General features: G+C 72.4%; 199 protein-coding genes, 2 tRNA genes and 9 pseudogenes (2 of these 210 only partly in view). 107 read left to right on the forward strand and 103 right to left on the reverse strand.

Features of this window, described 5'->3' with window-relative positions:
• The 11 genes and pseudogenes from MF406_RS04120 to MF406_RS04170 all read right to left on the reverse strand — a co-directional run.
• Positions 1-1,112, reverse strand: a pseudogene (locus MF406_RS04120) (recombinase family protein); its annotated part reaches 16 nt to the left of the window's first position; the annotation flags it as partial.
• A gap of 104 nt (positions 1,113-1,216) precedes the next feature.
• Complete coding sequence (locus tag MF406_RS04125) at positions 1,217-1,459, reverse strand: hypothetical protein (protein ID WP_100463444.1); 243 nt, start codon at positions 1,457-1,459, stop codon at positions 1,217-1,219.
• Positions 1,459-2,082, reverse strand: coding sequence for a hypothetical protein (locus MF406_RS04130; RefSeq protein ID WP_100463445.1), 624 nt, complete (start codon positions 2,080-2,082; stop codon positions 1,459-1,461). Before MF406_RS04130 ends, MF406_RS04125 begins: the two co-directional genes overlap by 1 nt.
• A gap of 19 nt (positions 2,083-2,101) precedes the next feature.
• Positions 2,102-2,545 (reverse strand): single-stranded DNA-binding protein, encoded by a 444-nt coding sequence (locus MF406_RS04135; RefSeq protein ID WP_242896747.1) that lies wholly within the window; start codon positions 2,543-2,545, stop codon positions 2,102-2,104.
• 89 nt (positions 2,546-2,634) lie between these two features.
• Positions 2,635-4,416: a type IV secretory system conjugative DNA transfer family protein gene (locus tag MF406_RS04140; protein WP_242896748.1), complete on the reverse strand. Its 1,782-nt coding sequence runs from the start codon at positions 4,414-4,416 to the stop codon at positions 2,635-2,637.
• Entirely contained in the window at positions 4,413-4,985 is a 573-nt protein-coding gene (locus tag MF406_RS04145; protein WP_242896749.1) for a hypothetical protein, read from the reverse strand. The genes MF406_RS04140 and MF406_RS04145 overlap by 4 nt, the downstream gene beginning before the upstream one ends.
• On the reverse strand, positions 4,985-6,472 hold the full coding sequence (locus MF406_RS04150) for an ATP-binding protein (RefSeq protein WP_242896750.1): 1,488 nt from the start codon (positions 6,470-6,472) through the stop codon (positions 4,985-4,987). Before MF406_RS04150 ends, MF406_RS04145 begins: the two co-directional genes overlap by 1 nt.
• Positions 6,469-7,335, reverse strand: a complete 867-nt coding sequence (locus MF406_RS04155; RefSeq protein ID WP_242896751.1) for a hypothetical protein — start codon at positions 7,333-7,335, stop codon at positions 6,469-6,471. The genes MF406_RS04150 and MF406_RS04155 overlap by 4 nt, the downstream gene beginning before the upstream one ends.
• Positions 7,336-7,436: 101 nt before the next feature.
• Entirely contained in the window at positions 7,437-8,900 is a 1,464-nt protein-coding gene (locus tag MF406_RS04160) for an SCO6880 family protein (protein ID WP_166191915.1), read from the reverse strand.
• Between the two features lie 7 nt (positions 8,901-8,907).
• Positions 8,908-10,407, reverse strand: a complete 1,500-nt coding sequence (locus MF406_RS04165; protein ID WP_242896752.1) for a conjugal transfer protein TrbL — start codon at positions 10,405-10,407, stop codon at positions 8,908-8,910.
• A 39-nt stretch (positions 10,408-10,446) separates the two neighbouring features.
• Entirely contained in the window at positions 10,447-10,785 is a 339-nt protein-coding gene (locus tag MF406_RS04170; protein WP_166191909.1) for a DUF6112 family protein, read from the reverse strand.
• A gap of 89 nt (positions 10,786-10,874) precedes the next feature.
• Here MF406_RS04170 and MF406_RS04175 point away from each other — a divergent pair, with 89 nt between their 5' ends.
• On the forward strand, positions 10,875-11,480 hold the full coding sequence (locus MF406_RS04175) for a class I SAM-dependent methyltransferase (RefSeq protein ID WP_242896753.1): 606 nt from the start codon (positions 10,875-10,877) through the stop codon (positions 11,478-11,480).
• A 3-nt stretch (positions 11,481-11,483) separates the two neighbouring features.
• Here MF406_RS04175 and MF406_RS04180 read toward each other — a convergent pair whose 3' ends face one another.
• From MF406_RS04180 to MF406_RS04235, 12 genes and pseudogenes are all read right to left on the reverse strand, one after another.
• A complete protein-coding gene (locus MF406_RS04180; RefSeq protein ID WP_166191903.1) occupies positions 11,484-11,750 on the reverse strand; it encodes a DUF6112 family protein in 267 nt (88 codons plus the stop codon).
• 5 nt (positions 11,751-11,755) lie between these two features.
• On the reverse strand, positions 11,756-13,417 hold the full coding sequence (locus tag MF406_RS04185; RefSeq protein WP_242896754.1) for a M23 family metallopeptidase: 1,662 nt from the start codon (positions 13,415-13,417) through the stop codon (positions 11,756-11,758).
• Positions 13,418-13,430: 13 nt separating this feature from the next.
• Positions 13,431-14,126 carry a hypothetical protein gene (locus MF406_RS04190; protein WP_242896755.1) on the reverse strand — a complete coding sequence of 232 codons (696 nt, stop codon included), beginning with the start codon at positions 14,124-14,126 and terminating at the stop codon, positions 13,431-13,433.
• Positions 14,127-14,166: 40 nt separating this feature from the next.
• Positions 14,167-15,177, reverse strand: coding sequence for a ParB N-terminal domain-containing protein (locus MF406_RS04195; RefSeq protein ID WP_242896756.1), 1,011 nt, complete (start codon positions 15,175-15,177; stop codon positions 14,167-14,169).
• Entirely contained in the window at positions 15,177-16,094 is a 918-nt protein-coding gene (locus MF406_RS04200; RefSeq protein WP_242896757.1) for a hypothetical protein, read from the reverse strand. Before MF406_RS04200 ends, MF406_RS04195 begins: the two co-directional genes overlap by 1 nt.
• Before the next feature lie 87 nt (positions 16,095-16,181).
• Positions 16,182-16,601: a hypothetical protein gene (locus tag MF406_RS04205; RefSeq protein WP_242896758.1), complete on the reverse strand. Its 420-nt coding sequence runs from the start codon at positions 16,599-16,601 to the stop codon at positions 16,182-16,184.
• Positions 16,598-17,395, reverse strand: a complete 798-nt coding sequence (locus tag MF406_RS04210; protein WP_371744593.1) for a DUF2637 domain-containing protein — start codon at positions 17,393-17,395, stop codon at positions 16,598-16,600. Before MF406_RS04210 ends, MF406_RS04205 begins: the two co-directional genes overlap by 4 nt.
• Positions 17,392-18,339 carry a bifunctional DNA primase/polymerase gene (locus MF406_RS04215; RefSeq protein WP_242896760.1) on the reverse strand — a complete coding sequence of 316 codons (948 nt, stop codon included), beginning with the start codon at positions 18,337-18,339 and terminating at the stop codon, positions 17,392-17,394. Before MF406_RS04215 ends, MF406_RS04210 begins: the two co-directional genes overlap by 4 nt.
• Positions 18,336-19,454 (reverse strand): ArdC-like ssDNA-binding domain-containing protein, encoded by a 1,119-nt coding sequence (locus MF406_RS04220; protein WP_242896761.1) that lies wholly within the window; start codon positions 19,452-19,454, stop codon positions 18,336-18,338. Before MF406_RS04220 ends, MF406_RS04215 begins: the two co-directional genes overlap by 4 nt.
• 233 nt (positions 19,455-19,687) lie before the next feature.
• Positions 19,688-20,134 (reverse strand): annotated as a pseudogene (locus MF406_RS04225) (helix-turn-helix domain-containing protein); the annotation flags it as partial.
• Between the two features lie 293 nt (positions 20,135-20,427).
• Complete coding sequence (locus tag MF406_RS04230; protein WP_022916728.1) at positions 20,428-20,742, reverse strand: metal-sensitive transcriptional regulator; 315 nt, start codon at positions 20,740-20,742, stop codon at positions 20,428-20,430.
• Between the two features lie 47 nt (positions 20,743-20,789).
• Positions 20,790-22,742, reverse strand: a complete 1,953-nt coding sequence (locus MF406_RS04235) for a heavy metal translocating P-type ATPase (protein WP_371744594.1) — start codon at positions 22,740-22,742, stop codon at positions 20,790-20,792.
• A gap of 30 nt (positions 22,743-22,772) precedes the next feature.
• On the opposite strand from MF406_RS04235, the gene MF406_RS04240 reads away from it, so the two are divergent.
• A complete protein-coding gene (locus MF406_RS04240) occupies positions 22,773-23,018 on the forward strand; it encodes a hypothetical protein (RefSeq protein ID WP_242897941.1) in 246 nt (81 codons plus the stop codon).
• Between the two features lie 141 nt (positions 23,019-23,159).
• On the opposite strand, the gene MF406_RS04245 is transcribed toward MF406_RS04240, so the two are convergent.
• From MF406_RS04245 to MF406_RS04255, 3 genes are read right to left on the reverse strand one after another with little or no spacing between them, the layout of a single operon-like run.
• Positions 23,160-23,432 (reverse strand): hypothetical protein, encoded by a 273-nt coding sequence (locus MF406_RS04245; RefSeq protein WP_242896762.1) that lies wholly within the window; start codon positions 23,430-23,432, stop codon positions 23,160-23,162.
• Between the two features lie 41 nt (positions 23,433-23,473).
• Complete coding sequence (locus MF406_RS04250; RefSeq protein ID WP_242896763.1) at positions 23,474-25,798, reverse strand: cation-translocating P-type ATPase; 2,325 nt, start codon at positions 25,796-25,798, stop codon at positions 23,474-23,476.
• Entirely contained in the window at positions 25,788-26,645 is an 858-nt protein-coding gene (locus tag MF406_RS04255) for a heavy-metal-associated domain-containing protein (RefSeq protein WP_242896764.1), read from the reverse strand. Before MF406_RS04255 ends, MF406_RS04250 begins: the two co-directional genes overlap by 11 nt.
• A gap of 29 nt (positions 26,646-26,674) precedes the next feature.
• On the opposite strand from MF406_RS04255, the gene MF406_RS04260 reads away from it, so the two are divergent.
• Both MF406_RS04260 and MF406_RS04265 read left to right on the forward strand, forming a co-directional pair.
• Entirely contained in the window at positions 26,675-27,295 is a 621-nt protein-coding gene (locus MF406_RS04260) for a TetR/AcrR family transcriptional regulator (RefSeq protein WP_242896765.1), read from the forward strand.
• Positions 27,295-28,470 (forward strand): FAD-dependent oxidoreductase, encoded by a 1,176-nt coding sequence (locus MF406_RS04265; RefSeq protein WP_242896766.1) that lies wholly within the window; start codon positions 27,295-27,297, stop codon positions 28,468-28,470. Before MF406_RS04260 ends, MF406_RS04265 begins: the two co-directional genes overlap by 1 nt.
• Before the next feature lie 147 nt (positions 28,471-28,617).
• On the opposite strand, the gene MF406_RS04270 is transcribed toward MF406_RS04265, so the two are convergent.
• The 5 genes and pseudogenes from MF406_RS04270 to MF406_RS04285 form a co-directional block, all read right to left on the reverse strand.
• Complete coding sequence (locus tag MF406_RS04270; RefSeq protein WP_371744649.1) at positions 28,618-29,502, reverse strand: helix-turn-helix transcriptional regulator; 885 nt, start codon at positions 29,500-29,502, stop codon at positions 28,618-28,620.
• Positions 29,503-29,587: 85 nt separating this feature from the next.
• A complete protein-coding gene (locus tag MF406_RS04275) occupies positions 29,588-32,698 on the reverse strand; it encodes a beta-phosphoglucomutase family hydrolase (protein WP_242896768.1) in 3,111 nt (1,036 codons plus the stop codon).
• A gap of 68 nt (positions 32,699-32,766) precedes the next feature.
• Positions 32,767-33,267: an EamA family transporter gene (locus tag MF406_RS04280; RefSeq protein WP_242896769.1), complete on the reverse strand. Its 501-nt coding sequence runs from the start codon at positions 33,265-33,267 to the stop codon at positions 32,767-32,769.
• 89 nt (positions 33,268-33,356) lie between these two features.
• Positions 33,357-33,764 (reverse strand): annotated as a pseudogene (locus MF406_RS19005) (EamA family transporter); the annotation flags it as partial.
• The gene (locus MF406_RS04285) at positions 33,765-35,705 is read right to left on the reverse strand and encodes a copper-translocating P-type ATPase (RefSeq protein ID WP_242896770.1); all 1,941 of its coding nucleotides are present in this window, start codon (positions 35,703-35,705) and stop codon (positions 33,765-33,767) included.
• Between the two features lie 18 nt (positions 35,706-35,723).
• On the opposite strand from MF406_RS04285, the gene MF406_RS18680 reads away from it, so the two are divergent.
• Positions 35,724-35,849 (forward strand): hypothetical protein, encoded by a 126-nt coding sequence (locus MF406_RS18680; protein ID WP_256463934.1) that lies wholly within the window; start codon positions 35,724-35,726, stop codon positions 35,847-35,849.
• Positions 35,850-35,997: 148 nt separating this feature from the next.
• Here the strand turns inward: MF406_RS18680 and MF406_RS04290 are convergent, their stop codons facing one another.
• The 6 genes from MF406_RS04290 to MF406_RS04315 form a co-directional block, all read right to left on the reverse strand.
• Positions 35,998-37,065 (reverse strand): type II glyceraldehyde-3-phosphate dehydrogenase, encoded by a 1,068-nt coding sequence (locus MF406_RS04290; RefSeq protein WP_094452572.1) that lies wholly within the window; start codon positions 37,063-37,065, stop codon positions 35,998-36,000.
• 163 nt (positions 37,066-37,228) lie between these two features.
• The gene (locus tag MF406_RS04295) at positions 37,229-37,519 is read right to left on the reverse strand and encodes a metal-sensitive transcriptional regulator (protein ID WP_119076097.1); all 291 of its coding nucleotides are present in this window, start codon (positions 37,517-37,519) and stop codon (positions 37,229-37,231) included.
• Positions 37,520-37,582: 63 nt separating this feature from the next.
• Positions 37,583-40,672, reverse strand: coding sequence for a heavy metal translocating P-type ATPase (locus MF406_RS04300; RefSeq protein ID WP_240423280.1), 3,090 nt, complete (start codon positions 40,670-40,672; stop codon positions 37,583-37,585).
• A 3-nt stretch (positions 40,673-40,675) separates the two neighbouring features.
• Positions 40,676-40,903: a heavy-metal-associated domain-containing protein gene (locus tag MF406_RS04305; RefSeq protein ID WP_119076095.1), complete on the reverse strand. Its 228-nt coding sequence runs from the start codon at positions 40,901-40,903 to the stop codon at positions 40,676-40,678.
• Between the two features lie 203 nt (positions 40,904-41,106).
• Complete coding sequence (locus MF406_RS04310) at positions 41,107-41,991, reverse strand: fructose bisphosphate aldolase (RefSeq protein ID WP_119076093.1); 885 nt, start codon at positions 41,989-41,991, stop codon at positions 41,107-41,109.
• 196 nt (positions 41,992-42,187) lie between these two features.
• Positions 42,188-42,823, reverse strand: coding sequence for a DUF305 domain-containing protein (locus MF406_RS04315; RefSeq protein WP_371414093.1), 636 nt, complete (start codon positions 42,821-42,823; stop codon positions 42,188-42,190).
• Positions 42,824-43,512: 689 nt separating this feature from the next.
• Between MF406_RS04315 and MF406_RS04320 the strand changes: the two genes are divergently transcribed.
• Positions 43,513-43,779 (forward strand): DUF2933 domain-containing protein, encoded by a 267-nt coding sequence (locus tag MF406_RS04320; RefSeq protein ID WP_242896771.1) that lies wholly within the window; start codon positions 43,513-43,515, stop codon positions 43,777-43,779.
• Here MF406_RS04320 and MF406_RS04325 read toward each other — a convergent pair.
• From MF406_RS04325 to MF406_RS04355, 7 genes are all read right to left on the reverse strand, one after another.
• Positions 43,744-44,865 carry a cell wall metabolism sensor histidine kinase WalK gene (locus MF406_RS04325; protein WP_242896772.1) on the reverse strand — a complete coding sequence of 374 codons (1,122 nt, stop codon included), beginning with the start codon at positions 44,863-44,865 and terminating at the stop codon, positions 43,744-43,746. The genes MF406_RS04320 and MF406_RS04325 overlap by 36 nt on opposite strands.
• The gene (locus MF406_RS04330; RefSeq protein WP_242896773.1) at positions 44,862-45,566 is read right to left on the reverse strand and encodes a response regulator transcription factor; all 705 of its coding nucleotides are present in this window, start codon (positions 45,564-45,566) and stop codon (positions 44,862-44,864) included. The genes MF406_RS04325 and MF406_RS04330 overlap by 4 nt, the downstream gene beginning before the upstream one ends.
• A 59-nt stretch (positions 45,567-45,625) precedes the next feature.
• A complete protein-coding gene (locus tag MF406_RS04335; RefSeq protein ID WP_119076083.1) occupies positions 45,626-46,543 on the reverse strand; it encodes a cation diffusion facilitator family transporter in 918 nt (305 codons plus the stop codon).
• A 60-nt stretch (positions 46,544-46,603) separates the two neighbouring features.
• Complete coding sequence (locus MF406_RS04340; RefSeq protein ID WP_242896774.1) at positions 46,604-47,038, reverse strand: multicopper oxidase domain-containing protein; 435 nt, start codon at positions 47,036-47,038, stop codon at positions 46,604-46,606.
• Positions 47,039-47,182: 144 nt separating this feature from the next.
• Positions 47,183-48,214, reverse strand: coding sequence for an IS630 family transposase (locus tag MF406_RS04345; protein ID WP_242892207.1), 1,032 nt, complete (start codon positions 48,212-48,214; stop codon positions 47,183-47,185).
• A 119-nt stretch (positions 48,215-48,333) separates the two neighbouring features.
• Entirely contained in the window at positions 48,334-49,125 is a 792-nt protein-coding gene (locus tag MF406_RS04350; RefSeq protein WP_242896775.1) for a multicopper oxidase family protein, read from the reverse strand.
• 143 nt (positions 49,126-49,268) lie between these two features.
• On the reverse strand, positions 49,269-49,538 hold the full coding sequence (locus MF406_RS04355; protein ID WP_094452552.1) for an SHOCT domain-containing protein: 270 nt from the start codon (positions 49,536-49,538) through the stop codon (positions 49,269-49,271).
• A 244-nt stretch (positions 49,539-49,782) separates the two neighbouring features.
• Here MF406_RS04355 and MF406_RS04360 point away from each other — a divergent pair, with 244 nt between their 5' ends.
• From MF406_RS04360 to MF406_RS04370, 3 genes and pseudogenes are all read left to right on the forward strand, one after another.
• Positions 49,783-50,358, forward strand: coding sequence for a CueP family metal-binding protein (locus MF406_RS04360; protein ID WP_242896776.1), 576 nt, complete (start codon positions 49,783-49,785; stop codon positions 50,356-50,358).
• Positions 50,359-50,566: 208 nt separating this feature from the next.
• Positions 50,567-50,968 carry a four-helix bundle copper-binding protein gene (locus tag MF406_RS04365; protein WP_242896777.1) on the forward strand — a complete coding sequence of 134 codons (402 nt, stop codon included), beginning with the start codon at positions 50,567-50,569 and terminating at the stop codon, positions 50,966-50,968.
• 298 nt (positions 50,969-51,266) lie between these two features.
• Positions 51,267-52,113: pseudogene (locus MF406_RS04370) on the forward strand (IS5 family transposase).
• Positions 52,114-52,536: 423 nt separating this feature from the next.
• Here the strand turns inward: MF406_RS04370 and MF406_RS04375 are convergent.
• On the reverse strand, positions 52,537-55,011 hold the full coding sequence (locus MF406_RS04375; RefSeq protein WP_242896778.1) for a phosphoketolase: 2,475 nt from the start codon (positions 55,009-55,011) through the stop codon (positions 52,537-52,539).
• A gap of 690 nt (positions 55,012-55,701) precedes the next feature.
• Here MF406_RS04375 and mobF point away from each other — a divergent pair.
• The 7 genes from mobF to MF406_RS04410 all read left to right on the forward strand — a co-directional run bounded on the left by mobF (position 55,702) and on the right by MF406_RS04410 (position 67,723).
• A complete protein-coding gene (gene mobF, locus MF406_RS04380) occupies positions 55,702-59,241 on the forward strand; it encodes a MobF family relaxase (RefSeq protein WP_242897678.1) in 3,540 nt (1,179 codons plus the stop codon).
• A 44-nt stretch (positions 59,242-59,285) separates the two neighbouring features.
• Positions 59,286-60,392 carry a CBASS cGAMP-activated phospholipase gene (locus tag MF406_RS04385; RefSeq protein WP_242896779.1) on the forward strand — a complete coding sequence of 369 codons (1,107 nt, stop codon included), beginning with the start codon at positions 59,286-59,288 and terminating at the stop codon, positions 60,390-60,392.
• Positions 60,389-61,384 (forward strand): cyclic GMP-AMP synthase DncV-like nucleotidyltransferase, encoded by a 996-nt coding sequence (locus tag MF406_RS04390; RefSeq protein ID WP_005049383.1) that lies wholly within the window; start codon positions 60,389-60,391, stop codon positions 61,382-61,384. Before MF406_RS04385 ends, MF406_RS04390 begins: the two co-directional genes overlap by 4 nt.
• Positions 61,381-63,135: a ThiF family adenylyltransferase gene (locus MF406_RS04395; RefSeq protein WP_242896780.1), complete on the forward strand. Its 1,755-nt coding sequence runs from the start codon at positions 61,381-61,383 to the stop codon at positions 63,133-63,135. The genes MF406_RS04390 and MF406_RS04395 overlap by 4 nt, the downstream gene beginning before the upstream one ends.
• Positions 63,136-63,289: 154 nt before the next feature.
• On the forward strand, positions 63,290-63,670 hold the full coding sequence (locus tag MF406_RS04400; protein WP_005049385.1) for a hypothetical protein: 381 nt from the start codon (positions 63,290-63,292) through the stop codon (positions 63,668-63,670).
• A gap of 548 nt (positions 63,671-64,218) precedes the next feature.
• The gene (locus MF406_RS04405) at positions 64,219-65,184 is read left to right on the forward strand and encodes an AAA family ATPase (protein WP_034228238.1); all 966 of its coding nucleotides are present in this window, start codon (positions 64,219-64,221) and stop codon (positions 65,182-65,184) included.
• Positions 65,177-67,723, forward strand: coding sequence for a S8 family peptidase (locus MF406_RS04410; RefSeq protein ID WP_058858997.1), 2,547 nt, complete (start codon positions 65,177-65,179; stop codon positions 67,721-67,723). The genes MF406_RS04405 and MF406_RS04410 overlap by 8 nt, the downstream gene beginning before the upstream one ends.
• 55 nt (positions 67,724-67,778) lie before the next feature.
• Here MF406_RS04410 and MF406_RS04415 read toward each other — a convergent pair whose 3' ends face one another.
• Positions 67,779-68,351 (reverse strand): helix-turn-helix domain-containing protein, encoded by a 573-nt coding sequence (locus MF406_RS04415; RefSeq protein WP_242896781.1) that lies wholly within the window; start codon positions 68,349-68,351, stop codon positions 67,779-67,781.
• A 196-nt stretch (positions 68,352-68,547) separates the two neighbouring features.
• Between MF406_RS04415 and MF406_RS04420 the strand changes: the two genes are divergently transcribed.
• Positions 68,548-70,053: a CocE/NonD family hydrolase gene (locus tag MF406_RS04420; protein ID WP_242896782.1), complete on the forward strand. Its 1,506-nt coding sequence runs from the start codon at positions 68,548-68,550 to the stop codon at positions 70,051-70,053.
• Positions 70,054-70,367: 314 nt separating this feature from the next.
• On the opposite strand, the gene MF406_RS04425 is transcribed toward MF406_RS04420, so the two are convergent.
• Positions 70,368-71,306, reverse strand: coding sequence for an AraC family transcriptional regulator (locus MF406_RS04425; RefSeq protein ID WP_242896783.1), 939 nt, complete (start codon positions 71,304-71,306; stop codon positions 70,368-70,370).
• A 130-nt stretch (positions 71,307-71,436) separates the two neighbouring features.
• On the opposite strand from MF406_RS04425, the gene MF406_RS04430 reads away from it, so the two are divergent.
• On the forward strand, positions 71,437-72,915 hold the full coding sequence (locus MF406_RS04430) for a dicarboxylate/amino acid:cation symporter (RefSeq protein ID WP_242896784.1): 1,479 nt from the start codon (positions 71,437-71,439) through the stop codon (positions 72,913-72,915).
• Positions 72,912-75,221, forward strand: coding sequence for a beta-L-arabinofuranosidase domain-containing protein (locus MF406_RS04435; RefSeq protein WP_242896785.1), 2,310 nt, complete (start codon positions 72,912-72,914; stop codon positions 75,219-75,221). Before MF406_RS04430 ends, MF406_RS04435 begins: the two co-directional genes overlap by 4 nt.
• Before the next feature lie 255 nt (positions 75,222-75,476).
• Here MF406_RS04435 and MF406_RS04440 read toward each other — a convergent pair whose 3' ends face one another.
• The 6 genes from MF406_RS04440 to MF406_RS04465 form a co-directional block, all read right to left on the reverse strand.
• The gene (locus MF406_RS04440; RefSeq protein ID WP_242896786.1) at positions 75,477-75,839 is read right to left on the reverse strand and encodes a hypothetical protein; all 363 of its coding nucleotides are present in this window, start codon (positions 75,837-75,839) and stop codon (positions 75,477-75,479) included.
• Between the two features lie 47 nt (positions 75,840-75,886).
• Positions 75,887-77,173, reverse strand: a complete 1,287-nt coding sequence (locus MF406_RS04445; protein ID WP_242896787.1) for an ISL3 family transposase — start codon at positions 77,171-77,173, stop codon at positions 75,887-75,889.
• Between the two features lie 46 nt (positions 77,174-77,219).
• Positions 77,220-77,435: a hypothetical protein gene (locus tag MF406_RS04450; protein ID WP_242896788.1), complete on the reverse strand. Its 216-nt coding sequence runs from the start codon at positions 77,433-77,435 to the stop codon at positions 77,220-77,222.
• 530 nt (positions 77,436-77,965) lie between these two features.
• On the reverse strand, positions 77,966-78,343 hold the full coding sequence (locus MF406_RS04455) for a carboxymuconolactone decarboxylase family protein (protein WP_242896789.1): 378 nt from the start codon (positions 78,341-78,343) through the stop codon (positions 77,966-77,968).
• 19 nt (positions 78,344-78,362) lie between these two features.
• Positions 78,363-78,800 (reverse strand): nuclear transport factor 2 family protein, encoded by a 438-nt coding sequence (locus tag MF406_RS04460; RefSeq protein ID WP_242896790.1) that lies wholly within the window; start codon positions 78,798-78,800, stop codon positions 78,363-78,365.
• The gene (locus MF406_RS04465) at positions 78,797-79,858 is read right to left on the reverse strand and encodes an MsnO8 family LLM class oxidoreductase (RefSeq protein ID WP_242896791.1); all 1,062 of its coding nucleotides are present in this window, start codon (positions 79,856-79,858) and stop codon (positions 78,797-78,799) included. Before MF406_RS04465 ends, MF406_RS04460 begins: the two co-directional genes overlap by 4 nt.
• Positions 79,859-79,975: 117 nt before the next feature.
• Here MF406_RS04465 and MF406_RS04470 point away from each other — a divergent pair.
• Both MF406_RS04470 and MF406_RS04475 read left to right on the forward strand, forming a co-directional pair.
• Positions 79,976-81,505, forward strand: a pseudogene (locus MF406_RS04470) (ATP-dependent RecD-like DNA helicase); the annotation flags it as partial.
• A 538-nt stretch (positions 81,506-82,043) separates the two neighbouring features.
• On the forward strand, positions 82,044-82,403 hold the full coding sequence (locus tag MF406_RS04475; RefSeq protein ID WP_242896792.1) for a Fe-S protein: 360 nt from the start codon (positions 82,044-82,046) through the stop codon (positions 82,401-82,403).
• Between the two features lie 351 nt (positions 82,404-82,754).
• On the opposite strand, the gene MF406_RS04480 is transcribed toward MF406_RS04475, so the two are convergent.
• Positions 82,755-83,282, reverse strand: coding sequence for a hypothetical protein (locus MF406_RS04480; protein WP_242896793.1), 528 nt, complete (start codon positions 83,280-83,282; stop codon positions 82,755-82,757).
• 241 nt (positions 83,283-83,523) lie between these two features.
• On the opposite strand from MF406_RS04480, the gene MF406_RS04485 reads away from it, so the two are divergent.
• Positions 83,524-84,003 carry a hypothetical protein gene (locus tag MF406_RS04485; RefSeq protein ID WP_242896794.1) on the forward strand — a complete coding sequence of 160 codons (480 nt, stop codon included), beginning with the start codon at positions 83,524-83,526 and terminating at the stop codon, positions 84,001-84,003.
• A gap of 124 nt (positions 84,004-84,127) precedes the next feature.
• Here the strand turns inward: MF406_RS04485 and MF406_RS04490 are convergent, their stop codons facing one another.
• The 3 genes from MF406_RS04490 to MF406_RS04500 all read right to left on the reverse strand — a co-directional run bounded on the left by MF406_RS04490 (position 84,128) and on the right by MF406_RS04500 (position 86,843).
• Complete coding sequence (locus tag MF406_RS04490; protein ID WP_242896795.1) at positions 84,128-84,748, reverse strand: methylated-DNA--[protein]-cysteine S-methyltransferase; 621 nt, start codon at positions 84,746-84,748, stop codon at positions 84,128-84,130.
• 175 nt (positions 84,749-84,923) lie between these two features.
• Positions 84,924-85,337, reverse strand: a complete 414-nt coding sequence (locus MF406_RS04495; protein WP_242897679.1) for an RNA polymerase sigma factor — start codon at positions 85,335-85,337, stop codon at positions 84,924-84,926.
• A gap of 198 nt (positions 85,338-85,535) precedes the next feature.
• On the reverse strand, positions 85,536-86,843 hold the full coding sequence (locus tag MF406_RS04500; protein WP_242896796.1) for an MFS transporter: 1,308 nt from the start codon (positions 86,841-86,843) through the stop codon (positions 85,536-85,538).
• A gap of 126 nt (positions 86,844-86,969) precedes the next feature.
• Here MF406_RS04500 and MF406_RS04505 point away from each other — a divergent pair, with 126 nt between their 5' ends.
• The 6 genes from MF406_RS04505 to MF406_RS04530 all read left to right on the forward strand — a co-directional run bounded on the left by MF406_RS04505 (position 86,970) and on the right by MF406_RS04530 (position 94,045).
• Entirely contained in the window at positions 86,970-88,469 is a 1,500-nt protein-coding gene (locus MF406_RS04505) for an NAD-dependent succinate-semialdehyde dehydrogenase (RefSeq protein ID WP_242896797.1), read from the forward strand.
• Between the two features lie 139 nt (positions 88,470-88,608).
• Positions 88,609-90,525 (forward strand): heavy metal translocating P-type ATPase, encoded by a 1,917-nt coding sequence (locus MF406_RS04510; protein ID WP_242896798.1) that lies wholly within the window; start codon positions 88,609-88,611, stop codon positions 90,523-90,525.
• A gap of 132 nt (positions 90,526-90,657) precedes the next feature.
• Positions 90,658-91,632: a metal ABC transporter substrate-binding protein gene (locus tag MF406_RS04515; RefSeq protein ID WP_242896799.1), complete on the forward strand. Its 975-nt coding sequence runs from the start codon at positions 90,658-90,660 to the stop codon at positions 91,630-91,632.
• Between the two features lie 160 nt (positions 91,633-91,792).
• A complete protein-coding gene (locus MF406_RS04520) occupies positions 91,793-92,497 on the forward strand; it encodes a metal ABC transporter ATP-binding protein (RefSeq protein ID WP_371744650.1) in 705 nt (234 codons plus the stop codon).
• 35 nt (positions 92,498-92,532) lie between these two features.
• Positions 92,533-93,339 (forward strand): metal ABC transporter permease, encoded by an 807-nt coding sequence (locus MF406_RS04525; protein ID WP_242897681.1) that lies wholly within the window; start codon positions 92,533-92,535, stop codon positions 93,337-93,339.
• Position 93,340: 1 nt separating this feature from the next.
• Positions 93,341-94,045 (forward strand): metal-dependent transcriptional regulator, encoded by a 705-nt coding sequence (locus MF406_RS04530; RefSeq protein ID WP_242896800.1) that lies wholly within the window; start codon positions 93,341-93,343, stop codon positions 94,043-94,045.
• Between the two features lie 15 nt (positions 94,046-94,060).
• Here the strand turns inward: MF406_RS04530 and MF406_RS04535 are convergent, their stop codons facing one another.
• The gene (locus MF406_RS04535) at positions 94,061-95,068 is read right to left on the reverse strand and encodes an alpha/beta fold hydrolase (RefSeq protein ID WP_242896801.1); all 1,008 of its coding nucleotides are present in this window, start codon (positions 95,066-95,068) and stop codon (positions 94,061-94,063) included.
• A gap of 54 nt (positions 95,069-95,122) precedes the next feature.
• Here MF406_RS04535 and MF406_RS04540 point away from each other — a divergent pair, with 54 nt between their 5' ends.
• The gene (locus MF406_RS04540; protein WP_242896802.1) at positions 95,123-95,680 is read left to right on the forward strand and encodes a TetR/AcrR family transcriptional regulator; all 558 of its coding nucleotides are present in this window, start codon (positions 95,123-95,125) and stop codon (positions 95,678-95,680) included.
• A gap of 33 nt (positions 95,681-95,713) precedes the next feature.
• Here the strand turns inward: MF406_RS04540 and MF406_RS04545 are convergent, their stop codons facing one another.
• The gene (locus tag MF406_RS04545) at positions 95,714-96,523 is read right to left on the reverse strand and encodes an SDR family oxidoreductase (protein ID WP_242896803.1); all 810 of its coding nucleotides are present in this window, start codon (positions 96,521-96,523) and stop codon (positions 95,714-95,716) included.
• A gap of 33 nt (positions 96,524-96,556) precedes the next feature.
• Positions 96,557-98,542, reverse strand: a complete 1,986-nt coding sequence (locus MF406_RS04550) for a dolichyl-phosphate-mannose--protein mannosyltransferase (protein ID WP_242896804.1) — start codon at positions 98,540-98,542, stop codon at positions 96,557-96,559.
• Positions 98,543-98,941: 399 nt separating this feature from the next.
• On the opposite strand from MF406_RS04550, the gene rsmI reads away from it, so the two are divergent.
• The gene (gene rsmI, locus MF406_RS04555; RefSeq protein WP_242896805.1) at positions 98,942-99,775 is read left to right on the forward strand and encodes a 16S rRNA (cytidine(1402)-2'-O)-methyltransferase; all 834 of its coding nucleotides are present in this window, start codon (positions 98,942-98,944) and stop codon (positions 99,773-99,775) included.
• Between the two features lie 39 nt (positions 99,776-99,814).
• Here rsmI and MF406_RS04560 read toward each other — a convergent pair whose 3' ends face one another.
• Positions 99,815-100,408: an isochorismatase family protein gene (locus tag MF406_RS04560; protein ID WP_242896806.1), complete on the reverse strand. Its 594-nt coding sequence runs from the start codon at positions 100,406-100,408 to the stop codon at positions 99,815-99,817.
• Between the two features lie 182 nt (positions 100,409-100,590).
• Here MF406_RS04560 and metG point away from each other — a divergent pair, with 182 nt between their 5' ends.
• From metG to MF406_RS04610, 10 genes are all read left to right on the forward strand, one after another.
• Positions 100,591-102,393, forward strand: a complete 1,803-nt coding sequence (gene metG, locus MF406_RS04565; protein ID WP_242896807.1) for a methionine--tRNA ligase — start codon at positions 100,591-100,593, stop codon at positions 102,391-102,393.
• Positions 102,394-103,332: a TatD family hydrolase gene (locus MF406_RS04570; protein WP_242896808.1), complete on the forward strand. Its 939-nt coding sequence runs from the start codon at positions 102,394-102,396 to the stop codon at positions 103,330-103,332.
• Between the two features lie 237 nt (positions 103,333-103,569).
• A complete protein-coding gene (locus tag MF406_RS04575; protein WP_242896809.1) occupies positions 103,570-103,926 on the forward strand; it encodes a helix-turn-helix transcriptional regulator in 357 nt (118 codons plus the stop codon).
• Complete coding sequence (locus tag MF406_RS04580) at positions 103,919-104,380, forward strand: SRPBCC domain-containing protein (RefSeq protein WP_242896810.1); 462 nt, start codon at positions 103,919-103,921, stop codon at positions 104,378-104,380. Before MF406_RS04575 ends, MF406_RS04580 begins: the two co-directional genes overlap by 8 nt.
• Positions 104,377-104,943 (forward strand): pyridoxamine 5'-phosphate oxidase family protein, encoded by a 567-nt coding sequence (locus MF406_RS04585; RefSeq protein ID WP_242896811.1) that lies wholly within the window; start codon positions 104,377-104,379, stop codon positions 104,941-104,943. Before MF406_RS04580 ends, MF406_RS04585 begins: the two co-directional genes overlap by 4 nt.
• A complete protein-coding gene (locus MF406_RS04590; protein WP_242896812.1) occupies positions 104,943-105,602 on the forward strand; it encodes an alpha/beta fold hydrolase in 660 nt (219 codons plus the stop codon). Before MF406_RS04585 ends, MF406_RS04590 begins: the two co-directional genes overlap by 1 nt.
• A 168-nt stretch (positions 105,603-105,770) precedes the next feature.
• Complete coding sequence (locus MF406_RS04595) at positions 105,771-106,904, forward strand: G5 domain-containing protein (protein ID WP_242896813.1); 1,134 nt, start codon at positions 105,771-105,773, stop codon at positions 106,902-106,904.
• Positions 106,905-107,143: 239 nt separating this feature from the next.
• The gene (locus tag MF406_RS04600) at positions 107,144-108,493 is read left to right on the forward strand and encodes a resuscitation-promoting factor (protein WP_242896814.1); all 1,350 of its coding nucleotides are present in this window, start codon (positions 107,144-107,146) and stop codon (positions 108,491-108,493) included.
• 194 nt (positions 108,494-108,687) lie between these two features.
• Positions 108,688-109,680, forward strand: a complete 993-nt coding sequence (gene rsmA, locus MF406_RS04605; protein ID WP_242896815.1) for a 16S rRNA (adenine(1518)-N(6)/adenine(1519)-N(6))-dimethyltransferase RsmA — start codon at positions 108,688-108,690, stop codon at positions 109,678-109,680.
• Positions 109,677-110,693: a 4-(cytidine 5'-diphospho)-2-C-methyl-D-erythritol kinase gene (locus MF406_RS04610; RefSeq protein WP_242896816.1), complete on the forward strand. Its 1,017-nt coding sequence runs from the start codon at positions 109,677-109,679 to the stop codon at positions 110,691-110,693. The genes rsmA and MF406_RS04610 overlap by 4 nt, the downstream gene beginning before the upstream one ends.
• A gap of 135 nt (positions 110,694-110,828) precedes the next feature.
• On the opposite strand, the gene MF406_RS04615 is transcribed toward MF406_RS04610, so the two are convergent.
• The gene (locus MF406_RS04615) at positions 110,829-113,372 is read right to left on the reverse strand and encodes an excinuclease ABC subunit UvrA (protein ID WP_242896817.1); all 2,544 of its coding nucleotides are present in this window, start codon (positions 113,370-113,372) and stop codon (positions 110,829-110,831) included.
• Positions 113,373-113,622: 250 nt separating this feature from the next.
• Positions 113,623-114,729 carry a LacI family DNA-binding transcriptional regulator gene (locus tag MF406_RS04620; RefSeq protein ID WP_371744596.1) on the reverse strand — a complete coding sequence of 369 codons (1,107 nt, stop codon included), beginning with the start codon at positions 114,727-114,729 and terminating at the stop codon, positions 113,623-113,625.
• Between the two features lie 266 nt (positions 114,730-114,995).
• On the opposite strand from MF406_RS04620, the gene MF406_RS04625 reads away from it, so the two are divergent.
• Genes MF406_RS04625 through MF406_RS04640 form a run of 4 tightly spaced genes read left to right on the forward strand, consistent with a single transcriptional unit; the run spans position 114,996 to position 119,460 of the window.
• Positions 114,996-116,267 carry an ABC transporter substrate-binding protein gene (locus MF406_RS04625; RefSeq protein ID WP_242896819.1) on the forward strand — a complete coding sequence of 424 codons (1,272 nt, stop codon included), beginning with the start codon at positions 114,996-114,998 and terminating at the stop codon, positions 116,265-116,267.
• A complete protein-coding gene (locus tag MF406_RS04630; RefSeq protein ID WP_242896820.1) occupies positions 116,264-117,211 on the forward strand; it encodes a carbohydrate ABC transporter permease in 948 nt (315 codons plus the stop codon). The genes MF406_RS04625 and MF406_RS04630 overlap by 4 nt, the downstream gene beginning before the upstream one ends.
• A gap of 7 nt (positions 117,212-117,218) precedes the next feature.
• Positions 117,219-118,025 carry a carbohydrate ABC transporter permease gene (locus tag MF406_RS04635; RefSeq protein WP_242896821.1) on the forward strand — a complete coding sequence of 269 codons (807 nt, stop codon included), beginning with the start codon at positions 117,219-117,221 and terminating at the stop codon, positions 118,023-118,025.
• 46 nt (positions 118,026-118,071) lie between these two features.
• Positions 118,072-119,460, forward strand: coding sequence for a family 43 glycosylhydrolase (locus tag MF406_RS04640; protein ID WP_242896822.1), 1,389 nt, complete (start codon positions 118,072-118,074; stop codon positions 119,458-119,460).
• A gap of 247 nt (positions 119,461-119,707) precedes the next feature.
• Here the strand turns inward: MF406_RS04640 and MF406_RS04645 are convergent, their stop codons facing one another.
• Positions 119,708-120,565, reverse strand: coding sequence for a PIG-L deacetylase family protein (locus tag MF406_RS04645; protein WP_242896823.1), 858 nt, complete (start codon positions 120,563-120,565; stop codon positions 119,708-119,710).
• Between the two features lie 348 nt (positions 120,566-120,913).
• Between MF406_RS04645 and MF406_RS04650 the strand changes: the two genes are divergently transcribed.
• Positions 120,914-122,869 (forward strand): ABC-F family ATP-binding cassette domain-containing protein, encoded by a 1,956-nt coding sequence (locus MF406_RS04650; RefSeq protein WP_242896824.1) that lies wholly within the window; start codon positions 120,914-120,916, stop codon positions 122,867-122,869.
• A gap of 157 nt (positions 122,870-123,026) precedes the next feature.
• Here the strand turns inward: MF406_RS04650 and MF406_RS04655 are convergent, their stop codons facing one another.
• Together MF406_RS04655 and MF406_RS04660 are read right to left on the reverse strand one after the other, a co-directional pair.
• On the reverse strand, positions 123,027-123,785 hold the full coding sequence (locus MF406_RS04655) for a hypothetical protein (RefSeq protein ID WP_242896825.1): 759 nt from the start codon (positions 123,783-123,785) through the stop codon (positions 123,027-123,029).
• 80 nt (positions 123,786-123,865) lie between these two features.
• A complete protein-coding gene (locus tag MF406_RS04660) occupies positions 123,866-124,564 on the reverse strand; it encodes a hypothetical protein (protein WP_242896826.1) in 699 nt (232 codons plus the stop codon).
• Between the two features lie 8 nt (positions 124,565-124,572).
• Here MF406_RS04660 and MF406_RS04665 point away from each other — a divergent pair, with 8 nt between their 5' ends.
• From MF406_RS04665 to MF406_RS19010, 3 genes and pseudogenes are all read left to right on the forward strand, one after another.
• The gene (locus MF406_RS04665) at positions 124,573-125,190 is read left to right on the forward strand and encodes a PIN domain-containing protein (RefSeq protein WP_371744651.1); all 618 of its coding nucleotides are present in this window, start codon (positions 124,573-124,575) and stop codon (positions 125,188-125,190) included.
• 691 nt (positions 125,191-125,881) lie between these two features.
• Complete coding sequence (locus tag MF406_RS04670; protein WP_242896828.1) at positions 125,882-126,112, forward strand: DUF433 domain-containing protein; 231 nt, start codon at positions 125,882-125,884, stop codon at positions 126,110-126,112.
• Positions 126,109-126,461 (forward strand): annotated as a pseudogene (locus MF406_RS19010) (DUF5615 family PIN-like protein). Before MF406_RS04670 ends, MF406_RS19010 begins: the two are co-directional and overlap by 4 nt.
• Before the next feature lie 187 nt (positions 126,462-126,648).
• Here the strand turns inward: MF406_RS19010 and MF406_RS04685 are convergent.
• Positions 126,649-127,272, reverse strand: coding sequence for a MarR family winged helix-turn-helix transcriptional regulator (locus MF406_RS04685; RefSeq protein WP_242896831.1), 624 nt, complete (start codon positions 127,270-127,272; stop codon positions 126,649-126,651).
• Positions 127,273-127,680: 408 nt separating this feature from the next.
• The gene (locus MF406_RS04690) at positions 127,681-127,968 is read right to left on the reverse strand and encodes a hypothetical protein (RefSeq protein ID WP_242896832.1); all 288 of its coding nucleotides are present in this window, start codon (positions 127,966-127,968) and stop codon (positions 127,681-127,683) included.
• Positions 127,969-128,111: 143 nt separating this feature from the next.
• Between MF406_RS04690 and MF406_RS04695 the strand changes: the two genes are divergently transcribed.
• Positions 128,112-128,438, forward strand: coding sequence for a type II toxin-antitoxin system Phd/YefM family antitoxin (locus tag MF406_RS04695; protein ID WP_242896833.1), 327 nt, complete (start codon positions 128,112-128,114; stop codon positions 128,436-128,438).
• 328 nt (positions 128,439-128,766) lie between these two features.
• Here MF406_RS04695 and MF406_RS04700 read toward each other — a convergent pair whose 3' ends face one another.
• The 3 genes from MF406_RS04700 to MF406_RS04710 all read right to left on the reverse strand — a co-directional run bounded on the left by MF406_RS04700 (position 128,767) and on the right by MF406_RS04710 (position 131,707).
• Complete coding sequence (locus tag MF406_RS04700) at positions 128,767-129,975, reverse strand: ABC transporter permease (protein WP_242896834.1); 1,209 nt, start codon at positions 129,973-129,975, stop codon at positions 128,767-128,769.
• Positions 129,963-130,943: an ABC transporter ATP-binding protein gene (locus MF406_RS04705; protein ID WP_242896835.1), complete on the reverse strand. Its 981-nt coding sequence runs from the start codon at positions 130,941-130,943 to the stop codon at positions 129,963-129,965. The genes MF406_RS04700 and MF406_RS04705 overlap by 13 nt, the downstream gene beginning before the upstream one ends.
• Before the next feature lie 158 nt (positions 130,944-131,101).
• Positions 131,102-131,707 (reverse strand): TetR/AcrR family transcriptional regulator, encoded by a 606-nt coding sequence (locus MF406_RS04710; RefSeq protein ID WP_242897682.1) that lies wholly within the window; start codon positions 131,705-131,707, stop codon positions 131,102-131,104.
• 323 nt (positions 131,708-132,030) lie between these two features.
• On the opposite strand from MF406_RS04710, the gene MF406_RS04715 reads away from it, so the two are divergent.
• The 3 genes from MF406_RS04715 to MF406_RS04725 all read left to right on the forward strand — a co-directional run bounded on the left by MF406_RS04715 (position 132,031) and on the right by MF406_RS04725 (position 135,141).
• A tRNA-Gln gene (locus tag MF406_RS04715) sits at positions 132,031-132,102 on the forward strand.
• Between the two features lie 457 nt (positions 132,103-132,559).
• On the forward strand, positions 132,560-134,164 hold the full coding sequence (gene glmU, locus MF406_RS04720; protein ID WP_242896836.1) for a bifunctional UDP-N-acetylglucosamine diphosphorylase/glucosamine-1-phosphate N-acetyltransferase GlmU: 1,605 nt from the start codon (positions 132,560-132,562) through the stop codon (positions 134,162-134,164).
• Positions 134,161-135,141, forward strand: coding sequence for a ribose-phosphate diphosphokinase (locus tag MF406_RS04725; RefSeq protein ID WP_242896837.1), 981 nt, complete (start codon positions 134,161-134,163; stop codon positions 135,139-135,141). Before glmU ends, MF406_RS04725 begins: the two co-directional genes overlap by 4 nt.
• 100 nt (positions 135,142-135,241) lie before the next feature.
• Here MF406_RS04725 and MF406_RS04730 read toward each other — a convergent pair whose 3' ends face one another.
• On the reverse strand, positions 135,242-135,964 hold the full coding sequence (locus MF406_RS04730; RefSeq protein WP_242896838.1) for a dienelactone hydrolase family protein: 723 nt from the start codon (positions 135,962-135,964) through the stop codon (positions 135,242-135,244).
• Positions 135,965-136,238: 274 nt separating this feature from the next.
• Here MF406_RS04730 and MF406_RS04735 point away from each other — a divergent pair, with 274 nt between their 5' ends.
• Positions 136,239-136,868 (forward strand): 50S ribosomal protein L25/general stress protein Ctc, encoded by a 630-nt coding sequence (locus tag MF406_RS04735; protein ID WP_242896839.1) that lies wholly within the window; start codon positions 136,239-136,241, stop codon positions 136,866-136,868.
• A gap of 112 nt (positions 136,869-136,980) precedes the next feature.
• Entirely contained in the window at positions 136,981-137,571 is a 591-nt protein-coding gene (gene pth, locus MF406_RS04740) for an aminoacyl-tRNA hydrolase (protein ID WP_242896840.1), read from the forward strand.
• An 87-nt stretch (positions 137,572-137,658) separates the two neighbouring features.
• Here pth and MF406_RS04745 read toward each other — a convergent pair whose 3' ends face one another.
• Positions 137,659-138,579 (reverse strand): sulfite exporter TauE/SafE family protein, encoded by a 921-nt coding sequence (locus tag MF406_RS04745; protein ID WP_242896841.1) that lies wholly within the window; start codon positions 138,577-138,579, stop codon positions 137,659-137,661.
• A 278-nt stretch (positions 138,580-138,857) separates the two neighbouring features.
• On the opposite strand from MF406_RS04745, the gene MF406_RS04750 reads away from it, so the two are divergent.
• The 5 genes from MF406_RS04750 to MF406_RS04770 all read left to right on the forward strand — a co-directional run bounded on the left by MF406_RS04750 (position 138,858) and on the right by MF406_RS04770 (position 148,603).
• Positions 138,858-139,646, forward strand: a complete 789-nt coding sequence (locus MF406_RS04750) for a hypothetical protein (protein ID WP_242896842.1) — start codon at positions 138,858-138,860, stop codon at positions 139,644-139,646.
• A 134-nt stretch (positions 139,647-139,780) separates the two neighbouring features.
• Positions 139,781-141,313 (forward strand): hypothetical protein, encoded by a 1,533-nt coding sequence (locus tag MF406_RS04755; protein WP_242896843.1) that lies wholly within the window; start codon positions 139,781-139,783, stop codon positions 141,311-141,313.
• Between the two features lie 356 nt (positions 141,314-141,669).
• On the forward strand, positions 141,670-145,389 hold the full coding sequence (locus tag MF406_RS04760) for a PKD domain-containing protein (RefSeq protein ID WP_242896844.1): 3,720 nt from the start codon (positions 141,670-141,672) through the stop codon (positions 145,387-145,389).
• Positions 145,389-146,456 carry an acyltransferase gene (locus MF406_RS04765; protein ID WP_242896845.1) on the forward strand — a complete coding sequence of 356 codons (1,068 nt, stop codon included), beginning with the start codon at positions 145,389-145,391 and terminating at the stop codon, positions 146,454-146,456. The genes MF406_RS04760 and MF406_RS04765 overlap by 1 nt, the downstream gene beginning before the upstream one ends.
• A 77-nt stretch (positions 146,457-146,533) precedes the next feature.
• Entirely contained in the window at positions 146,534-148,603 is a 2,070-nt protein-coding gene (locus MF406_RS04770) for an ABC transporter ATP-binding protein (protein WP_242896846.1), read from the forward strand.
• Between the two features lie 40 nt (positions 148,604-148,643).
• On the opposite strand, the gene MF406_RS04775 is transcribed toward MF406_RS04770, so the two are convergent.
• The gene (locus MF406_RS04775) at positions 148,644-150,134 is read right to left on the reverse strand and encodes a sulfotransferase domain-containing protein (RefSeq protein ID WP_242896847.1); all 1,491 of its coding nucleotides are present in this window, start codon (positions 150,132-150,134) and stop codon (positions 148,644-148,646) included.
• A gap of 28 nt (positions 150,135-150,162) precedes the next feature.
• Between MF406_RS04775 and MF406_RS04780 the strand changes: the two genes are divergently transcribed.
• Positions 150,163-150,309 (forward strand): hypothetical protein, encoded by a 147-nt coding sequence (locus tag MF406_RS04780; RefSeq protein ID WP_242896848.1) that lies wholly within the window; start codon positions 150,163-150,165, stop codon positions 150,307-150,309.
• 7 nt (positions 150,310-150,316) lie between these two features.
• Here MF406_RS04780 and MF406_RS04785 read toward each other — a convergent pair whose 3' ends face one another.
• Positions 150,317-150,793 carry a UDP-N-acetylglucosamine transferase subunit ALG14 gene (locus MF406_RS04785; RefSeq protein WP_242896849.1) on the reverse strand — a complete coding sequence of 159 codons (477 nt, stop codon included), beginning with the start codon at positions 150,791-150,793 and terminating at the stop codon, positions 150,317-150,319.
• Positions 150,794-150,892: 99 nt separating this feature from the next.
• Between MF406_RS04785 and MF406_RS04790 the strand changes: the two genes are divergently transcribed.
• From MF406_RS04790 to MF406_RS04820, 7 genes are all read left to right on the forward strand, one after another.
• Positions 150,893-152,671 (forward strand): hypothetical protein, encoded by a 1,779-nt coding sequence (locus tag MF406_RS04790; protein ID WP_242896850.1) that lies wholly within the window; start codon positions 150,893-150,895, stop codon positions 152,669-152,671.
• Complete coding sequence (locus MF406_RS04795; RefSeq protein WP_242896851.1) at positions 152,668-154,425, forward strand: polysaccharide biosynthesis C-terminal domain-containing protein; 1,758 nt, start codon at positions 152,668-152,670, stop codon at positions 154,423-154,425. Before MF406_RS04790 ends, MF406_RS04795 begins: the two co-directional genes overlap by 4 nt.
• Before the next feature lie 272 nt (positions 154,426-154,697).
• Positions 154,698-156,140, forward strand: coding sequence for a hypothetical protein (locus MF406_RS04800; RefSeq protein ID WP_242896852.1), 1,443 nt, complete (start codon positions 154,698-154,700; stop codon positions 156,138-156,140).
• The gene (locus MF406_RS04805; protein WP_242896853.1) at positions 156,137-157,489 is read left to right on the forward strand and encodes a phosphotransferase; all 1,353 of its coding nucleotides are present in this window, start codon (positions 156,137-156,139) and stop codon (positions 157,487-157,489) included. Before MF406_RS04800 ends, MF406_RS04805 begins: the two co-directional genes overlap by 4 nt.
• Positions 157,480-158,340 (forward strand): sulfotransferase, encoded by an 861-nt coding sequence (locus MF406_RS04810; protein WP_242896854.1) that lies wholly within the window; start codon positions 157,480-157,482, stop codon positions 158,338-158,340. Before MF406_RS04805 ends, MF406_RS04810 begins: the two co-directional genes overlap by 10 nt.
• Positions 158,337-159,326, forward strand: a complete 990-nt coding sequence (locus tag MF406_RS04815; RefSeq protein WP_242896855.1) for a hypothetical protein — start codon at positions 158,337-158,339, stop codon at positions 159,324-159,326. Before MF406_RS04810 ends, MF406_RS04815 begins: the two co-directional genes overlap by 4 nt.
• The gene (locus MF406_RS04820; protein ID WP_242896856.1) at positions 159,323-160,243 is read left to right on the forward strand and encodes a glycosyltransferase family 2 protein; all 921 of its coding nucleotides are present in this window, start codon (positions 159,323-159,325) and stop codon (positions 160,241-160,243) included. Before MF406_RS04815 ends, MF406_RS04820 begins: the two co-directional genes overlap by 4 nt.
• Positions 160,244-160,279: 36 nt before the next feature.
• Here MF406_RS04820 and cysC read toward each other — a convergent pair whose 3' ends face one another.
• Complete coding sequence (cysC, locus tag MF406_RS04825; protein ID WP_242896857.1) at positions 160,280-161,578, reverse strand: adenylyl-sulfate kinase; 1,299 nt, start codon at positions 161,576-161,578, stop codon at positions 160,280-160,282.
• 179 nt (positions 161,579-161,757) lie between these two features.
• On the opposite strand from cysC, the gene cysD reads away from it, so the two are divergent.
• Genes cysD through MF406_RS04840 form a run of 3 tightly spaced genes read left to right on the forward strand, consistent with a single transcriptional unit; the run spans position 161,758 to position 164,800 of the window.
• Positions 161,758-162,672: a sulfate adenylyltransferase subunit CysD gene (cysD, locus tag MF406_RS04830; RefSeq protein WP_242896858.1), complete on the forward strand. Its 915-nt coding sequence runs from the start codon at positions 161,758-161,760 to the stop codon at positions 162,670-162,672.
• Entirely contained in the window at positions 162,672-163,922 is a 1,251-nt protein-coding gene (locus MF406_RS04835; protein ID WP_242896859.1) for a sulfate adenylyltransferase subunit 1, read from the forward strand. Before cysD ends, MF406_RS04835 begins: the two co-directional genes overlap by 1 nt.
• The gene (locus tag MF406_RS04840; protein ID WP_242896860.1) at positions 163,922-164,800 is read left to right on the forward strand and encodes a 3'(2'),5'-bisphosphate nucleotidase CysQ; all 879 of its coding nucleotides are present in this window, start codon (positions 163,922-163,924) and stop codon (positions 164,798-164,800) included. The genes MF406_RS04835 and MF406_RS04840 overlap by 1 nt, the downstream gene beginning before the upstream one ends.
• Before the next feature lie 166 nt (positions 164,801-164,966).
• Here MF406_RS04840 and MF406_RS04845 read toward each other — a convergent pair whose 3' ends face one another.
• The 6 genes from MF406_RS04845 to MF406_RS04870 all read right to left on the reverse strand — a co-directional run bounded on the left by MF406_RS04845 (position 164,967) and on the right by MF406_RS04870 (position 172,250).
• A complete protein-coding gene (locus MF406_RS04845) occupies positions 164,967-166,283 on the reverse strand; it encodes a UDP-glucose/GDP-mannose dehydrogenase family protein (protein ID WP_242896861.1) in 1,317 nt (438 codons plus the stop codon).
• Between the two features lie 202 nt (positions 166,284-166,485).
• Complete coding sequence (locus MF406_RS04850) at positions 166,486-167,685, reverse strand: glycerate kinase (RefSeq protein WP_242896862.1); 1,200 nt, start codon at positions 167,683-167,685, stop codon at positions 166,486-166,488.
• 96 nt (positions 167,686-167,781) lie between these two features.
• Positions 167,782-169,110 carry an enolase C-terminal domain-like protein gene (locus MF406_RS04855; RefSeq protein ID WP_242896863.1) on the reverse strand — a complete coding sequence of 443 codons (1,329 nt, stop codon included), beginning with the start codon at positions 169,108-169,110 and terminating at the stop codon, positions 167,782-167,784.
• A complete protein-coding gene (gene garR, locus MF406_RS04860) occupies positions 169,110-170,006 on the reverse strand; it encodes a 2-hydroxy-3-oxopropionate reductase (RefSeq protein WP_242896864.1) in 897 nt (298 codons plus the stop codon). Before garR ends, MF406_RS04855 begins: the two co-directional genes overlap by 1 nt.
• Before the next feature lie 17 nt (positions 170,007-170,023).
• Positions 170,024-171,346: a gluconate:H+ symporter gene (locus MF406_RS04865; RefSeq protein ID WP_242896865.1), complete on the reverse strand. Its 1,323-nt coding sequence runs from the start codon at positions 171,344-171,346 to the stop codon at positions 170,024-170,026.
• Between the two features lie 10 nt (positions 171,347-171,356).
• On the reverse strand, positions 171,357-172,250 hold the full coding sequence (locus MF406_RS04870; RefSeq protein WP_242896866.1) for a dihydrodipicolinate synthase family protein: 894 nt from the start codon (positions 172,248-172,250) through the stop codon (positions 171,357-171,359).
• A 199-nt stretch (positions 172,251-172,449) separates the two neighbouring features.
• Between MF406_RS04870 and MF406_RS04875 the strand changes: the two genes are divergently transcribed.
• The 6 genes from MF406_RS04875 to MF406_RS04900 all read left to right on the forward strand — a co-directional run bounded on the left by MF406_RS04875 (position 172,450) and on the right by MF406_RS04900 (position 181,000).
• On the forward strand, positions 172,450-173,247 hold the full coding sequence (locus MF406_RS04875) for an IclR family transcriptional regulator (protein WP_242896867.1): 798 nt from the start codon (positions 172,450-172,452) through the stop codon (positions 173,245-173,247).
• Positions 173,248-173,397: 150 nt separating this feature from the next.
• Positions 173,398-177,135 (forward strand): transcription-repair coupling factor, encoded by a 3,738-nt coding sequence (gene mfd / locus MF406_RS04880; RefSeq protein ID WP_242896868.1) that lies wholly within the window; start codon positions 173,398-173,400, stop codon positions 177,133-177,135.
• 283 nt (positions 177,136-177,418) lie between these two features.
• Positions 177,419-177,970 (forward strand): hypothetical protein, encoded by a 552-nt coding sequence (locus MF406_RS04885; RefSeq protein ID WP_242896869.1) that lies wholly within the window; start codon positions 177,419-177,421, stop codon positions 177,968-177,970.
• A 192-nt stretch (positions 177,971-178,162) separates the two neighbouring features.
• Positions 178,163-179,449, forward strand: coding sequence for a phosphopyruvate hydratase (eno, locus tag MF406_RS04890; RefSeq protein WP_242896870.1), 1,287 nt, complete (start codon positions 178,163-178,165; stop codon positions 179,447-179,449).
• 355 nt (positions 179,450-179,804) lie between these two features.
• Positions 179,805-180,506, forward strand: a complete 702-nt coding sequence (locus tag MF406_RS04895; RefSeq protein WP_242896871.1) for a septum formation initiator family protein — start codon at positions 179,805-179,807, stop codon at positions 180,504-180,506.
• A complete protein-coding gene (locus MF406_RS04900; protein ID WP_242896872.1) occupies positions 180,503-181,000 on the forward strand; it encodes a DUF501 domain-containing protein in 498 nt (165 codons plus the stop codon). Before MF406_RS04895 ends, MF406_RS04900 begins: the two co-directional genes overlap by 4 nt.
• A gap of 260 nt (positions 181,001-181,260) precedes the next feature.
• Here the strand turns inward: MF406_RS04900 and MF406_RS04905 are convergent, their stop codons facing one another.
• Positions 181,261-181,710 (reverse strand): hypothetical protein, encoded by a 450-nt coding sequence (locus tag MF406_RS04905; RefSeq protein WP_242896873.1) that lies wholly within the window; start codon positions 181,708-181,710, stop codon positions 181,261-181,263.
• A gap of 350 nt (positions 181,711-182,060) precedes the next feature.
• On the opposite strand from MF406_RS04905, the gene MF406_RS04910 reads away from it, so the two are divergent.
• Complete coding sequence (locus MF406_RS04910) at positions 182,061-183,011, forward strand: Ppx/GppA phosphatase family protein (RefSeq protein WP_242896874.1); 951 nt, start codon at positions 182,061-182,063, stop codon at positions 183,009-183,011.
• A 116-nt stretch (positions 183,012-183,127) separates the two neighbouring features.
• Here the strand turns inward: MF406_RS04910 and nhaA are convergent, their stop codons facing one another.
• Positions 183,128-184,549 (reverse strand): Na+/H+ antiporter NhaA, encoded by a 1,422-nt coding sequence (nhaA, locus tag MF406_RS04915; protein WP_242896875.1) that lies wholly within the window; start codon positions 184,547-184,549, stop codon positions 183,128-183,130.
• Positions 184,550-184,726: 177 nt separating this feature from the next.
• On the opposite strand from nhaA, the gene MF406_RS04920 reads away from it, so the two are divergent.
• Positions 184,727-184,803 (forward strand) — tRNA-Leu (locus tag MF406_RS04920).
• A 12-nt stretch (positions 184,804-184,815) separates the two neighbouring features.
• Here the strand turns inward: MF406_RS04920 and MF406_RS18685 are convergent.
• Both MF406_RS18685 and MF406_RS04925 read right to left on the reverse strand, forming a co-directional pair.
• Positions 184,816-184,950: a hypothetical protein gene (locus tag MF406_RS18685; protein WP_256463936.1), complete on the reverse strand. Its 135-nt coding sequence runs from the start codon at positions 184,948-184,950 to the stop codon at positions 184,816-184,818.
• An 18-nt stretch (positions 184,951-184,968) separates the two neighbouring features.
• Positions 184,969-185,820 (reverse strand): SDR family oxidoreductase, encoded by an 852-nt coding sequence (locus MF406_RS04925; RefSeq protein ID WP_242896876.1) that lies wholly within the window; start codon positions 185,818-185,820, stop codon positions 184,969-184,971.
• Positions 185,821-185,961: 141 nt separating this feature from the next.
• On the opposite strand from MF406_RS04925, the pseudogene MF406_RS04930 reads away from it, so the two are divergent.
• The 4 genes and pseudogenes from MF406_RS04930 to MF406_RS04945 all read left to right on the forward strand — a co-directional run.
• Positions 185,962-186,209: pseudogene (locus tag MF406_RS04930) on the forward strand (ISL3 family transposase); the annotation flags it as partial.
• Positions 186,210-186,365: 156 nt separating this feature from the next.
• A complete protein-coding gene (locus MF406_RS04935; protein ID WP_242897683.1) occupies positions 186,366-187,028 on the forward strand; it encodes a TetR/AcrR family transcriptional regulator in 663 nt (220 codons plus the stop codon).
• Positions 187,029-187,213: 185 nt separating this feature from the next.
• Entirely contained in the window at positions 187,214-188,152 is a 939-nt protein-coding gene (locus MF406_RS04940) for a glycoside hydrolase family 43 protein (RefSeq protein WP_242896877.1), read from the forward strand.
• 101 nt (positions 188,153-188,253) lie between these two features.
• Positions 188,254-189,777: an NAD(P)/FAD-dependent oxidoreductase gene (locus tag MF406_RS04945; protein ID WP_242896878.1), complete on the forward strand. Its 1,524-nt coding sequence runs from the start codon at positions 188,254-188,256 to the stop codon at positions 189,775-189,777.
• Between the two features lie 213 nt (positions 189,778-189,990).
• Here MF406_RS04945 and MF406_RS04950 read toward each other — a convergent pair whose 3' ends face one another.
• Positions 189,991-190,842: an ABC transporter permease subunit gene (locus tag MF406_RS04950; protein ID WP_242896879.1), complete on the reverse strand. Its 852-nt coding sequence runs from the start codon at positions 190,840-190,842 to the stop codon at positions 189,991-189,993.
• Complete coding sequence (locus tag MF406_RS04955; protein WP_242896880.1) at positions 190,839-191,765, reverse strand: ABC transporter ATP-binding protein; 927 nt, start codon at positions 191,763-191,765, stop codon at positions 190,839-190,841. The genes MF406_RS04950 and MF406_RS04955 overlap by 4 nt, the downstream gene beginning before the upstream one ends.
• A 404-nt stretch (positions 191,766-192,169) precedes the next feature.
• Between MF406_RS04955 and MF406_RS04960 the strand changes: the two genes are divergently transcribed.
• On the forward strand, positions 192,170-193,054 hold the full coding sequence (locus tag MF406_RS04960; RefSeq protein ID WP_242896881.1) for a Bax inhibitor-1/YccA family protein: 885 nt from the start codon (positions 192,170-192,172) through the stop codon (positions 193,052-193,054).
• 63 nt (positions 193,055-193,117) lie between these two features.
• Here the strand turns inward: MF406_RS04960 and MF406_RS04965 are convergent, their stop codons facing one another.
• Together MF406_RS04965 and msrA are read right to left on the reverse strand one after the other, a co-directional pair.
• Positions 193,118-193,648, reverse strand: coding sequence for a glyoxalase superfamily protein (locus MF406_RS04965; RefSeq protein ID WP_242896882.1), 531 nt, complete (start codon positions 193,646-193,648; stop codon positions 193,118-193,120).
• A gap of 294 nt (positions 193,649-193,942) precedes the next feature.
• Complete coding sequence (msrA, locus tag MF406_RS04970; RefSeq protein ID WP_242896883.1) at positions 193,943-194,647, reverse strand: peptide-methionine (S)-S-oxide reductase MsrA; 705 nt, start codon at positions 194,645-194,647, stop codon at positions 193,943-193,945.
• 454 nt (positions 194,648-195,101) lie between these two features.
• On the opposite strand from msrA, the gene MF406_RS04975 reads away from it, so the two are divergent.
• From MF406_RS04975 to ilvA, 3 genes are all read left to right on the forward strand, one after another.
• On the forward strand, positions 195,102-195,593 hold the full coding sequence (locus MF406_RS04975; RefSeq protein WP_242896884.1) for a hypothetical protein: 492 nt from the start codon (positions 195,102-195,104) through the stop codon (positions 195,591-195,593).
• A 192-nt stretch (positions 195,594-195,785) separates the two neighbouring features.
• Positions 195,786-197,222 (forward strand): AI-2E family transporter, encoded by a 1,437-nt coding sequence (locus tag MF406_RS04980; RefSeq protein WP_242896885.1) that lies wholly within the window; start codon positions 195,786-195,788, stop codon positions 197,220-197,222.
• Positions 197,219-198,478, forward strand: coding sequence for a threonine ammonia-lyase (ilvA, locus tag MF406_RS04985; RefSeq protein ID WP_371744599.1), 1,260 nt, complete (start codon positions 197,219-197,221; stop codon positions 198,476-198,478). Before MF406_RS04980 ends, ilvA begins: the two co-directional genes overlap by 4 nt.
• Before the next feature lie 244 nt (positions 198,479-198,722).
• Here ilvA and greA read toward each other — a convergent pair whose 3' ends face one another.
• Positions 198,723-199,214 (reverse strand): transcription elongation factor GreA, encoded by a 492-nt coding sequence (gene greA, locus MF406_RS04990; protein ID WP_242896886.1) that lies wholly within the window; start codon positions 199,212-199,214, stop codon positions 198,723-198,725.
• A 263-nt stretch (positions 199,215-199,477) separates the two neighbouring features.
• On the opposite strand from greA, the gene MF406_RS04995 reads away from it, so the two are divergent.
• A complete protein-coding gene (locus MF406_RS04995; protein WP_242894381.1) occupies positions 199,478-200,671 on the forward strand; it encodes a transposase family protein in 1,194 nt (397 codons plus the stop codon).
• Positions 200,672-200,878: 207 nt separating this feature from the next.
• On the opposite strand, the gene MF406_RS05000 is transcribed toward MF406_RS04995, so the two are convergent.
• Positions 200,879-201,421, reverse strand: a complete 543-nt coding sequence (locus tag MF406_RS05000) for a DUF4307 domain-containing protein (RefSeq protein ID WP_242896887.1) — start codon at positions 201,419-201,421, stop codon at positions 200,879-200,881.
• A gap of 294 nt (positions 201,422-201,715) precedes the next feature.
• Between MF406_RS05000 and mca the strand changes: the two genes are divergently transcribed.
• From mca to MF406_RS05015, 3 genes are all read left to right on the forward strand, one after another.
• A complete protein-coding gene (gene mca, locus MF406_RS05005; RefSeq protein ID WP_242897685.1) occupies positions 201,716-202,675 on the forward strand; it encodes a mycothiol conjugate amidase Mca in 960 nt (319 codons plus the stop codon).
• Positions 202,672-203,046: a hypothetical protein gene (locus MF406_RS05010; protein WP_242896888.1), complete on the forward strand. Its 375-nt coding sequence runs from the start codon at positions 202,672-202,674 to the stop codon at positions 203,044-203,046. Before mca ends, MF406_RS05010 begins: the two co-directional genes overlap by 4 nt.
• A 475-nt stretch (positions 203,047-203,521) precedes the next feature.
• On the forward strand, positions 203,522-203,875 hold the full coding sequence (locus MF406_RS05015) for a ribbon-helix-helix protein, CopG family (protein ID WP_242896889.1): 354 nt from the start codon (positions 203,522-203,524) through the stop codon (positions 203,873-203,875).
• A 129-nt stretch (positions 203,876-204,004) separates the two neighbouring features.
• Here the strand turns inward: MF406_RS05015 and MF406_RS05020 are convergent, their stop codons facing one another.
• A complete protein-coding gene (locus tag MF406_RS05020; RefSeq protein ID WP_242896890.1) occupies positions 204,005-204,697 on the reverse strand; it encodes a hemolysin III family protein in 693 nt (230 codons plus the stop codon).
• 401 nt (positions 204,698-205,098) lie between these two features.
• Between MF406_RS05020 and MF406_RS05025 the strand changes: the two genes are divergently transcribed.
• From MF406_RS05025 to MF406_RS05045, 5 genes are all read left to right on the forward strand, one after another.
• Positions 205,099-205,860 carry an isoprenyl transferase gene (locus MF406_RS05025; protein WP_242896891.1) on the forward strand — a complete coding sequence of 254 codons (762 nt, stop codon included), beginning with the start codon at positions 205,099-205,101 and terminating at the stop codon, positions 205,858-205,860.
• Between the two features lie 187 nt (positions 205,861-206,047).
• The gene (locus MF406_RS05030) at positions 206,048-206,548 is read left to right on the forward strand and encodes a hypothetical protein (protein ID WP_242896892.1); all 501 of its coding nucleotides are present in this window, start codon (positions 206,048-206,050) and stop codon (positions 206,546-206,548) included.
• 584 nt (positions 206,549-207,132) lie between these two features.
• Positions 207,133-207,351 carry a GNAT family N-acetyltransferase gene (locus tag MF406_RS05035; RefSeq protein WP_242896893.1) on the forward strand — a complete coding sequence of 73 codons (219 nt, stop codon included), beginning with the start codon at positions 207,133-207,135 and terminating at the stop codon, positions 207,349-207,351.
• A gap of 278 nt (positions 207,352-207,629) precedes the next feature.
• A complete protein-coding gene (locus MF406_RS05040; RefSeq protein ID WP_242896894.1) occupies positions 207,630-207,905 on the forward strand; it encodes a ribbon-helix-helix protein, CopG family in 276 nt (91 codons plus the stop codon).
• A gap of 233 nt (positions 207,906-208,138) precedes the next feature.
• Positions 208,139-208,492: an MmcQ/YjbR family DNA-binding protein gene (locus MF406_RS05045; protein WP_242896895.1), complete on the forward strand. Its 354-nt coding sequence runs from the start codon at positions 208,139-208,141 to the stop codon at positions 208,490-208,492.
• Positions 208,493-208,800: 308 nt separating this feature from the next.
• Here the strand turns inward: MF406_RS05045 and MF406_RS19015 are convergent.
• Positions 208,801-208,953, reverse strand: a pseudogene (locus MF406_RS19015) (nucleotidyltransferase); the annotation flags it as partial.
• A gap of 165 nt (positions 208,954-209,118) precedes the next feature.
• Here MF406_RS19015 and MF406_RS19020 point away from each other — a divergent pair.
• Positions 209,119-209,229, forward strand: coding sequence for a HepT-like ribonuclease domain-containing protein (locus tag MF406_RS19020; RefSeq protein WP_371744652.1), 111 nt, complete (start codon positions 209,119-209,121; stop codon positions 209,227-209,229).
• Between the two features lie 44 nt (positions 209,230-209,273).
• On the opposite strand, the gene MF406_RS05055 is transcribed toward MF406_RS19020, so the two are convergent.
• Complete coding sequence (locus MF406_RS05055) at positions 209,274-209,819, reverse strand: pyridoxamine 5'-phosphate oxidase family protein (RefSeq protein ID WP_242896897.1); 546 nt, start codon at positions 209,817-209,819, stop codon at positions 209,274-209,276.
• Positions 209,816-210,121, reverse strand: a complete 306-nt coding sequence (locus tag MF406_RS05060; RefSeq protein WP_242896898.1) for a YciI family protein — start codon at positions 210,119-210,121, stop codon at positions 209,816-209,818. Before MF406_RS05060 ends, MF406_RS05055 begins: the two co-directional genes overlap by 4 nt.
• Before the next feature lie 81 nt (positions 210,122-210,202).
• Between MF406_RS05060 and MF406_RS05065 the strand changes: the two genes are divergently transcribed.
• The 3 genes from MF406_RS05065 to MF406_RS05075 all read left to right on the forward strand — a co-directional run bounded on the left by MF406_RS05065 (position 210,203) and on the right by MF406_RS05075 (position 213,457).
• Positions 210,203-210,646, forward strand: a complete 444-nt coding sequence (locus MF406_RS05065) for a helix-turn-helix domain-containing protein (RefSeq protein WP_242896899.1) — start codon at positions 210,203-210,205, stop codon at positions 210,644-210,646.
• 260 nt (positions 210,647-210,906) lie between these two features.
• Complete coding sequence (locus MF406_RS05070; protein ID WP_371744601.1) at positions 210,907-212,334, forward strand: PhoH family protein; 1,428 nt, start codon at positions 210,907-210,909, stop codon at positions 212,332-212,334.
• Between the two features lie 79 nt (positions 212,335-212,413).
• Positions 212,414-213,457: a PHP domain-containing protein gene (locus tag MF406_RS05075; protein ID WP_242896900.1), complete on the forward strand. Its 1,044-nt coding sequence runs from the start codon at positions 212,414-212,416 to the stop codon at positions 213,455-213,457.
• Between the two features lie 55 nt (positions 213,458-213,512).
• Here MF406_RS05075 and MF406_RS05080 read toward each other — a convergent pair whose 3' ends face one another.
• Positions 213,513-214,190, reverse strand: coding sequence for a carbonic anhydrase (locus tag MF406_RS05080; protein WP_371744602.1), 678 nt, complete (start codon positions 214,188-214,190; stop codon positions 213,513-213,515).
• A gap of 188 nt (positions 214,191-214,378) precedes the next feature.
• On the opposite strand from MF406_RS05080, the gene MF406_RS18855 reads away from it, so the two are divergent.
• From MF406_RS18855 to MF406_RS05115, 5 genes are all read left to right on the forward strand, one after another.
• The gene (locus MF406_RS18855) at positions 214,379-216,301 is read left to right on the forward strand and encodes a transposase (protein WP_305852966.1); all 1,923 of its coding nucleotides are present in this window, start codon (positions 214,379-214,381) and stop codon (positions 216,299-216,301) included.
• A 446-nt stretch (positions 216,302-216,747) separates the two neighbouring features.
• Complete coding sequence (locus MF406_RS05100; RefSeq protein WP_242897688.1) at positions 216,748-217,992, forward strand: extracellular solute-binding protein; 1,245 nt, start codon at positions 216,748-216,750, stop codon at positions 217,990-217,992.
• An 11-nt stretch (positions 217,993-218,003) separates the two neighbouring features.
• Positions 218,004-218,972, forward strand: coding sequence for a carbohydrate ABC transporter permease (locus tag MF406_RS05105; RefSeq protein WP_242897689.1), 969 nt, complete (start codon positions 218,004-218,006; stop codon positions 218,970-218,972).
• Positions 218,972-219,820, forward strand: coding sequence for a carbohydrate ABC transporter permease (locus MF406_RS05110; protein ID WP_242896902.1), 849 nt, complete (start codon positions 218,972-218,974; stop codon positions 219,818-219,820). The genes MF406_RS05105 and MF406_RS05110 overlap by 1 nt, the downstream gene beginning before the upstream one ends.
• A gap of 48 nt (positions 219,821-219,868) precedes the next feature.
• On the forward strand, positions 219,869-221,137 hold the full coding sequence (locus tag MF406_RS05115; protein WP_242896903.1) for an ABC transporter ATP-binding protein: 1,269 nt from the start codon (positions 219,869-219,871) through the stop codon (positions 221,135-221,137).
• A 144-nt stretch (positions 221,138-221,281) separates the two neighbouring features.
• Here the strand turns inward: MF406_RS05115 and MF406_RS05120 are convergent, their stop codons facing one another.
• The 5 genes and pseudogenes from MF406_RS05120 to MF406_RS05140 all read right to left on the reverse strand — a co-directional run.
• Positions 221,282-222,436: a carbohydrate kinase gene (locus MF406_RS05120; protein WP_371744603.1), complete on the reverse strand. Its 1,155-nt coding sequence runs from the start codon at positions 222,434-222,436 to the stop codon at positions 221,282-221,284.
• Positions 222,433-222,798, reverse strand: a complete 366-nt coding sequence (locus MF406_RS19025; RefSeq protein ID WP_371744605.1) for an exodeoxyribonuclease VII small subunit — start codon at positions 222,796-222,798, stop codon at positions 222,433-222,435. The genes MF406_RS05120 and MF406_RS19025 overlap by 4 nt, the downstream gene beginning before the upstream one ends.
• 4 nt (positions 222,799-222,802) lie before the next feature.
• The gene (xseA, locus tag MF406_RS05130) at positions 222,803-224,134 is read right to left on the reverse strand and encodes an exodeoxyribonuclease VII large subunit (protein ID WP_242896904.1); all 1,332 of its coding nucleotides are present in this window, start codon (positions 224,132-224,134) and stop codon (positions 222,803-222,805) included.
• Positions 224,135-224,330: 196 nt separating this feature from the next.
• A complete protein-coding gene (locus tag MF406_RS05135) occupies positions 224,331-224,774 on the reverse strand; it encodes a DUF3151 domain-containing protein (protein ID WP_242897691.1) in 444 nt (147 codons plus the stop codon).
• 174 nt (positions 224,775-224,948) lie between these two features.
• Positions 224,949-225,407, reverse strand: a pseudogene (locus tag MF406_RS05140) (UPF0158 family protein); the annotation flags it as partial.
• A gap of 313 nt (positions 225,408-225,720) precedes the next feature.
• Here MF406_RS05140 and MF406_RS05145 point away from each other — a divergent pair.
• A complete protein-coding gene (locus MF406_RS05145) occupies positions 225,721-226,794 on the forward strand; it encodes a 4-hydroxy-3-methylbut-2-enyl diphosphate reductase (protein ID WP_256463953.1) in 1,074 nt (357 codons plus the stop codon).
• A gap of 89 nt (positions 226,795-226,883) precedes the next feature.
• On the opposite strand, the gene MF406_RS05150 is transcribed toward MF406_RS05145, so the two are convergent.
• Complete coding sequence (locus MF406_RS05150) at positions 226,884-228,122, reverse strand: DNA recombination protein RmuC (protein ID WP_242896905.1); 1,239 nt, start codon at positions 228,120-228,122, stop codon at positions 226,884-226,886.
• Between the two features lie 71 nt (positions 228,123-228,193).
• Between MF406_RS05150 and ychF the strand changes: the two genes are divergently transcribed.
• Both ychF and MF406_RS05160 read left to right on the forward strand, forming a co-directional pair.
• Complete coding sequence (gene ychF, locus MF406_RS05155; RefSeq protein ID WP_242896906.1) at positions 228,194-229,279, forward strand: redox-regulated ATPase YchF; 1,086 nt, start codon at positions 228,194-228,196, stop codon at positions 229,277-229,279.
• Between the two features lie 63 nt (positions 229,280-229,342).
• A protein-coding gene (locus MF406_RS05160; protein WP_242896907.1) for a hypothetical protein crosses the window boundary here: on the forward strand, positions 229,343-229,466 show its 5' end (the start). Its footprint extends 221 nt past the window's final position; only the first 124 of its 345 coding nucleotides appear in the window; it begins with the start codon at positions 229,343-229,345; its stop codon lies beyond the right edge, outside the window.

Here is a 229,466-nt window from a genome sequence, read left to right on the forward strand (position 1 = left end):
CCGGAGCACACGAAGTAGCAGTAGACGTTGCCGTGGCGGTTCTTGGCGTTGGACACGATCAGCCGGGACGCACACTGTCCGCAATAGACGGTGCCCTTGAGGTAGTGGTCATGGACCTGGGTCGCCTCGGCAGCACTCTTGTGGGCCGTGAGGACGGACTGGACCTGGTACCAGACCTCAGGCGGGACGAGCACGGGGTGGGTCCCCTTGTAGCGGGTGCCGCGGTAGACGACATCGCCCTTGTAGTAGGGGTTGGTCAGCAGTCGATGGACCGAGGAGACCGCCAGCGGCTTCGGTGGCCGCTTCGGAGTGGGGACACTGACCAGGCCACGGGAAGTGAGTTCGTCATGAAGCTGGCTGACGGTCCAGTTCCCCGAAGCGTAGGCCTTGAACGCCCACTCGATCAGGGGGGCGCGTTCGGGGTCGAGTTCGACGGTCCGGACCTCGCGGCCCTGGTCGTCGCGGACGCGGACGTTGAGGTAGCCGATGGGGGCTTTGCCAAGGGTGCCACCGCCGATTGCCTTCTGTGTCATGCCTTTGGTGACCTCGGTAGCGAGGTTGCGGGAGTAGAACTCCGCAATGGTCGACATGATGCCGTGCAGCAGCATGCCCGAAGGAGTCTCGTCGATGTTCTCGGTGGCCGAGACCAACATGACCCCGGCCTGTTGGAGGGCAAGGTGGATGGTCACGTCGTCGGCGCGGTTGCGGGCAAGCCGGTCGACCTTGTGGACGATGCAGTAGGCGACTTTGTTGGCCTTGACGTACTGGATCATTCGCATCAGGTCGGGCCGGTCGGCGGACTTCGCTGAGGCTCCGGCGTCGACGAACTCTTCGATGATGGTTGCACCGAGCTGGCCGGCCTTGCGGCGCACGGCCTCACGCTGGGCGGGTATGGAGAACCCTTCGTCGGTGCCACCCTTGGACGCCTGTTCACGGGTGGAGACCCGCAGATAGGAGATGGCGGCTGCCGTGCTGGTGGGCGGGTCGATCAGGCTGGCCGCCGGATCAGCAGCAGGAGTTGTTGCGGTGGTCATCGGGTCCTTACCTCTCACGCGATTCGTCCTCGCGCCCCCGGATGCCTGGGAGTGGATGTTGGTCGTGAGAGCAGCCATCGGTGTGGCTGTAGGACGAGACCCGACGGGGTCACGGTGCGTGTTGCCCGCCAGTGGCGGGGTTTAGGACCACAACACCCCGCGTGCGCGAGGCTTTGCTGATTTCATTCTACCAACGGCCCTGCGCCACTCGCTGTTTCGCCGGTTGGTGCGGCCGGGTCACGGTAGGTCTCTGGTGCTTTGGCGGCGCGGCGGTCGGCGCGGCTGCGGCCGGTCTCCTGCAAGGTCAGCCGGATCAGCACCTCGGCGAGCTTGTGCAGGTCGGCTTGGTCGCGGTGGACCGCGCGCACCGAGAACGACCGCTCCTCGTACCGGCGCCGTTCGGTCTTCTTCACATAGCCGCCCATCAGTCCCGCACCTCCCCGGTCACCGGGTCGACATCGATATCGTGGTCGTCGTCCAGGCTGGCGTAGAACTCATCCTCGGCCTCCTGACGCTTGCGAACCTGAGTTTGAACGAACTGCACGAACTCGGCGTCACGGTCGGCGATCACCACATCCTCCACCGGCGGTGCCGGGTCTTCGCCGGGCCAGGTGGTCTGCCGGGTGGGACGGTCACGATCGAGCCGGGTGCCCGATGTGGACGCCCAGTCCCGGAGGCGGACGCGGGCGTCGGCGAAGTCGCGATGCCAGCCGATCGCCGCGGAAGCGTTCTGCTCGGGGTCGTAGGCGCCCAGCCAGTGCAGATGCAGGGCGGATAGTTCCCAGAGCAGTTCGGGGTGGTGGTGCCAGAACGGCGGCACCACGCTGGCCGGGAGTCCGTAGGTGTGACGTAGCCAGTCCACCCACCGGTTCAACGCGAGCCATTCCTGTTCCAGATCATGCGCTGACAACAGGTTCCAGTTCACCGGGTGCGGTGTCTCGGGCACATCGGCGTCGCTGACGTGCGGCGGCCCGTCGAACACATCCGGTTCGTCCAGCCCCGGTCCCTCACCGTCGATCGGGCTGGGTTCAGGCGTGAGGTCGGTCATGATGATCGGCTCCCGGCGTTCACAGGCCGATGGCCGTGGACTGTGGTGCCTGGGTCGGCCGGGCTGGCGGCTCGAACCCTGGCGCTTCGCGTTCTGCGGCACGGCGTGGGGTGCGATCGACCTCGTAGCGGGTACGGGCGGCGTCGTGACCCATCTTCTTGGCCACGAACTCCTCGCTCTCGACCGCCTGGCCGCCTCGTTCGTAGTTGACCTCACGGGTGTAGCCCTCGGCTATGAAGTTGTCGCCCTTGGCGAACCGGGCATGCGCGTGCTCGGCGGAACGACCGAACATCACCAGATGGTGATAGGTCGTCTCGGTCTGGGTGAACGACCCATCGTCCTCGCGACGGAAGTGCTCCTTGCCGACACGGGCGTAGAACCGAGGATCACCCTTCGAGGTCTGGCTGAGCTGCGGGTCCGAGGCGATGAACCCCGAGAACGACTCCTGGGTGCGGATAGCCATCAGACTGTCCTCCTGGCACTCACGCGGCCCCGCTGATCGGAGCCGCTGATGTCAGGCAGGTGCGCAGGCCACACCTCCACGCGCCCCGGTCAGGAACCAGGGCGACGCAGCAGCGCCTCGATCTCGGCCCGGTCGGCTTTCAACTGAGCCGCGTCGGCTCGGGAGGGCCAGGGCCGTAGGTCGGTGACGATGGGTGGGGCGGCCCGCAGCAGGGTGACCCCGGTGCCGAACGGCAGGGTCCTGATCCGGTCCGGCGGAAGGATCGGCACCCGTCGCACCGAGCGTTGGTTGGAGCGAGTGCCGTGATCGCCGAGGGTCACAGAGTCGGTGTACTCGTCGCGTTCCCCGATCAAGGTGCTCAGGTCTTGGAGGTCGCGGCTGTTGGAGGTGCCGCCGAGGATGACCTTGACGATGGAGGCGTCCCAGATCGCTCCGGCGGCATTGTCGTTCCACTTGTCGCGCGCCTGCGCCAATGACTGCAACACAGGCAGGGTCGTGATGCCCGTGCCACCGCCCTCAGCCATCAACGTCGGCAAGCTCGGCAGGGGCGCGAGATTGCCGATCTCGTCCAGCGCCAGCAGCAGGGGCGGATCGAGGCGGGCGCCGGGTGAGCGAGCGGCGATCCGGCGGGCGGTCTCGATCAGGTCCTCGACAAACGCAGCCACCATGGCGGCGGATGCCCCGGCGCCCGCGCCGGTGGCGAGCAGGTAGAGCGTGCCGCGGTCGCGGATAAAGGTTTCGGGGTCGAAGCTCTCACCGGGCCCGGGCGAGACTGCGTCCAGGACACGCGGATCGGCCAGTGCGCCGAGGGCCAGGGCGACGCCCTGCCAAATCGAATCCCGGGTCTTGGGGTCGGCGTCGATCATCGCTCCGAGGGAGTCTGCCCACCCGGTGGCTGCCTGCGTGTTGTTGGTGAGGATCGCGACGGCTTCGGCGGCGGCGGAGGGGTCGAGGGTCCAGCGGAACAGCTCGGCCGGTGGGCGGTGGTCGAGGGCTGCGGCGTGCAGGAGTGCTTGGAGGGCGGTGCGGGTCTTGCCTTCCCAGAAGCCGCCGGATTCGACCCCGCCAGCGGACAGGCCGGTCGCGGCCGAGAGGCCGGTGGCGCGGATCATTGCCGTGAGCGGGTCCTGACACCCGCGGATCGGTGACCAGCGCATCCCGGCGGGGATGCCCTCGGCGAGGTGTTGGGGGTCGAACACCGCCACGGGGCCGAGGCGCTGTCTGGCGCGGAGGGTAGCGGTGAGGTTGTCCGGCCGCGTGCTGGTGGTGACGACGGCGCCGGGCGCGTCGAGGATCGCGGGGATGACGATGTGCAGGCCCTTGCCCGAGCGCGGGGGGCCGATGAGCAGGATGGAGTCCTCCACCGACGCCCACACCTCGCGTCCCTTGGACGCGCCGATCCGATACCCGACATCACCGGGTGCGGGTTTATCGAGGGATGGGCGCAGTGTCGCGACCCTGCGGAGCAGCGCCTTCGCGGACGCGGTCTGGGCGACTTCATGGGCCGTGGCGGTGCCGGCAAGGCGGCGCGGGTCGGCCTCGACCCTGCGGGAATGGCGGCGCAGCCGCACCCACGCCCATCCGATACCGCTGGCGAGTCCCGCCAGGAGCAACCCGGTGACAGTCCAATAGGCGACCGGAGACAGCCCGTCGGCCCCGAGCGCGCCCGCCGGGTTGCTGGGGTTGAACAGCACTCCGAGCCCGGACGCGGGGCCAGCCTCGGGTTGGGGTGTGCCGGTGAGGAACGCGGCTACGGACCCGGAGGCGCGGAGGATGAGCGCGATCCCGAACATCCCCACCAGGGCGATCAGCGCGGCGTTGGTCAGCTCGTCACCGAACGACCCGGCCTGCCGCCCGGAGGGGGTGCTCACGGCAGCCGCCGCACGTGGATCGTGCCCGAGATGCGGCCGAACAGCATCACCTCGCCGCCGCCATCGGGCAGCAGCGGCCGAAGCCGACCGCGGTCCAGCAGCGTGCGGGCATGACCAGTGTCGGTCGCGTCGGTGTGGGAAACGATGACCGCGACGGCGACGTCCTCACCGGGCACGAACCCCTCGCCGCTCACTTCGACCAGGTCCGGCCGCCGCTTGCTTCTGCTCGTGAACTGCGTGGTCCGTTCGTCCTCCGCCTCGGGCTGCGCCTCGATCTCTGACGGTTCGGGCCTGGTGCGGCGATGGGCGCGGATCACGTCGGTGAACACGCTCCCGTCATTCTCGTGCACTTCGATGCGCACTGTGATGGTCCGGTCCCGGGTGAGCAGATCCAGCAGGGGCCCGAAGGTGCTTCGCGTCCACGCTTCACCCTCCGGGGGTGGCAGGTCGGTGCCGTCGATGGTGACGTCCAGGGCGCCGGTCTCGGTGACGCTGATGACCGCGTGCGGCAGCACGACCGGCGTCTCCTCCGGTTCCGGCCGATTCGTGCGGCGCGTTTTGCGGGTCATCACTTCACCCCTGAGGTCAGTCGCGAGCTGGTGTCGAACAGTGCCAGTTCGGCGGGATGGAGCTGGTGCTGGGTGACGAAGGCCCGATCCTTGATCCGCCACAGCCCCTGCCCGACACCCAGGCCCGGGAGGAGCTTCTGCTCGGTGCCGGTCAGGCCAAGCGCTTGGGCGGTGGGGCCGAGCTGGTCGGATTCCTGCCGGTAGACGATCCGGGTCTCGGCATTGGCCAGCAGACTGTTGGCGAGGGATCGCATGGCGGAGCCGGCGTCGCCGACGTTGTCCAGGTCGGAGAGTTTGTGGAAGATCAGCATGTTCGCGATCCCGTAATGCCGCGCGAGACGCCAGTGGGCGTCCATCCGCTTCAACAAGGCCGGGTGGGACATCAGCCGCCACGCTTCGTCGTAGATCACCCACCGCTGCCCGCCGTTGGGGTCCAGCAGCGCGGACTCCATCCACGCCGACGAGCAGGTCATCAACACCGAGATCAATGTGCTGTTCTCGGTGACACGGGACAGGTCGAGGCTGATCATCGGCAGGCTGGGGTCGAACCGGACCGTGCTGGGGCCGTCGAACAGGCCCGCGAGGTCACCGGCGACCAGGCGGCGCAGGGCATGGCCGACGAGCCGTCCGTCCTCGGCCAACCTGCCGTCGGCGGCCTCGTCCGGGGTGAGGATGCGGTCGACGACCATCGGCAAGATCGGCACAGTGTTCTGGGCGACGACTGCGGTCAGGGCGAGGTCGATCGCGGTGTGCTCCAACGGCGTCAACCCGCGGGCCAGGACGGTCTCGGCCAGGGCACCGATGAGGTCGCGACGGCGGGAGGCGACCGTGATGGCCCACTCCCGATCCGACAGCCCGGCGGACCGGTGACCTTCATCGAGAGGGTTGAGTCTCGTGCTCAGGCCGTGGCCGAGGACGATCGCCCGTCCGCCGACTGCATTGGCGACGGCGGTGTGCTCGCCCTTCGGGTCACCGGGGACGTAGACGCGGCGCCCGAACGGCAGCGACCGCGTGTAGAGCGATTTCGCCAGCGAGGACTTGCCCGAGCCCACGATCCCGGCAAGGACCACGTTGGGGGCGGTGATGATCCCGCGGGCGTAGAGCACCCAGGGGTCGTAGACGAACGAGCCGCCAGAGTAGAGGTCTTGACCGACGAACACCCCGTCGGCGCCGAGGCCGCCTTCGGCGACGAACGGGTAGGCCCCGGCCAACGTGGCCGACGTGTCCTGATGGCGTGGGAGCCGGAACCTGCCTGGAGTGCGCAGCGCCGCCGGGCCGGGCTCACCGGCGGCAGGCAGGTACGTGGTCGCGCGCCGTTCACTGCGTTCCGCGTCGGCCTTCGCGCGCGCGGCAGCCTGCTCCGCGCGGTGCTGTTCGGCCCGCAGTGTTGTGGCGGCCCGCCGGCGTTGTGTGCGCAGTCTGCGGCGTTCAGCGGCCGGGGCGACCAGGACGGAGGCGTGCAGCCGCTCGGTCTCTCGTGCGCTCATAGCGACAGCCCCCGCCCAGTCGACCCCGGGGAGCGGGTCGGACCGGCGAACCAGTCCCGGTCCACGCCCGCCGGCCTCTCCTGCGTCCGCGCGGAGGCGGGTGTCGCCGAGGACCTTGGCGTGCTTGCATCGAGTGGCCCGACGCCGCTGATGGCCTCTCGCGCGGTCACCACGTCGGTCTCATCCAGGCCCGCGTCGGACATCGCGGCGGGATGTGAGCGTAGGAGGCTGACGTGGCCCATGAGCGGGTTGTAGGTGAGGGTGTAGTCACCGTCGGTGACCGTCCGGTCGAGCTGGCCGGTGGGTGGTTCGTCGTAGACGTACCCGTTCTCCAGTGCCGCGTCGGTGGTCTCGTCCCCGTAGTCCCAACCGCGCAGGTACTCGATGGCCGCGTCGGAGCCGTCGCGGTCGATGAGGTCGAGCACCTCGTCGGCCTCGGCGCCTTGGTGGAAGACCACGCTGATCCAGCGCCGCGGTGCTTCGGTGGACACTGCCTCCCGGTCCAGTTCGTGGGCTGGAGCGTGCCAGGCCACGCGTCCCGAATGGGTCATCGCAGCATTGACGCGCTCCTCGACTCCATCGAGGAGTGTTCCGGCGTGGTGCAGGTCGTCTGCCGCGGCGAGGGCTTCGGCCGCACCGATCGCGTGGTCACCGTCATCGTCGTGAGCGCGGTCGCGATGAGCCAGATGTGCGGAGCCGAGCTGGTCGAGCACCTGGCGCAGCGACCGGACCCTGGAGAGGAGGTCACCGAGCACGCCGTAGGTGTCGGCGGGGTTGTCGAAGACCCGGCTGGCGTGCGCGAGCCCGCGCAGCGCCTCGGATGCTTCGGCAGCATCCTGGAGTGGGTCGTGATACGTGGGCATGAGCGGCCTCCTGTGACAAGCGCGAAAGCCCCGGGCATCCGGGGTCGACTGCCAGGTGCACGCGCGCCCCCACCGCGCAACGGGCCGGTGTGTGCTGGGCGTCAGATGCATCGGCACAGCGGCAGTGCCGCGGCGGTGAACGCGGCGGCCTGCTGTCCCACGAGCAGCCGGGTCTCGCAGGAGGCTTGGATCGCGGCCTGCTCGATCGCGGCCACCCCGGCGTCCAGTTCCTCGACGGTGGGTGCGGAGACGCTGAGGAGGCCGGTGAACCGCAGCACCCCGTGGCCGGCGGTCAGGTCGGCTTCCTGCTGGAGCACGTCGTGGTACTCGGCGGTCTGGGTGGCGTCTTCGATCTGCCCGATCTTCGCCCGCTGCGCTTGGTCGGAGATGTGCTCGACCTTCTTCTTCCGGATGTCCCGGGCGGCCTGGTCCGAGCGCATTGGGGTGCACAGCAGCGAGAACGAGCGTTGGATGCCGGTGGACAGCAGCACCGGAGACAGGAAACCGGGGTAGACCATCGAGCGCGGCCACTCGCTGATCCACAGCACCGCGTGGTGGGCAGAGTCGGTGCGCAACCGGGCCCAGGACTCGGTGACGGCCACGGGGCCGGCGGTAGCGAGGTGCTGGCCGAGTTCGCCGTGGCGCTCCAGAGTCGCGGCGATCGCCGGGTCGTACGCGCTGCGCAGGATCACCGCGATCTGTCCCGGGCTCAACCAGCCGGAGGGTTTCAGGTCGGCGGAGCGCAGCGCCGCGACCAGGGTGGACATCTCCTGACGCAGCACGGCAGCGGCTCCGCGGATGCCGCCACCGGCGGTCCTGATCTGTCGCGCCGCGGTCTTCATATCCAATGACAGGGACAGGGTGGTGGCGTGCCGTTCCCCGGCCGGCCCGGCACGCTCGATCAGTTCCGCGTACGTGGTCGCGGCCCAGGTGTCGTCGGCGGTGCCGTGGGAGGCCCACCATTCGGCCAGCCCGGTGCCGGAGTCCGGCAGCGTCCGTTCCAGGACCTGGAGGGTGGCGACCCGCCCGGAGCGACACACCGTGGCCAGCACCCGGCCCCAGGAGGTGACCCGGCGTTCCTGCTCACCCGGGTCGAGGAGCACGAACGCCGGATGGGTCACCTCGCACACCACGGTGAGGGTCGCGGCGTGGGGGTCGTGGATCATCCCGGCGCCGGTGTCGGGGTCGGTGTACTCGCGCAACCGGGCCATGTCGCCGGGCAGCGCGAGCGTGCCGACCGGCCGGGGTGCCACGATGCGGCGCCGGTAGAGCAGCTGGCCCGCGGTGGTGCGCCACAGCCACCAGCACGCCACCGGCAGCCACTCCACCGCCGGGCGCCCGGCGACGGGTATCCACGTCAGCGCGGCGGCGAGCACCCAGACGGGAGCGGTGTAGGCCAGCAGGATGCCACCGCCGGCATACAGGGCGCCGACGACGGCGAGGACACCGGTGGCGAGGGTGATCAGCTGGGCCAGCGACAGGCCGAGGAGGATGCCGCGGCGGGTGAGGCGGGAGAACTTGACCGGCACCAGCTCCGTGGCGGACTCCTTCTGCTTTGAGGTCATGGCCGTCTCAGTCCTTCCCGGTCGACTTTGGCGCTGGCGGACCGGTCGGCTTCGGCGCCGGCGGCGGGGCCGGCTTCAGCGCACGCGGCTCAGGTTGTGCCGGGCCCGGACCGGCTGTCGGTGTCTTCGGCTCGGTCGGAGGTGGAGCCTTCGTGGTCGGTGCGGACGGTGTCGGGGACGCCGCTGGAGGGGGTGTGGTGCCGGTTTGCCCGGCGTCGTCGGCGGCAGTCTCGGCCTGGTTGCCGAGGGCCGTGCCGGCTTTCGGCCCGGCGGTCGCCGCGTCCTTGGCGACCTTCGCGGCGATCACCGCTGCCGCGGCCGGTCCCGCCGCCGCAGTTCCCGCACCGGCTCCCGCTCCGGCGCCGCCGCTGGCGCTGGCTCCGGCGGACCCACCGGCGGAGCTAGCGCCTCCCGCGGCACCGGTACTGCCCCCGGATGCCTGGGGTGTGGAGGTCTTGGCCTGGCGCGGCGTCTTTCCACCGCCCCCACCGCTCCCACTGCCGCCGCCACCGGTCTCGTTACCGCCGCTGCTGGTGCCGCCGTCGAGGACCTTCTTCGGGCCGTCGCCGGCCGGTTTCGTGGGGGTGGGGACGGGCCGGTTGAGGGCCTGCTTGGCGTCTTGTTCAGAACCGATCGCGTGGTACATGTCGAACCCGATGAAACTGATGAACTTGTACGTCAGGTAGGGGGCGAACGCGGCCATCGCCATCAGCACGATCCCCGCCAACGGGTCACTGATCGAGGACAGGTCCGCATCGATCGGTGCCGACACCTGCGTGACGGCGACGAGGAACATCACGACCAGGACGAGCTTGGAGCAGATCAGCGCGATGACGAACATCGCCCACTTCCCGATCCACCCCCGGCTGGCGTCCCACGACGCGCCGGAGAACGCCAGGGGTGCGAACACGATCGCCACCAACAACAGCGCCTTCCTGATCAGGAGGGATAGCCACACGATGGCAGCGGCGGCGATCGCCAGGCCGGCGAGGAAGATCGTGATGATCGCACCCACACCGGGCGCGGCGATGTTGATCCCGACCAGGCCCGCGGCCAGCAGCGTGATCTTGTCGCCCATGGACTCGGTGGTCTCTCCGGCGGCCTGGATGATCCCGACACAGAGCTGGTCGACGATCTCCAGCAGCAACGCTGTCAGCGTGATCACTACGAAGGACCCGAGCACGGACTTCGCCAACCCGAGGGCGGCCCGAGACAAAGCGGTCGGGTCACGGCGGACCAGGCCGGTGATCAATTGGAGGCAGAAGAAGATCAGCATCACGAACACGGCGATGCCGAACAGCAGGTTGTAGACCGCCACGTACTCGGGCCGGGTGACGTCGACGAGGGTGGTGGTGTCGAACACCGCCCAGACGGCCTCGAACAGCCAGCCGGCGGCGGCACCCATCGCCTGGGCGAGCCAGTCGAACGGGGCCGCGACCAAGCTCGCGGCGGCTTCGCCGGCGGTGTCGCACACGGCCGAGATGACGGGGATATCGCACACACCCACCGCAATCACTCCTTCACGGGGTCGAGACGGCCGGTCGTGTCAGACCTGCTGGCCGACGTCCCAGAAGAAGTTGATCAACGTCACCGAGGCACCGCAGATCACCGCGGCCCCGCAACTGACGAGGACGCCCATCTTCCCGCGGCCCGCCAAGTGCGGGTTGGAGGAGTTGGCGCCGAATCCCCACACGATGGCGGAGATGATCAGCGCGAGGACGGACAGGATCAGACCGATGGTCATCACCGCGCCGACGATGGTGCGCAATTGGGCGATGCCGGGCAGGCCGTCATCGTTGGGGGAGATGTCGACATCCATCGGTACCAGGGCCGGCAGCGCGGCAAATGTGGTGGCGGTGTCGGTGATCAGGGTCAGGGCGGTCATGGCGGGGTGCTCCTTAGGCGCGCGAGGGCAGGGGTTCTCGCTCTTCAGGTGCACGGACGTCGTCATACCGGGTTCGTAGGATGGTCAGGGTGAGGATCGAGACGGTGCGCGAGGCGTACGCGCGACGTGCCGGGGAGTACATCTCCCGGCTCGGGTCGATCGATGCGACGGCACTGGTAGACCAGGAGTTGATCGAGGCGTGGGGTCGTAGCGTCCACGGGCCGGTGCTGGATGTCGGATGCGGGCCCGGGCACTGGGCCGGTTTTCTGCACCAGGCCGGCGTCGAGGTGACGGGGATCGATCCGGTGCCGGAGTTCATCGACCACGCCCGCGCCCGATTCCCCGATGTTCCCGTCCAGGTCGGGCGGGCCGAGGTGCTTGATGTGGACGACGCCAGCGTGGGTGGCATCCTGGCGTGGTACTCGCTGATTCACGCCCACCCCGCCCGCATCAGTTCGGTGTTCGACGAGTTCGCCCGTGCCCTGCGTCCCGGCGGCACCCTGCTAGTGGGCTTCTTCGCCGGCGCTGACCTCACCGAGTTTGACCACGCGGTGACCACCGCCTACTTTTGGCCCACGGATGCGCTGCGCGCGGTGATCGAGGACGCTGGTTTCACCGTGGTCGCCACCCACACCCGAACCGACCCGGGGGCGCGCCGACATGGCGACCTCATCGCCCAGCGCCTCCGGTCGTGACGCTTACAGCGTCTGCCCGAGGTCGATCAGCCAGTTCATCCACGCCACCCCACCCCCAGCGAGGACCGCAGCGCCAACGGCGGTCCATGCGCCGGTGCGCGCCTTGCTGGCCGCAGCATGGTGACCGTTGGCAGTGGCCAGCGCCCAGACGATGGCGCAGACGATGAGCATGAGCACGGCCGTGATGAGCACGAACGTCAGCAGCGCCCCGATTACCGCGCGCAGGTCACCGATCCCGCCGATCCCGTCGAAGTCGGGAAACACGTCCATGCCGCTCAGCTCCCGGACCGGACGGTGATGTGGAGGTGGTCGTAGTGACCGCCGGTGACGTCGTCGGGGTCATGCATGCCGCCACCGTTGTAGTCACGCCACCCCTCTGCGTCGCGGGCGGCGGACCAGATGCGGCCTTGCCAGATCAGGTATTCCACGCCGAGGACCTCGGCGTGGTCTTTCATCCAGTTCGTCACGGCCCACCCGGCTTCGAGCTGGCCGGGGGTGGGGTGCTGGCCGATGGCGTTGCCGAACGTGAGGTCACAGGCGCGGCCGAGGGGGTGCTCGGAGCTGGTGCCGGGCCGGGGTGAGTAGCACGCCCAGGAGGTGTCGGGGAACGCCGCGATGCCCTGGGTGTAGACGTGCAGCATCCGGGCGGTGATCTGTCCATTGGAGGTGGGGTCGTCCACGAGCGCGTCCGGGTCCCCATCGATCGGGTCCGGCTCACTGCCGGGTGGCGTGGTGCCGGGGTGGCAGCCGGCGGGGGCGCCGGTCTCTGGTTCGGGCAGGTTGGCGGCGCTGTGACTGTTGAGCCAGGCGGCGGGGTCGGTGTGCTCACCGTCGGTGCCGCCTTGGCGGACCTCGAAGTGCAGGTGCGGGCCGGTGCTGTTGCCGGAGGAGCCGACGTCGCCGATGTGCTGCCCGGCGCTCACCTGGTCGCCGGCGGTGACGTGGATGCCGTGCTCCCACATGTGCCCGTACGCGGTCGCCACCGTCTGCCCGGCGATCTGGTGCTCGATGACGACGAGGCCGCCGTACCCGCCGGAGAACTCCGCGACGGTGACGGTGCCATCGGCAGCGGCGAGGATCGGCGTGCCGTCGGGGGCGGCAAAGTCGGTGCCGGTATGAAACGAGTTCTCCCCGGAGATCGGATGGACCCTCGGCCCGTAGTCGCTGGTGAGCACCCAGGTGCCTTCCGGCACCGGGAACACCACCCGGGAGGACTCCGCCGCGACCGGCTGCACTGCTGGCACCGTGGCGCCGCCAGTTGCCGCAGCCGAGTTGGCAGCAGGGCCGGGGGTGGTGGTGAGGGTGGTCAGGATGGTCTCGGCGACGGGCTCGTAGTTGCGGTAGCGGTCGGGGTAGGCGGAGACTTCGACGGCTTGGGCGGCCTCTCCTGTGTCCAGCTGTTCCCAGCCGGGGATGTCCAGCAGCCCGCGCGGTGAGGGGTGGTTCGGTCCTTCGGGTCCGCCGAAGAACGCCCGCGCCTGGTGGGTCGGGTCCATGAGGTCGGCGACGGTGCCCCACCCGGATTGGGGGCGCATTTGGAACAGGCCGAGCGAGTCGTGGTCGGAGCCGTCCCCGTCGTTGGGATAGTTCGCCGACTCCGGATACGCGGAGGTGTTGGCGAGCATCCGCAGGGTGGACTCGGTGAGTGCGGCCATCAGCGCGATGACCAGCGCGTCCCGGGTCACCCCCTCGATGCTGGAGCCGGCCTCGATGATGGTGGCCGCATGGGTTAACTGGGTGCTGTTAAGCGTGAAGGTCTCCCCGTTGGCGGTGGTCACCGTCAGCGACTCAGGGACGTCACCGATCGTGACGTTCGTGCCGGTCACGGTGCAGGTGGCGGACGCGGCCGGGTTCATTACCAGGCCGACCCCGATCAGTCCGAGCGAGGGGCCGAGCAGCACCAGAGTTAGGGCGGCGATACCGAGCTTCTTCAACACGACAGCGTCCCGTTCAGCGCAGAGGGTTGTCGAGCTGGGACAGTCGCAGCAGATGGCAGGTGTCGTAGGCCGGTGCGCAGACGAGGAAGACGGTGAACGCCACCGGGTGCTCGGAGGTGACGGTCTCGTCGTTCCAGACCCCTTCGCGGTGGCGGGTGCCCTCGATCGTGTACGCGATCGTGCCCTCGGCGAGTTGCCCCGGCTGGGCCTGCGCTACGGCCTCATCCCAGGCGTTGGGGACGTAGATGGTGTCGATGGTCAGGTGTTGGGTGGTGGCGTACTGGCGCAGTTCGACCCAGGCTTCGCGGGAGGGGAGGTAGGTGGCGATGTCGGCGGCGAGCCCGGCCTGCTCCGCACCGGGGGGGTCGCCCACGGCGAGGATCACGGAGGTGTAGTCCAGGGGCATGAACCCGCTGGCGGTATCCCAGCTGAACAGCGCCGTGGCGACGTTGCCGGCGAACGTCTCGGGGTCCGCGGAGGGCCGCACCACGGGCAGGCGGGGGGTCGTGGTGGGCACCGGCTCGGCGGGCACGGTGACAACTGGCTCCGGCGCGGTGCTGTCATCGCTGCCGGGCTCGGTGCTGGTGGGGGGTCCGGTGATCAGGCCGTAGACGCCGATCCCGGTGAGCACGAGGACGGCCACGAGGGCGGCGAGCACCGCGAGCATGCGGTGTCGGGAGCGAGCATCGGACAGGTCGGGAGTCTTCATGCCCCTCAGGTGCACGAACACGCCCCGCCAGCGGGGTTGGCTACAAGGCGCGCAGGTGGCCGCGGCCCGGGGCCGGGTCATCGCCGCGCAGCCGGTCGCGCGCGGCACGCAGCTCCACGGCGAATCGGCTGGTGCCTTCGGCGGTGGCGAGGAAGGCGTCGATCTGCTCGTCGGTCAGCTCGGCGGCGAGCTGGTCGAGGTCGTAGTGGGTCCACCAGTCGGCCAGGTCGTTCCAGGTGAGCACGAACGCCCGCACCGGATACGGCACCGGCCCACTCTCACCCTGACGACCCGCTGGTGTGGGCCGCGGGGTGCGCTTTTTCGTCTCGGCGTTCTTGACGCGCGCCAGCGCGTCGGCGGCGAGCTGGTGCAGGTCCGCGTCGCGGTCACCGCGCGCGGCCTCGGCCTGTTCCCGGACCTCCCGGTAGAGCGCGTCGACCGGGTTGCCGGCCTCGATGCGTTCCAGCGCGGTGGTGGCCTGGTGGCGGAGGTCGTCGGGTTGGGCGGGGTCCGCGGCGATCTGCTGGAGGTAGCTGATCTTGTCCAGCGTCTTGTAGGACGCCGCGCCGGGGATCATCCGGGCGGCCTGCTCACTGGCCCGCCCCTGATCGGACGGTGCGGGAAAGTTTCCCGCACCGTCGTCTCGGGGCTGATGCTCGGCGCTGAACCGGGTGGCGGCCTGCCGGCGGGCCGCGTCCTCGGCCATCACCTGCTTGAGTTCCCGGTACAGGGCGGCGGCTTCGAGCTGGGTCAGGGGCTTGTGCAGGACGTTGTCGTCCTGCTCGGCGAGGAGGTGGCCGAGGCGGTCGGAGATGCCGGAGCGGACCCACACGTTGACGGTTCTCCAGCCGAGCTGCTTGATGGCCGCCAACCGTCTGGCTCCACATACCAGCACGTTGTCGAGGGTGATGGTGATCGGTTGGAGCAGGCCGTCGCGGGCGATGGAGGCGGCGAGGGCGTCGATGTCGCCCAGGTCGGTGCGGTGCCTGTGGCCGACGCGGATCGACTCGATGCTGCGTTCCAGCTCGATGGACCCTTCCCGGGCGCTCATCAGGACTCACCCCCGGGTGAGGCCTCACCATAGGCGTCACGCTCGACACGGTGGTGGTGGGTGGGGACGGCGAGGGAGATCGACAGGACGAGGTCGTCGTCGCGCAGTAGCACCGGCAGGCTCTCGCCGATCAGTAACCGCAGCAGCACACCGCGCCCGGTGCCGGTGGCACTGTAAGCGGGGTGCGGGTGACCCAGCAGCGCCTTCAACAGCGTCGTCCAGGAGCGGCCGGGGATGTCCAGCAGGGCACGGGCGTGCTTGTCGCGCCGCAACGCCTCGTAAGCTGCTTGCCGGGTGCCGGCCCGAGTGAGCGCGGCGCACACGTGCTCCACCGCGGCTCTGGCAATGTCGGCAGGCCAGTCCAGCAGCGTGAACAGCGCGATCGCGTCCTCGACAGCCGAGCCCGCCGACGTGTGAGCGTGCGTCGGCGCCGAAGACTGCGCCGTCTCGGGGGCTTGGGGGTGATCGGCGACGTGGAACGCGGGATGGTAGTCGGCCAGCGGCGTCTCGCGGTCGGAGAAGCGTTCTGGGTCGTGGAAGGCGGAGATGTGGGGGCGGCGGGCTTGGTGGACCGAGCACAGCAGTCCTCGGGCGCGTTCTTCGAAGATGCAGGTGATCCGCACCGCGTGCGTGACCACCGCCCACGGATCGTGCGCCTCGCGGGCTGCCCGGGTGCGCATCACGTCGAACGCCGCCGAGGCGGCCTCCCACGGGTCCAGCCCGTGCTTGCGCGCCAGCGGCGCATACTTCTGCGCGGTGAAGGCCATCAGCTCCGCCGCGTGCGCATCGTGCTGCCAGGCGCGCCGCCCGCCGTGGTGGAGCCGGTGCAGCAGCGCGCGCAGGCCCTCACCGGTGGTGAAGTCCGCTCGGTCAGCAGCTGCCGCTGGGGTGGTGGTGGGGTGTGTGTTCTCGGTCATGGGCAGGGCACCTCCTGACAAGCAGGTGCACACGCCGTCCCCACGCTCCGTTTCTGCTGGTATCCGCATCGCTTGTCACCGCCCTCCTCAGCTCATCCCGACACCGGGCCGGGACGCAGCGGCCTGCCCTGCGCTGCCGCGGCCGAACGCCGACACGGGCGGCAGCCGGCGTGCCCGCTCACCCAGTTGCTGGGCGCCAACGGTGATGGGGGTGCGGGTTCGGCGGGCCAGCTCGACCTCGAAGTCGATGCCCCGCCCGGCGAGGGCCGCCCCGTGGCGGGCAATGAGGTCCGTGGGCCGCACCCACTCCACACCCCGCGCGCCCCTCGTCTCCGCCGCCGGTGTCTGCCGTCCGGCTCCGCGTCGGTGGGAGGCCCGTGCGGCCCGGACCGCGTCCGGTGCCTCGGACTTCTCGACCGACTCCGCCGCCGGGTGCGCGCTCACCGGCTCGGGTACTGGTTCGTCGGCGTCGGGCCGCCGGGGATCGTGGTCGTGCTCGGAACTCATGGGGTCGCCTCCTCGACATCGGTGCTGTCGGGAAGGTGCGCCGCGGTGAACCAGCGGCCCACGGTGGAGGGATGCACGCCCAGTTCCCGGGCGATCTTCTTGTTCGACCACCCCTGCCCGCGCAGCTCCGCTGCCCGGGCACGCCTATCCGTGAGGACCGCCCGGGGGTCGACCGACGGTTCAGCGCTCTCGGGCGCCGATGCCGGGTCGATCGCTTCCGGCGTCGGCGCCGGCAACGCGACGACCGCCTGGGTCTCTGCCGGTTGCCCCGCTCCCAACTCCGACGCCGGCACCCGGCCCCAGCCGGGTTCCTCGACGGACGCGGACGTGTCACTGGACACGGCGTCGTCGCGGGACACGGATGCCTCGGTAATCCGTTGTGGTCGGGTGAGGATGACCGTCAGGTGGGTGATCGCCAGCAGTACCACCGGTGGCACCGCGGCCACGGCCGCGGCCAGCACCCCTGGGACATCGGCATCCGCGGCGACGACGGCGTGGAGGGCGTTGGCGGTCACCGACACGGCAGCGCCGCCGATCAGCAGCGCCCACGGGTACCACGCCGAGCGTTGCCCGGCCAGCGCGACGACGGCGACGGTGGCGACAACGATGATGCCGTCGACGATCAGCGGCCACGCCCAGGCCTGCGAGCCGCCGACCCCGGAACGTGCGGCGAGATCGGCCAGCGCCGTGAATGACAGCCAGAACGCGCCGGCGGCGATGAACACCGTCCCGGCCACCGCGGTGACCACCGCCCATCGCCGACTCCTCGGCCCGGTGCTGGCATGGACGGTCATGACAGCCCCCGCACCGCAGGCGACGCCCGCACGGTCCCGTCCCGACTGAACCACCCGTCCATGGCCGGCGACGAACCGTCCTGGACCCGCGAGGAGGTCTGGGGGCGGGGTTGGACGGTGCGGTAGGCCGAGTGGACGGTCGCAGTGATCTCTCGCTCACCCAGTCCCGCCTCCGTGGCCGCGGCCGTCAGCACATCGAGAGCTTCCGGCGCCGGGATGTCGTTCTCGGCGAGGCGGCAGGCCGCCCAGAACAGACCTCGGTTGCGTTCTCCTTCGCCGCGGCCGGCGACCCACGCCGCCAGGCGCGACACATCCGCTGACCGCTCCACCCCCCGGCTCGACGTGGCAGAGGGCGCGGGCCGAGGGTCGAGGAACTCTCGCAGCCGGTCGGAGTCGAGCACCGACGTCGCCCCGCTGTTGATCCGCCGCACTCGGTAGCCGGCGCTTGTGCCGGCGGTGGATACGGTCGAGGGTGGGACGATGATGTACCCGCCGTCACCACGGAAGTCGATCCCGGCGCGTGCTGCCTGCCACGACCGCTGTTCCCGGTCTGGTGTGGCCGGGTAGTAGGCGTGCATCCCAGCCGAGGGCGTCGCCACGAGAAGTTGCCACCCCGACACCAGCCCCGCGCGGTGGGCGCGCTCGAATGCCCGGTAGCCGTCGACGGGCCCGTGGACGTCGACATCGACCACCACCAGCCCGGACGCCGCGCCGGTGGGCACGGCGAGGTTCGCTTCCGGGTGCGTGTGCCACCACGCCGTGATCTGTTCGAGGTCGGTGGTGGCGTCGTGGAAACCATGCGTCGTCAGGGGACGCTTGCCGCCGGGCAGGCACGGGAAGACCGGCACCCCGGCGGCGGCCAGTTCCCCCGCCACGACCGAGACCGGCCGCGGGCCGGCGATGCGGATCAGCACGCTGGCGACAGCGTCCACCGCGGCCGTCACAATGCCCTCGCCTGGGTCGTGGAGGATGCGGTGACCGTTCGAGTTTCGGGCTCGGGCAGCGGCGTAACTCGGCGCGACGCCGGGGTCTCGTGGGTCGGTTGCGGGCGGGAGGTCTCCGCGCGCTGTGGTGCGTCGCGGTCCAGGCCGGGCGGGGCGCCGTCGGTCACCTGTGCGGTGTCGAGCCGTTCCAGGATCGCAAGGGCCGTCTTGCGGACCCGCTCCCCGGTGGCTTTGACGATCTCGCCGGGCTCTTTGCCGTCCACCCGCGCGGCCCACGTGGAGACGTAGGGGATCGTGTAGCCGGAGGTGTCCATGCCGTGGGCGGCGCCGATCATCAGCGCGACCGATTCCGCCTCGACCTCTCCGATGCCCCGATGCTGACGCGCATCGTCGTTGTCGGGGCCGTGCAGCAGGACGTGACCCAGTTCGTGGGCGAGGGTCTTCACCTGCGCGGCGGGGTCCATGTTCTCCCTGACCGTCACCGTCTTCGCGGTGTAATCGGTGACGCCGTTGGCGCCGTGGATCAGGCCCTCGTGCGGCACCCGCAGCACCGCAAACCCCTGCGCGCGCACGTGGTCGGCCAGCCCGTCCCACAGACCGGTGGGGGCTTCGCCTTCCAGCAGCGTCGGCGCCGGCGGCTCCGGGATTGGCCCCCCGGAGGTCTGGGAGGCGTCCCACACGTAGGCAGGCTTGGCGGTGATCATCTTCGACCTGACCACTTCGCCTGGCCGGGGCTTCTCTCCCTTGCCGAGGCGCCGCCACGACTCCGCATCTGCTGGGTTCGAGGAGGCGAACCGGCCGGTGACCGGGGCGAGAATCTGGTAGCCAGCTTGTCCCTTCTCGACCTGCCTGCCCAGGGTCTGCCACTGCCGGTACCCGGCCACATAGGAGGGCATCGGCTCCGGTACCCGGCCCGCCTCGTAGGCGGCTTGGTGCTGAGCCCAGATCAGCAGCGTGTTCGAGAACGATCTGGCCCTGAACCGTGCCGCGAACGCGAGCGCTCGCGCCCAGTCCTCCCCAGAGACCAGCCGCTCGACGGCGCCGGTCAGCTTCTCGTGCAGCTCGTCGAGCTTCGCCTCCCGCGCCGCCTGAGAGTTTTCCCGTGTCGTGGCCATCGTCGCCGTCTCCTCCCGCTACCCTGGACACCGAGCCGAACAGGCTCGGTAACCCCCAGGTACGCCGGGATCACCAGCACGGACGAGACGGACAACGACGCGGTGACCGTCAGGCACAAGTGATAAACCCGACGAGTCCTTACCGGACTACCAACTGGAAACTCGGCAGTGGGCCGAGAAGGGCCGATGATGCCGATACGCGTATCGAAAATGCGCTAATGCGAATCATCCGATCAGGCGCGGGAGTGTCGGCTACGTTCGCGGTAGCGGGTGGGCGTGAGCCCGACGGCCTGGCGGAACAGACGGGCGGCGTGGCCGCGGCTGTGCCATCCAACCTCGGCCATGGCCTGTTCGATGGGCAGGTCGGTCTCGCGCAGCACCCGGGCCAGGTGCTCGGCCCGTAGCGTGGTCAGGTACGTCATCGGGGTCTTACCGTAGGCATCGACGAACACGCGCCCGAGCTGGGATGGGGAGAGGTGCACGGCGCCGGCAAGTTCTCGCAACGTCCATCGGCGCGCATGGTCAGCGCGCAGCAGGTCGGCAGCGGCCTGGGCCTCGGCCCGTAGGGGCGCGAACCTGCGGTGGCGTGGGAGGCTGGGTCGCATCGATTGGCGTTGTGTTGGCGATCGCCGCGTCGCGGTTGTTCTCACGTGGTCGAGATCGAGCGTATCGAGGGCCGCCATCTCGACTCACCGGAGCTGCGACTCGTCCTGACGGCCAGCGCTTCCGGTTCCCCTGACGCGGGACACGTATGGGATGCCGGGATGCCTCACGGGCGGGCGCCGAGGCTGGCCTCAGCAGCAGGCTTTCACGGCGCGAATGGTGACTTCCAACACCCACTGAGTGCGTCCCGTGGTGCTGGAGGCCCGCCAGCTCGCGTCGCCAGAAGTTGAGGCGCGGAAGGTCACGATTTCCGTGGCAAGTGACAATGCCCTGACGATGATGTTTGAAGAGCGCATGCGACCGTGGTCCCTTACGACTTGACCAGTCGAGCGATGGCGTCGGAGGCTTCCTTGATCTTCTCCTCGGCCTGTGGCCCGCCAGCCTTGGCGGCGTCCACGACGCAGTGCTTGAGATGGTCGTCGAGCAAGCCGAGGGCGACGTTCTCCAGGGCGGAAGTCAGGGCGCTGATCTGGGTGAGAATGTCGATGCAGTAGGTGTCCTCATCGATCATTCGGTGGATGCCGCGTGCCTGGCCCTCGATGCGCTTGAGACGAGCCAGGTAGCGGTCCTTGTCATTGATGTAGCCGTGGCTGGCTTCGGCCGTTGGCGTGGTGATGGTTTCCATCGTATTTCTCCTGTTTGTATGGTGTCCGCTCCGGGAGGGGACAGTGCTTATCTGGTTGCCGCGCGGTCAAGGGTCTTGGCCGTGCTGGCCTCAGGCGTCAGGTCGAGCCGGCGCAGCAACTGGGCGTTGAGCGCGACCACCACGGTCGAGGCGGACATCAGGATCGCGCCAACGCTCATCGGCAGAACGAATCCGATCGGTGCGAGGACGCCGGCTGCCATCGGGACGGAGATGAGGTTGTAGCCGGCAGCCCACCAGAGGTTCTGCTTCATCTTCCGGTACGAGGCCCGAGAGAGGTCGATGACCGAGAGCACCGAACGCGGGTCCGAGCTGGCCAGGATGACTCCGGCGGAGCCGATGGCCACGTCGGTGCCGGCGCCGATGGCGATGCCGACATCGGCCTGGGCCAGGGCCGGAGCGTCGTTGACTCCATCGCCGACCATGGCCACCTTGCGGCCCTCGTGCTGGAGTTCGGCGACCTTGGCGGCCTTGTCCTCGGGCCGGACCCCGGCGAAGACTCGGTCGATGCCGAGTTCGTTCGCGACGGTGTCGGCCACCGCCTGGGCGTCGCCGGTGATCATGACGACCTGCGCGCCGGCGGCGTGGAGCGCGTCGACGGCGTCACGGGACTCCGACCGGATCTCATCGGCCAACCGCAGGGCACCGATCACCTGACCGTCGGAGAGGATGTGGAGGATGATCGCACCCTCGGTGCGCCACTGATCGGCGACGGGGAGTTCGTCGAGGCCATGCTCGTCGAGGAGGTAGGGGCCGCCGACCTCGACCACCGTGCCGCCCACTGTCGCCTTCACTCCAACTGCCGGCGAGGAGGAGAAGTCGGTCGCCTTGGACACGTCCAGCTCACGGGCGCGCGCCGCCCCGACCACGGCCCTGGCGAGCGGGTGCTCGCTGTCGGTCTCGGCCGCTGCGGCCAGAGCCAGCACCTCGTCTTCGGTGTGTCCCTCGATCGGTTCGATCCCGGTGACGGTGGGCTCGCCCTTGGTCAAGGTGCCGGTCTTGTCGAACAGGACGGTGTCCACTGTTCGCATCGACTCCAGCGCGAGGCGGTCCTTGACCAGCACTCCGCCGCGGGCGGCGCGTTCGGTGGCGATCGAGACCACCAGCGGGATCGCCAGTCCCAGCGCGTGCGGGCAGGCGATCACCAGCACGGTGATCGTGCGCACCACCGCCGCATCCGGCATCCCCAGAACACTCCAGATCACGGCGGTGATCGCGGCTGCGCCGAGTGCGAACCAGAACAACCAGGCCGCCGCCGTGTCGGCGATGCGCTGGGCGCGCGAGGACGATGCTTGCGCGTCGGCCACCAGTTTCTGGATACCTGCCAGGGCGGTGTCCTCGCCGATGGCGGTGACCTCGACCCGCAAGCCTGAATCAGTGGCCACCGTGCCGGCGACCACCTGCTCACCGGTCTCGCGTCGGACGGACTTGGATTCGCCGGTGACCATGGATTCGTCCATGCTGGCCGAGCCGTCGGTGATCCTGCCGTCGGCGGGCACAGAGGCGCCGGGGCGCACGATGACGATGTCACCGACCGCGAGGTCGGCCGGAGCGACTTTGACCACGTCGTCGCCGTCGACCTTTTCGGCCTCGTCGGGTAGCAGGGCCGCCAAGGAATCGAGCGCGGAGGTGGTCTGTGCCAGGGAGCGCATCTCGATCCAGTGGCCCAGCAGCATGATGACCACCAGCAGCGCCAGTTCCCACCAGAAGTTCAGCTGATGATCCAGCAAGCCCAGGCTGGCGCCCCAGGAGGCGATGAACGCCACGGTGATCGCCAGGCCGATGAGCAGCATCATGCCGGGCTGACGGGCCCGGATCTCAGCGACCGCGCCGGTCAGGAACGGCCGGCCGCCCCAGAGATACATCACGGTGCCCAGGACCGGGGAGACCCACCACACCCATCCGGCGTCGGGGAGCTGGTAGCCCAGGAGGTCGGCGAACATCTCGTTGAACCCCACCACCGGGATGGCCAGGACGAGCATGATCCAGAACAGTCGCCTGAACTGCCCGACGTGGTCGCCGTGGCCGGCGTGTCCGCCGTGGTCTTCGTGCCCGGCGTGGTGCTGGCCGGCTTGACCGTGATGATCCTGGTGGTCGACGTGCTTCTCGCGGTGTGCAGGCTCATGGTCCCTGCCGGCGTGGTCGGAGTGCTCGTGGTGGTGGTCGGTGTGGCCCTCGCTGACGGCGTGCTCGGCGCTGTGATCGGTATGGCCCGGGTGCGTCCCGGGATGGCCTGCGTGTTCCTCGTGTGCCGCTGACGATGTCTGCGTGCGGTGGTGGTCGGGGCGCATCGTGATGCTCCTATCTGTTACCCGGTACGGGTATGTGGCGAGTGAGGGGGAACCCCGGCTCGTCTTCGGTTGTGCACCGCACGAGCCGGGTTCCTCGCTCGCGGGGTGTTAGGCGGCGTCCACGTACCGGTCGGGGTCGGCGTCGAAGAGCGGCCCGCAGGAACCGCAGCACAGCCAGTACCGCTCACCCTTGTAGTCGCGGAAGAGGCCGGCGGCTTCGGCCTCGGCCTTCACGACGGGGGTGCCGACCATGACCGGGCACTCGGCCATGTCTGCGGCAGGGATCTGCGCGTCGGAGTCGGTGCTGGGCGCGTGGCCGCAGCAGCTTCCTCCCGCGGAGTCCGAGGTGTCAGTGAGGTTGAGGTTCTCATGTGCAGTCATCAGGTGTGTCCTTTCTCGTTGGGTGATGACAGATGGATGGGTCAGGCGGCCACCGGCTCGCGGGCCGGCGCCGGGCCAGCAGGGGCCGGGTCGCTGACATCGTCGGCGCGGGCCTTGAAGGTCCGCAGCCTCAGGCTGTTCGACACGACGAACACCGAAGAGAGGGCCATCGCTGCCCCCGCGAGCATCGGGTTGAGCAGCCCGAAGGCGGCCAGTGGGATCGCGGCGGTGTTGTAGGCGAAGGCCCAGAACAGGTTCGCCTTGATCGTCCGTAGCGTGCGCCGGGCCAGCCGGATCGCATCCGCGGCGGCGCGCAGGTCGCCACGGACCAGGGTGATGTCGGCGGCCTCGATCGCCACATCGGTGCCGGTGCCCATCGCCAGACCGAGGTCGGCCTGGGCGAGGGCGGGGGCGTCGTTGACGCCGTCGCCGACCATGGCCACGACCTTGCCCTCGTCCTGGAGCTTTGAGACGACATCGACCTTGTCCTTGGGCATGACTTCGGCAATGACCTGATCGATGCCCACCTCTGCGGCGACCTGCTCAGCCACGGCCTGGTTATCGCCGGTCAGCAGCACCGGGGTCAGCCCGAGCTCCTTGAACTGTGCGATCGCTTGGGCGCTGGTGGGCTTGATCTGGTCGGAGACGACCAGCACACCGCGTGCGGTACCGTCCCAGGCGATGGCGATCGCGGTCTTGCCTTCGGCCTCCGCGGCCTGCTTCGCGACCCGGAGGTCGTCGCCCAGGTGGATCGACCAGTCCGCCAGCAGCGACTCCCGGCCGGCCAGCACTGCGTGGCCGTCGATAACGCCTTGGACACCCTTGCCCTCGATGTTCTCGAAGGACTCCGGTGCCGGTAGGTCACCGACTTCGGTGGTCGCTCCGGTGGCGATGGCCTGGGCGATGGGGTGCTCGGAGTAGTCCTCCAGGCCGCCGGCCAGCCTGAGCAGCTTGTCACGGTCAATCCCGTCCGCGGCGATCACGTCGGTCAGGGTCATCTTCCCGGTGGTGACGGTGCCGGTCTTGTCGAGGACGATCGTGTCGACCTTGCGGGTGGATTCGAGGGTTTCGGGGCCCTTGATGAGCACGCCCATCTGCGCGCCGCGCCCGGTGCCGACCAGCAGTGCGGTCGGCGTGGCCAGGCCGAGAGCGCAGGGGCAGGCGATGATCAGCACGGCGACGGCGGCGGTGAAGCCGGCCGACAGTGGGAATCCTGCGCCGATCCAAGCTCCGAGGGTCGCGACGGCGATGGCGATCGCGATCGGTACGAACACCCCGGAGACACGGTCGGCCAGTCGCTGGATCTCAGCCTTGCCGGACTGGGCGTCCTCGACCATCTTCGCCATCTGCGCCAGCTGGGTATCCGAGCCCACTCGGGTCGCCTTCACCACGAGTCGGCCGCCTGCGTTGACGGTCGCACCTGTGACGGGGTCGCCTTCTGAGACTTCGACCGGCACGGATTCGCCGGTGAGCATGGAGGCGTCGATCGCAGAGTTGCCAGAGGTGATGGTCCCGTCGGTGGCGATCTTCTCACCAGGTCGCACGACGAACTCGTCGCCGACGGCCAGCTCGTCGATGGAGACGCGCTGTTCGGTGCCGTCGCGCAGGACCGAGACTTCCTTTGCCCCCAGTTCCAGCAGGGCGCGCAGAGCGGCCCCGGCGCGACGCTTGGATCGCTTTTCGAAGTAGCGGCCCATCAGGATGAACGTGATCACCCCGGCGGCGACTTCGAGGTAGATGTTCCCGAGCCCGTCGGAGCGGGAGATGGTCAGCTCGAAGGAGTGGGTGACGCCGGGCTGGCCGGCGGTGCCGAAGAACAGGGCCACGATCGACCAGATCAGCGCCGCGGTCGTGCCCACCGAGATGAGCGTGTCCATCGTGGCCGCACCGTGCTTGAGGTTCGTCCATGCGGCCTTGTGGAACGGCCAGCCCGCCCAGACCACCACGGGGGCGGCCAGGACGAGGGAGGCAAAGCCCCAGTAGTCGAACTGCAAGGCTGGGATCATCGCCATCGCGATCACTGGCACCGCCAGGACCGCGGCGCCGATGAGGCGCTGGCGCAGAGAACGCAGCTCTCTGTCCTCGGCCGAGTCGCCCTCATCCTCTGAACTGTCACCGGTGCCCTTGGTACGTGCCGGAAGCGCGGCGGTGTAGCCGGTTTTCTCGACCTCTGCGATCAAGGTCTGCGGGTCCAGGTCGTCGGGGCCGGTGACGCTGGCCTTCTCGGTGGCGTAGTTCACGCTCGCGGTGACACCGTCGAGCTTGTTGAGCTTCTTCTCGATCCGGTTCGCGCAGGAGGCGCATGTCATGCCACCGATCTGCAATTCGATGCCGGCGACCCCGGTGCTGGTTTTCTCAGTGGTCATGGCCTTCTCCTTCCTGCTGCTCGCCACCCGTGCCCGGCTCCTGACCGGGAGCCCCACCGTCGGAGTGCCCGCCGTCGCTCTCGTCCTTGCCGGTGGTCGTATCAATCACCAGCGGGGCGGTGTGGACCTTGCCGTCAACTTGGAAGTCCAGGTAGAGCAGGTAGCGGCCCTCGGTGGGTGCGGTGGCCTCGAACACGATCTCCGGACCAGACGTCTGGCCGGCCTGCGGCTCGTCCCCGTGGGGGTGGACGTGCAGATAGGCGAGGTCCCCGTCCCGCAGCGCGACGAGGTGTCCGAAGGCGCCCAGGTAGGGTTCCAGCTCGGTGACTGGTTCGCCGGCACGGGTGATGGTCATGGTCAGCTGCGTGGCCTCGCCTGCCGTGAGATCGCCCTGCACGCTGACGTCGAAGCCGTCGACGACGGTCGTGGTGACCGGTTCGGTGGCCGGTGCGGGCTCGTAGGCACCGCCCACCTGCACCGAGGTCGACAAGGTCAGACCTTGACTGGCGTCCGCGGGAACGAAGTCTGCGAAGATCCGGTAGGTCCCGGCCGCCTCCCACTGCCAGGGGATCGTCCAGGTGCCGTCGTCGTTCATCTCGGGATGGACATGGCGAAAGTGTTGGCCGTCGGCGCGAACGGCGATCAGGTGCAGTTCCTTTTCGTGCTCCAGCTCGAAGTCGGTCACCGGGCTCCCATTCGGGCCGGTGATGGTCAGGGACAGGCTTCCTTCGGTACTGGTGTCGGTGGGGGCGGTCACGGCGGTCAGCTGGTGACCGTCCTGCGCGATGCCCAGGCCGAGGGGGGCCGTTTCGCCTGTGTGGCCGCCCTCGTGCCCGGCGGTGTCCATGGTGTCTCCTTCGTCGTGGTGGGTGTTCTGTGCGGTGTCTTCTGCCCAGCTCGATAGCGAACCGCGCGGCCAACCAGCGGGCCGACGCCCAGCGCAACCGGGCGAAGATCCTGGCCGCGACCGTGACTGCGATCCGCAAGAACCCCGACGCCTCGGTCGCCGACATCGCCGCCGAGGCCGGAGTGGGGAGGATGACCCTGTACGGGCACTTCCAGACCCGCGCCGAACTGATCGAGGCCGCGCTCGTGGAAAGCCTCGAACGCGCCGAGGACGTGCTCAGTGAGGTGCCACTGGACGGCGATGCGCGTGCGGCGTTCCAGCGGCTGGTTTCCTCCAGCTGGATGTTTGTCGACCAGTCCCGCGCCTTGCTGGCCACGGCCCAGAAGGAGCTGTCCGCGGCACGGATTCGCGAGCTGCACGAGAAGGCCGAGGCTCGCATGCGCGACCTGCTGCTACGCGGCCAGCGCGAGGGCGCCTTCCGCATAGACCTCCCCGTGACCTGGCTGCTCACCACCACCCACGTCGTGCTCAACGGCGCCGCTGAGGAGGTGCGCACTGGGCGCCTCGACCCCGACGACGCACCCTGGTTCATCGACGCAATCCTGCTACCAGCCTTCACCCAGGCCGCAACCGAGACAGAGGACGCCTGATGACCTCGACAGTCGGAATCATCGGCGCCGGAGCAGCCGGAACCGCCGCCACGAAAGCCCTGCACGCTTCGGGCGTCGACGTCGAAGTCGAGCTGTTCACACGAACCGGCGAACAGCCTTCCAACCGGACCCTAGTCAACAAGGGCGTGGCCATCGGCCTGCTCGAACCCCACCAAGCAGCGCTTCCCGATGTTGGGGTAGTGCCTACCGCGGACACCGTACGCGCCATCGACCCGCGAACCCGAGAGGTTCGTCTCGACTCCGGCGAGCGACGAGCCTTCGACGCGCTCGTCATCGCCAGCGGAAGTCGGCCTCGCATCCTTGATGAGGAGATCATCGGCCGCGACGAGGCCGTGCGTTCTGGTCGCATGACCACTCTGCATTCGATGGCCGACGGCGTCCGTGTACGTGACCGCCTCGCCCACGCCTCGCCGGCGCGGGTGCTGATCCTTGGTGGCGGCCTGGTCGCTTCGGAGACCGCGTCACTGCTCACCGATGCGGGCCACGACACCGCCCTGATCGCCCGCTCGCTCGTACCTGGCGCGAGCGCGATCGGCGAACCCGCCGCCCGGTGGCTGCTCGACCTGCATCAGCCCCAGCACGCCGCGTACCTCGGACGCAGTCCACGCATGATCCGCACTCACTCCGATCGCGTCGCCGTCGTCCTCGATGACGGCACTCGCGTAGAAGGCGATCTCGCGATCGTCGCTCACGGCACCGCACCTACCGCGCCGGCTCCCTGGACCGGCCCCGAGGGCATACCTGTCGACAGTCATCTACGGTCCCTGCATGCCCCGGACCAGCGCATTTACGCCACCGGAGGCGTGGCGGTGCACCACTATCCCGGGCACAGCGCTTACCGGATCGACCACTGGGACGATTCCACCGCACAGGGAGTGCACGCCGCGCAGGCGCTGCTGCACGATCTCGGCATGGCCGCTGACCCTGGCACATACCTGCCGGTCTCCACCTTCTCCGTGCGCATCCACGGGCACACCCTCATTGGTGCCGGCCACCCCGCGCTCGGCACAAGCACACGTATCGTCTCGACCGATCCGCTGCTGGTCGTCCATCAACTTGGCGGAGTTCCCGTCGCACTTACCGGGATCGACGCGACCCGCCTCGTTCACGAGTATCTTCCCGAGCTGCACGCACAGGTGGCGGCACGGCGGTGACCAAAAATTGGCAACGATTGTGAACACTGGATCCGAGTTCCTGATCCAGGGTTCTCCCCCCCCCCGCGATGATCGCTCAACAACCGTGTTCACGCACGTCCTGTTGCGGCAACGCCTGAGGCACATGGACGGATCCGTGTCGAGCCCTCAGGAAGTGTTGCTCTGCCGACTGAGTTGCCGATACCTGGCCGGGGTGAGGCCGACTCGCTGCCGGAATAGGCGGGCGGCATGGCCCCTGCTGCGCCAACCGACCGCGCCCATGGCCACCTCGACTGGTAGGTCCGTCTCGCGCAGCAGGCGGGCGAGGTGCTCGGCGCGCAGCGTCGTCAGGTAAGACATGGGGGTGGCGCCGTAGGCGTCGACAAAGATCCGGCCGAGCTGCGAGGGCGAGAGGTGCACCGCCTCGGCCAATTCGCCGAGGGTCCATCGTCGTGCTGGCTGCATGCTCATGAGGTTGGCGGCGGTGCGTGCTTCGGCCCGCAGTGGTGCGCAGCGCCGTAGCGCTGAAGGGCTGGGTGGTGCCGATCTTCGCTGAGTAGGCGATTGGCGAACTGTCGTGGTGCTGACGAAGGGTGAGACCACGTCCAGGATGGCGAACAGCAGCGCTTGCATGCGGTAGAACCGCTCGGGGGGTGGTCCGTCAAGGCTGAGCTGGCCGAGTTCGTCCAGCCAAGGCATCAGGTATCCCACGCGGTCCTCACCCAGCCGAAGGAGTTGCGCCGGCTCGGCGTAGCGGGCGGCGATGAAGTCTTTGGCTTCGAGTCGATCGGTCAGGATGGCGGCGTACTGCCAGAACACCTGATCGATCACGTAATCGCGATCCAGATACAGGGTCGTGACGGTCAGCCATTCCTCGGGTTCGGCGCCGCACAGGGTGTTGGCCGCGAGCAACACCACATCCCCGACCTTGATCGAGCGTTCGCCGAACTCGCTGAACAGCAGTGCCGATCCTGCGCGGACGAAGATGAGCTTCACGCAATCGAAGGCCACGGGGTCGCGCGGCCGGTGCAGGCACTCGGTCCGCGCCGCAATCGGTGAGAGGCGCCGTTCAAGGCGCGAAGTTGAGGAGCCACCCCCTTCCCCCACTGCGATTCGGTCCGTCCATTCTGGCGTCCCGCTACCGACATTCCTTGAGGTCCAGCGCGATAGTGCTCCCGGCTCGGATCGTCACGCTCCGACGGCCCAGACGGACGACTGCTCCTGGGTGGATGGTGCACGGGTCCGCGGTGATGGTCAGGGAGTCGTGACCAAGCGTGATCCGCAGGCTCTGCCCACGGTGCACGACTCCGAAGCGCACCGAGCCTAGGGCCCGCGGGAGGTGGGGGTCGAAGACGACGGTGTCGCCGTCGGTGCGCAGTCCGGCGAAGGCACGGGTGACGATGTCGACGGTGGCGGCCATGGCGCCAAGGTGGATGCCCTCTCCGGTGGTGCCGCCCTGGGTGTCGTCGAGGTCGGCGACGAGCGCCTCCCGGAACGTCGCCCAAGACCGAAGCGGGTCCATCCGGGCCAGCACCGAGGCGTGCACGACCCGGCTGAGGGTGGAGCCATGGGCGGTGCGAGCGAGGTAATAGTCCACCGTTCGGGCGAGCAGGTTCTGGTCGGCTGGGTAACCGAGTCGCCCCAGCGTGGCCAGCAGCTCCGAGGGGCCCAGCAGGTAGAGCAGCATGAGCACGTCGGCTTGTTTGGCGAGCCGGTACCGGTTGGTGGTGTCGCCCTCGGCTTCGAGGATCAGGTCCAGGCGGCCGATGTTGCCGTACCGGTCGCGGTAGGCGCCCCAGTCCAGCTCGGCGAGGTGCTCGTAACCGGCGAACTGGGAGATCACACCGTCGTGGAAGGGCACCGCCAGGCGCCGGGACAGCCGCTCCCAGCGGGCGAGTTCGTCGGCGCGGATGCCCAGCCGTGCACGCAACTCGTCGCAGTCCTGGCCGTGGGTGACCCGAAGGGTGTCGAGCGCGCGGGTGCAGAGCCAGGCGGTGAGCACGTTGGTGTAGGCGTTGTCGACCAGGCCTTGCCCGGGGGCGTCGGGGTAGCTGTCGTGGTATTCATCGGGTCCCATCACGCCGGCGATGTGGAACCGGTCCTCGGTGCCGTCGTAGGTGGCCAGGGAGGTGAAGAACCTGGCTACCTCGATGATGAGGTCTGCTCCGCGGTGGGCGAGCCAGGCGGTGTCCCCGGTGGTTTGGTAGTACTGCCAGGCGTTGTAGGCCACGGCCAGCCCGACGTGGCGCTGGTGGCGGGAGTTGTCCGGCATCCACCGCCCGGAACGGGTGTTGAACAGCATGACCGGGGTTTCCTCCCGTCCGTCGCTGCCGCTCTGCCAGGGGAACATGGCTCCACGGTGGCCGGCGGCGGTGGCGGCGCGGCGGGCGGCGTCGAGTCGCCGGTGCCGGTAGTCCAGCAGTGTCCGGGAAACCCACGGCTGGTGGGCGGTGAGTACGGGCAGGACGAACAACTCGTCCCAGAACACGTGCCCGCGGTAGCCCTCCCCGTGCAGGCCCCGCGCGGGCACCCCGGCGTCGACGCCGGCAGTGTGTCCTGAGAGCGACTGGAGCAGGTGGAAGACGTGCAGGTTCAGCACCAGCTGGGTCTGGGTGTCGGCGTCCAGGGTGACGCCGAAGCGGTCCCACAGCCGCGCCCAGGCGTTTTCGTGGGCGGGCAGCAGGTCGGTGAACCCGCCGCGCGCCCAGCCCAGTTCACCGGCTGCGGCCAGCGCGGGGGCGGCGATCGCCCGGTCTTTGGAGGTGAACATCGTGACCGTCTTGTCGACCGTCACCGGCACGCGGTCCCGGAGCGAGAACTGGAAGAGCTGGGCGTGCCGGTCTCCGACGAGTTCGGGCACGGGAGGTGCAGCGGCCGCGCCGGTGATGGTGGTGCGCGCTGCGGTGGCGATCCGGATCCGGCTCTGCGTGGTCTCCACTTCCACCAGCAGGGAGCCGTCGCCGAGCGTGTCGGCGCCCAGGACGCGCAGGTGACGGTTGGCCAGCGCCCGATACTCGGCCACGTTGGCGTTGACCACCCCGGCGTCGATGCCGGACCGGACGCTGACCGGGCCGCTCCAGCCCTGTGCCACCAGCGTGGTCTCCAGGGCGGCCAGGTGGGGGCGGGCCATGGACACCAGACGCCGCTGCGTCAGGTGCAGCCGCCGTCCGGCGGGGTCGGTGAGCACCGCGGTGCGGGTGAGCACCCCGCGGCGCAGGTCCAGCTCGCGGCGCTCGTCCATGACCGTCAGACCACCCTCGGACCACCACGGCCCGTCGCCGACGCGGAGGTCCAGGACCAGCCAGTTGGGGGCGTTGACGAGGTGCTCGTCCTCGACCTGCCGCCCGTGCACGGTGGTGACCAGCCGGTTGTACACCCCGGCCAGATACGTGCCCGGGTAGTGGACCCCGTCCGCGGCCCGCTCCGGCGCCGTCCCGCGGGTGCCGAGGTACCCGTTGCCCAGCGCGGTCAGCGCCTCCCGGTGGGTCCCGTGGGCCGGGTCGAACCCGGCATAGACCAGGGTCCAGGGGTCGGCGCGCAGCGCCCCGAGGTCCAGTTCGGAGACGTCGGTGACGACGATGCTGGCCCCGGCGGCCTCCAGGGCGGCACGATCACCGGCCCGGTCCACCCCGACCACCAGGTCGAACCCCCCGGCCCGGGCGCCACGGACCCCGGCGACGGCGTCCTCGACCACCGCCGCGCGGGCCGGGTCGACGCCGAGCCGTTCGGCCGCCCGCAGGAACATGGCGGGGTCGGGCTTGCCCGGCAGACCGAGTTCCTCGGCCTGCCGGCCGTCCACGACCACGTCGAAGAGCCCGTTCAGTCCGGTCGCGGCCAGCACCTGTTCGGCGTTGCGGCTGGCGGTCACCAGGCCCACCGGCACCCCACCGGCCCGCAGACGCTGCAGCAGGTCCACCGTGCCGGGGAACACCCGCACGCCCTGCTCGGCGAGCAGGTCGAGGTAGATCCGGTTCTTCCGTGCTGCGAGCCCGCGTACCGACCAGTCGTCGGCCGCCCCGCCATCAGCGCCCGGTTTGATCTCGATGCCGCGGGCGGCCAGAAAGGCGGCCACGCCGTCCTCGCGGGAGCGCCCGTCGACGTAGCGCCGGTAGTCCTCGGTGACGTCGAAGGGAGCGTACGGGCCGCCGTCCAGCCGGGGGTCGGCCAGCGCCTCGTCGAAGAGGCGCTTCCAGGCGGCAGCGTGCACGGTGGCGGTGTTGGTGACGACGCCGTCCAGGTCGAAAATCACCGCCTCCTGCGGGGGCGTGGCGCCTGCTGGTGCGGGCGGTCGACCCTGCTCGTGTGTCGTCGTCCGGGTCATCGCGCGCCTCCAGATCGGTAATGGGGATCAACCGGAGGGTCCGCCGCCGGCGCCGGCGCCGGATCGGTCGGTCGGTGTGGCGCTGGTGGGGCCGGGCGCCGCAACACGATCCACGTGGCGGCCAGGACCACGACCAGACCCGCGGCGGTCCACCCAGTCGGGCGTTCGCCGAGCACCGCAAAACCGATCCCGATCCCGACGACCGGGGTGAGGAACGTCCAGGCGGTGAGTGTGTCAAGGCGCGAACGGCGCGCCTCCGCGAACCACGCCACCGTGGTGGCCGCCGTGCCGACCAGGGCGAGAAAGAGCAGGGCGAGCACGAACCGTGGGGTCCAGACGATCACTGCAGGTCCCTCCGCCACCGCAGCCACCACCGCCAGGGCGGCCCCGCCGACGAGCAGGTGCCATCCGGTGAACACCACGACATCGACTCCGCGCAGGCGCCGGGACAGCAGCGTCCCGGCGGTGACCGCCGCGGCGGACACCAGCGACAGCACGCCCCCGCTGCCCCCGCCGCCAGGGACCGCGACCAAAACCAGGCCGATGAAGACCAGGCCCAGTGCGGCACTGGTGCGGGCGACAGCTTCTCTCCGTACAGCCACCACGCGGGGAGCAGGATGAGCAGGGGCTGAGCATTCGCGAACACCGCCGCGGTGCCGGTCGCACCGGTGTCGACGCCGGCGAACATCGCAGCGAACGCGACGGTCACGTTCACTAGTCCCAGCACCGTGATCCAGGCCCAGTCCCGTGCCGCTGCCGGTGCCGGGCGGCGTTGAGTAGCACCCAGCGCGACCAGCGCGGCACCCGCGAGCAGGGCCCGCAGCGCGGCGTACCACAGGACGGGCGCGTCCCGCAGGCCCCACTCGATCGCCACGAAGCACGCGCCCCAGGCTGCGGTGATCCAGATCATGCGGCCAGCGCGCGGTGGTCGCGGCGCTCCGGACTCCCGGCCGAGGGGGTCGCTGGCAACGACGGGGGTGACGGGGGTGGCCATCTACATCTCGACCCTTCTCAACAGCTGAGCGTTGAGGGAGACGACGATGGTGCTCGCCGACATGAGTACCGCACCCAGCGCTGGCGTCAGGAGAATTCCCCACCCGGCCAGTACCCCTGCTGCCAGTGGGATGGCCACGATGTTGTACCCGGCTGCCAGCCAGAGGTTCTGCATCATCTTTCGGTACGTGGCCCTGGACAATGTGACGATTCGAGGGATGTCGCGGGGATCGGACCGAACAAGCACGATGTGACCGGCTTCCACGGCGACGTCAGTTCCGGCGCCGATGGCGATCCCGAGGTCAGCGGTGGCCAGCGCCGGAGCGTCGTTCACTCCGTCGCCCACCATGGCCACCTTCCGGCCTTCCTGCTGCAGCTCGCGGATCTTTGAGGCCTTGTCCTCGGGCAGCACCTCGGCGAACACGGTGTCAATCTGCAGCTCCTCAGCCACCGCGTTGGCAACTGGCCACGAGTCGCCGGTGAGCATGGCCACCTCGATACCACGCTCGTGGAGCGCGCTGATTGCCTCACGGCTCTCTTCGCGGACGGCGTCCGCCACGACGAACACGCCCAGGGCCTTGCCGTCTTGAAGGAGGTAGATGGCCGCCTGACCCCGCTCGGAGGCCTGGGCCGCGGCCGCCCGCAGGGCCTCAGGCACGTGTGCCTCCTCGGCCTCGAGAAGACGGGGTCCACCCATGTGGTACTCCGCTCCGTCCACCGACGCCGCAACGCCCTTGCCGGTGATCGAGCGGAACCCCTCTGGGGAGGGAACGTCGATTCCACGGTCCTGCGCCGTGGTGACGATCCCCCGGGCGATGGGGTGTTGAGATTCCGCCTCGACACCGGCAGCGATCCGTAGGGCGTCCTCCTCCGTGACGCCATCCGCTACCGCCAGATTCACGACGCGAAACTCACCCAGGGTCAAGGTGCCGGTCTTGTCGAAGACCACCACGTTCAAGAGGCGGGCCTCTTCCAGGCCCCTTCGATCGCGCACCAGCAGCCCGTTCTGGGCACCGAGGGTGGTCGAGATCGCCACCACCAGCGGGACGGCCAGGCCCAGCGCGTGCGGGCAGGCGATCACGAGCACCGTGACCACGCGTACGATGGAGAAGTCGATAGGGGCCCCCAGGAGTTGCCACACGATCAGGGTCAAGACGCCGGCAACCAGGGCCACCGCGGTGAGCAGCTGAGCGGCACGGTCGGCCAGATGCTGGGCTCGGGACTTCGACCCCTGCGCCTCCGAGACCAGCCGCATGATTCCCGAGAGCATGGTGTTCGTTCCGGTCCCGGTCACCTCCACCCGCAGGGAACCCTCGCCATTGATCGTCCCGGCGAGGACGTCCTGCCCCTCGCTCTTCTTCACTGGGCGGGACTCCCCGGTGATCATCGCCTCATTGAGTTCGCTTGTTCCGCGTCGCACGACCCCGTCAGCGGGGATGCTCTCACCGGGTCGCACGAGCACCACGTCGCCGTCCTGCAACTCCGCCACGGCCACGGTCTCCTCGCCGCCGTCGGTGATGCGCGTCGCCAGGTCCGGCAGCAGCTTCGCCAACTCCTGAAGCGCGCCCTGGGCTTGGTCGATCGAACGCATCTCCACCCAGTGCCCGAGGAGCATGATGGTCACCAGGGTGGCCAGCTCCCACCACAGGGGCTGGGCATCGAGGAGCCCGAGCTGCACCACCCACGAGAACACAAACGCCACGCTGATGGACAGGGCGATCAGCGTCATCATGCCCGGGAGCCGGGCCCGCAGCTCGTGCCAGGCCCCCTGGACGAAGATCCATCCTCCGTAGATGAAGATCACGGTGCTCAGCACCGGAGGAATCCAGGTGGAACCCGCAAATTCTGGCGCCTGGTAGCCAAGCAGCTCTTGAATGTGCTCGGCCCAGAACACGACCGGCAGTGTCAGGACGAGTGCAACCCAGAACCGGTTGCGGAACATCTCCGGGGTGTGGCCTTCATGCTTGTCGTGCCCAGCATGATCATCCGGGCCAAGCTGCGGATCGTGCGCTGCATGCCCGGGGTGACTCACGACCTCGTCGTGCCCCGGAGCCGGGGCCTCGGTGAGCTGATTCCGCCCGCGTGATGCAGCGGGAGGTGCTGTCGGTGGATCTCGGTGCTCGCCGGCACGGTGCCCAGCGTTCCGACGGATGGACTCACCCGATCCGCGGTCCGCACCCCGGTGATGGCGCTTATTGGGGTCTGCCTCTGACATTGGTTATCTCCTCACTCGATCAGCCCTGCGCTGTCCGGCCCGACGGCAGACCTGCAGCGGCCAGGAACTCCTGCCGCATGCCGAGGACCTCGTCGGTCAGTCCGATGGAGGTGGCGGCGTCGCGGGCCGTGCTGGTCAGGGCGCGGATGGCGTCGATGGTCTCCGGGACGACGATGGCCTCGTTGTTGACCTGGTAGGTCAGGTAGGCCTCGTCGCCGTCGACGCTGAGGACGTCCTCCCACAGCGCGACCTCCCACATGTCCCCGCGGGGCCGGCCTAGGTCGCGCATGAGTTCCACGGTCGTGTTGAGCGCCGTCAGCCCGTCGGACATGCGGATGAACGCGATCCGCGGTGCCGACCGCAGGGCCTGGAGGACGTCCTCCCGGTCTGCTGGACGGGTCAGTTGCAGCGTCCAGAAGTGGTTGTGGGTCTGGGTGTGGGCGGCCTTGGCGGCGATGGTCACCACGTCCAACTCGGGCAGGACGGTCTTGGCGTCCGGTCCCTGGTGGGAGGGGATGGCGGCCTCGGGCACCATTGTGTTCATGATCCCGCCCTCGTGGGACTCGCTGGGGTCGGTGGCCCGGCGGATCAGCACCCCGCGGGCCCGGGCCAGCAGCCCGGCATCCTGCAGGGCGCCGAGGACGCGCACGATGCTGGTGGTGTTGCAGGAGACCACCCGGGTCATGTCCCGGCCCAGCGCGCTGGCGTAGTTGGCCTGGGCGACGAAGGAGTGCCCCGTCGTGGTGTGGGACTCCCCGCCCTGCAGCACCACCTTGACCCCGGCGGCCTGGTAGGTGGGCAGGTTGGTGGCAGCAACTCGCTTTGGCGTGGTGTCGACAACGACGTCGACCTGGTCAAGCAGGTCGGTCAGGGTGCCGGCCACCGGCACGCCGGCCTCGCGCATCGCTGTGCCAGCCGTCTCGGTGGCGGCATACACCGTGATGCCGAGTTCGGCGGCCGTGCGGATGCGCCAATCGGGGGCCACATCGGCAACCCCGACCAACTCCATGTCCGGCATCGAGCGCACCGCGTCGGCGACACGTTTGCCAATCACGCCGTAACCGTTGACGGCAACCTGAACGTTCATTGTGACCTCCCGGTCGACTGCTTGGTCGTGTTCTCTGTTCTTGATCTGTGGATGGCGGGGCGAACCGGCGGCGGGGGATGCACATACGTCGTACGCGTGCGGGTCCGGTGCGAGGCAGTGGGTCGGGGTCGGTCACTCCTGTCGCCTCGCCGGAGCAACTCGGCTAGCTGCGCACCAGGCGGGCGATGGCGGCGGAGGCTTCCTTGAGCTTGGTGTCCTGTCCCGGGCCGCCGGTGCGGGCGGCGTCGACCACGCAGTGACTCATGTGTTCCTCCAGCAGGGCCAGCGCCACCCCCTGCAGGGCCCGGTTGACGGCCGAGACCTGGGTGAGGACGTCGATGCAGTACTTGTCCTGCTCGACCATGCGCGCGATGCCACGGACCTGACCCTCGATCCGCGCTAGCCGCACGAGCACGTCGTCTTTCGGGTCCCGCACGGCTTGGATGGTTGTCATTGGCCTGTCTTCCTTGCTCCGGGGGCACCCGCATGCGTGCGAGTGCCCCCGCGCGAAGCTGGGTCAGGGCGTCCCCGCTCCGGTGTACGCGGCTGGGTCGGCAGTGAACGTCTGCGCGCAGTGGCTGGAGCAGAAGTAGTAGGTCTGTCCCTCGTGTTCGGTGCTCGACGCCGCCGCTGACGGTTCGAAACTCATCCCGCAGACGGGATCGGTGACCGTCGTGGACTTCTGGGACATGATGTTCTCCTTCTCTTCGGGGGTGTTCTCTTCGTCGGGCCCGTGCCCGACCTCCACCACCGGGTCGGTGGCGGGGACCTGCGTCACCTCGGGGATCGGCTTGGGGGTGAAGGCGCGCAGCCGGTTGGCGTTGGTCACCACCGACAGGGAGGACAGGGCCATCGCGGCCGCGGCGATCATCGGGCTGAGCATCCAGCCCAGCGTCGGGTAGAGCACCCCGGCGGCGATCGGGATGCCCAGGCCGTTGTAGATAAAGGCAAAGACCAGGTTCTGGCGGATGTTGCGCATCGTGGCCCGGGACAAGTCCACCGCGGTGACCAGACCGGACAGCGACCCGGAGATCAGGGTGATGTCGGAGGATTCGATCGCCACGTCGGTGCCGGTGCCGATCGCGGAGCCGACGTCGGCCTGGGCCAGGGCGGGAGCGTCGTTGATGCCGTCTCCGACCATCCCCACCACCCGGCCCTCGGCCTGCAGGCGCTGGACCTCGGCGGCCTTGTGTTCCGGCATGACCTCGGCGACCACCCGGCTGATGCCGACCTGGCGGGCGATCGCGGCGGCGGTGGCCCGGTTGTCGCCGGTCATCATCACCACGTCGATGCCGCGGGCCTGCAGCGCGGCCACGGCAGCCGCGGAGCCGTCTTTGACGGTGTCGGCCACGCCGATGACCCCGGCGAAACGGCCGTCGATCGCCGCGAACATCGGGGTTTTGCCGTCCGCCGCGAGACGGTCGGCCGCGGCCGCCTCGACCCGCACGCCGGCGCCCTCCAGCAGGCGCCGGTTTCCGACGGCGACCTCACGACCCTCGACCAGGGCGCGCACGCCCTGCCCGGTGACCGAGTCGAAGGCGGTGGCCGCCGGCTGGTCCAAGGCGCGTTCGGTCGCGCCGGCGACGATCGCCGAGGCCAGCGGGTGCTCGGAGGAGCGCTCTACCGCCGCCACCAGGCGGAGCAGTTCCGCCTCGCTGAAGCCCTCGGCGGGCAGGACGTCGGTCAGCGCGGGGGCGCCCTGGGTGATCGTGCCGGTCTTGTCCAACACCACCGTGTCCAGCTTATGCGCGGTCTCCAGCGCCTCGGCGGAGCGGATGAGGATGCCGTGCGTGGCGCCCTTGCCGGTGCCGACGGTGATCGACAACGGGGTGGCCAGCCCGAGTGCGCACGGGCAGGCGATGATGAGCACCGACACGGCCGCGACCAGGGCGAACACCAGTGCCGGGGCTGGCCCGACCAGCGCCCAGACCACGAAGGTCCAGATCGCGATGGCGATGACCGCCGGGACGAAGTAGCTGGACACCTTGTCCACCAGGCGCTGGATCGGGGCCTTGGAGCCCTGCGCCTCCTGGACCAGTCTGATGATCTGGGCGAGCATCGTGTCCGCCCCGACCTTGGTGGCGGTGTACCGGAACGCGCCGGTCTGGTTGATCGTGGCCCCGATCACCGTGTCCCCGACCGTCTTGGTCACCGGGATCGGTTCCCCGGTCACCATCGACTCATCCACCGCCGAGCTGCCCTCCGCCACCTCGCCGTCGACGGGCAGCTTCTCGCCGGGACGGACCACGACCACGTCGCCGACGACGACCTGCTCGAGCCCGATCTCGAACTCTTCCCCGCGGCGGACCACCCGCGCGGTGCGCGGCTGCAGCCCGATGAGGGCCCGGATCGCCTCTCCGGTGCCGGCCTTGGCCTTGGTCTCCAGCCAGCGGCCCAGCAGGATCAAGGTCAGGATCACCCCGACCGCCTCGTAGTACACCTCGCGGGCCTCGACGGGTACCGCGCCGGGGGCGAAGGTCACCACCAGGCTGTACCCGTAGGCCGCGATCGTGCCGAGAGTGATCAGGGAGTTCATGTCCGCGGTGCGGTGTGACAACGCCAGCCATCCGGTCTTGTGGATCGGCCAGCCGGTATAGACAAACACCGGGGTGATCAGCGCCAGCTGCACCCACGAGTTCAGCAACGCCTCGGGCACCCAGGTCGCCGCGAAGAACTCGTGGACCATCACCGCCAGCAGCACCGGCAGCGTCAAAACGGTGCCGACGATGACCCGCCGACGCAGATCCTTGATCTCCGCGGCCCGTTCCCGCGCCTCGGCGTCCTCGCCCGGCGCAGTGCGCGCAGCGCGGTCACCGGTGCCGCTGTGCCGGCCATCATCGCGGTCCCGGTCGTCGTGGTTACCGACGTCGATGGCCCCGTGCAGCATGTCCATCCCGCAGGTGACCTCGTGGCGGCCCTCCGGCAGGGCCGGCAGCTCGACAGTGGTCGTTGCGAAGGCGGGCACCTCCACGTCCACCCCGAGGGCGGGGACCACGAACCGTTCCGAGCACGCCGCCTGCTCTTGGCGGGTCAGCTCCAGCCGGGTGGGCAAACCGGCGGAGAGCCGCACGGTGTCGGGGTGGTAGCCGCCGCGGATCGTGACCTGCGCCACCTGCACCCCGTCATCGACCCGGACGCCGGGCACTGGCCCGGCCGGCACGTCGGTGACCGGCCGGGGTCGGTCGGCCACCGCGACGGCCGTCTCGGTCGGGGCCATCGTGGTAGGTCCGGGCCGGTCCACTACCCGCACGCGCCCGTGCAGCATGTTCATCCCGCAGGCGAAGGTGTACTCCCCGGGCACCTCGGGTAGGAACTGCACCGCCGTCTGGGCGTTCGCGGGCAGCGTCTGATTGATCTTGAAGTCGGGGAAGACCACCCGCGAGGAGCACTCGCCGCTCTCCTGGCGGTCGAACACCAGCCGCACCGGCACTCCCGGCTGCACCTCGATCAGGTCCGGGCTGTAGCCGCCCTTGACGGTGACGGTCACTTCCTGGACACCATCGGCCACCTCGGCCCGGCGGGACTTCTTCGGCCCGAAGAAGTACCAGCCCAGTAGCACCGTCACCGCCAGCGCCACACCCACCACCAGCCAGTCGTTGAGATTCACCGCTCACACCTCCGACTCACGCACTGTCACGGTGAAGCCCCCGGCTCGCAGCGCCCCGCGCACACCCTCGATGTCCGGGGCAGGGGCGCCGACCACGGTGAGGGAGTACGCGTCCGCGGTGCGGTTCATCGTGGCCTCGTCGACACCCGCGAGGTCGAGGACCTTCCGGAGCACCTCGCCGATGCAGGCCCCGCACGTCAGGCCCTCGACCTCATACGTCGTCGTGCTCATCCGCCGTCTCCTTCCGCGACCCGATACCGGTAGGTGGTATCGCCATTCATGTAACGCCGGGTGGGGTGGGGTTTTGGCGGTGAAACAGTCAAGATTCGATGAAGACGCCGTCGTGCCCGGGCGGACGCGCGAGGCGCGGCGATGATGCTGGACCTTCTCCCGCGCCGGCTCCACCCCCGGCGCTCGTCCCGCCGCGGCTGCGGTCAGGTGCGCGATGCGTCGGCGATCGATTCGATCGCCCCGTCCAGAACGGCGTCGAATTCTTCGTCAGTCTGGTCGATGGCCAGGCCCTCGGTCAGCGCGCGGGAAAAGCTGGCGATCACCCCGTGATTTCGAGCCAGTCGGGCAGTGGCCTGGGCCCGGGTGTAGCCGCCGGACAGCGCCAGCACGCGAACCACCTGCGGATGGGCGACGAACTCCTGGTAGAAGTCGTCGACCTCAGGCAGGGTCAGCTTCAGGATGACTGCCTGGTCCTGGCCCAGCCGGTCCAGTTCGGCGCGGATACTCGTGCGGAGCTGCCTTTCCGCCTCGGTCTTGCGGGGGCTGTGGATGTCCACCTCGGGCTCGACGATGGGAACCAGGCCGGCACGCAGGATCTGCCGGGCGAGGGTGAACTGCTGGGCGACGACCTGGGTCAGGCTGGCACCGGGGAGACGGATGAACGAGCGCATCTTGGTGCCGAAGCATCTGCTCGCCGCGGCGCGGGTCAGCAGGGCGTCCAGGTCGGGGATCGGCTTCATGAGTTGGGCGCCGTCGGTCTCGGCGGTCAGGCCCCGATCGATCTTGAGGAACGGGACGATGCCCTTGACCGTCCACAGGTACTCAGCTGTCCGGACTCCCTCGATGTCCCGGTCCATGGTGTCCTCGAAAAGGATGGCCCCGATCACGCGGTCGCCGTCGAAAGCCGGGCTTGTGATGATCCGGGTGCGCATCTGGTGCACCAGGTCGAACATCTGCTGGTGGCCGGTGTAGGCGTCCTCGCCAATTCCGTACAGTCCCAGCGCCTTCGGCGTGCTGCCCCCGCTCTGGTCCAGGGCTGCCACGAATCCGGTGCCGGTCCTGAGTCTTTCGGCCTGATCCATGTCCATACGTCAGTTCCTCGTGTTTCTCCTCTTCGTTCGGCGAATCGGTTCCCGCAATTCGCTCGCTGTCGATGGCCAGCCACAGGAAGTGCCCCTGCGCGTTGAAGGTCACCGAACTTGACGATGCCGCCGCCTCGCGCGGTGGGCGGTGGCCCGCCTTGGGTTTGTGGGGGAGGGGGGACCGCCGCCAGTCGAGGGGTGGTCACAGGGTCTGGTGCAGCTGCTCCATCTCGGCGATCTCGGCCTGCTGGTCGTCGATGATCTTCTGTGCGAGTTCGCGCGCCTGGGGGTTCTGCCCGTCGGTGAGTTCGTCCTCGGCCATGGTTACGGCGCCCTCGTGGTGGGCGATCATCAACTCCAGAAACCGCCGGTCGAACTCGGTCCCGGATAGTCCTTCGAGTTCGGCCATGGCTTCCTCCTGGCTCATCCCATCCATGTCCATGCCGCCGTGACCTTCCATGTCGTCCATCGGCGTGGTGCTCTCACCCCAGGCTTCCAGCCAGGAGGTCATCTGCTCGATCTCTGGCCCCTGGGCGGCGGAAATGCCCTCGGCCAAGGTCCGGACCTCCTCCGAGGCGGCCCGTTCCACGGCCAGGTCGGCCATCTCGATGGCGCCCTCGTGGTGGACGATCATCATCTGCGCGAACATCGTGTCGGCGCCATTGTGGGCCTGATCGATCTCCCCCTCACCGGCCGGCCCGCTGGTCTGCGTCCCACCCGGGTCCTGGGTCACGGTGCCGGGCCCGGTCGGTTCACCCTGGTCCTGCGGACTGCCGCAGGCGGCCAAGGTCAGGGCGAGGGCAAGCGCGCTGGCACCAGCGGCTAAGCGGGAGGTGATCTTCACGGGGAACTGCTCCTAAAGACGGTGACGTAGGGTTCCCTCCGAGTGAAGCAAGAACACGGGAACTGCCACCAGCCGGGCGGCCGATCTTCATCACCTCTTCATCGAATCCGGTCGAGACCTTCGTGGCGCGCGCGATCGAAGGGCCCGCCGCGTGACCCGCCCACCGTGGGTGCACCGGCCAGCTGACCACCAGTAAGCATTCGCGACCGAACCCGGAAGATCACCGCGACACCTCGGGTCGCCTCACCAAGCCAGGTCGTGCGCCATCTCGGCCGGGGTCGTGGAGCATCGCTCGCGTGGGCCCGAAAAGATCCTGGACCTCCGGGGAAATCCAGGACCAGTGGCGAGCCGCGCCTCATGCAGCAGTCTTCGGCGGGGGCAGGAGGGGCAACGAGGCGCTGTCGGTCGCGCGTGGACTCGATTCCGTCCTGATTCGCCCAGCGGACATCGGGCAGGCCTCCACCGAGGCGGAGGCTGGCTGGAGGCTTCAGGGTTTCTTCGTCATTCCTCTACCCGAAGCACAAGCGACGTGCCCGAAGGTGGGATTGAACGAGGAGGAGCGGACATGGCACCCACCATCTGGTTGACGCTCACGGCGGTCGTCCTGCTCTATGTCACCCTCGGCATCTGGGCCGTGGCGACGATCTTCCCCGTCCGCGCCGACGATCAAGGAGAAGCATCCCATGCACACCAACCACCGTTCGCACCTGCTCAGCCTACTAGGGATCGCTGCGCTGGTCGTGTTGGCCCTGCTCGCCGCAGGCCGCTCGCTCGGTGAAGCGCTTCCACTGGCTGCCCTGCTCGCCTGCCCGCTGATGATGATCGGCATGATGTTCATGGGCCACGGCGCCCATGGTCACCCGCACCGGGGCGCCGATGCCCCACCGCCGGCCGAGCATCCCTCGGCAGACCGCTCACCCGGCGGCGGTAGCGAAGCCGTCCGCCGGTAGCGTCACGGTGAACGTGGCGCCCTGGCCTGGTCCCGCGCTGGTGGCGTTGACTGTTCCGCCGTGGGCGCGGACGATGGCGTCGACGACCGCGAGCCCGATCCCGGACCCGCCGTGGGCGCGGTCCCGGGCCGTGTCGGCCCGGTAGAACCGGTCGAACAGGCGGGGGAGGTGTTCAGCCGTGATGCCCTCTCCGTCGTCGGCCACCCGGAGCAGGACCGCCGGCCCCTGTCGTTCCGCGCTCAGCTCCACTCGTCCGCCAGCCGGGGTGTGCCGCAAGGCGTTGTCCAACAGGTTGGTCAGCACCTGCGCGAGCCGGTCGGGGTCGGCGTCCACCCGGGCTTGTGCCGCTGCGGCCGAGACCGCCCGTTCCAGGCGGACGCCACGCTCCAGGTAGCGCGCCTGCGCCTCGGCGTGCGCCGCGGCGAGCAGGGCGGTGACGGTGACCTCCCGGCGGTGCATCGTCAGCCCGCCCTCCTCTGCCGTGGTCACCAGCGCGATGTCTTCCCCGAGCCGGGACAAGCGGGCGACCTGGTCCCGCAGCAGCGTGATCGTCTCTTCGTCGGCGCCGCGCACCCCGTCCAGGATGGCTTCGAGGTAACCGTCGAGGGTGGCCAGCGGGGTGCGCATCTCGTGAGCGAGGTCCCCCAGCATCCGGGTGCGGGTTGTCTCGACCTCCGCCAGGTCCGTCGCCATGGTGTTGAACGCCTCGGCCAGGTCGTCGAACTCCCGGCCCAGCCCTACCCGGGGCACGCGAGCGGAATGATCGCCGGCTGCCACGCGGTGGGCGGCGTCGGTGGCCGCCACCAGAGAGCCGTTGACCCGCCGAGCCAGGAACAGGCTCACCACGACAGAGGCGACTAGGGCGGCGAGCAACGCCCCGGCCAAGGAGAGTGCCGAGGCGGACTGGAAGGCCTCCCCGGCGTGTTGGACCACGCCGGGCTCACTTGCCTGGCCCTGGATCATGTGGTCATGGAAGATGGCGGGGCCGACGGCGGCCACGACCACCCAGGCGGTCGCCCAGCCCACGAACACGACAACCGCCGTGGCTGCGAGCAGGCGCGCAGCCAGTCCCGACAGCCGTGTCATTCGCCGCTGCCCATCCGGTACCCCACCCCGCGGACGGTCTTGATGAAGATCGGGGTGGTGGTATCGTCGCCGAGCTTGCGCCGCAGATGCCCGATGTGCACGTCGACCAGGTGTTCATCACCCACCCAGCCCTCACCCCAGACCGCCTCGATGAGTTGGCGCCGGGTGAAAACCATCCGCGGTCGGGCCGCCAGCGCGGCCAGCACGTCGAACTCCGTGCGCGTCAGTTCCACCGGCTCTGCGTGCAGGTGGACCTCGCGGCCGGCGGCGTCCACCGTCAGGGCACCGAACCGTCTGGTCTGCGCGTCCGGGTCAAGGCTCGAACGCGGGCGGCGCAGCATGGCCCGCACCCGGGCGAGGAGTTCACGCGGGCTGAACGGCTTGGTGACATAGTCGTCGGCGCCCACCGACAGGCCGATGAGCTTGTCGACCTCTTCCACCCGCGCTGTGAGCATGACGATGTAGCAGTCCGAGAAGGTGCGCACCGTGCGGCAGACCTCGACCCCGTCGATCCCGGGCAGACCGAGGTCGAGGACGATCACGCCCGGGTCAAGCTGCCGAGTCAGGTTGATCGCCTCGCGACCGCTGCCCGTCGTCTCGACCTCGAACCCGTCGCGCTCGAAGTAACTCGCCACCAATCTCGCCAACGGCTCCTCGTCGTCCACGACGAGCACGCGCGGCAGGCCATCCATCGAAATCATGCCCCTATTCTCCCAAAGAGCGCGCCACCCGTCGGCGAGGCCATGCGCAGGGTGGTGAGCTATCTGGTGATGTCGATGTCTGTGGCGTTCTCTTGGCTCGGGCAGGTTTGTTCGAGCTGGAGGGTGGAGAAGTAGACGTCGAAGCGGTCCTGGAGCAGGGCGGTGGCCTGGTGCAGGACCCGGTCGCCGGTCGCAGGCAGGTCGGGCACGCGTAGGTGGGCGGAGAAGACGGTGCGCCCGGAGGTGATGGTCCAGGCGTGGACGTGGTGGACGTCGGCCACCCCATCCAGATCCCGCAGTTGTGCGGTCGCCTCGTGTACGTCGAGGTGCTCGGGGGTGCCTTGGAGCAGGACGCGCATCGCCGAGCGCAGGATGGTCCAAGATGCCCACAGCAGCACCAGCCCGAAGGCCATCCCCAACAGGGGATCGATCGCCAGGAACCCGGTCAACTGGATCACCACCGCGGAGACGATAATGATGAGGCTGCCGACGAAGGTCTGCAGGATATGCCAGAACGCGCCCTTGAGGTTCAGGTTGGTCTTCTGGCGTTGGTAGAGCAACCAGAAGGCGATCAGTTCGGTGACGATGCCGCCCGCGGCCACCCAGAGCATCACCGTGGTGGGCAGCTCGATCGGGTCGGCCAGGCGCATCGCCCCCATCCAGAACACGTATCCGGCCATGACGACCAGGAAGACCCCGTTGAACAGCGCCCCGAGAATCTCCGCGCGTCCCCATCCGAACGTCTCTCTGCCGGTGGCCGGACGCTGGCTGAGGCGTTGGGCGACCAGTGCGATGAGCACGCCACCGACGGCCGAGAAGGTGTGGAACGCATCGGAGAGCACGGCCACCGACCCCGACCACAGCCCCACGATCAGCTCGATGACGAAGTACACCCCGGTCAATGCCCCGGAGATCCGCAACGCGCGGCGATCTCCGTGGGCGGGGACGTGCCCGCCTGCGGCGTGGTCATTACTCATGCATTCTCCTGCTCGTCACTCATGCATTCTCCTGCTCGTCGGGACCGGGGTGTCCTGTGGTCAGCGGGCCTCGACGCTGGCCATCATGCCGGCGTCCTCATGGTCGAGGATGTGGCAGTGGTAGACGCTGCGCCCCGGGTGGCGGGCGAAGTCGACCAGGACCCGCACCTGGCCTTGGGCCGGGACGTTGACGACATCGCGCCGGGCCGGCTCGTTGACCGGTTGCCCGCCGCTCTCGATGAGCTGCATCGGCCACACGTGCAGGTGGAAGGGGTGGTCCATGGTGGTGGGGTTGGCGATCACCCACTCTTCGACTGTCCCGGCGCTCACCTGCTGGTCGATCCGGTCGGCGTCGAAGGCGCGACCGTCGAACCCGAGATCCATCATGTCCCGGCCGGGGCCCATCATCGACCCCATGGTCATCGTGAACGCGATCTCCCGCTGCCGGGCGACGGGCTTCTCGCGCAGATCCGGAACCGCCGGACGGTCAGGCACCGGGCCCGGGGCAGCGGCCTCATCGCCGCTGACAGTCAGCGTGGCCAAGGTGCCGGGCCCGGACAGGCCGCGGCCCCCCATCATTCCCATCCCGCCGCGGTCGTGACCCCGGTTGCGCAGCTCTAGCCCGGATAGATCAAAAGCTCACTCCAGGCGGTAGGGGAACTTGTTGCCGCGGATGAAGCCTTCGAACGCGGTCCTGGTCTGGTCGAAGGTGGCGCGCTGGATGTTGCTTATGCTGGTTTTTGCTTCGCCCCAGACGTGCTCGATCGGGTTGTGGTCGGGTGCGTAGGGCGGCATGTGGATCAGGTGGATGCGTTCGAGGAGATTGCCTGGTCCGAGGTGGGCCCGCAGGGCTTTGGAGCGGTGCCAGGCGGCGTTGTCCCACACGATCACGATCTTCTTCTTCGGGTGGGCGGCCGTGAACGCGGTGAGGGCCTCGATGATGGTGTCGCTGTTCTGCCAGTCCAGGCGCCGCAGGTCCACCTTCCCGTCGTCCTGGTGGAGGAACCCGATGTAGCTCTGGGCCTGGCGCTGGCGGTCGACCTCGATGCGGGTGGTGGTTCCGGCCATCTGCCAGGCCCGGCGCAGGATGGCCTCGTGCTCGATGCGGACCTCGTCCGCGGCCACCACGATGGTGTCCGGGTCGGCCAGGTGCGGGGCGATCTCCTGGTGGATCTCGGCCATCCGCTTGGCGATGGTGGCCTCGTCGCCGCGTCGCTTGTCCACCGCTTCGGGCTTGTGGAAGGTCATCCCGGCCATGTGCAGGAGGAAGTGGTAGGAGCTGTCGGACTCGTAGACCACCTCGAAGTGGTTGTGCAGCCAGGACGCCAGGTTCGGTACGTCCCAGAACTGCGCGGGCAGTCCCTGCTCCGAGGGTGGGGAGGCCAGGATCTGGGCTACCTGGGCGCGCTGGTCGGCGGTGAGCTTGGAGGCGTTCAGGTTCTCGGCGTGACCGGTGTGCACCGACGCCAGACGCATCTTCTGCCAGTCCCTCACCCAGGCCCGTACCGTCGAAGGCCTGCGGTCGACAAACCTGGCGACCGTGCCGATGTCGACGTTCTCGTGCAGCAGCATCAGCGCTTCTGCCTTGAGCCGCATCAGCTTGTACGGCGCTTGCTCCTTGTACTTCATCAGGATGGACCACTCGGTACCGTCCAGCTCGATCAACGTCATGCACCAATAGTAGTAATCAGACGTCCAATCCTGGGGAGGCGCGCCGCGACACGCCCACAACCTTTCGCAGATCTCGCATGGGGCGACACGCCTCAGCCGTTCGTAGCTCTCGCCCCGGGTCAGGAATCAGTTCTTGTCTTATGGCCGCTATCGCTGGTGCCGGCGCGCATGCTCACCAGCAGGTCCGCGCGGTTGCCCGGCGCCAAGAGCACGTCGGTCACCTCCCGCGGGGCCGGTTCGCGGCCGCTGTCGATACCGAGCAGCTCCAGACGCTGTCCGGGCAGGTTCAGGCGTAGGTAGCGGGAGGTGCACGCGTTGATCACGCGCCAGCGTTCCCGCTGCCCGGGACGCGCCGACAGCTGCGGCCGGTGTTGGCCGTTGACCAGCACCAGCTCCCCTTCGCGGCCCATCATCACCTCCGGGCCCGAGACCGAGGCGACCTGCCCGTCCGCAGTCAGCGAGAGGTCCGAGACGACCAACACCCGGTCCCGGCTGACCGGCACCTGATCGCCCTCGACGATCAGGGCACCGTACAAGCCGCCGAACAGCTGATCGGCGACCGTGCCGTGCCGGTGCGGGTGATACCAGAACACCCCGGGCGGGTGGTCCGCGGGCAGATCGAAGCGGTAGTCGAAGACCTGGCCGGGTTCGATGGACAGGAACGGGTTGTCCCCGTTGTCCTGCGGGGAGACCTCCAGTCCGTGGGTGTGCAGGTTGGTCGGGATGTCCAGCTCGTTACGCAGCCGCACCTCGATGCGATCCCCGGGCCGGACCAGCCAGGTCTGGCCCGGCACCGTGCCGTTGTAGGTCAGCACTCGGGCCCGCCGCCCAGCGACGGTCGACTCCTGGCGGGCGGCGACCAGTTCGACCCGCAGCACCCCGCCCCAGCTGCGCAGCACCTCCGGCTCCACCAGGGACCCTCCGCCGCCCCCGATCGAGCTGGAGCGCGGGGCTAGCCAGGGCAAGCCGCTCCACGACAACCCCACCCCACCGACCAGGACGCCGAAGCCGCCGAGCATGCCGAGCCGGAGCGCCTCCCGCCGAGTGATGGGCCTCACGCCTCAGGCCTCCCCGGCTCGTCCAGGCGCCGGCGGCGCTCGTCGTACTCGGTGTCATCGATCTCCCCACGGGCGTATCGCTCGTCGAGCACCTCCCGGGCCCGACTCCGCCCTGATCTGTGCACCTCGTCGGACCGCCGATCGCGACCGCTCAGCAGCCGGACCAGGACCACCATCAGCACGACCAGGCCCACGACAAACAGCGCCAGGAAAAGCCAGCCCCAGACCATGCCCCACCCGCCCATGTGGCCCCAGTTCCAACCCATACCTCACCTCCATCACTCAGTGCCCGCTCCGGACCGGGATCACAGGATGCACCGGGGGATTGGTCGTCCCCTCGATCCCAGTGGACATCGGTGACATCCGACATGTGCGGAGAACCTCCCGATCGAGTCAAGCAGATCGGCCCGCCGAGGCCCCGCCCCGCCCGTCGATCTTCATCGAATCTTCAACGCTCGACCACACTGAGGTCGGTGGGCCTGCCACAGAATGCGTTGTTTGAAACGACCCGTGATCCTCCTTGCCGCGTTCGCCTTGGTGCTCGCCGGATGTTCCACCACCCCCGACGCGAGCCCGACGGCCAGCCCCCCAGCCAACACCGCCGCGCAGGCCGACTTTCTCGCGGCGCACGACCTCGATGGCATGGACGGGCAGCAGATCGTCGACCACCTCGACCGGATGCCCGTGGCCGAGCGGCCGACTGACCTCATGGCATCCGTGCGCGCGGACCAGCTTGTCCTCGCCGATGTTGAGCAGGAGGTCATGGTCCCGCTGGCAGAGGACCGGTTTTATCTATCCGTGGCGCCCTACGTCGATCAGACCCACGAGTGCTACTACCACTCTCTGACCACGTGTCGCGGCGAGCTGGCCAACGAGGACATCGGCGTGCGCATCGTCGACGAGACCGGCGAGGTCCTCGTCGATGAGCAGGCCACCACGTTTGACAACGGCTTCGTCGGGTTCTGGCTTCCGCGCGAGGTCGACGGCACCATCGAGGTCACCTATGACGGGCGCACCGGCCAGAGCCCGTTCTCAACTCGCGAGGACGGGGCGACCTGTTTGACCACACTCCGGATTGACGCCTGAGTATGAGACGCACCTCGGTCAGCGGGGACGGGCACCGCAGAGCCCGCGCCGGCAGACGCCGATTTCACCATCCTGATGGACCCCCGTTTTTCATGGAACCTTCATCGATTCACCGGCGTATCACCCATCGTGACGCCGTAGCGTCAGAAGGACCCTGCGGCGCCCGGTCCGCTCCGGCGTCGCACCCAATCACATGAGGGAGCAAGCCATGAAGACCGCCGAGATGATGAACACCTACCCGGCCGCGATCAACCTCGACCGAGACCTGCTCGCCCGCACCGTCGACGCACTCGTGGCGTGCGCCCAGGCATGTACGGCCTGCGCCGATGCCTGCCTGAGCGAGGAGATGGTGGCCGACCTGCGCAAGTGCATCCGCACTAACCTCGACTGCGCTGACATCTGCGCCACCACCGCCCGAGTCCTGTCCCGGCATACCGGCTACGACGCCAACCTCACCTGCGCCCAACTCCAGGCCTGCGCCCAGGCCTGCAAGTCCTGCGGCGACGAGTGCGAGCAGCACGCCGGCCACCACGAACACTGCCGCATCTGCGCCGAAGCGTGTCGGGCCTGCGAACAAGCCTGCAACGAACTCCTCGCCGCCATCGGGTAACCCGTCACCGCCGACCGCTCGCCACCTCACATCAAACGTGGGGAAGGCCAGCGTCAGCGGGCGGGCGGCCCAATGGCGTCCAAGGTACCGACGCCGTCTGCGCTTCCTGGCCACAACGGCATGATCGGAGGAGGCTGCAGCCGACAGGTCGAGCTTGAACCTTGGCGCGAGTCAACGCATCTCAGGTTGCGCGGCAGGCGCAGGTTCCCGACCAGGCCAGACCGCTTGCTAGGCCGTGTTGCTAAATGTGGGTGTGGAGCCTTCGGGTGATTCTTGAGTCGTGTCGCGAGATGTCATCATGGACGAGGTCTGGGAGCTGATCCGGGACGTGTTCCCGCCGGCGAGGACACGGGGCCGTCCTCCGGTGGATCGGCGCACAGTGGTCGAGGCGACCGCGTGGCGGTTCCGCACGGGATCGGCGTGGCGAGACCTCCCCGATCGGTTCGGGAGCTGGAACACGATCTACAAGAACTTCCGCCGGTGGGCGAGCGACGGCGTCTGGGAGGACCTGCTCACCCACGTGCAGAAGCGGGCGTCGCTCGCTGGCGAGATCGACTGGGTCGTGTCGGTGGATTCCTCGATCGCGCGTGTCCATCAGCATGGCGCGACCTTGCCCCGGGTCACAGGGGGATCCGTCGAACTACAAGACGTCCGGGCCAGAGCCTCCTGACCACGCGATCGGCCGGTCACGGGGTGGTTTGACGACGAAGATCCATCTCGTCTGCGATGGGAAGGCCCGGGCGCTGGCGTTCGTCCTCACTGGCGGGCAGGTCGCAGACACGAGCATGTTCACCTGCGTACTCGACGAGATCCACATCCCCGGCCGAGGGCCCGCGCGCACGAGACCGGACCGGGTGCTCGCGGACAAGGGCTACCCGTCGAAGAAGAACCGGGCCTGGCTGCGCGAGCGCGGCGTCAAGGCCACGATCCCCGAACGCGACGACCAGATCGCGCACCGTCGCAAGCGGCCGGGCCGTCCGATCGACTTCGGCGATGACCAACGGGAGCGCTACAAGGGCCGCAACGTCGTCGAGCGGTGCTTCAACTTCGTGAAGCAGTGGCGCGGACTCGCTTCCCGCTACGACAAGACCGCCCGGTCATACGCGGCAGGGATCTGCCTCTCCGCCGCTCTGCAATGGATTTAGCAACACGTCCTAGCCGGTTGGAACAACTGTGCTCGGGCTGCGAGGGCACCAGTGTGCTGCTTGGCCCACCAATTACCGTCGCGCCCTTGGGATCGGGGCTGAGGTTGAGTTCACCCACGCCCGTAGCCGCAGCTGGAGGCATACCTCGCCGATCATCCATCCGGCAGCCGCAACAGCCAGCAAGGGCTTCATCGGGGGACCTTCACGCTGCCGTTCGCCCAGCCGCTGGACACGGCCATCTACAACGCCCTCTTACTCCCGCGCCGGGCTTGAACCGGTCCCTTCCTAGTCCCGTCCCGACGTCTAGGCCTCCCAGCAGTGGAAAGGATCACATCCAATGAACTTCGATCCACTAGCTGGACCGGTGCCGCATCTGGACCGGGATGCCGCATGAGGGTCGGTGCGGAGGCCGGGTGAGCCACGCTACGCGTTGTCCCCGCCCGTGTCGGAGCCGGGGGCGCCCGACCCCTGGGTGTTGTCGCCGTCCTGCACGACCCACTGCGTCACCTCGGGGAGGTCTTGGCCGTGCTTGCGGGTGTACTGGCGGGCCCGTACACGGGTGTCGAGCATCTCTTGACGCAGCGACGACTCCCGCTCTGCCAGACCCGGCACCCGGTCGATGACGTCGATGACCAGTCGGTAGCGGTCCAGGTCGTTGAGCATGAGCATGTCGAACGGTGTGGTGGTGGTGCCCTTCTCCTTGAAGCCGCGCACGTGGATGTTGTGGTGGTTGGTGCGCCGGTAGGTTAGCTGGTGTACCAGTGACGGGTAGCCGTGGAACGCGAAGATTACTGGCCGGTCGGCGGTGAACAGGGCATCGAAGTCGCGGTGGCTCAGGCCGTGCGGGTGCTCCCGCTCGTCCTGCAGCCGCATGAGGTCCACGACGTTGACCACCCGCACCCTCAGCTCCGGCAGCCGCTCGCGCAGCAGCCTGGCCGCGGCGATCGCTTCCATCGTGGGGACGTCACCGGCGCACCCGAGCACGACATCAGGTTTGCTGCCCGGCTCCTCAGAGCCGGCCCAGTTCCAGATACCGATGCCGCGGGTACAGTGCAGCACGGCCTCCTCCATCGTCAGCCATTGCGGCCCGGGCTGCTTGCCGGCGACTACGACGTTGACATAGTTGCGCGTGCGCAGCACGTGGTCGAACGTCGACAGCAGCGTGTTGGCGTCCGGGGGCAGGTAGATGCGGGTGACGTCGGCGGTCTTGTTCATCACCACGTCAAGGAAGCCCGGGTCCTGATGGGAGAACCCGTTGTGGTCCTGGCGCCACACGTGGGAAGACAGCAGATAGTTCAGCGAGGGCACTGGTACCCGCCAGGGAATGTCCCGGCTGGAGTCGAGCCACTTTGCGTGCTGGTTGAACATCGAGTCGATGATGTGGATGAACGCCTCGTAGCTGTTGAGCAGCCCGTGACGGCCCGTGAGCAGGTAGCCCTCCAGCCAGCCCTGCACCTGGTGCTCCGATAGAAACTCCATCACCCGACCTGTGCGGGACAGGTCGACGTCGGTGTCAAGCAGTTCTGCTTGCCAGGCCTTGCGACCCGCTTCTACCGCGGCGCCGAGCCGGTTGGAGTGGGTCTCGTCGGGTCCGAAGACCCGGAAGGTCTGCCGGTTCCGGTCCACGACGTCGGCCACCCAGCCACCGAGTACGCGTGTTGCCTCCGCGGTGGCGCCACCCGGTCCTGGGACGTCGACGCCGTAGTCACGGAAGTCCGGCAGGTCCAGGTCGCGGGTGAGTAAACCACCGTTGGCGTGCGGGTTGGCGCTCATTCGCCGCGTGCCGACCGGGTTGTTCTGCGCGACGAGGTCCATGATCCGCCCCTCGGGACCGAAGAGCTCCTTCGGGCGGTAGCTGCGCATCCAGCTCTCCAGCAGGCGGGTGTACTCCTCGTTGCCGCGGACGGCAGACATTGGGACCTGGTGGCTGCGCCAGCTGCCTTCGACCGGCAGTCCGTCGACCTCCTGCGGCCCTGTCCAGCCCTTCGGGGTGCGGAAGACGATCATCGGCCACCGCGGCCGCTCGGTGAGGCGGCCGTCGGCGGCGCGAGTACGGATGTCCACAACCTCGTCAAGCACTTGGGCGAGCAGACCGGCGAACCGCCGGTGCGTCTTGATGATGTCCTCGCCGTCGAAGCCGCCCTCGAAGAAGTATGGCTGGTGGCCGTACCCGAGTAGCAGCGACTCCAGTTCCTGGCGCGGGATTCGGTCGAAGATGGTGGGGTTTGCGATCTTGTAGCCGTTGAGGTGCAGGATCGGTAGGACCGTTCCGTCTGCCTGCGGGTCGAGGAACTTGTTACTGTGCCACGCCGTCGCCAGCGGCGCGGTCTCGGCCTCGCCGTCGCCGATTACGGCTACTGCGATCAGGTCGGGGTTGTCGAATGCAGCGCCGTACGCGTGAGACAGCACGTAGCCGAGTTCGCCGCCCTCGTGAATCGATCCGGGTGTCTCGGGCGCGACATGGCTGGGTATGCCTCCCGGGAAGGAGAACTGCCGGCACAGCGCGTCGACACCGCGGGCGTCGGTGCCGACGTGGGAGTAGACCTCCGAGTAGGTGCCCTCCAGCCAGGAGGCGGCTACGAGTGACGGGCCGCCGTGGCCGGGTCCACTCAGGTAGATAATGTCCAGGTCGCGCTGGATGATCTGGTGGTTGAGGTGGGCATACAGGAAGTTCTGCCCCGGGGAGGTTCCCCAGTGCCCGAGCAGCCGGGGCTTGATGTCCTCTTCCGCCAGTGGACGCTTCAGCAACGCGTTGCTCATTAGGTAGATCTGTCCGACCGCGAGGTAGTTCGCTGCCCGCCACCACGCATCGATTGCCGCGCCGTCGTCGGCCGTAAGCAGGTAGTCGGTGGCCTTGTCCTCGGCAGCGCTCCGGGCCACCCGCGCGTCATGAGTCATACCTCCACCATGCCAGTCCCCGCCCGACGGAGTCATCGACCTTCGCCCAGACGTCGCTAAAGGAACATCGTTCCGTCATATGCGGTCCTCAGCTCAAGCCGTGGCGTCGTCGGTCACCGCCTGGCAGCCGGACCACCAGGGAGCCGATGGACACGTCACCTGAGGAGCGACCGTGCAGCATCTATCCCAGTTGTGCAACAGGGCGCGAGCGCCGTGACCACACCCCAAGTAGCCGTAGCGACGGCGCGAAGAGTGGTCAGCACGAGTACTCCTAAAGGGAAGCGCTCGTGCCGTGGGACGATGCACTCCCCGAGAGACCCAAAAATGGGCGCGCACATGCGCCGTCGAGATGTGAATCAATCAGCTGGTCTCCCTGGAGGTGATGGACCCGGGGAACGCGCGCGACTGTCGAAGCCGGAGCGCGCTTTACTGGTACGCGATTGGTACGACACTGGGCCAAGCTCGTGAGCGCGACGGCCGGCTTCTCAGCCACCGGATCTCGCCCTGCTCCCATCCATGAGCAACGGAGTCGCCCCTTGGCCGCACGCGAGGAAGCTTCGCTTCGATCCTGTCTCCGAGTCTCCACGCGTCTTGCAGGTCGAGGTTTGTCAACCAAAGTTGACGGAGCGTTCGCGCGGTCAACGCCCGCTCACCTGACCGTCGAAAGGCGGTGGCGTGGTGACGGTCTCGATGCGCGTGATGTCGGCCGGGGACGGCTACATGTACCTGCTGCGCACCGTCGCGGCCGCAGACGGCGACCGCGCTCTTTCAACACCGCTGACCAGGTACTACGTGGAGGCGGGGACACCGCCGGGCCAGTGGCTCGGCTCTGGCGTCGCCGCGCTCGGCAAGGGGCAGCTCGCGGTCGGGGATCGGGTGTCGGAGGCCCAGCTCCAGCTCTTGGTCGGGATGGGGCGTGACCCGATCACCGGCGACCCGCTCGGGCATGCGTTCCCGGCCTACAAGTCGGTGCCGGAGCGGATCGAGGCTCGGATCGCCGACCTCGACCCGAGCCTGAGTCCGGGTGCCAAGGGCGAGGCGGTCGCGCGGATCGAGGTCGAGGAGACCGAACGTGGGAAGCGGCGGGCGGTGGCGGGGTTCGACTTCACCTTCTCGGTTCCGAAGTCGGCCTCGGCGTTGTGGGCGGTCGCGGATGCCGGGACGCAGGCGTTGATTGGTGAGGCGCATCATGCGGCGGTTGCGGAGGTGGTTGCGTTCATGGAGCGGGAGGTTGCAGCCACCCGGTCGGGTGCAACTGCCGGTGACGGTGCGGTTGCGCAGGTCGATGTGACCGGGTTGGTGGCGACGGCGTTCGATCACTTCGATTCCCGCGCCGGCGACCCCCATCTGCACACGCACGTCGTCATCTCCAACAAGGTGCAGACCGCGTTCGACGGCAAGTGGCGGAGCTTGGATGGCCGTCCGATGCACGCCGCCGTGGTGGCGCTCTCGGAGCTGCACGAGGCGGTGTTCGCTGATCACATGACCCGCACTTTCGGCGTTGAGTGGGAGGCCCGCGATATGGGCCGGGACCGGAACCCGGCTTGGGCGATTAGCAGCGTGCCGGAGGAGTTGGTCCGGGAGTTCTCCACCCGTGCCAGGTACATCGACGCCGAGAAGGACCGGCTGATCGCCGAGTACGTCGCCCGGCATGGCCGCCAACCCTCCACGGCCACGATCATCAAGCTCCGCGCCCAAGCCACCCTCGCCACACGCCCGGAGAAGGAGGTGCGGTCGATGGCTGACCTGACTGCCGAGTGGCGCACCCGCGCCACCGGGGTACTCGGCCACGACGCCACCACCTGGGCACGTGGGGTGATGGACAACGACAAGCCGCTGCTGCTGCGAGCCGATGACGTGCCCTTGGACGCGATTGGCGAACTCGGCCAGACCGTGGTCGAGATGGTGGGCGAGAAGCGCTCCACTTGGCGCAGGTGGAACCTGATGGCCGAGGCGTCCCGGCAGACGATGGGCTGGCGCTTCGCCACCATGCACGACCGCGAAGCGGTCGTGGGGATGATCGCCGACGCCGCCGAGCAAGCCTCGCTGCGGTTGACGCCGCCCGACCTCGCCACCAGCCCGGTCGCGTTCCGGCGGGCGGACGGCACCAGCGTGTTCCTGCCCAAGCACTCCACCGTGTTCTCCTCCGAGCTGCTGCTCGCGGCCGAGGACCGGCTACTCGACCGCTCTCGCACCCTGACCGCTCCCACCGTGCCGCTGGCGACGGTCGAGAACGTCACCACTAAGCCTGATCGTGAAGGGCGGATGCTCGGTGAGGATCAGGCCGACGCACTCATGAAGATCGCGGTCTCTGGCCGGATGCTCGATGTGCTGGTGGGCCCGGCGGGCGCCGGGAAGACCACTGCCATGAACGCGCTGCGCAGGGCGTGGGAGAAGGAACACGGCGCCGGGTCCGTGGTCGGGCTGGCACCGTCCGCCGTGGCGGCGCAGGTCCTCGCTGACGACCTGGGGATTGCGACGGAGAACACAGCGAAGTGGTGGCAGAACCACCTCGTCCACGGAACTGACTTCCAGGCGGGTCAGCTCGTCATTATCGATGAAGCCTCCCTCGCTGGAACCCTCTCGTTGGATCGCATCACCCAGCTCGCCGAACGAGCCGGCGCGAAGGTGTTGCTGGTCGGCGACTACGCCCAGCTCCAGTCGGTGGATGCTGGCGGCGCGTTCGGGCTCCTCGTCGGTGACCGGGATGATGTACCCGAGCTGGTCGACGTGCACCGGTTCATCCACGAGTGGGAGAAGTCCGCGTCCCTCGCCCTGCGGCACGGCCGTACGCAGGTGATCGACACCTACCTCGACCATGACCGCATCCGCGACGGCGACGGCGACGCGATGACCGATGCCGCCTACACCGCGTGGCGCGCGGACCGGAACCAAGGTTTGGTGTCGGTGCTGGTCGCCGAGACCCGCGAGGACGTGACCGGCCTCAACACCCGCGCCCGCGCCGATCTGATTCTCGACGGCGCGTTGAAGCCTGGTCGGGAGGTCGAGCTGAACGACGGGACCACGGCGGGGGCTGGGGACACGATCATCACCCGCCGTAACGACCGCCGACTGCGCAACGGCAAGGACTGGGTGCGCAACGGTGACACGTGGACCATCACCGGCGTCCGTGACGACGGCTCGGTCACGATCCGCAAGGCCGGCCGCAGGTTCGGCGGCTCCATCGTCCTGCCCGCCGCCTATGTGGCCGATCACGTCGATCTGGGTTATGCGGTCACGGCGCACAGGGCGCAAGGCGTCACTGTCGACACCGCGCATGTGCTGGTGGAGCCGACCACGACGAGGGAGAACTTCTACGTCGCGATGACCCGCGGCAAGCAGGCCAACAACGCCTACGTGATCCTCGACCGGGCCGACGAGCACGCCGAGCCACATCCGGGCGACAACCCCGACGCCACTGGCCGATCCGTCCTGTTCGGGGTGCTTCAACACACCGGTGCTGAGCTGTCCGCGCACGAGACCATCACCGCAGAACAGGAGCACTGGGGCTCGATCGCCCAGCTCGCCGCCGAGTACGAGACGATTGCTGCCGCAGCCCAACGAGACCGCTGGGCCACCCTCATCCGTGCCTCTGGTCTGACTGCCGAGCAAGCCGACACCGCGATCGAGTCCGAGGCGTTCGGGGCACTCACCTCCGAGCTCCGCCGAGCCGAGGCCAACCACCACAACCTCGACACCTTGTTCCCTCGGCTGGTCGCGGCGCGCGGGTTTGCCGATGCCGACGACATCGCCTCCGTCCTGCACTACCGAGTGGCTCGTGCCACTGCCCGCCCGGCTGGCTCGGGTCGCACCCGTAAGGCACCACGAATGATCGCAGGGCTGATCCCATCCGCGGACGGCCCGATGACCGACGATATGCGCCAGGCGCTTGATGAGCGGCGCGAGCTGATCGAAGCCCGTGCCGACGCGGTGCTCGACACCGCACGCCAGGCTGGCGAGCCCTGGACGGAACCGCTCGGTGAGCCACCCCGTGATCCGCGCAAGGAAGCGGCGTGGCGACGGCACGCCCACACCGTCGCGGCCTACCGCGACCGGTACGGCATCACCGATGACTCGCCCCTCGGCCCGGAACCGGAGAACGCGGCGCAGAAGATCGACGCGGCTCGCGCAAGAAGCGCACTCGCACGGGTAAATGAAGCCGCCCGCCGATCCGCGGCCGTCACCGAGCGTCGCTCGATCGAGCGAATTTCTCCCGGGCGGAGCCTGTGATCTGAGCCCGAGGGAATGTCGGTGCGGCAGCGTAGAATAGTTACATGGGTGTAGTTCCTGCAAGTTCGACCGATCCCGGAGGCGAGACGCCGACCGGACAGGCCGACGCGCCCGGACGGCAGGACCCTCCATCCACGACCATCGAGTCAAGCACCCCATCCGTCGATCGTTTCCAGATTCTCGCCCTCGATGGCGGGGGAGCCAAGGCACTGTTCACCGCTCACGTGCTGGCGCGGCTGGAACAGGACCTCGACGTCAGCATCAAGGACTCGTTCGACTTGATCGCTGGCACGTCGGCGGGTGGGATCGTCGCGCTTGGGCTGGGTGCCGGTCTCGCCCCGAGCGAGATCGTGGGGCACTACGAAGAACTGGTCGAGGCGGTCTTCCCGGCCGTGCGCCGGCGACTGTGGCGGCGGCCTCGCCAACTCACTGCACCCATCTACGACGGCGATGCGCTGCGCACTGCCTTGACGAAAGTGCTCGGCCAAAGGCTGCTGGGAGACAGCGCGAAGCGGTTGGTCATCCCGGCGTGGGACGTGCAACGAGGCTCCGTGCATATCTTCAAGACGCCCCACCACACACGGCTCGCCCGAGACTGGCGCATCCCGATGGTGGACATCGCGATGGCGACCTCGGCGGCGCCGCTCTACTTCCCTGCCGCGCGTGTCGATGGACACCGCCTCATTGACGGCGGCGTGTGGGCGAACAACCCTTCCGTCGTCGCGATTGCCGAGGCCGTGAGCATGCTCGACGTACCGCTCGCCTCGATCAGGGTGCTCAACGTCGGCACCATCGACCAGCTCACGAACCACCCCAAGCGCCTCGACCGCGGCGGGCTGTTCAACTGGGCGAAGCCGATCGCGCCACTGATCCTCACAGCCGGCAGCCGTGGCGGACAGGGCATCGCTGAACATCTGATCGGCAAGGCCGCTTTCACCAGGTTCGATGCTCTCGTGCCGAGCGGACTGTACGCACTCGACTCGGCGGACCCGAGCGATGTCGCCGGCCTCGCCGCGTCCGTGAGCCGCGAGCTCAGCCCTATCTACACCGCGCGGTTCGCAGATCATCGCGCGGCGGACTACACACCGTTGATCGGAGACCGACACCGCGGCGACCCGACCAACACGTCGACCACGGAGGTCTCCCGATGAAGCTCACTGACTACTTCAACGTCTTGCTCAAGGACACCGTCAACCTTGGCCAGGTGAAGCTCGACTCGCTCGACTCTCGCGTCGAGGCGGTCTACAAGGCGTTGAAGGCCGACGAGCAGATCGGGCACCTGATCCTCGGCAAGACGCCCCAGGGCTCGTGGGCGCACAAGACCATCATCAATCCGGTGGGCAGCAACGAGTTCGACGCGGACTTCATGCTCGACATGAGCGAGAACGCGGACTGGGCCGACGATCCCAAGAAGTACATCGAGGAGGTCTACGCGGCTCTGCACCGGCACAGCACCTACGGAAACATGCCGCACTCACGCAAGTGCCGTTGCGTCCGAGTTGTCTACGCGAACTCCATGCACCTGGACATCGTTCCGCACCTCAACCTCGCCGATGGACGCGAAGTCATCGTCAATCGCGACGACAACGACTGGGAGCAGACCGACCCCCAGGGGTTCACGGACTGGATGAGGGACAAGGACGCGCTCGCGAAGGGCAACCTCCGCAAGGTCATCCGGCTGATGAAGTACCTGCGTGACCACAAGAACTCCTTCACCGGGACCCGGTCGATCCTCCTGACGACACTGCTCGGTGAGCAGGTCACCGAGTTGCGCACGCTGCTTGACCCCGGCTACTACAGCGACGTCCCCACGACTCTCTTGCACCTCGTAAAGGACCTCGACGCCTGGCTCCAGGCGCGCCCGATCAAGCCCTCCATTCCGGACCCGTCCGGGTCCGGGGTCACCTTCGACCATCGGTGGGAGCAGTCGACCTACAGCTACTTCCGGGACCGTATTCATGTTCACGCCGCCGAGATCGAGGAGGCTTACGAGGAGGAGAACAAGGAGCGCAGCATCGAGCTGTGGCAGGGCATCTTCGGTGACGGCTTCAAGGCCCCGGCCACCTCGTCCAGCAGCGCGAAGTTCCCGGCAGCAGCTCCCGCGGCCGCTTCCACCGTGGGGCGGTCTGGCCGCGCGGGATGAGCCGCCGCAACCGGGCCACGCTGTCGGCTTGGCAGAAGCACCTCTTCGATGAGCTGAGGTCACTCGCCAGGGAGCACCCCAGCGACGTGCGGATAGTCGAGCAGCCTCGGCTCGACTCTGACGGCGACGCCACCCTCCGACTTCGGCTCCACACCGCAGATATCCTTCATCGCCCCGGTGGGCTGGGACTTGGAGACGACGAGGAGTTCATCGTCAAGATTCGCCCCTCGCTGTTCGCACCCCCGAGCGCCGAGGTTGACCACACACGCTTCCTCGGTTTCCCGCACGTCCTCCAAGGGCAGCGGCTCTGCATCTATCTCGACCCCTCCCGCGAGTGGCGCCCTTCCGCCGGGATGGCCGGATTTCTCAGCCGACTGTGGGACTGGCTCACCGATGCTGCCGGCGGAGCGTTCGATCCCTCGACCGCGATGTACCACGCTGTCGGAGGAGTGCTCCACCACGCCGATGACACACCCACCATCGTCGTCCGCGAACCTGGGCCGCCGAAGCGGCAGCAGATCGCTCGGCTCGTCGCCCGCTCACCGCACCGCTACGACCTCACCTACTCGACCGACCGCGACGGACACCGCACACCCGTCTTTGTCCTCGCGAGGGACCTCCCGTTCGGTGCGGCATCCACCTTCGCGCTATTCCTGACGCTCTTGGACGACCCGCATCTTGACCGCGCCGAAGGACGACCGCCAGAGGTCTCACCGCAATCGCCCGCTTTCCTTACCTCGCTCCTCGCCAGCGCTCTACGAAACCCTGACGGCACCGAGCAGTACTTCGTGCTCGCCGTTCCGCACCCCGCAGGTGGACCGCACCATCTTCTCGGCGGACGCCTTCCCGCAACTACCGCCGACGCCCTGCGACGCCTCGCCAAGAAGCACGGCACAGCGGTCAACCTCGACCCCGCGATCATCAACGCCGACATCCCCATCGAATGGTGCAACATGTCCGACGAACGGCAAGAGGTCACAACCCGACGCGACGACAACCGTCCCGTCAACGGCTTCCAAGGACGAGCCGTCCACATCTGGGGCTGCGGCGGCCTGGGCTCATGGCTCGCCGAGTTCATCGCACGCGCCGGAGCCAGCGCCATCACCGTCTGCGACCGCGGCACCATCACCGGCGGACTTCTCGTGCGACAGAACTACACCGAGGCCGACATCGGCCAGACCAAGGCCGATGCCCTCGCCACACGCCTCCGCGCGATCCGCGACGACCTGACCGTGACCGTCGCAGAAGGAAGCGTCCCCGACCCAGCCGTCTCACTCTCCGCGGACCTCATCATCGACGCCACCGTCAGCCACAGCATCACCACCTACCTCGACACCCTCGCCGGCGAAGACCGCACGGCACTCATCGCCCAGGTCGCCACCGACGCCAGGACAGGATCGCTCGGTATCGCCAACATCTGCGCGCCCGGTGACACCTGTACGCCGTCTGAGCTTGACGACCAGGCAGGCCGCTCGGTATTGGCCGATGGTGGATTAGAGCTGTACCACCGGCTCTGGGAGGACGCAGCCGAAGGCGACGAACTGACTCCCACGAGGGGATGCTCCGTACCCACGTTCCATGGCTCGGCCGCGGACCTCGCTGCTGTCGCCGCGACACTCGTCAACATGATCGGCCTGCACCTCCAACAGGCAGGGGCACCTGTTTCAGGGACCCACCTCATCGCCCTGCCACACGCACCAGCCGGCCCACGGCATCACTTCCTTCCCGCGGCGTCGGACACTCGCGGATGAGATAGCACGGGTTTACGTCTGTCCGGGCTTGGGCGTAAAGTTGGGGGCCGAGGCAGGTTCTCCTCGATTGCGGGTCCTTCGGGACGGCCCAGCTTGGGCGCTCATACACGTACTGCCTCCTCGACGGAGAGACACGTGTGACGAGAGGCCCGCCATGATCCGCCTTATCTGGACGCTCAGCGCCCGCACCCGCTACTACCTGCGCCGCTACATGCCCACCAACCGGCTGCTCGACGCGATCCGACGCCGACGCAACTTTAAGTGGGGCATCCCCGCGACGCTCCTCGCGGTGCCCTACCTGCTGATCGCGAGCATCTGCACCAACGCCCTCGACCAGGGGGCACCAGGCTGGTTGCATCTGGTCGTGTTGTGGGCGGTGTGGAACGCGATGAAGTTCATCGTCATGGGACCGGTCAGCCTGATCCTCCTGATCCGCGCCCGGACCCAGGAAGCCATTGCCCGGCACCGCGACCGGCAGGGCACCCGCGACCGCTCGGAGTCCCAGGTGCCTATGACCGTAGGGGCGGCCCGATGAACGCCCCCACCTACACCTACGCCGCTCGCCTACCTCCGAGGCGCACGAGCGGCAGCAGACCGCTTGTCTGGCGCTGCCCGCGACCTCGACCTTGATGTCACTCGCAGATACAGCGATGAAGCCGGCGATCGCTCGGAGCTGACATGACTGCTCGCTGACTCTGCAACCGGCAAGTTCTCAGCCCTGGTGATCGCGCGGCTGGACCGTCTCGGGCGGACGATCCCCGTTGCCCCCCACGTCCTGGCAGACCTCGACACTGCTGGTGTGTGCGTCTGTGCGGTCGATCGTGGCACGTACGCCCTCACTGACCGGATGACGTTGGCAGACATCTTGACCGCCACGATCCGACCGTGCACGTGCGGAAGGCACCTCACGCGCTGACCCTGAGCACGGCGTGGACTCGGCCGAATCGCGGCGCCAGTCCCGGCCAGTGCGCTTGGCGGCCTGCTGGCTGACCCGAGTGGTCGGCATGCGGGGGATCAGCGATGCTCTGACGGTCCTGGCCCGTAGACTTGGGACAACACGCGGCGTACGGCGGGAGGTGAGTGGTGGCCGGATCAGGAGAGCACTTCAAGGCGCTCGTACGAAGCCACGGGAGCGGCGACGACGAGGCGTTCTACTCAGTCGCGCTACAGGTTGCCGCTCAGGCGGCTCGGCAGGGGCACCACCATCTCGCGGCTGACCTCAAAGCCGCAGTTGATCACTCACGTGTCGAGCGGCCGAAAAAGGTCACCTCAATCGCTCAACCGCGAGGCGATCTTTCAGAACTCGTTATCGCCTCTCACCCAGCCGTTGGCTTGAAAGACTTGGTCCTGCCGGATGAGCTGGCCGCGCAGGTGCGACGTGTCCTCAGCGAACAGCGCCAACGCAAGCAGCTTCTGGATCACGGCTTTGAGCCTGCGCATCGCCTCCTGTTCGAGGGGCCGCCTGGTACGGGCAAGACGATGACCGCGGCAGTCCTGGCTCACGAGCTCTCTCTGCCCTTGCTGACGATCAGGCTCGACAGCCTGCTGAGCAAGTTCATGGGCGAGACCGCCAGTAAGCTGCGCGTCATCTTCGATGCAGTGGGCGCGCAGCGCGGGGTGTACCTGTTCGATGAGTTCGACGCGCTCGGTGGCGACCGAGCAGGAAACGACGTCGGTGAGGCCCGACGCATCCTGAACTCCTTCCTGGTGTTCCTGGAGAACAGTTCTCCCGAGAGCATCGTCATCGCTGCCACCAACCACCGGTCGATTCTGGACAAGGCCCTGTTCCGACGTTTCGACATGGTTCTCAACTACTCACTGCCGGACGCGAAACAGGCCGCCGCCGTGATGCGCGGCAGGCTCGGGTCTCTCGCCAAGGGCGTCCGTTGGGCCGCACTGGCAGAGCACATGGCAGGGCTCTCCCATGCGGACCTCGTAAGGGCTGCGGAGTCTGCCGCCAAGAGCGTCATCCTCGCTGGCGGAACACGAGTGAGTGCCGACGACATTCGACAGTCGCTCAAATCGCGGCAGGCGGCGAGCCTTGGCTGAGGGGCAGGAACACCTCAGTCACCTTCTGGTAGAAGATCGAGCGGCAGACGAGGAGTTTCGCCGACGGGGTGGACCGGACCCGAAGATTCGTCCGGTCGAAGACCGTGCCGGTCACGGCGGCGGGCGGCTGAACGAGTTGCAGTCCGCGTTCTCTAGCGGTGACGAGACCCGTGAAGAACAACTCCCAGACGACGAGCTACGTGCCTTGGGCACCATCATCACGTTGGAGGGCTCTGACCCCGCGTATCCGCTCAAGCTCGACACTCTCCAACAGCTCACCTCGCACCGCGATCCGCAGCGCAGGCGCCCCAAGTGGCTCCTTCTCTCGGTTCTCCCCGCGGACTCGGGTTCTGGCATCCCCGAGCGAGCGACCGTCTGGGTCAGCGACGACTACCGTGCGAAGTTCCTGCAGCTCTTCGAGGACTACCTGGCGAAGGAGTCACCGAAAGGCAAACCTCGCAACAACGAACTCGTCGCGAACATCGCACGCATCCGCGCCACCATCCTGGGTGACCTTTGGCAGTCCGAGGGTCGCCCGCCAGAAGGTACGACGACATGGTGGGAACTATGGCTACGCCCAAACGCTGACGGCCCCGATCTGCTACGGCGCTTCGCCGAAGCCTCCGGACTGACCATCTCGCAGCGTCTCCTCCGGCTCGTCGACCGCGACGTCATGTGGGTCGAGGCGACGTGGGCGCAGCTTGAAGTCCTACCGTTCACCGCGGTGCCGCTGGCCGAAATCCGGCGCCCGGAGTTCATCGACTCCATAGAAGACCTCACCGCCGAGGAGCAAGCCGAGTACGTCGACGACCTGGCCAAGCGACTGGAACCTGCCGACGAACTCCAGCCCGCCGTCTGCCACCTCGACACGGGCGTAGCGAGAACTCACGTCCTCATCGAGCAGTCCCTGGCACCCCAGGACCTGCACACCGTGATCGGCGTCAGCGGCTTCGATCAAGACGGACATGGCACCAAGATGGCCGGCATCGCGCTGCTGGGAGCCGCGGTCGACCGCCACCTGCTCGGATCGGACTCCGTTGTGCTGCGACACCGACTGGAGTCGGTTCGCATCCTTCCGACCAAGACCGAGAAGCCGCACGAACCCCGCGCGTACGGAGACGTCACCGCCCAAGCCGTCTCGCTGCCCGAAATCGCAGCGACACGGCGCCGGGTGTTCTGCATGCCGGTCAGCACCAGTACCGACACCCCCGGAAACCCAGGTCAGCCCACGCTGTGGTCGGCCACCGTCGACGCACTGGCCGTCGGCGCCAACGTCGTCAGCAACGGCGACGAACTCCGGCTACTCGCGCCACCAGACAGCGAAGCAGCAAGACTTCTGATCGTGTCCGCCGGAAACGTAACCGGCTACGTCGCCGACCACCTCGCCGAATCCGACACCTCTCCGGTTCGAGATCCCGGCCAAGCCTGGAACGCACTCACCGTCGGCGCCTACACCGACCTCGACGCGGTCCCGACCGATCCGGCCTTCGCAGGCTGGACCCCTGTCGCGCGGAAGGGCGACCTCTCGCCCCACAGTCGCACGTCTCTGCCGTTCGGGAACAAGCCCTGGCCGATCAAGCCCGACATCGTCATGGAAGGCGGCAATGTCCTCCATGACACCGCCTCCATGTTCGAGCCGAACCACCCGGCGCTGTCCCTGCGAACCACCGGGCACACAAACGACCAGGCTCTGGCGTCGGCCAACGCAACCAGCGCCGCGACCGCGCAAGCCTCCCGGCTCGCAGCCCTCGTCATGGCCACCTATCCCGAGTACTGGCCCGAGACGATCCGAGCACTCCTCGTCCACTCCGCGCAGTGGACACCCATCATGCGCGACGAAATCGATCGTGCGGGGCAGAGCGGACTTCAAGCCAAACAGATGCTGCTACGCCGATACGGCTGGGGCGTCCCGACCGAGGAACGCGTGTTGTTCTCCTCCGATCGGTCCGTAACCCTGGTCGTACAGGACGAGTTCACCCCTTTCGAGGGCGATGAGTTCAAGGTCCCGTCGTTCCGGCTACACGACCTTCCTTGGCCGCGCGAAGTACTGCAAGACCTGGGCTCCGCTTCCGTGACCCTGCGCGTCACCCTCTCCTACTTCATCGAGCCGACGGCTTCCCGACGAGGATGGCGGCAGCGGTACAAGTACGCATCACACGGACTCCGGTTCGAGCTACAAGACCCCCTTGAATCTGAGGCCCATTTCATTCAGCGAGTGAACCGTGAAGCCCGCACCGAGGAAGCCGGCGGGCGCCCCGCAAGCGGACAAGTGTCGTGGCTCGTTGGCGCCAACCAACGCCTGTACGGCTCACTGCATCAAGACATCTGGGAGACCTACGGTTCAGCACTCGCCGACACCGGAAAGATCGCCGTCTACCCCGTCGGCGGCTGGTGGAAGAACAACAAGAACCGCGAACGCGTCGACCGGAAGATCCGATACGCCCTCGTCGTATCACTCCAGACCGACGCCACCGACGTCGACCTGTACACACCAGTGGCGAACCTCCTCCACACCCCGATCGAGATTCCGATCGAGTGATGTCCGATTCGCTCCGAATCCCACGGATAACGGATGACACCGCCGGACTCGCAGCTCAGACGTTCGATGCGACGGCTTTCGCGCGCCGACCACCCGGTCGAATCGTGACGCCCTCTGCGGCCAGCGCGCGTCGGACAGCTTGCTGGCTGACCCCGTACCGCAGCCCGACTTCCATTAGCGTAAGGCCCTCGTCGTACAGCTCGACCGCTTCGGCGAGATGGCACTCATCGAGCCCCCGCTGGCGTATCGGTACCGAGCGGCGGACAAGGTGCGCCGCCGCGGTGCGGCGATGAATGCTGAACCGCTCGCCCAACTCCACGAGTGTCGCGCCCGACTCATACGAGGCCACCAGCTCATCCACCTGCCCCGGGCTCAGAAAGGTTTGAGTCATCCCAACTGCACGCACCATCCGCCCCCGCTCGTCCACCACAGACGGCTCCAGCGGCCTCCGGTTCCGCCGGTAGACGCCCCGCGACCTGCGAGAAGCCACGGTTTTCAAGGCCGGGCAGGGGTTCTCGAACTCTCTACGGAGGTCCACCCAATCAGAGACGCTCGAACCTTGCCCCGCGTGATCGCGGGGCTGCACGATGTAGGTGTAGAGCAGGTCGTGGCCCAGCATCCACTTCATCAACCAGGTGCCCCCGAACCTCAGAAGCGCGCCGAGGTCTTTCTGAGTCGAGGCGTGTTACGATCGCCGCGTCGGCGCCCGGACGGAACCCGCACCGGCGGAACGGAGTCAGATGCGCGCTTCACGCCCTCGACTTACTCGTGGCGACCGACGTCTTGCAGCGAAGGCTGGGCTGGCCGCGCCCCAGCCGTACACGGTGGAAACCTTGCGCATTCCCCTTGCTGATGGGGTCGAGCTGGGTGCCGACCTGTACAAGCCGACGACCGCATCGAAGGGGATCGTGCTCGTTCGCGGGCCTTACGGCAGGTCCTTCGTCTTTTCCCGCCCGCTAGCGGCCGTCTGGGCTGCCCAGGGTTACACCGTGCTCTTTGTCTCGAGCCGCGGGACCGCGGACTCAGGCGGTGTCCTCGATCCGATGCGTACCGAGGCACGCGATGGTCATGACGTGATTGCCTGGATGCGCACGCAGCCGTGGTACGACGGGCGTTTCGCTACCATGGGGGTGTCTTATCTGGGGCACACTCAGTGGGCAATTCTGGACGAGCCCGAGCCCGATCACGTCGCCGCGATCATCGCGGTCGGGCCGCACGACTTTGCCCGGCATACCTGGGGTACCGGTTCGTTTAATCTTGATCAATATGGCTGGGCTGAGCAGATCGTTCTTTTGCGCGGTAATCTGCTGCGGACTGCTATTGGTCTGGCGACGTCCGAACGTCGCCTTCGTCCCTTGATGAGGGCGGTTCCGACGGCGGATGCCGTGCTTGCGCACTTCCGTGACCGCACTCCCTGGCTTCGGGATCGTCTGACGCGGTCCGACATCGATGATCCCTACTGGGCGGGTGCCCGTCATGAAGTCGCGCTTCAGCGTGCGAACATCCCGATCCTGATCTTCTCTGGTCTCCAGGATCTCTTCGAGCGCCAGAGCGTGGAACAGTTCCGCACGCTGACAGACCGGGGCGTGACGACGGCGATGACCCTCGGGCCATGGACTCATAACGAGTTGTCCAACGTGCCCGATATCTATCGCGAGACCCTGGCCTGGTTGGACACCTATCTCGCAGGTGAGCCGCATCCCCGACCGCACCGTGTGCGTGTGTTTGATTCGGGAACGCAGAGATGGCTGGAATCTGAAAACTGGCCGGTGGCATCGCGCACGATCGACTACACGCTCGGCGGAGATGGCGTGCTCGGCGGTCCGCCCGGTGAGCGTTCGTTCGTCTACGATCCTGCCGATGCAACGCCAACGATCGGCGGGAACGTGATTACCAGCGAAGGCGGCTTCCGCGACGACAGTCCGCTTGCCGCGCGTGAGGATGTCCTGGTTTGGGAGACGGCGCCGCTGACCGACGATCTCGCGCTCGGCGGAGCGCCTCAGGTGGTGCTTGAGAACGCAGCTGAGTATCCGGATGCCGATGTTTTCGTCCGCATCAGCGACGTAGATCCGAACGGGCGGGCGCAGAACGTCTCCGAGGGTTTTGTGCGCTTGCAGGGTGAGGCGGTTAACGGAAAAGTGAGGATCGAACTGTTCGACACGGCCCATACGTTTCGGGCCGGGCATCGGCTGCGGTCCGTGGTCGCGGGTGGATCGTTTCCGCAGTTCGCTGGGAACTCCGGCTACGGAGGGAACCCGCTTATGGCGACAAAGTTCCGGGCGAACCGGCACACCATCACCGGTGGCACGCTGACGCTTCCGCTTCGCTAATGTCATGATCGGCGGTGGGAACATGGGCATAGGGCACCACCCGAAGCGGAGACAACGGACTTGGATGCGGCGAACCGCCTCATCGCCCACACTCACGCCAGCGCATCCAGTGCCTGAAGGACGGGAGACTTCGCCCGAGGAAGCCGAGAGGCGATGCCCATCAGCCGAGCAGGCTTGCCGCCGCGACGTAGCCACTCCTTCAGCGCCTCTCGCGCCAGCTCGTACCCAACGTCCCCGCGCATCCGGAACGCATCCGCGATGGACCGCTCGGGCGAGTAGACCCGATCGACTGATCAGTACCCGGAATCGGGATCTCATCCCCCAGGTTCTGATGCTTGTCCTCCGGCGGCCTTGCCCCCCGGATGCTCTTCGGCCGAGCGTCCGCGGAACCGCGACGGTTCGCAGCCGTGATACTCCTTGAACCGCTTCGCGAAGTAGGAGGGTGTGTCGAAGCCGACCCGCCGGGCGATCGCCGCGACGGCCAGGTCGGTGCTGTCCAGAAGGCGCGCGGCCGCTTCGAGGCGCATCCGGATGTGCAGCTGCCGCGGGCCGTAGCCGTACCGGGTCTTCACGGACCGGATGACGTGACCCTCGCTGAAGGCGAACCGCTGGGCGAGGTGCGCTGCGGTCACCTTCTGGTCGAGGTGCTGGCCGAGGTAAGCGTGGACGTCCTCGGCCAGGTCCTGCTGAGCAGGCACTGCCGTGATCTCATCGGCCAGGATCGCCAGCGCGCTCAGGAAGGCCGCCTGGTACACGACCTCGGGGCGGTCGAGCGTGTGGAACGCCTTGGCATGGGCGAAGTTGTCGATGCGGACGTGCTCGGCTGAGACGAGGGCGTCGTAGAGGTGGACCAGCGGTGCGCCGTCGAGCGTGCCGGTCGTCGGCAGAATGATCGAGAACGGGTCCTTCGTGTAGTACTTCCCCTTGTTCAGCCGGCGGCTGCGGGGCGGGCCGGCCGTCTCGGTGAGGGCCCAGCCACCAGGGGCGTGGAAGTGGGCCCACGCGAACGTCGTCTCCGAGGTGCAGTGCCGCCACCCCCGGTGCGGCGTGCCCGGCGGGATGAGCAGGTACTGCCCGTGCCCCAGGTGATGCTGCTCGCCGTCGACCTCCATGTCGAGCGTGCCCTCGTCGACCAGCAGAAGGTCGAAGGTCTGCCCCAGGACCCGCTTCTCGTGAAGATCACCGGGGCGGAACCGAGAGCGACCACCGACGACGAGGTACGGCATCGGGGGGCACGACAGCTGGACGAGCATGGTCACCTCGGAGCGCAGTTTTGTTCCATCGATCGTAGTCTGACGGCAATCGTTCGGGCTCGTTCACGAGCGATGACGAGCGTCGGGACGTAGGCGAGTTCCAAGGACGGCCCGCCGGGGGTCAGACTCGTTGCACCCGTCGTGCGCGGATCGGGGCAGCGCGGCGCAGGCTTGCGACTGGGAGCGGTCGCGCGGCCGGGCCAGCCTCGTCCTGAAGGAGCCAACGCCGGCTCGAGTGACGGACGGAGAGGTTGTCATGCGCAGGGTTCTGGGGAACTACAGGTTCTCGATCATCTTGCTGTTCGGGGTAGTCGTCGGGGCCGTCCTCGGGCTCACGCTGGGGGAGAGGGCGATTGTTCTCAAGCCGGTGGCCGACGTCTTCCTGAACTTGGTGTTCTGCCTGATCGTCCCGGTGGTCATCACGTCGATCTCGTCGTCCATCGCGGCGATGGGCAACCTGGGGAAGCTGAGGAAGATCCTCCTGCTCTTCCTTGCGGTGATCGTGGTGACCGGTTTGATGACCGCGCTGCTGGCCCTGCTGACGGCGCTGATCTTCAAGCCGGCACAGGGTGCGGTGCTCGACCTGGAGCAGGACACCAGTGGCATCACCGGGAACCTGGACCTGGTTGGCCTGTTCACCACCGACGACTTCGTCAACCTGCTGTCGATCGACAACATGATGCCGATGATCGTGTTCTCCGTGCTGCTCGGGATCTCGGCCGCGCTGGTCGGGCAGGCCGCCGAGCCGCTGAGCAAGCTCCTCGCCTCCGCCACCGAGGTGCTGTCGAAGATGGTCGCGATCGTCATGTACATCGCCCCGATCGGCATCGCCGCGTACTTCGCCTCGCTCGTCGGGACGATGGGTGGCCAGGTGATCTCGTCGATCGCCCGCCTGTCGGTCATGTACGTGCTCTTCTGCGTCGTCTTCTTCGTCCTGTTCGGCGTGGCGTTCAGCTATGCCGGGGGCGGCCGCGAGGGCGTGCGCCGGTACTTCAAGAACGTGTGGCTGCCGGCAGCGACAGGCATGGGGACCTGCAGCTCGACCGCCAGCATCCCCGCGAACCGCATCGCCTGCGAGCAGATGGGCATCCCGCGCGTCATCAGCGACCTGGTGGTCCCTCTCGGTGCAAGCATGCACAAGAACGGCGTCGTGTCGGTCCAGATGTTCAAGATCATCTTCCTGCTCGGTGTGTTCGACCGACCGATCGACGTCCCTACCGTCCTCACGGCGGTCTTCGTCGCCGTCATCAGTGGCATCATCGTCGGAACGATCCCCAGCGGCGGCTTCATCGGAGAGCTCTTCATCGTCACCGCGTTCGGGTTCCCCACCGAGGTGGTCCCGATCATCGTGATTATGGGCACGCTCACCGACCCGTTCTGCACCATGAACAACGTGGCCGGTGACTCGGCCGCGGCGATGTTCATCGCCCGCGTGGTCGAGGGCAAGGACTGGATCAAGCGCACGGTCGGCACCGGTGACCGCCCGACCGATGACGGCCCCGCCGCAGCAGTCGGCGAGGAGCTCGCCGAGGTAACGGAGGACGGACGGCACGTTGCTGCCGCCAGGCTGAACGGCCTGGCCGATGCCCGGACCGAGGCCGCACGATGACCGGCTCCGCCACGCCGTCGACGGTCCGAGCCGCCAACGAAGCCGACCTCCTGGCAGATGTTGCCGAGATCTACCTCGGCAACCTCGCCACGGTCGAGACCGACCTGACGCTGCCACCGCGCGGCAGCCGGGGCACCCGGTTCACCTGGCGGTCCGGTGAGCCCTTGTTCCTCTCGCACGCCGGCCGGGTGACTCGGCCCAGCCCTGGCGTGGGCAACCGGGTGGTTCCGCTCCACCTGACCGCAACCCTTGACGGGGCCATCGTCCAGCGCGCCTGGGAGGTCACGATCCTCGAGGAGGAGCTCGTCCTGGCCGTCGCGGAGGTGATCCCGGTGCGGGTGACCCTGGTGGGCGACGAGGTGCTGAGGCTGCCGGCGTTCGCGGTGGTCCGGCTCGAGGACGGCCGCACCACCGTGCGCGCCGTCGCGTGGGGAGAGCCCGAGCCCGTCCCCGGGGGGCTTCGGGCCCGCGGCACCGTGGAGGGCACCGACCTGCCGGCCGTCTCCACCGTGGTGCGTCTCCACGCGGACCCGACACAGGCCGAGCTCACCCGTCGGCGGGTGACCCGGCAGGTCACCACCGGAGCGGCCGCCCGGCTCACCGGGCGCGGCCGGTTGCCGGCCGCGGCGCGTGACGTCGTCGCACATCTGCACGAGGTAGACGTCGACCGGCTGCTGCACGGGTTCCGCGCGGCCGCGGGCCTCGACACCCGCGGCACGGAGCCCATGACGGGATGGGACAGCCCGGACAGCCTGCTGCGCGGGCACACCACCGGCCACTACCTGTCGGCACTCGCGCTCGCGTGGCGGTCTACCGGGGACCCGGAGCTGGCCGACAAGGTGACCGCACTTGTGCGCGGCCTCGCCGAGTGCCAGGACGCGCTCGGCTGCAGCGGCCATGGCGAGGGCTTCCTCAGCTCCTACAGCGAGGAGCAGTTCGACCTTCTGGAGGAGCTGACCACCTACCCGACGATCTGGGCGCCGTACTACACCCTGGACAAGATCATGTCCGGCCTTCTCGACGCCTACGAGATGGCGGGGAACGCGGAGGCGCTGGCGGTATGTGCTCGCGTCGGCACCTGGGTGGGCCGGCGGCTCTCGAGGGTGCCCGTGCAGCGGCGCGACGCGATGTGGTCGATCTACATCGCCGGCGAGTACGGCGCCATGATCTCGACCCTGGTGCGGCTGCACCGCCTCACCGGGGACGAGGGGCCGCTGCGCGCCGCACGGTACTTCAGCAACGACAAGCTGTTCGAGCCCTTGCAGCAGGGGTACGACACGCTCGACGGGATGCATGCGAACCAGCACATCCCTCAGGTCATGGGCGCGCTGGACCTGTTCACCTACGGGCGGGAGAACCGGCACTGGGCGACGGCCGAGCGGTTCTGGGAGCTGGTGACCGAGCACCACACGGTGCCCGTGGGCGGGACCGGCGAGACCGAGATGTTCCGCGCTCCCGACGCCGTGGCGGCGTCGCTGACCGACAAGTCCGCAGAGACGTGCGCCACGTACAACATGATGAAGCTCTCCGCCGCGCTGTTCCGCTCGGCCCCCGACGCCCGGTACATGGACTACTACGAGCACGCGCTGGCCAACCACGTCGCGGCGACGTTCAGCGGACGTCCGGACGGTGGGTCCACCTACTTCCTGCCGCTGTCGCCGGGCGCGACCCGGTCCTTCGACACCGACGAGAACACCTGCTGCCACGGCACCGGGCTCGAGAACCCGTTCCGCTTCCAGGAGGACGTGGTCACGGTGCGCGACGAGCGCACGTGGTACCTGAACCTGTACGTGCCGGCCGAGCTGGAGGACCGACGCACCGGCGTCCGGTTCGAGCTCGTACGTCGCGGCGCCGGGCGTTGGACGCTCGTGGCGAGAGAGGCCAGCAATGTGGAACTGCGGCTGCGGCGTCCCGGGTACGCCACGGTGTTCACCGTGCGTCGTCGGGGCGAGACCGTCGGGGTCGCCCCCGGGCCGGACGGCTACCTGGTGGTCCCCGGGCCGTGGAGCCCGGCCGACGAGCTGGACATCGAGATCGAGGTCGCCACCCGGGTGCGGCGCTGCCCGGACGACCCGCAGCTGTTCTGGCTGCAGCACGGGCCCCATGTGCTCGCCGCGGTCCACCCGCGCAAGACCGTGCTGCCGCTCCCGGCGGAGCGGGCACGAGCCACCGTGGCCGCCCGGCCGTGGGCGGAGGCCTGGGAGGTCGACGGCGTCCGGCTCGTGCCCGTCGCCGAGGTGGGCGACCACGCCTACCACGTGGTGATGCGCGACGGCGAGGAGGTCCAGGGCGTCGCGACCCAGTGACGGAGGAGAAGGCTCCGTGCCCGGTGCGGGTACCACCGGGCACGGGGCCTTTTCGCATCGGTGTTCAAGGCCTCGTCGGACGCGGCCGCCCGATCGGCACGGGCGCGGTGCCCGGGTGGGGCGGGGCGTTGTGGTGTCCGCCCGCGCGCCAGCGGTTCGCGCTCGTCGTCTGTCGAGATCGGTCGGGGCCTCGGACGTGCCTCGTCGCCGTACCCCCGGGTGCACCGGGGATGGTGAGCTGCTGGGGCCGAGACCCTAGACGCTGGTCGGTCGGTCGTTCGCTGCTGCGGCCTCGTGCCGACGGGTGCGAGCGGTGGCGCGCCACAGGACGACGCCCGCCGGAGCCAGCAAGGCCGTCGCAGCGGCCCCTCCGATGATGAAGGTCCGCGCACGCGACTCCGGCGTGCGGGTGGAGACGCGGAGCGCCTCGAGTCCTCCGCCTGTGCAGGTAAGCTGGTTCAGCACGTCGTAGTCGCCGTCGAGCAGCAGCTCGAAGCCGCGGCCGTCCACGGTCGTGCTCGCTGGGTTCTTGGCGAGCGGTGCCGGCTCGCCGTTGTCGAGACACCTCACCTCGTCCCGGCGCAGGTCCTCGCCGGAGGCCCAGACGGAGGCCACCATGCCCGGTGCGGAGATGCGAAATAGGGCTCTCTTGACTGATCTGTGGGTCATTTCGGCTTCCCGCGGCCGGGGAGGGGTGGGCAGTAGCCGCCGAGGGCGAGCATGGCCAGGGCGACGAGGGCTTCGGGCCGGTGGAAGCCGAAGGCCTGTCTGGTCAGGAGGCGGATCTTGGTGTTCGTGGACTCGATGAGCCCGTTGGACAGGCCGTGGTCGAGGGTGGCGTCGATCGCGTCACGGTGCTTGACGATGTGGCGCTGGAGGTCGACGAAGGTGGGGATGCGGCAGCGCCGGGCCCAGGAGATCCACCGGTCCAGGGCGTCCTTGGCGTCCTGGCCGCGGAGCTGGAAGACGGTGCGCAGGCCTTCCTTGAGCAGGTAGGCCCGGTAGAGCAGCGGGTCGGTCTTGGCGACCCAGGCGAGCTTCGTGGTCTGCTTCTCGGTCAGGTTCTCCGGGTTCTTCCACAGCGCGTAGCGGGCGTGCTTGAGCGCTCTGGCGTCCCCGCTCGCCCGGCCGGCGCGGCGGCGGGTCACCGCGCCCCGGGCACGGTTCCAGGCCTGGCGGCGGACCTCGTCCAGGGCGTCGGTGGCCCAGGCGACGACATGGAACGGATCGGCGCAGCGCACCGCGTTCGGGCACCGCTCGGCGACCACGGCGGCGATCCAGTCCGCCGCGTCCGCGGACACGTGGGTGATCTGCGCGCACCGGTCCGGGCCGAGCGCGTCGAAGAAGGCCCGCAGGGTGGCCTTGTCCCGCCCCGGCGCGGCCCAGAGCAGGCGCCCGGTGTCGTGGTCGACCACCACGGTGAGGTAGCGGTGGCCCTTCTTGTAGGAGACCTCATCGATGCCGATCCGGCGCAGGCCGGCGGACCGGTCGACCCCGGCGAGGGCGTCGCCGGCGACCCGGGTGAGGATCGCCCCGACCGTGCGCCAGGCGATACGCATCAGCTGGGCCACCGCGGTCTTGGAGCACCGCACCGTCAACCAGGCGATCTGATCATCGAAGGCCAGGGTGTGCCCGGCCCCGTGCCGTGCCCAGGGCACGTGCGCGACCACGACCCCGTGCTCGGCGCAGGTCACCCGCGGGGCGTCGGCCTCGACGAACGTCCTGACCGTGCCCAGATCCAGCGCCCGCCACCGCCGCCGCCCGGTACCGGCGTCATACCCCGGCGCCCGGCGCCGGCAGATCCCGCACCGACCCCGCCAGCGCCGCGAGACCCGGACGTGGACCGTGACCTCCCCGACGCCTCCACCACCGTCCGCGTCGCCCTCGACCCGCTCGATCACCACGCCCTGCTCGACCCCGATCAGGGCACGCCATACCCTTGCGTTGCGCACGCCGCTCTCCGCTCTTCAGGTGACTGACCGTCGACAAGCCAGAAACCTAGACGGAGAGCGGCGTGCCCCTACCCCCGGCGCGCCGAACCACCCACAGATGGGTCAGGAGAGCCCGAAATAGGTCGCCCGGACCGTAGGTGTCATCCGTGAACCGACCGGGGAACTCGTTGAGCTGGGTGATGCCGAGGACGATCGCCGTCGGCCCGGTCACGATCGCGCTCATGCAGGCGATGGCAAACAGTGACAGGGTCTTGTTCCACATCGTGCGGAACGACAACGGTTACTCTCCCTCGGTAGCCGGTGGAACGCGAAGTTCCGCGAAGGCTACCGCCCGCCTGCAAGGCGGGTCGGGCTCGGCACCTAGTGTCGACGATCGACCGTGGGTCGGGGCCAGCTGGCTGGAACCCTGCCGGAGCTGTCGTGCCGGCTGCGGGCAGGCGAGAAGGCCCCTGCACGCCGAAGTTCGGGCCCGTCCGTCCGGGATTTCGCTGGTGGATGCGCTGTAGCGTCACGACCGTGGGGTTTTCGCCGGTAACTATATACCCCCTGCAGGGCATGCGCACCTGGGCGAACGTGTACCGCTCGGGCTGCTGCGAGTGGCGCAAGCGCAAGCCCTCGGTCACCCCCCGCTGGCGCGCCGAGCTCCGCGAGATCATCCAGCGCATCTTTAGCCACCCGAATCCGGCGGCGCAGCAGGCGGTGGCCAGGCGAACGCGACTTCAGCGCTCCAACGGAACTCTGAAAGCGCTGGCAGGGCTTCTCCCTCGCTATCCTGTGCCTCCAGAGGCTGCCTCAACCGGCCGACTGCGTCCTGCCTGAAGTTCGTTCTTCGTGGTCATGTGCGCCGGACAGTTTGAAGCCGAGCCGTCCGTGGGCGAACCCACCACCTGCGCGGATGGCGGTGGCGACCCAGGCGGCTTCTGAAAGCTCGGTCTCGGTCGCGCCCGCTTTCACTGCCGCGTTGCTGTGCGCGTCGATGCAGTAGACGCATTGTGTGGTGATACCCACAGCGAGGGCGATGAGTTCGCGGTACTTGAGGGGGATCTCTCGTCCGTCGCTGGCGAAAACAGCACGGTCGAAGGCGTTGAACGCGGCAAGGATGTCCGGGGTTGTTTCCTTGTAGGCGGTGGTGTAGCGCTTGTCGGCTCGACGGTCGAAGTAGTCGTTCACTGTGTTATCCTCCGTGGCTTCACAGTCCGTGGGAGATGACTTCGCGGCGGCTGATGCGCCAGCCAGCGTCGGTGCGTCTCAGGGTGTCGAGGTACTGCCCGATCAGTACGGGCATGGGGCCGGGTTGATTGTTTCCCAGCCGGAGGAACTTGCTGCGGACCTGGACCTCGTCACCGCGGTCGGCGACGATCTCGCTGTTGGTGGTGTGGTGGGACAGCGCGGGTCGTGTCAGTGCCGACCGGTAGGTATACGGGTCGTCGGTACTGCCGGTCATGGCTGCGAGGACGCGTTTCCTTCCTCTGATGACCTGGCCGGGCTGACCGGGCGGCACGGCGTGGGTGAAGTCGAATTCGACGTCCTCGGTGAGTACCTGGTCGAAGGGCACCGTGCCGGCGTCGAGAGCATGCCCGTACCGGGCGATGGTCTGCATGATCTCGTAGTAGTCCTCGAACTTCACCGCTCGCCCCGTTCCGTCATGGCGGGCTCCGGCTGTGGCGCGAGATCGAACGCCTGCGCGAGGAGTTCGTGCGAGTGGCGGCGGGCGGTGGGATCGGCGATGAGGTCTTGGATCATGAGCTCGTCGGCCCCGCTCTCCTCGATCATCTGCTCCAGCGTGGCGCGCACTTCGGCAGGGCTGCCGGCGACGAACCTGGGCCAGCGGCCGTCGGTGATCGTGACCGGCTCGTCCTTCTCGGCCTGGCTCATCTCGCGGGCGGCCTCATCGGGGGTGGGCACCATGACTGCTCCCGCTTCCCGGCCGGCCCGGCGCAGCCGTGCGTAGTAGCCCTTCGGGGAGCCTGCCAGGTGCAGGCCGTCGGCGCTGGTCTCACCCACGGCGACGTTGACCCCGAGGATCGCTCGCGGCGAGTCCAGCCCGAAGCCCTGGGGCTCGAAGTTCTCGCGGTAGTGGCGCAGGGCCGGGGCTGCGCCTTGGGGGTTGATGAACCCGGCGAAGGTGTAGCCGATACCCAGCCCCGCTGCGAGGTTCGACCCGTTCGGGCTGGACCCCAGCAGCCAGGTCTGCGGGACTTCGGGCACGGTGGTCATCAGCGGATGCCCGGCGAAGGGATGGTCCTCGGGGAAGGACTCATACAGCCAGGCCAGAGTCTCCAGGACCTGCTGCTGGTGATCGGCCTGAGCAGGGTGCTGGCGGTTCTGCTGGAACGCGAGGTCGAGTACCGGGCCCGCCGTGGCGCGCCCCATGCCCAGGTCGACCCGGCCCGGAGCCATCGCCTCCAACTGCTTGAACATCTCCGCGACCTTGAACGGGCTGTAGTGGTTCATCAGCAGCGAGCCCGAGCCCAACCGGATCCGCGAGGTGACCATCGCCGTAGCGGCGATCAGCAGCTCAGGGTGATGCGAGGCGCCCGATCGGCTCAGATGATGCTCGGCGAACCACACCCGGTGGTACCCCAGCGCCTCGGCGTGTCGGGCGTTGTCCAGCGAGTCGGCCAGCGCATCCGTCTCCGTGGTTCCGGGAGCGACCGTCCCGAGGTCGATGATGGACAGTTTCACAGGAGAGGCTCCTCGGTGTCGACGGTGGAGGACGTCGACCCTACCGGCGATAGTTGGTTTGTCCAAACTTGTTTTCACTGTGGTCGTGGCTGGCGTGGCAGGCATGGTGACCGTGCGATCTTCGAGCGCGACCGCACCACCACCGGCCCGACCGTGCCCCTGGCGACCGCGGCGAAGTCAACCCGCCGACCCGACCGCGAAGGCTGGATGCTCGGCGACGACCGGACGGCCGCTCGCGGAGGTCACCGTCTCCGGTCGTCAGGTCGACGTGCTCGTGGGCCGGCCGGTGCCGGCAAGACCACCGCCATGAGCGGGCTGGGCCGAGGGTGGGAGCGTGAGCACGGCAAGGGCTCCGTCGTCGGCCTCGCGCCCTCGGCGGTGGCAGCCCAAGCCCTCGCGGACGACCTCGGGATCGCCACCGAGAACACAGCGAACCGGTGGACAACCACTTCACGACCGGCGGGACCTTCCACGCCGGCCAACTCGCGATCGTGGACGAAGTCTCCTGGCCGGCGCCGTCTCACTGGACCACATCACCGCGCTCACGGCCGGCGCGGGGGTGAAGGCGCTGCTCGTCGGGGGCTACGCCCAGCTCCGATCGGTCGACGCCGGCGGCACGTTCGCGCTGCTCAATCGGCCCGACACGCCCGAACTCGTCGATGTCCACCGCTTCACCCATGCCTGGGAGGAGACCGCCTTGCACTGCGGTACGGTCGCACCGAGGTCATCGACACCTACATCGACCGCGGCCGCGTGCTCGACGGCGACACCGAGGCCATGACCAACGCGGCCTGCACCGCATGGCGAGCCGACATGCTCGCCGGGAAGGCCACGGTGCTGGTCACCGACTCTAGCGAGGCCGTGACCGCACTCAACGTGCGTGCCCGGACTGATCTGATCCTCGACGGCACCGTACGTGGCCCGCGCGAGGTCGAGCTGCACGACGGCACCCGCGCCGCTGCCGGCGATCCCGTCCTCACCCGCCACAACGACCGCCGCCTGCGCGCCGGCCGAGGCTGGGTCCGCAACGGCGACCGCTGGACAGTCACGGACGTTCGCGACGACGATCGGCCACCCTCCGCCGGCCGCCGCTGGGGCGCCTCCGTGGTGCTCCCGGCCAGCGACGTGGCCGAACACCTGGACCTCGGCTACGCCGCCACCTCCTGCCGGGCGCCGGGGATCACGACCGACACGCGCACGTCCTGGTCGACGCCGCCATGAGACGGGAAATCTGTACGTCACCCTCACCCGCGGCCGCGAGGCGAACACGGGTTACGTTGCCGTTGACGAGCCCGAGACCGCACACGACGGGCCGCGCCCCGGCGACAACACCGAGGCCACCGGCCGCAGCGTTCTGTTCGGAGTGCTCCCGCACGTCGGCGCCGAGCTGTCCGCGCACGAGACCATCACCGCCGAGCAAGACGCCTGGGCCTCGATCGCCCAGCTCGCCGCCGAGCACGAGACCATCGCCGCTGCCGCCCAGCACGACCGCTGGGTCACCTCATCCGCGCATCCGGGCTCACCGCCCACCAGTCCGACGACGCGATCGCCTCCGACGCCTTCGGGGCGCTGGCCGTCGAGCTCCGCCGCGCCGAGGCCAACCACCACGTGGAGGCGCTGCTGCCACGCCTCGTCGCCGGGCGCGGGTGCTTCTTCCATCTGAGCGAGGGACAGACCGCGCCGTCGTATCGGAACGTCACGCCGATGCAGGTGTGCGCGCCCTCGGTGCGGCGCTCGATGCCGAGCTCGGCGGCCAGCTCGTACACGGTCTGACCGCTCAGGTAGCCGTCCACCAGCGCGTCGACCGAGGCGGTGTCTAGCCGCTTCTGCGCCTGCCGGGTGCCCGGAACCGGCCCTGACGCGTCTGATCGCCGCTCCGAACCGACCGTCGCAGCTCCCGCAGAAGGCTCTCTGAACAGGGACTGTGCCACCGGAGGGTGGGTTGGAACGTACTCTCGAAACTTCCACATAAGTCGCGCGCACTAGCACTGCCCCGCCTGGCCGGCGGGGCCGTTTGTCTTTGGGTCAGGTTCCCGTAGCGCCGCTGGTGACGTGAAGCGGAATGGTTGACGACAGGGCCGACCGCCCGGGGCGGGGAGTCCCTCGACCACAAGGACATTGCCGAGCTGCTGTGGCCCAGGCAGGGGAGCAGGACGTGATCCTGGCGCCGCATTACCGTGAAGGCATGGACTTCCTCGAGACTCTCCGCGGTGTCGTCGTGCTGGTGCATCTCGTGGCCTTCGCCATCATGTTCGGTGCGTGGACGGTGGAGGCGGCGGCTCGCCGGTACCAGGCCACCAGGCTGATGAACTTCGGGGTGCTGGTGGCCTTGGTCTCCGGCCTGGTTCTGTCCGCACCGTGGGGCGTGGACGGCGAGCTGAACTACGTCAAGATCGGCATCAAGCTGGTCGTACTGATCGTGGTCGCCGCGCTGACCGGTATCAGTACCAGCCGTACCAAGAAGGGTCCGCCGTTGCCGACGTCGGTGTTCTGGCTCATCGGCGCGCTGGTCCTCTTCAACGCTGGTATCGCAGTGCTCTGGTGACCGTCCGGACCGATCCGCTCGACGGGCTCGGAGGGCTCGAGGGCTTGCCCTCCGGCATGGGTCGCCAGCCGCACGCGGCTGATGATGCGCACCTCGCAGGGCGGTAGGCCGTGCGAGCGCAGTATGCGGCGGCGTAGAACGACGCCGGTGTGACGTGCGTGGTCGCCCCGCTCATTACGGGCCCGCGGATGCAACGCGAGGCCCGCGGCAACCCCGGCGGAGCGCCCCCACCCGCAGGAGCCGCCCACTCTCGTCGCACTCAGGTCTCGTCGCACTCAGGATCAAGGCCCCGTCGGCCGCCCCGTCGCCATCCCCCAGGTGCAGGGATGGCGGGCTGCTGGGGCCGAGGCCCTAGACGCTGGTCGGTCGGTCGTTCGCAGCCATCGACTCCTGCCGACGGGTGCGAGCGGTGGCGCGCCACAGGACGATGCCCGCTGGAACCAGCACGACCGTCGCGGCGGCCCCTCCGATGATGAAGGTCCGCGCACGCGACTCCGGCGTGCGGGTGGAGACGCGGAGCGCCTCGAGTCCTCCGCCTGTGCAGGTAAGCTGGTTGAGCACGTCGTAGTCGCCGTCGAGCAGCAGCTCGAAGGCGCGGCCGTCCATGGTCGTGCTCGCTGCGTTCTTGGCGAGCGGTGCCGGCTCGCCGTTGTCGAGACACGTCACCTCGTCCCGGCGCAGGTCCTCGCCGGAGGCCCAGACGGAGGCCACCTTGCCGGGTGCGGAGATGCGAAACTGGTCGCCCGGGCCGTAGGTGTCATCCGTGAACCGACCGGGGAACTCGTTGAGCTGGGTGATGCCGAGGACGATCGCCGTCGGCCCGGTCACGATCGCGCTCATGCAGGCGATGGCGAACAGTGACAGGGTCTTGTTCCACATCGTTCGGAACGACAACGGTTACTCTCCCTCGGTAGCCGGTGGAACGCGAAGTTCCGCGAAGGCTACCGCCCGTCTGCCGGGGGGGAGACCGGGGCCCGGTGACCGTCGTCGATCATCGAGCGTGTGGCGGCGTCGCGCCGGAGGGGTGGACCAGCGTGCCAGAGCTGTCGTGCCGGCTGTGGGCAGGGCGAGGAGTTCCGGGCTGATCGAGGTTCGGGCCCGTCCGTCCGGGGTTTCGCTGGTGGCAGCGCTGTGGCGTCAGGACGTGGGGTTCTCGCCGGAGGGCTTGGTCGTCGCCCTCGCGGTGCTGGGGCCGAACCTCCTGCTGCTGCGCTTCCCGCCGCGCGGCCCGGTGCCGTCGGCCACGGTGCCACGGCCGGTGGGTTGGCTGGAGCGGGCGGGGCAGGCGCTGTGCCTGGCCGTCCCGGTGAGCACCGCGCCTGGTCCGCTTCTCTGGGGGTGGGCCGTGCCGGTGGTGACGGGCCTGGTCCGGTACTACGCGCTGTGGGCGTGCTACTTCCCGACCGGGCATGCCGCGGCGGCGCTGTACCGCCCGCTGGGACGCATCCCGGTGCCGATGGCGGTCCTGCCAGTCGTGGTGCTCCTCGCCACCGCCGCCTGGATGGGCAACCCGTGGGTCGCGGTGGCCGCCGTCGTGCTCGCGGCCGGGCACGTCCCGGCGGCACTGATCGCCGCCCGGTCCGTGACCGCGGCCGGCTGACGAGATCCGCGGGGCCTGACCCTGCTGGCCGAGCCGTGTGGTGCGGGTGTGCGTCGCGGGCGTCGTGGCGGCCGCCAGCCCGCGTGCCACGTATGCAAGTCACGCCAGCAACCGGCGAGGGCACCTACGCCGCCGCCTCCAGCCCGAGCAGCGCCTGCTTCGCCGCCAGCCCCCCGACGTACCCGCCGAGCGATCCGTCCGAGCGCAGCACCCGGTGGCACGGCACGACGACGGGGACCGGGTTGGTCGCGCACGCCGACCCGACGGCCCGCACCGCCCGCGGGCTGCCGACCGCCGTCGCCACCTGCGTGTAGCTCTCGGTCCGCCCGTAGCCGATCTGCCGCAGGTGCTCGAGCACGCTGCGCCGGAAGCCGGTGGCCAGGCTGAGGTCCAGCGGCAGGTCGAACCCGGTGCGCCGGCCGGCGAGGTAGTCCTCGACCTGGCGGGCCGCCGTCGCCAGCCGGGCCGGGGCGTGCAGGACCCGCGGGCTGACGCGCTCGGCCAGGGTCTGCAGGACGGCGTCGTGGTCCTCCCGCTCGAACGCCACCCGCACCAGGCCGCGCTCGGTGGCGGCCAGCAGCAGGCGGCCGAGGGGGGTGTCCACGGTGGTGTAGGCGACGTCGAGCAGCCCGGCCCGCTCGGCCGCGGCGGCCAGGGAGCCGCGCAGTCTGTCGAGGTCGCCGGGTGCGGGGTCGGTGAGCGGGGCGAGCAGCTGGGCGGCCGCGGCGGCGGGGCTGGCGGTCATGGGATGCCTCCGGATGTCGGTGGTCATGGGGTGGTCACGGGGTCTGCCGGGCCGGCGCGCGGCCGCGTGCCATGGCCCCGGGGGACAGGTCTTGGCGTGCCGGGTCTCCGGGCGCCAGGGCTCTGGGCGTCGGCGTCACGTCCACAGCCTCCGGCGCGAGCCGGGCGCGCAGGGTCTAGATCCCGTCGGCGGCGGCGCGGCGGGCGGCGACGGCGGTGCCGCCGAGGATGTCGGCGATGTCCTGGTAGGGCAGGCCGGCGAGGTAGCGGTAGGCCAGCACCTGCCGCTGCTTGTCGGGCAGGTCTTTGACCTGCGCCCAGACCTCCACCGCGGGCCCGGCCGGGTCCGCCCGGGCGGCCCGCTCGGGCACCTCGGCGGTCGGCACGGCGCGCCGCTGCCGGGCCCGGAGCGCGTCGACGCCCTTGCGGTGCGCGATGGTGACCAGCCAGGCCTCCACGTTGGCGTCCCCGGGCAGCGCCGGGTACGCGGCCAGCGCGGCGAGGAACGTCTCGGACCAGGCGTCCTCGGCGTCGTCCGGCCCGACGACGGCCCGGCAGACCCGCAGGACCGTCGCCCCGTGCCGGGCCACGACCGTCTCGAAGGGGGCCTTCCGGTCGCCCGGCGGGACCCGGGCGGCCCGCGGGTCGCGGCCGGTCCGCGAGACTCGCGCGGCCCGTGAGACCTCGTCGGCCCGGCGGTCCCCGCCGGCCTGCGGGAGCTGGCGAACCCCCGGGGCCGTACGCCCCGCACCGCCGTCGTCATCCACCCGGGCTCCCTCCCGCCGTCGTCACTGAGGTAGACGGCCGCCCAGCCCCGGACGTGAGGTCCCCACCCGCAGGCCCAGGATCACCATCGCCACCGCGACCAGCCCGACGAGCACCAGGAGCCAGGGGCCGGGCCCGGTCAGGTCCCGCACCACGCCGGCCAGGACGAGCCCGAGCGCGGCGAGGGCGTAGCCCACGGCCTGGGACATGCCGGACAGCCGGCCGGCCGTGGCGGCGTCGGCGGCGCGCAGGCTCATCAGCGACAGCGAGATGACGAAGGCCGCGCCCGTGGAGAGGCCGATGCCGGCGCTCCACAGCAGCACCAGGCCCGGCGCCACCAGCATGCCGACCACCGCCACCGCCAGGAGCAGCCCGGGCAGCGCGGCCGCCAGGCGCTGGTCCCGGCCCAGCCGCATGACCGCCGGGGCGCCGAGGTTCCCGGCGATGCCGACGACCTGGAAGAAGGAGACGTACCAGCCGGCGTCGGCCGGGCTGATCCCCAGGTCCTGCTCCAGCGTCGGCAGCCAGGTGACCAGGACGTAGAAGGCGGTGGACTGCAGCCCCATGTAGCCGGCCAGCTGCCAGGCCAGCCCGGAGCGCCAGACCGACGGGCCGGCCGGTCGTGGTGGGCTGGGCGACGGCGGCCGGCCAGCTGCGGGCGACGGCGGCCGGCCGGGCGCGGGCCGCCCGGTGAGCGGGCCCGGCCGCCCCGGCCCGGGCCGCAGCGCCCGCGGGACCCACGCGGCGACCGCCACCACCGTCAGCAGGGCCCACACCCCCAGGGACAGGCGCCAGCCCAGCGTGGACAGCCCGGCCAGCGGCACCGCCAGCCCCGAGGCGAGCGCGGCGCACACGCTGAGCGCGGCGACGTACACCCCGGTGGTGCGCGCCACCACGCTGGGGAAGTCCTGCTTGACGACGACCGGCATCGCGACGTTGCCGACGGCGACCGTCGCCCCGATTAGCACGGTGCCCACCCACAGGTTCGCGGCCGGCCCGGGCCAGGACCGCAGCACGGTGGCCACCGTGAGCACCACCAGCGCGCCCAGCACCGTCCGCTCCACACCGAGACGGTCGATGAGCAGGTGGACCACCGGGGAGACGACGGCGAAGGCGACGACCGGCATCGCCCCGAGCAGCCCGAGCGCGGCCGGGGACAGCCCCGTCTCCGCCCCGACGAGCGGCAGGACCGGCCCCAGCGCGGTGATCACCGGGCGCAGGTTCACCGCGACGAGCACGATGCCCAGCAGGAGGAAGCCCGAGGACCACGGGCGCCGCGGCGACCGCCCCGCGCCGTCCCGGCTGGAGTGCGGCGGACCGGGGACGGGCATCGGTGTGGCTCCAGGTCTGGGGAGGGGGACTGCCTCACCGTACGGGACCGGGCCGACGGCGCAGCCCGCCGCCCTGCCACGCGGCGCACCGTGACGTAGCCTCGAGGGCGAGCGAGAGGAGCGGACATGACCACCACGACGGACATCCCCGAGGACCTCCGCAAGCGGCAGGAGCAGCTGCTCGGCACCCTGAGCACCGGGCTGTACATCGACGGCACCTGGCGCGAGGCGGCCAGCGGCAAGCGGTTCGACGTCGAGGACCCGGCGACCGGAGAGGTCATCGCCACCGTGGCCGACGCCGGCGCTGAGGACGCGCTCGCCGCCCTGGACGCCGCCCACCGGGCCCAGGAGGGGTGGGCGCGCACCCCGCCGCGGGAGCGCTCCGAGATCCTGCGCCGGGCCTTTGAGCTCCTCACCGACCGGGCCGAGGACGTCGCGCTGCTGATGACCCTGGAGATGGGCAAGCCGCTGGCGGAGTCCCGCGGGGAGGTCAGCTACGGGGCCGAGTTCCTCCGCTGGTTCGCCGAAGAGGCGGTCCGCACCCCCGGCCGGTACTCCGTCGCCCCGGACGGGAAGTCGCGGGTGCTCGTCACCAAGCGCCCGGTCGGGCCCAGCGTGCTGATCACCCCGTGGAACTTCCCCCTCGCGATGGGCACCCGCAAGATCGGTCCCGCGCTCGCCGCCGGCAGCACCGTGGTCCTCAAGCCCGCCCGGCTCACCCCGCTGACCAGCCTGCTGCTCGCCGAGGTCCTCGCCGACGGCGGGGTGCCGCCCGGCGTCGTCAACGTCGTGCCGACCACCACCGCCGGGGACACCACCGGGCCCCTGCTGGCCGACCCGCGCACCCGCAAGCTCTCCTTCACCGGCTCCACCGAGGTCGGCCGGTCCCTGCTGGCCGACGCCGCCGGGCAGGTGCTGCGCACCTCGATGGAGCTCGGCGGCAACGCCCCGTTCCTGGTCTTCCCGGACGCCGACCTCGATGCCGCCGTCGCCGGGGCGATGGCCGCGAAGTTCCGCAACGGCGGGGAGGCCTGCACCGCGGCCAACCGGTTCCTCGTCCACCAGGACGTCGCCGAGGAGTTCACCGCCAGGCTTGTCGAGCAGGTCCGGCAGATCACCATGGGGCCGGGCACCGCCGAGGGGGTGGGCCTGGGCCCGCTGGTGGAGGCCAAGCAGCGGCAGAAGGTCGCCGACCTCGTCGACGACGCCGTCGCCAACGGCGCCCAGGTGCTGCTCGGCGGGCAGGTGCCGGACGGCCCGGGCTGGTTCTACCCGGCCACCGTCCTCACCGGCGCCGGCCCGGACGCGCTGCTGCACCGGCAGGAGATCTTCGGCCCGGTCGTCTCCATCACCACCTTCGCCGACGAGGCCGAGGCCGTGCGGATGGCCAACGACACCGAGCTCGGGCTGATCTCGTTCGTGTTCACCACCTCCCTCGCCCGCGGGCTGCGGATGGCCGAGGTGCTCCAGACCGGGATGCTCGGCCTCAACTCGGGCGTGATCTCCAACCCGGCCGCCCCGTTCGGCGGCGTCAAGCAGTCCGGGCTGGGCCGGGAGGGCTCGCACGAGGGCATCGAGGAGTACCTCGAGACGGTCTACGTCGGCATCGCCGACCCGCACGCCTGAGCCCGCCGACGGCGCCCGCACCGGCCGGTCGGGCCGGCCCGGCGGGGCGTCGCGACCGGGCCGACGGCGGCCCCGCGCCCCCGCGCAGGGCAGCCTTTCCTTGCTATACACGCCGCGGGATCTGACCTAGAACGGGGTCATGGCCGCCGTCGTGCGCCTCCTCCGGCGCTACCCCCTCGTCGCCCTCACGCTCCTGGTCGGCGTGGTCGGTGGGACGCTCGAGCTGGCCGGCGCGGGCGGCGCCGCCCGGTGGGTCGTCTCCCTCTTCGCCGTCGGCGTCGCCGCCCAGCAGGCCCGCGGCATGCTGGCCGACCTGCGCGCGGGCACCTACGGCATCGACATCCTCGCCGTCACCGCCATCGGCTCCACCGTGGCCGTGGGCGAGTACTGGGCGGCGCTGGTCGTGTGCCTCATGCTGGCCGGCGGGGAGGCGCTGGAGGACCACGCCGCCGGCCGGGCCCGGCGCGAGCTCACCGCCCTGCTCGCCCGCGCCCCGCAGACCGCGCACCTGGTCACCGGCGACGGCGGCACCCGGGACGTCCCGGTCGCCGCGGTCGTGGCCGGCCAGGAGCTCCTCGTCAAGCCCGGCGAGGTCGTCCCGGTCGACGCCGTCCTGCTCTCCGCGGCCGCCACGGTCGACGAGTCCTCCCTCACCGGGGAGCCGCTGCCGGTGGAGCACCGCCGCGGCGCGGCGCTGCTGTCCGGCTCGGTCAACGGCCCGGACGCCCTGCACGTGCGCGCCACCGCGGCCGCCGCCGACTCCCAGTACCAGCGCATCCTCGACCTGGTCCGCGCCGCCGAGGAGTCCCGGGCGCCGTTCGTCCGGCTCGCCGACCGGGTGGCGGTCCCGTTCACCCTCGGCGCGCTCGCGCTCGCCGCGCTGGCCTGGGCGGCCTCCGGCGACCCGGTCCGGTTCGCCGAGGTCCTCGTCGTCGCCACCCCGTGCCCGCTGCTGATCGCCACCCCGGTGGCCTTCCTGGCCGGGATGTCCCGGGCCGCCAAGAACGGCGTCATCGTCAAGGACGGCGGCACCCTCGAGCGCCTCGCCCGGGTGCGGACCGCCGCCTTCGACAAGACCGGCACCCTCACCCACGGCCACCCGCGGCTGGCCGCCGTCCACCCCGCCGACGGCGTCCGTGACCCCGAGCTGCTCACCCTCGCCGCCGCCGTCGAGCAGTACTCCGCCCACCCGCTCGCCCAGGCCGTGGTGGCCGCGGCCCGGGCGCGCCACCTGCCGGTGCCCCCCGCCCGCGACGCGGAGGAGGTCACCGCCGCCGGCGTGCGGGCCACCGTGGGCGGCCGGCGCGTCGTCGTGGGCGGCGCCGGCTTCGTCGCGGACCAGGCCGGCGGCGTGGCCGACGTCGGCGTCGAGCCCGGCCAGACCCTCGTGCACGTCGCCGTCGACGGGCGCTACGCCGGCGCCCTCGCGCTGGCCGACGAGGTCCGGGCGGATGCCGCGGCCACCGTGGCCGACCTGCGCCGCGCCGGGGTGCGGCGCACCCTCATGCTCACCGGGGACGCCGCGCCCACCGCCCGGCACGTCGCGGCCGCCGTCGGGATCGAGGACGTGCGGGCCGGGCTGCTGCCCCAGGACAAGGTCGCGGTGGTGCGGGCGGTGCCCGAGCGGCCGGTGCTGATGGTGGGCGACGGCGTCAACGACGCCCCGGTGCTGGCCGCCGCCGACGTCGGGATCGCCATGGGCGCCCGCGGGTCGACCGCGGCGAGCGAGTCGGCCGACGTGGTCATCCTCCGGGACGATCTCCACCGCACCGTCCGGGCGGTCCGGGTGGGGCGGCGCACGATGCGCGTCGCCTGGCAGGCCATCGGCATCGGGGTCGGGCTCTCGGTCGGGCTGATGGTGCTCGCCGCCGCCGGGTTCCTGCCGGCGATCGTCGGCGCCGGGCTGCAGGAGGTCGTCGACCTGGCCTGCATCCTGTGGGCGCTGCGCGCCGCGCGGCCCGGCCGGGGCGAGACCGCCGGCCCGGCCGGGCCCGCGGTGCAGGGGCCCGGCCGGCGCGAGCGGGTCGACGCCGAGCCGCTGCCGGTCGCGTCCTGACCGCGCCGGTAGCGCTCGCGCTCGCCGCCGGACAGCTCGCTTCCCGACCCGCGCGCCACCGTTGCGGCGAACAGGGCTCGGGCCTAGTGTTTCGCCATGCCGAAACCTCAGCCGACGGGCTGCCCCCAAGCAATGCTGCGGGGAGCCGGGCGGGGGTGGTCCGGGGCGGCCGCCGTCGTCCTGCTGCTCGTCACCACGGCGCTCGCCGCGTGCAGCCCGGTGGCGGCCGGGTCCGCCCCCGGCCGGCAGGCCGACAGCACGGCCGGTGCGGCGCCGTCGCCGGCCGACGACCGGCCCCTGGTGCTGACCACCTTCACCGTGCTGGCGGACATGGTCCGCAACGTCGCCGGCGAGCACGTCCGGGTGGCCTCGATCACCGCCGTCGGCGCGGAGATCCACGGCTACGAGCCCACCCCGGCGGACCTGCGCCGGGCCGCGGGCGCCGACCTCGTCCTGGACAACGGGCTCGGCCTGGAGGCGTGGTTCCGCCAGTTCATGGCCGACGTCGACGCCGAGCACGTCGTGCTGAGCGAGGGGGTGCAGACCATCGAGGTGGCCGGCGGGCGCGGGGAGGTGAACCCGCACGCCTGGATGTCGCCGTCGGCCGGGCAGGTCTACGTCGACAACATCGTCGCCGCGCTGAGCGACCTGGACCCGGCCCACGCCGACAGCTACGCCGCCAACGGCGCGGCCTATGCCGCCGAGCTGGCCACCGTGCGCACCGAGCTGACGACGGCGCTCGGCCGGCTGCCGGCCGCCCAGCGGGTGCTCGTCACCTGCGAGGGCGCCTTCTCCTACCTGGCCCGCGACGTCGGGCTGGCCGAGGCCTACCTGTGGCCGGTGAACTCCGAGCGGCAGTCCACCCCGCGGCAGGTGGCCGCCGTCATCGACCGGGTCCGCGCCCAGGACGTCCCGGCGGTCTTCTGCGAGTCCACCGTCGACGACAGCGGCCAGCGCCTGGTCGCGGCCGAAACCGGCGCACGCTTCGGCGGCACCCTGTACGTCGACTCCCTCTCCGGGCCGGACGGCCCGGTGCCCACCTACCTGGACCTGCTCCGTCACGACGCGGCCACCATCGTCGCCGGCCTGACCGGGAGCGCGACGTGACTGCGCGCCGGCCGGCGTGGGGGACGGGCCGCCCGGCGGAGGGCCGCCCACCCGGGAGCGCGTCGTGACGGCGCCCCGGCCGGCGCCGGCCACGCCCGCCGTGCCCCGACCGGCTGGGCCCGGGCCCGCCGCCCCCGCGACGGCCGCGCCCGCGCTCGAGGTGCGGGACCTCGTGGTGCGCTACGGGGAGGTCACCGCGCTCGACGGCGCCTCCCTCACCCTCGCGCCGGGCCGGGTGACCGGGCTCGTCGGGATGAACGGCTCGGGCAAGTCCACCCTGTTCAAGGCCGTCATGGGCCTGGTCCGCCCCGCCGCCGGGTCCGTCCGCGTGCACGGCCTGCCGCCCGAGCAGGCCCGCCGCCGGGCCGCCGTCGGGTACGTGCCGCAGGCCGAGGAGGTGGACTGGACCTTCCCGATCTCGGTGCGCGAGGTGGTGATGACCGGCCGCTACGGCCACCTGGGCCCGACCAGGCGGCCCCGCCCGGCGGACCGGGCGGCGGTGGCCGAGGCGCTGGACCGGGTCGGCCTGACCGCGCTGGCCGACCGCCAGGTCGGCGCGCTGTCCGGCGGGCAGCGCAAGCGGGCCTTCGTCGCCCGCGGGCTGGCGCAGGGCGCCACCGTGCTCCTGCTCGACGAGCCGTTCGCCGGCGTCGACCAGCGCTCGGTGGCCACCCTGGTCGCGCTGCTGCGCGAGGTGGCCGCGGCCGGGCGCACCGTGCTGGTCTCCACCCACGACCTGGCCGCCCTGCCCGAGCTGTGCGACGACGCCGCCCTGCTGCACCGGCGGGTGCTCCTGCACGCCGCCCCCGACGTGGTGCTCCGGCCGGAGAACCTGGCCCTGGCCTTCGGCGGAGGCGCGTCGTGACCGAGCTCCTCACCGCCCCGCTGGCCTACGGGTTCATGGACCGGGCGCTGGTCGTCGCGGTCGTCGCCGCCGTGGTCTGCGGGGTGCTCAGCTGCTGGCTGGTCCTCGTCGGCTGGTCGCTGATGGGCGACGCCGTCTCCCACGCGGTGCTGCCCGGGGTCGTGCTGGCCTACGTGCTCGGCGCCCCGTTCGCCGTCGGCGCCCTGGTCTTCGGGCTGCTCGCGGTCGCCCTGATCGGGGTGGTGCGGGACCGGTCCGTGCTCGCCGAGGACGCCGCGATCGGCGTCGTCTTCACCGTGCTGTTCGCCCTCGGGCTGGTGCTCATCTCGGTCACCCCGGCTCAGACGGACCTGGGCCACATCCTCTTCGGCAACCTCCTCGGCGTCTCGCCCGCCGACCTCCTCCAGGTGCTCCTGCTCGGCGCCGCCACCCTGGCCGTGCTGCTGCTCAAGCGCCGGGACCTGACCCTGTACGCCTTCGACCCCACCCACGCCCACGCCGTCGGGCTCAGCCCGCGGCGCCTCGGCGCGCTGCTGCTCGGGCTGCTCGCGGTGACCGTGGTCGTCGCCCTGCAGGCCGTCGGCGTGGTGCTGGTGGTGGCCATGCTCGTCCTGCCCGGCGCCACCGCCCGGCTGCTGACCGACCGGCACCCCCGGATGCTCGTCCTCGCCCCGACGCTGGCCGCGGCGTGCGCGGTCGTGGGCATCTACGCCAGCTACTACCTCGACACCGCCTCCGGGCCGATGATCGTCCTGGCGCAGGGGGTGCTGTTCGCCGCCGCCGCCCTGCTCGCCCCGGCCCGGGGGGTGCTCCGCCGACGGCGCCCGGCCGCCGTCGCGTAGCGTGGCCGCCGTGCTCGAGGACCTCTCCGCCGCGACCCAGGACTACCTCAAGGTGGTCTGGTCGGCGCAGGAGTGGTCCGACGAGCCGGTCACCACCACCTCCCTCGCCCGGCGGATGGGCTTCGCCCCGTCCACCGTCTCCGAGGCGGTCAAGCGGCTGACCGCGCAGGGCCTGCTCACCCACGCCCGCTACGGGGCCATCGAGCTGACCGACGCCGGGCGGGCCGCCGCCGTCGGCGTGGTGCGCCGGCACCGCATCCTGGAGACCTTCCTGGCGGTCGAGCTCGGGTACGGCTGGGACGAGGTCCACGACGAGGCCGAGGTGCTCGAGCACGCGGTCTCTGACCGGCTCGTCGACGCCCTCGACGCGCGCCTGGGCCACCCGGTCCGGGACCCGCACGGGGACCCGATCCCCGGCCCGGACGGGACCGTGCCCGCCCCCGCCGCGCACCAGCTCCACCTCACGGCGGCGGGGGAGCGGGTGGTCGTCGCCCGGGTGGCGGACACCGACCCGCAGGTGCTGCGCTACCTCGAGGGGCTCGGCATCACCCTCGACACCGCGCTGACCGTCCTGGAGCGGCGCGACTTCGCCGGCACCCTGCTGGTCGACGTCGACGTCGGCGACGGCGGCGGGGGCGACGGCGACGGCGGCCCGCGCGAGGTCGGGCTGGCCGCCGCCGCAGCGGTGTGGGTGGTGCGGCGCTAGGGCAGCGCTAGGCCGCTAGGCGGCCGAGAAGAACCGCAGTATCAGGTCGAGCGTCGCCGCCGGCGCGGACTCGACGAGGTAGTGCCCCGCGCCCTCGACGGCGGCCAGCTCGACGTGGTCGGCGTGCTCCGCCGCGTCCGCGAGCAGGCCCCGCACGACGTCGGGCGAGAAGACTGGGTCCACCGTCCCGGCCAGCACGAGGGTCGGCGTGCGCAGCCGCCTGCCGCGGTAGGTGCCCCGGACGATCCGGCCGACCTCGGGCAGGACGAGGCGGCGGAGCATCGCGGATTTCGCCCGGGCGCGGTCGGGCTGCCGGAGGGGAGCCAGGTACACCTCCGCCGTCGCGGCCACGGCCGCCGGGTCGAGGCCTGGGCCGGCGAGCATGTGCCGGATCACCCGCTGCTTGCCGCCGCCCGCCAGCGCCGGGCCGAGCCCGGGGACGGCGAGCGCCTCCTGGTGCCACAGGTGCCGGAAGCGGGGGAGCAGCCGGGCATCCATCCGGATGAAGAACGGCGGGACGCCGATCGCGACGTGCCGCTCGACCCGGTCGGGGTGCTCCCAGCACAGCGCGTACCCGGTGATCGAGCCCATGTCCGTGCTGGCGAGCAGCACGGTGCCGGCCCCGACGGCGTCGAGCAGGGCGACGGTGTCGGCGAGCAGCTGCTCCCGGGTGTATCCGCCCGCGGGGGCGTCGGTCCAGCCGCAGCCGCGCATGTCCGGGCAGATGACCCGGTAGTGCCGGGCGAGCCCGGGGATCACCGGGGCCCACTGCCACCAGTGCTTCGGGGAGCCGTGCAGGAGCAGCAGGGGCTGGCCCGACCCGGCCTCGGCGAGGTGCATCCGCAGCCCGGGGAGGTCCACGAACCGGTGCTCCACCTCGACGCCGGCGACGGCGGGCAGGTCGGTGAGGTCGGCGGGTGCTGTGCCTGCGCCGGGCGGGCCGTCGTGGGGTTCGGCACCTGCGCCGGTCGCGCCGTCGTGGGGTGCTGTGCCTGCGGTAGGCGTGCCGTCGTCGGGAACCATGCCGCGACGGTACTACTTCTATAGTGATGTGGCACTAGGGATATAGTTACCGACGTGACCCTGACGAAAGCCCGCGTCCTCGATGCCGCGATCGAGCTCCTCGGCACCGGCGGCCTCCGCGCCCTCACGCACGCCCGAGTCGACGAGCAGGCGGACCTGCCGAGGGGGTCGACGTCGAACTACTTCCGCACCCGCCTCGCCCTCGTAACCGGCGTGGTTGACCGGATCGTCGAGCTCGAGCGGCCGCCCGTCGGCACCGCGTTCGCCCCGCCCGCGTCGCCGGAGGAGCTCGTCGACAGCCTGTGCGACCTCCTCGACCTCCTGACCGGCCCGCGCCGCACCCAGACCACGGCGCGCCTGGTCCTGTTCATGGAGGCGAGCCACGACCCCGCGCTCCGCGCGACGGTCTCGGCGCCCCGGGAGGCCATGATCGGTTCTGTCGTCGTCGCGATGGCCGCCCTCGGCGCCACCGAGCCGGTCACCGCAGCCGCGGCCGTCGTCGCCTGCTTCGAGGGGCTGCTGCTGCACCGCATCGCCCGACACGACCCGAGCGACCCGCGGCCCGTGCTCGAGACCGTCGTGCGGGCCCGGCTCGGGCCGCCGGCGGGGTAGCGCCCGGGCCCCGGCCCGGTCGAGCGACGGGCGTCAGCCACGGCCGGTGAAGCCCTCCATCGACCGGCTGATCCCCATGGCCCGGGCGAGGGCGTCCCACGCGGGCGGCGGCAGCAGCCCGCGCAGCGCCCGCGCCAGGTGCACCGACGGCGGGGCCACCACCTGCGCTCGGCCGGCGAGCATCGCCCGCCACGCCTGGTCCACCACCCGCTCCGGGGCCAGCGTCGGGCTCAGCCGCACCCCGCCGGCGCCAGCGAACATCCCGGTGTCGATGAAGGACGGCAGGGCGGTCGTCACCCGGAGGTGGGCGTGCCCCGCCTGGGCGAGCTCCATCCGCAGGGTGTCCGACCAGCTGTACGTCGCCGCCTTCGACGCCGCGTACACCGACATCCGCGGGTTCGGCAGGAGCCCGGCCGCCGAGGCGACGTTGAGGATCCGCCGCGGCCGGTCCGGCACCAGCATCGCCGGCAGCAGCCGCGCGAGCAGCCGCATCGGTGCGAGCGTGTTGACCTCGAGCGTGCGGGCGGCGTCGTCCGGGTCGGTCTCCCAGAAGTAGGTGTTGCCGGTGATGGTCCCGGCGTTGTTCACGACGACGTCCGGCGGGCCGCCGGCGAGCACCTCGGCCGCGGCGGCGTCCAGCGCGGCGCTGTCGGCGAGGTCGACGACGGCGGTGCGCGCCGCCGTCGGGCCAGGGAGGTGGCCGCGCACCTCGGCGAGCGCCGCCGCGTCGCGGCCCCACAGCAGCACCTCGGCGGCGCCCTCGCGGGCGGCGCGCTCGGTGAACAGCCGGCCCAGGCCGCGGCTCGCCCCGGTGACCAGCACCCGGGCGCCGCGCACGGTCATCGGCACAGGCTCCTCCGTCATCTGCCGCCCCGGTCAGATCCAGGACGGCAGCCACATGCGCCACCGCCAGGCGTCGTAGCTGATCGTCTCACCCGTCCACACCGGCCAGAAGAACGCCGCGGCGGCGAGCGCCGCGAGGACGACTGCGCCGAGCAGCCAGGCGCGCTTGCCGAGCCGGACGTCGCCGTCGTCGGAGACCAGGAACTGGGCCCGACCGCGCCAGCCGGGGCGGGCCGGGGGTGCCGCTTCGGCGGAGGCACCGGTCATCGCCGGCGAGACCTCGGCTCCGCCCTGCGGGGCCGCGCGACCATCGGCCGGCGGAACGTCCTCGCCGCCGGCGGCGTCGGAGCGGACATCCGTGCCGCCGCCACTGGGCGGGACCGCAGCTGCGGCCAAGTCGTCCGCCTGGCCGCGCGCCGTTGTCCGCGTTCCCTGCACCGGTGGCCGGACGACCCCCGCCGCCCAGCCGAGCACGAACGTCAGGCAGAGCACCACGTACGGCACGACCGCCACCGTGTAGAAGGTGAAGATCGTCCGGTGCGTGTAGCCCAGCCAGGGCAGGTACATCGCGGCGTACCCGGCCAGCACCGCCCAGGCCCGCCAGTCCCGGCGGCGCACCGCGAGGTACACCAGCGCCAGCAGGGCCACCGCGGCGGCCCACCAGAGCACCGGGTTGCCCACGGACAGGATCGCCTGGACGCACTTGTCCGCCCCGCACGCGCTGGGCGGCGGCGCGGGGTCGGGCCAGTAGAAGGAGGTCGGGCGCAGCTGCAGCAGCCAGCCGGCCGGGTTCGCCTGGTAGGGGTGGTCGGCGTCGAGGTTGTTGTGGAACTGCCACATCGTCAGGTGGTACTCCCACCAGGAGTTCAGCGCGTCGGGCAGCCAGTCGCGGGGCACCTCGTGCCCCGCCGCGCGCAGGTCCGACGCCCACTGTCGGCGGTAGGCGGCCGGGTGGGCGAACCACGAGGCCCAGGTCAGGACGTAGGTGAGCGCCGCCGTCGGGACGAGCGCGACGAAGGCCGGCAGCCCGCCGCGGAAGATGCCGCCGCCCACCCACAGCCGCGCCCCCACCGCCCGGCGGGCGGCGAGGTCCCAGCCCAGGACGAGCAGGCCGAAGACGGCGACGGCGTAGATCCCGGACCACTTCACCCCGCAGGCCAGGCCCAGGGCGACGCCGGCCGCGACCAGCCACCAGCGGGGACCGGTGCGCGGCCCCCACGGGTGGGGCGCGCCGGGGGCGCGGGCCGTGGCGGCGGCGCGGCGCGCCAGCACCGCGCGGGTGGCGGAGCGGTCGTGCAGCACGCACCAGAAGCCGACCAGCACCCAGAAGCTGAGGAAGACGTCCAGCAGCGCGGTGCGCGACTCGGTCAGGTGCACCCCGTCGACGGCGAGCAGCAGACCGGCGGTGGTGCCCAGCAGCGCCGAGCCGAACAACCGGGTGGCCACCCGGGCCAGCAGGAGCACCGACAGGGCGCCGACGACCGCCGCGGAGAACCGCCAGCCCAGCCCGTTGTCCGCCCCGAACAGGCGCAACCCGATGGCGATCATCCACTTGCCGACCGCCGGGTGGACGACGTAGTCGGCGGTGGTGGACAGGCCGGAGTCGTCCCCGGCGGCGAAGGCGGCGTCGCTGTCCTCGGCCCACTCGCCCTCGTAGCCCAGGGTGAGCAGGGAGTACGCCTGCTTGACGTAGTAGGTCTCGTCGAAGACGAGGCGGCCGGGGTGGTTCAGCTGCACGAGCCGCAGGACCGCCGCGAGCACCGTCACCGCCAGCGGCCCGAGCCACCCCCATAGCCGGGCCGCCGGGTCGGGCCGGCCGGGCCGGGCGGGCAGGCCGAGGCGGGTGCGGAGCTCGGCCTCGGTGGGCGGCTGGTCGTTGGTGGCGGGCTCCTGGCGGGCACAGGTCCCTTCGCTGGCGGCGGGCTCCTCGCCGACGAAGACCTCATCGCCCGGGGCGCGCCCCTCGCCGGCGCCGGCCGGCTGCCGGTCGCCGGTGGGCGCGGACCGGGACGTGCTCACCCGCGGAGTCTAGGTGGGCCACCTGGGCCGGTCGGGCTGCTGCCACGCTGCCCGGCTGGCCTGCAACCGGACGAGGCGGGCCGCTGCCCGCCGACTGACCGGCTTCTCGGGTCAACCGACCGGCTCTCGTCTGCTCGTGACCGCCGCACGACGGCAGCAGTGTGCAAGAAGTAACACAATCTCGGTCGGGGCAGCTGCCACAACGGCGGATTTCCGCCACGTCCGGTCACGGCCCACCCGAGTTTGTGTTACTTCTGGCGCAGGAGCGGCTCAGCCCACCCGCCGACCGCGTGGGGGAGACTGGCACTTGTGACCGAGGATGTGCAGCCTGCAGAACGAGGCGGGCAGCCGGGCGATGGTCCGCCAGCCGACGCCCAGCCCCAGGCTGGCCCTTCGCCGATGGTCCCGGGCGTCATCCTCCTCGCCGCCACCCCCATCGGGGACGTCGCCGACGCGCCACCCCGGCTGCGCACCGCCCTGGCCGAGGCCGACGTCGTGGCGGCCGAGGACACCCGGCGCCTCCGGGCCCTGGCCGCCCGCCTCGGCGTCACCGTCACCGGCCGCCTGGTCAGCCTGCACGAGCACAACGAGCAGACGCGGGCCCCGGAGATCGTCGACGCGGCGGCCGGCGGCGCCCGGGTCCTCGTCGTCTCCGACGCCGGCATGCCCTCGGTCTCCGATCCGGGGTACCGGCTGGTGCGGGCGGCCACCGCCGCCGGCGTCCGGGTGAGCGTGGTGCCCGGGCCGTCCGCGGTGCTCACCGCGCTGGCGATCTCCGGCCTGGCCACCGACCGGTTCTGCTTCGAGGGGTTCCTGCCCCGCCGACCCGGGGAGCGCAGCCGCGCGCTCGCTGCTCTCGCCGCCGAGCCGCGGACGATGATCTTCTTCGAGGCCCCCCACCGCCTCGCCGCCACGCTCACCGACATGGCGGCCACCTTCGGCCCGGACCGGCCGGCGGCGGTGTGCCGGGAGCTGACCAAGACCTACGAGGAGGTCCGCCGCGACGGTCTCGGCGCGCTCGCCACGTGGGCCGACGACGGCGTCCGGGGCGAGATCACCGTCGTCGTCGCTGGTGCGCCGGCCGTGGCGCCGAGCGTCGCCGATCACCTCGAGGAGGTGCTCGACCTCGTCGACGCCGGCGCCCGCCTCAAGGACGCCGCCGGGGACGTCGCCGCCCGGACCGGGCTGAGCAAGCGCGAGCTGTACCAGGCGGCGCTGGACCGGCGGGCCTAGCTTCGGCCTGGCTGGCCCTAGCTCCGGCCGAGCCGAGGCCTAGCCGGCCCGGCCGGCCCCGGGGCTCACTGACTCGGCCAGCTCGACCCCGGCGGCGGACATCTCGGCGCGGGCCTGCGCGCCCAGCTCCGGGCTCACCGGGATGGTGAGGTCGGTGAGGACCCGGGTTCGCAGGCCCAGGCGCTGGGCGTCCAGCGCGGTCTCCTTCACGCAGTGGGACTCCACCAGCCCGACGACGTCGACGGCATCGATGCCCCGCTCGCGCAGGATGTTGGCGAGCGGGCGGCCGTCCTCGTCGACCCCCTCGAACCCGGAGTAGGCGGCCGCGTACTGGCCCTTCTTGACCGAGGCGTCGAAGGTCTGCCCGGCCAGCGCCGGGTGGAGCTCGGCCTCCGCGGTCCCGGCCACGCCGTGCGGGGGCCAGGAGTCGACGAAGTCGGGGGTGTCGGAGAAGTGGTCGCCCGGGTCGATGTGCCAGTCCTGGGTCGTCACCACCGCGGCGTAGTCCGAGCGGTGCTCGGCCGCGTAGCGGGCGGCCTTGCGGGCGACGGCGTCGGCACCGACGGTCGGCAGGGCGCCGCCCTCGCAAAAGGTGGGCTGGAGGTCCACGAGGAGCAGGGCACGGGTGCTCATGGGCAGCATTGTCCTCCACTCGGCTGGCTCCTGGCGCCCTCGGTGCCATCCACGCCGCCGTCGCCGTCGACGCCGCCGTCGCCGCCGGCTCCGACGACCGGGGCCGGCCCGGCCGCCGGCACCCAGGCCCGGCCCGGCCGCCGCCCCCGGGCCCGCCCCGGAGCCGCAACTAGGCTAGCCGGATGCGCATCCTCTCCGCCGTAGCCTGGCCGTACGCCAACGGGCCGCGGCACATCGGCCACGTCGCCGGCTTCGGCGTGCCCTCCGACGTCTTCTCCCGCTACATGCGGATGGCCGGGCACGAGGTCCTGATGGTCTCCGGCACCGACGAGCACGGCACCCCGATCCTCGTCGCCGCCGACGCCGCCGGCGTCAGCGCCAAGGAGCTCGCGGACCGGAACAACCGGGTCATCGTCGAGGACCTCGCCGCCCTCGGGCTGAGCTACGACCTGTTCACCCGGACGACGACGCGCAACCACTACGCCGTCGTGCAGGAGATGTTCCGCACCGTCCGGGACAACGGGTACATGGTCGAGCGGACCACCGAGTCCGCGATCAGCCCCTCGACCGGACGCACCCTCCCCGACCGGTACATCGAGGGCACCTGCCCGATCTGCGGCTACCCCGAGGCGCGCGGGGACCAGTGCGACAACTGCGGCAACCAGCTCGACCCCACCGACCTGATCGACCCGCGCAGCAAGATCAACGGGGAGACCCCGGAGTTCGTCCAGACCACCCAGTACTTCCTGGACCTGCCCGCGCTCGCCGGCGCGCTGGGGGCATGGCTGGACGAGCGCGCGGCCGCGGGCACCTGGCGGCCCAACGTCATCAAGTTCTCCCAGCACATCCTCCAGGAGATCCGGCCGCGGGCGATGACCCGGGACATCGACTGGGGCATCCCGGTGCCCGGCTGGGAGGACCAGCCGACCAAGCGGCTGTACGTGTGGTTCGACGCCGTCGTCGGCTACCTGTCCGCCTCGATCGAGTGGGCCCGGCGCACCGGCGACGGCGAGGCGTGGCGGCGGTGGTGGAACGACGGCGAGGCGCTGTCCTACTACTTCATGGGCAAGGACAACATCGTCTTCCACTCCCAGATCTGGCCGGCCGAGCTGCTCGGGTACAACGGCCAGGGCGAGCGCGGCGGCCGGCCCGGCACCTACGGCACGCTGAACCTGCCCACCGAGGTCGTCTCCAGCGAGTTCCTCACCATGGAGGGCCGGCAGTTCTCCTCCTCGCGCGGCGTCGTCATCTACGTCCGGGACGTCCTGCAGCGCTACCAGCCCGACGCGCTGCGCTACTTCATCTCCGCCGCCGGACCGGAGAACCAGGACGCCGACTTCACCTGGGCGGAGTTCGTCCGGCGCACCAACGGCGAGCTCGTCGCCGGGTGGGGCAACCTGGTCAACCGGACGGCGTCGATGATCGCCAAGACCTTTGGGCAGATCCCGGCCCCGGGCCCGCTCGAGGACCTCGACACCGCCCTGCTGGCGGCGGTCCGGGACGGGTTCGGCGCCGTCGGCGGGCTCATCGGCCAGCACCGCCAGCGGGCCGCCCTCGCCGAGGCGATGCGCCTGGTCGGCGAGGCCAACACCTACGTCACCCGCACCGAGCCGTTCAAGCTCAAGGCCCCCGAGCAGCGCGAGCGCCTGGCGACCGTCCTGCACACCCTCGCCCAGGCCGTCACCGACCTCAACGTCATGCTCAGCCCGTTCCTGCCGCACTCGGCCAACGCCGTCGACCGGGTCCTCGGTGGCCCCGGCCGGGTCGCGCCGCTGCCGCGGATCGAGGAGGTGGCCGACCTCGACGGCGGCGACCCGTACCCGATCATCACCGGCAGCTACCACCACGGCGCGGGCGGCTACCCGGGGTGGGGGCCGCGGCCGGTCGCGCCGGGCACGCCGGTGGGCCGGCCGACGCCGGTGTTCACCAAGCTCGACGAGGACGTGGTCGAGTCCGAGCTCGCCCGGCTGCGCGGGGACGCCTGAGTGGCGAAGCACCGCCGGCGCGGGTGGCCGGAGGCGCCGGAGCCGCTGCCGGGCACGGTCGTCGACAACCACACCCACCTGCCGGTCCTGGGCGACGACGGTGACCCCGCGGTGGACGACGACGTCGCCCTGCCGCCCGGGGAGGCCCCGCTCACCACGGCGGAGCAGCTGACCCGCGCCGCCGCCGCCGGGGTGGCCCGGGTGCTCACCGTCGGGTGCGACGTCCCGAACCTGGCCGGCACGCTCGCCCTGGCCCGCGCCCACCCGCCGATCGCCGCGGCGCTGGGCATCCACCCCAACGAGGCCCCGCTGCACGGCGGGGTGCGCGAGGTCGGCCCGGACGGGCTGGAGCCGGCCGTGCGCCCGCACCACACGCTCTCCTTCGACGACGCCTTCGCCCGGGTCGCCGCGCTCGCTAGGGACGAGCGGGTGGTCGCGGTGGGGGAGAGCGGCCTGGACTACTACCGCACCGGCCCGCAGGGCAGGGTCCACCAGCGGGCCGCCTTCCGGGCCCACATCGCCCTGGCCAAGGAGCTCGGCAAGCCGCTGCAGATCCACGACCGGGACGCCCACGCCGACGTCGTCGCCACCCTGCTGGCCGACGGCGCCCCGGAGCGGACCGTCTTCCACTGCTTCTCCGGGGACGCCGAGCTCGCCGCGGTCCTGGCCGAGCACGGCTGGTACGCCTCCTTCGCCGGGCCGGTCACCTTCGGCGCGAACGAGACCCTACGGGCCGCGCTGCGGGCGCTGCCGCCCGAGCTCGTGCTCGTCGAGACCGACGCGCCCTACCTCACCCCGGCGCCGTTCCGGGGCCACCCCAACGCCCCGTACGTCATGCCGCTGACCGTCCGGCGCATCGCCGCCGAGCTGGGCCGGGACGTCGCCGAGACCTGCGCGCTGCTGACCGCCACCACCGACGCCGTCTACGGCACCTGGTAGGCCGCGTCGGGGGCGCATCCCCGTCCGGCGGGCGGGGCGCGCCGCTCGTCCCACTGCTCGGGCCCGCACCCCGCTGCTCCCGCCGGGCGTCGTCGTTGCTCCCGCGCGGTGTCGTCAACGCCCCCGCACTCCGTGGGTGGCGTCACGCCCCGGCAGCCCACCAGCCCCTCCTTGACAAGGGACGCTCGTCCTGCTTGTATTAAGCCAGTCAGTTGATCAGTTGAGGACGTGAACGCAATGCCGGTCGCACAGGAAGAGCTGAGCCGAACCTTCGCGGCTCTCGCCGACCCCACCCGCCGCCAGGTGCTCGAGCGCCTCAGCCGCCGGCCCGCCACGCTGAAGGAGCTGGCAGCACCGCTCGCGATGACCCAGCAGAGCGTCTCGCGGCACCTGCAGATCCTGGAGCAGGCGGGCCTCATCAGCCGGGGCCGCCAGGCGCAGTGGCGGCCGTGCGAGCTCCGTGGCGAGCGCCTGCAGGCGGCCTCGGAGTGGCTCGATCAGTACCGGCAGTTCTGGGAGAGCAGCTTCGACCGGTTGTCCGACCACCTCCAGGACGCACCGCCCCGACCCCACCAGGAGGAGCCCCATGCCTAGTCCCGCCGTCAGTCGCCCGACCGCGAGGGGCGACTTCACGATCACCCGGCGCTTCACCGCCCCGGTCGAGGACGTCTTCGATGCCTGGACCCGGCCCGAGCAGGTGGCCGCCTGGTTCGGTCCCGTCGGGCTGGTGACCCCCGTCGACCGGCTCGCGATGGACGTTCGGCCAGGTGGCTCGTGGACGCTCACGATGGTCTCCCAGGACACCGGGGAGGAGTACCCGGTCGAGTTCGCCTACGTCGAGGTGCTCAGGCCCAGCCGCCTGGTCATGACGACCGGGACCGCCGAGGCCACGGCCCGGATCACGGTGACCCTGCAGCCCGTCGAGGAGGGGACCGAGATGACCTTTGCAGTGACCGACCTCCGCACCTCCCCGGAGAACGGGTCGCTGCGCGAGGGATGGGAATCGTCGTTCGGCCGGCTCGCCGCGCTGCTGGGGGAGCCGGCATGAGCACCGAGGAGCAGAGCACCGCCAGCGACCTTCCCCAGCCCAGCGCCAGCAACCTCGCGCAGGCCGGCGCCAGCGACCTCCCCCAGGGCGACGTCCGCCTCCTGCAGAGCCGGACCGCGCAAGAGCTGCTCGGCTCGACCGAGCTGGCCCGGGTGGCCTATGTCGCCAAGGACGCCACCCCCCGCGTCTTCCCGATGCTCTTCCACTGGACGGGCGAGGAGCTCGTGCTGTGCACCTTCGCCGGCGCAGCGAAGATCCACGCGATCCGCGCACGGCCAGACATCGCCGTGACCATCGACGCCCCGACCACTCCGCCGCGGGTGCTGCTGCTGCGCGGGCGGGCGACCGTCGACGAGGTCGACGGGATCGTCCCGGAGTACCGGCAGGCCCACCTGCGCTACGCCGGCCCGGAGCAGGGCGAGGCCAACGTGGCAGCCGTCGACAACCCCGGCGTCCGGATGGCCCGCATCGGGCTGCGCCCGACCTGGGTCGGGGTGCTCGACTTCGTCGCGCGCCTGCCCGGCGGTGTCTCGGCAGAGGAGTTCGACAGGCGAGGCTCCTGATGGCGGAGCTCCTGCTGCTCCCCGGGGCCGGCGGCGACCCGTGGTACTGGCACCTCGTCGTCGCCCGGCTGGAGGGTCGCGGGCACACCGCGGTCGCGGTGGACCTCCCGGCCGGGCAGGAGGATGCCGGCCTGCGGGAGTACGCCGATGTCGCAGTCCGGGCGGCCGAGGGGCTCCGCGAGGTCGTCCTGGTGGCCCAGTCGCTGGGCGCCTTCACGGCCGCCATGGTCGCCCCTCGTCTCCCGGTCCGGGCGCTGGCCTTCGTCAACGGGATGATCCCGCTCCCGGGCGAGACGCCGGGGCAGTGGTGGTCGGCCACCGGGCACGCCGAGGCGCAGGCCGCCGCCAGGGGCGAGCACGACGCGGCCGAGGACTTCACCCACGACCTGCCGCCGAGCGTCGTCCGCGCGATGCACGACCGCCAGCGCGACCAGAGCGCAGCGGCCTTCGCGTCGGCCTGCACCTTCGACACCTGGCCGCGCGTCCCGATCCACGCGCTCGTCGGCGCCGAGGACCGGTTCTTCCCCGCCGCCTTCCAGCAGCGGCTCTGCCGCACGCGCCTGGGCATCGAGCCGGTCGTCGTGCCCGGCGGCCACGCGATCGCGCTGTCCCAGCCCGGCGCAGTGGCCGGCTGGCTGGACCTCGTGGGCAGGGCCTGAGCCTGGGTCTGGCTACGAGGCTCAGAACTGTCCAACGGCCGCTTCGTCGACACCGCCGTGGAACGAGTGGCGTGACCATCCCCACCCCGGGGCACAACTTCCCAGTCCGATAACAGATCGGTTACGGTCACCCCTGGCTCCGTCTCCCCTCCAAGACAGGACTGACCCTTGGCTCGACACACCGCGGCGCGCACCGCCGTGCCCGCCGCCCGTCCCGCCGGCGACCCCGCCCCCGGCAGCCGCCGCGCCCTGCGGCAGCAGGCCCAGGGCGCCCCCGCCGCCGCCCCGCACCGCGCCCTGCCCCGCGGCGTCGTCCGCACCGTGCGGGTGGGCGTGCTCGGCGCCGTCGTCGCCGGCACCGGCGCCTTTACCCTCACCCAGGCCGGCGGCCCCGGCACCGAGCCCGCGCTGGCCGCCGTCGAGAGCGGCACCCTCGCCCTGCGCGCCGGCGAGACCGCCTCCCGCTCCCAGCTCGCCGGCCGGCAGGCGCTGGAGGCCGACGGCGCCCGCACCTTCGCGCTGGTCGTCGACGGGCAGACCCGGGACGTGACCACCACCGCCGCCTCCCTGGGCGAGGCCCTCGCCGAGGCGGGCGTGCGGCTGGCCGCGGACGACGTCGTCTCCGCCCCGCTCGCCGAGCCCGTCCCCGCGGGCGAGACGGTGCAGGTCGGCCGCGGCGCCGTCGAGCACGTCACCGAGGAGACGGTGGAGAAGTTCACCACCGTGGAGCAGCCGGACGCCACGCTCCCGGCGGGTGAGCGGCAGGTGGTGACCGCCGGCGTCGACGGCGTCACGACCGACACCTACGAGGTGCGCACGGTGGACGGCAAGGAGGTCTCCCGGACCCTGCTGACCTCCGTGATGGCCAGCGCCAAGGTGGACGAGGTGGTGCGGGTCGGCACGAAGGAGCCCGAGCCGGCCCAGGCCCCGGCCGCCGCCAGCGCTGCCGGGGCGGCCGGCGACGGCGCCGCCGCGGCCGGGCCCACCGCCCAGGCCGCCAGCGGCGACGTCCGGGCCATCGGCGCCGAGCTCGCCGCCGCCCGCGGCTGGGGCGCCGACCAGTTCCAGTGCCTGGACCGGCTGTGGACCAAGGAGTCCAACTGGGACCACCGGGCGGAGAACGCCAGCTCGGGCGCCTACGGCATCCCGCAGGCGCTGCCGGGCAGCAAGATGGGCACGGTCGCCGCCGACTGGCGCACCAACCCCGTCACCCAGATCACCTGGGGCCTGAACTACATCGCCGGGCGCTACGGCACCCCGTGCGGCGCCTGGGGCCACTCCCAGAGCCACAACTGGTACTGAGCCCGCCCGCGCCGGGCACGCACCCCGCCGGGGCCGTCGCCGGCCGGTTCGTGTGGCCGTCCTCACCCTGGACGGCGAGATAACGAATCGGTTACGGTTTGGCCCGGCCCGGCGTGTCCCGGGCACCCCGCGGGCCTGGCCCGCCCCCTGACAGCCGGATCAGTCCCACCGTTCCTGGTCGGCGCCGCACGGGCGCCCCGCCGGTGGGCTGTGCCCGGACCGCGCGTCGAAGGACCGCCGTGACCTCCACCACCCAGCCGCCCGCCACCGGGCCGGCCCCCGCCCCCGCCGACCCGAACCTCCCCGGCTCCCCGGACGCCGCGCCCCCGGCCCGCCGCCGGCGGCTGCGCTGGCTCGGCGTCGGCCTGGCCCCCGTGCTCCTCGCCGGCGGGGCCGTGACCGCGCACGCGCACAAGAGCGTCGACGTCGAGATCGACGGCGAGGCCCGCACCGTGACCACCTTCGCCGGCTCGGTCGCCGGCCTGCTGGAGCAGGAGGGCATCGAGGTCGGCGAGCACGACCTGCTCGCCCCCGGCCCGGGCACCTCCCTCGCCGACGGCGGGGACGTGGTGGTGCGCACCGCGCACCCGGTCACGGTGGACGTCAACGGCGAGCCGCAGGTGGTGTGGACCACCGCGCAGAGCCAGGGCGAGCTCGTCACGAGCTTCTTCGAGTCCGGCCGGGAGGTCACCGTGGCCGCCTCCCGCTCCCACGAGCGGTCCACCCTGGACCTGCCGCTGGTGACCGACGCGCCGGTGGACGTCGTGGCCGACGGCGCCACCAAGCGGGTGGACCTGACCGGCACCGCCACCGCGAACGACGCCCTGGCCGCCGCCGGCGTGGAGGCCGCCCGCACCGACCGGGTGGAGATCGGTACCGCCGACGACGGCACCGTCCAGGTGACCGTCACCCGGGTCGCCCGCAGCGAGCGCGCCAACCTGCACCCGGTGGAGTTCCAGACCGTCGAGCGCCCGGACGACTCGCTCTACGTCGGCGAGCGCGAGGTGGTGCAGGAGGGCGCGACCGGCGTCCGCACCGAGCTGTTCAGCACCATCAAGGTCGACGGTAAGGAGACCCACGCCGTCCGGGTCTCCGACGAGGTGACCACCGCCCCGACGGACCGGATCATCGCCGTCGGCACCAAGGAGCGGCCCGCGCCGACCCCGGCCCCCGCCGCTGCGCCGGTGGCGACGTCCGACGACGACGACGCCGCCTCCGGCTCTGCCACCCGCGCGGCCGCCCCGGCCGCGGAGGCCCCTGCTGCCGAGGCGCCCGCTGCCGAGGCGCCCGCTCCGGCAGCGGCCCCGGCGCCCGCCCCCGCCCCGGCCCCGGCCGCCAGCGCGGCGGGCGGTGGCGTCTGGGCGGCGCTGGCCCAGTGCGAGTCGGGCGGCAACCCGGCCGCCGTCTCCGCCAGCGGCGCCTATCACGGGCTCTACCAGTTCTCCGTGGGCACCTGGCAGTCGGTCGGCGGGTCGGGCCTGCCGTCCCAGGCCTCCCCGGCCGAGCAGACCCAGCGCGCCCAGGCCCTCCAGGCCCGGTCCGGCTGGGGCCAGTGGCCGGCCTGCTCCGCCAAGCTCGGGCTGCGCTGACCGCCGGTCTGCGCTGACCGCCCGGCCGGGCTGGCCCTCGGCCCGCGCCGACCGTCGCCCGCACCGACCATCCGGCCCCGCGCCGACACTCCGGGCGCCGGTCGCCACCACTGGTGGCGGCCGGCGCCCGACCGCGTCTCGCCCACGTCCGGCCCGCCGCGGGCCCGCCCGCCCGGGCACGTAGGCTGCCGGGCGTGACCTCGGACCCCGCCGCGCCCGGCCTGCTCGGCGCCGCCGACGTCCGCCGCATCGCCGCCACGCTCGGGATCCGGCCCACCAAGACCCTCGGGCAGAACTTCGTCCACGACGCCGGCACGGTCCGCCGCATCACCCGCGCGGCCGCCGTCGCCGCCGACGACGTCGTCCTCGAGGTCGGCCCCGGCCTCGGGTCTCTCACCCTCGCCCTGCTCGAGACCGGCGCGCGGGTGACCGCCGTCGAGATCGACCCGGTGCTCGCCAGCGCCCTGCCGGCCACCGTCGCGGCCCGCCAGCCCCGGGCGGCCCACCGGCTCGCCGTCGTCCACGCCGACGCCCTCACCATCGCCGGCCCGCAGGACCTGCCCGGGCCGCCGCCGACCAAGCTCGTGGCCAACCTGCCCTACAACGTCGCCGTCCCCGTCCTGCTGCGCCTGCTCGAGGCGCTGCCGTCGGTCACCGACGTCCTCGTCATGGTCCAGGCCGAGGTCGCCGACCGGCTCGCCGCCCCGCCCGGCTCGCGCACCTACGGCGTCCCCTCGGTCAAGGCCGCCTGGTACGCCGACGCCGCCCGCGCCGGCGCCGTCTCGCGCACCGTCTTCTGGCCGGTCCCGGGCGTGGACTCCGCGCTGGTACGGCTGACCCGCCGCCGCCCCCCGGCCACCCCCGCCGCCCGGGCCGAGGTGTTCGCCGTCGTCGACGCCGCCTTCGCCCAGCGCCGCAAGACCCTCCGGTCCGCCCTGGCTCCCTGGGCCGGCTCGCCCGCCGCCGCCGAGGCCGCGCTGCGGGCGGCCGGGGTGGATCCCGGGCTGCGCGGCGAGCGGCTGACGGTCGCCGACTTCGCCCGCATCGCCGCGCACCGGCCGGCGGGTGCGGCGGGCCGGGCCGGGACGGCAGACGTGGAGACGGCGGACGTGGCCGACCCTGCCGAGGTGGACCGGCACGTGCCGGCCGGCCCGGCTGACCCCGCCTCTGGCACCCTGGCGCCATGACGGCCACCGAGGTGCAGGTGCGGGCGCCCGGCAAGATCAACCTCGCCCTCCGGGTGGGGCCGCCCGGGCCGGACGGCTACCACCCCCTCGTCACGGTCTTCCAGGCCGTCTCGCTCGGCGAGGACGTCGTGGCGCGCCCGGCGGACGGCATCAGCCTGGAGATCCGCGGCCGCGGCACGGACCTGCCCACCGACGGCACCAACCTGGCCGTCCGGGCCGCGGAGCTGCTCGCCCGGACCGTCGGCGTCGACGCCGGGGTGCACCTCACGCTCACCAAGCGGGTGCCGGTGGCCGGGGGGATGGCGGGCGGGTCCGCCGACGCCGCCGCCACCCTGCTCGCCTGCGACCAGCTCTGGGGCGCCGGCCTGGCGCGGGAGGAGCTCGCCGAGCTCGCCGCCGACCTCGGCGCCGACGTGCCCTTCGCGCTCACCGGGGCCACCGCCCTGGGCACCGGCCGGGGGGACGTGCTCAGCCCCGTCCTGGTCCGCGGCACCTACCACTGGGTGCTCGCCGTGCAGGCCGAGGGGCTGTCCACGCCCGAGGTGTTCCGCGCCTTCGACGAGCAGCACGGGTACTCCGCCGGTGGCCGGGCCGCCGATCGGGGCGACGGCGGCCGGTCCGTGGCCCCCGCCGTCACCCCTGCCCCCGCGCCCGCCCCTGCTCCCGCCGTCGACGACGCCCCCGCCCCCGCCGTCGACGACGCCCTGCTCACCACCCTGCTCTCCGGCGACCCGCTCGCGGTCGCCCGCCACCTGGTCAACGACCTCCAGGACGCCGCGGTGGACCTGCGGCCCGAGCTCGGGGACGTGCTGGCCGCCTGCGAGCGGGCCGGGGCGCTGGGCGCCGTCGTCTCCGGCTCCGGGCCCACCGTGGCCGCCCTCGCGCTGGACGGCCCGCACGCGGAGAGCGTCGCCGGGGTGGTGCGCGCCGCCGACGTCGCCGCCGAGGTGCTCACTGTCACCGGGCCGGCGCCCGGGGCCCGGGTGCTCGAGCACGTCCGCGGCCAGCCCTGACCGTCGTCGTGCCACGGCGATGGGCCCGGGACCGGTGGCCGTCACGCCCCGTGTTCCGTGCCGGACGGGCCGGAACCCCGTGCCGGTCAGGCCCGGGACCCCCGGTGCCGCTGCGGCCCCTGACTCCCGCGCCGCTCAGGCCGACCGGCCGCCGGTTCCGACCGGTGCGGTGAGGTAGCGGCCGGTGATGCTGGCCGGGTTACCGGCGACCTCGGCCGGGGTGCCGGCGGCGACGATGCGGCCGCCAGCGGTGCCGCCGCCCGGCCCGAGGTCGATGAGGTAGTCGGCGTTGCTGATCATGTCGAGGTCGTGCTCAATGACGACGACGGTCGCGCCGTTGTCTACCAGGCGCTGCAGCACGTGCAGCAGCACCTGGACGTCCAGGGGGTGCAGCCCGACGGACGGTTCGTCGAGGACGAAGACGGTGTCGTGCTGGTCGCGCTCGAGGTCCGAGGACAGCTTCAGCCGCTGCGCCTCGCCGCCGGACAGGGCCGGCGTCGCTTCGCCGAGGGTCAGGTAGGACAGGCCGAGGTCGGCGAGCAGCTGCAGCCGGGTCCGGACCTTCTTCAGGTCCGGCACGTGGCCGAGGGCCTGGTCGACGGTCATCGCCAGCAGCTCGGGCAGCGAGAGGCCGCTGTCGGTCTCGGCGGCGTGCCGCGGCCGGCGCCGGACCTGGTCGGCCTCGGGGGAGTACCGGGTGCCGCCGCACCGGGGGCAGACGATGTCGACGTCGGGCAGGAACTGCACGTCCAGGGAGATCTGGCCGGTGCCGTCGCACTCCGGGCAGCGCAGGCTGCCGGTGTTGTAGGAGAAGTCCCCGGCCCGCAGGCCGCGCCGCTTGGCCTCCGGGGTTGCGGCGTAGGCGCGGCGCAGGTCGTCCAGGACGCCGCTGTAGGTCGCGACGGTGGAGCGGACGTTGATCCCGATGGGGGACGCGTCGACGACGCTGACCCGCTCCACGCCGGCCGCGCCGAGCTCGGCGACGTGCGCGGGGAGCTGGGCGCCCTTCGCCTGGGCGGCCAGGGCGGGCACCAGGCTCTCGAGCACCAGGGTGGTCTTCCCGGACCCGGAGACGCCGGTGACCGCCACCAGCCGGCCCTTGGGGATGGTCAGGTCCAGGGCGTGCACGGTGTGCAGGGGCGTGGTGCGCAGGTGGATGCCGCCGCGGGCGAACATGTCCTGCTGGCCGGCGGTGGCGCGCACGCGAGTGTCCTGGGTGCCGTCGATGAACCCGGCGATCCGCGAGCGCGGGTTCTGACCCAGCGCGGGCAGCGGGCTGGCGGCGAGGATCTGCCCGCCCTCGGCACCCGACCCGGGCCCGATCTCGATCAGCCAGTCCGAGGCGCGCAGCAGCTGGACGTCGTGGTCGACGATCACCACGGAGTTCCCGTCGTTCAGCAGGTTGCGGACCACGTCGAGGAGCCCGTCGATGTTGGAGGGGTGCAGCCCGATGGAGGGCTCGTCCATGACGTAGAGGACGCCGGTGGTGCGGTTGCGGACGGCGCGGGAGAGCTGGACGCGCTGGCGTTCGCCGGTCGAGAGCGTGGCGGAGGCGCGGTCCAGGGTGAGGTAGCCCAGGCCGAGCCTGCGGAGCATCTGCGCGGTCTCGACCATCTGGGTCACGATGCTCTCGGCCATCGGCACCATCGGCGCGGGCATCGTCGGCGGGATCGTCTGTACCCAGGAGGTGACCTCGTCCAGGGTCTTCCGGGTGGCGTCGGCGAGGTCGATGCCCTGCACCAGGGTGGAGCGCGCCCGGGGGCTGAGCCGGCTGCCGTGGCAGACGGGGCAGGTCTGCACGCTCAGGAACCGCTCGATCCGGTTCAGGCCCTTCTCGGTGTCGGCCTTCTTCAGCGCTTCCTCCACCGCCCGGGTGGCGTTGCGGTAGGTGACCTTCAGGTCGAACAGGTTCCCGTTCTTGGCCGGGTAGAGGATCTGGCGCTGCTCGGTGGGGCCGTGGAAGACGGTGTCGCGCTCGGCCGCGGTGAGCTTGGCGAAGGGCACGTCCGTGCGCACCCCCATCGTCGCGACCACCTGCGCGTTGGCGGCCAGCCCGAACATCCGCCACGGGGCGACCGCTCCCTCCTCGATGCTCAGGCTCTCGTCGGGCACGAGGGAGCGTTGGTCGACGTCGCGGACGGTCCCGGTGCCCTGGCAGCGCGGGCAGGCACCCTCGCTGTTGAACGCGAAGGACTCGGCGCTCGGCGGCCCGAACACGGCGCCGCAGACCGGGCAGGTCAGCGGCACGTCCAGGGCGACGTCCATCGTCGGGGCCAGCCGGTGCCCGTTCGGGCACTGGTGGTGCCCGAGCCGGGAGTAGATCAGCCGCAGGCTGTTGAGCAGCTCCGTCGAGGTCCCGAACGTGGACCGCACCCCGGGGATCCCGGGCCGCTGCCGCAGCGCGAGGGCGGCGGGGACGTGCTCGACGCTGTCGACGGCGGCCCGGCGGGCCTGGGTGAGCCGGCGCCGGGTGTAGGTGGACAGGGCTTCCAGGTACCGGCGGGACCCCTCGGCGTAGAGCACGCCGAGGGCCAGCGAGGACTTCCCAGACCCGGACACCCCCGCGACGGCGACGAGCTCGTTCAGCGGCACGTCGACGTCGACGTTCTTGAGGTTGTGCACGCGCGCCCCGCGCACCTGGATCGCTTCCGGCGCCCGCCGGCCGGGGGAGGTGCTCATGCAGCCGCCTCGTCTGTGGAAGGCCTCGACCCGCCGACGCTACCGCCGACCGCGCCGACCGGCGACGCCGTGCCGGGAGCGGGGCAGCGTGCGGTGCGTGCGGTGGCCGTCCGTGCGACGGGACCGGCTGCCGCGACGCTGGCCCTCCTCGGCCCGCACCTGGGTCGGTCGCCGAGGCCCGTGCCGCCAGCAGGTGGCCCGGGACGCGGGCCCGAGGCGGTCGGGGGCGAGCACATCGTCCGGGCAGCGGTCACCGAGGGACCGACGAGTAGTCGAGGAGCCGCGTACCGATACGTACCGTCTTGAACGGCGCGGCGTCGCTCTGGACCCGCCGCAGCAGCGTCTCGGCAGCCTCGACCCCGAGTGCATGGGTGTCCTGGGCGACGATCGTGATCCCGCCCACGACGTCAGCGAGGAGGAAATCGTCGAAGGCGACGAAGGCCCCTGGTGCCGGCCGTAGCCCGCCCCGGAGCATCTCGATCGTGGTGAGCGAGTTGGCGGACACGATGCCGGTCGGCGCGGACGGCATCTGGGCGACGTAGCGCAGCTGCCGGGCAAGCCGGTCGCGGTCCGGGGTGTGCTGGTAGACCAGGGCCGGGTCGGGTTCGATCCCGTGCCGACGCAGGGCGGCTCTGAACCCTCCGAGCCGCTCCCGCTGGGTGAACAGCGCCGCTTCGTCGCCGAAGTAGGCGATGCATCGGTGGCCGCGCTCCACCAGGTAGTCGACCGCCGCGGCCATACCTCCGGCGTTGTCGGAGAGAACGACGTCGCTGTCGAGACCCTTGGCGGGACGGTCGATGCAGACGACGACGGTGCGCCCCAGGCGACGCGCGAGGTGGCGCTGGACCTTCTCGGTGGGGGCGAGGATGACCCCGTCGACCTGACGCGCGATGAGGGAATCCAGCAGCTCTCGTTCGCGACGGGGATCGCCAAGGGTAGAGCCGACGATCACCGTGGAGCGGTCGCCAACGGCCTGCTCGACGGCGCGGGCGAGCTGGGCGGCGAACGGTTCGGAGATGTCTGGGCAGACGAGCGCGATGGACCGACTGGTCGCCCGGCGCAAGCCTTGCGCCGCAGCGTTCGGCCGGTACCCGAGTGCCGCGATGGACGCCTGGACGCGTGCCCGCGTCGTGTCGGCGACGTAACGCTCCTCGTTGATGACGCGGGACACAGTCTTGATGGCGACTCCGGCATGATCCGCGACCTCCCGGATGGTCGGCCTCGGTCGACTCACAACACTCCCCGATGACGGCCGCTGAACTTCCCCGGGGTGCGCATCGAAGTCCCGACCCCGGAGGCCGCGGTCACTGTAACGGCCGTGGGATGGCGGTTGGTTCGGCGCGGGGTTCCGGCACACCGGCGTGGCGGAGTGCGCAGGCGGTAGGAGTGGCGGAGGCGGTGTCCAGAGCGTCCGTCGTCGCGGTCTTCCTGACGGTCTTCTGACACCGTTGTCATGGTCTCTGACCAGGGATGACGGGCAGGACGCGAGGCCCTGCAGCCGAGATCTGGCGTATCGGACGTGTTGGCCGCTCTCTGCCCACCCCTACGTTGGACAACGGTGTCACCACGGACCATGCCGGTCCCGGACAGGCACCGCCCCTCTGGCACAGCAAGGAGAGATGCATGCGACGACGCAGCTTTCTGACCGCCGCCGGGCTGATGGGCCTGAGCGCGGTGCTTGCGGGCTGCTCTCCGAATCAGCCGCAGCAGGTTTCACGATCCTTGAGCTTCTTCAACGACGCCGCCTCCTGGGAGCCCGGCTACCTGCGGGCAGGAAAGGCGCTGGCCGCGCGGACGGGCTGGTCCCTCGATCCCCAGACCATCCCCAATGCCACCTCCTACGAACAGGTGATGCGGTCCCTGCTGGAGACGCGGAACCCGCCCGACCTGGTCAAGTGGGGCAGCGGCTACCGGACGCAAGACCTGGCGCGGACGGGGACGCTCGCCACGCTGGACGGCGCCTGGAAAACGTCGGTGGCCAACGGCTGGCTCGACGACGCGTTACGGCGAGAGTTCACCTACGACGGTCACGTCTACGGCCTGCCGCTGATCCAGGGCTTCTACGTGATGTTCTACAACACCGCTCTCTGGGCAGAGCTGGAGCTCGAGCCGCCCACCACGTGGGACGAGTTCATGGGCGTGTGCGAGACGCTGAAGCGCGCCGGCGTCACCCCCATCGGCACCACGCAGGTCAACATCTGGCCGGTGGCGAACTGGTTCAGCATGCTCGCGGCCGCATTCGACCCGGACTGGTACCAGGCGGCGTGCACGGGCGAGGCGTCATTCCTCGACGCCGCGCCCCGCGACATGATGAAGCTCTGGCAGGAGATGATCGACCGGGGGTACCACACCAGCTCGGACGCCCTCTCCGACGACTTCCCGGCCATGCTGCAGCAGCGGCGGATCGGGATGCAGCCCACCCCCGTGAGCTGGAGCACCCAGAGCCTCGAGCTCGCCGGGCTGAGCGGCGACGGCGGCTACGACGCCTTCATCCTCCCCAGCGTGCACGGCCAGGGCCTGTCGGTCGTCACCGAGGTGGCCGGGCTCGTCGTGCCCGCGGGATCCACCCGGCTGGACGCGGCCCGGGAGGCGATGAGCAACTGGCTCGCCCCCGAGGTGCAGCAGCCGTGGTCGGACTTCCTCAACGGAAGCTCCGCGAACCAGGAGGTGCCCTGGTCCGACCCCGTCAGCCGGCGCATCCAGAAGCAGGTCAGGGACGAGCAGGTCCGCGTCCTCAACCGCTACTGGGAGAACAGCCCGCCGCCGCTCGTCGTGGGCACCACCCAGGACCTCGGCGGGTTCATGGCCTCGCCCACCGACCCCCGCGGCGTCCTGGAGTCGCTGCAGCGTCGGGCCGAGACCGAGTGGTCCTACTGGCGGGAGGTGACCTCGTGACCGCGACCACCACACGCCGGGGTCCCGGCCGCCAGGACCTGCCGCGGCAGCCCGCCAGGAGAACCCGCCTCGCCAGCCACCCCGGCCGGGCCCCGGCGCCGTTGACCACGAGGATCGCCTTCCTGGCCCCCGCGGCAGTCCTCGTGATGGTCCTCAGCCTGGCGCCGTTCGTCATGACCGTCTGGCGGAGCTTCTTCGACGACAGCCTCGTCGACCCCCACTTCAACGGATGGGGCAGCTACGCCCGCATCATCACCGACCCGGTGATCGTGCGCTCACTGGTGAACACCTTCTTCTGGCTCATCGGCACCGTGGCGATCCCCGTCGGGCTCGGGCTCGCCATCGCCGCCCTGACCAACAGCGTCTCGTGGGGGAAGTACGCGCGGCTGGCGATCGTCATGCCCTACGCGCTCTCGGGCACGGCCGTGGCGGTGATCTGGAACTTCATCCTCCGCGACGACGGCGCCCTGAACGGCCTCCTGGAAGGGCTCGGCCTCGGCTCGCTGGCCCATGCCTGGCTCCTCGAGTGGCCCGCGAACACGATCATGCTGATCGTCGCCAACTCCTGGCAGGCGACCGGGGTGGCCGTGATCCTGTACCTGGTCGGCCTGCAGGGCGTGCCGCGCGAGACCATCGAGGCCGCCGCCCTCGACGGCGTCGCCGGGGTGCGCCGCTTCTTCTACATCGTCTTCCCGCAGCTGCGCGCGACGACCGCCGTCGTGATGGGCATCAGTCTGGCCAACGGACTCAAGTCCTTCGACCTCATCTGGGTGCTCACCAACGGAGGTCCCGGCCGGGCGACCGAGACGCTCGCCGTGAGCATGTACTGGCAGAGCTTCGTCCTCCAGCGGCCCGGCTCGGGCGCAGCGATCGCCGTGATCCTCACCGTCGTCGTGGTCGCCGTGTCCGTCGGCTACCTCCGCCGCCAGCTTCGAACCTCCTGAGGTCGACATGAACAAGCTTCGCTCGGTCGCGATCGTCGTCATCGCCCTGCTGTGGCTCGCCCCCACCTACCTGATCCTCGTCAACAGCTTCACCGCCACGGACGACTACGACGGCACCGTCGCGTGGTTCCCCCGGGGAACTGCTCTCCTGGAGAACATGGCGGCCGCGATGGACGCCGCCAACCTCGGTCCGGCCATGCTGCACAGCCTCTTGTACGCCGTCGTCGCCGGCGTCCTGGCCGTCCTCGTCGCCGCCCTGGCTGGTTTCGTCCTGACCGTGGTGCCGGGCCGCGGCAAGGTGTTCTGGTTCTGGCTGATCTACGCCGGCTCGCTCTTCCCCGCCCAGGCCTTCCTGCGGCCGCTGTTCACCGGATACGCCGACACGGGGCTCTACAACACCCACCTCGGCCTGTACCTGATCTACATCGCCACCTGCATCCCGTTCTCCTTCTTCATCGTCCGCAACCACATGATCACGCTGCCCCGCGAGATCGCCGAGGCCGCCCAGCTGGACGGTGCCGGGTGGTGGACCGTCTTCGGCCGGTTCTATCTCCCGCTGTCGCGCTCCGCACTCGCCGCGGCCTTCATCTTCCAGTTCGTCTGGGTGTGGAACGAGCTCCTGTTCGGCATCACGCTCAGCTACGGGGAGGGTGTCCGACCCGTGATGGCCGCCCTGGCCGGCCTGCAGAGCACCTACGGGACCGTCGGACCTCCGGTCATCCTCGCCGGCGCGCTCCTGGTGTCGCTGCCCACCGTGATCGTCTTCCTCGCCTTCCAGCGCGTGTTCGCCAGCACCCTCAGCACACGTATCTGACCGCCCACCCACCATCACCCGACACAGACAAGGGAGCACCACCACCGTGCCTAACCTGTACTACCAGCACGAGGGAACCTGGTTCGGCGACTGCATGCCGTTCTTCCACGACGGCGCCTTCTACCTGTTCCACCAGCGCGACACGCGCAAGCCCGGACCGTTCGGCGAACCCTTCGGCTGGGCGCTGGCCCGGACCACCGACTTCGTCACGTTCGAGGACCTCGGTGAGGTCATCGCGCGCGGCGGGGACGAGGACCAGGACCAGTTCATCTTCGCCGGTAGCATCTTCGAGGCAGATGGCACCTACTACGCCATGTACACCGGGTACAACCGCGACTACTCGGCCCAGGGCAGGTCGGCCCAGGTGCTCATGCTCGCCACCAGCCCGGACCTGCTGACCTGGACCAAGACCGATACCGAGCTCGTGCCGCCGCAGCCCGGCTACGACCCGGACAACTGGCGCGACCCGTTCGTCCTGTGGAACGACGAGGCGCAGGAGTACCTGATGATCCTCGGGGCACGGAAGGCGGACGGGGACAAGATCCTCACCGGCTCGACCGTCAGCTTTACCTCGCAGGACCTGCAGACCTGGGACTTCCGGGGAGACTTCTGGGCGCCCGGCCTCTACAGCATGCACGAGATGCCGGACCTGTTCCGCATCGGCGACTGGTGGTACCTGCTCACCACCGAGTACAGCGACAGGTCGAAGACCGTGTACCGCATGAGCCGGTCCCTGGAGGGACCGTGGACCGCACCCGTCGACGACGCCTTCGACGGGCGGGCCTACTACGCGGCCCGGTCCGTCAGCGACGGCGAGCGGCGGTACCTCGTGGGCTGGGTGCCGACCCGCGAGCACGACGACGACATGGCGTTGTGGCAGTGGGGCGGCACGCTCGTCGTGCACGAGGTGGTCCAGCGCGCGGACGGATCCCTCGGTGTCCGTATCCCGGGCACGGTTCGTGAGGCGCTGCAGGCCCAGGAGGTCGCCCGGGCCGACGCCTTCGCGCTGTCGAGCACCGACTCCCTCGTGGAGCGCTCGGTCGTGGACGCCGTCCCCGAGCTCGCCCTGCTCAGCACGACGTTCACCGTCACGGACGGCACACGGTCCGTGGGGCTGCGCCTGTTCGAGGACCCTGCCACCGGCGACGCGTACGAGTTCCGCCTGCACGTCGGGGAGCAGCGGCTGGTCTTCGACCGCAGGCCGAACCTCCCCTGGCACCGCAACGACAACAAGGGGCTCGAGCGCCCGTTCACCGTGGCACCGGGCGTCGAGCACACGCTCGACCTGGTGGTCGACGGCGACATCGCCACCCTCTACGTCGACGACGTCGCCCTGAACACCCGTCTGTGCAGCAAGCCTGGACGAGCCCTGGTGATCGACGCGGCCGACGGGGGCGTGCAGGTGGGACCGGCGGTCCTGAGCACGGCCGGCTGACATCGACGGCGCTGCCTCCGAGCCAGGGTCACCTCGCCGGCACGGCCGCACACACATCCGTGCGCGGTGCCGTGCCGGGGACGGGTGAAGTGGTGCTGGTGAATCATGATGCGCGCCCCGCCCGCGCGCAGGTAGGGCGCCAGGGAACCACCGAGGCGCCGGGCCACGGGAAAAGCTCCCGCGCGAGCGGTGCAGCCGGCGCGGGACGGGACCTGTGCGCCTGGGATGTGGCCGGGGCGCGGGCCGCTCAGGTAGCGAGGCTGGATCGCCCAGACGGGGCGGCCGTGTCGTGGTGCGCCACCGCTTCCTCGGGCTGCTCCAGCCCGGCGAAGAGGTCGGGCAGGCGGGGCCCGCCGGGCGGCCGGGGCGGCCAGGCGATGACGTGGTGCTCGCGCCGCAGCGTCCGCTCCCACCTGACCAGGTCGGCGGGGTCCTCGGCGATGACGTGCAGCTGGCTGCGGTGCTCGAGCAGGCCGGCCAGCACCCGGGCGGACACGGCGGTCGTGTCCACCGTGACGCCTACCTCCTCGTCCGGCACGCCGCGCAGGTGGTACACGGCCGTCGGGTCCCACACGGCCAGGCCGCGGGCCGCGCGCCGGTGGTTCCACCGCTCGAAGACCGTCTGGGGCAGCGCCGCGTGGACCAGCCGCTGGAAACCCGGCAGGCCCGCCGCGGCGCCCTGCCGGAAGGCGGCGTCGGTCGCGGCGCCGACGGCGATGTGGTCGGGATGGCCGGTGAGCCCGTCCGGGCCGAAGGTCGCGACGACGGCGGGCTTCTCCTCCGCCAGGATCTCCCCGATCCGGCCGGCCAGCTCCTCCTCTGGCACCCGGCTCACCTCGCCGTCGTCCAGCCCGAGCCACTCGTGCCGGTCCGGTGGGCGGCCGTGGGCCCGCCAGGCCGCGGCGTCCTCGGCGCGGCGGATCGACCCGAGGGTCTCCCGGGTGGCCGGGAAGCCGTCGCGGATGTCGCCCGCGCCGCCGTCGGTGGCGTGGACGAGGACGAACCGGAAGCCCGGGTCGGCGGCGTGCAGGGCGACGGTGCCGGCCACGCCGTAGGCGTCGTCGTCGGGATGTGCCACGACCTGGAGGAGGGTGCGTGCGCCCATGCCGGAGAGGGTCCGCGCGCCCGGCGAGGCGGGTCAAGGAGTTTTCGTGCAATCGACACAACCGACGCAAATCGACGCGACCGAAGCGACGCGACGGACGCGATCGACGCGACAGACGCGATCCCGCGACAGAGGCGACTGGCGCGACCGACGCGACCGACGCGACAGAGGCAACAGGCGCGACCGACACGGTGACGCCGACTGCCGCATAAGCCGCCGGGCGCGACGCGAGGCCGGGATTGGCGCAGCGAGCACCGAGTACGCCAACGTCCCCATGCCGCCGGTCCCCGGTAGCCCCGCCGTGCCTGAGACACTGGAACCCGTGCACGCACCGACCCGGACGACCTCGTGAGCCACCTCCTCGGGCTGGAGGGCGTCGGAGCCGTGGTCGGCGCCCGGCCCCTGCTCGCCGGCGTCACCCTGGGCCTGGAGGACGGGATGCGGGTCGGCGTGCTCGGCCGCAACGGCGCCGGCAAGTCCACCCTGCTGGCGCTGCTGGCCGGCCGCCGCGAGCCCGACGCCGGGCGGGTCACCCGCGCCGGCGGCACCCGCGTCGTCACCCTGGACCAGGCCGACGACCTCCCGCCCGAGGCTGCCGTGCGCGACGTCGTCCACCCCGGCGTCGCCGAGCACGTCTGGGCCTCCCAGCCGACCGTCCGGGACATCCACGCTGGCCTGCTGACCGACGTCCCCCTCGACGCCGCCGTCGGCACCCTCTCCGGCGGGCAGCGCCGCCGGGTCGCCCTCGCCCGCGTCCTGACCACCGACGCCGAGGTCCTCGTGCTGGACGAGCCGACCAACCACCTCGACGTCGAGGGGGTGGACTGGCTCGCCCGCCACCTCCAGGCCCGCTACCGGCGCGGCGCCGGGGCCCTCGTCGTCGTCACGCACGACCGGTGGTTCCTCGACGCCGTCTGCAGCGCGGTGTGGGAGGTCGTCCCGGGCGACGACGGTCCCGGCGGGCGGGCGCCCCGACCGGGGCACGTGGAGACCTACGAGGGCGGGTACGCCGCCTACGTCCTCGCCCGCGCCGAGCGGTCCCGCACCGCCGCCCTGGCGGAGGAGAAGCGAGCCAACCTGCTCCGCAAGGAGCTCGCCTGGCTCCGCCGCGGCGCGCCGGCCCGCACCGCCAAGCCCAAGTTCCGGCTCGACGCCGCCGCGGCCCTCGTCGCCGACGAGCCGCCCCCGCGCGACCCCCTCGAGCTGACCCGGCTGGCCACCGCCCGGCTGGGCAAGGACGTCCTCGACCTCGAGGACGTCACGGTGGTCTACCCGCCGCGCCCCGGGGACCCGCAGCCCGCCGCGCCGGCCGCTCCCCGGGCCGCCGCCGGCGGCCACGCCGCGGACGCTCCCGACGGCGGCCACGCCGGGGACGCTCCCGACGGCGGCCGGGTGGTCCTCGCCGACGTCACCTGGCGCCTGGCACCGGGGGAGCGGGTCGGCCTCGTCGGCGTCAACGGTGCCGGCAAGTCCACCCTGCTCCGGCTGCTCGCCGGCACCCAGCAGCCCACCTCTGGGCGGGTGCGGCGGGGCAAGACCGTCCAGGTCGCCCAGCTCTCCCAGGAGACCGACGAGCTCGACGCCGTCGCCCACCTCCGGGTGGTCGAGGCTGTGGAGCAGGTCCGGGGCCGGGTGCAGGTGGGCGGCAAGGAGCTCACCGCCGGCCAGCTGGTGGAGCGCCTCGGGTTCACCCGCGAGCGGGCGTGGACCCCGGTGGCCGACCTCTCCGGCGGCGAGCGGCGCCGGCTGCAGCTCCTGCGCCTGCTCGTCGCCGAGCCCAACGTCCTGCTCCTCGACGAGCCCACCAACGACCTGGACACCGACACCCTCGCCGCCGTCGAGGACCTGCTGGACGGCTGGCCGGGCACGCTCGTCGTCGTCTCGCACGACCGGTACCTGCTCGAGCGGATCACCGACCACCAGGTCGCCCTGCTGGGCGACGGCGGCCTGCGGGACCTGCCGGGCGGGGTCGAGCAATACCTCGAGCTGCGCCGGGCGCAGGCCAAGCAGGCGGCGTCGGACAGACCAGGCGCCACGGCGGCCTCGGCGGTCCCGGCCGAGTCCGAGGAACGGTCCGCCATGACTGGCGCGGAGCGTCGGGCCGCCCAGAAGGAGATCGGCGCGATCGAACGACGCCTGGAGAAGCTGTCGGGAAGCATCGAGGCGGTGCACCAGCGCCTGGCCGACCACGACCAGAGCGACTACGAGGGCCTGCGGCAGCACACCGACCGGGTGCGGCAGCTGGAGACCGAGGTCGCGCAGCTGGAAGAGCGTTGGCTCGAGCTGTCCGAGCTCGTCGGCTGACGCCGGCGGCCGCTCCCTGCTCGCGCGAGGACGCTCCTGACGTGCGCCCGGTGCCGCTGCCGGCCGACGGCGGGCGTGCGAGTGCTGGCGACTGACCGAGTGTACGGAGCGCCCGCGGGCACTCAGTCGAACAGAGCGGGCTCGCCCCCCCGGGCCGTCAGTCGAACAGGGTGGGCTCGCCGGCGGGGTCCGGCGGCGAGGGGGCTGCCCAGGCACGGATCGAGGCGTTGGGGTCGCCGGCGGCGAGGGCACGGGCGCGATCGGCCTCGCCGTGCTCGGCCAGATGCTTCAGCGCCGCGAGCCGCGGTCCCTGGTGCGGCCACCCGAGGGCCGCGTCGATGACCGTGCGCACCGAACCGGCGTCGAGCGCGCCGACGGCGTGCACCGCCCCGGTCACCACCGCGGCGCCGTCGCGGGCCGGCAATGCCCGGGCCCGGCGGAGCACGTCCGCGACGCTGGACCGCCGGCGCACCAGGCACCGCCGGGCGGCCCACGTCCGCAGCGGGGGACGCACCTCGCGGCGGTTGGTCACCGGTGTGGCAGGGTCGATGCGGATCTCTCGGGGCGGTGCGGGGGTCTGGTCCGAGGGGCCCATCTCGTGCTCGATGAAGGCCTCCCCGAACCAGCCGGAGGGATGCACGTACCGCACCTCGTCCTGCCACAGGAACTCGTCGGCGAGCAGATCCTGCTCGGCATCCTCCAGCAGCCCGGACTCCAGCACGCCGGCCAGCACCCGGGCGCTGGTCCGGCGCCACCGCCAGTCCGTCAACAGCAGGAGTGCGGAGTCGAACGGGTGCGGCTTGCCCGCACCGTGCAGCCGGCGGAACGCCTCGACAGCGATCCTCGGCTCATGCTCCGATCCGTTCCCCCACACCAGCAGCCGCCACAGCTGAGGGGCATTGCGCGCGTCTGCCACGTCCAGCTCGTATGGCATCTTCGCAACGTCGACCACGCCTGGGTCTGCCGCGGCGACCACGTGCCGTGCCCGTCCCTCGGTCATCGCTCCCCCGAATCGGCCAGTGCCTGTTCCTCGACCAGCACGCCCTGCCGTTCGTAGCGCTTCCGGGTCTTGCTGAACCGCACCACCACCGCGCTCAGTCCACTCGCCTTCCGCGCCCGACGGGTGCGGGCGGCGTCACCTGCGGGCAGGAAGACCAGGTGGTCGAGGTTGGCGCAGGACAGGCACCGCGGGCCGGCGTCCTCCATGATGAGCAGCCCCTCGCCGGACTCGCCGCACTCCGTGCAGGTGAAGGCGCTGCGCGGCGAGATCACCACGAGATCCGGCGGCTTGCTCTGCTGCTCGGCCAGTCGCTGGCGCTTCTTCGCGGACAGGTCGGGGGAGACCCAGTGCGTGCGGTAGGCGCGCTCGATGTCCGGAGCGCCGCTCGCGCTGAACCGCAGCGTGCGGCGGTCGCGGGTGCGGGCGACGTAGGCCGTCTCGCTGGGCCGTAGCCCACGCTCCCGTGCCCAGCTGCGGAAGTACTTCATGGCCGAGGAGAGCTTGGCGAGGTTGGCCTGGGCCTCCGCTTCCAGGAACGGAACGCGCCCCTGGCGCCACCGGTCGACCGCGGACGGAGCGAGCCAGCCGAGACCGACCAGGACGTCGATCGGGCTGACGAACTGGTGGTCAGACAGCGCCTGCTCGCCCGCTCGGACCACGCGGCCCTGGAGGCGCTTCTGGGAGTCCGTCGCCATGGCTCCCCATCCTCTCAGTCTCGCGAGCGTCTTCTCAGGTTCTCGACCCTCCTCGCCAAGGTCGCCGTCGCCCTGGTCACGGGCGACGGCGTGACGTCACCGCCCGGGGCTCTCGCCCGGTGTGGAGCCCGGCAATTCTCGACGAACTGGTCTACCACGAGGCCAAGAAGCTCGTCGAGCGAGGAACGCCCGAAGGTGAGGCCGAGAGGTCCGCACAGAGGCTGATCAACCAGATGTCGCAGGCGTTCGACGACGCGCTCGTCACGGACTGGGAGCCCCTAGATGGCACCTACAGCCTGCCGGATCCCCATGACGAGCATGTCGTCGCCGCCGCGGTCGTGGGTGGCGCCGAAGTCATTGTCACGGAGAACGTCAAGCACTTCCCGGCAGCGAAGCTCCCCGCGTCGATCCACGCAGTACCGGCACGGGACTTTGCCTACGACACGGTACGGCAGCACCTCACGCAGGCATGCCGGGCCGTGATCGCGATATGTGAGCGCAGTGGACGGCACGGCCCAAAACTCACAGCGTCCGGTCTACTGACGCTCCTCGACGAGCGGTACAAGATGACGGCAACCGTAGAACTTCTCTCCGTCGCGCCGGGGCTGCGTGAGCTAATTCAGTGAGAGGCGCAGACCAGCCCCGAGCCGGCCCCCAAGATTGCTCCGACGCCCCCGAACCTACCCCCCAGATTCAACGACAGGCCCTGCAGTAGGCGAGGTTTAAGAGGCCACGATTCTTGGCCTGTGCCTCCGCTTCGAGGAACGGAACGCGCCCCTGGGCGCCACCGGTCGACAGCGGACGGAGCGAACCAGGCGAGACCGACCAGGACGTCGATCGGGCTGACGAACTGGTGGTCGGACAGCGCCTGCTCGCCCGCTCGGACCAGGCGGCCCTGGAGGCGCTTCTGGGGCCCGTCGCCATGGCTCCCCATCCTCTCAGTCTCGCGAGCGTCTTCTCAGGTCCTCAACGATCCTCGCCAAGGTCGCCGTCGCCCTGGTCACCGGCGTCGGCGTGGTTGGGTCGCGACAGCCGGGGTGCGGCTGGTCCTGGTGTCGGCACTGGTGCTGGGAGCGCAGGTGCTGAGCATCTAGCAGCGGGCTCACTCGTCGTGGTCCTGCCGGCGCTGGGGACGACACCGACAGACGCTCCGGCGCAGCGACGACGCCTGACCGCCACCTTCTGGGCGTCACCCGGCAGGACGCTGCCGGAGTGACCGACCAGAGTCAGCGGTCGTGGCCCTTGCTCCGTGAGTCACCCGCCCAGGCGGTCTGCGGCGCATGGTGCCTGGTGGGAAGCCCGGAGTATCCTCTTGGCATGTCCCGTTTGGAGCGCATTACCGTCGACCCAGGGGTATGCCATGGCAAACCCACGGTCCGCGGCATGCGCATCACGGTTGAGACGATCCTCGAGCTCCTGGCCAGCGGTATGTCGTTCGATGAGCTTCTGGCTGACTACCCCTACCTGGAGCGTGAGGATCTCCTCGCGGCCCTCGAGTACGGTGCGGCCGCGTCAGGTGGACGTCACGTGGTCATCACGGGCCCGTGAAGCTCCTCGTCGATGCTCAACTACCCCCTCGCCTTGCGACCTACTTGAGGTTGAAGGGCCACGACGCTGTCCACACGGTGTCGCTCCCGGGTGGCGTCCTCGTGCCGGACGCCGAGATTGCCGCCATCGCCGACAGGGAGGGCGAGTGGTGGTGACAAAGGACGCTGACTTCCATTACGCTTATCTTGCCACGAGCTCGCCGGAGAGATTGCTGCTGGTCGCCACGGGAAATATCCGCAATGACGATCTGCTCGCACTGTTCGACGAACGGCTGGACGACATCGCTGCGGCCTTCACCGAAGCCAAGTTCGTAAAGTTCCACCGCGAGGTGCTGATCGTTCACGGTTAGGAGTAGGCGGATCCCTCATCCCGACCGTCACCAGGACGTGCCCACGGCTGTGTCCGGTCTCCCTATAGCAGGCATGCTCCCGACCACGAGGTCGCCCTCCTCGGCGACGGCGGCCTGCGGGACCCACCTGGCGTGGTTGCGTAGTACCTCCAGCTGTGGCCCAGAACCAACGGCGCCGGCGTCGTCGTCACGCCTCGTCGAAGTGCAGCAGCACCGTGCGCAGGGAGTCCCGGAGGACCGCCCGCTCGGTGTCGTCGAGGCCACCGAGCAGCTCGTCCTCGGAGGCCAGCAGCGCCGACATCGCCGCATCCACCCGTCGCCTGCCCTCGGCGGTCAGCCGCACCTGCACCACCCGCCTGTCCGCGGGGTCGGCTGCTCGGACGACGAGACCGTGCGCCTGCATCCGGTCGATGCGGTTCGTCATCGTCCCGGAGGAGACGAGCGTCTCGGCGATGAGCCGGCCGGGCGTGAGCTCGTACGGCTCGCCCGCCCGGCGCAGCGCGGAGAGGACGTCGAACTCCCACGCCTCCACGCCGTGCTCGGTGAACGCCTTCCGCCGGGTGAGGTCCAGGTGCCGGGCGAGGCGGGTGACCCGGGAGAAGACGTGCAGCGGCATGGTGTGCAGGTCCGGGCGCTCCCGCCGCCACGCCTCGACGATCCGGTCCACCTCGTCCCGGCGCTCGGCCGGCGGGCCGAGCTGGCCGTCGTCCGGGTGCGCAGGCGTGTAGGGCTGGCCGGAGCGTTCCGGCGGTCCGGGCGTCTGGGGATGTCTCGCGTCGTCGGGAAGTGCGAGCGCCTGGCGGCTGCGCATGTTCTCCGCGCGCGGGCCCGTCGGCCCCACGATAGGGTCACGACGGTCCCCGGGGTTCGTCGGCCGGCGCGCGCTCATGCGCTTGAGATTACTTGACATCGAGATACTGGATCTGGATCCGGGCGCCGACGAGGCGGGGCGGCCAGGCCGCCTCGATGACGGGCCCAGGCCGGCAGGCTGGGTGGCACACATGCAAGGGAGGGACCGTACCGACCTGGGGCGGTCCTCTCTTTCGTTCTAGGCGACTACGCCTGCGGCCTGCTCGTTCGCGTTCGCTTCGTCCTGGGCCACTTCTTGGTGGTGCTGGTCGGGGTTCGCCCGTACTTCTTCTCGTAGTCGGCTCGCAAGCCCGCGACGATCTGGCGCTCCTCGTCACTGATCGGGTCGGCCTTGCCGGCAGCGATTCGCTCAGCGAGCGCGCTCGGTCGGCCGCGCATCGTCCCCACTATCACCACCTCCTCCGTCTGCATTGTCCGGCACACTGCCGCCGGTGTCCATGCCGCCCGTCACTTCCTCGGTCACGGCGATGATGAGGCCGTACTCGATCTGCATAGCCTCATTGCGCAGCGCTTCGAGCGCACGCAGGCCGATCAGGCGGTCCCTCCGCTCGTCGGAGCGGGCCAGGTTCAGCGCCCACTCGGCACGGTCCCACCACTCCTGGCGCTCCGCCCCATGCCTGGCGGTGTGGACTGCCACTTGGGCAGCGCCATAGGCGATCGCCGCGCCGATGAGGGTGAACCCCGGGCACCGCCATCGGGGTGTCCCCGTACCCACCGTGGGGAAACAACCGACCAAAGGGCCCCGCCCGGAGGCTTCCAGCGTGAGCCCCGTGCTCTTCCGTGGCCGGGCACGTGGTGGGGCGGCAAGATGGCCGCGACAACGTGGACGACCTAGCCGCGGAGGGCTGCACCGTGAACGCCGAAGTGCAGGAGTTGCGTGACGGTCTGAGCCGTTTCCTCGCCCAGGTCCGCGACGGTCGCACGGTCACCGTGACCGATCATGGCTGGCCGATCGCCCGCATCGTGCCGGTCGACCGGACCGGCCGGCTCGAGCAGGTTGTGAGCCAGGGCCGCGTCCGAGGGGCCCGAACCCGGAAGGTGCCCGCCCCGCGGCCCGTCGTCGGCACCGGGACGGTCAGCGACCTTGTGGCCGAGCAACGCCGATGATCGGGTAGCTCGACACCTCCGCCTCCGAACCGCTGCTCATCGACGGGCCAACGAGCGCGAGCGACGAGCCCACGAGCGCCGATGGTCGACGCTCGAGTGACGACGCCGACGCCATCGTCAGCACCTCCCCCGCCTGGCCCACGCCGGACGCCCGCGGGACGGTGGCGGCCCGGATCCCGCCGTCGTCGGCGCGGCCATGGCCGGTCCCGCTGGCCTAGCCGGTCCCGCTGGCCTCGCCGGTCCCGTTGACGTGGGTCCCGAGGGCCTGACCGGAACCGCAGTACGGAACCGTCCGCCGCCCGTCCCCCGACGGCCGACCGCGCCCGCCTCAGCCCTTGAGCGCCTCGGTGACCTTCATCCGCCCGCCCGTGTGCAGCACCGCCCGGCGGTACACCCGCGCCGCCACCCACACGAGCAGCGGGATCGTCACCAGCGCGATGGCGAGGGACAGCGCCATCTCCCACGTGGTCACGGCGTTGAAGGCGTCCCGCACCGGCATCATGAACGGGGCGAAGAACGGCACCTGGGACATGACCCGCACGGCCGTGCTGTCCGGGTCCGAGGTGACCATGAACATCGTCACGTAGAACGGGACGAACATCAGGAACATCAGCGGGGTGGTCACCGAGCCGATGTCCTCCTGCCGGGACACCAGGGCGGCGAAGCCGCCGAAGAGCAGGGCGTAGAGCAGGTACCCCACCAGGAACCACACGACGAGCCAGACGAGGGCGGCGCCCAGGTCCAGCTCGAAGGTGTCCGTCAGCCCCAGGTAGGCCGCCGCGGCGGCGGAGGCGCCGCCGAGGAGGAGGATCTGGATGAGCCCGTAGATCCCGATGCCGATGATCTTCCCGGCCAGCAGCTGGGTGGGCCGGATGGTGGCCAGCAGGATCTCGACCACCCGGGAGGTCTTCTCCTCCACCACTCCCATCGCGATCGTGCTGCCGGTGCTGACCAGCGTGAAGAGCAGCAGGGTCACCATGATGACGGCGACCAGGTACCCCGGTCCGTCGAAGAAGCTCTCGTCCTCCTGGAGCACCTCGAGCTGGGGGACGGCCTGGGCCAGGGCCGTGCGGAAGGCGGCGGGGTCCCCGCCGAGCTCGCTGACCTGGGTGTCGATGACGTAGGCCTGCACCGCCGTCGAGACGACCTGCTGGAGCTCCTCGTCCGGCTCCTCCGCGGTCATCAGGGTGGGCGCGGCCGGGTCCCCGCCGACGAAGGCGTCCAGGGAGGGGTCGGCGTCGTCCGCGGGCAGGATCCGCTCCTCCGCCTCCGTGCGGGAGAGGGTGGAGACCTCCAGGGGCAGGTCCTGCTCGGCGGCCGCCGCCTCCAGCGGCCCGGTCAGCTCTGCGGCGGTGGTGTCGACGGCGACGGCGGTCGTGTCCGGCTCGCTGTCCCGGTTCAGGAAGTACCCGCCGACGACGGTGCCGACGAGGATGACCGCCAGCATCACCGCCATCGAGATGATGTTGGCCTTGGTCATCAGGCGGGTGCTGACCTCGCGCTTGGCGACCATCCAGACGGTGCTCAGCGCGTCCATGCGGCCTCCTTCGGCTGGCCGACGGCGGCCGGATCGGCGGCGCCGTCGGGCGGTGGTTCCTCCGCGCTGACGACGTCGCGGAACAGGTCGGTCAGGGTCGGCCGCAGCGGCGAGAACTCCCGCACGGCGGCGTGGCCGAGGGCGGTGGTGAGCAGCGTGCGGGCGGCGGGCTCGCCGTCGAGCGCGACGACGACGCCGCTGGCCCGGCGGGCCGGGCCGAGGACGGTGGTGCCCGGGACCGCCCAGGACCGGACGGCGTCGGCGTCGACGGCCGGGCCGGCGTCGAGCAGCCAGCGGGCGTCCTCGGTGGTGCGCAGCTCCTCGATCGTGCCCAGGGCCTCCATCTGGCCGGCGCGGATGATCCCGACCCGGTCGCACAGCCGCTCGACCAGGTCCAGCTGGTGGGAGGAGAAGATCACCGGCACCCCGGCGTCGGCCCGCTCCCGCAGCACCGCGCTCATCACGTCCACCGCCACCGGGTCCAGGCCGGAGAAGGGCTCGTCGAGGACGAGGACGTCCGGGGCGTGGACGAGCGCGGCGGCCAGCTGCACCCGCTGCTGGTTGCCCAGGGACAGCTTCTCCACGTGGTCCCCGCGCCGCGGCCCGACGCCGAGCCGGTCGGTCCAGTAGGTCATCGCCTCCCGCGCGGCGTCCGGGGACATCCCGTGCAGCCGGGCCAGGTAGGTCAGCTGCTCGCCGACCTTCATCCGCGGGTACAGGCCACGCTCCTCGGGCATGTAGCCGACCCGCCGGCGGGCCGTGAGATCCAGCGGCCGGCCCTCCCAGCGGACCTCCCCGGAGTCGGCGGCCAGGACGCCGAGGACGATCCGCATCGCCGTGGTCTTGCCGGCGCCGTTGGAGCCGACGAAGCCGAAGATCTCCCCGGCTCGGACGTCGAAGGTGAGGTCCTGCAGCGCGCGGAGCGTGCCGTAGGTCTTGTTGAGATGGTCGATCTCGAGCGCGCTCATCTGGCTCCTCGGGCAGGGGTCATCGGGGCGGGGATCGGCGGCCGCGCGCAGGTTATCAGCCGGGTCCTGCCCCCCGGGCGGCGCCGCGCCGGTATTCGGACGACGGCGGCCGGTGTCGTTGGCCGCGGGCGGCTGACGGCGGCCGGCGGCGAGATCTCTCAGCGCCGCTCGAGGGTCTGCAGCCGCGGCCGGCGCTCCAGCCCGGACAGCCCGTTCCAGGCCAGGTTCACCATGTGCGCGGCGACCTCGGTCTTGTCCGGCTCGCGGGCCTCGAGCCACCACTGCCCGGTCAGGGCGATCATCCCGACCAGCATCTGGGCGTACATGGGGGCGGCTGCGGCGTCCAGGCGCCGGACCCGGAACTGCTCGGCGAGCAGGTGCTCGACCTGGCTGGCGACGTCGCCGATGAGGGAGGAGAAGGTGCCGGTGGCCTGCGCGACGGGGGAGTCCCGGACGAGGATGCGGAAGCCGTCGGTGTTGGCCTCGATGTAGTCCAGCAGCGCCAGCGCGGTCCGCTCGACGACGACCTTGGGGTGCCCGCCGGCGGAGAGCTGGGTGGTGAGCATCCCGAGCAGGCGTTGCACCTCGCGGTCCACCACGACGGCGTAGATGCCCTCCTTGCCGCCGAAGTGCTCGTACACCACCGGCTTCGAGACCTCGGCCCGCGCGGCCACCTCCTCGACCGAGGTGCCCTCGAACCCCTTCTCGGCGAAGAGGCTGCAGGCGACGCGCACCAGCTGCTCCCGGCGCTGGCTGCCGGTCATCCGCGCCCGGGGCGCACGTGCCTTCTGCGACGCCACGGTCCCCATCATGCCTGCTGGCCGCCGGCGAGCGGGCGCTGATCCGCGGCCCCCGGGCCGGCGGGAGCCGCGCCGCGACCGGCCGGAGCCGCCCCGCGATCGGCCGGAGTAGCCCGCGACCGGAGGGAGCAGCCCCGCGACCGACCGGAGCCGCCGCGCGACCGGCCGGAGCGGTCGCGCGGGGTCGGGACAGCCCCGACGCGGGCCGGCGGCGCCCGTCTGGCGGCTGGCAGACTGAGGTGCGCGAGCGCGCTCCGCCGCCGGCAGGAGCGCGGGCACGAGCGCGTTCCGCCCTGGTGTAACGGCAGCACGCAGGCCTTTGGTGCCTTGTGGTCCGGGTTCGAATCCTGGGGGCGGAGCCGGTGGCCGGGTATGGGCTGGCGGGTGGAGGACTGGCTCCTGCTGCGCGAGGACGACTGCTGTGCGAGTACGACGGGATGATCAAGGACCGCGATCTCGCCGCGGGCGCCCCGGGCGCCTCGTCGAGATGGAGAAGACCCGCGAGGACGCGCTCCGAGGCCGGTGCCCGCGTGCTGCGCTTCGTCCACCAGGACCTCCTCGATTTCCGGGCGACCTTCGAGCGGATCCGCTCCGCTCCCGCCGTCCCTCCGGGTCGATGCGCGGCCGGTGCCCGGTCTCCTGCCCGTCCCAGGGGCCAGAGGCGCCCGACGGGGGCGATAGCCCCGGCGCGAGGACCGCGCCGGGTCGCCGTCGCCCGCCGGACGGCCGCGTCGGCGCCCACCGGCCCGACGATAGAGTGGCCCGTGCACGACGCCCGGAGCGAGGCCGGGCGGTGACCATCCTGAGGGAGCCGGCGTGAGCCTGACCCAACCTGCCGCCGTCGTCGTCCTTGCCGCGGGGGAGGGCACCCGGATGCGGTCCCGCACCCCCAAGGTGCTGCACGAGATCGGCGGGCGCAGCCTCCTCGGGCACGCGCTCGCCGCGGCCCGCGGGCTGGACCCGGCGCGGCTGGCCGTGGTCGTGCGGCACGGGCGGGACGCCGTCGCCGCCCACGCCACCGCGGTGGACGGCGGCGTCCTCGTCGTCGACCAGGACGCCGTCCCGGGCACCGGGCGGGCCGTGCAGTGCGCCCTGTCCGCGCTCGACGCCGCCACCCACGCCGCCGCCGTCGCCGGCCACGACGGGCCCGGCGCCCCCGCCCACGACCCGGCCCCGCCGGTGCTCACCGGGCCGGTGGTCGTCACGGCCGGGGACACCCCGCTGCTCGACGCCGCCACCCTGACCGAGCTGCTCGCCGCGCACGCCGCCGGCGGCAACGCCGTCACCGTGCTCACCACCACGGTGGCCGACCCCACCGGGTACGGCCGGGTGCTGCGCGAGGGCGGCGCCGTCGTCGGCGTGGTGGAGGAGCGCGACGCCACCCCCGAGCAGCGGCAGGTCCGCGAGATCAACACCTCCACCTACGTCTTCGACGCCGCCGTGCTGCGCGAGACCCTCGGCGGCCTGGGCCGGGACAACGACCAGGGCGAGGTCTACCTCACCGACGTGATCGCCGCCGCGCACGCCCGCGGCCGGCGGGTCGGCGCCGTCACGGTGGCCGACCCCTGGCTGGTGGCCGGCGTCAACGACCGGGTCCAGCTCGCCGAGCTGGGCGCCGAGCTCAACCGCCGCACCCTGACGCGGTGGATGCGCGCCGGCGTCACCGTCGTGGACCCGGCCAGCACCTGGGTGGACGTGTCCGTCGAGCTCGCGCCGGACGTGACGCTGCTGCCCGGCACCCAGCTGCACGGCCGCACCCGGGTCGCGGAGGGCGCGCGCGTCGGCCCGGACACCACGCTGACCGACGTCGCCGTCGGCCCCGGCGCCACCGTGGTCCGCACCCACGGCGCGGGCGCCGTGCTCGGCGCGGACGTCACGGTCGGCCCCTTCGCCTATCTCCGGCCCGGCACCGAGCTGGGCACCGGCGGGAAGATCGGCACCTTCGTGGAGACGAAGAACGCCCAGATCGGCCCCGCCGCGAAGGTCCCGCACCTGACCTACGTCGGCGACGCCACCATCGGGGAGGGCTCGAACGTCGGCGCCTCCTCGGTCTTCGTCAACTACGACGGCGTGGCGAAGCACCGCACCACGATCGGCGCGCACGCCCGCACCGGGTCGGACAACATGTTCGTCGCGCCGGTGACCGTCGGCGACGGCGCCTACACCGGGGCCGGCACCATCGTCCGGGAGGACGTCCCGCCCGGGGCGCTGTCGGTGACCGGGGCCGGGCAGCGGATCCTCGAGGGCTGGGTGCTGCGCCGCCGGGCCGGCACGCCCTCCGCGCTGGCCGCCGAGCGGGCCCTGGCCGACGGCGGCGGCGGGCTGGGCGCGCAGGCGCGGGCCGAGCGGGCCCGGCCGGGCCCGGAGCCGCAGACACCGCGGGACCATGCCGCCCGCGCGGCGGAGGGCCGCGAGCGATGACGGGGATCGTCACCAGCGGCGCCAAGCGGCTGGTCGTGGTCACCGGCCGCGCCCACCCCGCCCTCGCGGCCGACGTCGCCAGCGCGCTCGGCATCGAGCTGCTGCCCACCACCGCCTACGACTTCGCCAACGGCGAGATCTACGTCCGGTTCGCCGAGTCGGTGCGCGGCACCGACGCGTTCGTGCTGCAGTCCCACGGCACGCCGATCAACAAGTGGCTGATGGAGCAGCTGCTGATGGTCGACGCGCTCAAGCGCGGCTCGGCCAAGCGGATCACCGTCGTCGCGCCGTTCTACCCCTACGCCCGCCAGGACAAGAAGCACCGCGGCCGGGAGCCCATCTCCGCCCGGCTGGTGGCCGACCTGTTCAAGACCGCGGGCGCGGACCGGCTGCTCAGCGTGGACCTGCACGCCGCGCAGACCCAGGGCTTCTTCGACGGCCCGGTGGACCACCTGTGGGCCATGCCGATCCTCACCGACTACGTCCGCACCCGGGTGGACGTCGGGAACGTCGCGGTGGTCTCGCCCGACGCCGGCCGGATCCGGGTGGCGGAGCAGTGGGCCGCCCGCCTCGGCGGGGCGCCGCTGGCGTTCGTGCACAAGACCCGGGACATCAACCGGCCCAACTCGACGGTGGCCAACCGGGTGGTCGGGGACGTCCAGGGCCGCACCGCCATCCTGGTGGACGACCTCATCGACACCGGCGGCACGATCACCGAGGCGGTGAAGGTGGTGCGCGCCGCGGGGGCCTCGGACGTCATCGTCGCGGCCACCCACGGCGTGCTCTCCGACCCGGCGCCGCACCGGCTGTCGGAGTCCGGGGCGCGCGAGGTCATCGTCACCGACACCCTGGCCATCCCGGCCGAGAAGCGGTTCGACAAGCTCACCGTGCTGCCGATCGCGCCGCTGCTGGCCCGGGCCATCCGGGAGGTCTTCGACGACGGGTCGGTCACCTCGCTGTTCGACGGCAACGCCTGAGCCGCCGTCGGCAAGCCCTGGCTCGCCGGGCGTCATCGAGCCGCTGACCCGCCGACGTTGCCCCCGGACCGGACTCGCCCGGCGTCCGCGGCACGGCGGCTCAGGCCGCCGGGAGCTCTCGGCGCAGGAACTCCACCGTCTGCGCCCACGCGGCCGCGGACGCCTCGGCGTGGTGGAAGGCGGGGGAGGGGTTGTCGAAGGCGTGCCCCGCGCCGGGGTGGAGGTGGACCTCCACGCCGGGCCGCTCGACGGCCTGCCGGATCCGCTCCACCTGCTCCATCGGGAGGTAGTCGTCGGCCGTGCCGAAGTGGTGCAGCGACGGTGCGGTCACCGCGGGGGCGAGGTCGAGCAGGTCGGGCAGCGCCGAGCCGTAGTAGGACACCAGCACGTCCGGGGCGGCCGAGGCCGCAGCGGCGAAGGCGATCCCGCCGCCCAGGCAGAACCCGACCAGCCCGGCCCCGCCGTCGACCTCCGGCCGCGCCCGCAGCGCCGCCAGGGCGGCGGCGGTGTCCGCGACCGCGGCGCCGAAGTCCAGCCGCGCCATCAGCCCCAGACCCTGCTCCAGGACGTCCGGGCGGGACTCGTCCACCGTCTCCCCGAGCCGCCAGTACAGGTCGGGGAGCAGGACGAGGTACCCCAGCCCGGCCAGGTCGGCCGCCCGGGCCTGCATGTACGCGCTGACGCCGAAGATCTCCTGCACCAGGACCAGCCCGGGCCCGCGGCCCGACGGCGGCCGCCACAGCTGCGCGGGCATCGGGCCGTCGGCGGTGGGCACCTCGGTGGCGGCCGGGCTGGGCAGATTGTCGGCGGTCGGGCTGGGCATGGCGGCTCCTGGTCTCGGTGGTGGCGTCAGTGTCCCGCAGGGCCCGGTGGGATTGCTCTCACACGGCCGGTCGAGCGGGCCCGGCCGGTGCCGTTAGGATGGGCAGGTTGCCTCGGCGAGGGACGCCGGACGGGCCTCCAGGCCCGCGGTGGCCGCCAGCAGCGGCGCGCCGCCCCCGGCTCCGTGATTCGACGCGGTGGTGCCTGCTCGCGCCGTCCGCCCGACGTCCCACGCTGAGGCCACCGCGACCGAGACCAGCCCCAAGGAGACTCCCGTGGCCGAGACCACCAAGCTCACCGCGACCCGCCGGACCGAGTTCGGCAAGGGCGCCGCCCGCCGCACCCGCCGCGCCGGCCTGATCCCCGCCGTCCTCTACGGGCACGGCACCGAGCCGCAGCACCTGGCCCTGCCGTCCCACGAGACGTTCCTGGCGCTGAAGGACTCCGCCAACGCCCTGCTCACCCTCGACGTCGACGGCACCGAGCAGCTGGCCCTGGCCAAGGACGTCCAGCGTGACCCGGTCAAGCGGCACATCGAGCACGTCGACCTGGTCATCGTCCGGGCCGGCGAGCGGGTCACCGTCGAGGTCCCGCTGCACGTCACCGGCGAGTCCGCGCCCGGGACCATCCACCAGCTCGAGCTGCAGACGATCACCGTCAACGTCCCCGCCACCCGCATCCCCGAGTCGGTGCCGGTCCCGGTCGAGGGCCTCGAGGACGGCGCGGTCGTCCGCGTCGCCGACATCCCCCGGCCCTCCGACGCCGGCATCGAGGACGACCCGGAGACCGTCGTCGTCGTCATCTCCACCCCGCGGGCCAGTGCCGAGGACCTGGAGGCCGACGAGGCCGCCGCGGCCGCCGGCGCCGAGGCCGGCGCGCCTGCCGCCGAGCCGGCCGGCGCCTGAGCCCGCCGCGACGCGCCCCGGGTCCCGCCGTCGGCCCCGGGGCGCTTCGCCGTGCAAGGCGTAGCACGCGCCCGGAGCGAGGTAGCGCGCGGCCGGACCGAGGAGGATCGTCATGAGCCCGTGGCTCGTCGTCGGGCTGGGCAACCCCGGGGCCCAGTACGCCGGCAACCGGCACAACGTCGGCCAGATGGTGCTGGACGTCCTGGCCCGGCGCACCAACGGCTCCTTCACCACGCACAAGGCCCGCGCCCTGGTCCTCGACGGCCGGCTCGGCACCGGGCCGGGCGGGGCCCCCGGCCCCCGGGTGATCCTGGCCAAGCCCGCCTCCTACATGAACGTCTCCGGCGGGCCGGTGGGCGCGCTGGTGAAGTTCTACGACGTCGACCCCGGCCACCTGCTCCTCGTGCACGACGACCTGGACCTGCCCGCGGACACCCTGCGGCTCAAGCGCGGCGGCGGGGAGGGCGGGCACAACGGCCTGAAGTCGGTCTCCGCGGCCCTCGGCACCCGGGACTATCTGCGGCTCCGGGTCGGCATCGGCCGCCCGCCGGGCCGGATGGACCCGGCCGACTACGTCCTGCGGGACTTCTCCGCGGCCGAGCGGCCCGAGCTGGCGGTCACCCTGGAGGAGGCCGCGGACGCCGTCGAGGAGCTGGTGACGGTGGGGCTGGAGAAGACCCAGCAGCGGCTGCACACCGCCTGACCCGAGGAAGCGGCCGCCGTCGTCGGCCGCCGCCGGCGGCGGCCTCGTGCGCCGCCCGGCGGGGCCAAGCCCCTCGTCCCTGCACCGTCAGTCGTCGGCGACGGCGTCGACGGGCGGGACCCAGCGACCGGCCCCGCTGGCCTGGCGGGCCAGCGTCCAGACGAGCGGGCCGAAGATCAGCAGCGCCGCGCCGATGATCCCGACGGCGACCGGGGAGGCGCCCACCAGCGTCAGCCCGGTCAGGGTCAGGACGACCACGATCCCGCGGCGGACCGCCCGGGGGTGGACCCGCCCGGCGAGCCGCGCACCGAGGTAGGTGCCCGGCGGGCCGCCCACCAGCAGCGGGACCAGCACGAGCCAGTCCACGCCGGTGACGATCACGTGGCTGACCGAGGCGGCGACCACGAGCGGGATGGCCTGCACCAGGTCGGTGCCCACCAGCCGCACCGAGGACAGCGCCGGGTAGAGCAGCAGCAGCGCCACCATGATGAGCGAGCCGGAGCCGACCGAGGTGAGGCCGACGAGGAAGCCGCCCACCGCGCCCACCGCGACCGTGGCCACCGGCCGCACCTGGACCGTGCCGACGGGCGCCTGCCCGACGGCGGCGCGGCGCAGCGACAGCAGCCGGCGCGCCGAGTAGGTCAGCGCGGCGAGGAGCAGCGCGACGCCGATGGCGGTCCGGAGGAGGTCCTCGGGGAGCTCGCCCTCGCCGACCGCGCGGAGCACGAACGCCCCGACGAACGCCGTCGGGACCGAGCCGAGCACGAGCCAGCCGGCCAGCTTCAGGTTCGGCGACCCGGACCGCCAGTGCACCGCAGCCCCGACGGACTTGTTGACCGCGGCCGCCACCAGGTCGTTGGAGACGGCGGCGCTCGGCGGGATCCCCAGGAAGATCAGCGCCGGCGTCATCAGGGCGCCGCCGCCCATGCCGGTGAGACCCACGACGATGCCGACGCCGAAGCTGACCAGGACGAGCGCGGCCGCGTCGAGGGTGAGCAGGTCGGCCATGCGCGGGGCCCCATCTCGTCCAGGCGCACGGGCGGGAGCCGGTGCACGGCCTCGGTGATCGGCACATCGTGCCACCACCGGGCCCGGCGCGGACGCGAACGCCGGGCAGCGGGACTCCCCGGCGCGGACGGCCCTCGGACGTGCTGGCGGTGGGCGGACGTGCTGGCGGCAGGCCTGCCGACGCACCCGGACGCCGAAAGCGGCGCGGCGGGCCGTCCGCGCCGCTACGCTCGCGTCACTCGGGGCTCGTCCGGCATCGCTGCGTTCAGGGAGTGGCCATGGTCGCCTCGCACATCCCCCCGCCGGCGAGGTGGCGCGTCGTCGGCGGGCTGGCCGCGCTGCTGCTCCTCGCGGCCTGCACCGCGGAGCCCGACGACGGCGGCCCGGCCACCGAGACCGCAGCGCAGCCGGCCGAGACGACCGAGCCCGCCGAACCGACGGACGACGACCCCGCGGGCGCGGACGCCACCGGGGACGAGGACGCAGCGGCCGAGCCGCCGTCGGGCGAGGACCCGTCCGCCCCGGACCCCACCGAACCGGCGGACGCACCCGACGCCGCCGACGCACCGGACGCAGGCGACGGGGACGCCGGGGCCCCGGACGCCCCGGAGGGCGCGTCCGGCGACGGCTCCGCGGCCGCGCCCGCGCCGCTCCCGCCCGACTTCGTCGGCCCCGACGAGACCAGCATGGAGGACGCGTTCGACGGTCCCGCGCTCGTCCTGGAGGAGGTGCAGGTCCGCCGCGAGGACGGCTACGACCGGGTCGTCTACGCGCTCTCCGGCACCGGCTTCCCCGGCTGGGAGGTGGGGTACGTGGCCGAGCCGGGGTCGGTCCCGCCCGAGGGAGCGGAGAGCGTGCTGCGGGTGGCGCTGACGGGGACCGCCCCCGGGCCGGCCGCCCCGCCGGCGCCGCCGGAGGAGGCCGCCCAGGTCCTCGCCGTCGCCCCCGCCGAGGAGACCGCCTCCGGCGCGACGTCCCACATCGGCCTCGTGGGTCCGGCTCGCCCGTTCCGGGTCCAGCTCCTCACCGACCCGAACCGGCTCGTGGTCGACGTTGCGGACGGTTAGCGCACTCGATGTGCGACGCCTCACAGTGACCGTTACCTTCTTGTGACATGTGTAGCCGAACCCCTAGGGTCCAGTGCGGCCGAGACCGCGCCCGGAGCGCGAGTCCCCCGAGCAGAAGGACAACTGAGGACGCCGTGACCAGAACTGATGACTCGCTCCGTACCCCCGCAGCCCGCGACCACCTCGCTCGCCGGGCCCGACGCCCCCGCATCGCCGCTCTCGCGCCCGCCCTGGCGCTCCCGATTCTGGTCGGCCCGCTGGCGCTGCCGAGCGCCGCGGCCGACGAGGTCCGGGTGACCGCGAGCGCCGACACCTACACCACCTCCACCCGGCCCGACCACGCCACCGGCAGCGCCGCCAAGGTCGCCGTGGGTGCCGACGGCGCCGCCACCAAGGTCGGGTACCTGCGCTTCACGCCGGTGTCCGCCGGCCAGGCCCGCCTTGTGCTCGAGGTGCTCAGCGGCACCGCCGGCACGCTCAAGGTCCACGCCACCGGTTCCGGCTGGGACGAGGCGGACCTGGCCGCCGGCGGCGCGCCCGCCGTCGGTCCCGTGCTCGGCCAGACCGAGCTCACCGGCGGCTGGCAGCGGGTGACAATCCCGCTCGACGTCGACCTCGAGCCCGGGGCGCAGGTCTCGTTCGCCCTCACCCGCGACGACGGCGGGATCACCCGCGTCGCCGCCCGGGAGAACGGCGCCGGCCGGGCCGCGGTGCTCAGCGTCGTCCCGACGGGCGGTGCGGCCGCTGCGGCGGCCCCGGCAGCCCCCGCCCCGGCAGCCCCGGCGGCACCCGGCGCGGATGCACGGGCAGCGGCCGCCGGCGCCGCGCAGGTCGTCCAGCAGGGCACCGGCGAGCTGCCGGTGTACGTCTCGCCCAGCCCGGACCGGGGCAACTCCACGCTCGAGGCCTTCGAGACCCGGCACGACGCCGGGTGGGGCACCGCCCTGTTCGCCTACTTCCCCGGCGACATGCGGTGGAGCCAGGGGTGGGCCAACCTCGTCGCCCGGCACCCCGAGGGCCTGCCGGTGATCGCCTCGCCCAAGGGCGACGACCCCGCCAGCGTGCGGGACTTCCTGGACCACCTGCCCCAGGCCTGGCGCGACAAGATGACCGTGGCCTACCACCAGGAGCCGGAGGAGGACTTCACGACCCCGGCGCAGCGCGCCCAGTTCCGCGGGACCGTCGCCGCCATGGCGGACCTGGTCCGGCCCTACGGGGTGCGCAACGCGGTCCACCTGCAGGAGTGGACGATCGACCCGTACAACAAGAAGCCCTGGGGCGGGGAGCAGGCGCTCGCCGAGTTCTTCGACCCCGCCGACGTGGACTTCATCTCCTGGTCGCTGTACCCGCCCGAGGGCCGGTCCATGCGAGCGGGCATCGACCGCATCGAGGCGTTCTCCGAGAAGTACGCCCCGGGCGTGCCGTGGGGCGTCACCGCCGCCGGCTCACCGGTCGACGGCTCTGCGCCGATCGGTGGGGCCGCCCGTGCCGAGCGCGCCAAGATCGTGCGGGAGGGCGCGGAGTACGTCGCCCAGGTCGGCGGCGAGTCGTTCGGGTGGTTCGACTTCGACGAGTACCTCCCGGGCCAGGACAACCTCGCCGCCAAGGACCCGGCGCTGACGGCTGCGCTGCGGCACGCCGCCGACGTCCAGGTCGCCACGCAGTAACCGCTTCCGGCACGGCCCGGCCGACCTGCCGGCGCGGCAGTCCTGACGTAGGTCGGGTCCCACCGTGCCGGCACCGATCCATGGCCCCTTCCCCGCCTCGTGCGCGGGGGAGGGGCCATCGCCGTCGGGGCCGTACCCGGTCTGGAGCCCCCACGCCCGTGGCACCCGACCGGCGCGCTCACGCGCCGTCTCCCCCTCTTGGTGAGGACTTCACCCTGCCGGGCAGCCGGGCATTCACCCGGTGATCATCCGGGCTCGTCAGCCTCCGCCGGGCCGCCCCGCTGCTTCCCTTGTCCCTCAGCGGGCTCCCCGGGGGGCGCCGTCGTCCTGGTGCCCCACTGGAGGGAGACGCGATCATGCGTCGTCGTGCATTAGCAGCGTTGCTCTTCGTCCTCGCGCTCGTCGCCCCGACCGCGCTCGGGCAGTCCGCCGCCGGCGCGGCCGAGGTGGAGCACCAAGGCGTGGTCAGCGGCTCACCCGCCGCGTTCACCCCGCACGTCCTGGACGGCATCGTCTTCTCGGTGGCCGAGGTCGGCGAGACGATCGTCCTCGGCGGGTCCTTCACCCAGGTCCAGGCCGCCAACGGCGGCCCGGTGCTCACCCGCAACCGCCTGGTGGCGTTCAACAAGCGCACCGGGCAGATCAGCGCCACCTTCGCGCCGAACGTCAACAACAGCGTGCGGTCGGTGGTGCCCGCGGCGGACGGGCAGAGCGTCTACGTGGGTGGCCAGTTCGGCGCCGTGAACGGGGCGACCAGCACCCGGGTGGTCCGGCTGCGGCTGAGCGACGGCGCCCGGATCGCCTCCTTCGCCCCGCCGAGCATCAGCGGCGTCGTCCACGACATGAAGCTCGTCGGCAGCCGCCTCTTCATCGGCGGGGAGTTCACCCGCATCGGCAACCAGACCCGCACCGCGCTCGCCGAGCTCGACCCCGGCACCGGGGCGCTGCGCCCCGGGGTCAACCTCGCCTTCGCCGGCACCCATCGCGGCGGGACCACCCACGTGCACAAGTTCGACGTCAACTCCGCCGGCACCACCCTGGTGGCCACCGGGAACTTCGCCACGGTTAATGGCCAGGACCGGGTGCAGGTCGCGATGCTCGACCTCACCCCCGCGGGCGCGACGCTGGCGGCCTGGCACACCGACCGGTGGAAGCCGGAGTGCTACGCCTCCTTCGAGTACTACCTCAACGACCTGGACTTCGCGCCCGACGGGTCCTACTTCATCCTCTCCTCGATGGGCGGCTACGGCAGCGGGCCGCCGACCCTGTGCGACACCATCTCCCGCTGGGAGACGGCCGCGCGCGGGTCGTCCCTGAACCCCACCTGGGTGAACTACACCGGCGGGGACAGCGTCTACGCGGTCGAGGCAGTCGGCGACGCCATCTACATCGGCGGCCACCACCGCTGGGTCAACAACCCGTTCGGCCGCGACGCCCCCGGCGAGGGCGCCGTGGAGCGCGAGGGCATCGGGGTGCTCGACCCGGTCAACGGCATGCCGCTGTCCTGGGACCCCGGACGCACCCGCGGCCGCGGGGTCTTCGACCTGCTCGCCGTCCGCGACGGGCTCTGGGTGGGCTCGGACACCGACCGGATCGCCGGCTTCCAGTACCGCGGCCGCATCGCCTACTTCCCCCGCGCGGGCGGCACGATCATCCCCCGCCCGGAGGCCCCCGACCTGCCGGTGGACGTCATCCAGACCGGGGCCGTCCAGAGCGCCGACGCGCGGTACCTGTACCGGGTCAACGCCGGTGCCGGGACCCTGCCCGCCATCGACAACGGCCCGGACTGGGTGGGCGACACCGAGCCGCCCGGCAGCACCTACCGGAACACCGGCAACGCGGCGACGTGGACGCCGGTGCCCACCGTGACCCCGGAGGTGCCGGCCACCGCCCCGCGGGCGCTCTTCGCCAGCGAGCGGTGGGACTCCGGCGACGCCCCCGAGCTGCAGTGGAACTTCCCCGTCCCGGCCGGGCGGAACGTGCAGGTGCGGCTGTACCTGGCCAACTCCTGCGACTGCACCGCCACCCCCGGCTCGCGCGTCTTCGACGTCGCGCTGGAGAACAACGTCGTCCTGGACGACCTGGACCTGGTCGCCCAGGTCGGGCACCGGGTCGGCACCATGCGCGCCTTCGACGTGGTCAGCGACGGCACGGTCAACATCGAGCTCCGGCACGTGACCGAGAACCCGCTGATCAACGGGATCGAGATCGTCGACCTGGACGCGCCGCCGCCCGGCACCGGGACCACCAACGCGGCCCAGGTGCGGCCGTTCGACGGCGACCAGGGCGGCGCCGCCCGGCCGCTCGCCGCCGGCAACGTGCCCTGGGACGGCGTGCGCGGCGGCTTCCTCGCCGACGGCCAGCTCTACCTGGCCGGCGCCGACGGCACCCTGACCCGCCGGCCGTTCCGCGACGGCACCGCCGGTCCCGCCACCACCCTGGACCTGCACGGCCTGGGCACGTTCGCCGCCGAGATGCAGTCCATGACCGGCCTGTTCTACACGCACGGCCGGATCTACTACACCCTCGCCGGCCAGAGCAGCCTCTTCATGCGCTACTTCGAGGTCGAGAGCGGCATCGTCGGCGCCCAGCGCTTCACGCACAGCGGGAACCTGCCCGGCATGACCTGGAGCGCGGTGCGCGGGATGTTCCTCGCCGGCGACGGCGTCTTCTGGGCCGACGCCACGGGCAACCTGCACCGCCTGGGCTGGACCGGGAACGTCGGTGACGGTCAGGTCACCGGCCCCGACCAGATCGTCAGCGGCCCGGGCAGCGACGGCGCCGACTGGCGCGGCCGGGCCCTGATCGCCCTGCCCGGCACCACCCCGCCGCCGCCACCCCCGGCGAACCAGCCCCCGGTGGCCGCGTTCACCCAGCAGTGCACCGGACTCACCTGCACCTTCGACGGGTCCAGCTCCACCGACCCGGACGGCCGGGTGGTCGGGCACGCCTGGGACCTCGCCGGGCGCGCGGCCACCGGGGCCACCCAGACGCACACCTTCCCGGCCGCCGGGGACTACCCGGTGCGGCTGACGGTGACCGACGACCGGGGCGCCACCAGCACCCTCACCCGCACCGTCACGGTGGCGCAGGAACCACCGCCGCCGACGTCGGACCTGGCCTTCGTCGGGTCCAGCGCGACCCAGCCCACGGGATCGGCCACCCAGCACAGCGCCCAGGTGCCCGCCGCCGTGGCCGCCGGGGACCTGCTCGTCGCGACCTTCGCGACCAACGCGGCCGGCGGCACGGTGACCGGCCCGGCCGGCTGGACCCAGGCCGCCCAGACCTCGACGACGTCCATGTCCGGCGTCATCTGGACGAAGGCGGCGACGGCCGCCGACGCCGGCCGGACGATCACGGTCGGGACCTCCGGCTATCAGCGGGGCAACGTCGTCGTGGCCGCCTACCGCGGCGCCGACCTGGCCGGGGCGACCATCGCCATGGAGCCGGAGCGGACCTCCCGGGCGGCGCACACCACACCCACGCTGCCGGCCTCCCCGGGGGACTGGGTCGCCTCGTACTGGGCGGACAAGACCGCCAGCACAACCGGGTGGACCCCGCCGGGCGGGCTCGCCGTGCGGCAGACCGGCGCCGGGACCGGGGCCGGCCACCTCAGCTGGCTGTACGCCGACAGCGGCGGCGGGGTGAGCGGCTCGACGGCCGGCGGCCTGACCGCCACCGCGACCTCGGCCACGGCGAACGCCGTCATGGCGACCATCGTGATCCGCCCCGCCAGCGCCGCGGCGGCGGCGGACGCCACCGCGCCGGCGGCCACGGACGCCGCCGAGGATGCGGCACCGCCGGCCACCGGGGCGGCGACCGCCGATGCGGCACCACCGGCCAGCACGGACGCGGCACCGCCGGAGGCCGCGGCGACCGAGCCGGCGACGGACGGCGCCGCTGACGACGGCGGGCCGCCGGCCGCCGTCGTCCCGGAGCCCGCCGCGCCCACCGCACCGTCCGCGGCCCCATCGGCGCCCGCTCCGCATGCCCCCGCGGCGGGAGCCGGCGTGGAACCCCCCGTTGCTGGCTCAGGTGAGGAGCCCAGCCAGCCGGGCAGCGAGGCCATGCGGTGATGCTCGTCGACGCGCTCGACATGCGGAGCAACAGCCTCAACGCCCTCCGTCTCGGCCTGGCCCTGCTCGTCATCGTCAGCCACGCGCCGATGGTGGCGAGCGGCGGTGCCGCCTACCACTGGGGCGACCTGGAGATCGGCGGCTGGGCTGTCGCCGGGTTCTTCGCGATCTCCGGGTGGCTCATCACCACGAGCCGGATGCGCCTCGACCTGCCACGGTTCCTCTGGCGACGGTGTGCGCGGATCTACCCGGCCTTCTGGGTCGCGCTGCTCGTCACCGCCGCCGTCCTCGCGCCCCTCTCGACCCTCTGGCAGGGCAGCTGGGACCCGGTCAGCGCGGCCACGTACGTTGCCGCCAACTCAACCCTGCGGATCTCCCAACCAGGCATCGCGGACACCCTCCCGGCCGTGCCCTACCCGACCACCTGGAACCTGTCGCTGTGGACCTTGTTCTGGGAGTTCCTGTGCTACTGCGCGGTGGGCCTGCTGCTGCTCTGGCGCTACGCGCGCCGGCACCGCTGGCCGACCCTCGCCCTCTTCGTGGTGGTCGCTCTCGTGCACGGGCTCACCCGTGCCCTCGACCTGCCGGTCTCCGACGGTGCTCAGGCCGGGCTGCGGCTCGGGTCGTTCTTCCTCGCCGGGGCCGTTCTCTGCCGCTACGCGGACCGCGTGCCGGCGGACTGGCGCCTGGCCGTCGGCGCGGGCGGCGCGCTCGGCGTGCTGCTGGCCACGGGGACGGTCGGGGCGTGGGGTGCGCTCCCGCTGGCGTACCTGGTGATCTACGGCGGCGCGCGCCTGCCCCTGCAGCGCGTCGGCGCCCGCAACGACATCTCCTACGGCGTCTACGTCTACGCCTTCCCGGTGGCGCAGCTCCTCGGGCTCGTCGGCGCCGCGCGGCTCGGCGTCCCGCTCTACATCGCCGCGACGGTGGCCCTGACGCTCCCGCTCGCCTGGGCCTCGTGGACGTGGATCGAGCGGCCGGCGCAGGTGGCGGCCCGCCGCTACCGAACGGCGCGGCCGACGCTACGACCCGCCCCCGCAGCCGCGGACGCCGCCCGGCCCGGCTGAGCCGCCGGACCCGCGGCGGACGCCGCGGGGTAGGTTGAGGTGGTGAGAGCCACGACCGTCCCCGGGAGCACCGCGGGATGACCGCCGGCATGGGCGGGCCCGGCGGGTTCGGGCACAGCCTCCGCCAGGACGCCTCCGTCGCGGACCACCGGCTCACCCCGGGCACCACCCGCCGCGTGCTCCGGTACGCCGCGCCGTACCGCTTCCAGATCACCTGGTTCCTCCTGCTCGTCGTCCTCGGCGCGCTGCTCGTCGTCGCGACCCCGCTGCTGCTGCAGCGCATCATCGACGACGGCGTCGCCACCGGCGACCGCCGGCTCGTGGTGATCCTCGCCGGCCTGGTCGCCCTGGTGGCCGTGGCCGAGGCGGCCCTGACCCTCCTGCAGCGCTGGTTCTCGGCCCGCATCGGCGAGGGGCTCATCTACGACCTGCGCACCGACGTCTTCGCCCACGTCCAGCGCCAGTCCATCGCCTTCTTCACCCGCAGCCAGACCGGCTCGCTCGTCACCCGGCTGAACTCCGACGTCATCGGCGCCCAGCGGGCCTTCACCTCGACCCTGTCCGGGGTGGTGGCCAACCTCATCTCGGTGGCGGTCGTGCTCGTCACGATGGTCGCGCTGTCCTGGCAGATCACCCTGCTGGCGCTCGCGGTCGTCCCGTTCCTGCTGCTGCCCGCCCGCCGGGTGGGCCGCCGCCTCGCCGGCCTGAACCGGCGGGGGATGGAGCTCAACGCCGAGCTCGGCAACCGGATGACCGAGCGGTTCAACGTTGGCGGCGCTCTGCTCGTGAAGCTCTTCGGCACGCCCGCCCGCGAGGAGGCCGACTTCGCCGCCAAGGCCGCCGCCGTCCGCGACATCGGCATCCGGACCGCGATGAGCAACCGGGTCTTCTTCGCCGCGCTCGGCGCCATGGCCTCCCTTGCCACCGCGCTGGTCTACGGCCTCGGCGGCGTGCTGGCGATCGACGGCGCCGTCACGGTCGGCACGCTGGTCGCCTTCGCCGGGCTGCTCGGGCGCCTGTACGGCCCGGTGACCGCGCTGAGCAACGTCCAGGTGGACGTGATGAGCGCCCTGGTCAGCTTCGAGCGGGTCTTCGAGGTGCTCGACCTGAAGCCGCTGGTCGTCGACGCCCCGGACGCCGTGGACCTGCCGGACGGGCCGCTGTCGGTCGAGCTCGACGACGTCCGCTTCGCCTACCCCAGCGGGGCCCGGGTCGCCCTGGCGTCCCTGGAGGGGCTGCCGCCCGCCGACGGCGGCGGCGGGGACGGTGCGGTCAGGACCGGCCGCGCGGGCCGCGGGGACGGGGGGATCCCCGACGGTACGGCCGCAGGGCGCGAGGACGGTGCGGTCAGGACCGGCCCCGCGGGCGGCGGGGACGGTGGGATCCCCGACGGCGTGGGCGCACGTCCCGGGGACGGTGCGGTCATCACCGCCGGCGCCGGGCTGCGGGGCGACGATGAGGAGGTGCTCAAGGGCGTCTCCGTCCGGGTCGAGCCCGGCACGATGCTCGCCCTGGTCGGTCCGTCCGGCGCCGGCAAGACCACCCTGTCCAGCCTCGTCGCGCGGCTGTACGACCCCACCGCCGGCGCGGTGCGCATCGGCGGGCTGGATCTGCGGCAGGTCCGCCAGGCGAGCCTGCACGCCGCCGTCGGCGTGGTGACCCAGGACGCCCACCTCTTCCACGACACGGTGCGGGCCAACCTGACCTACGCCCGCCCCGAGGCCACTGACGAGGAGCTCTACGCGGCGTTGCGCGCCGCGCACGTCGAGCCGCTGGTCCGGCGCCTGCCGCAGGGGCTGGACACGGTGGTCGGGGACCGCGGGCACCGGCTGTCCGGCGGGGAGAAGCAGCGGGTGGCGATCGCCCGGCTGCTGCTGCGGGCCCCGCGCGTCGTCGTGCTGGACGAGGCGACGGCGCACCTGGACTCGGAGTCCGAGGCGGCGGTCCAGCTCGCGCTGGACTCGGCCATGGCCGGGCGCACCTCGATCGTCATCGCCCACCGGCTGTCCACCGTGCGCCGGGCCGACGCGATCGCGGTCCTGGACGCCGGCCGGGTGGTCGAGCGGGGCACCCATGCCGAGCTCCTCGCCCGCGGCGGGCTCTACGCCGAGCTGTACGAGACCCAGTTCACCCAGCAGGACGCCTGACCCGGCAGGGGGCCCGAGCCGGAGCCAGGACCCGTGACCCTCAGGCCCGGGCGGGGCCCGGCGGTCGCCGTCGCAGGGCTCGGCCGCTGCCGGTCCGCCGCCGCCGAGCCCGGGCGTCCCACCAGCGCACCGGCAGGGTCAGCGCCTCGACGACGAGGCGGGGCCGGCGCGCCAGCCCGGTGCGCCAGCCGTCGTCCCGCCGGACCGGAATCGCACCGGTCCGGAACCGCATCGGATTCCCGGCGACGGTGTGGTGCGCGGTCAGCGACACCTCCTCGTCCCGGACGTGGGCCAGGTCCGCGGCGGAGGCGGTAATGCCGCAGAAGGCCAGCACCTCCGCCACCACCTCGCGGGGCCGGGCGACGAAGTCCTCGTAGTGGACCGTCAGCAGCGGCACGCCCAGCAGCGCCAGGCCCCGCATGAGCACCCGGTAGGACAGCCAGTCCAGCGCGACCCGCCCGGCCGAGTACTGCGGCATGAGCGTCTCCGCCCCGGTCACCTCCGGCCGCACGACCGCCTTGGACCAGGAGAACGCCACCCCGCGCGGGTCGCGCACCACGAGCACGCACCGCAGCCGCACCGACGCGTCCCGCAGCAGGTAGCCGTAGGCGGGGTGCTTGCTGGAGTCGACCAGCAGCCCGCCGCCGGCGGCCTCGTGCGCCCCCCGGTACAGGGCGTCGAGGTGGCGCAGCAGGCGCTGGCGCTTCAGCCGCCACGCGGGCCGCAGGCCCCCGCTGACCAGCGCCGGCAGGTTCCGGCCGCGGACGACGTCGGCCCGGTCGGCCACCCGGGCGGCGGCGTCCAGGCTCGGCCACCCGCCGAACGCCCGCCGGCCGACCTCCGTCCAGAACGGGCACCGGGAGAACGGCTGCCCGCAGCCGCAGAGCTGGTCCTGGTCCACCCCCCGCTCCCACAGGTGGAGCACCTCGCCGAGGCCGGTCACCCCGGGGACCTCGGCCAGGCACCGCTCGAGCAGCGTCGACCCGCTGCGCCCCGCGCCGCCGATCATGAGCACCGGCGGCCCGCTCCCGGGGGTGCGGGACAGGATGCCGTCGGCCACCCGGGCGACGTTGGCGACGGCGCGGGCCACCTCCGCCTCGTGCCGCGGGTCCGGGCCGACGGCGGCCACGGCCGGGTCGGCGAGCACGGCGTCGAGGGCGCGGCCGAGGGCCGCCTCGTCCTCGGCGAGCAGCAGCCGGCCCTCCGCGGCCCAACGGCGGCTGAACGCCACCTGGTGGTCGTCGACGACCTCGTCCAGGCGAGCCAGCCGCGGCACCACGACCGGCAGGCGTCCTGCCGCGCGGCTCTCCACGACCGACATCGGTCCGCCCTGCACGACGACGGCGTCCGCGGCGGCCATCAGGCGCAGCAGCTCCTCGTGCGGGAGGAAGTCCACGCCCATGGCCGTGACCGGCGGCGCGGCCGGGCCGTGCTGGATAAGGCAGTCGACCGGGCGGGTCGCGGCCCACGCGTCCACCCACCGGACCAGCCGGTCGAACCGGTGATGGTCCGAGCCGACGGTCACCAGCACGAGCGGGCGGGTGCCGGGCAGCTGCGCCGTGTCCGTCGCCGGCGCGGCCGACGTGGCGGGGCCGGCCGCCGCACGCCCGCCCGAGGTCGCCGGCGTCGAGGCGGCCGCCGTCACTCCGTCGCCCGCCGCCGTCGAGGTAGCCGTCGTCGGCGCGGGCCGCGCCGGCCCTGGCTGACCAACGCTCACAGCAGCGCCCCGACATACTCCGCGCCGGGGTAGCGGCGCAACTGCTCGGGCCACTGCACGCAGAACGCCGTGCTCAGCGGCCGGCACATCCGCCCCGTCATGGTCGCGGAGTCGACCCGGTCGAAGACCTCCAGGTACAGCGTCGGGATCCGCCGCCAGGCCGCGACGAGGAAGAACGGGGCGGCCACCCCGGCCCCGGTCGAGACGACCAGCGCCGGCCGCCGGTCGGCGAGGACCTTTCGCGCGAGCGCGAGGTTCCGGGCGGCGTTGGCGGCGTTCCGGGTGGTCGGGTGGTAGGCGTGCACGACGTCCTCACCGGCCAGGGCCGAGCGGGCGTCCGCCTTGTCGAACGTGACCCAGGTCCGCGGGTACCTCGACCACCAGGGGCGCAGCACCATGAGCTGGGCGAGGTGCCCGCCGGTCGAGGCGACCAGCAGCACCCGCTGCTCCCCCTCAGGGGCCGACGTCGTCATGGCGGGCCTTTCGCGCGGTTCCCGATACGGGCGGCGGTGCTCCGTGTGACACTAGCGCTCACCTGGGCACCGGCGGCCCCGAACGAAGGAAGACGGTCGATGGCTTCAGCGGGCACCTCTCGTCCGGACTTCTACCGCAACGCGCTGCGGCACCGGTGGCTCACGATCGTGCTGGCCGCCCTGCTCGGGGTCCTCGCCGGGGCGGCGGCCGTGCTGACCGACAACCAGCAGTACCGCTCCACCGCGGTCGTCTTCCTCCAGCCGCTGGTCGGCAACCCCTACTCGCCGACCACCCCCGAGACGCGTCAGGAGCAGCTCGCCGCGCTCACCACGGAGGCCGGGCTCGTGCTCTCCGACGCCGTCGTGCGGCAGGCCCGCGAGGACGCCGCGGCGGACGGGACCGAGCTGGGCGAGGACGCCCCGCAGCGCACCACCACGGAGGTGCCCTCGAACTCTCAGGTGGTCCGGATCTCCTTCGCGGCGCCGGACCCGGTGGGGGCGCAGGTCGGCGCGCAGGCCCTCGCCGAGTCCTACCTGGAGTACCGGCAGGAGCGGGCCGCGGAGATCGTGGGGGAGCAGGTCGTCCGGCTCGACGAGCAGATCGACTCCCTGGAGGCGCTGCAGGAGGAGACCTCGACGGAGCTGGCCACGGCGCTCGGGACGTCCGATCCCGCCGCCCCCTCCGCCGACGTGGTGAACCTCCAGGAGCAGGTCCGGATCTACGCCGGCCAGCTCGGCCAGCTCCGGATCGAGCGGTCCAACGCCGAGAGCACCGCCCTGACCGCCGGGGAGATCATCAGCCCGGCGGTGCAGCCGGAGGAGCCCGAGGGCATCCCGCCCCTGCTCATCGGGCTCGGCCTCGCGGTCAGCCTGCTCGTCGGCGGCCTGATCCTCGCCCTGGTCCAGGAGCACCTGGACACCCGGGTCCGGACCGCCGACGACCTTGCCGACCTCGACGTCCCGGTGCTCGGCCCGGTCCCCGCGTCCTCCACCACGGGCCGGGCGGACGAGGAGTACCAGGTGGTGCGCAACGCCCTGCGGCTGGGCACCGGAGCGCGGGAGGTTCGTTGCGTCGTCGGTGCGGGCCCCGACGTGGCGACCCTGGAGCCCGCGCTGGGCCTGGCGTCCGCCGCAGGGGCTGCCGGGCGGTCGGTCGTGCTGGTGCTCGCCGGCCCTGCCGTCCCGGCGGAGCTGTCCGGGCCGGGGCTGAGCGACGTGCTGGCCGGTGCGGTGACCGCCGACGCCGCCGTCCGTGGCGTCGGGCCGCAGGTCCAGGTCCTGCCGTCCGGGCCGGACCCCGAGGCGCTGGCGCACCCGGTCCAGCAGCCGGCGTTCGCCGAGCTCGTGCGGGGCCTGGCCGCGCGGCACGACCTCGTCCTGCTCGTCGGACCGAGCGCCCACTCCGCCACTGGCAGCGCCCTGGCCCGGGTCGCCGACGGCACCGTCGTGGTCGCCGCCACTGGGCTCACCCGGGAGCCCGAGGTCGTCGAGGCCGCCCGCCTGCTGACGGAGGTCGGGGCCCGCTGGGACGGCGTCCTGCTCGTCGCGCCGCCGCGGCGCAGCCGCCGCGGCGGCGCCCCGGCCGGCCCCCCGCTGACGGGCGCCCACGAGGGCGGCCCGGGCGGCGGCTGGCAGCCGGTGGGCGCTGCCGGCCCGGCCGGGGAGCGAGGCGCCGCCGGGGGCCTGCCGGGTGACGGTGAGCCGAGCCGGTCGGGGGACCGGCCGGACGGCGCGGGGCCGAGCGCGGCCGGGGCCGAGCCGGGCGCCGCCGTGCCCCGCGCGGCGGGGGAGCGGCCGGACGTCGGCGGATCCGGCCCGGACGGCGGCGAGCCCGGCGCGGCGGAGACTTCTGCGGCCGGCACCGGCCACGGGCGTTGACCCGGTCCGCCGGTCGTGGCGCCCGGCCCGGGGCTAGGCCCGATCGCCGCCGCGGGGCACGGGAGCTCGACGCGGCCGGGCGGGCGGCGATCCGCGGGATCGCCCGGGCGGGCAGCGCCAACCTCGCCGCGGCGGGGGTGGGCGCGGTCGCGAACCTGGCCATCGTCGTCGTCGTCACCCGCAGCGTGCCGGCGACGCTGGCCGGCTCGCTGTTCGCGGCCACCTCGGTCTTCCTGGTGGCGCTGTCCCTCGTCGAGGTAGGGGTCGACCAGGGGTTCGTGCGGTTCCACGCCCGGAACATCGCCCTGGGCCGGCAGTGGCGGAACGGTCCGATCCGGCGCTCCGGCTTCCGGCTGGTGCTCGCCGTGAGCGGGGTCGCCGCGCTGGTGGGCCTGGTCCTGGCCGAGCCCGTGGCCGGCCTCATCGCCGACGAGGAGACGAGCCGGGCGGCGGCGGACATGCTGCGCGTGCTCGCGCTCGCCCTGCCGGTGGCCGCGTGCTACGACCTCGTCCTGGCCGTCACCCGCGGACGGTCCCGGATGCGGCCGACCATCCTGGTCGAACGCATCGGCCGGCCGGTGCTCCAGGTCGGGCTGCTCGCCGTGGCCGCCGCGGCGGCCGCACCGGCCCTCTGGCTGGCCGTGGCCTGGACGCTGCCCTACCTCCTCGGCCTGCTCGCCGGGGTCGCCGCCCTGCGCCGGAGCAGCGACGAGCCGGACGCGGCCGCGGCCGGCCCGGTGGACGGGGCCCCGGCACTGGTGGAACCGCCCGTCCCGGCCGCGGACGTGCCCATCCCGGCGGTGCCTGAGCCGCCCGCGGACGGCACCGCTGAGCCACCCACCGACGACACCGCCCAGCCGCGCACCGCCCAGCCGCCCACCGACGGTGCCGCCGGCTCCGACCCGGGGGTCGCCCAGTTCTGGCGGTTCACCCTGCCCCGGGGCGCCGCCCGGTTCTTCCAGGTGGCCCTGCAGCGGGCGGACATCGCCATCGTGGCGGCGCTCGCGGGCCCGGCGGCCAGCGCGGTGTACACGGCGGCGACCCGGTTCCTCGTGGTCGGCCAGCTCGCGACGCAGGCGCTGCAGCAGGTGAGCGAGCCCCAGCTGGCTCGGCTGATCGCGGTGGACAGCCGGGACGCGGTCCGGTCGGTGTACCACCAGCTCACCCTGTGGAGCGTGGCGCTGACCTGGCCGCTCTACCTCCTCGTCGCGGTCCTCGCCCCCGTGCTGCTGGAGCTGATCTTCGGCGCCGGGTACGCCGCCGGCGGAGCCAGCCTGACGATCCTCGCCCTGACCATGCTGGTGGCCACCGCCATGGGACCGGTCGACGTCCTCCTGCTCATGGGCGGGCGCAGCGTGCTGTCGCTGACCAACACGGGCACGGCGCTCGTCGTGGACGTCGTCGGCTGCCTCCTGCTCGTCCCCCGGCTCGGTGTCGCCGGCGCCGCCGTCTCCTGGGCGGCGGCGATCCTGGTCCGGAACCTCCTCGGTGCCGTCCAGGTCGCCCGGCACCTGCGGATCACCCCGCTGGCGACCACGGCGCTCGGCATGGGCGCCGCCTGCCTCGCGCTGTTCGGGCTCCTGCCGTGGGCCGCCGATGCGGCCTGGGGGAGCACCAACGCGGTGCTCGTCGCCGCCGGGGTCGGGGCGGCGGGCTACGCCGTGATCCTGTGGCGGATGTCCGACGCCCTCCGCCTGCGGACGATCCTGCAGCGCCCACGACCGGCGGACCGCCGCCCTGGCCCACGGTCGTGACCAGGTCCGCTGGAGGCCGCGGAAACGTCCCGGCCGGAGGTCCGGCCGTGAAACACCCCGCCCCGCCGCGGGAGGTGGGTCACAATGAGCCGGTCACTGCCAGGACGGCCCGGGAGGTTGGGTTGGCGCACGCCGTTCGCACGCCGGCCCCCGCCCTCGTGACGACCGTCCCCGAGACGACCCTGCCTCGGGCGTCCAGCACCCGGCACGCCGGCTCGTCCCGATCGCCGCGGACCAGGACGGCCGGCGGCTCCCGGCCCCGCAGCGTGCGCGTGCTCACCGTGTTCTTCGTCGGGTTCCCCCTGTGGTGGCTGGTCGGTCTTGGCCAGCTCGGCCACCTCCTCGTCGCGGTGGTGCTTGCCGGCTACCTGCTCAAGGCGCGGCGGGTGGCGGTGCCGGCGGGGTTCGGCCTCTGGCTGCTCTTCCTGGTGGTGCTCGCCGTCAGCGCCGTGACCATCTGGAGCCCGATCCCGGGGCTGGTCCCCGCCGTCGGCGGGGAGCGGATCCTCACCTACGGGTTCTGGGCGGCGTGGTTCCTCACGGCGATGATCTTCCTGCTCTACCTGGGCAACGTCCCCGAGGCCCACCTGCCCACCCACCGCGTGGTGGACATGATGGCCTGGCTCTTCCTCATCACGGTGGCGGGCGGGTATGCCGGGCAGTTCCTCTGGCACGTCGACTTCCCGTCGCTGCTCGAGGTCGTGCTGCCCGCGTCGGTGCGGGACATCAACCTGCTCTCGATCATGATCCATCCCGGCCTGGCCCAGGTCCAGGACATCCTCGGCTTCGAGGCCCCCCGGCCCAAGGCGCCGTGGACCTACGCCAACGGCTGGGGGGCCAGCTACGGCCTGCTCCTGCCCTTCTTCGTCCTCGCCTTCACCGGGCCGCGGGCGAGCGTCGCCCGGCGGGTCGCGTTCGTGCCGCTGCTGCTGCTGGCCATCCCACCGGTGATCTTCACGCTCAACCGCGGGCTCTGGGCCGGGCTCGCGGTGATGGCCGGCTACGTCGCTATCCGGCTGGCCCTGCGGGGTCGCTTCCTCGTCCTGGCCCTCCTCGCCGGGCTGTCCGTGGCGGCGGGCGTGATCCTCGCCCGGACCCCGCTTGCCGAGATCATCCTCGCCCGCCTGGACAACCCGCACAGCAACCAGGGCCGGACGAACCTGGCGGTCACCGCGGTCCGCACCGTGCTGGAGCACTCCCCGCTGGTGGGCCTGGGAACCCCGCGCGCCCTCGAGGGCAACTTCTTCTCCGCCGCCGGCGGGGCGACCGAGAGCTGCCCGCAGTGCTCACCGCCCCAGCTCGGCACGCAGGGCTCGTTCTGGTTCCTCCTCTTCACCACCGGCCTGCTCGGTGCGGGGTTCTTCTGCGCGTTCCTCCTCCGGCGCTACGCCAGCGGGATGCGGCAGGGGACGAGCCTGGGGATCGCGATGACCGCGACCGGGATCTACCTCGCGGTCGTCATCTGGGTGTACGACATCGTCGGGTCCTCCCTGGTCACCGTGATGATCGCCCTCGCCCTGCTGTGGCGGGCCGAGCGTGCGGGGACGGGCGCCCGAGACGGTACCGGGGGGAGCAGCCGCGACGGCCGCAGCAGCGCGGGCAGTATCGCCGACGGCGACGGCGACCGCGTCGGCGACGGTCATCCCGATGGCGGCGCTGCCGGTGCCGGCATCTGGCGGGAGCCTGCGGGCGTCGTTCGGGCAGGTCCGCGATGACGCCGAAGCAGCCGGCGCAGGTCGAGGACCTCCGCGCCACCGTGCAGGCACTCTTCCCTGGCGCCCCCGTCGCCTACGGCCGGCTGGCCGGCGACGCCGAGGGGTTCCGCCTCGTCCCCGGGCCCCGCCGCCCGCGCCTGCTGGTCGCCGCCGACGCCCCGCACGCCGCCGTCGGCGCCGTCGACCGACCGAGCGCGAACGACACGACCCGCCAGGCCGCCCTGCGCCGGGTGGCTGCCAAGGTCCTGCGGGCCCCGCACCTCGCCGCGGCCGTGATGCCCCGCGGCCTGGCCGTGGGCCGGTCGGCCGAGGAGTCGGTCAGCGACTACCTGGCGGAGGTCGTCGGCGGCGAGGTGCGGATCTCCTTGGCGATCGGCTCCCGACGGGCGAACCGCAAGCCCGTCCTCAACGTCCACCGCGTCGACGGGACGGAGGTCGGCTACGCCAAGGTCGGGCTGACCGACCTGGCCAACGAGCTGATCGACCACGAGGCCGCCGTCCTCGCCGACCTCGAGCGCGACCGGCCCGCCCGCTTCGTCGCGCCGCGGCTGCTCCACCACGGCCGGTGGCGCGGGTCGAGCGTGGTGCTGATGGAGAGCCTGCGCCCGGCCGGCCCGCCCGCGGCGCACGGCGTCCCGCTCGACGCCGTCGCCGAGCTGACCGCGCGCGGCGGCCTTGATCGGCAACGGCTGGCCGACACCGACTGGCTGACGCGGATCACCGCCGAGGGAGCGGGGCACGCCGGGAACGAGCACGCCGCGGCCGATAACGGCGGGGCCGCGGACGGCGGGTCCGGGCAGGTCGACGCCGAGCCCGAGCTCGTCGAGCTGGCGCGGCGCTACCGGGACCAGCTCGGCGACGTCGACCTGCCGGTGGGCCGGTGGCACGGCGACCTCGGCCCCTGGAACATGGCGTGGCAGGGGCGGACCCCGATGATCTGGGACTGGGAGCGCTGCGCGGCAGGCGTGCCCGCCGGCATCGACGCCGTCCACTTCACCTGCCACCAAGCCCTCCGGGCCGTCGGGGACCTGCCGCGCGCCCGAGCCGCGCTGACCGGCGCCGGCGCGGCGGCACTCCGTGGGGTCCTGGCCCGGCTGCCCGGCGGCGGGCCGCCGTCGGACCGGCTGGTGCAGGCCCTGGTGGCCGGCTACCTGCTGGCGATCGCGGCACGCTTCACCGCCGATGCCCGCCGCCCGGGCGGGGACGCGGTCGGGCGCCTCGCCCGCTGGCACCTCGGCGTGCTGCGCGACCGCCTCGACGAGGAACGAGACCGGCGCGACGGGGAACGCGACCGGCGCGACGAGAAGCGAGAGCGGCGCGACGAGGAAGAGGTGCACAGATGGAGCTGACGGTGCGGGTGCGGTCGGCCGCGCGGCGGGTGGTGCGGTCCGGGTACACGGTGCTGGGCGAGGCGACCGCGGACGCCCGGATGCGGCCGGGGTTCATCATCGCCGGTGCGCAGCGGTGCGGGACCACCAGCCTCTTCCGGATGCTGGCGGCGCACCCCGACGTCCGGCCGCCGGCCTACACCAAGGGGATCCACTACTTCGACACCGCCGAGCGGTACCGGCGCGGGCCGCGCTTCTACGGCGCCCACTTCCCGCTCGCGCCCCGCGGCCGGGACCACCACCACCTGGTTACCGGGGAGGCGAGCCCCTACTACGTCTTCCACCCGCTGGCCGCCGAGCGGATCGCCCGGGAGGTGCCCGACGCCCGGGTGATCGTGCTGCTCCGCGACCCGGTCGAGCGGGCGTTCTCCGCGCACAAGCAGGAGACCTGGCGGGGGTTCGAGACCCTCTCCTTCGAGGAGGCGCTGGCGGCGGAGCCGGACCGGCTCGCCGGCGAGGTCGAGCGCATGGTTGCCGACCCGGCGTACCAGTCTTTCGCCCACCAGCACTACGCCTATGTCGGACGGGGCCGGTACGCCGCCCAGCTCACCCGGATGTTCGACGCCGTCGGTCGGGACCAGGTCCTCGTGCTCGACGCCGACGACTTCTTCGCGGACCCGCAGCAGTACTGGTCCGAGGTGCTGGCCCACGTCGGGCTCCGGGATGTCCCGCTGGAGGCCGCCCCGAAGGCGAACGCCCGGCCGAGCTCGCCGATGCCGGCGACCGCCCGGGCGCGGCTGGAGGAGGCGTTCGCCGACTCCGACGAGGAGCTCACCCGGATCCTCGGGCGCGTGCCGAGCTGGCGACGATGACGCCCGTCCCGGACCCACACCCGCCCGCCGGGGCGCCGCCCGGCGCGGAGCGGACGCTGGCCTCCTACGCCCTGTTCGTCCGCCGGCACCGCCGCCTGCTCGTGGCCGCCGCCCTGGTCGGCGTCGTCCTCGGCCTGCTCGTCCAGCTGAGCAAGCCCGAGCGGTTCACCTCCTCGGCCGACGTCGTGCTGGTCTCGACGACGACGCGCGGCGGCGGGAGCGGGGAGTACCGCGACACGACCATCGACTCCGCGCTCCAGCAGCTCCGCTCGCAGGAGGTGCTGGGCCGGGCGGCGGCGCGGATGGACTACCCCGGCGGGTCGGCCGGGCTGGGCCGGGACCTCATCGCCCGACCCGTCCCCAACTCGCGCATCGTCCGGCTGTCCGTCTCCGCGCTCGCACCGGCGACGGCGGTCGAGGCCGTCACGAATGTGGTGGACAGTCTCCTCGAGGTCCGGCGCAGCGCGATCGAGGCCGAGACGCAGCGCCGCAAGCAGTCGGTCGGGGGTCAGCTCGCCGCCGTCAACCGCGAGCTCGACCGGCTGAACCTCGTCGTGGTCCAGGGTGAGGACCCGGCCGGCAGCAACGACCGGACGGTCGGCGGCCGCTTCCTCATCGAGCAGCGCGGGTACCTGCGCGGCGAGCAGGCCGCGCTCGCGACGCTGCGGCCCGACCCCGGCTACGTCGCCCAGCCGCCTACCGTGCCGACCGACGGGGCCCGCACCGGGCTGGCGGTCACGATGGCGTCCACGCTGACCGTCGCCGTCGTCGCCGCGGTCACCCTGGCGGCCGCGCGCAGCTGGCTCCGCGGGCCCGCCGAGCGCCCGGGCAGCACGGGGCCGGACGCCGTCGGCCCGGCCGACGTCGGACCGGCCGCCGTCGGCTTGCAGGGCCCGGGGAACCCCGACCAGGGGAGCACCGACCCGCGGACCCACGACCCAGGGACGCCCCACCCAGGCACCCCCGACCCAGGAGGACCGAGATGAGCGCCCCGGCGCCCGGGATCGACGTCATCATCGCGACCAAGGACCGCCGCGAGCTGCTGCTGAAGGCGGTGGACGGCATCCTCGCCCAGGACTACCCCGGGGAGATCCGGCTGACGATCGTCTTCGACCAGGTCCCGCCCGACCCGTCGCTCGAGCGCGCCGCCGCCAACCGGTCGGTCCGGGTGCTGCCGAACTCCCGGACGCCCGGGCTGGCTGGCGGCCGGAACACCGGCCTGCTCGCGGCCGACCGCCGGCTCGTGGCGTTCTGCGACGACGACGACGTCTGGCGGCCGGCGAAGGCCGCCGCCCAGGTGGCCCGGATGCGGGACGACGGCGCGCAGGGGTGCGTCACCGGCATCCTCGTGCACACCCAGGGCCGTCAGGTCCCGCGGGTCCCGGCGGTGCCCCGGGTTACCCCCGGCGCGCTGCACCAGGGTCGGCTCACCGGCGCCCACCCGTCGAGCTACCTCTTCGACCGGGCCTGGCTGCTCGGGTCGGTGGGGCTGGTGGACGAGGAGCTGCCGTCCGGCTACGGCGAGGACTTCGACCTGCTGCTGCGCTGCGCGCAGGCCGGCACGGTCACCGTGGTGCCCGAGCCGCTGGTCGACGTGCTGTGGCACCCCGGCTCCTTCTTCACCCAGCGCTGGCAGGGCATGGCCGACGGCCTGGGGTACCTGCTGGCCAAGCACCCCGGCCTGACCACCGACCGCAAGGGCTACGCCTGGATGGAGGGCCAGCGCGCGTTCGCACTGGCCGCCGGCGGGGGGCGGCGGGCGGAGGCGCTGCGCGCGGCGGCCCGCTCGCTGCGGCACAACGGTCGGGAGCCGCGCGGCGTGCTCGCCGCCGTCGTCGCGCTCGGCCTGGTCAGCCCGGAGCGGGTGATGCGGGTGCTCAACGCGCGCGGCCACGGGATCTAGGCCTCCGGCGGCTGGCGCCAGCCGGCCTGCCCCGCCCTACCCGACGAGCACGTCCCGGCCGCGCAGCAGCGCGGCGACCTCCCCGAGCACCTCCGCCACCGGCCGGCCGGTGGTGTCCACCACCAGGTCGGCGTCGGCCGGCGGCTCGTAGGGGGAGCTGATGCCGGTGAAGTCCGGGACCTCCCCGCGCCGGGCCCGCGCGTACAGGCCCTTGCGGTCCCGCCGCTCGCACTCGGCCAGCGGCGTCGCCACGTGCACGAGGACGAACGCCCCGCCCGCGTCCGCCACCATCGCCCGGACCTGCCGGCGGGTGCTGTCGAACGGCGCGATCGGGCTGCAGATCGCCAGGCCGCCGTGCCGGGCGATCTCGGCCGCCACCCACCCGATGCGGCGCACGTTCACCTCGCGGTCGGCCACCGAGAACGACAGGCCGGCGGAGAGGTTGCGGCGCACGACGTCGCCGTCGAGCAGCGACACCGTCCTCGCGCCCTCCTCCACCACCAGGTCGTGCAGCGCCCGCGCCAGCGTGGACTTGCCGCTCCCGGACAGCCCGGTGAACAGCACGACGGCGCCGCGGCGGGCCCCGCCGGCCCGGACCGCGGCGGCGACGGCGGCCGGGAGCGGGCCGCGGCCGGCGACCTCGAGCACCTCCCCGGGGGCGTAGGCGGCGAGCACCCGGCGGCGCAGGCGGGCGTTGGCCGGGCCCGCGCCGGCGGCGGGGAGGGGGACGGCGACGACCCGCGCGTCCGGCACCAGCTCGGCCGCGCGCACGGTGGCGCGGAGCAGGTCGGCGGTGGCGGCGGCGCCACCCGGACCGTGCCCGGCCAGGGCGAGGAGGACGACGGTGCGGCCGGCCCGGGCGGCGGTGACGGCCGTGAGGTCCTCCTCGCTCAGCGGCCGGGCGACCGGCACGGTCAGCGCGTCCGCCGGGACCTGCGCCCGCACGGCGGCGGGGTCGAGGTAGAGCCGGTCGAACGGGCGGCTGCCGCGCCCGCCGAGGTGGCGCACGGTGCCGACGACGCCGACCCCGCCGGCGTGGTCGTAGGTCTGGGTCACGGTCACGACGGCGAGCGGGACCCCCTCGGCGTCGGTGAGCTCGACCGCCGCCGGCCCCGCGGCCGCCGTCGTCCCGGCGCCTCGCGCGGGCCCGGCGCCTCCCGCCGGCCCGACCCCGGCCGCCGCGACGACGTCGGCCGGCAGGACCAGCACCGGCCCCTCGTCAGGGGCGGCGTACCCGGCGCCCGGACCGAGCGCCCCGGCCCGGAGCAGGTCGAGCACGTCCAGCTCCGGCGCGGACAGGGCGTGCCGGGGCAGCGGCGGCGCCGGGCTCGTCATCCCGGCATTGTGCCAGCGCGGCGGTGCGGCCGGGACCGGCCTGCGACCGCGTGGTGCGGCCCGGGACCGGCCCCCGACCGCGGTCAAGCGGCCCGGGACCGGCCCGCGACCGCGGTGAAGCGGCCCGGGACCGGACCCAAGACCGCTAAGGTGACCGCGTTCACACGCGAAAGGGCCACATGTTGCGTACCCACGGCGACTACCGGCTGAGCCAGCTCGACGAGCTCGAGGCGGAGTCCATCCACATCTTCCGGGAGGTCGCCGCCGAGTTCGAGCGGCCGGTGCTCCTGTTCTCCGGGGGCAAGGACTCCATCACCATGCTGCGGCTCGCCGAGAAGGCGTTCTACCCGGCGAAGATCCCGTTCCCGGTGCTCCAGATCGACACCGGGCTGGACTTCCCGGAGGTGCTGCAGACCCGGGACCGCTGGGTGGAGCGGCTCGGGCTGCGCCTCCTCGTCGCCTCCGTGGAGGAGGCCATCCGCACCGGCGTCGTCGTCGACGACGGCCGGACCAGCCGGAACCGGCTGCAGACCGGGACCCTGCTGAACGCGATCGAGGAGCACGGCTTTACCGCGGCCTTCGGCGGCGGTCGCCGCGACGAGGAGAAGGCCCGGGCCAAGGAGCGGGTGTACTCCCACCGGGACGAGTTCGGCCAGTGGGACCCCAAGAACCAGCGCCCGGAGCTGTGGTCGCTGTACAACGGCCGGCTGCACGCCGGGGAGCACATGCGGATCTTCCCGCTGTCGAACTGGACCGAGCTCGACGTGTGGCACTACATCGACCGGGAGGGCATCGACATCCCGTCGATCTACTTCGCCCACCCGCGGCGGGTGTTCCGCCGGGACGGGATGCTGCTGTCCGAGAGCCCGCTGAACGGCCTGCGCGACGGCGAGCGGGTCGAGGAGCGGACCGTGCGGTTCCGCACGGTCGGGGACCTGACCCTGACCGGGTGCGTGGAGTCCACCGCGGCGACCGTCCCGGAGATCATCGCCGAGGTCGCCGTCGCCCGGGTCACCGAGCGCGGCGCGACCCGCGGGGACGACCGCTTCTCCGAGGCGGCCATGGAAGACCGCAAGCGAGAGGGCTACTTCTGATGGACCTGCTCAGGCTCGCCACGGCCGGCTCGGTCGACGACGGCAAGTCCACCCTCATCGGTCGGCTGCTGATGGACTCCAAGTCGATCTTCGAGGACCAGCTCGAGGCCGTCCGGGCGACGTCGGCCGCCCGGGGCTACGACTACACCGACCTCGCCCTGCTCACCGACGGGCTGCGGTCCGAGCGCGAGCAGGGCATCACCATCGACGTCGCCTACCGGTACTTCGCCACGCCGGTCCGGAAGTTCATCATCGCGGACACCCCCGGGCACGTGCAGTACACCCGCAACATGGTCACCGGCGCCTCCACCGCCGACCTGGGCCTGGTGCTGGTCGACGCCCGGCAGGGCCTGACCGAGCAGTCCCGGCGGCACGCGGTGCTGCTCTCCCTGCTGCGGGTGCCGCACCTGGTGCTGGCGGTGAACAAGATGGACCTCGTCGACTTCGACGAGGGCGTCTTCCGGCGCATCTACGACGAGTTCACCGCCTTCGCGACCAAGCTCAACATCCCGGACCTGCAGGTGATCCCCATCTCCGCCCTGCAGGGCGACAACGTGGTCACCAGGTCCGAGCGGATGCCCTGGTACGACGGCGCCTCCCTCATGCACCACCTCGAGCACCTGCACGTCGCCTCCGACCGCGACCTCATCGACACCCGGCTGCCCGTGCAGTACGTCATCCGGCCGCACTCGGACGACCACCACGACTACCGCGGCTACGCCGGCCAGGTCGCCGGCGGGGTGCTCAAGCCCGGCGACGAGGTCCTCGTCCTGCCGTCCGGGCTGACCACCCGGGTGGCCGGGATCGACCTCTTCGACCGCGAGGTGGCCGAGGCCTTCCCGCCGATGTCCGTCACCGTCCGGCTCGAGGACGACCTGGACGTCTCCCGCGGGGACATGATCTGCCGGCCTCGCAACGCCCCGACCCCGGCGCAGAACATCGACGCCACGGTGTTCTGGATGACCGGGGCGCCGCTGCGGGTGGGCCGCAAGCTCGCGATCAAGCACACCACCCGCACCGCCCGCACGGTGATCCGGGAGATCCAGTACCGCCTGGACGTCAACACCCTGCACCGGGACCTGGAGGCCACCGAGCTCGGCCTGAACGAGATCGGCCGGGTGCAGCTGCGCACCACGGTGCCGCTGCTGTGCGACACCTACGAGCAGAACCGCACCACCGGCTCCTTCATCCTCGTCGACGAGGCCACCGGCGGGACGGTCGGCGCGGGCACCATCCTCGGGGCGAGCTGATGGGCGCCGGGGACGGCGACGACGGCCGGCGCACGGCCGCTGACGACGGTGCCCGGGGCAGAGCCGCTGACGACGGCGCCCGGGGCGCGGCCGCTGACGACGGCACCCGGGGTGCCGCGTCCCGCGACGACGCCGCCATCAGCGCCGAGGTCGCCGCCGCGGCCAGCCGGTTCCTGCTGGACCTGCGGGGGGCCGACGACGCGCCGGAGGGCCGGGCGCTGGGCGCCGCCGGGGACCGCGGCGCCCAGCAGCTCATCGCCCGGCGGCTCGCGGCCGCCCGCCCGGGCGAGGCCGTGCTGTCCGAGGAGGCCGCCGACGACGCCACCCGGCTGGACCGGGACCGGGTCTGGATCGTCGACCCGCTGGATGGCACCCGTGAGTACGGCGAGGGCCGCGCGGACTGGGCGGTCCACGTCGCCCTGTGGGAGCGGGGCGGGCTCGCCGCCGGCGCGGTGGCCCTGCCCGGCCTGGGCCTGACGCTCGACACCGCCACGGTCACCCCGCCCTCGCCGTCGCCGCGGCCGCAGGTCGCCCTGGCGGTCTCCCGCAGCAGGGCGTCGGACCTGGTCCTGGCCGTCGCCGAGCGGCTCGGTGCGAGCCTGGTCCCGATGGGGTCGGCCGGGTACAAGGTGGCCGCTGTGGTGCGCGGGGAGGTGGACGCCTACCTGCACTCCGGCGGGCAGTACGAGTGGGACTCGGCGGCGCCGGTCGCCGTCGCCCGCGCCGCGGGGCTGCACGCCAGCCGGGTCGACGGCACGCCGCTGGCGTACAACCAGGCGAACCCCTACCTGCCCGACCTGCTGGTCTGCCGCGCCGAGCTCGCCGACCAGCTGCTGACGGCGGTCCGGGCGGCGTCGGCAGGCTCCGCCGCCCGCTGACCTCGGGGCCCCGGCGGCTCCCGCCCCGTCACCGCGGCCGGGCTGTGCGAGAAGTAACACAAGCTCGGCGTGACCGGCCGCTGGAGCGGCGGGATTCCGCCAGATCGCATCACGGCCGGCCCGAGATTGTGTTACTTCCTGCACACGTCGTCGCCGGCCGGCCAGGTCAGGGCCGGCCGGCCGCCCGGTAGGTCCAGCCGGCGGCGCGCCACGCGGCCGGGTCCAGCACGTTGCGGCCGTCGATCATCCGGCGGGCGGCGACCACGTCGCCGAAGGTCACCGGGTCCAGCTGGCGGTACTGCGCCCACTCGGTGGCCAGCAGGACGACGTCGGCGCCGGCCGCGGCCTCCTCGGGGGTGGCCGCGAACGCCAGGGTGGGCCAGGCCCGCTCGGCATTGGCGATGGCCGCCGGGTCGGTGACGCGCACGTGGGCGCCCTGGAGCTGGAGCTGGGCGGCGACGTTGAGGGCGGGGGAGTCCCGGACGTCGTCGGAGCTGGGCTTGAAGGCGGCGCCGAGGACGGCCACGGTGCGCCCCGCGACGGACCCGCCGCACACCTCCCGGGCCAGGTCCACCATCCGCACCCGGCGGCGCATGTTGATCGCGTCCACCTCGCGCAGGAAGCTCAGCGCCTGGTCCACGCCCAGCTCCCCGGCCCGGGCCATGAAGGCGCGGATGTCCTTGGGCAGGCAGCCGCCGCCGAAGCCCAGGCCGGCGCCGAGGAACTTCCGGCCGATGCGGTCGTCGTAGCCGATGGCGTCGGCCAGGGCGACGACGTCGGCGCCGGTCGCCTCGCACAGCTCGGCCATCGCGTTGATGAAGGAGATCTTGGTGGCCAGGAAGGAGTTGGCGGCGACCTTGACCAGCTCGGCGGTGGCGTAGTCGGCCACGACCTTGGGGATGCCCTCGGCCAGCGGCGTCGCGTACACCTCGTCCAGCGCCGCCCGGGCGTGGTCGGCGGCGGCGGGCTCGGCGGGCAGGCCGTAGACGAACCGGTCGGGGTGGATGGTGTCGTTCACGGCGTGCCCCTCGCGGAGGAACTCGGGGTTCCAGGCGACGACGGCGCCCGGGGCCCGGGCGGCGACCTGCTCGGCGATCCGGGCGGCGGTGCCCACCGGGACGGTCGACTTGCCGACCAGCACGTCGCCGTCGGCGAGGTGGGGGAGCAGGCCGGTGACCGCGGCGTCGACGTAGGTCAGGTCGGCCGCGTAGCTGCCGCGCTGCTGCGGGGTGCCCACGCAGAGGAAGTGCAGCTGGGCGCCGGCGGCGTCGGCGATGTTAGGGCTGAACCGCAGCCGGCCGCTCGCCACGCCCTCGCGGAGCGCCTCGGGCAGGCCGGGCTCGAAGAACGGGGCCTCCCCGGCGGCGAGCAGCTCCACCTTCGCCGCGTCGGTGTCGATGCCGACCACGTCGTGGCCGAGCAGCGCCATCGAGCTGGCGTGGACGGCGCCGAGGTAGCCGCAGCCGATCACCGAGACACGCATGGATCCTCCTGGTCAGTGGCGCCGGGGCGCTCGTCAATCTCGTCGAGGCAGCCGGGGCGCGGGACGCCGACGGCGGCCTCCTATGGTGGCACCGACCGGGCCCGCGTCGTGAACGGCCTGCCCGCGGCGCCTGGCCTGCCCGGGACCGGCTGCCCGGGAGCGTTCTCCTGGCCGCCCACCGGTCGCGAGCCCGGGGGCCCGATCACCGTCCGGGCGCTCGCCGGGGGGCTCGGGAAGCACCGGCGGCCACGCCGGCCGCACCGGCGGTCACGCCGGCCGCGCCCAGGCGCAGCAGCCGCAGCGCTGTCGCCACCGCGTGCTCCAGGTTCTCCGGCCCGGCGCGCAGCACCTCCGCGGTGCCGCCGAGGGTGCGCAGGATCGGCACCACGGCCGCGAAGCCGTGGTCGAGCAGGGTGTCCGCGCTGGGGTCGACCCGCCCGGCGAACGCGATCACCGGGACCCCCGCCCGCCCGGCGACGGCGGCGACGCCGGCGGGGGTCTTGCCCCGGAGGGTCTGCGCGTCGACGGCCCCCTCGCCGGTGAGCACCAGGTCGGCGCCGTCGACGTGCCTGGCCAGCCCGGCAGCGTCGACGACGACCTCGACGCCCGGGCGCCGGGTCGCGCCGAGCGCGAGGAACGCTGCGCCGAGCCCGCCGGCCGCCCCGGCGCCCGGTAGGTCCCGGACGCGGCGCCCGGCGGCGGCCTCGAGGGCGTCGGCCAGCGCCCCGAGCGCCGTGTCGAGCATCGCGACCTGCTCCGGCGCCGCGCCCTTCTGCGGCCCGAACACCGCGCTGGCGCCCCTGGGTCCGAGCAGCGGGCTGGTGACGTCGCAGGCGAGCTCGACACTCACGCCGTGCAGCCGCGGGTCGAGGCCGGCCAGGTCCACCGCGGCGACCGCGGGCAGCGCCCGGGGGGCAGGGTCGACCGGGCGACCGGCGGCGTCGAGCAGACGGGCACCGAGCCCGACCAGCAGGCCGGCGCCCCCGTCGTTGGTGGCGGACCCGCCCAGCCCGACGACGATCCGGCGGGCGCCAGCGTCGAGCGCGGCACGCAGCAGCGGGGCCACGCCGGCGGAGGTCGCGGAGAGAACCTCCCGGTCCTCGGGCGCGACCAGGCCGATGCCGACCGCGGCGGCGACCTCGAGGATCGCGATGCCGTCGTCGGCCAGACCGATCGTGGCGGTGACCGGCCGCCCGAGGGCGTCGGTGGTGGCGACCTCGACGAGCCGGCCCCCGAGCGCGGCCACCAGGGCGTCGGTGGTGCCCTCGCCGCCGTCGGCCATCGGCACCTCGACGCAGGTGGCGTCGGGCAGGACGCGACGCACGCCGCGGGCCATCGCCGCGGCGGCCTCGGCGGCGGACATCGACTCCTTGAACGAGTCGGGGGCGAGCACGAGCTTCATCGACGGGTCCCTTCTCGGCGGGGCGGAGCCTGCGCGCCCGCCCGGCCCGAGCCGAGGAGGCAGCGGGACGGGCGGGCGCAGGAGCGCTCGGGCGGGTCAGCGGACCAGCGCGGGTCGCTTGTGGTCGAACTCCCAGCCCGGAATCAGGTACTGCATCCCGACGGCGTCGTCGCGGGCGCCGAGGGCCTTCTCCAGGTAGAGGGCGTGCGCCTTCTCGACCTGGTCCATGTCGATCTCGACGCCGAGGCCTGGCTTGTCGCCGATCACGATCTCGCCGCCGACGATCTGCGGCGGCTCGACCGTCAGCCGCTCGACGCCCTCCTGCCAGATCCAGTGCGTGTCGAGCGCGTTGTACTGGCCCGGGGCGGCGGCGCCGGCGTGGGCGACCATCGCCAGCGAGATGTCGAAGTGGTTGTTGGAGTGGCAGCCCCAGGTCAGGCCCATGGCGTGGCACAGCTGCGCGACGCGCACCGACCCGCGCATGGTCCAGAAGTGCGGGTCCGCCAGCGGGATGCTGACGGCCTGCAGGGCCAGGGCGTGAGACATCTCGCGCCAGTCGGTGGCGACCATGTTGGTGGCGGTGGGCAGGCCGGTGCGTCGGCGGAACTCCGCGAGCACCTCCCGGCCGGAGAACCCGCCCTCGGCGCCGCACGGGTCCTCGGCGTAGGCGAGCACGTCGACGAGCGGCCGGCACAGGCGCACGGCCTCCTCCAGCGACCACGCACCGTTCGGGTCGAGCGTGATCCGCGCGTCCGGGAACCGCTCCTTGAGCGCGCGGACGGCCAGCACCTCCTCCTCGCCCGAGAACACGCCGCCCTTGAGCTTGAAGTCCTCGAACCCGTACCGCGCGTAGGCGGCCTCGCCGAGCGCGACGATCTGCTCGGGCGTGACGGCCTCCTCGTGCCGCAGCCGGTGCCAGTCGACGTCGGAGTCCGGCTCGCGCAGGTACCCGAGGTCGGTCTTGTCCGGGTCGCCGACGTAGAACAGGTAGCCGAGCACCTTGACGGAGTCCCGCTGCTTGCCCTCGCCGAGCAGCGAGGCCACGGGGACCTCGAGGTGCTTGCCGAGCAGGTCGAGGTAGGCCGACTCGATGGCGGTGACCGCGTGCACGGTGGTGCGCAGGTCGAAGGTCTGCAGGCCGCGGCCGCCGGCGTCGCGCCCGGCGAACTCCTCGCCGATGCGCCGCAGCACGTTCGCGTGGTCACCGAGCGAGGAGCCGCGCACGAGCTCGAACGCCTCGGTGATCGTGCGGGTGATCTTCTCCCCGCCGGGGACCTCGCCGACGCCGGTGCGCCCGGCGGAGTCGGTGAGGACGACGACGTTGCGGGTGAAGTACGGCCCGTGCGCGCCGGAGAGGTTGAGCTCCATGCAGTCACGGCCGGCGACGGGGTAGACCGCCGCCTCGACGATGGTGGGGGTGGACATCAGGACGGCTCTCCTCGGGTGAGCTCGATGCCGGCGGCACGCTCGTAGGCGCGCAGCAGGGCGGAGTGGTCCTCGGTCTCGTGGTTGTGCGCCTTGAGCTGCGTCATCAGCTCGAAGACCGAGGCGGTCATGGGCATCGGCGCCCCGACCGCGTGCGAGGTGGACATGACGTTGGTCAGGTCCTTCAGGTGCAGGTTGATCCGGAAGCCGGGGGCGAACCGGTGGTCCAGCATGAGCGGGGCCTTGGCGTTCATGACGTTGGAGCCAGCCAGGCCGCCCTTGATCGCCTCGAAGACCTGCTCGGGGTCGACGCCCGCCTTCTGCGCGAGCACCAGGGCCTCGGCAACGACCGCGATGTTCACCGCGACGATGGCCTGGTTCGCCAGCTTGGCGATGTTGCCCGCGCCGATGCCGCCGACCCGCACGACGGACTTCCCCATCGCGGCCAGGACCGGCTGCACGACGTCGAACGCCTCCTGCGGCCCGCCGACCATGAAGGACAGCGTCCCCTCGATGGCGAACGGCTCGCCGCCCGAGACGGGGGCATCGAGCATGACGACGCCCCGCTCGGCCAGCGCGGCGCTGACGTCCCGGGCGACCAGCGGGTCGATGGAGCTCATGTCCGCGTAGAGCAACCCGTCCCGGGCCGCCTCCAGGACGCCGGCCTCGCCGAGGACGACCTCCTGCACCTGCGGGGAGTTCGGCAGCATGGTGAGCACGAGGTCGACCTGCTCCGCGACCTCGCGCGGGGTGGCGGCCCGCGCGGCGCCGAGCGCGACGAGCTCGCCGACGTTGTCGGCGTTGTGGTCGAGGACGACCAGGTCGTGCCCGTCCGCGACGAGGTTCTTGGCCATGGGCTTGCCCATGATCCCGAGCCCGATGAATCCGATCTTCATGTGTGCTTCCTTCCGGTTCAGCCGATGACGAGGTTCATGAGGAGGACACCGCCCAGGCCGAGGAAGGCCAGCACGGTGGTGTAGGTGGTGCGGGACAGGAGGGCCTGGGGCACGGTGAGCCCGAAGTACTCCTTGAACATCCAGAAGCCGGGGTCATTGACGTGGCTGGCGGCGATCGAGCCGCACGCGGTGGCGAGCACCATCAGCTCGGGGGAGACGCCGGACGCGGCGACGAGCGGGGCGGCGACGCCGGCGGCGGTGACGACCGCCACGGTGGCCGAGCCGAGCGCGACCCGCAGGATCACGGCGATCAGCCAGGCGAGCACGATCGGGGACAGGGCCCAGCCCGAGGTGACGTCGGCGATGCGGTCGGCGATGCCGGCCTCGACCAGGACCTGCTTGAACGCGCCGCCGGCACCGATGACCATGAAGATCATCGCCATCGCCTTGGCGGACGAGGAGCAGGAGGCGGCCACCTCGCCGAGCGAGCGGCCGACGCGCGGCCCGAAGACCCAGCACGCCACGAGCAGCGTGATCAGCAGCGCGACCGGCGCGGCGCCGAGGAACTGCACGAGGGGCAGGAACGCGGCCTCGGGCGCGGCGAGCTCGACGACGGCTGCGCCGGCGATGACGACGACGGGCAGGAGGGCGACGAACAGCGACCAGCCGAGGCCGGGCATCTCGTCCTCCTCGAAGTCCTTGTCCGAGACCAGGCCCACGGGGATGGCCGGGTTCATCGCCCGGACGAAGGACAGCCGCGGCCACAGGAACGCGATCAGGGCTCCGGCGGGCACCGCGATGAGCAGGCCGTAGGCGAGGGTCAGGCCGACGGAGGCGCCGTAGGTGGCCGCGACGGCGGTCGGGCCGGGGTGCGGCGGCAGGAACGAGTGCATCGTGGACAGCGCGATGGACATCGGCAGGCCGACCCAGAGCAGGTTCTGCTTCGTGGCCCGCACGAGCGTGAACGCGACGGGCACGATGATGACGAACGCGACCTCGTAGAACATGGTCACGCCGACGAGCATCGCGGTGACGACCATCGCCGCCTGCACACCGCGGGCGCCGAAGGCGTCCACCATCTTCATAGCGATGCGCTGGGCGCCGCCGGCGTCACCCATGACCCGGCCGATCATCGCGCCGAGGCCGATGACGAGCAGCGTGCCGCCGAGCTGGCCGCCGACGCCCTCCTCGAGGATCTCGGGGATGGACTCGACGGGGATGCCCTCCACCAGCGCGACCGCGACGGCCACGAGGAGCAGGGCGATGAAGCCGTTGAGCTTCAGCTTCGTCATGAGGAAGACGAGGACGACGACCGCGACGGCGACGACGAGGAACTCCATGGCCGGGCCCTCAGTCCGTGGTCGCCGCGAGGGCGTCGGCGACCACGACGGCGAGCTCGGCGCGCACCTGCTCGTCGATGTCCCGGGCCGGGGCGAGGCAGACGCCGGCGTCGACGCCGACCAGCCGCAGCCCCTCCTTGAGCACCACGGGGAACGTCGCCCGGTCGACGATGGCACGCAGCGGCGACAGCGCGGCCTGCAGGCGGGCGGCGCGCTCGAGGTCGCCGGCCCGGTACGCCTCGTAGATGCCGGCCACCAGGGCCGGTGCCACGTTGGCGGTCGAGGCGATCGCGCCGTCGGCGCCCTCGCGCAGGCCCTCGAGGATCATGTTGTCGCGGCCGACCAGCACCGCGAAGCCGGCGGGGCGCTCGGTGAGGAACCGGCGCAGGAGGTCCGGGTTCCCGCTCGAGTCCTTGATCCCGACGATGGTCTCGACCTTGGCCAGCTGGAGCACGGTCTCGACGTCGAGGTCGACGCCGGTGCGGCCCGGGTTGGTGTAGAGCACCACCGGCAGGTCGGTCGCCGCGGCGACCTCGGTGTAGTGCGTGAGGAGCTCGTGCTGCGTCGGCGTCATGAAGTACGGGGTGAGGACCGACAGGGCGGAGACCCCGCCGACCTCGGCCACCATGCGGGCGGTGCGCACGCAGTCGCGGGTGGTGATCTCGGAGGCGCCGGCGTAGACCGGGACCCGGCCGGCGACGTGCTCCACCGTGATCTCGACGACGCGACGCTTCTGCCGGTCGTCCAGGCCGTAGATCTCGCCGGAGCTGCCGAGGACGAAGACGCCGTGGACGCCGCCCGCGATGACGTGGTCGAGGAGGGCGCGCAGGCCGTCCTCGAGCAGCTCGCCGTGCGGGTCCAGGGGGGTGACGAGGGCCGGGACGGCACCTGCCGGTACGAACATCGATGTTCCTGTCTATGGAGGCCGTTCAAAGCTACGAACAGCGTTCACGTATGTGGACGCGGTAACGATAGCGGCCCGTCAGACGGGGGCGTCAAGGACCTTGGTCGGATACCCGCAGGGCGGCCGGTGGCCGCGGCGGGAGGTGCGGCACGTGCCGGAAGACCCCTCGCCGGCCGCCGCAGGCCGTACCCTGGGGGCCGTGGCAGCCCCGACCCCGAGAGAACTCGCCGCCGTGCCCGGCGACGCGCCCTCGTCGGCCGTGAAGTCCGCCGCCCGGACCCTGCAGCTGCTCGAGCTCCTCGCCGACCGCGGCGGCGTGCCCGCCCGCCTCGCCGAGCTCGCCGACGAGCTGGGGGCGCCGCGGTCCAGCGTGCACGCCCTGCTGCGCACGCTCAGCGGGTCGGGCTGGGTCCGGACCGACCCGACCGGCACGCTCTACGCGATCGGCCTGCGCTGCCTGCTGGTCGGTACCTCGATCCTCGACTCGGACCCGTACCTGCGCGTCGCCCGGCCCGTGCTCGCCGCGCTGCGCGACCGGCTGGGCGAGACGGTGCACCTGGCCCGCCTCGACGGCGACCGGGTCGTCTACCTCACCACTCACGAGTCGGGGCGCGAGCCGCGGCGGATAGCCCGCGTCGGGCGCGGGCTCCCCGCCCACGCGACGAGCCTCGGGAAAGCGCTGCTCGCCGAGCGCGGCGACGCGCCCGCCGGGCCGCTGGCTGCCGTCACCCACCGCACGATCACCGCGCCGGCGGACCTCACCACCGAGCTCGAGCGCACCCGCCGACGCGGCTACGCGATCGACAACGAGGAGAACACGCCCGGGTTGTGCTGCCTCGGCGTCGCCCTGCGCTACACCCGCCCCGTGCTCGACGCGATCAGCTGCTCGGTGCCGGTCGACCGGATGACCGAGGCGCGCGAGGCGGAGGTGGCCGCGGCCCTGCTCGAGGCGCGCGCGCAGATCGAGGAGAGCGCACCCGTCCAGGGCGTCTTCTAGCCGCCCCGCGCACCCCGTCTCGCGAGCGGCTCAGGTGCGTCTCGGCGCCGCCCGCCCCGACGCGCCCCCGGCGCCGTACACTGGATCGGCTACCCCGCACTCCGCCCGGATGCGGGGCTCCTGTGCTGCCCGCGACCTCGCGAAGGACCCATGAACCTCACCGGACTGCTCCCGCCGCTGCGCACCGACCCGGCCGTCGCGGCCGCCGTCGACCTCGCCGCCGCACCGGTGCTCGCCCCGCAGGTGAGCATCACCGTCCCGCTCGGCGTGCGCGCGCCGCTGGTCGCCGAGATCGCCACCGGCGAGCCGGGCCGGCCCGTCCTCGTCGTCACCGCCACCGGCCGCGAGGCGGACGAGGCGGCCGGCGCCCTGCGGGCCTTCTTGCCGGATGACGACGTCGCCGTCTTCCCGGCCTGGGAGACCCTCCCGCACGAGCGGCTCTCCCCGCGCGCGGACACCGTCGGCCACCGGCTGGCCGTGCTGCGCCGCCTCGCCCACCCCGAGCCGGTCGGCCCGGCCGGCCCCGTCCGGGTCCTCGTCATGCCGGTCCGGGCCCTGCTCCAGCCGGTCGTCGCCGGGCTGGGCGAGCTGGCCCCGGTCGCCCTGGCCCCCGGCCAGCAGGCCGACCTGGAGCAGGTCGCCGCCGACCTGACCGCGGCCGCCTACACCCGGGTGGACATGGTCGAGCGGCGCGGGGAGTTCGCCGTGCGCGGCGGGATCCTCGACGTCTTCCCGCCCACCGAGGACCACCCGGTGCGGGTGGAGTTCTGGGGCGACGAGGTGGAGGAGGTCCGCTGGTTCGCCGTCGCCGACCAGCGCTCCCTCGAGGTCGCCGACCGGGGCCTGTGGGCCCCGCCGTGCCGGGAGCTGCTGCTCACCGAGGACGTCCGGGCCCGCGCCCGGGACCTGGTCCCCGCCCTGCCCGGGGCCGCGGACCTGCTCGAGAAGCTCGGCCAGGGCATCGCGGTGGAGGGCATGGAGTCCCTCGCCCCGGTGCTCGTGGACCGCCTGCAGCCGGTCCTGGACCTGCTGCCCGAGCGCACCCTGGTCGCGCTGTCCGACCCCGAGCGGATCCGCCGCCGCGCGCACGACCTGGTCGCCACCACCGAGGAGTTCCTCGCCGCCGCCTGGGCCTCCGCCGCCCAGGGCGGGACCACCCCGCTGGACCTGCGGGCCGCGTCCTTCGCCCAGCTCGCCGAGGCCCGCGCCCTGGCCCTGACCCGCGGGATGGGCTGGTGGTCGCTGTCCGCGCTGCCCACCGACGCCGAGCTCGCCGCCGCCGCCCCTGCCGGTCCCGTGGCTCCCGCCGGCCCCGCCCCCGCCGGCCCCGCCGGCCCCGCGGCCAGTGCCGGACCCGCCGTCGTTGGCCCCGCCGGCCCCGCCACCGCCGGTCCCGGTCCCGACGGCGACGGCGACGGCGACGGCGACCACGCCGGCACCGCCGGCCCGCTGCGGGTGGCCGCCCGCGACGTCGAGCGCTACGGCGGCGACGTCGCCCGGGCGCTGACCGACCTGGCGCGCCTGGTCCACGACGGCTGGCGGATCGTGCTGACCACCGAGGGCCCCGGGCCGGCCCGCCGGATGTCCGAGCAGCTCGCCGGCGCGGACGTCCCGGCCCGGCTGGTCGCCGACGTCGCCGAGGAGCCGCCGGCCGCCGTCGTGCTGGTCACGACGGCGACCACCGGGCGCGGGTTCGTCGCCCCGGACCTGCGGCTCGCCCTGCTCACCGAGCCCGACCTGACCGGCCGGGCCGGCACCTCCACCCGGGACATGCGCAAGATGCCCTCCCGGCGCCGCGGCGTCGTCGACCCGCTGGCGCTGCGGCCGGGCGACTACGTGGTGCACGAGCAGCACGGGGTGGGCCGGTTCGTCGAGCTCGCCTCCCGCACCGTCGGCACCGGGGCGGACGCCACCACCCGGGAGTACCTGGTCATCGAGTACGCCGCGACCAAGCGCGGCCAGCCCGGGGACCGGCTCTTCGTCCCGACCGACTCCCTGGACCAGGTGACCAAGTACGTCGGCGGGGAGGCGCCGACGCTGAACAAGCTCGGCGGGTCGGACTGGGCCAAGACCAAGAGCCACGCCCGCCGGGCGGTGCGGCAGATCGCCGGGGAGCTCATCCGGCTCTACGCCGCCCGGATGTCCACCCAGGGCCACGCCTTCGCCCCGGACACCCCCTGGCAGCGCGAGCTCGAGGACGCCTTCCCCTACCGGGAGACCCCCGACCAGCTCGTCACCATCGATGAGGTCAAGGCGGACATGGAGAAGCCGACCCCGATGGACCGGCTGATCTCCGGCGACGTCGGCTACGGCAAGACCGAGATCGCCGTGCGGGCGGCGTTCAAGGCCGTCCAGGACGGCAAGCAGGTCGCCGTCCTGGTGCCCACCACCCTGCTCGTCCAGCAGCACCTGGACACCTTCACCGAGCGGTACGCCGGGTTCCCGGTCGCGGTCCGGGCGCTGTCCCGGTTCCAGTCCGACGCCGAGGCGGCGGCGGTGCGCGAGGGGGTGCGGGTCGGCAGCGTCGACGTCGTCATCGGCACCCACCGGCTGCTCACCGGGGAGGTGCGGTTCAAGGACCTGGGCCTGGTCATCATCGACGAGGAGCAGCGCTTCGGCGTGGAGCACAAGGAGACGCTCAAGCAGCTGCGGACCAACGTCGACGTGCTGGCCATGTCCGCCACCCCCATCCCGCGGACCCTGGAGATGGCGGTCACCGGCATCCGGGAGATGTCCACCCTGGCCACCCCGCCGGAGGAGCGGCACCCGGTGCTCACCTTCGTCGGGCCCTACGAGGAGAAGCAGGTGGCCGCCGCGGTCCGGCGCGAGCTGCTCCGCGAGGGCCAGGTCTTCTACGTGCACAACCGGGTGCAGTCCATCGGCCGGGCGGCCGCCCGGCTCGCCGAGCTGGTGCCCGAGGCCCGGATCGGGGTCGCGCACGGGCAGATGGGCGAGCACCAGCTCGAGCAGGTCATCCAGGACTTCTGGCACCGCGAGCTCGACGTGCTGGTGTGCACCACCATCGTCGAGACCGGCCTGGACATCTCCAACGCCAACACCCTGCTGGTCGAGCGGGCCGACGCCTTCGGCCTGGCCCAGCTCCACCAGCTCCGCGGGCGGGTGGGCCGCGGCCGGGAGCGGGCGTACGCCTACTTCCTCTACCCCCCCGAGCGGCCGCTGACCGAGACCGCGCACGACCGGCTGGCCACCATCGCCGCGCACACCGACCTCGGCGCGGGCATCCAGGTGGCCATGAAGGACCTGGAGATCCGCGGCGCCGGCAACCTCCTCGGCGGGGAGCAGTCCGGGCACATCGCCGGGGTCGGGTTCGACCTGTACGTGCGGATGGTCGCCGACGCGGTCGCGGAGTTCCGGGGGGAGAAGGAGACGGAGAAGGCCGACGTGCGGATCGAGCTGCCGATCGACGCCCACGTCCCGCCGGAGTACATCGCGCACGAGCGGCTCCGGCTGGAGGCCTACGCCAAGATCGCCGCGGCCGCCGACGACGACGCGATCGTCGCCGTGCGGGAGGAGCTCACCGACCGGTACGGGCCGGTGCCCGAGCCGGTCGAGCGGCTCTTCGCCGTGGCGGCCCTGCGCGAGCGGGCCCGCGCCGTCGGGCTGACCGAGATCACCGGGCAGGGCAAGTACGTCCGGCTCGCCCCGGTCGAGCTGGCCGAGTCCGCCCAGCTCCGGCTCAAGCGGCTCTACCCCGGCACGGTCCTCAAGCCCGCGGTCCGCACGGTGCTGGTGCCCTACCCGCGCACGGCGAAGCTGGGCGGGAAGCCGCTGACCGACCTGGCGCTGCTGCGGTGGGTGGGGGACCTCATCGGCGCCGTGCTGGAGGACCGGGTGGCGACGGCGGCCGCGGTGGCCGTGCCGTCCTGACCCGCCGGGCCGTGGGCTGACCGGTTGACGACGGCGGCCGCGGTGGCCGTACCGTCCTGACCGGTCGGGCCGTGGTTGACCGGACCGGGGTGCCCCAGCGCCGTGGCGCGCGGCGGGCCAGGGCACCTGACGCGGCCGGTTCGGGCCGCCGTCGTCCGCCACCGCGGCGCCGCCGGCCGCCGGCGTCCCCGCCGGTGCTCCCCGGACCCGCCCGCGCGCCCTACCATGGGCGCTGGTCCTGCACACCCCGGGCACCGGCCCGGGCGACCTTGGAGGTACATCGGTGGTTCCCCAGCGGCCCGCACGCCCGGCCCTCGCCGCCCTCGCCGTCGCCGGCCTCCTGGCCGGCTGCGCGGCGCAGCCCGGCACCGCCGCGTCCATCAACGGGGTGCGGGTGAGCGAGGACGACCTCGCCGACGCGCACGGGGACTACGTCGCGCTGACCAACCAGCCCACCGAGCCCGCCGTCGTCCTGAACACCATGCTCGCCGCGGAGGTGCTCCCCGGCATCGCCGCCGAGCACGACGTGGTCCTGTCCGACGACGACGTGGTCTCCCTCCTCGACCGGCAGGCCGAGGCCGCCGGCACCACCGCCCCCGAGGACGGCTACAGCGACGCCTTCGTTGACCTGGGCCGCTACCTCTTCCTCGTCCCCAGCCTGCAGAACGCCCAGCAGGGCCAGGCGGTGCTCGAGGAGTTCTCCACCGCGATGGCCGACGCCGACATCGAGGTCAACCCGCGCTACGGCACCGTCGACGAGACCGGGATCATCAGCCCGCTCAGCCCGGACTGGATCGCCCAGCCCGAGGGTGCGGACCCCGGGCTGGACCGCTGACACCGAGGGCCGATCTCCCGGACGGGACCGCTGAGCCGGAGGGGCCGAGCCCTCGGCCTGACCGCCCGGCGGGACGGTCCGCACCGCCACCGCTGGAGGGCCGAGCAGCCCGGGCGGATGGTCCCGCGCTGGCCCCGGCGCCCCGTACTACGGTTGAGCCTGTTTGCACACCCTCATCGTTAGGAGACCTACGTGGCCAGCATCGAGGCCGTTGGCGCCCGCGAGATCCTTGACTCGCGCGGCAACCCCACCGTGGAGGTCGAGGTCGCCCTGGAGGACGGCACCGTCGCCCGGGCCGCCGTTCCCTCCGGCGCCTCCACCGGAGCCTTCGAGGCCGTCGAGCGCCGCGACGGCGACGACGGCCGGTACCAGGGCAAGGGCGTGCAGAACGCCGTCGACGCGGTGATCGACACCATCGCCCCCGAGGTGCTCGGGATCGACGCGACCGAGCAGCGCATCATCGACCAGACCCTCCTCGACCTGGACGGCACCGCCAACAAGGGCAAGCTCGGGGCGAACGCCATCCTCGGCGTCTCCCTCGCCGTCGCCAAGGGTGCGGCGGAGTCCGCCGGCCTGCCCTTCTTCCGGTACGTCGGCGGCCCCAACGCCTACCTGCTGCCGGTCCCGATGATGAACATCCTCAACGGCGGCTCGCACGCCGACTCCAACGTCGACATCCAGGAGTTCATGGTCGCCCCGATCGGGGCGGAGAGCTTCAAGGAGGCGCTGCGCTGGGGCGCGGAGACCTACCACGCGCTGAAGTCGGTGCTCAAGGGCCGGGGCCTGGCCACCGGCCTGGGCGACGAGGGCGGCTTCGCGCCGAACCTGGAGTCCAACCGCGCCGCGCTGGACCTCATCCTCGAGGCCATCGAGAAGGCCGGGTACACCCCCGGGGAGGACATGGGCCTGGCGCTCGACGTCGCCTCCACCGAGTTCTTCAGCGACGGCGCCTACCAGTTCGAGGGCCGGTCCACCACCGGCGAGGAGATGATCGCCTACTACAGCGACCTCCTCGCCAACTACCCGCTGGTCTCCATCGAGGACCCGCTGAGCGAGGACGAGTGGGACAGCTGGGCCCAGCTCGTCGCCACCGTCGGGGACCGCGTGCAGATCGTCGGCGACGACCTGTTCGTCACCAACCCCGAGCGGCTGACCCGGGGCATCGAGCTGCGCGCAGCGAACTCCCTGCTCGTCAAGCTGAACCAGATCGGCACGCTGACCGAGACCCTGGACGCCGTCACCCTCGCCCAGCGCAACGGCTTCACCGCGATGGTCTCCCACCGCTCGGGCGAGACCGAGGACACCACCATCGCCGACCTGTCGGTGGCGGTGAACGCCGGCCAGATCAAGACCGGTGCGCCGGCCCGCGGGGAGCGCATCAACAAGTACAACCAGCTCCTCCGCATCGAGGAGGAGCTCGACGACGCCGCGGTCTACGCCGGCCGCAGCGCCTTCCCGCGGGCCGCCCGCCGGGTCTGAGCCCGGCCGGACCCGGCCCCGCTGCGGCGCCTGCTGCGGCGGGGCCGGCCCCGCCTGGGGTCGGCCGGGTGCCGGTGAACCGACGGTCCGCTGCTCGACCGGCTCCGAAGGACCGGGAGGTCCGGTGCGCATGCCGCACCGGGCCTCTGCCGTGCCCGGGCCGCCGCCGGGCGGGCGTCCCGTGCCCCGTGCCGCACCGCCGTCCCTCGCCCCGAGGGTCCGCCGCAGCCCGGTTCTGCAGCACTGGGACGTCCTGGCACCGCGCCCCCGCCGCCTCGCGCTGCGCCGGGCCGGTCTCGCGACTCACGCCCGGGCGTTCCCGGGATCGCCCGGCGCATGGGGGACGATGGAGGCCATGAGCACCCGACGTCCGGCCGCGCCCCGGGGCGCCGCGGGCGCGCGCGGTGCGAACCGTGGCCGGGGCGCCGCCGAGCGGCCCGCCCCGCCGCGCGCCAAGGCCGCGCCCCGCCCCACGGCGTCGGCCGGAGCAACGGCCGCCCGCCCGGCCGGCCGACAGGCCCCGCGCCGGGGCGTCACCCTCGGGGCGCCGCGGGCCGACGGGCGCCCCCGGCCCACCATCAGCCTGCGGGCGCTCGGGCTGCTCATCGTCGCGCTCGTCGCCTTCACCGTGCTGGCCCCCACCCTGCGGTACGCCGTCGCCCAGCAGGAGCAGCTCCGCACCCTCAACGCCCAGGTGAGTGACGCGCGGGAGCGCACCGCCGCCCTGGAGCACGAGCTCGAGCGCTGGCAGGACCCCGCCTACGTGCAGGCCCAGGCCCGGGACCGGCTCGGGTACGTGATGCCGGGGGAGACGCCCTACGTCGTCGTGGACCCGGAGACCGTCACCGGCGGGGAGAGCCCCGCCGAGGCCGAGGCGGCCGAGCGGGCCGCCGCCCGCGCCGCCGCCACCCCCTGGTACGTCCGCGTCTGGGACTCCGTTCAGGTGGCGGGAGAGTCGGCCACCGGCGAGGAGGACCCGTCCGGGTTGACCACGCCCACCGAGGACGCACTGACCCCCACCGGCGCCCCCACCGGTCCGCCCCCGGAGACGCCGTGACCAGCGGGTCCGCCGTCTCGGAGCAGGACCTGGCGGTCCTGACCGAGCAGCTGGGCCGGGAGCCGCGCGGGGTGGTCGCCGTGGCCGCGCGCTGCCGGTGCGGTCGCCCCACCGTGGTGCGCACCGCGCCCCGGCTGCCCGACGGCACCCCCTTCCCCACCTCCTACTACCTCACCCACCCGGCCGCGGTCCGGGCGGTGAGCACCCTGGAGGCCGGTGGGGTGATGGCGGAGATGAACGAGCGCCTCGCCGCCGACGCCGGGCTGCGCGCCGCCTACGCCGCCGCCCACGAGGACTACCTCGCCCGCCGCGCCGAGCTGGGGCACGTGCCGGAGATCGACGGGGTCTCCGCCGGCGGCATGCCCACCCGGGTGAAGTGCCTGCACGCGCTGCTGGCGCACACCCTCGCCGTCGGGCCCGGCGTCAACCCGTTCGGGGACGAGACCCTGGCGCTGCTGGCCGGCCGGTGGTCCCCGGACCGCTGCGCCTGCTGAGCTGGCCGCCTGTCCCGCCGGTGGCTCCGGAGCCGGCCCCTGAGAAGCCGCAGGGAGCACTGCGGGCCGCGGAAGGTGAACGGCTCTGCGTGGCGGTGGCCGGTTCGGCGCCCGTAGCTGACGCGCGGACCCAAGGTGAGACGTGTGCACAGGGCCTGGACCGCCCGAACAGGATCACCGCCGGAGTGAAGGAGTTCCCTTCATGCTGACATCAACCCCAGAAGTTCTCACTGTATATGTGTTCGAGACTGTGGCCCTCGTTAGTCTCTGCGGAAGAGCATCTGAGCCTCGACAAATCCCTCGATGATTCCAAAGTTGCCCGTTATAGAATTATTCTGGCTTGTCTGCATCCAGACGTGGTCGATGTTCTCAAGGCGCCAACCGGATCTCTCGAGTTGCTCGATAAGCCAAGAGGGGTTGAACCTGGAGATTTTAGTGGTCCACTTCCCGCCGGTGCCAGCACCTCCGCCGCTGGTGTGTGCGATGAGTACCGCACATGCATACACATGGACACCCTCTGCTCGCAGTACCTCGGCGTCTCGGAGAATGGGCTCCGCTTCATCTGCTGGGACAAGTTTGACCCTTGCGCGCTCTTCTCTCGCCCTCCCGTGCTCTTCCTTGGCCTTTGCGCGCTCGTCGCGACGTGAACGCTTGTCACCTCTCCTCATCTGATTGTCCCATTTCGCCGCTTGCTTGTCCCAGCTCATCATGAAGCCAGTGTACCGCTGAAGCGTCCTCCAGGCCCGACTTGGGGTACACGACAATTCGGTACCGTCCTCGGTTGAGTCTGATTATGGACAACGTCGACAGAAAGGGGTGTGCTTAGGAATGAACTTCAGAACCAGCGACGTGCGGCATGACGCGGGAGGCCAGGAATGCACTCCCGACTGGCAGTGGCCACCCCGAGTTCACTGACCCGAGTCCGGATTAAAATACCCTCACGTAACTCGGGAGGCCCGCTCTTGCAGCCGCTCGGGCGTCCGGAGGACCGCGTCGGCGCCCGTTGCCCACCCGGTGAACGGCGCGCCGCGGCGGACGCCGGCCGTGGCAGGGTGAGCACGTGACCCGGGTGGCAGCGATCGACTGCGGTACCAACTCCATCCGCCTGCTCATCGCCGACGTGGACGGTCCGGCCGGCCCGGTGCGCGACGTGCTGCGCCGGACGGAGATCGTCCGGCTGGGCCAGGGCGTGGACCGCACCGGTCGCCTGGACCCGGCGGCGCTGGCCCGCACCCTCGCCGCCGCCGGCGCCTACGCCAAGCAGTGCGCCGCGCACGGGGTCGACCGGGTCCGGTTCGTCGCCACCTCCGCCACCCGGGACGCGGAGAACCGGCAGGACTTCGTCGACGGTGTCCGCGCAGCCCTCGGCGTCGAGCCGGAGGTGGTCTCCGGGGAGGAGGAGGCGGCGCTGAGCTTCGCCGGGGCGGCCAGCACGCTGACCGCCGCCGGGCTCGCCGGCCCGCACCTCGTCGTCGACATCGGCGGCGGCTCGACCGAGCTCGTGCTTGGGCAGGGCACGCCGCACGCCGCCGTCTCGGTCGACGTCGGCTGCGTCCGGATCGCCGAGCGCCACCTCGCCACCGACCCGCCGACCGCCGCCGAGGAGGAGGCCGCCCGGGCCGACGTGCGCCACGCGCTCGACGCCGCGGCCGCCGTCGTCCCGCTCGGGCTGACCCGCACGCTCGTCGGGCTCGCCGGGTCGGTCACCACGGTCACCGCCCACGCCCTGGACCTGCCGGAGTACGACCCGGCCCGGATCGACGGCGCCGTGCTGCCGGTGCCGGCGGTGCTGGCGTCGTGCCGGGCCCTGCTCCACGCCACCCGCGCCGAGCGGGCGGCGATGCCGTTCATGCACCCGGGCCGGGTGGACGTCATCGGCGCCGGCGCCCTGGTCTGGTCGGAGATCATCACCCGGGTGCAGGCCGAGGCCACCGCCGCCGGCGGCGGGCTGAGCACGGTGGTGACCAGCGAGCACGACATCCTGGACGGCATCGCCCTGTCCGTGGCGTGACCCGGCACCCCCGCACCCGGTGACGTGAGCGACTGTCCGGCACCCGGTCAGCGCCTCCGGCCCCAGTCAGCGCCCCCGGACCCCAGTCAGCGGCCCCGCACCCGGCCGGTGACCCCTCAGCCCGCCGGCAGGTGGGCGCTGCCGAGGTGCTCGAGGCGCCGCCAGGCCCGGATCCGCAGGGCGACGGCGCCGAGGACCGCGGAGATCAGCGAGCCGAGGATGACCCCGACCCGGGCATGGTCGACCTCCGGGCTGCCGGCGTCGAATGACAGGGTGGCGATGAGCAGGGAGACGGTGAACCCGATGCCGGCGAGCAGGCCCACGGGGACGAGGTCGGCGAGCCGCACGCCCTCCCCGAGCCGCAGCCGGGTCACGGCCAGCAGCACGGCCACCCCGCCCCAGATGCCGAGCAGCTTGCCCAGCGGCAGGGCGAGGTAGACCCCGATCGCCACCGGGTCGGTGAGCACCCCGCCCAGCCCACCGGAGTCGACGACGGAGACGCCGGCGGCGAAGAAGGCGAAGATCGGCAGGACGACCCCGGCGGACCAGGGCTGCAGGGCCGCGGTGAGGCGGTGGGTGAGGGAGGACCGCTCCCCAGCGCCGGCCAGGGCCGGCACGGTCAGACCCATCAGCACCCCGGCGACGGTGGCGTGCACCCCGGAGGCATGCATGAGCGCCCAGGCCACCACGGCGACCGGGACGAGCAGCCACCAGCGGGTGACCCGCGGCTGCACGAGCAGCGCGAAGAGGGCGATCAGGGCCAGCGACGCGCCGAGAAGGAGGAAGTGGATCTGCTCGGTGTAGAACACCGCGATCACGGTGATGCCGAGCAGGTCGTCGACGACGGCGAGGGTGAGCAGGAAGGTCCGCACCGCCGGCGGGAACCCCCGGCCGAAGATGCCCAGGACGGCGACGGCGAACGCGATGTCCGTGGCGACCGGGATCGCCCAGCCGGCGTAGGTGCCCGAGCCGCTGACCGCCTGCACGAGGGTGTTGACCAGCGCCGGGCCGGCCATGCCCAGCACGGCAGCGATCATCGGCACCAGCGCCAGGCGGATGTCGCGCAGGGAGCCGGTGACGAACTCGGTCTTCAGCTCCAGCCCGACCACGAAGAAGAACAGCGCGAGCAGCCCGTCGGAGGCCCACGAGCCGACCGGCAGGGCCAGGTGCAGGCTCTCCGGGCCGATCACGTGGTCGGCGATGGTGTGGTAGGTAGCCCGCCAGGGGGAGTTGGCCCAGACCAGGGCGACGGCGGCGCCGGCCAGGAGCACCATGCCGGCGAACGTCTCGTTGCCAAGGTTCTTCCGGTACCTGCTCAGCAGGCCGCGCCGGGCGGGGCCGCCCGGGGTCGACCCGCGCCGCGGCGACCGGTCCCGGGAGGAGCCGCTCGTGGGGGGCTGGCTCTTGCGGGACCCGCCCGTCCGGGACGTCCCGGCCCGCGGGTACCCGCTCCGGGGCGTCTCGGCCTGCGGCGACCTGCCCGGCGTCGACCCGCGCGCGGGCCCCCCGGCCCCGGTTGCTCCGGGTTCCTCGCTCATCCGCCGCGCTCCTCGCCGCGGGCTCGTCCGCACACGGACCTGGCTGTCGACCGCTCGAGCATCGGCCCAGGATAGGACCCGCCCCGGCGCGGCCGGCCCACCGCCGCGGGAGCGGCGGAGGTCCGCGGCCCGCGGCGGCCGGCGTCGGGAGCGGGCGGTGGGGCAGGATTGGCGCACGCCCCCATAGCCCAATCGGCAGAGGCAGCCGGCTTAAACCCGGCCCAGTGCGGGTTCGAGTCCCGCTGGGGGCACCAGAGCGTGGTCGTTCAAGCGACGTTCCCGGTTTCGACGAGGTACGGCAGGTCGGGGCACATCTCCTGGAGGCGGTAGGTGGCACCGATACCAGAGATCCCCCCACCGATGATGAAGACGTCGACTTCGGTGGGCTGGTCGTTGGTCACGAGGGTTGCCTTCCGCTGTCAGCGCGGGATGACGCCTTGGCGGCGAAGCTCGAGGCGAACGATGTGGGTGTTGGCGGTCGGGAGGATGCGGGCGAGGAGGTCGTGGACCTTGCCGTCGCTGATGACGATGCGTCCCTTGTTCTTCTGGACACCCTTCAAGATCACCTTGGCGGCGTCGGCGGCCGAGATGCCCTTCTGGAGGTTCTCGTGGAACTTCATGCTCGTCTCGGTCTGGTAGTCCGAGTTTACGGTGATGTTCGTTGCGACACGGCCTGGATGGACGGTATGCACGGTGACGTTCTTGATTCCGCGGAGTCGGTGCTCGGCACGCAGCGAGTCGGTGAACCCCCGCACGGCGAACTTCGTCGTGCAGTAGGGGATCATGTATGGCAGCGCGAGGATGCCCTGCGCGCTGGAGATGTTGATGATGGCAGCCTCGGGTCGCTGGCGAATCGACGGGTACGCCTTCTGCGTGGTGTGGACGACGCCCCAGTAGTTGATGTCGGTGATGCGGTCGAAGTCTGCGGCGGTGAGCTCGTCGAAGGTGCGGTCGCCGAGTGCGATCCCGGCGTTGTTGAACAACAGATCTATTTGACCGAACCGATCGAGCACGGCGTCGATGAATCCGTCGATGGCGGTGCGGTCGCTCATGTCGACCTTGAGCGCGAGGTACGGGACGCCGAGGGCGGCGATCTCCTCTTCGGTGCTCTCGAGCTTCGCGATGTCGCAGAACGCGACGTGTGCACCAGCCCTGGCCAGCTCCACGACCAGTGCGTGCCCGATCCCGCTCCCGCCGCCGCCGGTGACGACCGCGACCTTGCCCGCGAAGCTCTTCATCCTGGTCCTCCTCGATCTGATGATGGTGCGCATCACATTACAGGCTCTGCGCAGATGAGGGTGGAGCACGGTGAGGACCGGACCGGGGCGGACCCGGCGCGTCGCTGCACGGGTAGAGGTCGAGGCCTCCCGGCGATGGGGTTCCTACACCGACCCAGCCAGGAGACCTCGACGTTGTCCGACGCTACCTTCGACCGCCCGGACCTGACCACGTTCGCCGGCCTGGACGACCTCGGCCTGGAGGTCATCGGGCAGCGCCTGGAGGCCGAGCGTGCGGTGCTGGCCTGCCGGTGGTGGCCGATGAGGGCGACGGCTGGTGCAAGCGCTGCGGGTGCGAGGGCATCCCGCCGGACACGATCGTCCGGCGCCTGTCCCACGAGCCGCTGGGCTGGCGCCCCACCGTGCTCATGATCAGGCTCCGGTCAGGCGGGCAGGCTCACAGCCCACCACCGCCAACCAGCGGTCACAGCACGGCGGCCCCAGGGCCGTCGTCGTCCCGCTGGCCGGAGCCCCGAAACCACGGGCGACCACCCACACGACTCCTCGGGCTGCGGCGCAGCCCCGTTAGGATGTTCCCTATGACGACCGAATCGCCGGAACCGGCGAACGGGGGCCGGGTCTACGGTGGCGAGGCGCCCGCCGATCGGGCGGCACGCCGCCGCCGTCAACTCATGGACGCGGGCCTGGAACTGTTCGGAACGGTCGGGTTCCGAAAGACGACCGTGCGTCAGCTCTGTGGCCAGGCGCGGGTAGCCGACCGCTACTTCTACGAAGAGTTCAATGGCACCGAGGACCTGCTCCTGGCGGTGTACGACGAATGCCATCACCGACTCCGGCAGGCTGTCGCGGACGCGTGGGCCGGCGTGCCGCCGACTGAACCGGCACACATCGCCGTCGCCGCAGGACTCGACAGCTTTTTGGCGTACGTCGAGCAACACCCCCCGCTGGCGCGACTCGTCTGGTTCGAAATCCTTGGCGTCAGTCGAGCCGTAGAGAGCCGCCACATCCAGCGGCTGTCAGAGTTCGGTGAGCTAATCGGTCGGCTCGTCGAGACCCGCGGAGGGACAATCGTGGCTGTCGGCGCGGCGCGTTCCGTTCTTCTCACCGCTGTAGCCGGCGGCGTCAGCCAGGTCACGATGGCCTGGATCGACGAGAACTTTGCTACTGCTCGAGACGAGCTCGTCAGTTCCCTGGTCCCGTACGTCGTGGGGGCGTCGACGTTTGCTCCCGCGACGGCGTGAGCTTGGACGTCTGGACCGTCGGGGTTGCGGTCGCGACCGGTCGACGCCGTCGTCGCGGGGTCGGCGGGGTCGCCGTCGTCGCGGGGGTCGGCGGGGTCGCCGTCGTCACCCTCGCCGCCGCCAAGACCGGGTGCCGGGGACCCGGCGCCCATACGCTGAGGCCCACGCCGACAGGAGGTCGCAGCATGCTCGAGCCCGTCCACGACGGCTACCTCGCGGACCCGTTCGTCCTGCGGCTGCCGGACGGCACCTACGCCGCCTACGGCTCCGGGCCGCCGCCCGCCGAGGCGCACCCCGGTGCGCGGGCGTTCGACGCGCTCTGGTCGGCGACCCTGGAGTCCTGGGAGCCGCGCGGGCCGGTGCTGGAGCGGCTGCCGGCCGACCTGGGGGAGGACTACTGGGCCCCCGAGGTCGCCGTCGCCGAGGGCGGCTACTGGATGTACTACTCCGTCGGGCACGGCGACCACGGCCACCACCTGCGGGTCGCCCGCGGGGACGGCCCGTTCGGCCCCTTCCGGGACCTGGGCCGCAACCTCACGCCGGAAGAGAGCTTCGCGATCGACGCCCACCCCTTCCGCGACGACGACGGCCGCTGGTACCTCTTCTTCGCCCGGGACATCCTCGACGCCGAGCGCCCCGGCACCCACCTCGCCGTCGCCCCCATGACGTCGATGACCGAGCTCGGCCCGACCACCGCGGTCCTGGCGCCGAACGCCGACTGGCAGGTCTTCCAGCACGACCGGCAGATGTACGGTCGCCGGTACACCTGGCACACCCTCGAGGGGCCCTCGGTCGTCCGCCGGCACGGGCGGTACTGGCTCACCTACTCCGGCGGGGCCTGGACCGGGCCCGCCTACGCGGTCTCCTGGGCCACCGCCGACCACCCCCTCGGGCCCTGGCGGCACGCCCCGGCCGGCACCGCGCCGCTCCTGCGCACCCGGCCCGGGCTGGTCGGCCCGGGCCACAACAGCCTCACCACCGCTCCCGACGGCAGCGACGTCATCGCCTTCCACGCCTGGGACGCCGCCGGCGGCAAGCGGCAGATGTACCTCGAGCGGCTGGTGATCTCGCCGCGCGGGCTGTCGGTCCCGGCGCTGGCCGGGGCGCCCAGCCCCCAGCACTGACGGCAGCGGCGGGTCGGCAGCGCCGTCCCGAGGGCGCCCGTGACCAGGCCCACCTCCACCTCCGGGTGTGCCACTAGGACCTCGGTCCTAGCATGAGAGCCATGGCCGTGAACCCGCGTTCCGTCGCCCTGCCGTCCGTCGTCGCCGCCGCCCTCGCCGGCGCCGGTGCCCTGGCGGTGCGCGCCCGCCGCGACGCCCAGGACGACCGCGACGACCGCCCTGTCCAGCCCGGCGGCACCCCGCGGATCCTCATCGTCGGCGGCGGCTACATCGGCCTCTACACCGCGTTCAGCCTGCGCAAGCAGCTGGGCCGCGACGCCGCCGAGATCGCCGTCGTCGACCCGCGCCCGTACATGACCTACCACCCCTTCCTCCCCGAGGCAGCGGCCGGGTCCATCGAGCCGCGCCACGTGGTGACCTCCCTGCGCCGCGAGCTCCGCGGCGCGACGGTCCTCACCGGCAACGTCACCGAGGTCCGCCACGCCGAGCGCAAGGCGGTCATCACCCCGCTCGTCGAGGACGAGGAGCCCTACGAGGTGACCTACGACCACCTCGTCATCGGGGTCGGCTCCGTGCCCCGCACGCTGCCCATCCCCGGCCTGGCCGAGTTCGCGAACGGCTTCAAGCAGATTGAGGAGGCCACCGCGCTGCGGAACCAGGTCCTCAACCGGATGGCCGTGGCCGCCTCGAGCTGGGACCCCGAGCTGCGGCGCCGCATGCTGACGTTCGTCTTCGTCGGCGGCGGGTTCGCCGGCGTCGAGGCCATCGGCGAGGTCGAGGACATGGCCCGGACCGCCACCAAGGAGTTCGACTCCATCGAGGAGGAGGACCTCCGCTTCGTCCTGGTCGAGGGCACCGGGCGGATCCTGCCCGAGCTGGGGGAGGAGCTGGGCGGCTACGCGATCGAGCAGCTCCGCGCCCGCGGCGTCGACATCCGGCTCAACACCTTCCTCAACTCCTGCGTGGACGGGCACATCGAGCTCTCCTCCGGCGAGAAGTTCGAGGCGGACACCGTGGTGTGGACCGCCGGGGTCAAGGCCAACCCGATGCTCGCCGACACCGACCTCCCGCTGGACGAGCGCGGCCGGGTCCGGACCAACGCGATGCTGCAGGTCGTCGACGAGAACGGGGACGTCGTCCCCAACGCCTGGGCCGCCGGGGACTGCGCGGCGGTCCCGGACCTCACCGCCGCCGCCCCCGGGGCCACCACCGCCCCGACGGCGCAGCACGCCGTCCGCCAGGGCCGCCAGCTCGGCACCAACCTGGTCCGCGTCCTGCGCGGGCAGGCGCCGGAGGAGTACCGGCACGAGAACATCGGCACGGTCGCCTCCCTCGGCCTGTACAAGGGGGTCGCGCAGATCCAGGGCCACAAGTTCCGCGGGCCGCTCGCCTGGTTCATGCACCGCACCTACCACGTGCTGGCCATGCCCTCCTTCGAGCGCAAAGTCCGCATCCTCGCGGACTGGACCGAGGCCCTGTTCTTCCGCCGCGAGCTGGTCGCGCTGGACGCCCTGCAGAACCCGCGGGCGGCCTTCACGGCGGCCGCGGCCTCGGGCAAGAAGCCGGCGCCGTCGCACGACAAGGCCTCCATCCCCGGCGGGAAGCAGCCCTCCGGCAACCAGTGACCCGGCCGGCCGGCCCCGTCGGCGGGAGCTCTGGCCCTGCGTCCCGGGGCGGGGCACAATGGCACCGGGCGGGCAGGTCGACCTCGTTGTCCAGCCACGTGCTGTGACCTGACCGAGCCGCAAGGCCAATTGATGGCGGCCTGCCCGCCCCGCCGCCCGCCGTCGTCCGCCGGGTCGACGCTCCAGGTGCGCGACCTCAGGCGTCCCGCTGGCTCAGGCGTCGCGCCGGCGCAGCAGCACCGCCCCGGCGACCAGCGCCAGGACCGCGTAGCCGCCCAGCACCGCCACGCCTTGCCACGGGCTGAGCCCGTCCCCGATGGCGAGCATCTCGCTGACCGCGACGAACGCGGTGGCGGCCGGCAGCGGGAGGTAGGCGAGGGCGTCCTGCACCCAGTCCAGCGAGATGAACTGCAGGATCATCGGCAGCAGGAGCAGCGCGCCGAGGACCGCGGTGATGGTGCCGGCGCTGTGCCGCAGGACCGCGCCCAGCCCCAGGGCGAACAGCGCGACGGCGACGAGGAAGTACACCGTGCCGCCGAAGACCTGCCAGGTGTCCGGGTCGTCCATCGCGGGGACCAGGTCGTGCTCGGCCAGCATCGGCGCCGTCACCAGCGCCGAGACGGCGATGCCGACGGCGGCCACCACCACGGTGAGCCCGACCAGGATGATCGCCTTGGCGGCGAGCACCGGCAGCCGGGTGGGCACCGCGGCGAGGGTGGAGCGGATCATGCCGGTGCTGTACTCACCGGTCATCGCCAGCGCCCCCAGCACGGCCACGGTCACCATGGCGAACTGGTAGCCCCCGGTGATCACCTCGGCCCCGTGGATGCTCACCGGCCCGCCCCCGCCGAACTCGGGGTCCATCAGCACCTCCAGCGAGGCGGCCTGGGCCAGGGCGAACAGGGCCATGACGACGACGGTCACGGCGAGGGTCCACCACGTCGAGCGCAGCGAGAGCAGCTTGATCCACTCCCCGCGCAGCACCCCGAGGAAGGTCAGGCGCGGCGCGGGCCCGGCCGCCGCGCGGCGGCCGGCGGGCGGGGCGGCGGTGGTGGCGGTGCTCATCGGCTGGCCTCCTCGGCGGCGGGGGCGGACTGGTACTCCACGGCGTCCTGGGTCAGGGCCAGGTAGGCGTCCTCCAGGCTGCCGCGGGTCGGGGTCAGCTCGTGCAGGACGAGGCCGGCGGCGGCCGCCGCCTCCCCGACCTGCTCGGCGCCCAGGCCGCTGACCTGGAGCAGCCCCGGCTCGGGACCGGCCACGGTGGCGCCGCGGGCGGTGAGGAGCTCGGCGAGGTCGGTGGCCTGCGGGGAGCGGACCCGCACCGCGCTGGCCTGCACCGCGTCGATCACGTCCTGCACCGGCCCGGCCGTGATGATCCGGCCCCTGCCGATGACGAGGAGCTGGTCGGCGGTCTGCGCCATCTCGCTCATCAGGTGGGAGGAGAGGAAGACGGTGCGGCCGGACTCGGCGAGGTAGCGCACCAGCTGGCGCACCCACTTCACGCCCTCGGGGTCCAGGCCGTTGACCGGCTCGTCCAGGATGAGGGTGCGCGGGTCGCCGAGCATGGCCGCGGCGATGCCCAGCCGCTGGCCCATCCCGAGCGAGAACCCGCCCACCCGCTTGCCGGCGACGTCGCCCAGCCCGGTCATCTCGATGACCTCGTCCACCCGCCGTCGGGAGATGTTGTGGGTGGCCGCCATGGTGCGCAGGTGGGACCGCGCGGTCCGCCCGGGGTGCACGGCCTTGGCGTCGAGCAGCACCCCGACCTCCCGCAGCGGCGAGCGGTGCTCGCTGTACGGCCGGCCGTTGACCGTCACCGTCCCGGCCGTGGGCCGGTCCAGCCCGACGATCATCCGCATGGTGGTGGACTTCCCCGCCCCGTTCGGCCCGAGGAACCCGGTGACGCTGCCGGGCCGGACGGTGAAGCTGACGCCGTCGACGGCGACCTTCTCGCCGTACCGCTTGGTCAGGGCGTCTGCCTCGATCATGTCCGGGCCTCTCCAGAGCTGCTGTCAGGGGTCCACGGGCCGCACCGGTCCCCGGCGGGACCGGGCGCCGTCGGCCCGGCGCCCGGGCGTGCGGCCCGGTGCGTAGCCTGTCATCCCCGACCGTCCGCGGTCACGTCCATACCCCGCCCGGTCACCCACGCGCCCCGCCCGGTCGCCCATGCCCGGCCCTCTTCGCCCCATGCCTGCCCGTCACCCCATGCCCCGCCTGTGCCCCTGGAAAGCACCTGGCCCCGAGCCACCAGCGGCCGAGGACGGGCGGGAACACCCGGGCCGGGCCGGCCGTTTGTCCGGTCAGCACCAGCTGTCGGCGTCTCCCGCACCCTAGGATGGGCGTCAGGCCAGCGACACCAGCGCGTCACCGGGCGCCGCGACCAGGAGGCACAGTGAGCAACCCCGTCTTTGAGAAGAGCCCGTACTTCGGGCAGAACGCCCAGCGCACGCCCGCCGGCTACCCGGCCTACCCGGGGTACGTTCCCGACGGCGGCCGGCCCGCCGCCCGTCAGCCGGCACCGAGCCAGCCCGGCCTGGCCGCCGGGGAGGTGGCGGACCTCGAGCGCGCGTACCGCCAGCCGCCCGCCGCGCCCGCCGACACCGGCCGGATGACCTACGACGACGTCATCGTCAAGACCGGCCTGGTCCTCGCCGTCATCGTGCTCGCCGGCGCGGCCCACTGGGTCGCCGGTCCGAACGTGGCGCTGACCATGGGTGGCGCGCTCGTCGGCCTGGTCCTGGGCCTGGTCAACTCCTTCAAGCGGGAGCCGAGCAAGGGCCTGATCCTCGCCTACGCCGCGGCCGAGGGCGTCTTCCTCGGCGGCATCTCCGCGGTCTTCAACGCCCAGTGGGAGGGCATCGTCCTCCAGGCGGTGATCGGCACGGCCGCCACGTTCGCCGCGGCGCTGTTCCTGTTCAAGTCCGGCACCGTCCGGGTCACCCCGAAGCTGACCCGCATCGTGCTCGTCGCCCTCGTCGGGTACGCGCTGTTCTCGCTGGTGAACGTGGTCCTCATGCTCACCGGCGCGTCCGCCGACCCGTGGGGGCTGCGCACGGGCGTGGAGCTGATGGGGATCCCGCTGGGCGTGTTCATCGGTGTCTTCGCCGTCGGGCTGGCTGCGGTCTGCCTGATCATGGACTTCGACGCCATCAAGCGCGGCGTGGACGCCGGCGTCCCCGGCCGCTTCGCCTGGTCCGCGGCGTTCGGGCTGGCGGTGACCCTGGTGTGGCTGTACCTGGAGTTCCTGCGCCTGCTCGCCATCCTGCGCGAGGAGTGAGCGCGCGGCCGGCGACCCTCGCAGCCGCCGGTCGCTGCCGGCCCGACCCTGTGCGTCACCGCGTCAGTCGGTGACCTCGCAGAAGCGCAGGATGTTCCCGAAGGGGTCGGTCACCTCGACCGTGGGCCCTCCAGGAGCGTCGCGGTCGATGCCGGGGCGCAGGCGGGGGTGCGGCCGTCCAGAGATGTCGGCATGGAAGGCGGCAGCACTGGCAACGGGTACCCACACCGCGGCGCCCGGCGTGCCGTCGCCGTGGTGCTCGGACAGGTCCACCACGGTCTCGTCGCGGCGGATGCGCAGGTACAGGGGCATGCCGGGCTCGAAGCGGTGCTCCCACTCGACGGCGAACCGGAGGTAGTCCAGGTAGAACTCCCGGGCCAGTGCTTCGTCGTGGATGCGGAGCACCGGAACCGCTGGTCCCGAGGCCGCGTGCGGGGTGGACAGCATGGCCGACGCGGTGTTCCAGTCGGTGAAGCCGAGCTGCTGGGAGACGATCTCCAGCGCGCGGCTGTGGCTGATCGAGATGTCGGTCGCGGCGAGACTGCGGCGAAGCGCTCGTGCAGCGGTCTTGGCGTCGCTCAGGGACAGATTCATCGGTTCTGCGCTCTCTCGGTGCCAAAGGCCTGGTCGGTGCCCGCGTTGCCGTCCGGGCACCGTGACAGTCACGAGAACCTCTGACAGAAGAACCGTCGATGCATTCACCGAGACCGAGAACCTCGGCGCGGGCGGCAGGCCCATCGAGTAGCCCTGCGGTCAGGATACGAGCACTCGCGCGAGGACGACGAACGGGGGCGTACCGATCGGCCCCCGTTCTCCACGCCTGACGGGCTCCGCCTCTGGCTGGGCCACGCCTCGTCCGGACGGGCTACGGCCCCGTCCTCGCCGGGGCTACGCCCGCGGCGCGACGATGTCCTGCTGGGCGGGCAGCTGGTCCTGCCGCACCAGCCCGACCGGGCAGGTCATCCCGTTCGGGCCGTGGTTGCAGTACCCGCCCGGGTTCTTGTGGAGGTACTGCTGGTGGTAGGCCTCCGCGTAGTAGAACGCCCCGGCCTCCGCGTAGGGGCGCAGCTCGGTGGTGATGGCGCCGTGGCCGTGCTCGGTGAGCACCTGCTGGAAGGCCTCCTTGGTGGCGCGCGCCGCGGCCTCCTGGCCCGGCGTCGTCCAGTAGATGGCCGACCGGTACTGGGTGCCGACGTCGTTGCCCTGCCGGTTCGCCGTGGTCGGGTCGTGGTTCTCCCAGAACGCCTTCAGCAGCAGCTCGGGGTTGGTCTGGGCGGGGTCGTACACGACCTGGACGGCCTCGGTGTGCCCGGTCCGACCGGTGCACACCTCCTCGTAGGTCGGGTGCGGCGTGTACCCGCCGACGTAGCCGGCCGCCGTCGAGATGACGCCGGGGAGGCGCCAGAAGATCCGCTCCGCCCCCCAGAAGCAGCCCATCGCCACGTACATCACCTCGGAACCGTCCGGCCACGGGCCCTGCAGCGGCGTGCCCAGGACCTCGTGGCGGGTCGGGACCGGGAACGGCAACGTCGGCCGGCCGGGCAGTGCCGCCTCGGGGGTCACCATCTGGGTGCTGCGGCCAAGTCCGAACATCGTTCCTCCTCGTCTCGGGACGCGAGCCGGGGCTCGCCCCATAGTCAACAGCTGTGCACCGCCGGTTCTTCCGGCCGGTGGGCAGGCGTCGGTGTTGCCGTGACGGGACGACGGCGGTCGCGTCGTCGGCGCACAACCGCACGGGTGCACGGGCCCGCCGGGCACGAGCCGCCGGGCCGTGTCGTGGGCGCTGGGACGGCGTTGTGACGGGCGTCGGGAGCGCCGGGACTGTGTCCGGAGCGACGGGACGGCGTCGTGAACGCCGGAACAGGGTCGTGAACGCCGGGGCGGTGCAGGCCCCGCCGCGGCTGCGGAAGCTGACGCCTGCCGGCGCGTCGGCCATGGTGGAGGGGTGGGCCAGGCCAGGGCCGGTGCCGCTGAGAGCGAGTTGTGAGCGGGGGATCTGATGCAAGCGACATACCGCAGGCGGCTGAGCCCGTCGCTCAACCTGCTCATGCTGCTGCCCCTGCCTGCCTATCTGCTCTTCATGGGTGTCGTCGCCTCCGGCCGCGGGAACGGTGATCCCGTCGTCGGCACCGTCGTCATAGGTCTGCTCACGCTCCTGCCAGTTGGCTTCGCCTTCCTCTCCAGTGCCTTCATCCGCGTCTCTGCTGACACCGTGCGCGTCGGGTTCTCGCCGATGGCACGGAGCAAGTTCCGGCGTGCCGACGTCGAGCACGTCGAGCTCATCCCGCTCGTCGACGCGTTCGAGTCCTACGGCGGGTGGGGCATCAAGGGCTCCGCGAGATCACCGAAGGGGCTCCTCTACTCGGCCGGCGGTTCGGCGGCGATCAGCCTCACGCTGCACGACGGCCGGCGCTACCTCGTGGGCTGTGACGCCGACGACGGCGACGTCCGGCGCGTGCTCGAGGTCCTGGCGCCGAGCCCGACGGACGCGGGGGAGGAGGATCCCTCGAGCTCGACGGTCGGAGGCAGATCCGTCTAGCGGCGCCAGCCGAACCTGCCCCCACCGGCCGGCGACCGCCGTCGTCCGGCGCCTCCGCTGTGCTCCGGCCGACGGCGGCGGCCACCGGCGAGTCCAGACGCACCGCGGGCACCGCGCGGGCAGCCGCCCGTACGCTGCCCCCGGGGCAACCGCCCGTACGCTACAGGCTGGACCGCGGCGAACGAGGAGACCATGGCTGACCACAACGTCACCTGGCGCACGCGCCTGGCCTCGGCCCGGGCGCGGGCCGACCGTACGGGTCCCTCGCGGGCCCGGGAGGTAGCGACCCCGACCCGTGCGGTGACCCGGCAGGCCGGGAGCCGGACCGACCCGGCCGAGGCCGTGCCCTGGTCGATGCGCGCCACCGCCGCCTGGTCCTGGCGGATCCTGGTGATCGCGCTGGCCGCCGTGGCCGTCGGGTACGTCATCGTGACCTTCAAGACGATCGTCGTCGCCCTTCTGGTCGCCCTCCTCCTCGCCGTGCTCCTGGACCCGGTCGGCCGCTGGCTGCGCCGCTACCTGCGCTTCCCCCGCGCGGCGGCCGCCGCCTCGGCGATCCTGCTCACCCTGGCCCTCGTCGTCGGGCTGATCACCCTCGCCGGGCGGTCGATCTTCGTCGGCTTCGGCGCCCTCGCGGACCGCGCGGTTGCCGGCTTCGACCAGCTGCGCACCTGGCTCAGCGACGGCCCGCTCGGCATCGACGACGCGCAGATCGAGACCTGGCTCGGCCAGCTCACCGACCAGATCCAGGCGAACTCCGGGACCCTCGTCAGCGGCGTCGCGAACGTCACCGGCTCCGTCACCTCCGTGCTCACCGGCGCCGTCATCGCCCTGTTCTGCCTCTTCTTCTTCCTCAAGGAAGGCCGCCGCATCTGGCAGTGGGTCGTCCGGCTCACGCCCGTCCGGGCCCGGGACCGGGTCAACGAGGCCGGCATCCGGGCCTGGCTGACGCTCGGCGGCTACACCCGCACCCAGATCCTGGTGGCCTTCGTCGACGCCGTCGGGATCGCCGGCGGTGCGGCCATCCTCGGCGTGCCGCTCGCCCTGCCGCTCGGTGTGCTGGTGTTCCTCGGCTCGTTCGTGCCCATCGTCGGTGCCCTGATCACCGGCAGCATCGCGGTCCTGGTGGCCCTGGTGGACCAGGGCCTGGTGACCGCGCTGATCATGCTGGGCGTGGTCCTGCTCGTGCAGCAGCTCGAGGGCAACGTGCTGCAGCCCTGGCTCATGGGCAACGCGGTCTCCCTGCACCCGATCGCCGTGCTGCTCGTGGTGACCGCCGGCACCGGGGTGGTCGGCGTCCTCGGCGCGCTCCTCGCGGTGCCGATCGCCGCCGTCGTCAACACCGTGCTGCTCTACCTGCACGGCCACGACAAGTTCCCCGCCATCGCCGAGGACCTGAACCGCCCGGGCGGCCCGCCGGGTGAGCTCTCCGCAGCGATCGAGGACTCCTACGCCCATATCGCCGACGACGAGGACGCGCCGGTCGAGCACGAGGACGCCGCCCGGTTCGACGGCGCGCCGGGGCAGGTCGGCGCCCCCAGGCAGGGCGGGGCACCCGGATCGGGCGGCACGCCGGGGCCGGGCGGCACGCCGGGGCCGGGTGGGACGCCCGGGCAGGGGCGGCCGTGACGGCCACGCCGCGGCAGCGGGGGGAGGCGCCACCGGCGGGGGCCGGCGACCCGGCCTTCGACCGGCCGGCCTTCGTCGAGGCCGCGCGCGTCCTGGAGCCCGTGGTCCACCGGACCCCCGTGGAGGCCTCCACCACCCTGGCCCGGCGGGCCGGGACCCCGGTGTGGCTGAAGGCGGAGAACCTTCAGCGCACCGGCTCGTTCAAGATCCGCGGGGCGTACCTGCGGATGTCCCGGCTCAGCGCCGCGGAGCAGGCCCGGGGGGTGGTGGCCGCCTCGGCCGGGAACCACGCCCAGGGCGTCGCGCTGGCCGCCCGGGAGCTGGGCCTGTCCGCGAAGATCTTCATGCCGGCGGACGCGGCGCTGCCGAAGGTCGCCGCCACCCGGCAGTACGGCGCCGAGGTGGTGCTCACCGGCGCCACCCTGGGCGAGGCGCTGGCCGCCGCCACCGCCGAGGTCGGCGCCAGCGGGCGCGTCCTCATCCACCCCTACGACCACCCCGACATCGTCACCGGGCAGGGGACCATCGGGCTGGAGATCCTCGAGCAGGTGCCCGGCGTGCGGACCATCCTCGTCCCCACCGGCGGGGGCGGGCTGCTGGCCGGGGTCGCCGCCGCCGTGCACGCCGTGGACCCCGACGTGGCCGTGGTGGGCGTGCAGGCCGCCGGCGCGGCGGCGTACCCGCCCTCGCTCGCCGTCGGGCACCCGGTGGCGCTGGAGCGGCTGAGCACGATGGCCGACGGCATCGCCGTCCCGCTGCCCGGCACGGTGCCCTTCGCCCTCATCGCCGAGCACGTGCGCGAGGTGCGCACGGTCGGGGAGGAAGAGCTGTCGCGGGCGGTGCTGCACGTGGTGGAGCGGGCCAAGCTGGTCGTCGAGCCCTCCGGCGCGGCCGGCGTGGCGGCCCTGCTGGCCGACCCCGGCGCGTTCCCGGGCCCGGTGGCCGTGGTGCTCACCGGCGGCAACGTCGACCCGCTGGTGCTGCTGCGGATCATCCGGCACGGGATGTCCTCGGCCGGGCGCTACCTGCAGATGCGGGTGCTCGTCCAGGACGCCCCGGGCAGGCTCGCGGCCCTGCTGGCCGAGCTCGCGGCGGTCGGCGGCAACGTCGTCAGCGTCGAGCACAGCCGCACCGGCGCCGGCCTCGGGGTGGACGAGGTGGAGATCGCCGTGGAGCTGGAGACCAAGGGGCCGGAGCACTGCGAGGCCGTGCTCACCGCCCTGCGGGAGCAGGGGTACACGGTCCTGCGGCCGTAGTGCGCCAGGGCGCAGCGGCGCGGTGGCGCGAGCCCCGGCCCCGGAGGCTAGCGGCCGCGGCCGGCCGCTCCTGGCGGCGACCGGCCGGCGGGCCGCCGCTTAGGGGCCAACGGTTGGCTGCCGCCGCTGCTACCGACGGCTACCGGCAGGCCGGCCGCCCCTGCTGCCGCCGGCTACCAGCCGCCGTCGGGCGGCGGGGCCGGTCCCAGCCCCGCCCTCCGACGGTCCTTGCCACCCCGCTGGGTCAGCCCCGGAAGGGCTTGACCTCGCCGACCTTGACCTCGATCTGCGCGCCGTTGGGCGCGGTGTAGGTGGCGGTGTCGCCGGACTTCTTGCCCACCAGCGCCGCGCCGAGGGGCGAGCTCTCCGAGTAGACATCGATATCCACGTCCGAGGCGCTCTCCCGGGAGCCGAGCAGGAAGGTCCGCTCGCGGCCGGCGATGGTCGCGGTGACGACCATGCCGGACTCGATGATGCCGTCGTCCGGCGGCGGCTCGCCGACGTGGGCGTTGCGGAGCAGCTCGGTCAGCTGCAGGATCCGAGCCTCTTGCTTGCCCTGCTCCTCGCGGGCGGCGTGGTACCCGCCGTTCTCCTTGAGGTCGCCCTCCTGGCGGGCAGCATCGATCTTCTCCGCGATCTCGGCGCGGCCCGGGCCGGACAGGTACTCCAGCTCGGCCTTCAGGCGGTTGTACGCCTCCTGCGTGAGCCAGGTGGTACCCGGCTGAGTCTGCGTCACGTGTCCTCCTCCACAAATGGTTCAGCCCCGGCGCGCGAGCACGCGGCCGAGGCCAGGAAGAACTCACCGTCCGCCCAGGCGCTCGCACCGCTGTGCCGCTTCCGGGGCGGCGGGTCAGACCGGCAGTGTATCAAAGTGGCGCCGTCCGGACGGGGACGACGAGACTCACCTAAGTTGCTCGCGAAACGGGTCGCGTGCCTCAGATGGGTTCTGCTCGCGAACCGTGGCCGCGGTGGTGGGCTGGCCGGATGGGTCGGTTGTCGATGGGTGCCAGGCGTGAGATCACCAAGCGGTACACGGCGAGCTACGCCGCGGCGGGGAAGAAGGACAAGGGCCGCATGCTCGATGAGCTGTGCGGGGCCACCGGGTGGTCGCGGGCCAACGCCCGCCGCGCGCTGGCCGCGGCCCGGGTCCGGAAGGGCCCGGCCCGGGCGGTGGTGCGCAAGCCGCGGGGGCGGGGGTACTCCTACGACGCGCTGAAGGTCCTGATCGAGGTCTGGACCCTGTGCGGGCAGCCGTGCGGGAAGTACCTGAAGGTGATCCTGGCCGAGTCCCTGGACGTGCTGCAGGCCCACGGCGAGCTGACAGCGGTGGCCGACCGGCTCACCGAGGAGGTCCGCGCCGAGGTGCTCGCGATGAGCCCGGCCACGATCGACCGCTACCTGGCCCCGACCCGGGCCGCCCGCTACCCGGGCGCCAAGGCCGCCACCAGGCCGTCGTCGACGCTGCGCAGCGAGCTGGCGGTGCGCCGCTCCACCGACGAGGCCGAGACCCGGCCCGGGTTCTTCGAGGTCGACCTGGTCGCCCACTGCGGGCACTCCCTGGCCGGGGAGCACGCCTGGACCCTGACCGGCACCGACGTGGTCACCGGGTGGACCACCAACCTGGCGATCAAGAACCGGGCGCACCGGTGGGTGGTGGCCGCCATCGACCTCCTCGCCGACACCCTGCCCTACCCCCTGGTCGGGCTGGACTCCGACAACGGCGGAGAGTTCATCAACCACCAGCTGGTGGCCTGGTGCGCCCAGCGGGCGGTGTTCATGACCCGGTCCCGGCCGCACACCTCCAACGACAACGCGCACGTGGAGCAGAAGAACGGCGACATCGTGCGCAGGAACGCCTTCCGCTACCGCTACGACACCCCCGCCGAGCTCGAGCTGCTGGGCGACTTGTGGGAGCTGGTCAACCTGCGCAAGAACTACCTGCTCCCGACCAAGAAGGTCACCGGCTGGCGCGAGACCCCCGCGGGGCGGCACGTGCGCACCTACGACGCCCCCCGCACCCCCTACCAGCGGGTCCTGGACTCCGGGGTGCTGACCGCCGAGCAGGCCGCCGAGCTGACCGCCGTGCGGGCCGAGCTCAACCCGGCCGACCTGACCCGCCGGATCACCGCCATCCAGGCCCAGCTCGAACGCCACGCCCGAGCCAAGACCCTCGCCCGCCGCGACGCCTCCTGACCGCCTACGCGAGCAGACCCAGCTGAGGCACGCGGTCCCGTTTCGCGAGCACCTTGACATGAGGCACCACGGGGAACGGTGGGGATGCAAGCCCGGGAGCGGCGAGGATGCAAGCGCGGGAGCGGTGCGGATGCGGGCCGGCGGCGGAGGGATCCGGGCCGGAGCGCGGCACCGGCCGCGACCTCCCCGGGGCGGGGGCCGCCGTCGTCAGCCGTCGACGACCGAGCAGCCGTCCACGTGCGCCGCGCTAGCCCGCTCGGTCGTCCGCACCTCGGTCTCGTGCGAGGTCATCCGGCTCGGCGCCGGGCCGAGCGTGACCTCCCGGAAGCCCACCTGGGCGAACGAGTCGTTGACCGCGACCACCCGGCAGGTGACCGTGGTCCCCGGGTCGGTGATGACGTTGAAGCGGACGCTGACCGCGTCGTCGCCCTGCACCGTGTAGCCCACGTGCTCCGCGGTCGCCGTCGGCCTGCCGAGGCCGGCGGCCAGGATCGCCACCAGCGCGATGAGGAGGACGACGAGCCCGGCGACGGCGATCCGGCCGGGCCGGCCACGGCGGGCCCCGCCGTAGCGGGCAGCCATGATCGCCGGGTCGACCCCGCTCCCGGAGGGGGCGGGAGGCCCGGGACGGGGGGTCGTCGGCACGGTCGGTCCTTCCTTCGTCATCGGCGGGGCGCGGGTGCCCGGCCAGGCGTGCCCGGCTGGCGTGCCGGCCGCGGCGGGAGCGCCGGGGTCGGCGGGCGTCGCCATCTCCGCGGGGATGCGCCACCATTGTCCCCGACCGGCCGTCGTCGGCGCGCCACCGTCGGGCTCAGAGCCCAAGGGGCGGTCCGCGGCTGACGCGGCCGACCCGACCGGCGACCGGCCGACCCGACCGGCGACCGGCCCGACCCGACCGCCGACCGGCCGACCCGACCGCCGACCGGCCTGACCCGACCGCCGACCGGCCGACCCGACCGCCGACCGCAACCGGACCGATGGGCCGACCGGCCCCCGTGCCCACCAGGGAGGAACTGACTAGTGACCGACGAACCGCTGCGGCTGATGGCCGTCCACGCCCACCCCGACGACGAGTCGAGCAAGGGGGCGGCGACCTCGGCCAGGTACGCGGCCGAGGGGAAGCGGGTCCGGGTGGTGACGTGCACCGGCGGGGAGCGGGGCGACATCCTCAACCCCAAGCTCGAGGGGAATCCCGAGATCCTGCGGGACATGCCCGAGTACCGCCGCCGGGAGATGGCCGCCGCGGCCCGGGCCCTCGGCATCGAGCAGGTGTGGCTCGGGTTCGTCGACTCCGGCCTGCCCGAGGGGGACCCGCTGCCGCCGCTGCCCGAGGGCTGCTTCGCGCTGGAGCCGCTGGAGGTGCCGGTGGGTGCACTGGTCCGGCAGGTCCGCGAGTTCCGCCCGCACGTGATGACCTGCTACGACGAGAACGGTGGCTATCCCCACCCTGACCACGTCATGGCGCACAAGGTCGCCGTCGCCGCCTACGAGGCAGCGGCGGACCCGGCCGCCTACCCCGAGGCGGGCGAGCCGTGGGCGGTGCAGAAGCTGTACTACGACATCTCCTTCTCCCTGGCCCGCATCGAGGCCATTCATGCCGCCATGGAGGAGCGCGGCCTGACCTCCCCGTTCGCGGAGTGGTTCGAGACCCGGCACGACCGGCCCAGCCGGCAGGCGACGGTGCGCGTCGAGTGCGCCGCCTACTTCCCCCAGCGGGACGCCGCGCTGCGCGCCCACGCCACCCAGATCGACCCCGACGGGTTCTTCTTCCAGGTCCCGCGCGACCTGGAGGCGGAGGTCTGGCCGTTCGAGGAGTTCGAGCTCGCCCGGGCACGCATCCCGGTGGCCGACGGGATCGAGGACGACCTCTTCGCCGGGGTGCACCCGGAGGGGATCTCGCTGCCCGGCGCCGGGGCGGCCGCGGACGGGGCGAGGCCGGCGGCCGAGGGCGGTCGGGACGCCCAGCGCCCGGCGCCGGCCGAGCCTGGCACAGTGGAACCATGACCCTCGCGCTGCTGCTCGCCGCCACCCCCAGCCCCACTCCGACCCCGGAGCAGGAGCTGTGGGAGGTCAGCCCCGGCATCGAGGGCTTCTTCTACGGCTTCTTCGTTCTCGCGGTGGCGGCCATCCTGCTGTCCTGGTCCATGGTCCGGCACATGCGCAAGATCCAGCACAACCAGCGCGTGCGCGATCGCGCCGAGGGCGGTGCGGCTGCCGACGGTGCAGGTGACGGGGTGACTGGCGACGGCGGTGCGACCGGCGCCGGCGCGGCCGATGCCGCCGCAGCCGGGGACCGGGCGACCGGCGACGGCGCGACCGGCGAAGGTGCGGCGGGCGATGGGAAAACCGGCCACGGTGCATCCCCGCGCCGGTAGACGAGGCTGCTGGCGCTGCTTCGGCTGAGCCGCATACCAAAGTCCGCGGAGCAGCTGTCGGGGGACCACGGGCTTGACCTGGAGCCGGATCCGCCGGAGGTGGCCCACGCCGCCATCTTCCTGCGAGCTCCCGGACTGAGGTCCTTACTAGGCCGACTTGTGTACTCCAAATCCCTGTTGTGGAGTACACTAACCGAGTGGCGATCGGTGGACCGACAGCGCCGACAAGCATGGCGTCGACCACCAGGACGCGCTGCATGCCGTACTGCACTACTACCTGCATCTTCGCGAGTTCGACGAGCCCCGGCGGGCCGGCGCTGGGCGACCGGACCTGTTCATCGGCCCGCCCCGCCAACCAGGCGGGCCGTTGCTCGAGGTGATGGCCGAGATGGTGCCCCGCGGGATGTGGTGATCTTCCACGTCATGCCGGCCCGACGGAAGTTCCTGGCCCTGCTCGATGCCGAAGGAGAGAACGATGAGGAGTGAGAAGGACTACGAGGCCCTGGCCGCCTGGGCTGAGAGCGACGAGGCGCTCCAGCTGGGACCTGATACGAAGATCGACCGGGGCAGCACCGAGGGCCGCGCACGGGTACGGGCGATGCTCGAGGAGGCTGCCGGTGGCCGCGCGGGCCTCGAGCGCGCCTTGGGCGGCAGGCCTCCCCTGGACCCCAGCGCCCGGCCTGGGGAGCACTCCCCAGCACGAAAGGTCCGCCTGCCCAAGGACATGAATGACGCCCTGGCCGCTCGAGCGCGGGCTGAGGGCCGGCGCGTCTCCGATGTCATCCGCGCCGCCTTGGCCGAGTACCTCAGCAACCAGAAGGCCAGCTGACACACCGCCGTCGATCGATCCCGCGATCTCGGCCAAAGGAAGGCGGTGAGGGCGTCATCCCTCGGGTAGGTGCGGCCGTCCCGGCAGCGGCTCCGGCAACCAGAGCGCCGGCGCTACCGCCCAGCCGCGCTACCCGGCCTGGTAGGCCGCCAGCGACACCGCCACGTAGTGGCAGACGAAGCCCACCACGGTGCAGACGTGGAAGATCTCGTGGAACCCGAACCAGCGGGGGGAGGGGTTGGGCCGCTTCATCCCGTAGACGATGGCGCCGACGGTGTACGCCAGCCCGCCCAGCACCACGAGCCCGACCACCACCGGGCCGCCGGAGCGCCAGAACGCCGGCAGGAAGCCCACCGCGACCCAGCCGAGCGCGAGGTAGATCGGCACGTAGAGCCACCGCGGCGCGCCGAGCCAGAGGGTCCGCATGAGGATGCCGACCAGCGCCCCGGTCCACACCATCGTCAGCAGCACGGTGGCCAGCCGGCGGTCCAGCAGGGTCACCGCCAGCGGGGTGTAGGTGCCGGCGATGAGCAGGAAGATGTTGGAGTGGTCCACCCGGCGCAGGACCGCGGCCGCCCGCGGCGACCAGGTCCCGCGGTGGTAGAGGGCGGAGCAGCCGAACAGGATGACGGCGGACAGGACGAACACCGCCGAGGAGACCCGCGCCGGCTGCGTCTGCCCGAGCGCGACGAGGACGAGGCCGGCCACCAGCGCCAGGGGGGCGGTGCCCAGGTGGATCCAGCCGCGGAGCCGCGGCTTGACCGCGGCCACGACGGCGTCGACGGCACCGGGCGACGGCGCCTGGGGGTGGGGCGTGGCCATGGGACCTCCCGGGAGGCGGGGCGGGAACGCCGGGCGACGGGTACGGCGGCGCCGGCGGCCGGGGCGCGGCAGGCGCGAGCGGCGCGGCCAGCGTCCGCTCCACGCGCCGGCGGGCGGCGCGCGGGGCGCCGAGCGGCCCGGCCTCCCGTGCCACGGCGGAACCTACGTTAGCGTAGGTTCGCGGCCGGTCCCGGCGCCGGCGCCGCACCAGCGAACGAGCTCTGGCCGTCTCTCCGGCCCGGGGCCGCCGCGCAGCCGACCACGGGGACGCGTGGCCAAGGCCCGGACATGACCCCCGGCGGGCACGGACCGGTGCGCCCGCGGCGGTACCCTCGGCCCCAGCGTCGTCGCCCGCGCCGGGCCCGGACCAGGCGGCGCGGAACCGAGCGAACGAGGGGTCGATGCACGTCCGGGACCTGCTGTACCCGCTCTACGAGCGCCGGCTGCTCAGCGAGATCGACCGCGCCCGCGTCCCTCGGCACGTCGGCGTCATCCTCGACGGCAACCGGCGGTGGGCCCGCGGGGTCGGCACCCCCGTCGCGCACGGGCACCGGCGGGGAGCGGACAAGATCTCCGAGTTCCTGCACTGGGCGCAGGACGCCGGCGTGGAGGTCGTCACGCTGTGGATGCTCTCCACCGACAACCTGCAGCGCGACCCCGATGAGGTCGCCGAGCTGCTCGAGATCATCACCGCCGCCGTCGAAAAGCTGGCGCAGGCCCGCCGCTGGTGCCTGCGGGTGGTCGGCTCCGCCGACCTCCTCCCGACGGCGATCGCCGACCGCCTCGCCGTCGCGGCCGCCGACACGGACGACGTCGACGGGATGCAGGTCAACGTGGCCATCGGGTACGGCGGCCGGCACGAGATCACCGACGCGGTGCGGTCCCTGCTCGCCGAGCGCGCGGCCGCCGGGCAGACGATCGCCGAGGTCGCCGCCGAGATCGGCGTCGACGACATCACCGAGCACCTGTACACCCGCGGCCAGCCGGACCCCGACCTCGTCATCCGCACCTCCGGCGAGCAGCGTCTCAGCGGGTTCCTGCTCTGGCAGTCGGTGCACAGCGAGTACTACTTCTGCGAGGCCTACTGGCCCGACTTCCGTCGCCTGGACCTCCTCCGGGCGCTGCGTGACTACGCCCAGCGGGAGCGGCGCCTCGGCCGCTGACCGGTCGGGCTCTGCTGCTGCACCCGGTTGACGCTTCCCCGCGTCTTGCCGACGAGGAAGCCGAGGGCGACGGAGATGAAGACCAGCGGTCAGCGGTGCCGCGGCGGCCATGCACCGATCGGCTCCGCGGCGTCCTCGCGGAGTCCGTCCGCCTGGCGCTGACTGCTTCTTGCTACCGTTCTGCGGCATGGGGACGCTGTACCTCAGGAACGTGCCCGACGACGTGGTGCGCAGGCTTCAGCGCCTGGCCGATCGTGACGGTGCCACCGTCAGCGCGGTCGCCGTCCGGGAGCTCTCCGACGTGTCTCGCCGAGCTGACGGTCCGGAGATGACGGGTGACCTTCCAGACCTCGGTGTCGACGCGTCTTCGATCGTCGAGGGGCTCGAGCAGGACCGTGCCCAGCGCCACGATGCGATCCGCGCGGAGGTCGCCGGTGAGGAAGCCGAGGCCGCCGAGGCTGAAGCGGTCGAGAAGGCCGCCGCGCTGGACGTGCCGATGCACCTGCGCATCGACAGAAGGCTCGACCAGCAGCTTCGTCAACGAGCCAGCGAGGAGCACATCCCGACCTCCGCACTCGTGCGGCGGCTGCTGCGCCAGGCCGTGCAGCAGGGCCCGCCCGGCGTATCGGTAGCGGAAGTGGAGGGCATCGCTCGCCGGGTCGCCCGTGAAGAGCTCCAGAACCATTGACCTGGCGGACCTCGCGCTCGGCAGGCCCACGCGGCCACGAGCAGTTCCCTGGCTCCACGTGGGCCGCACGGTCTTCCCCCGCCGCGTTCGGGAACACCGCCAGCCAATCAGGAGGATGCCGCCGACGGCGGCCGGCGGGCGGTGCCCGAGGTCCAGCAGAGCCTGGGCAGGTCCGGGCCTCGGCAGGGCGACATCGCTGCCTGCCGCCGCCTTCGCGTGAGACCTGCAGGCAGGCATACCGGAGTGCCAAGCCGAGGCGCTGGTCCAGATCCGCGGGGCCAACGGCGTGACAGCCCGAATCGATGGAGCCGCCTCGCGGCCGGCGCCGGTCCGGCGCGGCCAGCGGCCCGGCCGAGCGGTACCGGCCGGGGTCAGGATGGTGCGATGGACTACGAGCTCGACGACGACCCGGCCCGGGTGCAGCGCGACGTCGTGTGGCGATGGCTGTCCACCGAGGCGTACTGGGGCAGGTGGCGCACAAGGGCCGATCTGGAGGTCCAGCTCGACTCAGCGTGGCGCGTCGTCGGTGCCTACGACGCCGCCACTGGCGACCAGGCCGGCTTCGCCCGGGCAGTCTCGGACGGGTGGCGTTCGGCTACCTCGCCGACCTGTTCGTGCTGCCCGGGCACCGGGGCCGCGGCCTCGGCAAGCGGCTCGTCCAGCGGATGATCGACGACGGCCCGGGCCGCGGTTTCCGCTGGGTGCTGTTCACCGGCGACGCCCACCGGCTGTACGAGCGGTTCGGCTTCACCGCCCCGGACTCCACCGCGATGGTGCGTCCCGCGGCACCGCACCTGCGCTGAGCTCGGTGGAACTGTCTCGTAGTACGTTTTCCATGCGGATGTCCTCGCTTCGGGGTTCCGCCACGGAGTCGCGGAAGAGGACCTTCAGCATGCCCTCCGGGGTGCCCTGGCGATCGACGAGATCGGCGAGGACCCATGCGCGACGCGGTCCTCGGCCCTGACAGAGCGGGGAACCTGCTGGAGCTGGTCGTGCTGGACCGGCCGCAAGGTCCCGCGGTCGTCGATGCGATGACGATGAGAAGGAAGTACCGACGACTGCTACCGGGAGGGCGGTGGCCATGGAGGCAACGCACGGGACCAGGGCGGACGGCACCTCGATCAGCGATGAGGCGGTGGAGGCGATGGCCGACGAGGCCGAGCGGGGCTACGACGTCGAGGAGATCCAGCGGCGTCGCGGCGGCCGCCCACCCATCAGCTCGGCTGCACCCTCGGTGGAGTCCGTCCGCCTCGACCCGGAGCTGAAGCGCACACTGCTGCTGCGCGCGGCAGAGGAGCGGATCAGCGTCTCGGAGGCGATCCGCCGCGCCATCAGCCTGTACCTGGGGGCGGGCTGAACACCCCGGCCCCGAGACTGAACGGAGCTTCGCCTGCTCAGGCTCCGACGGAGCAGTGTCCGCAGGAGGGCCTCCTCCTCCTGACACCGGCGCGCAGGCGACCGATGCTCCGGTTGACCCACCGGTAGGCCAGCCAATGTTCCGGACCTTTACCATCCGCAACCCCTGGGGCTACGGCTGGACGTTCTGGCAAGATGGCGCCACCCACCCCCGGAGGGAGCTGAGCCGTCGCCGTGGCAACCTGGGAAGACGTCGTCGCAATCGCGTCAAAGCTGCCGCGCGTCGAAGAGTCGACATGGAACCGCTCAGCACCCTCGTTGACGGTGGCCGGACGGAGCTTCGCACGCCTCCGCACCGAGGCCGAGGGCGCCCTGGTGCTGATGTGCGACCTGAGCGAGAAGGAAGCGCTGCTCGCGACGAAAGACCCCGCCTTCTTCACCACCCCGCATTACGACAACCACGGTTCCATACTCGTTCAGCTGGATCTCGTTGACCAAGACCAGCTCGCCGAGCTCGTGGTCGATGCCTGGCGCATCACGGCGCCCGTTCGGCTGCGCCGGGATTGGGAGCTTCGCCACCTGATGTGAGCACGACGCGGATACCGTCGGGGCTCAAGCGACCTCGCTGCGGGCGGCCAGTCGGCGGATCCGCTCGACGTCTCCCGCAAGGCGTTCGATGGCACAACCAGATGTCGGAGATCCTCTGGTCGGGCCCACGGCTCACAGCGTGACCGCGCCCTCGAGGGCCGAGGCCGAGATCGACCGCTTGAGCAGCTGCACCGGGAACACGTCGATGTCGTCGCGGCCGAACAGGGCCCGGGTCTCCTCCATGAGTCCGGAGGCCGCATGAGCAGGTTTCCATCGGTGGGGTTCATCTCGACGAGGATGTCGATGTCGCTGCCGGCCTGAGCGGTGCCGCGCGCGACGGAGCCGAAGAGCTTCGGATTCGTCGCCGCGTACTTGTCCAGGAGCGTCTGGAACTCGTCGCGGCGCGCCTCGAGGAGCTCGCGCAGGGCGAGCGTCTCGGGCGTGCCGATGGTCTTCGGCATGTCTCCGGGATACCGGCGAGCCGCCGCGACGGGCCACGGCGGATGTCGGCTCAGGCCGCCTCGTCCGACTTCGTCAGCGGTGCGACGAGGGCGTCGATCTTCGTCATGAGCGGATCCAGCCCCTTTCTTGGCTGTTCACAATCGGGGGTGTAGCCGGGGCCTTCGATCGCCGGCCTCCGCAACGTTCTTGTCCACGAGTACTTCCGGGTCGACCCGGACATGATCCGCGACATTGTCGACAACCAGTTGGCGCCGCTGCTCGACGAGATCGGCTGAGCGCCGGGCATCGACCCAATCCGTACCGACGGCCCGGAGCCCGGTCAGGGCCGGATGCCGCCGACGGCGGCCGGCAGGCGGCGCTGGAAGTCCAGCAGCCCGACCCAGGTCGGGCGCACCGCGATGCGTGCCATGCGCAGGCCGGGCTCGTCGGCCTCGGCGCGGAGCTCGTCGGCCGTCTCATCGCCGACGCAGCGGCGCATCGCCGCGGCGTACTCGGGCACGATGCCGTCCACGTCGGTGACCGACGCCGGGCCACGGAGCGGCAGGACCGTGGGCGGGAATCCCTCGGTGTCGATGGTGATCGCCACCACGGGCCGGGCACGCAGCGCGGCGATCTTGAAGGCCCCGGCATAGGTCCCCATCACTACCTCGTGCCCGTCCCACACGAAGTGGGTGGGGAACACCCGCGGCGTGCCGTCCGCGGCGACGTAGGCCACCCGGGCCGGCACCCGCGAGGTCAGCAGGGCCTGGGCCTGCTCGGTCCCGAGCAGGCCCAGGTCGCCCTGCTTCAGGGTGCTGCTCGCGACCTCCTTCAGGGGGCTTGCGACGACGGATCCCGCCCGGCCGCCGTCGGCGTTCGGGCTCATCGGACGAGCTCGGGCCGGGCATCGACCGCGCCGCCGTAGGCCAGCTCGGGCCAGTCCCGCACCAGCGCGGTGGCCGCGTCGAGGTCCGCGACGTCCACCACGCTGACCCCGAAGACGCTGCCGGCGGCCGGGCCCACGCCGTCGGCGCTCACCCGCACCCCCTCGCCGACCGCGACGGTCAGGACGTGCTCGGGCCGGGCGGCCAGGTCGTCGACCCACGCCCACAGCGCGGCCACGTTGTCGGCCCGCTCAGCCTCGGGCACCTCACCGGCCAGGTACTGCAGCAGCACTCGCATCGCCATCTCCGATCCACTTGTAGTTTGCAAGTGGCAGAGACGCTAGCCATACTCCTTGGTAGTTGCAAGTGGTTTGAGGGAGTGGATGTGGAACGGCCGAGATCCGGATGCCCGGTCAACCTGGCGGTGGAGCTGCTGGGCGACGGCTGGAGCCTGCTGGTCCTGCGCGACGTGATGTTCGCCGACCGGCACACCTTCGGTGAGCTGCACACCGGCTCACCCGAGGGCATCGCCACCAACATGCTCGCGGACCGGCTGCACAAGCTCACCCGCGCCGGCCTGCTGACCCGCGAACCGGTCCCGGGCCACAAGCAGAAGGTCCACTACCGGCTGACCGAGACGGCGCTCGACCTCTTCCCGGTCCTGCTGGCGATGGCGGCCTTCTCGCTGCGCCACCTCCACCCCGACCCCGAGCTCGCCGCCTTCGCGCGGGACCTGCAGGAGGGCGGGCCGGAGCGCGAGGCCGAGGTGCTGGCCCGGATCCGCCGGGCCAACGGCCTGGCCGAGCCCCGACCGGCGGGAGCCGCCTAGCCCCCGCCAGGCCCCGGCCCGGCGGCCGGCGGCACCCCCGCCGGTGTGTCGCGCCGCCACCCACGCGCCGAGGCCGTAGCGTCCGAGGTGACGGACGGCATACCGGCCGTCCTCCGGGAGGTCCAGCCCATGCCGCAGCTCGCTGCGCAGGACGGGGGCCGCCGGCCCTCGCCGGGCCGGGCCACCGCATCCCCTGCCCGGCCGTGCGCAGCGCGCGACGGCCAGCCGAGACGGCGCCGTCGGCGCCTGATGGAGGAGCAGTGAGCATCGCCCCCACCCCCAGCGCCCCCCGGACCGCCGGCCGCACCCCGGCCGCCCCCGGCCCCGACCCGGGCGCCGCCGTCGCCGCCGAGCTCGGCGTCCCCGAGCCCACCGGCACCGCGCTGCGCACCTACGTCCTGGACACCTCCGTCCTGCTCGCCGACCCCAGGGCCATCCTGCGGTTCGCCGAGCACGACGTCGTCCTGCCCGTCGTCGTCATCACCGAGCTGGAGACCAAGCGCCACCACCCCGAGCTCGGCTACCTCGCCCGCGCCGCGCTGCGGCTGCTGGACGAGCTGCGCACCCGGCACGGCCGCCTCGACGCGGCGGTCCCGGTCGGCGACGACGGCGGCACCGTGCGGGTCGAGCTCAACCACGTCTCGGACCAGGCGCTGCCCGCCGGCCTGCGGCTGGGCGACAACGACACCCGCATCCTCGCCGTCGCCGCCAACCTCGCCGCCGAGGGCCACGACGTCACCGTCGTCGCCCAGGACCTGCCGATGCGGGTCAAGGCCGCCGCGGTGGGCCTGGCCGCCGAGGAGTACCGGGCCCAGCAGGTGGTGGACTCCGGCTACACCGGGATGACGACGGCGGAGCTCACCGAGTCCGAGATGGCCCAGCTGTGGTCGGCCGGGGCGGTGCCGGTCGCGGACCTGGCCACCCCCGGGGACCTGGCGGACCAGCCCGGCCACACCGGCGTCGTCCTGCACTCCCCGCGCGGCTCGGCGCTGGGCCGCACCGCCGCCGACGGGCGGGTGCACCTGGTGCGCGGGGACCGGGAGGTCTTCGGCGTGCGCGGGCGCAGCGCCGAGCAGCGCATCGCCATCGACCACCTCACCAACCCCGACATCGGCATCGTCTCCCTCGGCGGCCGGGCCGGGACGGGCAAGTCCGCGCTCGCGCTGTGCGCCGGGCTGGAGGCGGTCCTGGAGCGCGGCGAGCACCGCCGGGTGATCGTCTTCCGGCCGCTGTACGCCGTCGGCGGGCAGAACCTGGGCTACCTGCCCGGGGACCAGGCCGAGAAGATGAACCCGTGGGCCGAGGCGGTGCACGACACCCTCGGCGCGCTGGTGGCGCCGGAGGTGCTGGAGGAGGTCCTCGCCCGCGGCATGCTCGAGGTGCTGCCGCTGACCCACGTGCGCGGCCGGTCCCTGCACGACGCGTTCGTCATCGTCGACGAGGCCCAGTCCCTCGAGCGCAACGTCCTGCTCACCGTGCTGTCCCGCATCGGGCAGCGCTCCAAGGTGGTCCTCACCCACGACGTGGCCCAGCGGGACAACCTCCTGGTGGGCCGGCACGACGGCGTCGCCGCCGTGGTCGAGGCGCTCAAGGGCAAGGAGCTCTTCGCCCACGTCACCCTCACCCGGTCCGAGCGCTCGGCGGTCGCCGCCCTGGTGACCGACCTGCTGGAGGGCCTCCAGCCCTGACCGGACGACGGCGGCCCGTGCGGACCCCGGCCGCCCGGGCTGGTTGCGGGCCCGCCGGGGCGTGGGCAGGCTCGGCGTCGTGCACACCCTCGACCCGCTGACCGCGCCGGTCCCGCCGCTCGCCGCGCTGCGCCGGATCGCCTACCTGCTGGAGCGCCAGCGCGCCAGCAGCTACAAGGCCGAGGCCTTCCGCCGGGCCGCGGCGGCGCTGGGCCGGCTGGGCGAGCCGGAGGTCCGCCGCCGCGACGCCGCCGGGACGCTCACCGACGTGCCCGGCGTGGGCCGGTCCACCGGCCGGGTCGTCGCCCAGGCCCTGGCCGGGCAGGTGCCGGACTACCTCGCCGAGCTCCAGGCCGCCGCCGTGCCGCTGGCCACCGGCGGCGAGGACCTGTTCGCCGCCGTCGTCGGGGACCTGCACATGCACTCGGACTGGTCCGACGGCGGGGCGCCGATCGAGGAGATGGTGCTCACCGCCGTCGAGACCGGCCACGAGTGGGTGGCGCTGACCGACCACTCCCCGTGGCTCACCGTGGCGAACGGGCTCAGCGCCGAGCGGCTGGCCCGCCAGCTCGGCGTCGTGGCGGAGGTCGAGGCGACCTGGGCCGGGCAGGTCCGGGTGCTGCGCGGGATCGAGGTCGACATCCTCGAGGACGGCGCCCTGGACCAGACCCCGGAGACGCTCGACCGGCTCGACGTCGTCACCGCCTCGGTGCACTCCCAGCTGCGGATGGCGCCCGGCCCGATGACCCGGCGGATGGTGGCCGCCGTCGCCAACCCCCGGGTCAACGTCCTGGGGCACTGCACCGGCCGGCTCGTCACCGGCGGGCGCGGCACCCGGCCGCCGAGCACCTTCGACGCCGGGGAGGTCTTCGCGGCCTGCGCCGCGCACGACGTCGCGGTGGAGATCAACTCCCGGCCCGAGCGGCAGGACCCGCCGGACGAGCTCATCGGCCAGGCGCTGGCGGCGGGCTGCCTGTTCAGCATCGACTCCGACGCGCACGCCCCCGGCCAGCTGGAGATGAAGGCCTACGGCGCCGAGCGGGCCCGCCGGCTCGGCGTGCCCGCCGAGCGCATCGTCACCACCTGGCCGGTGGACCGGGTGACGGCGTGGGCGGGTCGCTGACCGGCCGCTGACGGCGGTCAGGACGTGGCCGCGAGACCGACCTCGGCCGGCGCCGTCAGACCGGTAGCGGGCCGAGGTGGTGCACGACGGCGACCGTCCCCTCGGCCAGGGCGTACTCCAGGCCGACGACGGCGCACCGGCCCTCGGCGACGGCGGCCGCCAGGGCCGATGAGCGGTCCACCAGCGCCTCGACGGTGGCCCGCACGTGCATCCGGCGCAGCTCGTCGTCGTCGGGCAGGTCGAAGCCCCGGCGGCCGGGCTCCCGGGCCGGCCGGCCGCCCGGGCCGGCGAGCAGCGAGGGCAGCACCCGCTCGACCACCGACCGGACGAACCCGCCGGGCATCGTCCCGGACACCAGCGCCTCGGTGGCCGCCGCGAGCGCGCCGCACCGGTCGTGGCCGAGGACGACCACGAGCGGGGTGCCGAGGACCTCCACGCCGTACTCGACCGAGCCGAGCACCGCCGGGTCGAGCACGTGCCCCGCGGTGCGGACCACGAAGAGGTCGCCCAGGCCCTGGTCGAAGAGGACCTCCGCGGCGACCCGGGAGTCCGAGCAGCCGAGCAGCACCGCGCCGGGGTGCTGGCCGTGGGCGAGCTCGGCGCGCCGGTCCGCGCCCTGGCCGGGGTGGACCATCTCGCCGGCGGCGAAGCGGGCGTTGCCGGCCCGCAGCCGCTCCCAGGCCTGGGCGGGGGACAGCGCTGTCGTGTCGGTCGCGTCGGTCACGGCGTGCATGCTGCCACGCCCGGGCACCGGGCCGCCCGTGACGACCAGGGCCGACACCGCCCGCCCGGGCGGCATCTGTGGACAGGCGACCGGACCCCCTGACGAGGATCACCTCCGGGAGCCTGTTGCTTTTTGGGCTGGCGCGGGCCTGGGCGTGTCTGCCGGCCGGCCTGGGCGCTGCCGGGAGGATCGGGGGTATGGCCAGGACGTACCGGGTGGTGGATCGGGACCAGGAGTTCTTGCTCCCGCCGGACATGCGTGAGTGGTTGCCGCCGGAGCATCTGGTGTGGTTCTTGATCGCGGCGGTGGAGCGGATGGACACCACCGCCTTCCACGCCAAGGCCCGGTTGGGTGGGGTGGGTCGGCGGGGGTATGACCCGGAGATGCTGCTGACGCTGTTCGTGTACGCGATGGCGCAGGGGGAGTCCTCCTCGCGGCGGATCGAGCGGCTGTGCCACACGGATGTGGCGTTCCGGGTGATCTGCGCCCAGGACGTCCCGGACCACACGGTGCTGGCCCGGTTCCGCCAGCGCCACGAGGAGGCGCTGACCGGTCTGCTGACCGAGTCGTTGGTGCTGGCCGCCGAGCTGGGGATGCTCTCGATGGGGGTGGTGGCTCTGGACGGGACGAAGATCCAGGCCAGCGCCAGCAGGGGCGCCAACCGCAGCGAGGCCACCCTGCGGAAGATGGCGGAGGACTACGTCGGCCGGGTCGGCGCCACGGACGCGGAGGAGGACGCCCTGTTCGGTCCGGACAAGCGCGGGGACGAGCTGCCCGAGGCGGTGACCGACCGGACCGACCGGGGTGGGCGGATCCAGCGGGCGCTGGACGTCATCACCGCCCGCCGCACCAAGACCGAGGCGGAGGAGAAGAAGAAGGCCGAGCGGGCCCAGAAGCGCGCCGCCGCCCGCAAGGTGGAGGCGGAGGCGGAGGCGGCGAGGGCCGCCGAGCGGGCCGAGAAGTATCTCGCCGCCCGCCGCAAGGCCGAGGCCGAGGCGGCGAAGACGGCCGAGCGGGCAGAGAAGACGGTCGAGCGGGCCGAGGAGTACCAGAGCGCGCAGGCGGAGGGGGCCCCGCTGTGCGGGCACCCGCCGAAGGGGGTGGACCCGGTCGGCGTGGCCAGGGCCCGGTGGGAGCGGGCGCGGGCGCAGGCCGCGGCCCGGTACGAGGCCTACCAGGGCGACCTGGCCGCCGGGGTGGTCAGGAGGGGACGCCCGCCGCTGCCGCCGGACGAGCACTGCCGGGTCCGTCGGGCCTGGGTGGCCTACCAGGCGGCCCTGGCCGCCCGCGGCCTCGTGACCGCTGGTCAGGACACGGCCGGCGGCACCGATCAGGACCGGGCCCCAGGCGCCGGCGCCGGCAACGCCACCGGGGCCGGCACGGAGCAGACCGCCGACGCCGGCCAGGCGCCGGGCGCCGGCACGGAGCAGGCCGCAGACGCTGAGAAGGTTGGCGCCGGGGCGGCGGCGCAGGCCGGCGGCCCGGCCGGGGAGAACGCCGGGGAGAAGGTGTATGCCAACCTCACCGACCCGGACTCCCGGCTGATGAAGACCCGCGACGGTTGGGTCCAGGGCATGAACTGCCAGACCTCCACCAGCGAGGACGTGTTCATCCTGACCGCCCGGGCCACCCAGGACACCACCGACGTGCGCCAGTTCCTGCCCACCAAGGACGCGGTCGAGACCACCCTGGCCACCATCGCCGAGCGCACCGGCCGGACGGACCTGACCATCGGGACGATGCTCGCCGACGCGGGGTATGACTCCAACGAGAACCTCACCGCACCCGGCCCGGACCGGTTGATCGCCGACAGCAAGCGCCGCCGCCTGTCCGCCCGCGCCACCACGAACCCGGCCGAGGGTCCACCACCGGAGGGTGCGTCGGCCCGGGAGAAGGTCAACCACCGGCTGCGCACCCCCGACGGGCTCGCCACCTACCGGCGCCGGTCCCACCTGATCGAAGCCCCCAACGCCTGGCTGAAGGACGGCCGCGGGCTGCGCCGGTTCTCCCGCCGCGGCCTGGCAGCGGTGCAGTCCGAGCTCTCCCTGGCCGCCGGGGTGACCAACCTGCTCCGCCTGCTCGCCAAGGGAGTGACCACCGCCCAGCTCCAGGTCGCCTGACCCCCACCAGGGGCACCCCCACACCCCCGCCAGGGCCCCCACCCGCCCGCACAGCCCCCGAAGTCCCCCCAGGGCGTCCAGCACACGCTCGGCCCGGCTCACCGAGCCGCTGGTCCGAAAATCCCGCCACCAGGCCCCCGCGCGACCGCCGCCAAAGGACAACAGGCTCCCGGAGGTGAAAATGTACGAGATCGGCACGAGACCGCCTCCGGAGGTGGTTTTGGTCAACCGGTGAGCCCGTCGGCAGTAGCGCGCCGAGTCCGGCGAGGCTGACCGGGACGACCAGGGCCGGCCCCCGGCCGGGCGCCCCCCCGGGCGCCGTCCACCGCCCCCGGCCCGGCGCCGGGACGGAACCCGTCCGAGATGCGTTCCTCCTCGGTCGGGTGTTTCCTATCTCACACGGCGGAGACGACGACGAGGGAGCCCAGGTGCGACGACGCAGACTGATGGGTGCCGGGCTGGTGCTGGCGCTCGCGACCACGCTGGCGGCGTGCTCGGCGGAGTCCGGGCCGCCCACCCTCACCTGGTACATCAACCCCGACGACGGCGGCCAGGCGGCGCTCGCCGAGCAGTGCACGGAGGAAGCGGACGGGGCCTACCGGATCGAGACGGCGCTGCTGCCGCGGGACGCCGCCTCCCAGCGCGAGCAGCTCGCCCGGCGGCTGGCGGCCTCGGACGCCTCCATCGACATCATGAGCCTGGACCCGCCGTTCATCCCCGAGCTCGCCGAGCCGGGCTTCCTGGCCCCGGTGCCCGAGGACCTGCAGGACACCGAGGGGGTCGTGCAGGGCGCCGTCGAGAGCGCCATGTGGAACGACGAGCTCGTCACCGTGCCCTTCTGGGCGAACACCCAGCTGCTCTGGTACCGCAAGTCGGTGGCCGAGGCGGCCGGGCTGGACATGAGCCAGCCGGTCACCTGGGACCAGGTCATCCAGGCCGCCCGGGACCAGGGGAAGTTCCTCGGCGTCCAGGGCGCCAAGGCCGAGTCGCTGACGGTGTGGATCAACGCGCTGGTCGCCTCCGCCGGCGGGGAGATCATCGACAACCCGGAGGCCCCCGCCGAGGAGGTCGAGCTGGGCCTGGACTCCGACGCGGGCCGTTCCGCAGCGGAGATCATCGGCACCATCGGCCGGGAGCAGCTGGGCGGGCCGGGCCTGCCGACCGCCGACGAGAACGCGTCGATGAACCTCTTCGCCGGGGAGAGCGGCTCGTTCATGGTGAACTGGCCGTTCGTCTGGCCCGCGCTGTCGGCGTCCAACCCCGAGCTGCTGGAGGACATCGGCTGGGCCATCTACCCGCAGGTGGCCGAGGGCACCGACGCCGCCCCGCCGGTGGGCGGGATCAACCTCGGCGTCGGTGCCTTCAGCCGGCACACCGACCTCGCCTACGACGCGGTGGCCTGCATCGTCCAGCCGGAGAACCAGGCGGAGTACTTCGTCACCAACGGCAACCCGCCCTCCGCGATCGATGCCTACGAGGACCCGCGGGTGAGCGAGGAGTTCCCGATGGCCGAGACCATCCGCGACTCCCTGGACCAGGCGGTGCCCCGCCCGCAGACGCCCCGGTACAACGAGGTCTCCCTCGGCCTGCAGCAGACCTGGCACCCGCCGTCGGACGTGGACCCGGACGCCAGCACGGCGGACGCGACCAGCCTCATCACCGCCGTGCTTCGAGGGGAGAGCCTGCTATGACCACCTCAGCCATGCCGCCGGTCCAGGTGGACCGGACCCGGGAGCAGGCGTCCACCCGCCCCCGCCCGGTCCGGCGCCGCTCGGACCGGGCCCGGGCCGAGGTCCGCCTCGGGTGGCTGCTCGCCGGGCCGGCCTTCGTCATCATGCTGGCCGTCACCCTCTACCCGATCCTGCAGGCGGTCTACGACTCCCTGTTCAACTTCCGGCTCACCGCCCCCGGCGAGCGGGAGTTCGTCGGGGTCGGGAACTACGGGGTGGTGCTGAGCGACTGGGTGTTCTGGCGCAGCCTGCTGGTCACCCTGCTCATCACCGTGGTCACCGTGGTCATCGAGCTGCTGCTCGGGTTCGCCCTGGCGATGGTCATGCACCGGGCCGCCACCCGGCTGCGCGGTCTGCTGCGCACCGCGATCCTGGTGCCCTACGGGATCATCACCGTGGTCTCGGCGTTCGCCTGGTTCTACGCCTTCGACATCAACTCCGGCGGGTACGTCAACAACTGGTTCGACTGGCTGCCCGGGATCGAGCCGGGGCTGAACTGGTTCGCCGGCCAGTGGACGTCGCTGTTCGTCATCATCGCCTCCGAGGTCTGGAAGACCACGCCGTTCATCTCCCTGCTGCTCCTCTCCGGCCTGGCGCAGGTGCCCGGGGACCTGGAGGAGGCGGCCAAGGTGGACGGGGCCACCAGCTGGCAGGTGCTGCGGCGGGTCATCCTGCCCAACATGAAGGCGGCGATCATGGTCGCCGTCCTGTTCCGGGCGCTGGACGCGTTCCGGATCTTCGACAACGTGTTCATCATGACCAACGGCGCCAACGGCACCGAGGTCCTGTCGCTGCTCGCGTACCGCACCTCGATCGGGCGGCTGGAGATCGGGATGGGCTCGGCGATCTCGGTCCTGCTCTTCGCCTGCGTGCTGATCATCGCGTTCGTGGCGATCAAGGGCTTCAAGGTGGACCTGGCCAGCGCGCGGGGAGGCGAGTGATGGGTGCCCTGAGCCGTAACCAGAAGATCGGCTGGGCGGTGATCGCCGTCCTGGTGCTGGTCTGGTCCCTGTTCCCGGTCCTGTCCATCGTCATGACGTCCTTCAAGACCCAGGCGGGCCTGTTCTCCGGCACGCTGCTGCCGCCGGAGTGGACGCTGGAGAACTACACCGCGATCCTCGCCCCGGGCGGCAGCGCGCAGGACCTGTTCCTGCCGGCGCTGCGGAACTCGATCGGGATCTCCCTCATCGCCACCCTCATCGCCGTCGTGCTGGCCACCCTGTGCGCCTACGCGATCGCCCGGCTGGACTTCCCCGGCAAGCGGATCATCCTCACGACGGCGCTGGGCGTGTCGATCTTCCCGGTCATCTCCATCGTGACCCCGCTGTTCAACGTCTGGCGGTCGATCGGGCTGTACGACACCTGGCTCGGGCTGATCATCCCGTACCTGTCCCTGACCCTGCCGATCTCCATCTGGACCCTCGCCGCGTTCTTCCGGCAGATCCCCTGGGAGCTGGAGCAGGCGGCCCAGGTGGACGGCGCGACGACGTGGCAGGCCTTCCGCAAGGCGGTCGTCCCGCTGGCCGCGCCCGGGGTGTTCACCACCGCGATCATCGCCTTCTTCATCGCCTGGAACGACTTCGTCTACGGCATCTCGCTGACCTCGACGTCGGCCGCCCGCCCGGTGCCCGCGGCGCTGGCGTTCTTCACCGGCGCCTCCCAGTTCCAGGAGCCCACCGGGGCCATCTCGGCCGCCGCCGTCGTGGTGACGGTGCCGGTGGTCATCATCGTGCTGCTCTTCCAGCGCCGCATCGTCTCCGGCCTCACCCAGGGCGCCGTCAAGGGCTGAGGCCCACTCAGGTCACGGGCTGCGGCCCGCGAAGGAAGGAAGGTCCCGATGGCTTCGATCACCCTGGACAACGTGGTCAAGACCTACCCCGACGGGTTCACCGCGGTGAAGGGGGTGTCGCTGGACATCGCCGACGGCGAGTTCGTCATCCTCGTCGGCCCCTCCGGGTGCGGGAAGTCCACCGTGCTCCGGATGATCGTGGGGCTGGAGGACATCTCCGACGGCGAGCTGCGCATCGACGGCGAGGTGGTCAACGACCGGGCGCCGCGCGACCGGGACCTGGCCATGGTGTTCCAGAACTACGCGCTGTACCCGCACCTGACCGTCTACGAGAACATCGCCTTCCCGCTGCGGCTGACCAAGGGCAAGTTCTCCGAGGAGGAGATCGACGCCAAGGTCCGCCGGGCGGCCGCGCTGCTCGAGCTGGAGGAGCACCTGGACCGCAAGCCGGCCAACCTCTCCGGCGGGCAGCGCCAGCGGGTGGCGATGGGCCGGGCGATCGTCCGGGACGCCAAGGCGTTCCTCTTCGACGAGCCGCTGTCCAACCTCGACGCCAAGCTCCGCGGGCAGATGCGCACCGAGATCGCCCGGCTGCAGCGGGCGCTGGCCACCACGACCGTGTACGTCACGCACGACCAGACCGAGGCGATGACCCTGGGGGACCGGGTGGCGGTGCTGCGCCGCGGGGACCTGCAGCAGGTGGCCAGCCCGCGGGCGCTGTACGACCAGCCGGTCAACCTCTTCGTCGCCGGGTTCATCGGCTCCCCGCCGATGAACTTCCTGCCCGGCACGGTGCGCGGGGACGTGCTGGAGCTGCCGTTCGTCGACGTCCCGCTGGACGACCGGCTCCGGGCCGCCGTCGCCGGCCGCGACCTCGTCATCGTGGGGGTGCGGCCGGACGCGTTCGAGGAGGCCGACCTGCTGTCCGGCGACCGGCGCGGCTCGGGGGTGGTCTTCGAGGCCGACGTCGACGTCACCGAGTGGCTCGGCGAGGTGCTCTACGCCTACATCCCGTTCCAGACCCACGAGGGCGTGCGGGAGAAGCTCGAGGAGCTCGACCGGGACCTGGACGGGGAGGGCATGCGCACCCAGCTCGTCGTCGCCCTGGAGTCGATGAGCCGGCTGCGGGACGGGGACCGGGCCGAGCTGTGGTTCGACCCGGCCTCGCTGCACGTCTTCGACCCCGAGTCCGGGGAGAACCTGACCCGGGACGAGGCCCGGGCGGAGGAGCTCGAGCGGGACGCGCAGGAGCAGCGGAAGCGGGCGCTGGAGCGTGCCCGTCGGCAGCAGGAGGAGCGGGCCCCGGCCCGGGCCTGAGGCGGGGCGGGTCGGCGGGCCGACGGCGGCCGGCCTGGCGGGGGCCGACGGCGCCCCGCCGAGCGGCGGGCCGCAGCCGTGGGCCGACGGCGCTTCTCGCCTGGGTGCCGCCCGGGCTTGGTCTGCGGCCGGGCCCGCCGCCGGTCAGACCCGGGCGGCGGTGAGCTCGGCGCGGGTGGGCGGGTTCGCCCCGGCCCGGGAGACCGTGATGCCGGCGACGCGGGAGGCGTGCCGCAGCACGCCGGTCAGGACCTCCGGGTCGACGGCGCGCAGCGCCTCCCGGTGCCCGGCGCCGAGCAGGCCCTGGGCCCACAGGCCGTCCAGGATCCCGGCCATGTAGGAGTCCCCGGCGCCGACGGTGTCCACCACGTCCACCGGGGTGGCCTCGACCGTGACCTCGGCGCCGGCCGCGGTGAAGGCGACCGAGCCGGCGTCGCCGCGGGTGAGGACCACCAGGGCGGGGCCGCGGCCGGCCCACTGCCGGGCGACCTGGGCCGGGTCGAGCTCGGGGTAGAGCCAGGCGAGGTCTTCGTCGGAGGCCTTGATGATGTCGGCGAGGTTCACCAGCGCCTCCACCCGCGGCCGGGTCTGGGCAGTGGTGCCCATCAGGTCGGGCCGGACGTTGGGGTCGTAGCTGATCGTGGCCGTGCCGCGGTGGCGGCTCACCGTGGCCAGCACGGTGCGGTCGCCCGGCTCGAGCACGGCGGCGATGGAGCCGGTGTGCACGTGCACCGGCGCGCCGGCCTCCGGGGCGGGCGGGGCCCACTCCAGGTCGAAGACGTAGGTGGCCGCGCCCGTCTCGTCCAGCCGGGCCCGGGCGGTGGAGGTGCGCGGCGCCCGGGCGGAGGCCGCGGAGACGGACACGTTCTCCGCCTCCAGGTGCGCGCGCAGCGTGGCGCCGCGGTCGTCCGGGGCGAACCAGGTGACCAGCTCGACCGGCCGGCCCAGCCGGGCGAGCCCGACGGCGACGTTGGCCGGCGAGCCGCCGGGGTGCTCCCGCGGCTCCTGGCCGGGGGCCTCGACGATGTCGATGAGCGCCTCGCCGATCACCATCGCCTGCTCGGTGCCGTGCTCGCCGGGCAGGCCGGCGTGCTGGTCGCGCCCGTACGCGGGCGACGTCGGCGCCGGCGGCGGGCCGGCCAGCTCGGGGTCGTCGGTCGGCCGGAAGGGGTCCTCGGCCGCGGACGGGGCACGGTCGGAGCGCACCGTCGGTCGGTCGCTGTCCGGCTGGGGGCCGTCCAGGGGCGGGACCGGCCCGGTGGGCTCGGCGCCCTCCGGGCTCGGGGTACCGATGCTCATCTCTCCTCCTCCTCGGGGAGCGCGGCGGCCGCGTCCAGGGCCGTGGCGTCCGTGCGCCGACCGGCGCGGGTGTCGGCGGTGCCCGGCGCGCCGGTGCCGGGCGCGTCGGAGCCCGGCGCGCCGTCGTCGCCGGCCCGGGGGGCGTCGTCGCCCGGGGGCCGGCGGGCGGCGTCCAGCCGGCGGCGGGCGCCGTCGAGCCAGGACTGGCACCGGTCGGCCAGCGCCTCCCCGCGCTCCCACAGGGCGAGGGACTCCTCCAGCGTGGCGGCGCCGGCCTCGAGCCGCCGGACGACCTCGACCAGCTCGTCCCGGGCCTGCTCGTAGCTCAGCGACTCCACGTCGGGTGCCTCGTTCTGGCTCACGGCGTCAGTGTTCCAGATCGGCGGGGCTCGGCCGGCCGGCGGCCCGGCCCGTCGCGGCGGTGCCGCCGGGCCCGTCGGGCGGGGCGGCCGCGCGGACCTCCACCCCCAGCCGGCCGGCGGCCAGGAGCGCCTCGAGCCGGTCCCCGGGGACGACCTCGGCGCTGGAGCGCACCACCGTCTGGTCCCGGGTGCGGAGCACCGCGTAGCCGCGGGCCAGGGTCGCGGCGGGGGAGAGGGCCCGCAGCCGGCCGTGCACGGCGGTCAGCTCCGCGCCGGCCCGTTCGGTCCGCCAGGTGAAGCCCTGCCGCGCCGCCGACCGCAGCCTCGCGACGTCCTCGGCGCGGCGGGTGACCAGGGTGGTGGGGTCGGCCAGGCAGGGGCGGGAGCGGACGGCGTCGAGCCGGTGCTGCTCGGCGGTGGTCAGCCCGGTGAGCGCGGCCCGCAGCCGACCGCGGGCCCGGGCCAGCGCGGCGCGCTCCTCGGCGACGTCCGGCACCACCCGCCGGGCCGCGGCGGTGGGCGTGGAGGCGCGGTAGTCGGCCACCAGGTCCAGCAGGGGGGTGTCGGTCTCGTGGCCGATGGCGGAGACCAGCGGGGTGCGGCAGGCCGCGGCGGCCCGGACGAGCGCCTCGTTGGAGAACGGCAGCAGGTCCTCCACCCCGCCGCCGCCCCGGGCGACGACGATGACGTCCACGTCCGGGTCGTCGTCGAGCTCGGCGATGGCGGCGCTGACCTCGGCGACGGCGGCCGCGCCCTGGACGGCGACCTCCCGGACGGTGAAGGCCAGGGCGGGCCAGCGGGCGCGGGCGTTGACCACGACGTCGTGCTCCGCCTTGGACTCCCGCCCGCAGACCAGGCCCACCCGGCGGGGCAGGAACGGCAGCGGCCGCTTGCGGTCGGCGTCGAAGAGGCCCTCGGCGGCGAGCACCCGCTTGAGCTGCTCGATCCGGGCGAGGAGCTCGCCCACGCCGACCGGGCGCAGCTCGTCGGCCTCCAGCTGCAGCGTGCCGCGCTTGGGCCAGAACACCGGCTTGGCGTGCACGACGACGTGCGCGCCCTCGGCCAGCGGGACGTCGACCCGGCCGAGCACCCGGGGCTGGACGGCCACCGGCAGCGACATGTCGGCGACGGCGTCGCGCAGCGTCAGGAAGGCCAGCGAGGCGCCGGGGCGCCGGTTGAGCTGGACCACCTGGCCCTCCACCCACACCGGTGCCATCCGGTCGACGTACCCGGCGATCTTGGCCGAGAGCAGCCGCACCGGCCAGGGGTTCTCCGCGGTGGTCTCCAGCGCCTTGTCGGCGAGGCGGCGCGGGGCGGCGGGGGCGGGGCTGATCACGGCGTCCACCCTCTCACCCGCCACCGACATGGCGGGGACGGTCCGGGCCGTGCTCGGTGCGCGGTGCTCCGTGCTCCGTGCTCCGTGCTCCGTGCTGCCGTGCTGCCGTGCTGCCGTGCCCGGGCGAGCAAGGCTAAGACGGTGCCCGGGCGAGGGACGGCCCGGGCCGTGCTCGGACGGGGGCCCCGGGCAGTGGTCAGCCGAGCAGGCGGCGGGCGTCCGGGTCGGCGTCGTCGAGGAAGGTCGCGCACCGGGCGGCCTCGTCCTCCTCGCCGATGGCCGCGGCGGCGTCGGCCAGCGCCAGCAGGGCCCGGAGGAACCCCTGGTTCGGCTCATGCCCGGCGGGGATCGGGCCCTGGCCGCGCCACCCGGCCCGGCGCAGGGCGTCCAGGCCGCGGTGGTAGCCGGTGCGGGCGTAGGCGTAGCCGGCGACGGCGTCCCCGTCGGCCAGCGCGGCACGGGCGAGCGTCGCCCAGGCCAGGCTCGAGGCGGGGTGCCGGGCGGCCACCGTCCGGGGGTCGGTGCCGGCGGCGAGCGCGGCCCGGGCGGCGCGGTCGGTCTCGTCCGGCAGCAGCGTCGCCTGGCCGGCGAGCAGGTTGGGCCGGTCCGTCTCGGCCGGCACGGGGGTGCCCGCCGGCATGTCGTCGCCCGACGGCAGGGCGGTGGCCGACGGCGTGGGAGGGCCGGATGGTGCGGTGGTGCCCGAGGACGTGGCGGTGCCCGACGGCGTCCCTGCGGCCGAGGGCGTGGCAGCGCCGTCGGCCGGGGCTGCGTCGGCCGCGTTGAGCGCGACGAGCGCGTCGAGCTCGGCGTCGGCCTCGGCCGGGTCGACCAGGTCGTTCAGGGCGAGCCACCGGATCGCCCGGGCGCGCATGCGCCGGTCCTGCCCGGTCCGCCACCGCTCCGCCAGCTCGGGGAACCCGTGGAGGACGTCCCGGAAGCGGCGGAACGCCCCCCGGCCCTGGATGGCGACCGCGAGCAGGTCCCGCGCGCGCTCGTCCTGCACCTCCGCGACGAAGTCGGCCATGTCCGCGTACCCCTCCGCGGAGCCCATCGGCTCGACCTCGACCAGGCCCCGCTCCGCCGGGTGGTCCGCGTCCTCGTCCAGGTCCTCGGCGCCGGCGTCGCGGTACTCGACCTGGCCGGTCGCCGGGTCGAACCACACCGACAGCTCGACGGACCCGTTGCTCAGGCCGTCGATCACCCCGCGCAGGTCCACCTCGTCCAGCTTCAGCATCTCCGCTCCGTCCCTCCTTGCCCCCAGTGAGTCCATTCATCTCTGCCCCAGCGTGCCTCGCGGGCGGCCGCGAGGCCAGCACGCCCACCGGCGCCGGGCCTGGCGCGCACCGCCGCCCGAGCGTGGCGCCCTGCCCGCGGAAGGTGGCGCCACCGGCGCCGGGCGTCAGCGCCCGCACCGCCCGCCCGGCGCGGTGCCCCACCTGCGGACGGTGGGCAACGGGGACGGCCGCCGTCGGCCGGCGCCGGTGTGGCGCGGACGACGGTGGGCGGGAATAGCCGGCCCGGCGGGCCCCACGTACCCTGGAGGCGTGCCCACCCCCGACCAGCCCGCCGCCCCGGTGCCCCCCGTGACGTCGCTCGCCGGCGCCTCGGCGTTCCCGGCGCCGGTCGCCGCCGAGCCGTCGCCGGACGGCCGGCGGATCCTGCTGGCGACCCCCCGCGGGTACTGCGCCGGCGTGGACCGGGCCGTGGACGCCGTCGAGAAGGCGCTGGAGCTGTACGGGGCGCCGGTGTACGTGCGCAAGGAGATCGTGCACAACAAGTTCGTCGTGGAGACCCTCAGCCAGCGCGGCGCCGTCTTCGTCGCCGAGACCGACGAGGTGCCCGAGGGCGCCCGGGTGGTCTTCTCCGCCCACGGCGTCTCCCCGGCCGTGCACGCCCAGGCCGCGGCCCGGAATTTGGCCACCATCGACGCCACCTGCCCGCTGGTGACGAAGGTCCACAAGGAGGCCGTCCGCTTCGCCAGCGACGACTACGACATCCTGCTCATCGGCCACGACGGCCACGAGGAGGTCGAGGGCACCCAGGGCGAGGCGCCGGAGCACATCCAGGTGGTCAACGGCCCGCACGAGGTCGACCAGGTCCAGGTGCGCGACCCGGAGAAGGTCATCTGGCTCTCCCAGACCACCCTTAGCGTGGACGAGACCATGACGACGGTGAACCTGCTGCGCCAGCGGTTCCCGCACCTGCAGGACCCGCCGAGCGACGACATCTGCTACGCCACCCAGAACCGGCAGGTGGCCGTGAAGAAGCTGGCCCCCGACGCCGACGTGGTGATCGTGGTCGGCTCGGCGAACTCCTCCAACTCCGTCCGGCTGGTCGAGGTCGCCCTGGAGGCCGGCGCCGGCGCCGCCTACCGGGTGGACAAGGCCGACGAGATCGACCCGGCGTGGCTGACCGGGGCCACCACCGTCGGCCTGACCTCCGGCGCCTCGGTGCCCGAGATCCTCGTCCGCACGGTGGTGGAGCGGCTCCAGGAGCTCGGCTTCACCGGCGTGGAGGAGGTCCGCACCGCGACCGAGGACATCATGTTCTCCCTGCCCAAGAACCTCCGCGCGGACCTCAAGGGCGCCGGCGGGCAGCCGGACCGGCCGCGCCGCCCCCGCCGCGCCGGCGCGCGCCCGGCGGCCGCCCGGGCCTGAGCCTCCGCCTTCCGATCCTGCCGCCCAGGTCCCCCGGTCCTGAACCGCCTACCGACGGCTCGCGCCGTGGCGGCCGCTGTCCTGAACCCTCAGCCGGTTGCCCGCACCTTCTCCTCCGGTCCGGCCAGCTCGTCCTGGCCGGCCAGCTCCTCCGGGTCGGCCAGCTCGTCCGGGCCGGTCAGCTCGGCGGCGAGCAGCCGGCGCACCTGGGCCCGGTCCGGGTCCAGCGGCCCCACCCGCAGGTCCTCCGCGCCCAGGCCCTCGAAGGTGCGCGCGGTGACCAGCAGGCGGGACTCCACCGAGCCGACCATCCGGTTGTACTGCACGACGGTGGACTCCAGGGCGCGGCCTAGCTGAGAGATGTGCCCGGCCACGGTCCCTAGCCGGTCGTACAGGGTGCGGCCCAGCGCGAGCAGCTCCTTGGCCTGGGTGGTCACCTGCTCGGTGGACCAGACCGCCGCCACCGCCTTGAGCAGCGCCAGCAGCGAGGCCGGCGCGGTCGGTGCGACGCCCTGCCGCAGCGCGTGGTCGAGCAGGGCCGGGTCGGCCTCCAGCGCCCCGGCGAGCAGCCCCTCGGACGGCACGAACAGCACGACCAGCTCCGGCGAGCCGGGCAGGTGGTCGTGGTACCGCCGTCGGGCCAGGGCGTCGACGTGCCCGCGCAGGGCCTTGGCGTGCTGGGCGAGCAGCCGCTCCCGCCGCTCGGCCGCCCCGGTGGCCCGCGCGCCGAGCGCGGCCGCCTCCAGGTAGGCATCCATCGGCACCTTGGCGTCCACGGCCAGGTACTTGCCGCCGGGCAGGTGCACGACGACGTCCGGCCGGCCGCCGCTGCCCACGGCGCGCTGCTCGGTGAAGTCGACGTGCCGCAGCATCCCGGCCGCCTCGAGCACCCGGCGCAGCTCCACCTCGCCCCACTGGCCCCGGGCGGAGGTGGACCGCAGCGCCGACTCCAGCTGCGCCGTCGTGCGCTGGAGCTCGGCGTCGGTGCGCCGGGCGTGGTGGAGCTGCTCGGTGAGGACGGTGAACTGCTCCGTGCGCTCCCGCTCGAGCAGCGCCACGTGCTCACCGACCTGGTGCAGCGCGGACTGGACCGGCGCCAGGGCGCGCAGCACGTCGTGGTCCCGGCGGGCCCGGTCCTGCAGCCCGGCCACCTCCTCCGTCAGCCGCTCGGCCCGCGCCCGGGCCGCGGCCGCCTCGGCGCCCGCCCGGGACACCGCGTCCTGCGCCGTCGCCCGCGCGGCAGCGGCCCGCGCCGTCGCCGCGGCGAACCCGACCACCCCGCCGAGGACCAGCGCCAGCAGCGCCACCAACCACCCCGTCTCAGCCATGCCCCCACCGTGCCAGGGCCCACCGACATCGCCGCGGACCGGCGCGGCCCCGGCACGTAGACTCCCCCCACGTGGCTCTCACCATCGGCATCGCCGGCCTGCCCAACGTCGGCAAGTCCACCCTGTTCAACGCGCTGACCCGCGCCACCGTGCTGGCCGCGAACTACCCCTTCGCCACGATCGAGCCGAACATCGGCGTCGTCCCGCTGCCCGACGAGCGCCTGACCACCCTGGCGGAGATGTTCGGCTCGGCCCGGATCGTCCCGGCCACCGTCTCCTTCGTCGACATCGCCGGCATCGTCAAGGGCGCCTCCGAGGGGGAGGGGCTGGGCAACCAGTTCCTGGCCAACATCCGCGAGGCGGATGCCATCTGCCAGGTCACCCGCGCCTTCAACGACCCCGACGTCGTGCACGTCACCGGCGAGGTCGACCCGCGCGCGGACATCGAGACCGTCTCCACCGAGCTCGCGCTGGCCGACATCCAGACCCTGGAGAAGGCGCTGCCGCGGCTGGAGAAGGAGGTCCGCGGCAAGAAGACCCCCGCCGAGGTGCTGGACACCGCCCGGGGGGCGCTCGCGCTGCTCGAGCGCGGGACGCTCCTCTCCGCCGGCGCCGCGCAGGCCGGCCTCGACCCGGACGTCCTCGCCACCTTCCAGCTGATGACCGCAAAGCCGTTCATCTACGTCTTCAACACCGACGACGCCGGCCTGGCCGACACCCAGATGCAGGCCGAGCTGCGCGCGCTGGTGGCCCCCGCGGAGGCGATCTTCCTCGACGCCAAGCTCGAGTCCGAGCTGGTCGAGCTCGAGCCGGACGAGGCGGCGGAGATGCTCGCCGCGACCGGGCAGAGCGAGTCGGGCCTGGACCAGCTCGCCCGGGTCGGCTTCCGCACCCTGGGGCTGCAGACCTTCCTCACCGCCGGGCCCAAGGAGGCTCGGGCGTGGACGATCCACCAGGGCTGGACCGCCCCGCAGGCGGCCGGGGTGATCCACACCGACTTCCAGCGCGGCTTCATCAAGGCCGAGGTGGTCTCCTTCGACGACCTCGTCGCGCTCGGCTCGATGCAGGAGGCCCGCGCGCACGGCAGGGTCCGCGTCGAGGGCAAGGACTACGTCATGCGCGACGGCGACGTGGTGGAGTTCAGGTTCAACGTTTGAGGCCGCGACGGACGGCGTCAAGGGTCGTCTCGGGTGAATCGTTGAAAGTGAGCGGCACACCCGGTGGACGGCCATGACCGTGTTGACGACCCGCTCGAAGATCAGGGTGTACTCGTGCGAGGTCCGCATCCCGGATCCGATCTCGACCACGTCGAAGTTGCGGTCCGCCAGGCACCCCCGCACCATC

Origin of the sequence: Georgenia sp. TF02-10 (genome assembly GCF_022759505.1) — a bacterium.
Lineage (GTDB): Bacteria > Actinomycetota > Actinomycetes > Actinomycetales > Actinomycetaceae > TF02-10.

What these genes read in the sequence shown, in the direction of transcription:
- MF406_RS04335 (WP_119076083.1), bottom strand. Translation starts at nt 46,543, where the DNA reads ATGAGTAATGACCACGCCGCAGGCGGGCACGTCCCCGCCCACGGAGAT.
- MF406_RS04320 (WP_242896771.1), top strand. Translation starts at nt 43,513, where the DNA reads ATGCACACCAACCACCGTTCGCACCTGCTCAGCCTACTAGGGATCGCT.
- MF406_RS04505 (WP_242896797.1), top strand. Translation starts at nt 86,970, where the DNA reads ATGACCACCACGACGGACATCCCCGAGGACCTCCGCAAGCGGCAGGAG.
- MF406_RS04950 (WP_242896879.1), bottom strand. Translation starts at nt 190,842, where the DNA reads ATGAGCACCGCCACCACCGCCGCCCCGCCCGCCGGCCGCCGCGCGGCG.
- mfd (WP_242896868.1), top strand. Translation starts at nt 173,398, where the DNA reads ATGAACCTCACCGGACTGCTCCCGCCGCTGCGCACCGACCCGGCCGTC.
- MF406_RS05080 (WP_371744602.1), bottom strand. Translation starts at nt 214,190, where the DNA reads ATGCACGCCGTGACCGACGCGACCGACACGACAGCGCTGTCCCCCGCC.
- MF406_RS04535 (WP_242896801.1), bottom strand. Translation starts at nt 95,068, where the DNA reads ATGGTTCCCGACGACGGCACGCCTACCGCAGGCACAGCACCCCACGAC.
- MF406_RS04705 (WP_242896835.1), bottom strand. Translation starts at nt 130,943, where the DNA reads ATGAGCGCGCTCGAGATCGACCATCTCAACAAGACCTACGGCACGCTC.
- MF406_RS04645 (WP_242896823.1), bottom strand. Translation starts at nt 120,565, where the DNA reads ATGGGCGCACGCACCCTCCTCCAGGTCGTGGCACATCCCGACGACGAC.
- MF406_RS05025 (WP_242896891.1), top strand. Translation starts at nt 205,099, where the DNA reads ATGCACGTCCGGGACCTGCTGTACCCGCTCTACGAGCGCCGGCTGCTC.
- MF406_RS04305 (WP_119076095.1), bottom strand. Translation starts at nt 40,903, where the DNA reads ATGAGCACGACGACGTATGAGGTCGAGGGCCTGACGTGCGGGGCCTGC.
- MF406_RS05135 (WP_242897691.1), bottom strand. Translation starts at nt 224,774, where the DNA reads ATGCCGGCGGGCACCCCCGTGCCGGCCGAGACGGACCGGCCCAACCTG.
- MF406_RS04355 (WP_094452552.1), bottom strand. Translation starts at nt 49,538, where the DNA reads ATGGGTTGGAACTGGGGCCACATGGGCGGGTGGGGCATGGTCTGGGGC.
- MF406_RS04615 (WP_242896817.1), bottom strand. Translation starts at nt 113,372, where the DNA reads ATGAGCACCTCCCCCGGCCGGCGGGCGCCGGAAGCGATCCAGGTGCGC.
- MF406_RS04150 (WP_242896750.1), bottom strand. Translation starts at nt 6,472, where the DNA reads ATGAGCGCACGAGAGACCGAGCGGCTGCACGCCTCCGTCCTGGTCGCC.
- MF406_RS04760 (WP_242896844.1), top strand. Translation starts at nt 141,670, where the DNA reads ATGCGTCGTCGTGCATTAGCAGCGTTGCTCTTCGTCCTCGCGCTCGTC.
- msrA (WP_242896883.1), bottom strand. Translation starts at nt 194,647, where the DNA reads ATGTTCGGACTTGGCCGCAGCACCCAGATGGTGACCCCCGAGGCGGCA.
- MF406_RS04725 (WP_242896837.1), top strand. Translation starts at nt 134,161, where the DNA reads ATGACGGGGATCGTCACCAGCGGCGCCAAGCGGCTGGTCGTGGTCACC.
- MF406_RS05020 (WP_242896890.1), bottom strand. Translation starts at nt 204,697, where the DNA reads ATGGCCACGCCCCACCCCCAGGCGCCGTCGCCCGGTGCCGTCGACGCC.
- MF406_RS05015 (WP_242896889.1), top strand. Translation starts at nt 203,522, where the DNA reads ATGAGGAGTGAGAAGGACTACGAGGCCCTGGCCGCCTGGGCTGAGAGC.
- cysD (WP_242896858.1), top strand. Translation starts at nt 161,758, where the DNA reads ATGTTGCGTACCCACGGCGACTACCGGCTGAGCCAGCTCGACGAGCTC.
- MF406_RS04345 (WP_242892207.1), bottom strand. Translation starts at nt 48,214, where the DNA reads ATGACGTTGATCGAGCTGGACGGTACCGAGTGGTCCATCCTGATGAAG.
- MF406_RS04700 (WP_242896834.1), bottom strand. Translation starts at nt 129,975, where the DNA reads ATGGACGCGCTGAGCACCGTCTGGATGGTCGCCAAGCGCGAGGTCAGC.
- MF406_RS04955 (WP_242896880.1), bottom strand. Translation starts at nt 191,765, where the DNA reads ATGATCGAGGCAGACGCCCTGACCAAGCGGTACGGCGAGAAGGTCGCC.
- MF406_RS04865 (WP_242896865.1), bottom strand. Translation starts at nt 171,346, where the DNA reads ATGGAGTTCCTCGTCGTCGCCGTCGCGGTCGTCGTCCTCGTCTTCCTC.
- MF406_RS04415 (WP_242896781.1), bottom strand. Translation starts at nt 68,351, where the DNA reads ATGAAGTGGATGCTGGGCCACGACCTGCTCTACACCTACATCGTGCAG.
- MF406_RS04765 (WP_242896845.1), top strand. Translation starts at nt 145,389, where the DNA reads ATGCTCGTCGACGCGCTCGACATGCGGAGCAACAGCCTCAACGCCCTC.
- MF406_RS04635 (WP_242896821.1), top strand. Translation starts at nt 117,219, where the DNA reads ATGAACAAGCTTCGCTCGGTCGCGATCGTCGTCATCGCCCTGCTGTGG.
- MF406_RS04425 (WP_242896783.1), bottom strand. Translation starts at nt 71,306, where the DNA reads ATGCTCGTCCAGCTGTCGTGCCCCCCGATGCCGTACCTCGTCGTCGGT.
- MF406_RS05150 (WP_242896905.1), bottom strand. Translation starts at nt 228,122, where the DNA reads ATGGCTGAGACGGGGTGGTTGGTGGCGCTGCTGGCGCTGGTCCTCGGC.
- MF406_RS04390 (WP_005049383.1), top strand. Translation starts at nt 60,389, where the DNA reads ATGAAGCTCACTGACTACTTCAACGTCTTGCTCAAGGACACCGTCAAC.
- MF406_RS04375 (WP_242896778.1), bottom strand. Translation starts at nt 55,011, where the DNA reads ATGACTCATGACGCGCGGGTGGCCCGGAGCGCTGCCGAGGACAAGGCC.
- MF406_RS04785 (WP_242896849.1), bottom strand. Translation starts at nt 150,793, where the DNA reads ATGACGACGTCGGCCCCTGAGGGGGAGCAGCGGGTGCTGCTGGTCGCC.
- MF406_RS04730 (WP_242896838.1), bottom strand. Translation starts at nt 135,964, where the DNA reads ATGCCCAGCCCGACCGCCGACAATCTGCCCAGCCCGGCCGCCACCGAG.
- MF406_RS04590 (WP_242896812.1), top strand. Translation starts at nt 104,943, where the DNA reads ATGGCGGAGCTCCTGCTGCTCCCCGGGGCCGGCGGCGACCCGTGGTAC.
- MF406_RS04210 (WP_371744593.1), bottom strand. Translation starts at nt 17,395, where the DNA reads ATGACCGTCCATGCCAGCACCGGGCCGAGGAGTCGGCGATGGGCGGTG.
- MF406_RS04220 (WP_242896761.1), bottom strand. Translation starts at nt 19,454, where the DNA reads ATGGCCACGACACGGGAAAACTCTCAGGCGGCGCGGGAGGCGAAGCTC.
- MF406_RS04440 (WP_242896786.1), bottom strand. Translation starts at nt 75,839, where the DNA reads ATGGTGGCCTCCGTCTGGGCCTCCGGCGAGGACCTGCGCCGGGACGAG.
- MF406_RS04745 (WP_242896841.1), bottom strand. Translation starts at nt 138,579, where the DNA reads ATGGCCGACCTGCTCACCCTCGACGCGGCCGCGCTCGTCCTGGTCAGC.
- MF406_RS04180 (WP_166191903.1), bottom strand. Translation starts at nt 11,750, where the DNA reads ATGGACGTGTTTCCCGACTTCGACGGGATCGGCGGGATCGGTGACCTG.
- MF406_RS04845 (WP_242896861.1), bottom strand. Translation starts at nt 166,283, where the DNA reads ATGCGTGTCTCGGTGATCGGCTGCGGCTACCTCGGCGCCGTCCACGCC.
- metG (WP_242896807.1), top strand. Translation starts at nt 100,591, where the DNA reads ATGCGCATCCTCTCCGCCGTAGCCTGGCCGTACGCCAACGGGCCGCGG.
- MF406_RS04660 (WP_242896826.1), bottom strand. Translation starts at nt 124,564, where the DNA reads ATGGCGACGGACTCCCAGAAGCGCCTCCAGGGCCGCGTGGTCCGAGCG.
- cysC (WP_242896857.1), bottom strand. Translation starts at nt 161,578, where the DNA reads ATGACGAGCCCGGCGCCGCCGCTGCCCCGGCACGCCCTGTCCGCGCCG.
- MF406_RS04135 (WP_242896747.1), bottom strand. Translation starts at nt 2,545, where the DNA reads ATGGCTATCCGCACCCAGGAGTCGTTCTCGGGGTTCATCGCCTCGGAC.
- MF406_RS04855 (WP_242896863.1), bottom strand. Translation starts at nt 169,110, where the DNA reads ATGTCCACCCCCACCATCGTCGAGGCGGCGGTCTACCCCGTCGCCGGC.
- MF406_RS04995 (WP_242894381.1), top strand. Translation starts at nt 199,478, where the DNA reads ATGGGTGCCAGGCGTGAGATCACCAAGCGGTACACGGCGAGCTACGCC.
- MF406_RS04585 (WP_242896811.1), top strand. Translation starts at nt 104,377, where the DNA reads ATGAGCACCGAGGAGCAGAGCACCGCCAGCGACCTTCCCCAGCCCAGC.
- MF406_RS04250 (WP_242896763.1), bottom strand. Translation starts at nt 25,798, where the DNA reads ATGACCACTGAGAAAACCAGCACCGGGGTCGCCGGCATCGAATTGCAG.
- MF406_RS04905 (WP_242896873.1), bottom strand. Translation starts at nt 181,710, where the DNA reads ATGATGAGCTGGGACAAGCAAGCGGCGAAATGGGACAATCAGATGAGG.
- MF406_RS04295 (WP_119076097.1), bottom strand. Translation starts at nt 37,519, where the DNA reads ATGACAACCATCCAAGCCGTGCGGGACCCGAAAGACGACGTGCTCGTG.
- MF406_RS04850 (WP_242896862.1), bottom strand. Translation starts at nt 167,685, where the DNA reads ATGAAGCTCGTGCTCGCCCCCGACTCGTTCAAGGAGTCGATGTCCGCC.
- MF406_RS04580 (WP_242896810.1), top strand. Translation starts at nt 103,919, where the DNA reads ATGCCTAGTCCCGCCGTCAGTCGCCCGACCGCGAGGGGCGACTTCACG.
- MF406_RS04940 (WP_242896877.1), top strand. Translation starts at nt 187,214, where the DNA reads ATGCTCGAGCCCGTCCACGACGGCTACCTCGCGGACCCGTTCGTCCTG.
- MF406_RS04230 (WP_022916728.1), bottom strand. Translation starts at nt 20,742, where the DNA reads ATGGAAACCATCACCACGCCAACGGCCGAAGCCAGCCACGGCTACATC.
- MF406_RS04895 (WP_242896871.1), top strand. Translation starts at nt 179,805, where the DNA reads ATGAGCACCCGACGTCCGGCCGCGCCCCGGGGCGCCGCGGGCGCGCGC.
- MF406_RS05040 (WP_242896894.1), top strand. Translation starts at nt 207,630, where the DNA reads ATGGAGGCAACGCACGGGACCAGGGCGGACGGCACCTCGATCAGCGAT.
- MF406_RS05110 (WP_242896902.1), top strand. Translation starts at nt 218,972, where the DNA reads ATGGGTGCCCTGAGCCGTAACCAGAAGATCGGCTGGGCGGTGATCGCC.
- MF406_RS04925 (WP_242896876.1), bottom strand. Translation starts at nt 185,820, where the DNA reads ATGCGCACCATCATCAGATCGAGGAGGACCAGGATGAAGAGCTTCGCG.
- MF406_RS04365 (WP_242896777.1), top strand. Translation starts at nt 50,567, where the DNA reads ATGAAGACCGCCGAGATGATGAACACCTACCCGGCCGCGATCAACCTC.
- MF406_RS05030 (WP_242896892.1), top strand. Translation starts at nt 206,048, where the DNA reads ATGGGGACGCTGTACCTCAGGAACGTGCCCGACGACGTGGTGCGCAGG.
- MF406_RS04285 (WP_242896770.1), bottom strand. Translation starts at nt 35,705, where the DNA reads ATGTTCCGCAACCGGTTCTGGGTTGCACTCGTCCTGACACTGCCGGTC.
- MF406_RS04255 (WP_242896764.1), bottom strand. Translation starts at nt 26,645, where the DNA reads ATGGACACCGCCGGGCACGAGGGCGGCCACACAGGCGAAACGGCCCCC.
- MF406_RS04610 (WP_242896816.1), top strand. Translation starts at nt 109,677, where the DNA reads ATGACGGCCACCGAGGTGCAGGTGCGGGCGCCCGGCAAGATCAACCTC.
- MF406_RS05055 (WP_242896897.1), bottom strand. Translation starts at nt 209,819, where the DNA reads ATGAGCCCGAACGCCGACGGCGGCCGGGCGGGATCCGTCGTCGCAAGC.
- MF406_RS04515 (WP_242896799.1), top strand. Translation starts at nt 90,658, where the DNA reads ATGCTGCGGGGAGCCGGGCGGGGGTGGTCCGGGGCGGCCGCCGTCGTC.
- MF406_RS04235 (WP_371744594.1), bottom strand. Translation starts at nt 22,742, where the DNA reads ATGCTCGTCCTGGCCATCCCGGTGGTGGGGTTCAACGAGATGTTCGCC.
- mobF (WP_242897678.1), top strand. Translation starts at nt 55,702, where the DNA reads ATGCGCGTGATGTCGGCCGGGGACGGCTACATGTACCTGCTGCGCACC.
- MF406_RS04400 (WP_005049385.1), top strand. Translation starts at nt 63,290, where the DNA reads ATGATCCGCCTTATCTGGACGCTCAGCGCCCGCACCCGCTACTACCTG.
- MF406_RS18680 (WP_256463934.1), top strand. Translation starts at nt 35,724, where the DNA reads ATGCTTGTCGTGCCCAGCATGATCATCCGGGCCAAGCTGCGGATCGTG.
- MF406_RS05000 (WP_242896887.1), bottom strand. Translation starts at nt 201,421, where the DNA reads ATGGCGACGCCCGCCGACCCCGGCGCTCCCGCCGCGGCCGGCACGCCA.
- MF406_RS04190 (WP_242896755.1), bottom strand. Translation starts at nt 14,126, where the DNA reads ATGAAGACTCCCGACCTGTCCGATGCTCGCTCCCGACACCGCATGCTC.
- MF406_RS04205 (WP_242896758.1), bottom strand. Translation starts at nt 16,601, where the DNA reads ATGAGTTCCGAGCACGACCACGATCCCCGGCGGCCCGACGCCGACGAA.
- MF406_RS05105 (WP_242897689.1), top strand. Translation starts at nt 218,004, where the DNA reads ATGCCGCCGGTCCAGGTGGACCGGACCCGGGAGCAGGCGTCCACCCGC.
- MF406_RS04310 (WP_119076093.1), bottom strand. Translation starts at nt 41,991, where the DNA reads ATGGACATGGATCAGGCCGAAAGACTCAGGACCGGCACCGGATTCGTG.
- MF406_RS04975 (WP_242896884.1), top strand. Translation starts at nt 195,102, where the DNA reads ATGCTGCTGCCCCTGCCTGCCTATCTGCTCTTCATGGGTGTCGTCGCC.
- mca (WP_242897685.1), top strand. Translation starts at nt 201,716, where the DNA reads ATGGCCGTCCACGCCCACCCCGACGACGAGTCGAGCAAGGGGGCGGCG.
- MF406_RS04200 (WP_242896757.1), bottom strand. Translation starts at nt 16,094, where the DNA reads ATGACCGAGAACACACACCCCACCACCACCCCAGCGGCAGCTGCTGAC.
- MF406_RS04330 (WP_242896773.1), bottom strand. Translation starts at nt 45,566, where the DNA reads ATGATTTCGATGGATGGCCTGCCGCGCGTGCTCGTCGTGGACGACGAG.
- MF406_RS04265 (WP_242896766.1), top strand. Translation starts at nt 27,295, where the DNA reads ATGACCTCGACAGTCGGAATCATCGGCGCCGGAGCAGCCGGAACCGCC.
- MF406_RS04965 (WP_242896882.1), bottom strand. Translation starts at nt 193,648, where the DNA reads ATGAATCTGTCCCTGAGCGACGCCAAGACCGCTGCACGAGCGCTTCGC.
- MF406_RS04145 (WP_242896749.1), bottom strand. Translation starts at nt 4,985, where the DNA reads ATGACCCGCAAAACGCGCCGCACGAATCGGCCGGAACCGGAGGAGACG.
- MF406_RS05100 (WP_242897688.1), top strand. Translation starts at nt 216,748, where the DNA reads ATGGGTGCCGGGCTGGTGCTGGCGCTCGCGACCACGCTGGCGGCGTGC.
- MF406_RS05120 (WP_371744603.1), bottom strand. Translation starts at nt 222,436, where the DNA reads ATGAGCATCGGTACCCCGAGCCCGGAGGGCGCCGAGCCCACCGGGCCG.
- MF406_RS04170 (WP_166191909.1), bottom strand. Translation starts at nt 10,785, where the DNA reads ATGACCGCCCTGACCCTGATCACCGACACCGCCACCACATTTGCCGCG.
- rsmI (WP_242896805.1), top strand. Translation starts at nt 98,942, where the DNA reads ATGGTCCCGGGCGTCATCCTCCTCGCCGCCACCCCCATCGGGGACGTC.
- MF406_RS04980 (WP_242896885.1), top strand. Translation starts at nt 195,786, where the DNA reads ATGGCTGACCACAACGTCACCTGGCGCACGCGCCTGGCCTCGGCCCGG.
- MF406_RS04815 (WP_242896855.1), top strand. Translation starts at nt 158,337, where the DNA reads ATGACGCCCGTCCCGGACCCACACCCGCCCGCCGGGGCGCCGCCCGGC.
- MF406_RS05115 (WP_242896903.1), top strand. Translation starts at nt 219,869, where the DNA reads ATGGCTTCGATCACCCTGGACAACGTGGTCAAGACCTACCCCGACGGG.
- MF406_RS18855 (WP_305852966.1), top strand. Translation starts at nt 214,379, where the DNA reads ATGGCCAGGACGTACCGGGTGGTGGATCGGGACCAGGAGTTCTTGCTC.
- MF406_RS04155 (WP_242896751.1), bottom strand. Translation starts at nt 7,335, where the DNA reads ATGCCCACGTATCACGACCCACTCCAGGATGCTGCCGAAGCATCCGAG.
- MF406_RS04125 (WP_100463444.1), bottom strand. Translation starts at nt 1,459, where the DNA reads ATGGGCGGCTATGTGAAGAAGACCGAACGGCGCCGGTACGAGGAGCGG.
- MF406_RS04130 (WP_100463445.1), bottom strand. Translation starts at nt 2,082, where the DNA reads ATGACCGACCTCACGCCTGAACCCAGCCCGATCGACGGTGAGGGACCG.
- MF406_RS04290 (WP_094452572.1), bottom strand. Translation starts at nt 37,065, where the DNA reads ATGAACGTTCAGGTTGCCGTCAACGGTTACGGCGTGATTGGCAAACGT.
- pth (WP_242896840.1), top strand. Translation starts at nt 136,981, where the DNA reads ATGAGCCCGTGGCTCGTCGTCGGGCTGGGCAACCCCGGGGCCCAGTAC.
- MF406_RS04685 (WP_242896831.1), bottom strand. Translation starts at nt 127,272, where the DNA reads ATGCGCAGCCGCCAGGCGCTCGCACTTCCCGACGACGCGAGACATCCC.
- MF406_RS04475 (WP_242896792.1), top strand. Translation starts at nt 82,044, where the DNA reads ATGGACTTCCTCGAGACTCTCCGCGGTGTCGTCGTGCTGGTGCATCTC.
- MF406_RS04670 (WP_242896828.1), top strand. Translation starts at nt 125,882, where the DNA reads ATGTCCCGTTTGGAGCGCATTACCGTCGACCCAGGGGTATGCCATGGC.
- MF406_RS04160 (WP_166191915.1), bottom strand. Translation starts at nt 8,900, where the DNA reads ATGACCTCAAAGCAGAAGGAGTCCGCCACGGAGCTGGTGCCGGTCAAG.
- MF406_RS04810 (WP_242896854.1), top strand. Translation starts at nt 157,480, where the DNA reads ATGGAGCTGACGGTGCGGGTGCGGTCGGCCGCGCGGCGGGTGGTGCGG.
- MF406_RS04450 (WP_242896788.1), bottom strand. Translation starts at nt 77,435, where the DNA reads ATGTGGAACAAGACCCTGTCACTGTTTGCCATCGCCTGCATGAGCGCG.
- MF406_RS04935 (WP_242897683.1), top strand. Translation starts at nt 186,366, where the DNA reads ATGACGACCGAATCGCCGGAACCGGCGAACGGGGGCCGGGTCTACGGT.
- MF406_RS04395 (WP_242896780.1), top strand. Translation starts at nt 61,381, where the DNA reads ATGAGCCGCCGCAACCGGGCCACGCTGTCGGCTTGGCAGAAGCACCTC.
- MF406_RS04435 (WP_242896785.1), top strand. Translation starts at nt 72,912, where the DNA reads ATGACCGGCTCCGCCACGCCGTCGACGGTCCGAGCCGCCAACGAAGCC.
- MF406_RS04385 (WP_242896779.1), top strand. Translation starts at nt 59,286, where the DNA reads ATGGGTGTAGTTCCTGCAAGTTCGACCGATCCCGGAGGCGAGACGCCG.
- MF406_RS04805 (WP_242896853.1), top strand. Translation starts at nt 156,137, where the DNA reads ATGACGCCGAAGCAGCCGGCGCAGGTCGAGGACCTCCGCGCCACCGTG.
- MF406_RS04325 (WP_242896772.1), bottom strand. Translation starts at nt 44,865, where the DNA reads ATGACACGGCTGTCGGGACTGGCTGCGCGCCTGCTCGCAGCCACGGCG.
- MF406_RS04575 (WP_242896809.1), top strand. Translation starts at nt 103,570, where the DNA reads ATGCCGGTCGCACAGGAAGAGCTGAGCCGAACCTTCGCGGCTCTCGCC.
- MF406_RS04945 (WP_242896878.1), top strand. Translation starts at nt 188,254, where the DNA reads ATGGCCGTGAACCCGCGTTCCGTCGCCCTGCCGTCCGTCGTCGCCGCC.
- MF406_RS04545 (WP_242896803.1), bottom strand. Translation starts at nt 96,523, where the DNA reads ATGACCGTGCGCGGCGCCCGGGTGCTGGTCACCGGGGCGAGCCGCGGC.
- MF406_RS04710 (WP_242897682.1), bottom strand. Translation starts at nt 131,707, where the DNA reads ATGACCGGCAGCCAGCGCCGGGAGCAGCTGGTGCGCGTCGCCTGCAGC.
- MF406_RS04560 (WP_242896806.1), bottom strand. Translation starts at nt 100,408, where the DNA reads ATGAGCACCCGTGCCCTGCTCCTCGTGGACCTCCAGCCCACCTTTTGC.
- MF406_RS04490 (WP_242896795.1), bottom strand. Translation starts at nt 84,748, where the DNA reads ATGACCGCCAGCCCCGCCGCCGCGGCCGCCCAGCTGCTCGCCCCGCTC.
- MF406_RS04750 (WP_242896842.1), top strand. Translation starts at nt 138,858, where the DNA reads ATGGTCGCCTCGCACATCCCCCCGCCGGCGAGGTGGCGCGTCGTCGGC.
- MF406_RS04500 (WP_242896796.1), bottom strand. Translation starts at nt 86,843, where the DNA reads ATGCCCGTCCCCGGTCCGCCGCACTCCAGCCGGGACGGCGCGGGGCGG.
- MF406_RS04790 (WP_242896850.1), top strand. Translation starts at nt 150,893, where the DNA reads ATGGCTTCAGCGGGCACCTCTCGTCCGGACTTCTACCGCAACGCGCTG.
- MF406_RS04245 (WP_242896762.1), bottom strand. Translation starts at nt 23,432, where the DNA reads ATGACTGCACATGAGAACCTCAACCTCACTGACACCTCGGACTCCGCG.
- nhaA (WP_242896875.1), bottom strand. Translation starts at nt 184,549, where the DNA reads ATGAGCGAGGAACCCGGAGCAACCGGGGCCGGGGGGCCCGCGCGCGGG.
- MF406_RS04195 (WP_242896756.1), bottom strand. Translation starts at nt 15,177, where the DNA reads ATGAGCGCCCGGGAAGGGTCCATCGAGCTGGAACGCAGCATCGAGTCG.
- MF406_RS05010 (WP_242896888.1), top strand. Translation starts at nt 202,672, where the DNA reads ATGACCCTCGCGCTGCTGCTCGCCGCCACCCCCAGCCCCACTCCGACC.
- MF406_RS04770 (WP_242896846.1), top strand. Translation starts at nt 146,534, where the DNA reads ATGACCGCCGGCATGGGCGGGCCCGGCGGGTTCGGGCACAGCCTCCGC.
- MF406_RS04510 (WP_242896798.1), top strand. Translation starts at nt 88,609, where the DNA reads ATGGCCGCCGTCGTGCGCCTCCTCCGGCGCTACCCCCTCGTCGCCCTC.
- MF406_RS04820 (WP_242896856.1), top strand. Translation starts at nt 159,323, where the DNA reads ATGAGCGCCCCGGCGCCCGGGATCGACGTCATCATCGCGACCAAGGAC.
- MF406_RS04835 (WP_242896859.1), top strand. Translation starts at nt 162,672, where the DNA reads ATGGACCTGCTCAGGCTCGCCACGGCCGGCTCGGTCGACGACGGCAAG.
- MF406_RS04625 (WP_242896819.1), top strand. Translation starts at nt 114,996, where the DNA reads ATGCGACGACGCAGCTTTCTGACCGCCGCCGGGCTGATGGGCCTGAGC.
- MF406_RS04840 (WP_242896860.1), top strand. Translation starts at nt 163,922, where the DNA reads ATGGGCGCCGGGGACGGCGACGACGGCCGGCGCACGGCCGCTGACGAC.
- MF406_RS04480 (WP_242896793.1), bottom strand. Translation starts at nt 83,282, where the DNA reads ATGTGGAACAAGACCCTGTCACTGTTCGCCATCGCCTGCATGAGCGCG.
- MF406_RS04525 (WP_242897681.1), top strand. Translation starts at nt 92,533, where the DNA reads ATGGACCGGGCGCTGGTCGTCGCGGTCGTCGCCGCCGTGGTCTGCGGG.
- garR (WP_242896864.1), bottom strand. Translation starts at nt 170,006, where the DNA reads ATGAAGATCGGATTCATCGGGCTCGGGATCATGGGCAAGCCCATGGCC.
- MF406_RS05060 (WP_242896898.1), bottom strand. Translation starts at nt 210,121, where the DNA reads ATGGCGATGCGAGTGCTGCTGCAGTACCTGGCCGGTGAGGTGCCCGAG.
- MF406_RS04870 (WP_242896866.1), bottom strand. Translation starts at nt 172,250, where the DNA reads ATGTTCGTACCGGCAGGTGCCGTCCCGGCCCTCGTCACCCCCCTGGAC.